The organism is Mangrovibacterium marinum, from assembly GCF_003046625.1.
GTDB lineage: Bacteria > Bacteroidota > Bacteroidia > Bacteroidales > Prolixibacteraceae > Mangrovibacterium > Mangrovibacterium marinum.
In genome coordinates this window covers 57,672-288,357 of the sequence record NZ_QAAD01000003.1, presented here as the reverse complement: position 1 = coordinate 288,357, position 230,686 = coordinate 57,672, and the positions used below count along the sequence as shown (strand labels likewise).

The window sequence follows — 230,686 nt, the reverse complement described above, 5'->3', positions numbered from 1 at the left end:
AGGCAAAAGTCAAAAGTTAAAAGTCAAAAGTGAGAAGTTAAAAGTCAAAAGTTAAAAGAATAGGGAAGGGGATCGGATTAGGCGTAGGCACGGTGCTTTAAACCTGGAACCTGAAACCTGGAACCTGAAACCTGGAACCTGAAACTTGGAACCTGGACCTTGGAACCTGGAACTCGACTAGGCTTGGCGTGCTGTGTTGCGGAAGTCGATGGGAGATGTGTTGGTGTAGCGTTTAAAGAAGCTGCTAAAGTGCGAGGGTTCCTCGAAGCCGAGTTGAAAAGCCAGCTCTTTGTTGGTGGTTTCGGTAAACAGAAGCACGCGTTTGGCTTCAACTAAAATACGATCGAGAATAAATTCCTTGGCCGATTTGCCGGTGAGGCTTTTCACCGATTTGTTGAGGTAGTCGGCCGTTACGGCCAGCATTTCGGCATAGTCGTTCACTTTGTGCAGTTGGTGGTAGTGTTGGTCAATCAAGTCTTTGAAGTGGCGTACCAGCTGGTTGCCGGCCTCAATGGTTTGCGGATTTTTTTCCTTGTGCAGCGAGCAATGGTTGTTGCTTTGCACCAGGATCAGCTTGAGCAAAGCCCCCAGCGCATCATCCTTCATGCTCGAATCCATCTGGCTGTATTGCTCAATCTGGCGGATGATGTCCTTATAATGCTGAAAGTTTTCTTCGCTAACCGGGAGCGGCGGTGTTTCGCCATGCTTGTTGAAAAGATACACATCGTTGATCATCCGGTCGGGGATGCCGGTTTTTACTAAAAACAGCTGCGTGAAGTTAATGACCCAACCTTCGGGGCGTTCACTGGCCATGAACTGATGTACCTGCCCCGGGTAAATAAAAAAGAGGCTGTGGTCGAACAGCTCGTACGATTTAAAGTCGACAATGTGCTGGCCTTTGGCTTTTTCAATTAAAAGAATGGTGAAGTAATCGTGCCGGTGTGGTTTGTCGGGTTGCCCGTCAAATTTGTCGTACAATGCTCCCATATCTTTTAAAATGAAATTGGTCTCAACACCCTGCTGATCCAATAAACCGTATGTTGTAATCTCGTTGTGCATCGTCTGCTAAAATAAGCAATCAGTCTGTTTATTCAACAAGAAAAACTTCTCGATTGTTGCCGTCGTCGCGAAGAATAGCACTCGTTAATTGTTAATGTTCATCAATAAAAACGGCCGGTCACCCGAGGGCAACCGACCATTTTCAATATTCGATTGAGAATTATTTACTTGATGTAGCTTTCCAGAATGTGCTGCTTCTTCAGTTCATCGATGACCATCTGAGCAATCTCGTGCGCTCCTTTATCATTCAGGTGCGTATCATCCTGAACACCTTGCGGATAATTTTCGTTTTCACCGGGCTCCAGCCAGTTGTACAGTTGTTTCGACTCATCCGGTCCCAATTCTGTAACACGAAATTCAGTGAGCCGCTGCAAGTCGATGAACGGAACATCCATCGCATCAGCAACCAGTCGAGTCACCAACGGATAGTCCGAGTGGGTGTCAATCAGGCAGCCATATTCGTTGAAGTTGCGGCGCACAATCGACGACAGCAAAATGGGAACAGCCCCTTTTTCGCGAGCTTCGCGAACATAGCGCTCCAAGTTGGCGCGGTAAGTTGTAAAGGGGTTGGTATAACGATCGGGGCTTTTAAACTTCTGGTCGTTGTGCCCAAACTGGATGAAGAGGTAGTCGCCCGGTTGCAATTGGTCGTAAACTTCCTTCCAGCGTCCTTCGCCGATAAAGCTTTTCGAGCTTCGGCCATTTACCGCATGGTTGTCAACCGTTACCTTAGCGTTGAAAAATTCGTTGAAAACCATTCCCCATCCGGTTTCGGGGCGGCGGTTAGCCTCTTTGTTGGCCATGGTTGAGTCGCCAATCATGTAAATTTTTACCTTCTTTTCTTCTTGTTGTTCGTTGCGTGGCTCACTGCTTTGGCATGCTCCGAGAAGCAGCGTAATTGCAGCAAGTAAAATCAGTTTTGTTTTCATTCTGGTTGATTTTTATTTTCTCTCAATATTGACGGTAAACGTTTAGAGTGAAAAGTGCAAAGTAAAAAGAAGATTGAATGTTGCCTGCGTTACTTCTCCCTTCTTTCTTTTGTCTTTTGCCTTCACCCTTTTGCCTTTTTACTTTACCCTTTTGCCTTTCGTCTTTATTCCACCCTGAACCAATCTACATCAGCATAGCCACAGTCGTTGGTCCGGATGGGGCTGCTTGCAAACAGGCCCATTTTAGCACCAATCCAGCGACCCGCACGAGGCTTGAACGCCGGCCCAAAATTGTTGAATCGTTTTCCGTTCAAACTATAGCTGAATTGCGCTGTCGCATCGTGCTCGGGCGAATCAGGAATGTGCTTAACCGTTACGCGGAAATAAATTTCCTGCTGGTCCATATCGATTGACTGATTCACAACTTCTTTTCCGCCTTTACGGGCATCGGTACAAGTGCTGTGGATCAGTTTCAGTTTGCCGTCAACTTGTTGCAGGCCGATGTAGGCATAATCTTCACCCATCAGTAACAATCCGGTGCGGTCGCCTTCTTCATGGTTTCGGAATGTCAACTTAGTTGTTGCCGTGAAGTCGGGAGCCGGGAACTTTTGTAAAAACAGGTTGGGCAGTTGCCACAAGCTTACATAGTCGTCGGGTTGCTGGATACAGTTCAGGCGCAAATACCCCAGGTTGGCCGACATGTAACCAAAATAGACGCTTGGGTTGGCATGCCATTGCCATTGCAGTCCCCACTCGTGGCTGTTGAACTCGTCGGTTGTTACCAGTGGAGTCGCCGGGTAGTTTTGGCCAACAGTGGGTTTGATCCATTCCGAGACAGGCTCACCAATACCATCTTTATTGCTGTCAACGCCCGGGATTGGCCATCCGTCGACCCAGGTTACCGGTTGCAGGTGTACAATACGGCCATACGCCCAGCGATCCTGGAAGTGGTAGAACCAGCTGTCGCCATTTTCCTGCACCACCAATGCTCCCTGGTGAGGACCATTAATATTGGTGTCGCCTTGATGGAGCACGACTTTCATTTCGTAAGGGCCCCAAATATTTTTTGAACGCAGGGCTAACTGCCATCCGGGTTTTACGCCGCCGGCAGGAGCCATGATGTAATAGTAATCGCCATGTTGATAGAACTTTGTGCCCTCGCATGTTGTGTGGCCGTTGTGACCATCGAACACCAAGACGCTGTTGCCGATTGTTTTTGTTCCGTTCGGAGTCATTTCTGTCATCAGGATCACGGTTTTGGCACCGGCGCGGCTTCCGGCAAAGGCATACGACAAGTAGGCTTTTCCGTCTTTGGTCCAGATTGGGCATGGGTCAATTAAACCTTTGCCTTCTTTCACCAATACCGGTTCGCTCCAGGGGCCTTGGGGGTTCTGGGTTTTAACCATGTAAATGCCGAAGTCGGGGTCTCCCCAATAGATATAAAGTTCGTTGTTGTGGTAACGAATCGACGGTGCCCAAACACCGTTGCCGTGTTGTGGGGTGCTAAAATGGTCGAGAGGATATACTTCCGGCAGGGCATAACCAATCAGTTTCCAGTTTACCAGGTCTTTCGAGTGCAAAACGGGCAAGCCCGGCGAGCAGTTAAAACTGGAGGCCGTCATATAGTAATCATCGCCGACGCGGCAAACGTCCGGATCGGAATAATCGGCGAACAGAATCGGATTTTTATATTTGCCGTTACCCAAATCAGCATTCCACGGCTGTGCATTCAGTTGAAGGGCAATAACCGTTAAGGTGAAAATTGATAGTAGCTTTTTGAAGTTCATTGTTTGTTGTTTTATTGAAAGATGTGATCTAAAAAGTTCAGAATATAGCTGTGCGTTTGGTCGAACCACGGGTGCAACAGCCAAAAAGCATGCGGTGTGTTTTCGAAGCCATGCTGCTCGTGGTAAATTCCGTATTGATCCATGAGCTTGAACAGTTCATCGCGTCCGGCGTGGAAACGCGGGTACGAGCTGTTGATGTAAAGGGTAGGAGGAACGTCTTTCCCGATGTACTGAATCGGCGAAGCTTCGATCCACTTATCCGGACATTCTTGATAAGTGCATCCAAAGAACATAGCTCCGGCCGATGGTTTATCGGGTTTGGTATCTTTGGCACTTTCATTCGGGTCGGTAAAATCGATCACGCCATCAATGTTGATCAATGCCTGCACCTTGGCCGAAATATTGGGATAAACCGTTTCCGGATCGTCGAATTTCGTGTTGTTGCCGGTGAAGGCCATCAGGCTGGCCATTGTTGCGCCCGATGAAGCTCCCAGTACGGCAATGCGGGTGGTGTCAATGCCATAAATGTCGGCATTGTGTTTCAGGAAGCGGATGGCTTCTTTTAAGTCGTGCGGCGCTGCCGGGTAAAGTGCTTCAATCGACAGGCGCTGCTCAACCGACGCGGTAACATAGCCATCGATAGCCAGCTGCTGCGCTAAAGGGACCAGGTGCGACTTATCTCCCGAACGCCACCCGCCACCGTGGATCATCATCACCAAAGGACGCTTTTCACCGGGAGTATGGTTGGGCAGGAAGATGTCCATGCGTAAAATTCGGTTGTCGCGAAGCCGGTACACCTGATCGCGCAAGCTCAAAAATTTGTTGCTCTTGATTTCCTGCACCGGAGTAACCTCGGGGTGGTGTTTCTTTATTTTTTGCCACGACGACCACACCGAATAAGACGTGTCGCGCGGAAATTCGTTCTGGCTTTTTACGCTTAGCGGAAGTAATATCGTCAGAAAAAACAGGATGCTTAGATATCTCATGTTCGTTTTTGTTCGGCATTAATAATCGTAATCGCTGCTGGCGTTTTCCTGCAAACTGGCCGGATTCCAGCTGATCTGCTCGCCATTTACCCAAACGTTATTCAGGGCAATATTTTCAGCATGATCGATGTGGACACCGCGTCCGGCACTATCAACTTTAAAGTCCGTGATCACAAAATCGTGTATGTTTTGCAGTTCGTGTCCCTTCATGTAGATCCCGTAGTTCGTTGCCTTTTTACAACTTACATTATTCAGGTAGATTGAATGAATATTGGTTGGGAACTCGCTGCCTTCGTTGTGGTAATTCGAGGTGACCATGAAACAATCCAGCACGTCCCCGAATTTGACATTATTCACATAAACGTTCGAGATTTCACCGCCGCGATCTGGATTCGACTTCAGGTAGATGCCTCGTTTCAGGTAGCCGGCGTAGTCGCAGTTTTCGACAAAAACATTGCGCACCCCCGACGACATCTCGCTTCCCATTACAACGGCGTGCAAGCCTTTGAAGTGACAGTTACGGATGATGATATTTTCACTGGGGCGATTCATTGCCCGACCCTCGTGATCGCGGCCCGCTTTCACCGCTACGTTATCGTCGTTATTGTTGAAGGTGATATCTTCAATCAGGATGTCGCGGGAATATTCGGGATCGATGCCGTCGTTGTTTTTATTTTGTGCATCGTAACGAAGGCCGCGCAGGGTGATGTTTTCCGACATCAGCAGGTGGATACACCAGAAGGGTGAGTCTTCAATTTTCACCCCTTCAACTAAAATATTTTTACAGTCGAAGAATTGAATCAGCTGAGGACGCAAATAATGTCCTTCACCAAAAAGGCGTTCTTCAACCGGTGTTCCGTTGTGGTTCATCTGGCGGCTGAGCTGTTGGTCGGGCTTTTGCCGGCCGTGCCAGGCTGCAAATGTTTTTGCACCTTCACCATCAATGGTTCCTTGTCCGGTGATGGCGATGTTTTCTTTTTCGCAGGCGTAAATGAGCGGGCTGTAGTTGTACAGCAGGGTGCCTTCCCAGCTGCTTCTTACAACCGGAAGATACGAGGCTGGTGTTGCGCTAAAGCGGATCGTTGCACCCTTTTCAAGATGCAGGTTCAGCTTACTTTCAAAATGAATGGGCCCGTCGACAAACCAAATTCCGGCCGGAACAAGAACAGTTCCGCCGCCGGCCTGCGCACAGCTTTCAATTGCTTTGTCGATCGCCGGTTTACAGTCGGTAACTGAATCGCCGACAGCACCAAAATCGGTGATCGTAAATGTGTCTTTTGGAAAATCAGGAGCTTCAATTCGTGCCAGGATGGCTTCTTTGCTGTCGAGTTGAGGTTGAGCTTGTTGCCGGCAGGCTGAAAATGCAACAACGAAGAGGAGGGCAATGGCGATAAGTTTGGTTTTCATTGGTCAACAGTCTTAAAAAGAAGTATTGGCACAGCTTCCTCCACAAATCTTTCCGCTGGTTGTGCCAATACGTTCTTGCATCTAAATTATTGAATCAGTCCGGCATTTAGCAAGGCTAATTGCTGGTCTAAGAGATTTTTCAATTTATCGATCGAATCCATTTTGGACGAATCCAATTCCCAGGCGCCACCGAAGTAGTACGTTAATTGGTTATTCTCCGGTTTCAGCACCACAACGTGGTTGAGCTTATCTTCGGTTAACAACTCCAGTTGACTTTTACGATAAAAAACGAACAAGCCCAGGTTATCTTTATTCAGCGATTGAACACCAAAGGTCGCGTAATACGCCCAGTCACCGGTTTCGTCTGCTGATTTCAATACTTCCGTGTCGGGCATCTTGATGATTCCTGTTGCCAGACTATCAACCGGCTTGCTGCTTGTCAGTTCACATTTGGTCAGGTAGCTTCCTGCGTTGATTGTCAGTTGCGAAGTCAGGTCGGTTTTACCTCCGTCAAACTGCCAGCCCATATAGCGGGTGGTAATTTTCGACTGCAGGCTGCCGTCCATGGTCACTTCCGAATACAAACTGTCGGTTAGGGCAACGCGGTTGGCCTGTGCGTTGGCCCAATGTGCGATTGTGCCGACACCAAGCGCTTTGCCTACTTTCATGATGTCGGCACCCCAGTCGCTCATTTCGTGGTACGAATCGAAGCCATCAAGGCCAACCTGCGGCAAAACCATCGAGTCCACTTTCTTGCCGAAGATATCGACCGCATTTCGCCAGTCCAGGTAAAAGCGGTAGCCAATTTTATCCGACTCCCAACCCGGTCCTTCATAACGAATGTCGAACGAGTGATCGGTATGTTTGGGATCGACCCAAAGTGACGCTATTTTTTTCCAGTCGCCACCTTCGTATTCATACTGCTCGTTGCCATTTCTTTTGGTTACCCATTTCCAGTCGCCACCTTCTTTGATCGAAATCTCGGCGTGTGTTTTCTTGGGGAACTCAGCAGGCTGGCCGGCAACGATGCTGATGAATTTAGCTTCGGCAGGCGTAAAACTGACCAAGGCCAGGATTGACTGAATTTGATTGCCTTCAGCGATGAGCTGGTAGGGCACTTCGGTTTCGCCGTCCATCAGTTTAAAACTTTCCATCGAGGCGGCTGCCTGTAAAATTTCGGGAGTCGTTATCTCAACCGTTAACTCGTTAACTTTTTGGTTAAGCGGGTTGGTGATGGTTGTGCCAACCGGTTTTGAGCAAGCTGTCCACAGGGCAGCCAGCATCAGTAGCATTGCAATGCGCGATTTCATGGGGAATTTATTTCTTTGTTGTTCAGACTTTATTCTGCTTTTATTTCTTCACCGTTGATAATAACATGCTCAAGGCGGAGGTTTTTAACGTTGCTGATTTGGGCAACTTTTTTCACGCCATTGAAGTTGCAGTCGCTGATGAAGATGTTCTCGATACTGTTTTCACCGTCGATTCCTTCGAGGCGCAAGCCAAATTTCGCGGGCGTTTTTCCGGTCATGTCAGCTTTGATTCCCGAGATGTACACGTTGCGCACCATCGGAATGTAATCGCCAATGCCTTCACTTTTGGTGTCGTACATACAGTTGATGCGGATTACAGCATCTTTAACCTGGCCAACCGCAATGTTGCGCACATAAATGCCATCGGTAACACCTCCGCGGTGTGCATTTGTCTTCAGCCGAATGGCTCGGTCCAGGTCGGGGCTGCTCATCTCGCAGTTTTCGGCAAAGATGTTGCGGGCACCGGCCGAAATTTCGGAACCGATAACCACACCGCCGTGCCCTTCCAGCATTTTGCAGTTGCGGATCAACATATTCTCGGTTGGGATGTTGGGTTTGCGTCCATCGGAGTTGCGCCCCGATTTAATGGCGATACAGTCGTCGCCGGTATCGAAAATACAGTCTTCAACAAGGACGTTTTTACATGATTCGGGGTCGAAACCATCGGAGTTTGGGCCAAGGCTCTCGATATGCACACCACGGAAGATGATATCTTTCGACAAGATGGGGTGTACTACCCAGAAGGGAGAGTTGGTAATTTTAATGCCTTCAATTTTTACGGAAGTGCAATAGATAAAGCTGATGAACTGCGGACGCAGGTAAAAACCATCGCCGGCCTGACGTTCGAACAAGGGGGCTTCTTCGCTTTCCCATTTGTCTAATGCCGGGCGGCCGCGGCCTTCGTCCAGCTGGCTGGGCATTCCTTCTTTCCATCCGTAGTGTGACGAGCCCTTCCAGGTCCACCAGTTATCACTTGCGCCTTGTCCGTCAACGGTTCCTTTGCCGGTAATGGCAATGTTGTTCTGGCCATTGGCATAAATCAGTGGCGAATAGTTGAAAACATCGTTTCCTTCCCAGCGGGTTTGCACTAACGGAAGGTAGTCCTTCGGGTTTGTTGAGAACTTTAAGGTTGCACCTTCGGATACATGCAGGTTTACATTGTTCTTCAGGTGAATTGCACCGGTCAGGAAAGTTCCTGCCGGAACAAGAACGGTACCTCCGCCGGCTTCGGTGCAGGCAACGATCGCCTGGTCAATTGCTTTGGTGTTCAGGGTGGTGCCGTCAGCTTTAGCACCAAAATCAACAATATTGAAGGTTTTATCCGGGAAAACGGGTTCCTGGATCTGATCGACTATTTGGTAGATCTCGGCCCACTTTTTTTCGTCTTGAATGGCCTTTGCCGACCAACTGAAGGTGGCGATTAATGCGAGTGCGATGATTAATTTGATCGATTTCATGTTTGAAAAATTTTTGGCGATAAATTCTAAACTTTATTTTCTTGCTTCAACCGATGGCAAACATAGTTGATTCGGAGCGTTTTTATTGGCGATAAATTGACCAATAAAGGGGGTGTAATTGTTTTTGAAGTTGTTGTAAGGCATTGTGCCAGCGGAATCCGGCTTTCGGTTTCCTACTGCTGATACTGCTATTTTAGCGCGTTAATTCTTTGCAGACGACCGGTTTTTTTTCAACTTTAGGATTTTTAAATTTAATGAATGTGACGCAATTTTTGAAGCTTTTCTTTGGGCTGCTGTTTATTGGCTTTCGCGGCGTGCTTTGGGCTGTTGAGGTGGAGCGTTTCGAGCTGTTGAATACGAACGATGGCCTTTCGCAGAACTCCGTTCAAAGTATTTTTTGCGACAGTCGCGGGTATATGTGGTTCGGCACGATGGACGGTCTGAATCGCTACGATGGCTACAATTTCAAGGTTTACAAAACACAATACAATAATCCGTATTCGTTAACTAACAATCGCATTGTTTCCATTTGGGAAGATCAGCATGGTTTCATCTGGCTGGCGTCGCATGACGGACATTACCATTATCTGGATTTACGAACCGAACGTTTTTATTCGTTTCCTCCAACAACGGAACCGGGAAATCCGCGCAATACCCAAGTGACCTCCTTTTTGGAATTGGATGACGAAATATGGCTGGGAACCAATAATGCCGGGATATACCGACTGAAATATACGGAGAATGGGGAGAGCCCCTATCGTCATGCTGAGATCGCTGTTAAACAGGAAATGCAACAGGCAAATCCGGCCATCAGTTTTATTATTGCCGATCGGGATTCAGCAGTTTGGGTAGGCACGACTTCCGGGATCAACTATTTTCAGCCTAAGTCAACAGCCGAAAATGAAGCGATTAAAGGAGAGCTGTTTTCGCCCCAATTCAATTTTACTTCGGGGGTAGCTGGCGGAGACTATTTGTACCTGGGCACGCGACGGAATGGTTTGGTTCGCTTGGATGTGAAGCATAACACACTTGAACGGCTATCGGTTGCTGGACTAAATGATGTTGTGAGTCTGGTTAAGTTTAACCGCGCCGGTAAATTGATTGTCGGAACGATGTCGAGTGGGCTGTTTATATGCGAAACGGACGGGACCTTGGTGAATCGCTTTATGGAGCAACAAGAGATTGTTGATGTATATGAAGACTCCGAAGATAACCTATGGGTGACAACCGACGACTTCGGAATAAGCCGCATTAAAAATGATTTGAGCAAGGCCGTTTTCTATCAACTGGTGCCGAAAGAAATTCAGTCGTTGGTTGACTTGCAACGCCAGTTTCTGTTTGAAGATCGGGATGGAAACCTTTGGGTGGCAACGCATGGCGGAGGACTTGGCTTGTTCGACGAAGACAAGGAGGAGTTTCGTTTTTTCCGCAACGATCCCAATGATCCCAATTCGTTGAGCTCCGATATTGCTTATTGTGTTGCCCAGGATAAATCGGGTTTGCTGTGGATCGGTACGGGCCAGTTCAATGGCGGCATTAATAAACTGGTGCCTGCCAACCCGATGTTTCGACAATTGAAGGTCGAAAAGAAAGTGGAGAGTTTGAGCGACAATGTTATCCGTGCAATAGCGCAGGATAACCGGGAGAACATTTGGTTGGCAACCAAGTCCGGGCGACTGTATGTCTATGATCCTCAGTTTAATTTACTGCATAAATACGATGGGATCCCTACCGCTCGCGGCCGCATGGGGCGCTTTAATGTCTACACCATTCTTCAGGATCAGCAGGGGTATATCTGGTTGGGGTCCAAGGGCGGAGGTTTGGCTCGCAGCAGCCGTCCGTTACAAGACTACCGAAACTATGCGGACCTGTCGTTTCAAATTTATCGGCATCAGGAAGGAAATCCGCAGTCCTTGTCCAACGATAACATTTACTGTATAACGGAAGATCAGCAGGGGCGAATCCTGGCCGCAACTTACGGATCGGGTATCGATGTGATTGACAATCCGGCTGCCGACCACCTGCGGTTTCGGAATATTTCAACAAGCAACAGTAAGCTGTCAAGCAACGAAGTGCGTTACCTGTTGGTTGACTTTGGAGGAACGCTCTGGGCGGCCACAACTTTTGGACTGAACGAATTAATCGGCGATATCAGCGACCCGATCCCGGCTTTCAAGTCCTATTTTTACGATGTAAACTACGATCGCAGCCTGAGCTATAACGACTTGCTTTATTTGTACGAGGACGGAACGCACCGGATGTGGTTGGGAACTTTTGGCGGAGGATTGAACCGGATTATGCAAAACTCGGATGACGAAGTGATCTTCAGCCATGTTAGCGAGCAGGAAGGCCTGATAAACGATGCGGTATTTGGGATACTGGAAGGCACAAGCGGTAATCTGTGGCTAAGTACCGAGAACGGAATTTCGCGCTATGATATTCAGACCAAGGATTTTGAAAACTACGACACCAACAATGGGTTAATGTGCAGTAATTTTTCCGAGGGAACCTGCTGTAAATTGAACGACGGAAGGCTATTGTTTGGCACCTTGGATGGCTTGTTGATTATTCGCGAAAGTGAAGTGAAAGTTCAGGCTTTCCAACCTCCGGTGGTCTTTACCTCCTTTTCATTGTTCAACGAGGAGGTGGATTATAACAGCGAGGATGCTCCCTTGAAGACTCATATCAATTTTGTGAAAGACCTGGTTTTAACAGATGATCAATCCAGTTTCAGCATCGAATATGCTGCTTTAAGCTTTTTCGATCCGGCGAAAAATCGCTATTCCTACACCTTGGAGGGATTTGATGAGCAGTGGTATAATGTGCGCAATGAGCGCAAAGCAAGCTATACCAACCTGGCGCCCGGCGAATACACCTTTAAAGTGAAAGCTGCCAACTGGGATGGTCCCTGGGGCGACAACCCGCGGGAGCTTCATATTACAATATTGCCACCGTGGTGGCGCACGAGCTGGGCTTATATGAGCTACATTTTATTGGCTTTGCTGATTGGTGAAACCTCCCGAAAGATTTTTGTGAAATATAACCGATTGAGCACCGACCTGAGAGTCGAACGCAAGGTGAACGAGATTAAACTGAAATTCTTCACTAACATCTCTCACGAAATACGAACGCCGTTAACCCTGGTGCTCGGGCCGATTGAGGATTTGAAACGAATGGCCGACCTGCCGCCTGCTGTTAAGGCGCCAATCGAGATGATGAGTAGTAATGGCAAGCGTATGCTGCGGTTAATTAATCAGCTGCTGGACTTCCGGAAGGTGCAGAACCAGAAAATGAAGCTGAAGATCGCTGAGCTTGAACTGGTGTCGTTTGTGCGGGATATTTGCCAAAATTTCGGGCAGATGGCGATGCAAAAGCAAATTGATTTTGTGTTGCCTGAAAATACCGACGAAATTAAGGTGTGGGTTGATGTCGAAAAAATGGATTCGGTGCTGTTTAATATCTTATCGAATGCCTTTAAATTTACACCGGCAGGCAAGCGCATTGCCGTACAAATTGTCGAAGACCGGAAAAAGAACCAGGTGCAACTTATCGTGGAAGACGAAGGCAAGGGAATTGCCAAAAATAAAATGCCAATGCTCTTTCAGCGGTTTACAACTTTGGCTGATGACAATCCGGAGCAAAGCGGAAGTGGCATTGGCCTGGCCTATTCCTACGAGTTGATGAAGCTGCACAAAGGCGATATTCAGGTTCAGAGTGAGGAAGGGCAGGGAAGTCGTTTTGTTGTTACCGTAAAATCGGGGCGAAAGCATTTTCGGGCCGACGAGCTTAGCGACCATCGTTCGGAACCGGTGCGCACCGGTTCGCATGTCGATGAGCTGGAATTGCGCCGGCAAACAGAGCCTATGCGTGGCGAGCCTGTTGTTGGGGGCGATAAAAAGCATACGATTTTACTGGTGGAGGATCAGTCGGAAATTCGGAACTATATCGCGTCGTTTCTGTCACCCGAGTTTGAAATACTACAGGCTGAAAACGGAGAACAAGGGTTACAGCTGGCCAAAGCAAAACATCCCGATTTAATTGTTACCGACCTGATGATGCCGGTCGTGGATGGCATGGAGATGACCAAAGAAATTAAAAAGGATTTCGACTTGAGCCATATTCCGGTAGTCATGTTGACGGCCCGGTCGGCTGTCGATTCGCAGATTGAAGGGATCGATTGCGGCGCAGAAGCTTATGTGATTAAACCCTTCAACTCGGAATATTTGTTGACCGTGGTGAATAACCTGGTCCGGCAGCGCGAGAATGTGTTGGCATATTTCAACAAAAAGAACCCGTTTCAGGGTGAACTGAAGATTACGAATAAGGATGAGGAATTTCTGAAAAAACTGGTCGACCTGATTGGGGAGAACTGCCAGGATTCGGATTTTAATGTGGATGCTCTTGTGAAGGCCACGGCTTTGGGACGAACTGTTTTTTACAATAAGGTGAAAAGTCTGACGGGCATGAGCCCGGTTGAATTTTTACGCAATACCAAATTGCAAATTGCCGCGCAGTACTTGCTTTCGGGAGGCTACAATGTGTCGGAAGCAGCTTATGCCAGTGGCTTTAACGATTTAAAATACTTCAGTAAAAAGTTTAAAGAACGCTACCATGTTCCGCCAAGCCAGTATGGCAAAACAACGGCTTAGCACCGCCGGTTAATGACTGTCGATTCCGTGAAGCATATATAAGGCATGTTCTATGGTCGGTAAAATTTCGTTGCAGTATTCCGTGACGGCTTTGACACTTCCGGGCATGGTGTAAATTAATGTTTGATCGATGACACCTGCGATTCCGCGGCTGAGTAAAGCAGCCGGTTTCTGCATGCCGTATTTCACGCGGATGAGCTCCATGATTCCCGGGATCTCCCGGTTCAGCATCGGTTGGACAGTGTCGGGAGTGATGTCGCGCGGACCAATGCCGGTACCGCCGGTGGTGAAAATCACATCGAATTTGTTGTTGACAGCAACTTCTATTTCTGCTTTTAATAAGTCTGCCTGATCAGGAATTAAGCTTTGGTCGAAAAGGAATTTTCGGTTGATGGATTCGAACTGCTTTTGGCTTAGGTTTCTGATCTGCGGGCCGCTTTTGTCGGGATATTCACCGCGGCTTGCGCGATCGCTAAGAGTGATGATTTTAACCCGGATGAATCGGGGCTGATACGTCAGTTGCTCACCGGCTTGTAGTTGACCGTGCCGTATAACCCGGGCAAAAATGCCTTCTTTGGGCATTACACAGTTGCCAACTTCGCGGAAAATAGAGCAGTTGTCGCCGTGGCATTTCTTGCCGATTTGGGTGACTTCCAACTCGATGTTTTCACCCACAAAACGATCCAGAGGTTTTGTCGTATGCAGCAACAGTCCCTCGGTGGTGATGTTCTCAGCAAATTCCCCGAAAGCAATCTGCCGGCCGGCTTCAGCAGCAAATTTATCGATGCTTTCCTTGGCTAGCAGACTGACCTGACGGTGCCAGTTCCCCGAATGTGCGTCCCCAACAACACCAATTCCGCTTAACTGAATTTGCGGAACGGGCTTTTTAATCGTGCCTTTTTTCTCGGATCGGTTGACAGAAAGAATCGTAATATTGGTCGTCATGATGGATTGAATTTAAAGGTCAGATTTTGTTTTCTCAGTTAACCGGACATTTGAGATGACCATCGATTTATCGACAGCTTTGCACATGTCGTAAATTGTTAAAAGGGCAACTTGTACGCCGGTAAGCGCTTCCATTTCCACGCCGGTTTGGCCAATGCAGTTTGCAGTGCATGTTGCTTTTACGCCCGATGCCGTTAACGCACAATTTACTTCTACTTTTGTAAGCAACAAATTATGGCAAAGCGGGATCAGCTCGCTGGTTCGTTTGGCTCCCTGGATGCCGGCAATTTCAGCTACGGTGAGCACATCACCTTTCTTCATCTGATTTTCTCCAACTAGTTTGACGGTTTCAGCATTCAAGCTAATGAAGCCTTCCGCGGTGGCCGAACGACTCTGTTGGCTTTTATGGCCAACATCTACCATGTTGGCTCTTCCGGTATCGTCGATATGTGTTAGTTTTTTCATAAAATTCCATATTTAAATTTAGTAGTCTTGAGTCTTGAGTCTTGAGATTGAAAAACAAAGCTACTTACTTTTCTTCCTATTACTCATTACTCACGACTCATTACTCACGACTCGTTACTCACGACTCACGACTCACAACTCATCCCCCGATATTATAAAATTCACCGGACTTATTGAATGTCCCCGAGCGCGGCTTGTTGCCAATGGCTAAATCCAAGGCTTGTTGGTGCCCCAATTGACCGATGTTGTACGCCAAATCGCTAAAAAGGCATGGTTTCACGTCGCCGTTAGCCAAAAGTCGTACCCGGTTGCATCGGCTGCAATTGCCGCCTTCACCACCTTCAACTTTCGAAAATTCGCCGTTCTGAAGATCCATCTGATGAATAAAGCGGAGTTGTAAATCATTATCCGAACAAAAATCTTTTAATCGCTTGACCTCATCATCCGGTTCGCCCAGGAGTACACAATTAATTTTTATGGGATCGAAACCGGCTTGTTGCGCTGCTTTTATACCGGCCAAAACAGCGTTTAGATCGCCGGTTCTGGTAATTTGGCGATAGCGGTCCGCATTAATGGTGTCGAGGCTGATGTTCACGCGTTGCAAGCCTGCATCTTTCAGCTCTGTAGCGAATTGGGGCAACAGAAGTCCGTTGGTTGTTAAAGCCAAATCCTCCAGGCCTTCAATGGCTGCCAAACGACGAACTAATTCACTGATGTTTTTGCGGATCAGTGGTTCTCCACCGGTTAATCGGATCTTTGTAATTCCTTTAGCGATGGCCAGGCGGGCGAATGCTTCAATTTCTTCGAAGGAGAGAATGTCCTCATGGCGCATCAACTGAATACCGTCCGCCGGCATGCAGTAGGTGCAGCGTAGATTACACCGGTCGGTAACCGATATGCGCAAATAGTTGATATGCCTGTTAAAGCGGTCTAACATGAACGGTCTCTCCTTTTGAAATTGTTGTTACTCCTGTTGGAATGGACATAAAACCAGTAGCTTGATGATATGCGTGAATATGCGCTGAACCATGATAGCTAATGGTTTCGACTTCATTTTTACGGTTTATTTTTACCGGCACATACTCCTCGCGATCCGCTTTCTTGCGATGAAAATCGTTGGCTAAGGGCAGCGGAAGAGCGATCATTGGAGCTGTATAATTCATCAATCGATACAAAAAAGGCTTGGCAAAAATTTCAAACTGTATAAATGATGAGACCGGGTTGCCGGGTAGTCCAATAATGTATTTGCCGTTGTTGATGGCAAAAGTGGTGTGTTTGCCCGGTTTTACAGCCATTTGGTTGAACAGGATTTGGAAGCCCAGTTGCTGTATAATTTGTGGCACAAAGTCGAAGTCACCAACCGACACGCCGCCGGAAAGTAGTGTTACATCATTCTCATTTACCGACGATGCAATTCGCTGCCGGGTTTGTTCGAGCTCATCGGCAACAATTCCGTAGTAGTTCACCTCGCAGGCACACTGCTCAGCCTGAATACGCATTTGGTGCCCGTTTGAGTTCCTGATTTGCGAAGCTTGGGGAGCTACAGTGGGCTCTACCAATTCCGAACCTGTTGAGATAATGCCTACTTTGGGCTTTTGGTAAACTTCGGGGCGGGTGCAGCCTGCTGCCGCTAAAATGGCGATGTGCTGTGCTTTGAGCATGGTGCCGGCTGTTAAAACCAGATCGCCCGTTTTCACATCTTCCCCCCGCAGGCAAATATTGCTGTTGGTTTTGCTGCCGGTAAAACGGATTTGTTGCTGATCATTGGCTTCACTTTGCTCTACCATAAAAACGGTATCGGCACCTGCGGGAACTTCGGCACCAGTCATTATTTTAGAGCAGGTTCCCGGTTCATTTTTAAATTGCGGCGATTTTCCCGCCGGGATCACCTCTCGTACATTCAACCATTGACCTAAATCTTCTTTTCGGCAAGCATAGCCGTCCATGGCTGATTTATTGAATGGTGGCATGTTCACATCTGCAAAAATATCGGTGGCCAGAATGCGGCCCGATGCTTTTAAAAAGCTGATCTTTTCGGTGGGTAAGCTTTTTGCCGCCTGAAAGGCCTGCGTCAAGGCATCGTTTAGCGTTATGCTTGTCTTTTTTTCCATGCTTTGTCGAATATGAGTTGATCCGGAGCTGGCGAAAACTGCTTTCCATCCGAAGTAATGATCAAATCTGCAATTTTGCGGTTAATCTCGGTTGCCGGTTTTGTCGCTATATTGTTGTTAATGACGAAGACAAACAGGCCTGCATCGATGACATGATGCAGGCCTGCTGATTCAATCAGGATTGGTTGGTCGGCCTCCAAATAGGGGAGTAGCGAAATAAAAGCCTGCTGCAAGTATTCGTCTTTGCATTGAATGTAAAATGATCGGTATGCGCCGTGTTGCAGGTACAATGAGCTGTCTTTATTGGTTGTTCTGTTCGTCTCCTCAAAAAGCTGTAAGCCTGGTTCTTCGGCTAATAATATTAGCCCCGGAGTTGGCTCATGGAAGTGATGTGACAGCTTAACAGCAATCGGCTGTTTTTCTTTATGTTGTTCGAGCAGTTGGCACAAAAAACTGGTTTTTCCGGCATTTTGGCCCGAGCCCGCAATTAATAGTATGTTTGCCCAATTGGGTTTCATGTTCTAACGGTTAAAATTCCTTTTTTTGTTTGGGTTGAAAAGGAATTTCAGGCAAATGATACCAGTTGGTTTCGAGCTACCGTTTTCTCCTTTCCAAAGTCATTCATCCTCTGACGAAATCGGGAGGCTAAACTGTTTCCGGTTTAACCCATCGGTTTAATTGGCCTATGCGACGCACTTAGCGAACTAAACTCGGAGTAATGTGAATCCAAATATACAAATATCTACATTCGTTTTGTTCGTGAATTGTAATTTGCATTGGATTCCGCAGCTGTTGTAAAACAAGCGATCAGGAACAGCAAGCCGGAACTGTTTTGGCGAAAGACGAAAGCTTGCTAAAAAGAGCCGGACGTTTGAGAACAATCCGCTTCGCTATGAGTTTATAAAAGGGAAAAACAAAATATGTACGATGATGAAAACCGGAAATTTTTTTAAATCAGCTTTATTGTTAGCGATTGTGGTATTTGTGGCTCAGGCTTGTAACTCGGGCGCAAAACCGGAGAAAGAGCATGATCATGTTATGGCGGCGCATGAAAACATACATGCCCAGATGGCCGATAATGGTGTGGAAAAGGCAATTTGCGTCCTTCAGCCTACCGAAGGGAACGCCGTGAGTGGTACAATCACCTTTATTCAGACCGATGCCGGAATGCTCGTTAAAGGCCAAGTGTCAGGCTTAACACCCGGTAAGCATGGATTTCATATTCATCAGTACGGAGATGTAACTGCTCCCGACGGAACCTCGGCCGGCGGGCACTTCAACCCAACCGGGCATGACCACGGGGCTCCGCATGGAGATGTTCGGCACGTTGGCGATTTGGGAAATTTGGAGGCCAATGAGCAAGGCGTGGCTGTTTACGAAATGACTTATCCGGAAATGACTTTTAATGGGGCTGAGTCTATTTTGGGACGGGGAATCATTGTTCATGCCGACGAGGATGATTTGGTGTCGCAACCAACCGGAGCAGCCGGCAAACGGGTAGCGATCGGAGTGATAGGTGTGGCTAAAAGCGAATAGCTTTAGCTGAAATTGGAGTTGGTACCTGCCCGGAATGTTATTTGTAAAAATTCATTTCGGTCAGGTATTTCCATGTTTTTTGCGGCACAAAATGTCGGATATCTCGGCCTTCTTTGATGGCTTTACGGATAAATGACGCCGAAATCTCCATCAGCGGAGCATCTACCAAATGTACATGAGGATGGTTTAGCCACTCGCTTCCCTGAAATCCGGGTCGCGGATACACCAAAATGTTGTAATTGGCCAATAGTTCTTCGTAGTTTTTCCACTTGTGGAAGGAGTCCAGATTGTCGGACCCGACAATTAACCAAAAGTCATGCTGCGGATATTTTTCGTGCATGTAGGTTAAGGTGTCGATGGTATACGAGGGTTTGGGCAGGTTGAACTCGATCGAGCTGGCTGCAAAACGAAAATCATCGTCAATGGCTTGGTTTACAAGCTGCAGGCGATGATAGTCTTGCAACAGGTGTTTTTTATTTTTAAACGGATTTTGGGGACTAACCACAAACCAGAGTTTGTCGATTCCGGCATATTCCAACATATAATTGGCAATGGCCAAATGGCCGATATGAATTGGATTGAATGTTCCGAAATACAGGCCTACCTTCATGCCACTTATTTTTCGTTGATAAAGTCGGTTACCAGTTTCTCGGCATTGGCAAGTGTTACCCGCAGTTCCTCGCTCACCAGAACAAGGTCGAATTTGGGGGCAAAGCTCAGTTCGTATTGGGCTTTTTCAACTCGTTTGTCGATGACTTCAGCCGAATCGGTTGAGCGGCCAACAAGCCGGTTGCGCAATTCTTCGATCGACGGAGGCTGTACAAAAACAGCCAAGGCTTCCTTGCCATAGTATTTTTTGATGTTTAGCCCGCCAACAACATCTACGTCGAAAATAACATGTTTTCCTTGCTCGCGGATGCGTTCAACTTCCGATTTTAAGGTGCCGTAACAGGTTCCTTTGTAAACTTCCTCCCATTCCAGAAATTCATCGGCTTTCACTTTTCGCTGAAACTCGTCGGGACTCAAAAAATAGTAGTCAACACCATTTGTTTCGGTATGCCTGGGAGCGCGACTGGTTGCCGAAATCGAAAATTCCAAACCAAAATCCTGCTTCAGCAGATGTTTTACAATTGTTGTTTTTCCGGCTCCCGACGGAGCTGAGAATATGATGAGTTTTCCTTTTTGCATAATTCGGAGTTACAAGTTAAAAGTCAAAAGTCAAAAGTCAAAGGTCAAAAATGAGAGGAGCTCATTGGTCCTTTGATTTCTTAATGATTGATGCCAATATCTTTTTTAATTCTTCAGATTCATTCACCAAAAAATCCAATTGATCCGACGGAACATCGTTGACCAAGTGAGTAGCTTTTATAATCCGCAGCCAATAGTTGCTTTCACGCATTTCCCGGAGACTGATCTCAACTTTAAAGATGAAATCAGCTTTAGAGCTACCAGCTTGCGATTCTTCGTAGTTGGCTCCTGATGAAGTAGCTGATCTCGTCAGTTGGTAGCGAATAACTCGATTTTCTTGAGTTGAAGGAATTTCGCGCAAAAATTTGATTACTTGTACTGCAAAATTGAAAAGCCTTTCCATCAAATCTCTTTCCATAAGTTGATCCTTGTTTTTTGCCTTTTTACTTTTGCCTTTCCACTTCTCTTAGAGCACGTTCAGCAGCTGCTCTTTAATTCGTTCCAGGGCATCTTTCATTTGAACCACCAGGCGTTGGATGTTGCTTTCGTTGGCTTTGCTGCCAATGGTGTTTATCTCGCGGCCGATTTCCTGAGCGATAAATCCGAGTTTTTTACCAACATCGCTGGTGTTGTCCAGCGTTTCCAGAAAATAGGAACAGTGGTTGGTCAGTCGCACCTTTTCTTCGTTGATGTCCAGCTTTTCGAGGTAATAGATCAGTTCCTGCTCAAAGCGGTTTTTATCCATATTGCCGTTCAGAGCAATTTCATTCAGATTATCCTGAATCCGTGTTTTTACATTCTCGATGCGTTGTTTCTCGAATGGCTCAATTTGGCTCAGCAGGCTTTGAATATCAGCGATGTTCGAGCGGATGTCTTGCTCCAAAGCATTGCCTTCCTGCACCCGGAAGCCGTCCAGCATTCCAATAACGGACTGAATTTTTTGCAGAATTGCCATCCATTCATTTTCGTCCAGCTCTTCGTAAACGGTTTTCACGGTGTCGGGCAAACGCATGATATTTTGCATGATTTGCTCGCTAACCGGTAAGCCCAGTTTTTGTTGCAGCTCACTCATCTGCTTAAAGTAGGCTGTGACAATCGATTCGTTGATGGCCGAGTTACTTTCTGTACCCAGATTCTCGATATATAACGAAAAGTCGATCTTCCCGCGGATTAATTTTTCTGAGATTGCTTTACGAATGACCAAATCTTTCTCCCGGTAAAGCATCGGAAGACGAGAGTTGATGTCCAGTTGTTTGCTGTTCAGTGATTTCAGTTCGATGGTAATCTTTTTGTTACCTGTTTCAAATTCGGCTTTTCCGTAGCCGGTCATCGATTTGATCATGTGCTTCTTTTTAGTTGCCGCCAAAGTTATAATTTTTCCGGGAAAGCTGGAGTTTGTGTGCCGGCGCATTGCTTGATAGAAAGCGAAAAACCAATTTTTCTTCTAAAAAGCTTATCAACCCGTGAATCACCAACAGGAAAGAAAGCCAATGATTTTCGGATATCCTGTTGTTGTGCTTGTCGTTCAAACTATTGTCGAACCCACTTGAAAATGAAAATTCGCCCGGCAGGTCAATGTTTTTTGATCAAACGTGGAAGCGAAAAAACAGGCTCTGAATCCCAGAAAAGGGGACATTCACCGAAAAAGCATCATAACTTCCCGCTTCGAAAAAAAGCGGTTCTTTGCCGTCGTTCAATTTAGGCAATCACTCCGGAGCCAATTAGCTCGTTGCCGTCGTACCAAGCTGCGAATTGGCCTGAAGTAATGCCGCGTTGTTCCTGTTCGAAAAGGATGTAAATACCTTCTTCTTTGCGGTACAAGGTGGCTTTTTCCAGCGGCTGGCGATAGCGAATACGGACCTGGTAATCGCGAACTTCGTCAAGCTCCATGGCCAGATCGGTTCTGATCCAGTGGATTTCTTCGTTGCCAATAAACAAGCCGGCGCGGTAAAGCCCCGGATGTTCGCTTCCTTCGCCTACATAAATGATGTTGCGTTTCACATCGGTTCCTAAAACAAAGAGCGGTTCTTCGTGTCCCCCAATGTTCAGTCCTTTGCGCTGTCCAACGGTGTAGTAATGTGCCCCGCGATGTTCGCCGATTATTTTGCCATTCCAGGGCTTGTAGGGATAGGCAAAGCATAGTTTCCGGAAATTGTCGGATGTTTTCTCAACTTGCTTTTTCTTGGCCATAAAGCTGGCCGGAATCTCAATGACGTTGCCGGTTTTGGGTTCCAGTTGTTGTTGCAGGAAGGTTGGTAAATCAACCTTGCCCACAAAGCAAATGCCCTGCGAGTCCTTGCGGGTTGCCGTAGGTAACTGTTGCTCGGCGGCAATTTTACGAACCTCGGGTTTATCCAGATGACCAATCGGGAAAAGAGCTTTGCTGAGTTGTTCCTGGTTCAGCTGGCACAGAAAATAGCTCTGATCTTTGTTGTTGTCGGCTCCGGCACGAAGCTGGTAGATCATCTGTCCGTCTTTTTCAAACTCGGTTTTTTGGCAGTAATGTCCCGTAGCAACATAGTCGGCTCCGTGTTTCAGACACTCGTCCATAAAAATGTCGAATTTGATTTCGCGGTTACATAAAACATCCGGGTTGGGCGTGCGGCCTTTGCTGTATTCATCGAACATATAGTCGACAACTCTTTTTTTGTAGTGCTCACTCAGATCCACAATATGGAAAGGCATATCCAGTTTCTTGGCTACCATTTCAGCGATCAAGGCATCGTCCTCCCAGGTACACTGGCCGGTTAACGTTCCGGTACGGTCGTGCCAGTTGATCATGAACAAGGCGATCACTTCATAACCCTGTTGTTTCAGTAAGTAAGCCGCAACACTCGAATCAACACCCCCCGATAAACCAATAACTACCCTTTTCATATTTTAAATTTTCAACTGTCTAAAAAACTGATGCTTTGCCCGAATTGATTACATTCTTGCTGTCAGCAAATTGAGCGCAAAATTAGGATGAAAATCGGAAATAGGCAATTCCTTCGGTAGGGTGATGCGACTTTATCGGGGAATATTGGAATAATCAGTGTGAGAATGCGCCCTTTGGATTCGTTAAAATTTAACCATCCGTCGGTGAAATCGACGAATCGATCGGTTTGGTTTGATCCTTTTTGCGTTCATGCTCACCTTTGATGCTACATCTATTTTGTGACAAATAACTATTTAAATCACCATGAAAAAGTATTTTGTTTTACTGGCTATTTCCGTTATTCCCGTTGTTGGCTTTTCGCAATCCCGTTTTTTTGTAAACCTGAATGCAGGCTGGGATCATACGACCGACAAATATTACAATTACAACAACTATGAGTTTTTCGACAATGACGGCAATGAGTACAGCTATGGCGCATCTGTCGGGATGAATTTTTCGGATGTTGTGCGTTTCCGCTTGGCTTCGGTATTAGGGCAGTACAGTTACGGACAGTACTACTCGGGTAGTAATTTGTTAAAAACAACCATGACACTGAAGTATTTCAGTATTAGTCCCTACTTTGATTTCAGAGTTTGGACGAAGAATAAGTTCGAGTTGTTTCTTTCACCAGGACTAAAGTTGGAATATATTTCCGATTCGGATCAGGAAACAGCGAAGACCGATGGCTCGGTGTCGGACGGCAATTATGTGTCGAACTCTTATGCCGATAAAATGGCCGGTTTTGCCGGCTCGGCTATCCTGAAATACAGTTTCAATAAGCATCTGGGAGTGACACTTACTCCGGAATACACGCTTTATTTCAAACAATTGTACGAACAGAACGACTCGAATATGAAGCGTTTTTCAACCCGCTTAGGTGTTGAATGGCATTTTTAGGCCGCTCGTGCTGCGGCAAGCAAATTGTGGCGCACCGTTGGCTTTAAGCTAAAAGAAAAGGTATCCTGAAGAGGGATACCTTTTCTTTTTTGCTTTTACAGCTTTGGTTATGCGGATGTAAATTAAGAGCTTGTCGTCTGCGGCAGCCTTTTAATAGCTTATTCCGGGAGCATCGTTAAGGTTCCCAAATCCTCCACCTGCCCAAGTCCCAAACTCACCTCAACCGAGTCCGGAGCATAGCCTGTCTTTGAAAATTTAATTATGTAGTCGCCGGGAGGAATACTGTTGATCTCAAACAAGCCTTCGCTGTCGGTTTGTGTTGACAGGGATTCATTTTTGACTTCAACAGTCACATCGGCTAAACTTGTTGTTGTTGTACCATCCGATGTTTCCACCTGTCCCATAACTGTTGCCAGTGTCTCGTTTAAGGTGATGTCGATGGTTGTTGTTTGCATCGGTTCAACCGTTGCCGGAAGCTGCACATCGTCGTAACCGTCGGCCGAAAGGGCAACGGTGTATTCACCTGCGAGCAATCCGATGACCGCGTAGTAGCCATCCATATCCGGCTGGGCCGAGGAAACCGTGTCTCCCGCGCTGTTGAGAATAGCCACGAGCAGGCTTTCCGGATTAACGCTGTTTTCATTATCAAAATCGTTGATGGAAACTGTTCCTTCAATCGATCCGCTCTGATCCTGCGCCGATGCCCGGATAACGGGTTTAAATTTAAAGCCTTTCAGCGGGGCTCCATCCTTGGGATTTCCCTGCACCAAAAACGAACGGCTGACATCAAAATCGAGATAAACAACAGCTTCCAGGTTGCCTTTTATTTCAACACCACCGTCTATTTTTATTTTCAAACCGCTGCTGGTGCCGCTTGGTATTTTCAGGTCGAAGGGTTGGTTGCTTTCATCAGCATACACGACCGCTTGGGCAATGTGTAAGCGAATTTCCCGGTAAGTTCCGACTTCGATCGCCGATGTGTCGGCAATATCGGCAAAAGTACCGTTCCGGAGCTTGAGCAGATCGAAGGCCTGCGACTCCGTAGACAGGACAACAAAGCCGGATTCGTCGGTTTCTTCGGTGGTCAGATCATCCATCTTTTTAATAACCACCTGATCGATGGTGATGATCACCGAGTCAACCCGTTCGCTGGGGAAGGGTGCATCAGTTAAGCGGATTTTCAGACTTCCGGTGGTTGCATGATCCGGATTTATTGCGTCATCGTTGTTTGAACACGATGATAAAAGGGTGATTGCTAATGCCGATAAAATAAACAGGGCTGTTCTCATCTTTCGTCTCATACTTCTCATTTTTCTGTTAAATAAATTACGTAGTCAGACCTGAAGGAGTAGTCAAGGTTCAAAGAGCGGCTGATGATTTTTAAGGCCGACTCCAAATTGGCTGTTTCCAGCTTGCCGCTAAATAAGTAGGTTTTGTTGGCCTCGAGCTGGATGCTAACCTGAAAAAAATCTTCCAATGCAGCCAGAACAGTTTCTATATTTTCTGCTGTAAACTGCTTCGAAAAGAAGGCTGATTCAGGATAGAGACTGGTAGTTTCTGTTCGGCTAACGAGCTTATTATCTTCGAAACGGGCACATGTGCCGGCCGCAATAAGCTGGTGAACCTGCTTGTTGTCGAACGAAACTTTGCCCTCGAAACAACTGACCGTTAGTTGGTGGATGTCTTCGGATATCCAAAAGCGTGTTCCCAAAACGCTGATACTTCCTTCATTTGTTTTTACAATAAACTTTTTCCCTTTGTTTACCTCGAAGTATGCTTCGCCTTCCAGCCGAATTTTACGATTCCAAAAATATCCGGAATAACGAACTGTGCTGTTGGAACTTAAGATTACCCGCGATTGGTCGGGTAAGCGAAATGTATTGGATTGATCGCCGGAATGAAAAGTGTGTTGTTGAAAAAGAAAAAGATGAAGAAGTAAAATCAGGATGAGAGAAGCAGCGGTTGAAATTGCGATTCGATAAACAGGACTTAGTAATAGAGCTTCGTGCCCAAACCGTCGTCTTTTGCCTTCTTCAATCTTTTTCAGAGTATCCTTGTATGCCGTATGTTTGTCCTTTGTTGCAGGAACGCGAAACGTTTTAACCATGATCTCTGTTCTGTTCTCCGGCTGTGGAGAAGCAGAGGAGGTAGAGAGTAGTATTATTTCGCACGCTTCAAACATCGTTCATTCCATTGTTCGAAACTAGTTATCCTTTCACCAGGAAAAACCCTACCGCAAAATTGAATTTTTTTTCAATTTTTTATTTTAAAAGAACATTGACAAAAAACACCGGGGTAAATTGAATGGCTGTAATGTCGGTACGAACCGCATAGCTTCCGGTGTTGTTTGAGATATTGAAATAATCAATTTCCAAAACGTTTTTCCGATCGAGAACATTCATGCAGGAAAAACCAAGATTAAAGGTACAAAATTTAAGCTGAAATCTGCGTTGCACGGCGAGGTCAATTTGCATGAAATGCGGGAGCCTTTCATACAGTTGATCTGCCGTTTGTTCATTATTAGTGAGATAGGGGCTCCCGCTGTGGAAGAATAAATTGGCCGAAAAGAGCCAATTGTTCATTTTGCAAAGCTCTGACCAACGTATTTTGAACCGCTGGTCGTAAAATGAGGGGTAGTATTGGCTATTGTAATATCCTTCAAATTGCTCGTTTGATTCGGATATCGTGCTGCCGATGATGTGCGTAAACTTACCGTGCCGGTACTGGATCATCAGATCGATTCCCCGATTGATTGAACGACCGCTTCGCAGGAAATAGTCAATTATTTTTTCTTTCCCCGAGCTTTGCTGTGCATACAAGTTGGCCCGGCCGGAGGTGTTTTTCCAATAGGCTTCGACATTCATGCTTAGGCCATTGTAATTATATTGGAAGCCGATCAGATTTTGCCAGGCCTTCAGGATTCCTTGTCCCTCTTCGGCCGGCAGGTACCAAACCAAATCGACGTTGTTGTCGATATCAATCTTGCGAATCCGGCTCAGAAATTGATAATAAAGACCACCGGCATATACGAGTTTCATTTTCTTGTTTAGCTCGTATGTTAGGCCTGCGCGAGGCTGCCAGTACAGCTGTTGGTTTTGTCCCAGGTAGTTTGCGCGCAGACCTATACGTGCTTGCAGTAGAGGTGTTAGGCGGAGCTTTTCCTGAAAATAAGCGTGAACAACGGCTGTTTGGTTGTCAAAAATAATGGAGTCCATCAGCTTGGTGCCCGTCGATTTATTGGTCAGATAGTCGTAGCTTACATCGTAGGTATTGACGCCAAATCCGGCTTGGTGAGTAAATCGCTGGCTGTGTAGCTCGCCACTCCACGAGGCCGAAAATTCCTTCAGAAAATTGTGGTCGGTGTCCAGTTCGTCTTTAGCTCCTTTTCCCTGGCTGTTTTCACTCATCCCGGCATTTTTGAAGGTGCTTCTTTGCAGTTCGTTGTAGCCGATAGTCAGTCGCTGCTGAAAGTCTTCGCCGGGCTGGAAAGCCCAATTGGCACTAAAGCCTTTGTTGTTGCTGTCGGCATGCTCGTAGCGGTACAAGCGCGACTGATCCTTGAATATGTAATCGCGCTCCTGAAAATCGGTGCTGTTGATGAAGTTGACCGAAATCTGGTGTTTGTCCGATGGTTTCAGCGCTATTTTCAGGTTGAGGTCGTCGAAACGGATAACCGGTGAAACGCTGGCCTCGTCGTTGGTACTTGCTTGATTTAGAATTGATCGGTACAGATAGTTTTCCCAGCGATCGATATATGAACGGCGGAATGCACCGGAAAACGAAAGTTTTTGGGTAACCGGAATGTTTGCCGTTGCGCTGACATTTAGGAGGTTGGCCGATAGCTCGAAGCTGGGTTTGTAGAAATTTGTTTGGCCGGTTAGTTCAACAATGCCCGAGATTTTTTCACCGTAAGTGGCATCAAAAGCACCGCGCGACACGAAGGCCTGCGAGACAAACTTTGAGTTTAACACGCTCAGGTTTCCAAAAAGGTGGCTGGTTTCCAGCAGAGGGATGCCGTCCAGGGCAATCAGGTTTTCCGAGGGATAACTACCGCGAATGGAAATGCCTGAGCTTTGCCCGCCGATGAAGTGAATGCCCGGGATTAGATGCAGGGAGCTGATCAAGTCGCTGTTGTCGACCTGTGGAAAGTTGGCCGACTGTTTGGGATTGAAGGCAATCCGCTCAGTTTGGTTGCCCATCTCAACAACATCTTTTTCCTGCTGAGTGACCTGAATGGTCGCCATTTGTACTGTAAACGGACGTAGACGGATGATGTGCCTGTCCTCCCGGCCGATGGTGATGATGGTATCCAGCCGCTGGTACCCCAGGTGGCTGATCGCGATTTGAATTTCGTTATTCCCGTTCGTTGTTGTGCTGAAAATGCCCAGTTCGTTGGTTGTCGTGCCGTAGTTATTTGTTCCCTGAAGGCCGATATTGCAGTACCGCAACGGTTCACCGCTTGTTTGGTCGATTACCACGGCCGAGAAGGTTCTTTTTTCGATTACCGGAGGTGGAAGCGGCTCCGGATTAGGGTACAATACAACTGTGCCGTCAATATCTTCTGCCTTCAGATGGTATTTTTTGCAGATGGTTTGTATAAATTCTGCCAGGTTTCGGGCTTCAATATCTTCCTGTACTTTTAGTGCCGAGAAATAGTTGGCATCGTAGGCAAAGTGAAGCTGATTTTTATGAGCAAGCTGTTCGAGTGTCTGCGAGAGAGATTGGCCATGTCCGTTTACCCGAATGTCGGTTTGCTGAGCGTAGCTCCCGGCGAAACAGGAAAGAAACAGCAAAAATAATATGGCTTTAGCGCAGCTTTTCACGGACGATTAGTTTCGTTTCGTTTATCTCGTAGTTGAAATTCATAGCCTTCGCCAGGATGCTTAAGGCCATTTTTTCGTTTGTGAGTTTCAGTGTGCCGGTAAATCTGCGCTCCAATATATGCTCGGGAGCGATGAGCTCGTAGCTCGTCCGGGCGCAAATCAGCGATAAGATCTCGGACAAAGGACGATTGACCCATTGGTAGCTGTCATCCGGTATTTTCAGGGCTTTTTGCATGTCGAACTCAAGGGGGCCTTCTACACCAGCCGGTGAGTAGCGGATCGTCTGCCCGGGATGCAAAAGCAGCTGTTTGCCGTCAATGTTGAGCTGAACGGCTCCCTCGTAGCAATCTACACGCCCGTAATCCGCTTGGTATGAGCGAATGTTGAATTGTGTGCCTAAAACTTTCAATTGTCCGCCCGGGAATTGGACTAAAAATGGCTTTCCCTTGCTGACATCAAAATAGGCCTCGCCTGTCATCTCAACTTTCCTGGTGCCATCAAGCAGGCTTTCGCGGTAGTTTATCGTTGTGTTGACTTTTAATTTTACCTGGCTGCTATCCGGAAGTTGAGCCAATTGCATTGTTTGCTCCTTGTTGGCAATCTCCAGTGTTGGCCGTAGCGTGTTTATCAGGCAGAAGATTAAAAGCAGAGCTGCGGCAACAGCAGTTCCAAGCCAATAGCTGGTTTTGGGCGCTGTTTTATCTTGATGCCTGTGCGTCGTTTTGTCGTCAATCCTGCGCGACAGCTGTTGGTAAATTTTGGCTTTATCCGTCGTTCCGGGAACCTTGTAGCCGGAAATCAGTTGATCGGTATCGATATTTGTTTGTTTCATGAGCTTACAGTTTTCGGTTCACTTTCTTCTTTAAAAGCTTTAAGGCTTTAGTGATGTGTTTTTCAACTGTCTTTTGGCTGATATTGAGGTCGTGAGCGATGTTGGCATAGCTCATCGAATCGATCCGGCTCATTAAAAATATTGCCCTGGTTTTGTCGGGTATTTTAGCAATTGCCCGCTGTAATAAATGGTCAAATTCCTTCAGTTCTAAGATAAATTCAGGCGATTCATTTTCTTCTTCCCTGATTTGAGCGTTTATAAAATTGATTTTGACAGCCTTTCGGCGGTAGTGTTTAAAATAATTATGGCGAACAATGGTAAACAGGTACGAACGGGCCGTTGCTCTGTTCAAGCTTTTTCGTTCTTCCCAAATCTGAAGAAAGGCATCCTGGCTCAAGTCTTCCGAAAGCGTGATGTCGCCAGACAGGTAGTACACGTAATTTCGAATGTGTTCGTAATGTTGATCAAAAATTGATGCGAACCACTGCTTGTCATCATTGTCCAGGTGCATTCTTCGGTTGTTGGGTTGTTTGTACTTGTACAAATATAGTAATTGTAAAACGTTTATTTTACAAAATGCCTGCCGATCGTCGATAAAAAAACTAAGGCAACAAAAAGTCGTCCTGCTAAATTGCAAGTGGATTAGTCTTCTGGAAAAGGGGACAACCGACTCCGAAATCATTTATTTGTTTGGGTTTTCAAAGAAAATAGGGGCACTTTTGCAGCATGATTAAGAAGTCTGTTTTTTCAAATACTGTTGTTCTGGCGGTAATAGCCTGTTTGCTATGGTCTTCGGCCTTCGTTGGCGTTAAAATCGGCCTGAAGTACCACACGCCTTTTCAGTTTGCCGGTGTTCGTTTTACGATCTCTGGCCTTTTAATTATGATGTATTTTAATAACCTGAAGTCATACTGGGGGCAGTTGAAAGGCGCCTGGCAATTCATTGCCAAGGTTGCATTGCTGCAAACGGTACTGATTTATATGCTCTTTTATTCGGGTATTAATTTGCTGCCGGCGTCGGCTTCAGCCATGATTATTGGTTCATCACCCTTGTTCATCTCGTTGGTGTCTCATTTCACGCTGCACAACGATAAAATGGACTGGTTGAAAAGTATCAGTATCATCTTTGGCGTTGTGGGCGTGGCGCTGATCACTTTTTCGCGCTCGAATTTGCCGGTGGGACAGCAGATTAGTTTGCTTGGGGTGGCGCTGTTGTTGTGCAATAACCTGGTTTCCGGTTTCGCGAATGTGTTGGTGACCAAGAAGCCGAAGCAGTTGTCGCCGGTGGTCCTGAGTTCAGCATCTTTATTTTTCGGAGGACTTGCCCTGGTCGTTATTTCAATTCCGATTGAAGGCTATGGGTTGAAAGGCGTTTCTGTCGAATATTTCGTGTCGCTGGGCTGGCTGAGTTTTCTCTCGGCAGCGGCTTTTGCCATCTGGTTTACGCTGCTTGGCCGGCCGGGTGTGAAGGTTTCGGAACTGAATACCTGGAAATTCCTGATCCCGGTTTCGGGAGCGATCCTCAGTTGGTTAATTATGCCCGATGAAAAACCGGAGCTTGTCTCCATCATCGGTATGCTGGTGATTGCTTCATCGCTATTGGTGATGAACTACTCGAACCGGAAAGCAAACCGGTTGGCAGCAAGGGCTGGAAAATGATCCTGCACTCGAAAATCAGGGGGTATTACGAGGGGGAATTACAATTTGACTGCCTCGGAAATGCTTTTCTCATCCAGGTCTGGTTACTGTTCTTGTTGGCTGATTTTCTTTTCCACGATGTTGAAAATAAAACAGGACCCTTTCCCTTTTTCGCTTTCAACACGGATGCTTCCGCCGTGCTTTTCGATAAACTCTTTACAAATTATCAAGCCTAACCCGGTTCCTTTTTCATTGGCGGTTCCGTAAGTCGAATAATTCGTTTCGGCTTTAAATAGTCTACCAGCAGCTTTAACGTCCATTCCGATGCCATTATCCTCAACCTGGAATTCGATTTCGTTTTCATTTCTCAATGCCGAAATTCGGATCCAGCCTCCCGGGTTTGTAAATTTTATGGCATTCGAAATCAGATTGCGAAGAATCGTTACAATCATGTTGTAATCGGCGTAAACTTCAAAATCAACATTGCCCACCGTTTCAATCTTGATTTCTTTCATGCGGGCCGAAAAGCTTAAATTGGTTGATACCCGATCAATAATCTCTTTTAAATGGACTCGTTTCGGTGAATACTGTAGTTTGCCGGTTTGTGTTTTAGCCCAATCTAGAAGCGTTTCCAGTAAATTTAAAGCCTCGCCGCTTTCTTTTTCGATTAAACTCAAAAGGATTTCGATGTTTTCAGAATCTTGCTCTTGAATTGATTCAATCATGATGCCGGACGCGGATAAAATATTTCCGATTGGATTACGCAAGTCGTGCCCGATAATGGAGAAAAGTTTATCCTTTGTGCCATTTAATTCGAGCAGTCGGGCATTGTTGGATTTTAGCTCTTCCTGCTGTTTGAAAAAGTTGAGAATAAGTTCTTTCAGCTTAACAAATTCCGGCGTTTTCGACCGAAGTCTATCCAGGAATCGTTGGTTGTTTGTTTCGAGTGTGCGGTTAATTATTGAGAATGGTTCAACTAAAATCCGGCGGAAATAAAGGATGAAGACAATAAGTGCCAATAACGCAATGAAGGAGATCAATAGGGTCAGGAGGAGAAAGTTATTTAGGTCCCGTTGAATGGGGCTCACCCGGCTGAAAACAACTTTGGCAACTGTTTTTCCATTAGCACCGTGGAGCTCCTTTATGATGCACTCGCGCTCTCGATCGAGTTCGATCGGTGAAGAGTCGGTTGTCGCAATGAGTTCTGTGTCAAATCCGGTCGATTCGTAAAGATTGTTCAGGTACGCCTCATCCCATTCTTCACCGACCAGCAGATAACCTTGTGGTTCGGTTTTTCGTTCGGTTGCATCAGCTGACGGGACAATCGTGGCTCCGTAAAACTCAATCAGTTGATTGCCTGAATATTGAAAGTAGTGGCAATAGGCCGATTGTGCAAATATGTTTTTTATCGCCGTCTTGTCTGGCTGATAATACGAACCAATGAGGCTCGAATCTGAAAACTGGTGAATAAGCTCGTCATCTTGGTTAAAAACCATAACGGTTGAGTGGTTGAAGACATTGACCATGAAATCGATGTTGTCAATCGCCCAAACGGAATCGGGCTTGTGCGTGTATTCGATCAACTCGTCCCAAGCTGAATTGTCGTCGACAATTTGCTTGAGGGAACCGAATTTAATCGCAATAACTTTGTCGATGATCTGAGCCTGGTTGCGTTCATTCTCCTTCATGAAAACATCTTGTACCGCACGGTTAACGTAGGTGATGGAGGTGAACGAAATGATTAGAACAGCAGCAAACGAAAGTAATAATAGCGAGATTTTTAGGTGAAGTTTCATTCCATGTGTACTTTAAGCGCGCTAAAAATAGAAATAGAGATGGAGTATTTGGTTCCCCTTTGCTGTATTTCTTGCGCTTTTTACTTTTAATTTCCTTTTTCAAGGTGAATGACGGCTTGATTGCCTTTCGAATTCATGCTTGTCGGGTACTTTAAATCGAAATTTAACCACCTGGTTAAATTTTTTGGTCAAAACTATTGACTTGTATTTCGAAATGTTTTAGGTTTGCAGCAGTTTTAACCAAGTAGTTAAACCAAATAGAAAAATGGAAGTTAAAAAAGACAATACGGAGGACAAGATTATTGATGCGGCTACGGACGTGTTTGTTCAGAAAGGGATGGATGGCGCCCGCATGCAGGAGATTGCAGACCGGGCAGGAATCAATAAAGCATTGCTTCACTATTATTTCAGAAGTAAGGAAAAGTTATTCGATGCCATTTTTACAAAGCTCATCGGCATTGCTTTTCCGCGGATTGGGCAAATCATATTTTCGGAACTGCCTTTTTCAGAAAAGCTGGAACAGGCCGTAGGCACTTATCTCGACTTGCTGATAAAATATCCGTTCTTGCCGGCGTTTATTGTTAAAGAAGTGAATCGTGATGCGACTCCCTTTTTTAGCTTCATCGAACGCTCCGGTTTTTCCGTCGATCCGATAAAGCGGATGTTGCAGGAAGCCATGGACCGGGGCGAAATCAGGCCCATGAAACCCGAGCATCTGATGGTGAATATTATTGCACTGTGTGTTTTTCCATTCGCTGTTCGTCCGATAATCAACCATGTTGCTTTTAAAGGTGACGATAAAGCTTTGAAACAGTTTCTGGCTGAGCGCAAAGATGAAGTCAAATCGTTTGTATTGAAAGCTATTCAACCCGAATAATCCGAATTTATGAAGACCAGAATTAGTTTAATCATGCTGTTGTTACTGCCTGCTCAGTTGCTTTTTGCGCAGCAGGAGGTAAGCCTGTCAGATTGCCAGGAGTGGGCGCGCGATGTGCATCCGTTGCTCAAACAAAAAGAACTGTACCAGAAGATGAGTTCCTTGAAATTGGACAACATTAAAACTGCGTGGTTGCCGCAGCTGGGGGTTAATGCACAGGCCAGTTATCAATCCGATGTCACACATATTGGAATTTCGTTGCCGGCTGTTGATATTCCGACGGTTTCAAAGGATCAATACAAAGCCTACCTGGATGTGAAGCAAAATATATGGGACGGCGGCATATCCAAAGCACGCGAAAATGTTGAGGAAGCACAAAATCTGGCCGACCAGCAGGGCGTTGAGGTCAGTTTGTACCAGGTGAGAAAGCAAGTGGATGATTTGTTTTTTTCTTGTTTCCTGATTCAGCAAAACCTCGATCTGCTGGGCAAAAAGCAGGAGACGCTTGAGGCCCGGAAACTGCAAATGGAAAGCGCTCTCGCTAATGGGGCAATCCTTCAATCTGATTTAGACCAGGTTTTGGCGGAGTTGATCAAGGTGGCTCAGCAACAGTTGGAGTTACAAACCAGCCGGGAAACAACATTGGCAGCACTGGCAATCCTCACGGGAAAAGAGCCCTCCGATTTGCAGAATCTCGAAATCGGAACTTCTGAAATTGGGACGGATACGGAAATCGTGCGTCCGGAAATGGATTTGTTTCGCCAACAGGCTGATTTATTGAGCGCGTCGGCCGACTTGACACAGAAAGCGCGTAACCCGAAGTTGTTTGGTTTCGGTCAGGCGGGCTACGGGCGACCTGCCTTAAATATGCTGAATGATAGTTTTGATACCTATTACCAGGTTGGCCTCGGCCTGAGCTGGACGCCTTTTGACTGGAAACAAACCAAGCGCAGCAAAGAGGTTATCCAACTGCAGCAGGAAATGGTGCAAACCGAGCAAGCGCAATTCGAACGCAATATTACAATTGCCTTGGACGGCCAAAGCCGGAAAATAGAGCAATTACAACAAATACTAAAAAGTGACCGGGAGCTGATCGGACTGCAGGAACGCATCGCGAAAAGTTCGGCCTCAAAGCTTGAAAACGGAACAATTACAACAGCAGATTATTTGCAGGACTTGAATGCAGAGCTGGCAGCCCGGATCACTTTTGAAACACACAAAGTGCAGCTGGAAGCAGCAAAAATTACTTATCAGAATTTACTCGGACAATAAAATACACACATAACTATGAATCGAATTTATCTTTTACTCTTGCTCGTTGTGCTGGCATCAGCCTGCAAAAATGGCGACGAAACATCTGATGCTTACGGAAACTTCGAGGCCGACGAGACCATTGTTTCTTCAGAAATTTCCGGAAAACTGGTGCGTTTTGAAGGAGAAGAAGGTCGCCAGGTGAAGCAGGGCGATGTGCTGGCCGTTATCGATAGCAGCACGGTAAAACTGCAGATTGAACAATTGCAGGCCCAGGTGGAAGCAGTGGCTGTTAAAAAAGTCAACCTTCGGGCTGAAATTGATGTGTTACAGCAGCAGTTGAAAAATGCAAAGATCAGCCAGAACCGGGTGCATAAATTGTTTGCCGATAAAGCGGCAACGCAACAGCAGGTCGACGATATCGACGGCCAGGTGCGGGTGCTCGGGCAGCAGGTTTTAAGTCAGCAAACCCAATTTGCTGCAATTAACAGCGAGCTCGCGGTACTGCAGGCACAGATCGCATCAGCCGAAAATCAGCTGGAAAAATCGGTGATTACAAGCCCGGTAACGGGAACCATTCTGGAGAAATATACCGAACTGGGCGAGTTGGCAGCTCCCTCGAAAGCCCTGGTAAAGCTGGCCGATCTTTCGGAGCTGGACCTTCGGGTGTATGTTAGCGGAGCGCAACTGCCGCATGTGAAATTGGGACAGCAGGTGCAGGTATTAATCGATGAAGACAAAAAAACGAATCAACACCTGACGGGAGTGGTGGACTGGATTTCCGCGGAGGCCGAGTTCACGCCCAAAATCATTCAAACCAAAGAAGAACGGGTGAAGATGGTTTATGCCGTCAAAGTAAAAGTGAAGAACGATGGCCGCCTGAAAATCGGCATGCCGGGAGAAGTGAATTTTGAGTGATCAGTGTTGTGTAATTTACAATTGAACGATTTACAATTTACCATTGAACGCTCACCGTGAAACTCTGTGATTTTCTCTGTGTCCTCTGTGGTTAAATAGTTAAACGATGATTAAAGTTGAAAACATATCGAAATCATACAACGACGTTCAGGCCCTGAAGGACATTTCTTTTTCGGTGGAAAAAGGCGAGTTGTTTGGCTTGATTGGTCCGGATGGCGCTGGCAAAACCAGCTTGATGCGCATTTTGATGACTTTGCTTTTGCCGGATGGCGGGCAAGCTTGGATGAGCGGCCTGGATGTGGTGAAAGATTACCGGAAGATTCGTCGGATTGTGGGTTATATGCCGGGACGTTTCTCGTTGTATCAGGACTTGACCGTAGAAGAAAACTTGTCGTTTTTCGCAACGGTCTTCGGAACGACGATTGAAGAAAACTACGAACTCATCCGCGATATTTATGTGCAAATCGAGCCTTTCAAAGATCGGTTAGCGGGAAGACTGTCCGGAGGGATGAAGCAAAAGCTAGCCCTGTCTTGCGCGTTGATTCACAAGCCCGGGATTTTGGTGCTCGACGAGCCAACAACCGGCGTGGATGCTGTTTCGCGGAAGGAATTCTGGGAGATGCTGAAAAAATTACAAGAGCAAGGAATTACCATTTTGGTCTCGACGCCTTATATGGACGAGGCTGGTTTGTGCGACCGTGTTGCCTTGATGCAAAAAGGGGATATTCTCAGCATTAATTCGCCGGAACAAATCGTCAACGACTACGATCGCCCGCTTTTGGCTGCCCGCTCCCACGAGATGCACCGGCTGATTCAGGATTTGCGCCAATGGGATCAAGTGGAAACAGCCTACGCCTTTGGTCAGTTTGTGCACATCACGCCGTCGAACAATCAGCTTCAACCGGACGAAGTAAAAGCACATCTCGAAAAACTCAATCATCAGCAGGTGCGATCTTCATTCATCAAAGCCGGAATCGAGGATGTGTTTATGGCACTGATGGGGGAGAGTGAAAGTGTACAGTCGCGGTCGCAGTCTCAGTCTCAGTCTCAGTCTCAGTCTCAGTCGCGGTCACAGTCTCAGTCACAGTCTCAGTCTCAGTCTCAGTCTCAGTCTCAGTCTCAGAGGGGACGCAGTAGAAACGGATAAAAAATAAATCGTTATGGATTTTAAAGAGTTATTGGCATATCAAAAAGCGTTCAGTTTATCGATGCAGATATTTCAACTTTCGAAACGATTCCCGAAAGAAGAAACCTATTCGCTAACTGACCAGGTTCGGAGATCGTCGCGGTCTGTTTGTGCCAACATTGCTGAAGCCTACAGGAAAAGAATATATGTGAGACACTTTATTAGCAAGTTGACGGATTCCGATGGAGAGAATAGTGAAACGGCTGTTTGGTTAGATTTCGCATTGGCATGCGACTATATTTCAGCTAAGCAGCACGAGGAAATGTTTGATGAAACCAAGGAAGTTGGCAGGCTAATCAATTACATGATTCAACACCCGGGCAAATTTGGTTGTAACGAAAAAGAATCATGAAAGAGGATAAAACTGATACGAGCGCACTGAACACCGCGACTGTGACTGAACACTTGCAAACTGTCATATCAGTCAAAAATCTCGTCAAGAAATTCGGGCACTTTGTTGCTAATGACCACCTGACTTTCGAGGTTTACAAAGGGGAGATTTTTGGTTTCCTTGGAGCGAATGGTGCCGGGAAAACCACCGCCATGCGGATACTTTGCGGTTTGAGCAGCCCAACCTCCGGTGAACTCACAGTCGGTGGTTACGACGTGTACAAACAGGCTGAATTGATCAAACGGAATATTGGTTACATGAGCCAGAAGTTTTCGTTGTACGAGGATCTGACGATTGCCGAGAATATTCGCTTTTACGCCGGTATTTACGGGTTGTCGCGTCAGCAGCGGAAGGAAAAGGAAGACCGGATGCTGAAGAAGCTTGGTCTGGAGCCCGAACGTGATAAGCTGATTGCATCGTTACCGTTGGGATGGAGGCAAAAACTTTCTTTCTTGATCGCATTGTTGCATGATCCGCAAATCGTATTTCTGGACGAGCCAACGGGCGGTGTTGACCCGATTACCCGCCGCCAGTTTTGGGATTTTATCTACGAAGCTGCTGCCGAGGGGAAGACCATCTTTGTGACCACACACTACATGGATGAGGCGGAATACTGTGACCGGGTTTCCATTATGGTGGATGGCCGCATCGCCGCCCTCGACACTCCCGATGTCCTGAAAAAGCAATTCAATTCGGAAGATATGAATGGGGTGTTTTTGCAGTTGGCACGCGGGGCAACACGGACCGACTGAGCCAATTTTAACCACAGAGGACACAGAGGAAAACACAGAGTTTCACAGATAATAAATTCGACAGATTATGGAAATTAATAAAATTACAGAACAAATTTTAAGGTGTGCTTACAACGTCCATTCTGCGCTTGGGCCTGGGTTGTTGGAAAGTGCCTACGAAGAATGTTTATTTTATGAATTGATCCAATCAGGATTTTTGGTTCAAAAGCAAAAAGCGTTGCCCCTGGTGTACAAAGACGTGAAATTAGATGCTGGGTACCGAATTGATTTGCTTGTTGAAAACAAAGTTGTTGTTGAAATCAAATCGGTTGAAGCATTGTCGGACGTTCATATTGCTCAGGTTTTGACTTATTTGAAACTGTCCGGATGCAAAATTGGCTTATTGCTGAATTTCAACGTAGCTTCATTAAAACACGGAATAAAAAGACTTGCTAATTAGCTGCTCTGTGATACTCTGTGAAAAACTCAGTGTAACTCTGTGGTTAGCAAAAATAAAATAGAATATGGATCGCTTTCTCGGTTTTGTCAAAAAAGAATTCTTTCACATTTTTCGCGACCGGCGGACAATGATCATCCTGTTTGGGATTCCGATCATTCAGCTTATGCTGTTTGGAACAGTGATTACCAACGAGATTAAAGATGCGCGCATTGCCATCTACGACCAGTCGAAAGATGAAGTAACGCAGGAGATCACGACCAAGCTGATGTCGTCCGGTTACTTTTTGCTCGACCAGAATCTGGAGAGCACGGCGGATATTGAAGCCATTTTTAAACAAGGCAAGGTAAAGGAAGTGCTGGTGTTCGGACGCGATTTTAGCCGGAAGCTGCAGCGCGAGGGAAAAGCCGATGTGCAGATCATTGCCGATGCCTCCGATCCGAACCTCGGAAAAATGTTGGCCACCTACACCACCGGAATCATCAACGATTATATTTTCAAACAAATGGGCAACCTGCACCTGCCGATGCAAATTGAGCCGGAAGTCCGCATGGTTTATAACGAAGGCCTGAAGTCGGTTTACATGTTTGTTCCAGGCATCATGGCGATGATTCTGATGTTGATCTCCGCCATGATGACTTCCATCTCCATCACCCGCGAAAAAGAACTCGGGACCATGGAGATTCTGCTGGTGTCGCCGCTTCGTCCGTCCCAGATCATTCTGGGAAAAGTGACACCCTATCTGGTCTTATCTTTTATCAATGCCCTCGTTATTTTGGGGATTGGACATTTCGTTTTTGGAGTGCCAATCAAGGGGAGTTGGGGGTTGTTGTTGGGCGAAAGCATACTTTTTATCCTCATGGCCCTTAGCTTGGGCATCATGATTTCGTCATTGGCTAAAACGCAGATGGTGGCCATGTTTATCTCTGTAATAGCGTTGATGTTGCCAACAATCTTGTTGTCGGGTTTCATTTTTTCCATCGAAAATATGCCACTGCCCTTACAAATTGTCTCCAATATTATGCCTCCCAAATGGTTTATCATTATCCTTCGGAACATCATGCTCAAAGGCGTTGGCATGGCCTACGTCTGGAAAGAAACGTTGGTGTTACTGGGCATGACTGCGTTTTTTGTGGTGGTTGCGGTGAAGAAGTTTAAGGTGAGGTTAGAGTGAAGCTGCAAGTAGATCGCTTCAAGCTTCAAGAAATTTGAAACCTAAATACTGAAATAATGAAAGATTTTAAAAAGCTAAAAGTTTGGCAACACGGAATCGATGTAGTTGTCGACGTTTATCATTCTTCTCAGGACTTTCCGAAGGAAGAAATCTATGGATTGACGAGCCAAATGAGACGAGCAGCGGTTTCGGTTCCATCAAATATTGCCGAAGGTTCGGGGCGGAATTCAGATAAGGACTTTGGTCGGTTTCTGGATATTTCGCTGGGTTCAGCCTTTGAGCTGGAAACACAACTCATTATTGCCAATAAATTGGAGTTTCTTTCGAATGATAAATTTGGTGAATTGGTCGATAAAGTTCAGGAAGAACAAAAAATGATTTCCGGTCTTTTACGAAGTTTGAAAACTAACGAATAAGTCTTTTCGACTTGAAGCTTGCAGCTAAAAACTTGTAGCTCTATATGAAAACGATCAAATACATATTACAAAAAGAATTTGCGCAAATCAGACGGAACAAAACCATGTTGCGAATGATTGTCATGTTGCCCCTGGTGCAGATGCTGGTGCTGGTATTTGCGGCCACCTACGACCTGAAGAATGTCGATATTTATGTGGTCGATCAGGATTTGTCGGATACCAGCCGCGGCTTGATTAATCATTTCGAGGCGTCGCCCTTTTTCAATATTCACGATGCTTCGTTCGATTTAGAGGACGGCATAAACCAACTGAAAAAGGAAGAGTCGGATTTTGTGTTGGTGATTCCGCCGGATTTCGAGCGCTCGCTGGTTCGGGAGGATGAAGCGGACGTGCAACTGCTGATCAACGCCATTGATGGCAACAAAGCTTCGCTGATTTACCAGTACACGAGCAATATCATTTCAGCTTACAACAAGCAAATCATCATGCGCTGGAAAGGCCTGCCCGACTTTAATCCGCCGATGCGGGTTGATGCGCGCGACAATTACTGGTTCAACCCCGAGTTGGATTACAAATGGTACATGGCGCCGGGAATTTTGTCGATCCTGGTGACGATTATTGGCATGTTCCTATCGGGAATGAACCTGGTGCGCGAAAAGGAAATGGGTACCATCGAGCAGCTGAATGTGACGCCAATTAAGAAATGGCAGTTCATTGTTGGCAAGTTGTTGCCTTTCCTGGTGATTGCCTTGCTCGACCTGGCTTTTGGCTTGCTGATTGCCCGCCTTGTTTTCAATCTGCCGGTTGAGGGAAGCCTGGTATTGCTGTTTGGCTTCGGCGCGCTCTACCTGGTCGGCGTACTTGGTCTTGGTTTGTTTATTTCCACCGTCACCGAAACGCAGCAGCAGGTCATGTTTGTCACCTTCTTTTTCATCATGGTCTTCGTACTGATGGGCGGAATTTTCACCCCGGTTGAAAGTATGCCGCATTGGGCGCAGCAGCTCGACCGGCTCAACCCGATCTATTATTTCATCCGCATCATGCGCATGGTGTGCCTGAAAGGCTCCGGTTTTAGCGACTTGCTGGAGGAGTTTGTTTCACTGACCATCATCGGGATTTCTTTTCTGTCGCTGGCCATCTGGCGCTATCGGAAGACAAGTTGACCAGTGGTTTTCCCAAACGCGCTAAAATGACGCATAACGAATGTCTGACCGTCTGAGATCTGAAAATCGAAAGATCTATTGATGAACAAAGGTTGAAGCTATTCTTTCAGTTCAATTTTTGGGAGTGCAATATCGAAGCGCACAGCAATAAGCCGGATCGTGATGATTGACCCTACCGTCGCGATTTCGCAGGCATGCTCATTCATGCCAAGAAAGTTTAACAGCAAATAGACGAGCGCTCCGGCAATACAGGCTGTTGCGTAAATTTCGCGGTGGAAGATCAGGGGCAGCTCGTTACAGAGCGTGTCGCGGATGACACCGCCCACCACAGCCGAGGCCAGTCCCATCATCACGGCCAGGGGAATGTTGATGCCCATCATCAAGGCTTTTTTCAGACCGATGATGGTGAACACGGCAATCCCGATGGTATCGAAAAGAAAGAGTGTTTTTTTCAGCGTCATCACCACCTTCCCAAAGGCGATGGTCACCAACACACCGGCAATAATCAGCCAAAAGTAGTTCAGGTCGCGCATCCAGGCAACCGGCGTGTCGCCCAGCATCATGTCGCGCAGCGAGCCGCCGCCCACCGCCGTGACAAAGCCAATCATGGTGGCCCCGAAAAAATCGAGCCGCTTGTTGGCAGCCGTCAACGTACCACTGATGGCAAATACAAAGGTTCCGATATAGTCGAAAAGCAGTAATAAATTCATGGCGCAAAGAAATAAAAAAGAAACGGATTCGAAGTGGCAAAAGCGACTGACCGGGTGACTTCAACCTCACCCGGTCAGTCCTTTAGTCGTCCTGAACTTGAGTCAGGCCGCTGTCTGTTCAAATTTGCGGCAAATGTAATCGAGTTTGTGACTTGTTGTTCTGTTTTTATCAGAATTGTGCGGAATTAAAATAGGTCTGTAGGTGTTGTTGAAAAGTGGCTTTGATGATGTTTTGAACGACAACCATGCCAACCGGATCTCCGAAAATCGCCGACTTCCGTTGCCGTTGGATATTTTCCGGAATCAGGAGGGGAGATTGTTTTTCTCGCAATGTCAAAGTTGACACGGCTCCACTTTTGGGTTTTTCTTGCTTTGTCAAACTTGACACGGCTCTACTTTTGGTTTTTTCAGCAATGGCTTTAGCCATTCAATTTGGGTAGCACAAACGATAACATGAAGATTGTCCCGTCCCGTACGGGACGGAATTTCCCCCTGTCGTCGTTAAGCTACCCCAATGGCATCCCTCCGGGATTGCTGGGAGCCTGTCACGCTAAATAAATAAAAGGCCGCTCGCTCGTTGGCGCTGTTTGGGACGACAACCCGACAACTTGTGACAACCATGACAACCGGATCATCGAAAATCACCGACTTCCCTTGCTGTTCGAGAGTTCCCCGGAATCAGGAGGGGGTTATTCGGAAGGGCATCGGTTGGGGGAAGCCGTGCGTTACAGAATAGCAAAAAGCTGCGAAAAGTCGCGGAAAAATAACTCGTTAATCGTTACTTTGCCTGCTTTATCAAAATTTACTTCTAAAAATACGGAATAATATTAGCATGACTAAAAGATCAAAATTCCCCAACGTGTTTTGGGTTGCCAACATCATTGAAGTTTTGGAACGCTTTGCCTATTATGGTATTTACCTCAGTTTCGGCATTTACCTGGGGGAGCTGGGCTTCTCGAAAGGCGATCTGGGGATCATTCAAAGTATTTTTCTGGCCTTGTCGTACCTGATGCCCCTGTTCTCCGGAACTTTTGCCGATCGGTACGGCTTCAAAAAATTGTTGCTGGTGTCGTACATGGCTTATTTGCCATCTATCCTGTTGCTTATTTTTACCAAGTCGTTCAATGGCATTGCCCTGACCATGTTGACGATTGGTTTTGCAGCCGGGATTTTTAAGCCGCTGGTTTCGTCAACAGTTCGGGCTACAACCGATTCAACCAACAAAACGCTGGGCTTCGGTATTTTCTACCAGATGGTCAATATTGGAGCGTCCTTCGGCCCAATTGTTATGGGAAAACTGCGCGGTTGGTCGTGGGATTATGTGTTTTACACCGCAGCAGCAACGATTAGTTTGATGTTTGTCATTACGCTTTTGTTTTACAAAGAGCCCAAGCGCGACCTGGAAGGTGTTACCCTGAAACAAAAATTCCGGGATATGGGAGAAGCCCTGTCCGACCTGAAATTTTTGAGCTTTCTGGTGCTGTTGGGGGGTTTCTTTTGGCTGCCTTTCTGGGCTTTTTTCAATACTCTGGCAGTTTATATCAACGACTTTATGGATACCAATGCCCTTTACGAGTCGGTAAAATCGGTGCTGGGTACATCCGTCACGCAATTCATCTCGACCAACGATCAGGGGGTGTGGAAAATTAATGCGGAAGCGATTTCGCAGACAGGCTATATTATCATCATTTTTCAGCTGGTTGTTTCAAGTTTATTTGAAAAACGCCCTGCCATACCATCATTTTTGTTTGGTTTATTTGTCGCCGCTATATCCTTTGTCGTGTTGGCCATGTCGGTAACCGTATCCAACAACTACGTATTTCTGGGGGTGTTTTTGTTTTCTGTGGGGGAAATGATATCTTCGCCGCGCATTCAGGAATACATCATGTGGATTGCCCCCAAAGAGAAAGCAGGACTTTATATGGGCACCAATTTTCTGGCAACTTTTATCGGAGCCACTTTAAGTGGTCTTTATACTGGTTTGATGGGCGTGTTTGAGACAGCCGGCAAGCCGGAATACATCATGTACACATTAGCGGTTCACGTGGTGCTGGGCATTGTGGCCATTTACATTTTTACCAAAACCCTGGGTGATTTTAAAGAACGAACGGAATAGCTCCGACGGGAGCACTTCATATAACCCGTTGTCCATAACAAAGAAAGCCTCAGCAGTTTGTTGAGGCTTTTATTTTAATCGTGCGTTTTGGTCATTTCAAACAGGTGTGTGGCCTGTTCGCCAAGGAAGCCGGAGAACAACACTTGCCGTCCGTCTTGCTCAATAAAGCCGCGCTCGGCCAGTTCGTAATAAGCATAGCTCCACGGAATTTTTCCCTGACTGCCGTCGGCTCTGATCACATCAACCAGTTCGGTGACGGCCTGGGTAGACGATTGCTGCAGTTTACTGCCTTTTTGTCCTTCAATACGATCCTTCATGGGGATGCCTGCCGCAGCTAAGGCCTCGCAGGTAGTTTGCAAGTCGGGCCATTCTTTTACATCCTGATAATTGATGAAGGCTGTAAAATGATTCACCGAGTTGCCGTGCAACAAGGTCCATGCGGCATACTGCGATACCTCGTTGAGCTTTTCAACGTTTTCCTGTTTGGGAATTCCCCAAGGTCTGGCAAAGTAGTGCGTCAGCTCGCGGGTGAGGTTTTTTACGGCCGACTCTTCCAGTTCTTCATTTTTGTGCAATTCGAGTAAATCCAGACAAGCAATTTCCGAAAGATGATAGTGCGTATCTTTTACATGCTCGTTAATCAGCTCTTGTGCCCAAGGCGGAAGTTCCCCGACTTCGAGCTGGCTGACAAAGATTTTAGGGAATTGTTTGTCGGGATGCTCAAAATGGATGGCACTCAGTTTTTTGTCGGTAAATTTATAGTTTGAAACAGGTTTGTATTGAAGGGCATCCAGGATATGCCAAATTGCTCCGATGCCATGAGGTTGTTTGCCGGTCACCGTATTTAAGGTTCGGAAAGCAATATGGTCGTTGACCACTTTCCCGCCTTTGGCAGTCACCAGATCGGCATAGGTTTTGGCGTATGATACGCGCTGAATGTATTGTTGCCAAAGGGCATCCAGCAGCTGGCTGAGGATTTGTTTGCTCGTGATTTTCATGTTTTCCTATTTTGGGAGTGAAGTTCGCGTTACACATAGCCATTTTACGTCGATCGGCTTTTGATAGTTATTGCTGCGGGGACCTGCTTGTTTGCGCTCGAAATCCGATGCCATATTGCTCCAGTTCTGCCAGTACGGGCAGATAAATTTGCGGGATGGTCGGGAGGAATAATCCGCTTTGCTTTAGCTTTCCGGTCAGGAGTAGTTTTGCAGCGATACCCAAAGGCAAGCCAACCGTTTTGGCCATCGCGGTGTTGACCGGATCATCGCCGATGACAACCAGCGAGAGGTGTTTCTCGATCACTCGTTTGGCCAGCTTGTCGCGATAGGTGAATTTATGCCACATCACAATCATATCTTTATCATCGGGCGATAATTTCCATTTGTCCTTCAGGATATGCTCCAGCACCTGGGCAGGGCTACCTTGATTGAGCCCGATGGGAACATGGTCGAAAATGCCCAGCCATTTCAGTTTGCCGATGATGTCGGAATCCTGCGGAATATTTTGATCGTGATACAGTTTGGTTTCCACCGAATCGCTTGGATGGTAGTACAGGAACGAGTTGGTAAAATCGCGGCGGGTCATGGTCGACAGGCCTTCCATCTGATAGCTATCGTCGGTCATGCCCAACTGCACAAATACGTTCCATGCGCGGCAAAAGCCTGGTCGGCGCAGGGTTCCGCGGTAGATTGTCGGAATTCCCTGCAAGTCGTACCGATCGATATATTGAAGTGAATCGCGGTTGGCATAACCTTCGAACGAACCGTATCCTTCAATTTCAATTAGCTCGGTACGGCGGAAAACCCGGTTGTAGGGAATGTATTTGTAGTTGCCTTCCTGGCGGAATTTGACCGTTCCTTCTTGCCCGGCGAGCACCACATTGCGCGGGTTCCAGGTCAGTTTATAATGCCAGGGATTGTCGTCCGACTCGGGAGCAACAAGCCCGCCGGTAAACGACTCGAAGCCCAACAGTTCCAGCCCGGCCGCTTTGATGGCATCAATTTCTTTCATGGCCGACATGTGGTCGATGCCGGGGTCTAGTCCCATTTCATTCAAAAAGAACAATCCTTGCCGCTTGATTTCGGGCTCCAGCACTTTCATCTCGTTTTTCACATAGGAAGGTGTTAGCAGGTTCTTGCCGTGTTTCAGGCAGAGTTTGGCCACTAAAATATGAAATTTAGCAGGCAGCATGGAAATCACCAGGTCGGCTTGCGCGATGGCCTGACTGCTTTCATCTTCCTGCAGGATATCGAACTGAATGAGTTTGGCAGCGTGGCCAATCCGTTGACTGGTAGTCTCCGGATCGAGGTCGCCAACAACAAGCTCCCAGCTATACTCTGCGGTATGCTGATGCAGGTATTTAATCAGGCTGGAGGAGGAGCGTCCGGCTCCGATGATGAGAATTCTTTTCATGCTGTCTTGTTGATTCAGGAATTAAACATTGAACTCGATTCCCTGCGCCAAGGGTAATTCGCGGCTGTAGTTGATGGTGTTGGTTTGCCGGCGCATGTAAGCTTTCCAGGCATCGGAGCCGGACTCGCGGCCGCCGCCGGTGTCTTTTTCGCCACCAAAGGCACCGCCAATCTCCGCGCCCGAAGTGCCAATGTTGATGTTGGCAATACCGCAGTCGGAGCCCTCACACGACAGGAATTTTTCGGTTTCCAGCAGGTTGGTGGAGAACAAGGCTGATGACAATCCCTGCGGAACATCGTTGTGGATCGCGATTGCTTCGTCGAGTTCTGTATATCTGATCAGGTACAGCAGCGGGGCGAAGGTTTCGTTCTGCACAATGCTGTAATGATTTTCAACTTCGGCAATGGCCGGAACAACATAGCAGCCCGATTGGTAGCCGTCGCCGTCGAGTACGGTTCCGCCGCAAAGAATCGTACCACCTTCGGCTTTTACTTTTTCGATAGCTGAAAGGTATGTTGCAACAGCACCTTTATCAATCAGCGGGCCCACCAAGGTTGTCGGATCGAGCGGGTTGCCGATCTTCACACTCTGGTACACCGAAACCAGTTTCTCTTTTAATGGTTGATAAACCGATTCGTGCACAATGATGCGGCGGGTTGAGGTGCAACGTTGTCCGCAGGTTCCCACAGCGCCAAACACAATGGCTCGCATGGCCATCTCCAAATCGGCGTTTGGGGTGACGATGATCGCATTGTTGCCACCCAGTTCCAGAATGGCTTTTCCGAGCCGGGCACCAATTAGTCCGCCGGCTTTTTTGCCCACTTTGGTTGAGCCGGTGAAGGAGACCAGCGGGATGTTGGTATCGCTGAACAGCTCGTCACCCAAATATTTTGAACTGGTTGCCACCAGGTTGACGACTCCTTCGGGAACCTTGTTTTCTTTCAGAACCCGGGCGATAATCCGGTGAACGGCAATGGCGCAAAGCAGCACTTTGGACGACGGTTTCCAGAGCACAACATCGCCACAAACCAGCGCCAGCATGGCGTTCCACGCCCAAACGGCTACCGGAAAGTTGAAGGCCGAAACCACCCCGACAATGCCCAGCGGATGATACTGGTCGTACATGCGGTGTGCCTTGCGCTCGCTGTGCATGGTGAAACCGTAGAGCTGGCGCGACTGGCCAACAGCGAAGTCGCAGATGTCGATCATTTCCTGCACTTCACCCAAACCTTCCTGGTAAATTTTCCCCATTTCGTACGAGACCAGCTTGCCCAGCGGCTCTTTGTATTTTCGCAGTTCCAGACCAATTTGGCGAACAATTTCGCCGCGTGCCGGAGCCGGCACTTTACGCCATTCTGGAAATGCTGATTTTGCCTTTTCAACAACTTGCCGGTAGTCATCGAGGCTGGCTTGTTTTACTTGAGCAACAAGTTGTCCGTCGGCCGGTGAGTAGGAACTGATCGGATCGCCTTGGCCGGTGAGCCATTGGGTGCCGGTGCATATTCCATTGTTCTCCGCTTGAATGTTGAGTTGCCTTAGGGCATCCTGAATGCCAAATTGATCGTGCGTTTTCATGAGTGCGTGCTTTTTGATTGTCGTTTTAGGGTTGATTTGGTAGATATCACCTTGAAGTTATGGCTTTTGTTGGGAATTGCAGCGGTTTTTAGCCGATTTTTTGGACTTGCGATATTCCTCCGGCAATCAACAAAACAACATGAACCTCCGTAACGGAGATCCATGTTGTTAACAAGCACGCGAACATTCAAATTTGAAGGATAAGGCTTACTTCTCGAATTCAGCAAGCAGTTCGGCATATCCTTCAAGATCATGGTAGTTTCCCGCTATTTCTTTTAAATTATCGATGTCGGTTTTCTCTTTCACAATTTCCCAGTCTTCAATTGCTCCGGCTAAATCGCCCAAAGCATAGCGGGCATAGCCACGCATAACCAATAAATTGGCATCGTAAGGCAAATAGCGGATTCCTTCGTCGAAATTACTCAGGGCTCGGCGTGGGTGGTTTTTAGTGTACAGCAGTTTGCTGCCTTTCTGGAAATATTTTGTTGCTACTTTTTGAAAGTCAGTTTGACGATCTGAACCCTCGTAAAGTCGGATTTTACAGGCAATGGCAAGTTCGCTGCGCATTTCGGTGTGGCCATCGTTGTTTGATCCCGGTCTCCACATTCCATTTGTTAACTGAAGTACGCGAATAAGCTCGGCATCCATATTGGGCGATACACTGTTGACAACCTCAAAGTCGCTTAATGTGCCGTTGGTGTTTACCGTAAACTGAATGACCTCTGTTCCTTCGCGGTGTAACTTCAGGTCTTGCTCGGGATAAATCATCCGTTGAGCGACAAAATCATCCAGGCTCGCTCCATTGTCGACCACACTAACCGCTGTTCCCATAAAGATCGGTGGTTTAACCTCAATTTCTTCTTTCAAAACGTGAAATTGAGCTGATGCTCCGAGCGAGAGCACCATCATCAGAATTAATAAAATACTTGTTTTCATGGCTTCGGGTTTTTAAGTTAATACTGGGGGCTCTTCGTATGCTTTGAACGTTCAGTACTGAATCCGATACAAAGTTAGCCCCGGTGAACGTCCAAAGCCTAGCAGCCATGTTTGGATGAACTTAAAATAGCGCCAACTGCGATCAATTATCGTCAGCGAACTTTCGATTATGTTGTTTCCGGCTATGGGGGATGTCTTTTTCACCGGAGTCATCAGCCCAATGGCAGGGAGCTTCACCTGATTCCCCCGGGTTCAGCTGGTGAATAAAGCTCGGTTGAGTTCGTCTTCGTGAGCAGGTGAACCGGAGTCAGCAGCTCAACAACAAAAAAATCCCCTCCGCATTTTGAAATTGCGGAGGGGCAAACTGTTGTGGATCCCGGAATTTGTTGGATTAAATCAAGTGAGTCAGATTCCTGGCAACAGTTATTTTACACGCTGAGTTTACTTTTTCCCTTTAACCAGTGTAATTTCACCGGTCTAATTGTGACCGGAATTTCCGGATCGGAAGATCTTATAATTCTTCTGTAATCTTTCCTTTAGAGTAGTAAATAGCACCACTTTCAGGAGTACCATCAAAGTCCATCGTATATTTCCATCGGGCAGTTAACCCAAGAACTTCTCCTTCCGTGCCTGTTCCAGTGCCGTGAGCCACGATTTTAAAAGTGACACTTCCCGGGTATGTATAGTTTTGATACCCCTTCCAGGTCATTTCCCATTTACCAACATATCTTCCATTAATAACATCATCTACTGTAACTGCACCAACAAATATTTCAGTCGCTCCTCTAAGTTCAATGGTGACTTCATCAATTGGTTCAATTCCGGTAAATACCCAATAAGAGACTCCGGTAACTCGTGGATCATCTGTGGCATCGTACCATGAAATGATGTCATAACCCATATTATCGATGGGTGTACATATACCCGAAAACTGTGTCGGTATTTTCTTCGATTTCAAAGTAATCTCATCATTCTGGGGCAAGTCCGAAACCAGTGAATCGTTTTCTGAGCAAGCCGAAAAGAGAGCAGCAACGCCTATGCAAAGGCAAACGAATAATAGAATTCTTGTTTTCATATCGGTAAGTTTTTAGGTTATATAATGCGGATTGAAATTGATTTAATCCGATATACAAGTTCCGAAGAAAGCCCGGGCAACACCTAGAAAGCATGTTGCCGCAGGTTTCAATTTTGAAGAAATGCTTTAAATTATGTCCAAAGTGCCGTTTGGGGTTGGGGGGCTGTTCGGTCTGGTGTTAATGCCGATAGATGATTGTTGTTCAGCGTTTCGCATAAGGAATACTCTGGAAAGGCAAATGGAATTATTGAATGATTCCCTTTTCGCGAAGCAGACTGCCGGCGCGCTGGTGTTCTTGTTTGTAACTGGCTTCCATGTCGGCCAGGATCTGATCAAATTCGGGCTGCTGGCGAACGTTGTCAAGCAGGGGCCAGTGTTTCATGCTGACCACAAACAAGCGCGAACAGGGTTTTTGATGGTCTCGGACCTGGCGTAAATATTCCAGCGATTTTTCGGTATCGCCCAAGGCTGAATAGACGCAGGCTAAAGCGGCGTGGGAGAAATAGATTTGTGCAAAAAAGTTGTTCAGCTTTATTTCATCGTTACAGATTTTTAAGGCTTTTTGATAGCCCTCGCGGGCTTCCTTTTGCAGTCCGTTTTTTTCGTAAACAAAGGGCAGAATCATGGCACTCTCGCTATTGATGTATTTCCCGCCGTATTTCAACAGATACTTGTAGGCCGCGGGATAGTCGCGAAGCCAAACCGAGTTGATCATCATATAATACAGGTTGTCGGTGCGGGTGGAATCTTTTTCATAGATGCGCTGGCAATAGTCCATGGCGGCTTCAAAATTGCCCGACATGGTTGCAATTTCGTTCATCGCTTTGAAGTATTTGATCGAGTCGTTATAAAGCTGAAGCATTTGGTGGGCATAGTTTCCGGCGACCTCGGGGTATCCCTCGTAGGTCAGGATCCAGCCTACCTGCACGAGTATTCCCGGGTGTATGGCCATTTTGTCGTGCATGACCTCGTTGTAAGCCAGAAAGCTTTTCAGGGCATTGTAGTTATCGCCGGTAGCCAGGAAATGCGAGAAGGCAAACTCGTAATATTCGCTCAGGTTTTTTTCGTTTACCGGTAATTCCTGGAATAAGGCGTTGGCTCTCTCGGGCATTCCCTTCAGCAGATAATAGCGACCTTCCAGAGCCAGGGCCTTCCAGTTTTGCCGATCGTATTTCAGGGCTGTGTTCAGCATCAACAGGCCCGAATCGAGGTATTGTTCCTTTAAATAGATATTGCCCCAATAGGCGATATTCCGGATATAAAAATCGCCTAGCTGGGCCCAGGCATCGGCAAAGGTTGAATCCAGCTGAACGGCTTGCTGAAACAATTGTTTGGCTTTGAGACGGTCCTGCCACGATTGTCGCAGGGGCTGCAACTCGTAAAGTCGTTTATAGTCCAGCCCCCGCAGGTATAAATTGTAGGCTGTGGGATTGACGGTTGGTATTCTCCGAATCCGGTTTTTCTCGTCGCGGGTTATCACGGCATCCAGCTCGTCGGCAATCAGCAAAGCCAGCTCACTCTGTAGCCTGAAGATATTATTCATGGTCACTTCCCGCTCAAAAGGCTTCGACCAAAGATGTTTGTTGGTGCTGGTCTCAATCAGCTGAAGACGGATGCGGATGGTATTGTTGATGGTTTGTGCACTTCCTTCGAGCAGGTAGTTGGCTTTGACTTCTTTGCCGATTTCGCGGCTGCTTTTGGTCGAATTGCGGTAGTGCTCGGCCGAGGTGCGCGAAACAACCCGCAAGTCGCTGATCAGACTTAGCTTGTTCAGTATTTCTTCCATTAAGCCGTCCACGATGTAGCTGTGCCCCGCCTCGGGACTGTCGTCGATAAAGGGCAGCACAACAATCGACTTCTCAATGGTTTGCTTTTGAACCAGCAGTGGTTTGAGTATCCAAATACCGGCAATGACCAGCAGGATGAAGCCGAGACCCGAAAATAAGCGCTTTCGGATGCGACGCACCGGAGCTGCGCAAGATCCTGTACCGAGTGTATTTTCGGGCGGGGCTGTTTGATCTTCTTTTTGCAAACCGACCTCGCCGGGAGGAAATCCAAAATAGTCGTGAAAGCATTTGCTGAAATAGGTGGGGCTGCCAAAGCCGACCTCGTAGGCTGTTTCCGAAACATTCAGTTCGCCTTCTTTTAAATATTGAAGTGCTTTGCGCAATCTCACTTCCCGGATAAAGCAGCTGACCGATTTGCCGGTGATAGCGTTAATTTTAAGGTAAAGGTTCGAGCGGCTCATGCCCATCTGTTTGGCAAGCTTTGATACACCAAAATGTTCGTCTTTCAGATTTTGCTCAATTGTTTCGGTTAAACGCTGCAAAAATACAAGGTCCGATGTATGTTTGTTGTTCATACTGGGCTTGGTTAAGTGGACTTTTGGGTGCCGGTGCGTAGCTGTTTACGTTTCCCGGCTCATGGAGGTTCATGCTGGCCGGTTCAATTCCCGTTGAGTTTACAGATCCTTCAGCCCCATCCGGTTAATTAGGGCAATAAAGCGGGGATCCGATTGCAGGGCTTTGAACTCGATGCCGTATTTGATCCAGGCGGGTTTGAAAAGTTCGGATTCGGCATGTCTTTCCAAATAATTAATGGCCTGCTCATTGTCGCCGATTATGGCATAAAGCTCGGCCATCAGCTTGTATTTGTAGTAGGGGCTAAAACGCATCATCTTGGGGTTGGTGTCGATCTGCTTAATGGTTCGGATGACAACAGCTTTCATCCCGCCCGCAGCATAGCTTTGGTCAATCTGCGGATTGAAATTCAGGCTCGGATCCGAAAGGTGAAAGATCACTTTCAGCGTCTTCAGCGCATTTTTATCATCGCCCAGATGGAGATAAGTGCGGAAGATCACCCAATAGGCACTTAAGTAATTGGGGGTAAATTCAATTACTTGTTGAGCATTGATTAAGGCCTGGTCGAAATCGGAGAGATGGTAATAACGGTTCGCCCGAAGCAGATACATGTTGGCAGAATTCGGATCCAGTTGGATGGCTATGTTAATCTGGACGAGTGCTTCTTTTAGTCTGCCTTGCAGAGCCAGAAGTTGTGAGTAATACTGATGCCCGACGGCATAGCTGGGGTTTAGCTCAATGGTTTTCAGCAGTTCTTTTTCGCCCCGTTTCCAGTCGCGCAGGTACCAGACTGCAATGCTCCCCAAAACGACATGAGCCTCGGCCAGGTCGGCATTGCCGGCGAGTGCTTTTTTGGCGTACAGTTCTCCCAGCTCAAATCCTTTTTCTTTCTCGTAGTAGCGACTGAAGGTGAGCGCGAGATACGAGTTGGCCAGCCCGGCGTAGGCCAGCGCATAATCGGGGTCGATGGCCAAGGCCTGGTTAAAATAATCGATACTGCGCACCAGGTCATTAACGGTTCTTTTTTTCCAAAAGAAAATGCCTTTCAGGTACAGGCTGTAAGCTTCGGTGTTGCTGGTGTATTGTTTTTGCATCTGTTCCTCCTCGCGGGGGCTGAGCAGCGCTTGCATCTCTTCGGCAATTTGTCGCGATACGTCGGTTACAAAATCAAAAATCCCGCTTAAGTCGCGGTCGTATCGGTCAACCCAGATTTGGCGGTCGTTTTTCGTGTCGATTAACTGCACATAGAGTCTGATCTTATCCTTTTCGTGCAGGATACTCCCTTCCAGAAGATAGGAGGCATTCAGCTCTTTGGCGATCCGGGGGATGGTGGTTTTGCTGTCCCGGTATTTTTCGGTTGAATTACTCGATTTAACCGTGAAATCCTGGATGTGGGACAGACGGGAGAGGATGTCTTCCATGATGCCGTCGGCAAGAATTTGCGTTTCCTGGTCGCGGTTCAGGTTTTTGAAGGGTAAAACAGCAATGGATTTTTCGACAGGTTGCTCCGACGATTTGGATGAATAGATAACCAGTCCGGCCAAAATAATCACGATGCCGACCAGTGCACCAATTAACTTTCGGTTTCGCCACCCCGAAGTTTGGGGACGCAAATCGGGACTATCCGACAGGCTTGCCGGCGTATTGACGTTGGTGGGGGTTTCGCCGGGCGGAAATCCGTAGTAATCGTGAAAACACTTGCTGAAATAAGCCGGGCTGCCAAAGCCAACCTCGTAGGCGGTTTGCGAAACATTCCGTTCTCCTTCTTTAAGATATTCCAGTGCTTTGCGCAGCCGCACCTCGCGGATAAAGCAGCTGACCGATTTTTGACTCGCCCGGTGTACTTTCAGGTAAAGGTTCGAGCGGCTCATGCCCATTTGTTTTGCCAACTCGGAAACACCAAAGTGCTCGTCTTTCAGATTCACCTCAATAAGTCGGGTTAAGCGTTGGGTGAAGGCTTCGTCCGATGTTGACTTTGATACCATGGTTTTTTCATAAGGGTTTTCCATTCACTTGGAATGATGCAGGCAGAGAGGCTCACTATAGAAGGGATACGAAAACAAGATCTCTTCTGTTCTTTTCTGATCCACGTTTTTGTTAAGCTATTCGCTAAAAAAAATAAAGCTGAAACGCCTGGCTGGCAGTCCCGGTAGTTGTCCAGCGGTTAAAATTAGGGTTGAGTTTTAACGAGAAAGCAGCCGATGTGATTCGGGCTACGAAAAACGCACGGCATAAATTATCCGATTAAACAGCAAAGCTGCTTTCTTTGTAGTAGACGAAATGAAACCAAACATGAAACGAATCAACCCAATCATCCATTTCTTTTTTCTGGCTATTCTCGCGGCTTGCTCGCATCAACCCGAAGCCCAAAAATACAGCTACATCGACCTGTCGAAATTTGAAGATGGCATTCACCACTGGAACCTGTACAGCCGCATTCGCAGTACCGACCGGTTGGATACGGCCGATATTATCGGTATTGCCGACAACTTGCTGGCTTACCAGAATGCCGATGGTGGCTGGCCGAAAAACATCGACTGGTTGGCGAAACTTGCCCCCGATTCAGTAATCAACGACCTGAGCGAGCGCTATCGCCAAAGCACTTACGACAACCGAAATATTTTTCCACAGATTGAATACCTGTCGGCGGTGTACGGACAATGCGGCGACGAGAAATACCGCGCGGCAGCCGAAAAAGGCTTTCAATATATTTTGAATACCGAATACCCGAAGGGAGGCTGGCGCGGTTGGGATGCCGATGTGATCACCTTCAACGACGATGTGATGACGGGCATTATGAACCTGCTGCTGGATGTGAAAACAAACGCCCCGAACTACAACTGGCTGCAGCCCGATCTGCGCACGAAACTATTGGCAGCTTACGAGCGCGGGCTGCAAGTCATCCTGAAATGCCAGGTGGAGATCAAGGGCGTGAAAACGGCCTGGTGCCAGCAGCACGATTTCGATACTTATGCGCCGGTGCAGGGACGGGCTTATGAGCATCCTTCAGTAACGGCGCGCGAGAGCTGCGACATCATCCTATTCCTGATGCGGATAGAGCAGCCTGATTCGGCCGTGGTGGCTGCCATCGAATCGAGTGTGGCCTGGCTCGAAGCGGCTAAAATTACCGGCTACCGTTACGGCAACTTCCCGATTGAGGAACGGCCCTACCACGAAACCACCATCGATTTCGATCGCGAGTTTGTACCCGACTCCACCGCACGACCAGTGTGGGCCCGTTACTACGAGCTCGAAAAAGGAGAGCCGTTCCTGTCGCTGGTTGATGGTACGATTGTGTACGACTTGAACGACATTTCCTTCGACCGCCGTGTGGGCTACGAGTGGTACGGTTTCTGGCCCGAAGCGGTGCTGAAAGTTTATCCGGACTGGAAGAAGAGATAGTGATCAGTGGTCAGTGAATAGTTTCGGTTTTTGCTGGAATGGCCGGCTGGCGTGTCCCCGAGGCTGGTGAGACCCTCCCCGCGGCAGTTTTTTTGATTCAATCGGCAAGGGAAAGCCGCCCATCGGCAAAATATTTGACTCAATAGGCTAGGGGAAGCCGCCCATTGGCAAGTTTTTTGATTCCATCGGCGACCGGAAGCTGCCCATCGGCCAGATTTCGGCTTCAACTGGCTTGGGGACCCCTCTCCGCGGCAAAATTACAGGAGAAATGGGGCCTGGGATTGCTTTCTACAGTTATTTCTCAGTTTCCCGGAGGCAGCATCGGTTGCTTTGCGCCGTTTGGGGCTGAACCCCTAAAAACGTGATACCCAACTGCCCGCATACCCATTTTCGACAAACTGCGTATACCCTAAGCGAAAAGAAGGAGGGGAAACGATGTTACCACAAATTAATAAAACTGGTTTTGGTGCCATTACAGTCGGCGGAAAACGCTACGAATACGACATCCTGATCCGCCTGGACGGGCATATTGAAAAACGGAAGAAAAAACTGTCGAAGGCCAAATATGGCACATCACACAAAATTTCGTTGGAAGAAGCCGTGCAAATTTATGAAGAAGGAGCACAGGAGCTCATCATTGGCACCGGGCAGATTGGCTACGTGGAGCTGTCGACCGAGGCCGATTTGTTTTTTCGGGAGAAGGAATGCCCGGTGAAACTGGTTGCTACCCCTACGGCCGCCAAAGTGTGGAATGTGTTGGAAGGCCGGGTTATCGCCCTGTTTCATGTGACCTGTTAGTATTGAGTATTGAGGGCTTCACTTTAAGTGAAGCCCTCAATAGTTAGTATCTAAGTGAAGCCCTCAATTGTAATAGCTTATTTTTTCTTCTCCAGCTCGTTGAGCTGTTCCATTTTCTTGCGGGCCAGGAACTCGGTCACACCTTCCAGGTGTTCTTTCACGCGCTTGTTGCCGAACTCGTACACCTTCGACACCATACCATCCAGGAAGTCACGGTCGTGCGACACGAGGATCAGTGTTCCGTCGAATTCCAGCAAGGCTTGTTTCAGAATGTCCTTGGTGCGGATATCGAGGTGGTTGGTGGGCTCATCGAGAATGAGCAGGTTCACCGGTTCCAGCAAGAGTTTGATCATCGCCAGGCGGGTACGCTCGCCACCCGAAAGTACGCCCACTTTCTTGTCCCAGTCCTCTCCGCCAAACATGAAAGCGCCGAGAATATCTTTAATCTTGGTGCGGATGTCGCCCACGGCCACATCGTCGATCGTTTGGAAAACGGTGCGTTGCTCGTCGAGCAGCGACGCTTCGTTTTGGGCAAAGTAGCCAATTTGCACATTGTGCCCCAGCTGAATGGCGCCTTCGTGCTCCAGTTCCTTCATAATGGCGCGGATCATGGTCGATTTTCCTTCGCCGTTTTTCCCCACAAAAGCTACTTTTTCGCCACGCTGGATGGTGAAGCTGGCATCGTTGAACACCAGATGATCATCGTAGCTCTTGGCAACCTGTTCGGCAATAACGGGGTAACTACCCGAGCGGGGCGATGGCGGAAAGCGCAGCTTCAGGTGCGAAGTATCCACTTCGTCCACTTCAACCAGCTCCAGCTTTTCGAGCATCTTCACGCGCGACTGCACTTGCAGTGTTTTCGAGTAGGTGCCTTTGAAGCGCTCGATGAAAGCCTGGTTTTCGGCAATCATTTTTTGCTGCTCGTCGTATTGTTTTTGCTGTTGCTCGCGGCGTTCTTTGCGCAACTCCAGGTAGCTGCTGTAGTTAACCTTGTAGTCGTAAATTCGCCCCATGGTCACCTCGATGGTTCGGGTGGTGATGTTGTCGATGAATTTCTTATCGTGCGAAATAACGATCACCGCTTTGGAGTTGCTGATCAGGAAGTCCTCCAGCCACTGCACCGACTCGATGTCGAGGTGGTTGGTGGGCTCATCCAGCAGGATCAGGTCCGGGTTTTTCAGCAGAATTTTGGCTAGCTCGATGCGCATCCGCCAGCCACCACTAAACTCGCTGCTGGGCTTATTGAAATCTTCGCGCAGAAAACCAAGACCCAGCAAAATCTTTTCAACTTCGGCATCGAAATTAATCTCGCCCTGGCTGTACAGTTTCTCGCTTAGTTCCGACACCTGCTCAATAATCTGGCTGTACTCGTCCGATTCGTAGTCGGTACGCACGGTCAGCTGGTGGTTCAGCTCGTCCAGTGTTTTTTGCATATCCAAGACTTCGGAAAAGGCCTGCGAAGCTTCCTCGAACAGGCTGCGGTTGCTGTCGTGCATCAGATGTTGAGGCAGGTAAGCAATCACGGCATCTTTGGGGGCGGACACTTTGCCGCGGGTTGGCTTTTGTACGCCGGCCATCAGTTTTAACAGGGTCGATTTACCGGCACCGTTTTTCCCCATCAGGGCAATGCGATCCTTGTCGTTTACCACAAAGGAAATATCCTTGAAAAGTGTTTGCCCGCCAAATTCGACGGTTAAGCCATCAGCTGAAATCATGCTCGAAATTTTAAAATCGCGGCAAAGATAATGAAATGGCCGACAGGGAAAAGGGCAAGCCTAACCGATGAAGAAGCTTTTCAAGCCCGATAAAATGCTTTGGGTGGCATAAGAGGCTAATATCAGGCCCATCACCTTACTAATGATGGTGATGCCCTGTTCGCCAATCCAGCTTTGAATGTAGCGGGCAACCAGCAATAAGCCGGCGGTAATGCCTATTACGAACAGCATGATGGCTGTTGTGATCACTTGCTGGCCAATGCCGTAAATATGGTTGTCGGTAAGCAGTACCACGGCCATAATCGCTCCCGGCGAGGCAATGGATGGCATGGCAATGGGGAAAACCGTGACGTGTTTGTAATCTTTAATCATCTGGATTTCGTTTTCGGGCTTTCCCTCTCCGAAAATCATGGTTAGGGCAAACAGAAACAGGATGATGCCGCCGGAAATTTGAAAGGCGTCGAGCGAAACATCCATTCCTTCAATGATTAGTTGGCCAACTACGATAAAAAAGATGAGAATGATAGCCGCGATGATTGATGAGCGCAGAGCAATGGCCCGTTTTTCGCCGGCATCGAAATTTCGCGTAGCCGACAAAAATACAGGAACGGTACCTAAAGGATCGATAACAGCAAACAGTAAAAAGAACGTATTGATAAATTCGAGCATATTCGTTGAGCAAAAAGAGTGAGTAACAAGATCGTCATGTTTTTTGATTCTTACTGTATCTTACAGCTTAATAAACAACGGATAAATGCCCGAAAAGTTTGCAGTCGTTTAGCGGCTAATTTCGTGCTGGCTTTTGCCCGTGTTAATAAAGTCAATTAAGCTGCCCACACCGCTTTCAACCATGGTTTCAACGGCCTCGTCGGTGTAAAAAGCAATATGCTGGGTCATAATCACATTCGGAAACTGCCGGATGTAGGCCATGTCGCGGTTACTGATAATGTCGGTTCGGCGATCCTGGTGGTAGATGCCGGTTTCATTTTCGAAAACATCCATGGCGAGTGCGCCGATTTTGTGTGATTCGATAGCGTCGATTACATCACTGATGTTCATTAGTTCGCCCCGCGAGCAGTTAATCAGGATGACCCCGTCTTTCATTTTTGCCAGGCTTTGTTTGTTCACCATCCGGGCGGTGCTTTCCAGCAGCGGCAGGTGGAAGCTAATAATATCAGCCTGGGCATACAGTTTGTCCAGGGGCATATATTCCACTTTGCTGGCCAGTGCGTGGTCAATGCTGCGGCTCGATGCGATCAGCCGGCAGCCAAAACCCATCAGGTTTTCAATTACCTGCTTGCCGATGTTGCCGGTGCCTACAATGCCAATGGTTAGCGTACGCATTTCGCGTCCTTTTAAACCGTGCAACGAGTAGTCGTTTACATTGGCACGCCACATGGCTTGTTTGTATTTGCGCAGGCACATCAGCATGAGCATCACCGTATAGTCGGCCACGCCATGCGGATCGTAATAGGCATGGCTGACACGGATGCCCAGTTCGTTGGCAGCATGCAGGTCGATGTGGTTATAACCCACCGTTCGGGTTGAAAGGTATTGCACGCCACGCCTTTTCAGCTCCAGCAACAGAGCTTTGTCGATGTGGCTATGGCCCAATACACTTACGGCCTTGGCTCCGGCCGTTAATTCGATGTTTGATAAGGAAAGCTCGCTGGTATAGCTGCTGATTTTCAGGCCATGGATTTTCTCCAGCTCTTTTATTGCCGACAATTCGTCGCTTCGGGTTTCGAATGTTACGATCATAGTTGATGTTTGCGCTAAAAGGGGGCAAAGATAGTTGTATCGCTTGGCCAAAAAATGATCTTTTTGGTTTTTTTTGAACAGCTTGGCTTTCCGTATTCATAATCAGACCATTTGTTTTGCAGGATGAGCCTTAAGCGACAGATTGAAATTACAAGGATCAATGCCGATAGACAATTGAAGTGGCTTAGCGTGTGACGAATTAAAGTTTCAATTCATTCGTTACACGGTGCAGCGCTACGCCGGGGAGCCTGTCAGCCCGCGATGCTAAACGATAAGTTAATTTAAAGTGGAATCTGTATGAATAAAGAAGGCTGAAGCAATAATCTGCTATCTTTGTGTGCGCGAACAAGCTTGACTATTGAATTATGAGTGATTTCAGAAACGTACGGATTAAAGATGTTGCTGAGTTAGCCGGAGTATCGGTTGCTACGGTAGACCGGGTTTTGCACAAAAGAGGTAAAATTTCGGAAAAAGCCTTGGCAAAGGTTATGGAAGCCCTGGAAAAAACAGGCTATAAACCCAACTTGATTGCGAGTACCTTAGGAGCGAATAAGGTGATCCGCATAGCCGCAATGATACCCGATCCGGCACTGGATGACTATTGGAACCAGTCGGGGTCCGGAATCCTGAAAGCAACCGAAGAATGGGCCCAGTACAATGTGCGTGTCGAAACCTTCTACTTCAATTTGTACGATAAGAAATCGTTTCAGCTTGTTGCTCAGAAAGTGTTGGATTACAAGCCCGACAGTGTGTTGCTGGCGCCGGTTCAATATCAGGAATCACTTGCATTCTTCGCACAGTTAAGCGAACGGAGTATCCCATACATCACTTTTAATACCAACATTACCGACGCTAAACCCTTGAGCTTTATCGGTCAGGATTTGTATCAAAGTGGCCGGGTTGGAGCCGAAATGTTAGCCAACAAACTTGGTCAATCCGGAAATATACTGGTGCTTCATGTCGTCGAAGAGAATCAAAATGCCCTGCACATTAAAGAAAAAGAACGGGGTTTCCGCGATTATTTTACCGACAACCACCTTTCTGGCTTTTCCATCAAGTCGGTGGAGTTTACCAACCTGAACGATGCCGGCTTTGTTCGCGAAGTTGAGGTACTGCTGACCAAAGAAAAGGTAGATGGTATTTTTGTTCCTACATCGCAGGGAACACATCTGACGGCTTCGGTGCTGGATAAAACCGGCCGAAAGTCCATCGGGTTGGTGGGCTACGACTTACTGAAAGACAACATCCACTATATGTATGAAGGGGTGATCAACTTCCTGATTCATCAAAATCCACGCAAACAGGCCTTCAAAGGCATCAGTTATCTGGCGAACTATTTGTTGTTTAAAAAGCAACCTCCGGTGAACGATCTGTTCCCGCTGGAAATTATCACCCGCGAAAATATTAAATCGTATTTAAGTTCCGACTTAAGCTAGCCGGGCGGATATTGCTGTCCGGAGTGATTGGTGGCCGGCTCCAACAGACTTGTCTTTTGCACGAAACATTCGGCATATTGCCGGTTAGCACATCTTTGGCCAATGGGGTTTTGCCGCTTGTTGCCGCTTGGTGGCCTATTGTTTCGTAGCCATGCTTAATCGTATTGTATGCGAGGGGAACAGAGGCTCGACATTGATCTGTTTTCAATAAAAACACAGATGATTCCCGGAAATAACCAACAGGAATGAAAGGTTCTGAAGACAGCAGAAGGCATTTAAGAGAACACGGAAGCTCGCTCGAGGCGGGACCGGCCTACTTTTTATCGATGGTGAGAGGCGAACCGGAACTTAGAGAATCCCGATGATATCGGGATGAACTTAGCTTTCGGGAGCTGACACCTGAAGATAAAAATAAGCCTTGAACTTTCTGTTTACTCTTTGCTTTAAGGCAAAGAGTAAAACCCGTCCGGTAGGACAAAAGATCCGCTTTTATACAAATTAGAATTGACGGAACACTTGTTTAAGCGTCGAAAAAGAGACTTTCAGAAAAAAACTACATGATTCCCGGGAATCACCAACAGGGATGAAAGTTTCGAATTCTTTCAACTATACTGTTTTCGTTGTTTTCACAAGTTGTCGGGTTGTCGTTCCACCTCTAGTCAAAACCAGTTATTGGCATTGCAACTTAGCGCCTCTGCGGAGTAAGACTTTCAAAAAAAAACCGGGGAGTACCCGGTTCTTGAATTTCTCTTAGCTTCTTATTTTGTGTCCTTTCAGGGCGTAATATAAAATATACAGGAAACAGGGAACACATACCCAGTAGGCTTGCTGAGCGCCAATGGCGTCTTTCACAAAGCCGTAGATCGTAGGAATAAGCGCACCACCCACAATGGCAATAACCATAAGTGATGAACCGGCTTTGGTGAATTTACCCAGATCCTGCATGGCCAGGGGCCACAGCGCCGGCCACATCAGCGAACAACCAACGGCCATAAAGGCAATAAACCAAATAGAGATATCTTCGGGGGTAAAGACAACCATCAATGAGCCGAAGATGGCCAGAATAGAGCAGATTAACAGAGCTGTTGCCTGCGAAATGTATTTCGGGATGAAAATAATACCGCACAGGTAACCAATAACCATTCCCACCGGGGCAATCCAGGCGTAAAGCTCGGCATTGGGCAGGTTGATGCTTTGCGCATAGTCAACCAGAGTGCTGAGCGAGATGGTTTCCACACCAACATATAAGAACAAGGCCAGTACCCCAAGCAACAAGTGAGGGAATTGCCAAACTGATGTCTTTTTAGCTGCATAGGCACACTCATCGGCACTGTCTTCATCTTCGCCGGCAGCCTTAACTTCGGGCAGGGGCGAGAAGTAAGCCAAAGCTCCCAGCAGCAAGAAGGTTGCAATAATAATGTAGAAGGGCAGGCTGATATCAGCCAGCTGCACGTTTTCGACACTTTTGCCAATCACCAACGATAAAAACAGCGGAGCTACAGGCCAGGCCAGTTTATTGGCAATCCCCATATAGCTCATGCGTTTGGCCGCACTCTCAATCGGACCAAGGATGGTAATGTAGGGATTAACCGAGGCTTGCAAAAAGGCATTCCCCATACCACTGACAAAAGAGGCGAGCAGGAACAGCGGTAAGCTTTCCATACTAGCCGAAGGCAGGTATAACAGAAAGCCTGCTGCAAACATTAAAAACGAAAGGGTCATCGTTTTTTTATAGCCGATTTTGGCAATCACCAACGAGGCCGGATAACCAAAAATAAGGAAGGCCGAGAAGGTTGCAGCCAGAATCAGATAGGATTCTCCGGACGAAACTTGAAGGGCATTTTTTAAAAGCGGAATCAAATAACTATTGATTCCCAGTGCAAAGCCAATGGCAAAGAACATCACGCCAACCACCAGTAGTGCAACTGCAATTTTGTTGTTTTTTTGTGTCATAGTTAATGTATGGATTGATCGATTTCTAAATAAATAGATTCCAGAAAAATTGATGATCGCAAGATAATTAAAAGATGTGTGTTCGTACACATGGAACTGTCGGATTCTGGTTTATTTTTTCATTTTCCGACTTTAAACATCCTCGGGGCTTTGGGGAATGTCGCTCAGCGAAGTTGGAATCAATTTCGGTTTTTACGGCGTTCTCCAGGCTTTTTTTTGAAAGTCCCTTTTTCCGGCGCTCTAGAGCCTATTCCTTCGCTTCAACTTCCGATCAATTCGGATCTTTTGTCCTACCGGACGGGTTTTCATTTTTGTAGTGACACAAAAACGAAACAAAAAAGTCATGGCTGATTTTTATCTGCAACCGTCATCTGCCGAAAAGCTAAGTTCAACCGGGTGATCTCCGTCTCACAACGGAGCTTCCCGGGTTCACTAAGCTTTTCGTTTGATTCCGGTCTGGATAAAAATAGGCCAACCGGTTCCCGACTTTTTGGCATTGATCGAACGTCATTCTTATACGCTGATGGTACTTTCTGTAATCTACCTGTAGCTTCTGGATTTCCCCGCTCTACTCGCAGAGAGGGGACAGAATTGAATCGATCCGCCAGGATTGGTTCATTTCAGGGGAGAGTTACAGCGGGCTACTGGTATGCACTTTGAAAGTTCCTTCCACGGCATTTCAGAACCTGCCCTTTTTCACTTCAACTTCTGATCAATTCGGATCTTTTGTCCTACCGGACGGGTTTTCATTTTTGCCATGACGCAAAAACGAAACAAAAAGGTCATGGCTGATTTTTATCTGCGACCGTCATCTGCCGAAAAGCTAAGTTCATCCCGATATCATCCGGGTTCTCTAAGCTTTTCGTTTGATTCCGGTCTGGATAAAACCAGGCCAACCGGTTCCCGACTTTTTGGCATTGATCAGAAGACCTTCTTGCTGGTTAATGCTTTGGGGAACGACAACCCGACAACTTTTGACAACGCGACAACAGTATCGTTGAAAGAATCCTAAACTTTTATTCCTGTTGGCGATTCCCGGGAATCATGAATGTTTTTTATATTTTTGATGCTTCCCAAAAAGCAAACAGCCATGAAATTCAGAATTCTTGCATTCCTTCTTGTTTATCTGTGTGTTAACCCGCTTAGGGCACAATCGCAGATGTCCCTTAAACCCAAGTTGGTGTTGGTGATTAATGTTGAGCAGATGCGTAATGACTACCTGGTGCGCTATGCTGATAAGTTTCAGAATAACGGGTTCTTACGACTGGTAAATCAGGGGGCTGTTTGTTCCAATGTCGGCCTGAATTTGCATATTCAGAAGTGCGTTACCGGCGTTCCTACCTTGTTTACAGGGGCTTATCCCGACCGCCACGGTATTATTAACGAGAGCTGGATGGATCGGCTGAAAGAAAAAGAGGTTGATGCCGTAGCTGATCCCAATTACATCACAGTGGGTAGCGACTCCGACGAAGGACAACGGTCTGCTCAGCAATTGTTAAGTCCTACCCTGGGCGATGGCTTAAAGCTGGTCACCAATGGTGCCTCAAAAGTGTTCTCGGTGGGCTTGAATGACTACAGCGCGGTCTTTTCGGCCGGACATGCTGCCGATGGTGCCTACTGGATGGACAATGAAACCGGCAACATGATCTCTAGTTCCTATTATGTGGATCAGTTTCCGGCCTGGGCTTTCAGTTTTAACGCCAAACAGATGATGGATTCCTACGCTACACGCGACTGGACGACCTTGTTGCCATCAAGCAGCTATGCCGCCAGCAGTGAGGACGACGATGTTTTTGAAACCGGTTATTTTGAAAAATGGCGCAGCTTCCCTTATAACCTGAAGAAGCTGATTTCGGAAACCGGCAGCTACCGGGTCATGAAAACAACTCCCTATGGTAACCGGTTGATCAAGGATTTTGCCGTCAACCTGATTGATCAGGAACGATTGGGACGCGATGAGGTGACTGATTTGCTTACCATCAATTTTTCGTCGATGGACTATGCCAACAGCCTGTTCGGACCATCCTCTGTTGAGATGGAAGATACCTACCTGCGCCTGGATCAGGATGTGGCCGACTTGTTAAACTATGTGGATAAGAATATTGGGCTGGCTAATACGCTGGTTGTGCTCACTTCGTCCTGTTCTTCGTCTTATTCGGTCGACTTTTTACAGCAGAAATACAAGATGCCTGCCGGTTATGTGTCGCCCGAGAGCATGGTGGCCTTGCTCAAATCGTATCTGAACATTACTTACGGACAAGGCAACTGGATTGACTTTGTGATGGACCAGCAGATTTATGTTGACCGTGACTTGATTGAAAAACAAAAGCTGGATTTGGCCGACTTTCTCAGTAAAGCTGCTTCGTTTATTAACCAGTTCGAAGGGGTGAAGATTGCCCTTCCGGCTACCGGCTTTGAGCAGGGCGATTATGCCACCAGCTTGCTGACAACCATCTCAAAATCGTATAACTTTAAGCGTTCGGGCGATATTTTATTTATGCTGGAGAACGGTTGGCAGCCGCAGTTTAAATTCCGCAAAGTGGTGTACACCGATAACTCGCGCATTCCGATGATCTTTTTCGGACAAGGCATCAAAAGCGGCCGATTCCGCAATTCGGTTGATGCCATTGATTTGGTGCCCACCATCTTCGATATCCTGGGCTACGACATTCCGCCACACTGCAAGGGACGAGTGATTAGCGAGATTATGCGCTAATTAATTTGGAATGAATTGACTGACTCTTGTGGATGCAGACTCAAATTCTTTCGAGCCAACAGCGAAAGAGGCAAGCTGATTGTCGTAAACAGGAAAGCCGGCAATCTCAACTGCAATGGAAATGTGGCGGTTTGCTCCCTGCAAGCTGTTTTCAATTTCGGACCAAGAGATCAGCTTGCCTTGTTTCATCGCAATAGTCATGAGCTCGACGCTTAGCCAGGCGCAACAAATTTTCGTGGTACAGCCGGTTTTGCTTGTCGTTGAGCATGGCATGGAACAGCTACCCTTCGCGATGCGGACTTTTCAGGTAATGAAACAGCATTTGGCCGGTATGGGGTGGGCATTGCCGCCGAAAAGAGGAAGTTCAGCTTTTTCAGGCCGTATCTCGCGTGAAAACACGGCTTCGGCAGGGCATTTCTCATCGGTATTGCGGCTTTGTTTCCCGCAAACAGGATTGTTTAAGCCTCAAGTTGGGCTGGTTAAGCCTCGATAATCGATGCAGTTTGGTGAATGGAATGGTGGATCAAGATGTTTGTTTACAGCGTCTTAATGTCGCCATTGGAGGTGGACTGGATTGAAGAAAGACTGGCTTCTTGTGGTGTATTTCACACTAAAAATCGTAGATTTCTCCTGAATAATTCTACCATTTTAATGAGAAATAGGGCGTTTTTCATGAAAATGATAAGATTATTGCTGAGAAATAGAAGAATGTTTTATCGAAATTGCTGGTTTTTAAAGAATAAGAGTCTGTTTTTTATTAAAAATGGTGTGATTTTCCTTAAAAATGGCTAATTTGTCATTCGAAACAGGTCGCTGGAAACCAATGATTTGGTGCTTCTGCCATCCGTCAGGAATAAAAAGGGGAGGACTAAAGCAGAACTGGTATCCGGAACCGCAATCCGAAGCAGCAGTTAGGCCCTGGTGCCGGACTTTGTAACGGAATAGCTCTTGAGCCTTCTTTTTTAATCTAAACATTGTGGTTTTTGGGCGAATAAGAAGGGATACCAGTGGTGCCCCGGCACCCGATTGATGTAAGCGAATCGTTAATTCATCCGTTGATGTTCAAGAACGAACTTTCCAGAAACTTTTCTCCGGCAAAATTTAAGCAAACTGAGTTAAACGTCTTCTGCAAATCCATCATTCAGGCCATGGATGGTAATGTGCATTTCCCCAATCCGGTACCATCGTTGGAGCAGTTGCAAAAACTTCAGCTCAATTATCAACAATCGCTGGTTGATACCATTGATGGTACCCGATTCGACACGGCCGTTAAACGCAATTGCCGCGAAAAGCTGGTTGATGGTTTACGGGCGCTCGCCAATTATGTAGAGGCCGAAAGTGACGGCAACCTGGAGGTACTGGCTAGTAGTGGTTTCAACTTAAAATATAAGCCCCGGCGCATTGGTGTACTTCCGGGAGCGAAAGGTTTCAATGTTCGGCCGGGTAGTAATCCGGGAGTGATTGAGCTATCGTGTCAGGTGGTTCCCAAAGCATCGTTTTATTTGTTTGCATACACCGAAAGTCCGGTTAGCGGGCAGAGTGTCTGGATAACGGTTACCTCGTCCAAACGAAAAGCCCGCATCGAAGGGCTGCAATCCGGAAAACGCTATGCTTTTCGTGTGGCGGCTTGCGGAACAAGGCCCGAACGGGTATGGAGTCCGAGCCTTGAAAGCTATGTGTTGTAATGGTGACTGCCTTAAAGCCAACCGTGGACAATAGCTTGCCACGGCGGCGGTCTGGCTTGCTGATTGGGCCTGTTTTAGTGCCGGTACAAATGGCAAGTTTGTATTGGTGCCGGCGGCAGGCAGCCAGTCGGGTTTAGTTTGCCTTTATAGCGCTGGCGGCTTCTTTGTCAAAATAGAAGGTCAACTGTCCCTGTACGGGTTGAATATAGCTGGAGGGCAGTTTGAGATAACCTTCGCGTTGATTGAAAATTTCATCGACGCGGGCTGTTTTCGATTTGCCGGTCACCAGAAAACAGACTTCTTTGGCATTGTTAATCACCTTTCCGGTCAGGCTTACGCGCTTTTGTCCCGATTCGGGGTGCGTGGCTACTGCACAAATTTCGGGGGCATTCAGCAGATGAATTTCATGCGGGAAGATTGAGGCGGTGTGCCCGTCATTACCCATTCCAAGAATGATCAGATCGAAGACTGGCCATCCGTTTGTTTTGGGAAGCCACTGGTTAATTTCGGCTATATATTCCTGGTTGGCCTGCCGGGGCTCCCATTCGCCTTTTACCCGGTGAATATTTTCAGCGGGCATCGTTATCCGGCTGAGCAAATGATCGCTGGTCATTTTGTAGTTGCTTTGTTCGTCGGTAGGGGCTACGCAACGTTCGTCGCCCCACCAAAAATGAATTTTATGCCAGGGCATTTTTGCTGCATATTGCTCCGCCAGCACATCAAACAGCAGGGCAGGAGTCGAACCGCCGGACAGGGCAATGTGTACGGGCTGGGCAGCTTTTGTAGCCAACAGGTAAAGATCGGTGGCAAAGGCCCGGGCAACGGCCAGGCTGTTGTCGTATATTTTAATTTTTTTTGTTTGCATGGGTTGTTGTTCCTGAAAGCCGATCAATTGATCGGCTTGTTTGTGTTAAAGTTCGCAGTAATTTCCGTCGTTCGATAGGTTTTTGCAGGGGTAACGCCAAGTGCCGTTCTCGATGAGCTGATCGGCCACATCGGGTCCCCATGTTCCGGCCGGATAGCCATAAACGGGGATTTCGGGGTTGTTAGCCCAAGCGTTCAGAATGGGTTGCACAAATTCCCAGGCTTTAACAACAGCGTCTCCACGTGAATAAAGCGTTGCGTCGCCCTGCATACAGTCCAGCAACAGGCGTTCGTAAGCTGCCGGAAGATGAACATTGCGCAATTCGTCGTAGTGGAAATCCATATTGACGGTTTGTACGTTAAAACCTGCCCCCGGAACTTTCATGCCAAACTTAAGCAGGATTCCTTCGTCGGGTTGTATGCGGATAACCAGTTGATTATGCGAATGCTGGTCGTCGGCAAGGTTGCCAAACAGGTGGTGCGGAGTCTTTTTAAAGTGAATGACCACTTCGGTTACCCGGGTGGGGAGCTTTTTCCCGGTACGGATGTAAAAGGGAACACCGCTCCAGCGCCAGTTGTCGATGAAAAATTTCATGGCAAAGAAGGTTTCCGTGCGGCTTTCGGGATTTACGCCCTTTTCATCGCGATATCCTTTTACGGCTTCACCCTTTATGTGCGATTCAATATACTGACCGCGAATTACGTTGTTAACAACGTCTTCTTCGCTGATGGGGCGCAAGGACTGGAATACTTTCAGCACCTCGTTCCGGATCGCATCGGCCTCAATCACCACGGGGGGCTCCATGGCAACCATTCCAACCATCTGCATCAGGTGGTTCTGAACCATGTCGCGCATAGCTCCCGAGTTGTCGTAATAACCACCGCGTTCCTCTACACCCAATGCTTCGGCCGAGGTAATTTCAACCCGTTCAATGAAATTATGATTCCAGATGGGTTCGAAAATGCCGTTGGCAAAACGGGTTACCAGCATATTCTGCACCGATTCTTTGCCCAGGTAGTGGTCGATGCGGTAAATTTGTTCTTCTTCGAAATAATCCAGTAATTTTTTATTCAGCCGTTTGGCCGACTCCAGGTCGGTGCCAAAGGGTTTTTCGATGATCAACCTTCGGAATCCATCGGCGGTTTGGTTTAAATCGACACTGGCCAGGTTGGCCGGAATGACATCGTATAACTTTGGGGGAGTGGACAGGTAAAAGATGAAATTCTCAGCAATTGTATTTTGCTTGGCCAGCGTGGTCAGGCGATCGCGCAGAATCGGGTAGTCGTAGGCATCGTCGGTGGCCAGCGGCTGGTAATACAGCTTATCCAAAAAGTCGTTCACCTGAGCTTTTTGTTCTTCAGCAGAAGGTAAAAACTCGGTCATTTTGTCCCGAAAGTCTTCATCCGACAGGTTGGTGCGGCTAACACCGAGCACGGCAAACTTTTGGGGTAAGAAATTGCGCAGATACAGCTCGTAGAGAGCAGGTATCAGTTTTCGTTTTGTAAGATCTCCGGAAGCTCCGAAGATGACTAATATTTGAGATTCTGTTTGACTCATGATTTTCAGTTTATCTGTTCTGTACGGTTTAACTTGCAGTAATCCGTTTGAGGCCATGCAGACCATGCCCAAAAATAGCAAATCAGTTTGTGACCTAAAACAGTTATTGGCGGGCAATGTTTGCCGGCCGGGCGATTATACCGGGCTTGCCGGACGAATGGTAAGGTAGACAATCAGTTGGTTGGCTCGTTTTTCCCGGTGTACATCGAAGTCCGGATGTGATCCAGCCTGTACTCGTACGCCGAGCTCGCCGCTTGCGTGGCGGTAAATGTGAATCTGGTCTCGAAAGCCAAGCCCGGGAATGCCGGCAGCTTTGTAGGCCGCCTCCTTAATGCACCAACACCATCCGTGCCCATTATCCATCGATTCGGCCAGGCAAAGTTCCTGCTCACTCAGGTATTTGCTCTGTACGCGCCGGAAGTTTCTGTTTTCCGATTCAATATCGAGTCCGGTCATGCTGTCGCGGTGTAAAAACAAACCGACTAAATTGGCCGAGTGGCTGATGGAAACCGAATGATAATGTGGATGATCGATGCAGGGTTGCCCATGATCGGTATAACGAAATTGCTGTTGGCCGCAATTAGCCGCTTGTTGAAGTAAGCGAACGGCCAGCCATTCCTTTTGGCGTTTGGGATGACGAATGAGCTGAAAGGCCGGGCTACTTAAAAAAGCCGAGGCCAACTGTTTCAGTTGCTCGAGGCTTTCGGTGATTTCCCAAAGCAGTAGAAGGCCATTCTGCGTTTCAGTATCTTGAATTAAAGGCATGGGACAACTGTTTTTTATGCGCCGGTTTGTATGGCACTGGTTAAGCTATTCTTTCCAGCGGAAAGTCTCAATCAGGTGGATCAGGTCGGGCTCCAGAAAATCAATAACAGGTTGAATGCTGTCGATATTCGGAATTTCACGAATGTAAAAAGCGCCCCGCAGAAAGTGTTGGGTGCTGTCGGTCAGGTAGAACTGAAGCGGAGAAGCCGCATTTCCTTCAATGTGATAAATGGTTCCGTAAACGTTGTTTGCCGGATCCAGGTAGAGTTGCTCGTTGATGGCGTCGGCTTTAATAGTGTGGTCGTAAGCCAGTTTGCGCGATTCCTCGATATGGGTGTTGAGATTGCCATTCAAGCGGACATAAGTGAGGTGAACATCAGCTTTGTTGGCGGGCGTTACCAGGTTAACCCACTCGTCGCCGGTTTTGCGGTCGTGGGTAAACTGTATTGTCGAGTAATCAGCCAGGTCAAACGAGTAGGGGAGTTTTGCGCTAAGCGGGTGATAGGATTTCTCGGGGAAGCTGATCCTGAAGTAGCCTCGTGGTTTGGGCATATAGCTCTCGCCGCAAGCATAACAGAGCAGCGCAATTGTCAGAAATAAAATCAGTTTTTTCATGCAGTTCGGGCTGTTGTTCACTTAATTTCCACCTTGATTTTTTTGATACGTCGGTTATCAACACTATCGATCGAAAAGATAAAATTCTCGCAGGTGATTTTTTCATTTAAGGCCGGAATTTCTCCTTTCAATTCAAGGATGAGTCCGGCCAGGGTATCAGCATCTCCTTTATGCGCATCGAAGGTATGCTCGTTGATGCCGGTGATCTTGTAAAAATCGTTCAGCAGTATTTTCCCGTCAAACAGGTAGGTGGTGTCGTTAATTTTGGTGAAGTACTTTTCTTCTTCATCAAATTCGTCGGCAATTTCACCAACAATTTCTTCCAGAATGTCTTCCAGTGTTACAATACCCGAACTACCGCCGTACTCGTCCACAACGATGGCCATGTGTACTTTGTTTTTCTGAAAATCTTCCAGCAAGTCGTCAATTTTCTTTGTTTCGGGCACATAAAAGGGAGGACGGATGATGGATTGCCAGCGAAAATTTTCGCCGCTATGAATGTAGGGCAGGATGTCCTTAATGTACAAAATGCCCCGGATGTTGTCGAAGGTTTCGGCAAAGACCGGGATGCGCGAATAACCCGACTCGTTGATCAGTTTGATGACATCCGAAAAGGATTCTTTCAACTCGATGGCATCCACATCAACCCGGGGGCGCATAATTTCGACCGCATTCTTGTGCCCAAATTTGACGATTCCCTCCAGGATGTCTTTGTCTTCCGAGATCTCGTGGTCGGCTGTAAGCTCGAGGGCTTGCGACAGCTCGTCAACCGATATGTTTTGCGAATGCTTCTGCATCCGTTTGTTGACAAACGAAGTCGAAAAAATCAGAATGGCATTGATAGGTCGGAAGATGCGCTCCAGAATGTAAAGCGGAATGGCCATCACCCGCGCAACACGTAACGAATAGCGTGTTGCATAAACCTTGGGGATGATTTCGCCAAACAGCAACAGGAAAAAGGTGATAACAATGATCTGGAAAATAAAACCGATGGTTTGGGCTTTCGAAAAATCGATCATCGCATCCGTTGCATAAGAGGAGAGGATGACGATGCCGACATTGATAAAATTGTTGGCTACTAAAATGGTTGCCAGCAGTTTTTCCGGATTTTCCAGATTGTGCAGAATGTAATGGCTCTTTCGTTCTTTATGACTGCTCAACTTCTGACGATCCTTGGGGCTTAGTGAAAAATAAGCCACTTCGGAGCCTGAAATTAAGGCCGACGAAATCAAGAGCAAAATAATAAACAGGAGGCTGATAACAGCAGATCCTGTCAAGGGGAGAAAATACACCTCCCCCGACAGAGATAGCAAATGAGGTAATGGGTCTGTTTCCAATTAGTTCAAATTTTTGTTACTAAAATGGCAAGTCATCTTCGTCTGACGAACTAAAATCGGGTTCGCTAACCGATGCTGCCTGTTGATTGCTTGGTGCTGAAGTTTGCTGTGCCCCGGTTGACTGTCCTTTGGGCGTTAACATTTCCATGTTGTCAACATTGATTTCAGTTGTATAGCGTTTGTTGCCATCCTTATCATCCCACGAACGGGTGCGGATGCGGCCCTCAAGATACAATTTATCTCCTTTATGAACGTATTGTTCGACTACTTTTGCCAATCCACGCCACACCACAATGTTGTGCCACTCGGTGGCCGTCACTTTTTCGCCGTTTTTGGCCGTGTAGCTTTCCGATGTTGCCAAAGGAAATCTGGCAACAGTAACGTCTTTGTCTAAATGTTTTACTTCAGGATCTTGTCCTACGTTTCCAATTAAAATAACTTTATTTACAGACATGCTTCATAATTTAAGTTAATAAGATCCAAGTTACGAAATTTCGTGATTATCTGATGAATACAGTAAGCACTATTTTACGAACGATATGGTTTTCGTGACGAAATGCAACTTTCACTATACGAACGAACTAAATCCATTCCAATTGAGCAAGCTTTTGCTCGATTGGTTTGGGAACAGCAAATTTAAAAATATCTTTTTGATCCACCCGTATTAAATTGCTTCGATCTGTTTTAGGGCTTGTTTGTTCAAGCTGTATAAAACGGTAGTGGATGTGTTGGTGGCTCAGAACCTGTTTTTGCCAGTTGCTTACCGAGAGAATTTGACTTTCAGTAGGTATTCCCAGTTGATCGAGCTGTTTTAAAACCTGGTCAATTTCGGTTTTCTCCCCGGCTTCAACCAAGGGAAATTCGAAGAGGTTTTTCCAGATGTCGTTCCCGGTTCGTTTTTGCAAGTAGCTGTGGCGATCGTCTGTAAGTACAATATAATTAAAATAGCGGTGTCGGATTTTAATTTTTCCCTGCTTTACGGGCAGTTTGTCGATCTTGCTTTCCTGTAGGGCGATGCAGCAATCGTTGAGGATGCAATTGGTGCAATTGGGGTTTTTAGGTGTGCATTGCAGGGCTCCAAACTCCATCATGGCCTGGTTGTGCAGTCCGGGATGGTGGTGATCCAGTAGCTCGGCGGCCAGTTCCCCGAAGAGCTTTTTGCCAGCAGTGCTGTCAATGGGTGTGTCGATACCAAAAAGACGTGCCAAAACGCGAAACACATTCCCGTCAACCACGGCGTGGGGTAAGTTAAAACTGATTGAAGCGATTGCTGCTGCCGTGTATTCGCCGACGCCTTTCAGCGCTATTATATTATTATAGGTGTCGGGAAAATTTCCGTTCATCTGCTGAGCTATGGTTTTTGCCGCCTGGTGCAGGTTGCGGGCACGCGAGTAGTAGCCCAGTCCTTGCCACAGTTTCAGAACTTCGTCTTCCGATGCGTTGGCTAAAAGTTTCACATTGGGATAATGCTCGGTAAATCGCCTGAAATAGGCAAGTCCCTGGTCGATTCGGGTCTGTTGCAGAATGACTTCCGACAGCCATATAAAGTATGGATCAGTTGTTTCCCGCCAGGGAAGTTGTCGTTTGTTCGCCTGGTACCAGTGGTGTAATCGCCCTTTAATCTGCTCAAAATCCGCCATAACTATTTAGAATCTACGTGAATTGCAAAAATAATTCAATTCTATTGTTTCTAGTTCTCAAATAATTTTTATTTTTGCAGACCATTTGACCCGATTTTATAATTTATTGAAAACTAAATAATTTTAGAGATGACTAAAGCAGATATTGTTAACGAAATTAGCAAGAATACTGGCATTGAAAAGGTAACAGTGCAGAAAGCAGTAGAAGCTTTCATGGAAACTGTAAAGGATTCTTTGACAGAAGGCAGAAACGTATATTTACGTGGTTTCGGAAGTTTCATCGTTAAGAAGAGAGCTGAAAAAACTGCACGCAATATATCGAAAAACACAACTATCATCATTCCGGAACATTTTATTCCAAGCTTCAAGCCTGCTAAAACGTTCGTATCTCAAGTTAAAGACCAAGTAAAATAATAAAGTTATGCCAAGCGGAAAAAAAAGAAAAAGACACAAGATGGCTACGCACAAGCGTAAGAAAAGACTACGTAAAAACAGACATAAGAAGAAGAAATAAGTTTTACTTTAGGTAAAACTGTGTTACTGTTTGGTTAAACCTAAAGTGCTTCGTGCTTTAGGTTTAATTAGTTTTACGAATTGCATTTTACGTGCGAGCGATCTTAAAAATTAAAAAAACGTTGTGAGTAGCGATCTAATTATTGATGTCACTCCCTCGGAAGTCGTTATAGCCTTATTAGAGAACAAACGCTTAGTTGAGCTAACAAGGGAAAAAAGCGGAGCAAAATTTGCCGTTGGCGATATCTATCTAGGTAAAGTCAAAAAAATTATGCCGAGCTTAAACGCTGCTTTCATCGACGTTGGTTATGAAAAAGATGCATTTTTGCATTATCTCGACATGGGCCCGCAATTTTCAACTTTAAACAAGTTTTTTAAAATTGCCAGTTCCAAGAAAAACCGTATTTCTTCGGTATCCAAAATTCACTCCGAGCCGGACATTAACAAGGAAGGCAAAATTACGGAGGTATTACAAACAGGCCAGAATATATTGGTTCAGATAGCTAAAGAACCCATATCAACCAAAGGCCCCCGTCTAACGTCAGAACTTTCGATAGCGGGACGAAATTTAGTGTTGATGCCGTTTAGCGAAAAAGTAAGTGTTTCGCAAAAAATTAGCTCAACCGAAGAAAAAAACAGGCTTAAAAAGCTGATTCAAAGCATTAGGCCGAAGAAATACGGCGTGATTGTCCGAACCGTTTCCGAAGGGAAGCGCGTTGCTGAGCTCGACCAGGAATTGAAAAAACTGGTTGCCAAGTTTGAAACCATGTTTCAAAAACTCAAAAAAGCATCAGCACCGTCTCTGGTTATTGGGGAAATCGATCGGACAACGGCTCTGCTCAGAGATATTTATAACCCGAACTTCAATAACATCATTGTCAATGATGCTGAAGTAGCCGATGATATTGCAGAATACCTGGGTACAATCGACCCGGAGAAGAAAAAAATTGTGAAGCACTACAAAGGTGGACAACCAATTTTTGATTACTTCGGAGTCGAAAAGCAAATTAAGTCGTCGTTCGGAAAGACAGTTTCGTTTAAACACGGGGCATACCTGATTATTGAACACACCGAGGCTTTTCACGTTATCGACGTGAACAGCGGAAACCGTTCCAAAGCCGGTGTCGATCAGGAAACCAATGCACTGGAAGTAAACTTAGCTGCTGCTGAAGAGATAGCACGACAAGTGAGGTTGAGAGACATGGGGGGAATTATCGTAATCGATTTTATCGATATGCATAATTCCGAGAACCGGCAAAAGGTTCATGAACGCATGAAAGAGGCGATGTCTGTTGATCGGACCAAGCACAATATCTTGCCATTGAGTAAGTTTTGCTTGATGCAGATCACCCGCCAGCGGGTACGGCCCGAAGAACATGTAGAAACCGCAGAAGTGTGTCCTACATGTAAAGGTACAGGCAAAGTAACGCCTACGATTCTCTTTACTGATGAACTGGACAACAAGGTCAATTATATCTTCAAAGATTTGAATAAGAAGAAGCTGACTTTGAAAGTTCATCCTTATGTAGCAGCCTATCTGACCAAAGGCTTTATGTCGCAGCGTCAGAAATGGGCTTTGAAATTTCTACGGAAAGTAACCGTTGAAGAAGTGAGTTCTCTGGCTTTTCTCGATTGTCAGTTTTTTGACGAGAACATGGAGGAAATAATACTTTAAATAAGTGTAAATCCCGGGCAGATTTGTTCGGGATTTACTATTTTTAGGGGGTCTAGAACTTGTTGTATGAAGTATAAAGCCCTGATATTCCTATTGCTGTTGTTTCCGGTGATCGGTTGTTATGCCTACCAGATTGAAGGTGTGGTGCGCATATCCGACCAATGGCAACCCAAAATTTACCTGGCCTCTATTCAGTCGCCCGAAAATTTGTTTGTAGCTTCTCCCGAGTTCATGATCAATGAGGCTACCATTTATCCCGATGGACATTTTGAGCTAAAAGGCAACGATCTGCCCGACGATCCGCGTTTTTATCGTTTGTATTTGGTGCGCAATAGTTTGTTCGCGCTCGAATTTTCGGCCGATTCAACGCGAAATTTCATGCATCTGCTGCTAACAAACTCCAGCGAGTTGAAGCTTAATGCCGGCGATCAGAAACTGTTGTTTGACGATGTTCGGGTGGAAGGATCACCCGAGAATGAAAGCCTGGTGGCCTTTGAAAAGGCTTATTTTCAGAAACGACATAGCTTAACACTGATCAATACGGTAGCGAAGCGCGATTTCCAGAGCCAAAGCATGAATCGCAGTATCCGCGAGTTTGTGACCAACAGCTCGGATGCGATAGTCGGACTGTTTGCGCTTTATCATATCGAGGATCGCGAAACCGACTTTCTGCGAAACGGGTCGTTCTACTTCGATTTTCAGGAACGCTTAAAAGCCCAATACCCGCAGGCCATGTATACCGCTGCCTACGACGACCTGTTGAACAACCTGGTTGGTTATCGCGACTTGGTGTGCGAGATACCCCGAATTACCAAGCCCTGGCGCAGCTGGATCATCGGAGCCGAGGCGCTTATTATTGTCCTGCTGGCGATCTGGGTATATCGGCTGAAAAGCCAGGGAAGCGGCAAAAACGAGGTCGATTATTTTGGTTTGCTAACCGAAAAGGAACGTACAATCTGGGAAGCCTTGGCTGCCGGGAAAACCAATAAAGAGATTGCCGCCGATCTTTTTATTGAATTAAGCACGGTAAAGACGCACATCAATAATTTGTACAAACGTCTGGGGGTTTCCAATCGGAAAGAAGCTATTGTATTGTACAATAGGCAAAAATGATTGTTTGTGCAGGGGGTCTAGTCCTTATTTCAACCTTTTGTCGGCCGTTTTTACACCGCTTTGTATAGTGATTTGCATCAGGGGAGCAGCTATTTTTGTTGACACTGTTTAGCAGCGAAACAATAATCAATTCACAATAAAATTTACTGCCAGGTATGAAGCGGATTTTAGTTATTCTAATCACACTTTTGACAACACTGGGCTCCAATGCTCAGATTATGGAGCCTGTAAAATGGTCGTTCTCGTCGAAGCAGGACGGCGATCAGGTGAAACTTATTTTCACAGCAACCATTGATGACGGTTGGCATTTGTACGACACAAAATTGCCCGACGGAGGACCCGTTCCCACATCATTTCATTTTAACGAGAATGCGAATGTTGAATTGGTGGGAGCAATGACCACCGATCCGCAGCCTACCGAAAAGTTCGACGAAACCTTTCAGATGGACCTTCGGTATTTTGCAAGCAAGGCGGTATTTACGCAGGTGGTGCAGGTGAAATCGGCCGACCCGGTGACCATTGATGGTTATCTGGAGTTTATGTGTTGTAACGACGAAACCTGCTTGCCGCCGACCGAGGTGGAATTCAGCTTCAAGGCAGATGGTGTTGGTACAGCGGCTGCCGTAACCGGCCCGACTGAAGCCAAAAAGGACGATGCTGAGTCGGTCGCTCAGGCTTCCGAAGCGGAGGCAACAGTGGCTGAGCAGGTAGCCGAGCCGGTTCAGGAGCCAGTTACTCCTGCCGAACAAGGACAGGTGATGACCGATAAAGGGAAAACAGGTACAACTGAAAATTTGTGGATGTTCCTGTTCTTCTCATTTTTGGCCGGTTTAGCTGCTATTTTAACACCTTGCGTGTTCCCGATGATCCCGATGACGGTTTCATTTTTTATGAAGAGTGGCGACACCAAAGCCAAGTCGCGGATGTATGCCTCCTTCTACGGGCTGTCGATCATCGCTATTTATACCATTGTTGGTACGGTTGTGGCACTCATTTTCGGCCCCGATATCGCCAACTTTCTGAGTACGCACTGGATTCCGAATATCATCTTTTTCGCCGTGTTCATGATCTTCGCATTCTCGTTCTTCGGGATGTTCGAGATTGTGTTGCCCAGCTGGTTGGTGAACAAATCGGACAGCCAGGTGGATAAAGGCGGCTTTATGGGCTCATTCTTTATGGCCTTAACATTGGTGTTGGTTTCCTTCTCGTGTACCGGGCCAATCGTGGGGGCTATTTTGGTCGAGTCGGCCGGTGGTGCCGTGCTCAAACCCATTGTCGGAATGTTCGGCTTCTCGCTGGCTTTTGCATTGCCCTTTACTTTATTTGCGCTGTTCCCGGGTTGGCTGAGCAATTTGCCCAAATCGGGCGGCTGGTTAAACTCGGTGAAAGTTGTGCTGGGCTTCCTCGAACTGGCGCTGGGGCTGAAGTTCCTGAGCGTAGCCGACCAAACGTACCACTGGGGGATTCTCGATCGGGAGGTGTATCTGGCCTTGTGGATCGTCATTTTCACCCTGTTGGGCTTCTACCTGTTGGGTAAATTGAAATTTTCGCACGACAGCGATGTGAAGCATGTTACCGTGCCCCGCCTGATGTTGTCTATTGCCACGTTTGCCTTTGTGGTGTACCTCATTCCGGGAATGTTTGGCGCCCCGCTGAAGGCCATTTCAGGCTATATGCCGCCCATGGAAACGCACGATTTTGATTTGCGTGGCATTGTGCGCGACGAAATTCAGCTCCGTGGCGGGCTTCAGGCGAACCAGACGGATGGTCAGGAAGTGAAGGCCAAGTACAGCGATTTTCTGCACTTGCCACATGGCCTGCAGGGTTTCTTTGATTACGAGGAAGGAATGGCTTATGCCAAGCAAGTGGGTAAACCGGTTTTTATCGACTTTACCGGACATGGTTGTGTGAATTGCCGCGAGATGGAGGCCAGCGTGTGGTCGGATCCGCGCGTGCTGAAACGCCTGATGAACGATTACGTGCTGATTGCGCTGTACGTCGACGACAAAAAGCAACTGCCCGAAGACGAGTGGGTGACCTCGAGCTACGACGGCCGCGTGAAGAAGACCATCGGGAAGAAAAATGCCGATTTTCAGATTAGCCGCTTTGGGGTGAATGCCCAACCTTATTATGTGTTGCTCGACCACCAGGGGAAAGAATTGACACAGCCCAAAGCTTACGATTTAGATGCCGATAATTTTGTGCAGTTTCTCGACGAAGGGCTTGCCCGTTTTAAGCAGCACTGATTTAGACCAATTGAAACATTTGTTTTTTTTTCACCATAGTTTAGTTTGGATTAGTATCTAATCCACGAGTCCCGGCCAGCGCCGGGACTTTTTTGTATGGCCACGGTGTGCGGAGGGTTAGTGGTGAGTAGTGAGTAGTGAGTAGTGAGTAGTGAGTAGTGAGTAGTGAGTAGTGAGTAGTGAGTAGTGAGTAGTGAGTAGTGAGTAGTGAGTAGTGAGTAGTGAGTAGTGAGTAGTGAGTAGTGAGTCCGGAGTCATTCTTTGCGTGCTTTGCGCCTTCTTTGCGGACTTTGCGGTTAAACGAATACGGAAACGCCAAAAAAGCGGAGAAGACGCAGAGAGAGGAGTCGGAGGTCCAGTGTTCAGTGATCAGTAGTGAGTCGTGAGACAGGAGTAGTGAGTCATCAATCCATCAATCCGGCTATCCCGCCATCTGCAACGGGCTTGCTACATGCAAAGGCCAAACTTTATCCTATTCTACTCCGGGCTTTCTACTAGCTTTCTATATCATCGGATACAGTAAGCATACAGAAAGCATACAGAAACCTTACAGAAACCCCTGCTTTGCTCCGACGAAATTCCGGTTTGTTTTTCGGTATAAAGATTCGAAAACAGGACGCTACAACCGGCTGGCATCGTCCAACTTTATTTTATCCATCATTTGTTTTTAAACAAAACAACAAATTAGCAATATTAATTATTATTGTTAATTTGATAGCATGCGATAACGATGGATAAAATACTAGAACGTTAGGCACAATATAAATTCGATAAACACTAAGATGGCAATAATTGATTTATTCTCTAAAAGACAAAAAAGACTTCGCGGTGATGTACCGGATGTCTATACCTATAATAATATTCCAAATGATTTGAGAGTGCGTATTGTGCATATAATTCGAGACGCAATTGGAGAAAACACATATGGGAATAACGAGACAATACTTGAATAATTCAATTCATCGATCCCCTTGAAGGTGTATATAGGAGAATCCACGTCGATCTCACTCTCAATTAGATTCACTTTTTTAAACAAAAATTGCAAATCAGTTGTGCCTCTTTGAAATTGAGTTGCTTCAAATCGGAATGTAAAAGAACATCAGTCCCAGCCCCAATTCCTAATATTATGGTTGGTTAAAACGACATGTAGCCTGAGGCGAAGTCCGATTTAACTAGAGCTCCTTTTCAGAGAAAGTAAAAAAGAGTAGGCTGTCATAGGAAATTTTTGTAGCCTTACCTGAAAATAGGACAGTTTAAAATTAGACAAATTAGTAATTATCGAATTGAAAGGATAGCAATCAAGTTGATCCTCCAATTTCTAAGGTTCCTTCCAAATAGACTGTTCTATAGGGTATCTTCTCCCTCGCGTTATTATTAATTCGTTCAAAAAGAAGCTCTGCTGATGCTTGCCCGATCTCGAAGCCCATGGGATGAATGACCGAAAGAGGCGGGTTATACATGGTTCGGAAGGTTTCCTCGCAGAAACCGATGACGGCGATTTGCTCGGGAACTTTTAAGCCTTTTCTGAAGATGGCTTTCATGACCCCGGACATTGTCAGGTCGCTGATTGCAAAAATGGCATCGGGAGGATTGGCCGTGTTCAGTAATTCCATGGTTCGTTTCTCTGCTTCGTCGGGCCATTCACACGATACGATATAATCGTCAGTAACCGGGTAATTTCGGTGTTGAAGCGCCATTTTATAGCCTTTGAGCCTGTTTTGGCTGATGAGCAGGTTGAGGTTCCCTGTACAGATTCCGATTTTCTTTCTGCCCCGGTCAATTAAGTGGTTGACCGCATTAAACGAAGCTGTAACATCGTCGACCAGGACACAGTCGGCTTCCAGGTCGGTCACGACCCTGTCGAAAAAGACAAGCGGATAGTCCCGGTCAATTAGATGCTTGAAGTGGGAGAAATCTTTGGTTTTTCGCGATACTGATACTAAAATCCCTTCCACATTGTTGGCCACAAGGATATTGAGGTTTTCTTTTTCCCGTTCAAACGATTCGTTGGACTGTAGAATAAGCAGATTATAACCATTCTTGTAGACAATCTCCTCGATTCCCCGGATTACCGAAGGGAAGAAGAAATAGGAAATCTGGGGGACAATTAGTCCAATTACTTTACTGCGTTTGTACCTGAAAGAGGCAGCGACAGCATTGGGCATGTAGCTAAGTTCCTCCGCCACTCTACGAACAGCCTCTTTGGTTGTTTGGCTGATATCCGGATGATCGCGTAAGGCTCTGCTAACAGTCGATTTAGACAGGTTCAAGCGTTTGGCAATATCGAGAATTGTAGCCGGGTTATTGGGCATAACTAGTCTTTTTGAATTCAATTTGAAATATACAATAAAATTTTCCGGACGGTTCATTAATTCGCTTCTTAATTGCGGGAACCGGTAAGCGGGGGCGTTTTACCGGAAAGGTTGCCGGGGAATATTGGGCAGAAGTTTAGTTTTCCCAGGGTAAAAATAAAAAATGTTAAAAAATGTTAAAATATTATCTTCGCAACCGGTTGTGCAACCGGTTGTGTTTGTAACTGGCAGTGTTTTAGGTTTTTGGTGTGTTTTTGGTATCGAAAAATGATTTAGTTTCGTATAGGAAATTATATCAAAAACCTAGGAGAATTTTAAAACTGTGTATTCAAACTTAAATTTAGAACTTATGAAAAAAGTCGTTGTCATTCTGATGATCCTGTTTCTGGGGTGTTTTGCAAGTATGGCTCAAAAGGGTACTTTGACCGGAACATTTACAGATAAAGCCAATGGCGATCCGCTTATTGGAGCTACGATTATGCTTAAGGGGCGTACAATCGGAACTATTACTGATTTTGACGGGAAATATACCTTGGATAAGTTGGATCCCGGAGTTTACGTTTTTCAAGCGTCTTTTATCGGGTATTCCGCCGTTGACAAAGAAATCGAAATTATTGCCGATCAGGTTGTAACATACGATGTTCAGCTTTCGCAGGACCTTATTGGTCTGGATGAAGTTGTTGTAACCGGTGTTGTTAACCCGAGATCGTTATTGGAGTCCAGTGTGGCAATTACAAGTATTAAGCCTAAGACTCTTGGTCAACTTGGAGCTGTTACTACCGCTGAGGTCTTTAAGTCGATTCCCGGGATTCACTCAGAGTCAACTGGTGGTGAGGGGAATGCCAATATCTCTGTAAGGGGTGTGCCAATTTCTACCGGAGGTTCTAAGTTTTTACAATTGCACGAGGATGGGCTTCCGGTGATGCAGTTTGGTGACATCATGTTTGGTAATGCAGACATCTTTCTTCGTTCAGACAAAACATTAGCTCGGGTTGAGGCTATTCGTGGTGGTTCGGCGTCTACTTTTGCCAGTAACTCGCCTGCCGGTATCATTAACTTTATTAGTAAAACAGGTGCTGTAAAAGAGGGGACTATTGGAACAACATTTGGTCTCGATTATCGTGATTTCAGAACTGATTTCAACTTCGGTGCTCCTATAGGGGATGGTTTGTCGTTTAATATTGGTGGTTTTTACCGCCAGGGAGTTGGCCCCAGAGATGCCGGATTTAACGGCAATATGGGTGGACAGATTAAAGCGAACCTGACTAAAGAATTTGAGAACGGTTATGTCCGGGTATATCTTAAATTTTTGAACGACCGTGCTATTTCGTATATGCCGATGCCAGTGGTTGCTACCGGTACTGCTTCAAATCCTAATTTCTCATCAATTCCTGGACTCGATTTAAAGCATGGTGCTTTGCAAAGTTCTGATTTCTTCAACATGACTAGTATTGATGCCAACGGAAACCCAAGGACAACCGATATTTCAGACGGGATGCATCCTGTATCAAAATCGATCGGTGCTGAGTTTTCATTTGATTTGGGCGAAGGATGGAAGTTGTCAGATAAAAGCCGTCTGTCGTTGACGAATGGTGCTTTCAGAACAATGTTCCCAATGGGGCTAATTGGAAGTGCTGACGATGTTGCTCAAGCTGTACTTGGTGACGCTTATGCTTCAGGTTACACCTTTAGCTATGCTAATGGTCCAAATGCCGGTGTTGCGCTATCCAATTCCGAGTTGTCCTCGCTGAATGGAAATGGTAAGTTGATGCAGTTGGCTTCTTTCGACGTTGATATTAATAGTCTTAATAATTTTACCAGCGATTTAAATCTTTCTAAACGGTTTGATAACGTGAACCTGACGCTGGGTTACTACAAAGCTTACCAGCAGATTGCGATGTATTGGGCGTGGCAAGGATATATTACCGATGTAACCAACCAGCCAAGATTGATGAATATTGTTAGTGCCGATGGTTCTTACTACACCGAAGGCGGCGTTACCAATTATGGTGTTTGGGGCTTAGGTCGTAAATATGATATGAAATACGATATCGATGCGCCTTATGCAAATGTGGAACTGGATGTAAATGACAATTTTAATATTGATGCGAGTGTTCGATATGATTTTGGAAATGTAGACGGATACTATTTGTCAGGCAAAACTGCGGCAATCGATGTAAACAGAGATGGTACTATTTCTCCTGTGGAAAGTAGTGCAACAATTGTAGACAATACAAATCCTCATTCGGTAAGCTACGATTACAGCTATTTCTCATTCTCTTTGGGTGCAAATTACAAGTTGGATGATGGAAAAGCAATTTACGCACGAGTTAGCCGGGGCGGACGCGCAAATGCCGACCGTTTACTATACTCGCAATTCATCGATGATGCAGGGAAAACCCTAGATGGTACTGATGCAGATATGATTACTCAGGTGGAGCTTGGGTTTAAATACAGATCGCCGAAATTTGGATTCATGTTAACTCCTTATTATACAAGTGTGAGTGAGCAGAATGCCGACCCTACAGAGCAGAAGATCTATCTGATCGATTTTAAATCGTATGGTGCAGAACTAGAGGCGACTGCTCAGTTAGGCGACTTGTCGATAAGCGCAGGAGGTATTTTTACGAAAGCAGAAATCAAGAGTAGCCTGGATCCAACGGATGTTGGCAATACACCGCGCCGCGTACCTGATTTAATGTATAACATCAATCCATCGTATAAGATGGGTAAAGCGGTTTTAGGATTAAACCTTATCGGTACGACTAAAGTGTTTCAGGGAAATAATAACACAATTGTTCTGCCTGGTTACGCTTATCTGAACGGATTTGCCAGCTACGATATCGCTAAAGGCTTGGTCTTAAGTGCCAGTGTTAATAACATCTTCGATACGTTAGGTTTTACAGAAGCTGAAGATTTCTCATTTGTCGATAATGCAACAAACTACATGCGTGCTCGTCCAATTACCGGAAGGTCTTCGACATTAACAATTACATATACCTTTTAAGTGAAAGGCTAAGGAGAAGAGCTGTTCTGTGCAATTCAGCCGGACGGCTCTCTCTTTGAGTTATTTGAAATCTATAGTATAAAACATTTAGATTAACCAGAATATGAGCATACAGGAAAAAGAAACTCAAAAGCAAGGCTTACAGGATAAAGGAAGTCTCGAGAATATATTAGAGACGATGAAGCAGAATTTATCTTGGGTTTCAGGCGAAATCAAAGATATCGAAAGTATTCCCACTGGAGACATGCCGGGAGATAAGGTTCAAATTGGCCCCGAGCATATTCGTAAATCCAGGATTATTCTTCCTCTTTTGGTGGAGCAGTTGATTCCTGTATTGGAAGAAAATCAGTATGGGAGAGCGGTCGTAGTTGTTTGTGGAGGATCTGGTGTCGGAAAGTCCGAGACTGCTTCGTTGCTTTCTTATTACCTGAATGAAATGGGGCTGGGGACTTATACTTTGTCGGGTGATAATTATCCGCACCGGCTTCCGAAATATAATGACGCAGAGCGATCTCGGATCTTCCGAAAAAGCGGGATTGAAGGAATGATTGCGAATGGACAGTATAATGAGAAAAGGAAAACAGTACTAAAAGAGTTGCAGGAAAGTGGTAATGATTCGAACGCTACATATGTGTCCAGCTATCCGTGGCTGGCTGTTTATCAGCAAGCGGGCCGCAACGGGCTTAAAAACTATTTGGGTACGAATAATGAAATTGATTTTAAAGAGCTGACAGGGATTATATCACAGTTCAAAAACGGAGTATCCGAAATATTTTTGAAACGAATGGGGAGGGAAGAAACCGAACTGTGGTATGATCCTGTCGATTTTAAAGAAAAGAATATTCTGGTTATTGAATGGACTCATGGTAACAACGATAATCTTCAGGGGGTAGACATTCCTATTTTGCTCAACAGTACCCCGCAAGAAACATTAGAGCACCGTAAAGCCCGTAATCGGGATGGTGGTACAGACAGCCCTTTTATTACAACCGTTTTGGAGTTGGAGCAGCAGCTGTTAGTAGCGCAGGCATCCAAAGCGAAACTAATATTGACAAAGGCAGGGGAACTCATTGACTACGACGAATTTTTGAAGCTGATGACAAAAGAGAACAAATAAATCGGAGAAGTTATGGCAGCACAACAAATAAGTACGAAGAAACTCGTTAAATCGGGTCCGATGCTGAATGCGTATCCTGATAGTATCGGTGGAACATTGGGGAACATTGTTGATTTCATGCAAAAATCGGAATTGGACGATGCGTTTCAGGCATTCTATATTTTGCCCAGTGTTTTCAATACCGATTTGGACAGGGGGTTTTCGGTGATTGATTACGAGTTGAATGAGCTTTATGCTTCTACTGATGATTTGGATGAACTGAAAAAAATGAATATTGCCCTCAAGTTTGATTTTGTGCTGAATCATGCATCAGTGCTTTCGGCTCAGTTTCAGGATATCTTGAAGAACGGAGAAAATTCAGCTTATAAAGACTTTTTCATTCAATGGAATAAGTTTTGGGATGGTTATGGGCAAATGACCGACGAGGGCTACATTCAACCGGATTCAGAATACATCAAAGACATGTTTTTCCGCAAACCGGGACTGCCGATTCTGATGGTTCGTATGCCCGACGGGAAAGAGGTTCCGTATTGGAATACCTTCTATCAGGAGATTAAATACGGTAAGATCGATGCGCAGGATCTCATGAGGGGGATGGATGTTCAATATAGTGTGGCTCAAAAACTGGCCGAAGTAGTCAATGCATCTTTGGATGAAGGAAAGGTGCCATCAAAGATTGATTTTGATAAGTTTACAACTTATAGCCAAGATGTGATAGCTCTGCTTGAATCCAGACGGAAATATCTGGGGCAAATGGATCTGAATATTAAGTCTCCATTGGTGTGGAAGTTTTATGAGGATACATTGAAGAAGCTTTCCGCTTATGGCGCAGAGATTATACGGCTTGATGCCTTTGCCTATGCGCCGAAAGAACCGGGATCGAAAAATTTCTTGAATGATCCAGGAACATGGGACTTTTTGGGGGAGATCAGAGAATTAGCCGATAAATATGATCTCACCCTTTTACCGGAGATTCATTCAAAATACGAAGAGAAGATACACGAAAAACTTGCGCAGAAAGGTTATCTGACCTATGATTTCTTTTTGCCTGGACTAATCATCGATGCTTTCGAACGAAATACCAATGAGGTGTTGATTAAGTGGATCAAGGATATGCAGGAAAAGGATATTCGGGTTGTAAATATGTTGGGATGCCACGACGGGATTCCTTTGCTAGACCTGAAAGGTTTATTGGCCGACGAGCAAATTCAAAACCTAATTGATACAGTTGTAAAACGTGGCGGGTATGTGAAGGATTTACATGGTCAGAAAAACATGTATTATCAGGTGAATGCGACCTATTATAGTGCATTGGGAGAAGACGAAGACAAGCTTCTTTTAGCTCGGGCAATACAATTATTTATGCCAGGTAAGCCTCAGGTTTGGTATCTCGATCTTCTGGCCGGAAAGAACGACTATGATGCCGTGGCAAAAGCCGGTCCCGGAGGGCACAAAGAAATTAACCGGACAAATCTTGAGCTTGATAAAGCTTTCCAGATTATTGGAGACGGTATTGTTCAGAAACAAATAGAAATATTGAAATTTCGGAATAGTTTCCCTGCATTTGGATTTGATGCGCACTTGCAAATTCATGACTCTACAGCAGAATTATTGAAGCTAGAATGGACGAATAATGGCTGTATTGCAACGCTAGAAGCGAACCTGTTAGACTTTTCATTTAAAATAACAGGGATGGATGAAGATGGGAATGATGTTGTTTACCGGCAAGGATAATAGAATTCAAAATCGTAATTTTCTTTCTTAACTTGGAAAGTTAATTGCAGCAAATAAGAAACGTTTAGACCAATACTTATGAATACAGGTTCACAAATAAAGGGCGAACAAAATTTAGCTGTCATCAAGTGGCTGACCTTTCTAATGTTTATGATGTTTGCGATGACTACCGATGCTGTTGGCGTTATCATACCGGAAGTGATGAAACAGTTTCAGGTAAGCATGACTGCAGCAGGTTTGATGCACTACACCCCGATGATTGCGATAGCGCTGGCTGGTGTTTTTCTTGGTTTTCTGGCTGATAAATTAGGTCGGAAAGTTACGGTAATACTAGGACTAGCAATTTTTGCAGTTAACTCCTATTTATATATCGCGGCGAACACTTTTGGCTTTATCCTCAGCCTTATGGCTATCGGTGGTTTGGCTATCGGAGTATTCAAAACCGGGGCATTGGCGTTAATCGGAGACATTAGTAAATCGACAAGGGACCATACATCAATGATGAACGCAGTTGAGGGATTTTTTGCAGTAGGCGCCATAATTGGTCCTTTCATTGTCACTAATTTTCTGAGCAAAGGTGTTGCCTGGCAGTTCCTGTATGTTGTGGCGGGAACGTTGTGTGTTATACTGATTATTCTAGCCTTGTTGGTGGAATACCCCAAAACGATTAAAACAACAGAAGAAGCTGTTAATCTAAAGGCGGCCTTGTCTATGTTGAAAGATCCGTATGCCTTAGGCTTTTCAATTGGAGCATTTTTGTATGTAGCAGTTGAATGCGCTGTTTATGTGTGGATGCCCACGCTGATTTCAAAATATGAGGGGAACCTGGTACTGATTGCGACCTATGCATTAACGATTTTCTTTGTACTCCGGGCTGGGGGGCGTTTCTTCGGTGCTTGGTTACTGGTGCATTTTAACTGGTCGGTGGTTCTGGTTATTTTTAGCTTTCTAATCCTCCTTTGTTTTCTTGGAAGCGTTATTGGTGGAATTGAAATGGCAGTAGTATTGCTTCCTTTGTCAGGACTGTTCATGTCGGTGATTTACCCTACAATCAACTCTAAAGGTATAAGTTGTTTTCCTAAAGCGCAACACGGGGCAATCGCTGGTGTCATTTTGTTTTTTACGGCTGCAGGAGCCGCATTAGGACCGTTGTCGATGGGAGCAGTGAGTGATGCTTGTGGACATGATGCGTACTATGGGTTTATTCTTGCAACAATCTTTGCTGGTTTGTTATTTGTTGGTTTAATACTTAATTTACTGTTGGATCCAACATATCAACGTTTGTCCGAATTAGAATTAACACAATATAGGGAAATTTAGATGTAATCCTAAAGGACTAGATGGCGCCTGGTGCTATTATCCGTGAGTTGTCGGCACGAAGAGGCTTACACCATTACTGGTAAGCTGAAGGGTGAAGTGGAAAATGCGAAAATTTATCTGCAAAAGCGTGATTTCGAATCGCAAAACATTGTGGATAGTACAGTGGTGCACGACGGCCGGTTTGTGTTGACCGGTAAAGTCGACTTTCCGGGCTTGTACACCATTATTATTGACCGCACGCCTGAAGGAATGGAATCTCAACCAAAGTATAAGAATGTGTCGAACTTCTACCTCGAAAATTCCAACATAAGCTTCGATGGCGATATCAATACCTTGCCCGGCTTTTATAATAATCCGAATCGAACGGTAGTGCCTGCAACCATTAGCGGTTCAAAGGCGCAACAACAAAAGGACGAGTACAGTGCGCTTGTTGCACCCTATAACGAACAGCTAAAGGCTCTTAATAAACGTTACATGGCCGAGTATTTAACCCCTTATTTTGAAGAGGGTACGGAAAATACAGCGGTTGGTATTGAAATAGCCAACAAAGAAAATGAAGTGAATAAACAGCTGCTCGACCTGCAAATCAAGTTCATTCAGGAGAACACAGCTTCCATTGTCGCTTTCGACTTTGTATCTTATTTCTTCACCGGGATGTATGTCGATTTTACAGTAGCGGAGATTGACGAAATGGTTGGCTGGCTGGCCAACGACTGGCAGGGAACTCCTGTTTTCGACCGGCTAAAAGAACAAGCCGAGGCGGCAAAGCGCGTCGCATTGGGCGAGCGATTCAAAGATATTGAACTTCTCACTCGTGACGGGGAACTTGTTCCGCTGTCGTCGTTAATTGAGCCCGGGAAATTCAATATGCTGGAGTTCTGGGCAAGCTGGTGTGGCCCCTGTCGCGGCGAAATCCCCCACTTAAAGCGGGTGCACGAGGAATACAAGGATAAGGGCTTTCATATCATTAGTATTTCGGTCGACAGCAACGATAAAGATTGGCAGAAAGCCATGGACGAAGAAGGCATGGTGTGGACTCAATTGCGCGACCCCAAAGGAATGAATGGTGATGTGGGAACCGTTTACAATGTGTTAGGCGTGCCCACCTGCATTGTCCTCGACAAGGACAATCGGATTTACAAAACCAATATGCGTGGCGCCTATCTGGATGCATTTTTAGCACACGAGGTTAATTGATCTAAGGCGTTTTGTCTTGTAAATAGCATATTTTAACGACAACAGAGGGATTCGGGTTTACTCGCTGAATCCCTTTGTTTTGTTTTTATACCGGCTTGCGTTAAAACGATCGTATTCAAATTGAAAAATAAACTGCGAACGCCTAACTCTTCGCCTCTAATCAAGCGTTGCTTGCATACGCTTGGCATTGGAGGCTTTGTTGAACTAAACACTGCGCCTGGCTTAACCGACTGTTAATAAACCACTTTCGGATAGTGTTTTCAATCGGTTTTTTGTTTCCTTTTCGGAAGGCGTTTGGGGTGGTATTGTTGGCCTTGCAAGTCCTGTTTTGGCTGCTCGGATTTGACTGTGGCATCAGTACGAGCTCGAAGAAGCGAATTGCCGATAAACTGGAAGAACTGAACATTGTTGGGCTAAGCCGCAAAAGCATTGTTGGGGTAGCCCAATTCCTGAACCCGTACATCCGCGGTTGGATCAACTAATACGGAAGGTTCCGAAAAGCGCGATGAACCCGATCTTTCATTTATTAAGCCGGCGCCTGATTTGCTGGGCACGCCGACGGTACAAAGGTTACAAAGCCAGTCGGCGCCGCGCATGGCAGTGGTATAACCGGGTTCGGGAACAATTTCCGGTCCTGTTCTATCCCTGGCAAGTAGGCCTAACTGGGTAAAACGTTTAGATTTGTATAACAAGAGCCGGATGACGGGAGACTGTCAAAGCTTGTCCCGATTAATCGGGATGCGGTTCTGTGAGAGGCTTAGGGTGAAACTCCCTTTGCCTACTTGACTACCAACCGTTAGCGCCAAGCAAAAAAAAAAAGAATGACATTGCGGGGATTAACAAGAATATTCTTGGCATATCTTGCGGAGAATATTCCATTTGCGGAGAATAAACACTATATTTGTCGCATATTTTGCGGAGAATGAAAACTTATATACACGAAAAAGAAGACTGGACTAACTTCACTTGGGACAATAAAAAAGTAATGATAAAACTCGGTGAAGCAAGAAATCAACAAGGTAGGCTTCTGGGTAAAATGGAAACTCTTGGCTTTGATTTACAAGATGAAGCAGTGTTAAATACTCTGACCTTAGATGTTATTAAATCATCCGAAATTGAAGGAGAGTTTTTAGAAGTTGAACAAGTACGTTCTTCAATTGCTCGAAGACTAGGAATTGATATTGCTGGAGCAGTAGAAGCAGAGCGACATGTTGAAGGAATCGTTGAAATGATGCTCGACGCTACACAACGATATGACTTACCTTTGACAAAAGACAGATTATTTGGTTGGCATGCTGCATTATTTCCAACTGGTTGGAGTAATCTATATAAAATTACAGTAGCAGACTGGAGAAAAGACACAACTGGACCTATGCAAGTTGTATCTGGGGCAATGGGAAAAGAAAAGGTTCACTATCAAGCACCAAGTTCAGACAGAATAGAACCTGAAATGAAAAGATTCTTAGACTGGTTTGAAAACGAGCATGAAATAGATTTGGTCCTAAAAGCCGTCATTGCTCATTTATGGTTTGTAACTATTCATCCATTCGAAGATGGAAACGGAAGAATAACTAGGGCAATTACAGATATGATGTTAGCTCGTTCTGACAAAAGTATTCGACGATTTTATAGTATGTCCGCTCAAATTAGAGTTGAAAGAAAACAGTACTATGAAAAACTCGAAAAAACTCAAAAAGGAAATTCAGATATTACTGAATGGATTCTTTGGTTTTTGCAATGCTTAATTAATGCAATAGATTCAACGGACGAAACTTTATCGAAAATACTTCATAAAGCAGAGTTTTGGAAATTGCATTCCAATACAATTCTCAACGACAGACAACAAAAGATAATAAATAAACTTCTTGATGGATTTGACGGAAAACTAACTACCTCAAAATGGGGAAAAATTAATAAATGCTCACAAGACACTGCTCTGCGTGACATTCAAGATTTGATAAAAAAAGATATTTTACAGAAAGAAGCAAGTGGTGGACGAAGTACAAATTATGAACTAAAGGAAATTGCCAGCAGGTAACTCTTCGCCTCTAATCAAGCGTTACTTGCATACGCTTGGTATTGGAGACTTTGTTGAACTAAACACTGCTACCGGATTAACCGACTGTTAATTAACTATTCTCGGATAGTGTTTTCAATCGGTTTTTTGTTTCCCTTTCGGAAGGCGTTTGGGGTGGTATTGTTGGACTTGCAAGTTCGGTTTTGGCTGCTCGGATTTGACTGTGGCATCAGTACGAGCTCGAAGAAGCGAATTGCCGATAAACTGGAAGAACTGAACAATTTCCGGGCCTGTTCTATCACTGGCAAGTAGGCATAACTGGTTAAAACGTTTAGATTTGTATAACAAGAGCCGGATGACGGGAGACTGTCAAAGCTTGTCCCGATTAATCGGGATGCGGTTCTGTGAGAGGCTTAGGGTGAAACTCCCTTTGTCTATTCGACCAAGTGACCGTTAGCTTTCATTGCCAGAATGATACTGCAAGTTGAAAAAATATCGAAACAAGAAGTGATTGTTTATCTTTGGAATTGAAAACGGAGAATATGACAAAGGAAACTGCAATAAAATTATTTCAAGACCAAAGAGTTCGAGTTGAATGGGATAGAGACCGAGAGAAATGGTATTTTTCGATTGTTGACGTGATTTCTGTTTTGACACAAAGTATTAATCCACAGGCGTATTGGAGAAAATTAAAAGAAAGGCTTAAAAAGGAAGGAAATGAAACCGTGACGAATTGTCACGGGTTGAAAATGAAAGCTGCAGACGGAAAAATGAGGATGACAGATGTAGCTGACACAGAGCAATTATTGCGACTAATTCAATCAATTCCATCCCCAAATGCAGAGCCGTTTAAAGTATGGTTGGCAAAAGTTGGTTATGAACGAATTGAAGAAACAGAAGACCCGGAAAAAGCTTTTGAACGAGCAATGGAAACATATTTAAAAAAAGGCTACTCTGCAAATTGGATTAATCAGAGGTTAAAAAGTATTGAGGTTCGTAAAGAATTGACAGACGAATGGGATGAAAGAGGTGTAAAAAAGGGACTGGAGTATGCAATATTAACAGATGAAATTACCAAAGCTTGGGCAGGACTAACAACAAGAGAATACAAAGACCTTAAGGATTTGAAAAAGGAAAGTTTAAGGGATAATATGACAAATCTTGAATTGGTTTTGAATATGTTGGCTGAAGCAACTACAACTGAAATATCAAAAGAAAAAAAGCCTAAAACGTTTTCAGCAAGCAAAAAAATAGCAAAACAAGGAGGAACAATTGCAGGAAACACGAGGAAAGAAATTGAAGAAAAGACAGGAAAAAGTGTGGTTTCTCCATTGAATGCGAAAGAGTTTGGTCAAAATAACGATAATAAAGAGATAGGAGAATAAACAAGGAAAAGCTATCACTACTCTTCGCCTCTAATCAAGCGTTGTATGCATGCGCTTGGTATTGGAGGCTTTGTTGAATTAAATACTGCTCCCGTTGGCGCACTTTTGTATAGCGTATCGCCTTCGGCAGTTTTGTATCGGGTGCCGCGTCTGCCTGGCGGCAAACAGGGATTTGGATCGGCTGATTTTCGCTCAGGTATAGAAAGCCGGGAGTCGGAGTTCCCGACACCCAAAGGCAAATAGGCTACAAATACCGCGCAACCCGGGCTTTGTAATTCAGGTAGACTTCCCCAAAGGCCGATTCCAGATAAGCTTCTTCCTTTTGAATAATGCGGTGGTGAAGGGCCAAAGTAAGCAACATCAGGACACCCGGTAATAGGGAAGGAACAAGCAGGAAGCAAGCCCCGAAGAAAAAGAAAAAGCTGGTGTACATGGGGTTTCGGCTGATGCGGTAAACGCCTTCGGTTTGCAGTACGTGTTCGCCTGTTGGCAGGCCTACCCGGGTGAAAATACTCATGGTGTAGTATGCGGGGAGGAGCAGCAGGTTGCCGGCCAACAGGAAAATCAGGCTCATGAGTTTTTGCACATCGGCAATGTCATTCTGGATTAAAAAGGGCAGCTTTAAGAAGAAGTCCGGCGAAAAGGAGGCGATGATGAGCAGGGCAAAAGCCAGGCTAACAATGGCCTTCGAAAACCAGAACAGCAGTTTGTTGATGGTGGCTCTGCCTTTGATTTTAAAGCCGGCACGCATGGTTTGATAAGCCAATAAGCCTGTTGCGATGGTGGGAACAAGGCTGAGAACCACCAGCCCAAACTGTAACAACTGCATTAAATTTCTCCTTTATAGTGATAGCCGATTTCTTCAACTACTTTCTCAATTGCTTTCAGGTCGATCTTTTGGCCCGACACTTTGACCTCGGAGCTGTTTTTGTCGGCAACAACTTCATCAATTCCGTCCAGCTTCATCAGGTTGCGGGTTATGCTGGCCTCGCAGTGCGAGCAGGTCATCCCTTCAACTTTTAATGTTTTTAATGCCATGGTGCTTGTTTTTTGTTTGTTCTTCTCGAATCGTTGGTAAAAGTAGCCAAGAATCAGCGAGCCGATTAAAACGACCGACGAACTGATTTGCAGCCATTGGGGAAGCATTTCGTGTTCGCCGCTGTGGATGTGCATCACCTGGTTTAGGATAAAATCGGCAGGGATCAGCCAGTTGATGAGCAGGCCAAAGAGTGTTGCTCCTCCGATAATTGTTCCTAAATAGACGAGCAAGGATTTGCGTCCCATGGTGTTGCCGATAACCGATATGGTAGCCATGTTGGTTGCCGGTCCGGCCATCAGGAACACCAGGGCAGCCCCGGGCGATACGCCTTTCAGCAATAATACGGCCGCAATGGGGATGGAGCCGGTAGCACAAATATAGATAGGAACTGACGCAGCCAGGATCACCAGAATCTCGAGAAATCCCAATCCCTGGAAACGGGTGAAAAAGTCGTTGGGGAGAATCACCGCGATTAATGCTGCAAGCAGAAAACCGATGATCAGCCACTTGGCTATATCCTGCAGTAATTCAATAAAGGCATAGTGTGTGGCCTGTACAAAGGCATTTCCTTTGGGCTTATCATCGTGACAACCACAGGATGCATCGTTGCAACTGGCACCGTTCGACGGTTTTGTTCGTGCCTGCGGTGCTGCGCTAAGTAAACTTCGAACTTCGGCCTGGGCACTTGGCCTTGCCATGGCAAAGCCTGTAAATGCCGGTTTGGACGCTACTTTGGGAGTCGGTTTTTCTTTCACCAGGATGTTGGTCAGGATTCCGCCGACAATACCGGTCAAAAAAGCAACAATGGGGCGCAAGATGGCAAATACCCATCCGAGCATGGAGTAGGTGGCAAATATGGAGTCGACGCCGGTTTGGGGGGTCGATATCAGAAATGAGTTGGTTGCGCCTTTGGATGCACCGTTGCGGAAAAAGGAAATCCCGGTAGGAATAACTCCGCAACTGCACAGCGGCATGGGGATTCCCAGAAGGGAGGCATTAACAGCCGATTTGGCATTGGGCTTGCCCATATATCGCTGCACTTTATCCTGGGGGAAAAATACTTTCAACAAGCCTGCAAAAATAAGCCCGAGTAAAAGCCAGGGGGCCATTTCGTTGAGCAGGTATACCAGTTCGTTCAAATATTCCAATACAAAATCTTTCATCACGCAATCTGTTTTCACCAATAAAGCAATTCAGCTTCCGATTTGTTCTTTAGCAGGCAAAGATATTTACTTTACCCCAAGTATGCAGTGTGATGTATACCTTAGGAGAAAGAATATTTAGGTCCATTTGCAGATGCACGGGCTAATTCAGCATCCCCCGGGAGGTTAAGCATGCATTTTTTCAACATACAACTGGGCTGCTTCGTCTTTGACAACAACAATTTCTTCGCCTTTGTCAATCATGCCCAGGTTTGAAACGGCATCGTAAATTTTTCCTTCAATTTGTACTTTGCCGGATGGACGCAGGACGGTGTACGCTACGCCGGATTTTCCTTGTAGGCTTTTAATTTGCGTGTCGACACCAACAAAGCCGCGTTCTTTTTCCTGCGTTTCGTGCAGCGAGAGATTGCGGAATACACCACTTTCGGCCGTGAATAGTTCCTTACTAAGGAATAGGCTGGCGAGAAAACCGGCAAATAAGGCGACAATAACGGTGGTCATCGCTGTGAGTATTTTATCCGGCTTAACGTTTTCGAAGTTAAACACCACGTTTTCGACCAAGCTTAGCACCAGACCGGTGAAGGTAAACAGAATTCCGAGCATACCGGCGATGCCAAAGCCCGGAAGAACAAAAATTTCGATGGCGATCAGGATCAGGCCGATGATGAAAAGCAGGATTTCCCAGTTGGCGGCCAGCCCTTCGAGGTAGAGCGGGGCAAAGTAGGCAACAGCGGCCACGATGGCCAGTCCCAGCGGAAAGCCAATGCCCGGGGTTTGAAGCTCGAAATAGATGCCTCCGATAATGGCCATAATCAGCAGGCCCGAGACAATCGGGTTGACCAGAAAACCAATAATCTTCTCGATGAAGGAAGGTTGGTATTCAACAATTTCGTATTCTTCGACTCCGATTTTTCGGAGCACTTCCGGTATGCTTTCGGCTGTGCCTTCGCAATAACCGTGTTTTATAGCTTCGGCAGGGGTGAAGGTCAGTACTTTGCCCGTGTCGGTAATTCCGGCGATGTAGACACGTTCGTCAACCATGGCTTCGGCAATCTTCGGGTCGCGAAACCAGCGAAAGGTGGTGTCTTGTCCCGAAATAATGGTGTCGCCGCCATGCGATTCGGCTGTAGCCCGCATGATGGAACGCATGTACGACTGGTATTTGTCGGGCATTTTTTCACCCGTCTGGTTCACCACGGTGGCGGCCCCAATACTGCCGCCTTTGCGCATATAGATGCTGTCGCAGGCAATGGAGATTAATGCTCCGGCACTGGCAGCGTTGTTGTCGATAAACACATACACCGGAATGGGGCTATTTAGTATTTTGGTGCGTATTGAGTCGGCATCGAGAACCGTTCCGCCGTAGGTGTTCATGTGTATCAGCAGCAGGTCGGCGTTCAGGCTGTCGGCTTCGGCAAAGGCGTGTTGGGTGTCACGCCAGGTTTTGGGCATAATGTTTTGCTTGATGTTAAGCTGGTAAACCAGTTTTTTTTTGTTGGTGGTTGGCTGAGCCCAAACCGACTGGCCCGCTATTGCGGCGCAAAGAACGAACAACATTAATACCTGTTTCATGGTTGGTTGGATTCTGATGTGTTATCCAAAGTTAATTTTTTTCTGAAAGCCGTAAAATGGGACGATGCAAAGAGTTGATAAATTTTAGTCGGGTTGCCTGGTGATTCTCAGAACTGCTTCCCGGGGCTTTGGAAGGGCCGCAGTCCGATTCGGCGAACCGCTCGTTGACCTTCCTTTTTGATTTGTTGACTGCCGGCCGGCTGATTTTCACAACCCGGGTTGCAGCACTTTCTCCAGTTTGTTGACATCGTATCCCCGCTTTCGGGCGCTATCAATCAGCATTTGGTAGCTTTGCGGATTCATTTGCGGGCTGCGGCTTAAAATCCACAGATAGTCGGGACTGGAACTGCCAATCAGGGCATAATTGTAATTCATCGTATCCAGTTCCAGAATGTAATAGTCGGCATAAAAAATCCAGAAGAAGGAGACCTTCAGTTTCCCGGTTTCTTGCGGGTTGGGGATTTTTGCCCGGCCGGTAGCCGTTTTATATTCGCCATTCAGACTACTTTTTCGTCCCGAATTCACAACTTGTATTTTCCCATCCTCTCGCAATTGATAGTTGGCCGTAACACCAACCAGGCCTTTTTCGAACGAGTTTGGATAGCGGGCAATTTCGTACCAGGTTCCCAGGTAGCGGTCGATATCAACGTTCTGTACCGTTCGGGTGTCGATGTTGCCTGTGCTCGAACAGGCGGACAGCAGAGCAAGCACAGCAGTAAACAGGAGGCAATTTTTCAGCATACTTCTTTTTTTCGAAATGAATATTATCGGACTAATATAGTATACAACGTTTCATGAAGTCGTTTTGTGCGGGTGAAAGTTTTTCTGCCCGAAAATTAAAGCAACGACCGCAGGCCGAACAAGCGGTGCACGGATTGAGATGCCGCCCAGGCCAAGTGAATACAGTGATGGCAAGACCGGTTGACGGCTGTTGTGGACTGCTCAGGTTAAACGCTAAAATTTACTAACTTTAGCGCCTCGAAAAATTAATATCATGGAATTGAATTTATTAACTGCAATTACCCCTATAGATGGCCGTTACCGGTCGAAAGTGAGCAATCTGGAAAACTATTTTTCAGAGTATGCCTTGATTAAATATCGTGTGTTTGTTGAAGTGGAATACTTCATCGCATTGTGCGAGTTGCCCTTGCCACAGTTGGCCGACTTCAACCACGACTTATTTGGCAAGCTGCGGCAGGTGGTCGCTGACTTTTCGGTTGAAGATGCTCAGCGTATTAAAGACATCGAAAAAGTGACGAACCACGATGTTAAGGCAGTTGAATATTTCCTGAAAGAAGAGTTTGATAAGTTGGATATCAAACAGTATAAAGAGTTCATCCATTTTGGATTAACCTCGCAGGATATTAATAATACCGCGGTGCCCAAGTCGATTCACGATGCCCTGGATGAAGAGTATTTCCCCGCCATTAACGATTTGGTGGATAAGTTGGATGAGCTTGCTGAGGAATGGAAAAATATCCCCATGTTGGCCAAAACTCACGGACAACCCGCGTCGCCAACAAACCTGGGAAAAGAAATTCGTGTTTTTGCGGAACGTTTGAAACGACAGTTGGAGCAGTTGCGCGCCATTAATTGCGATGCTAAATTTGGTGGAGCAACCGGTAACTTCAATGCTCATAACATTGCTTACCCCGAAATCAGCTGGAAAGCCTTCGGTAATCATTTCCTGAAAAATTACTTGGGCCTGGAGCGTGCGCAATATACCACGCAAATTGCCAACTACGATAACCACTCGGCTATTTTCGATGCCTTGAAGCGTATCAATACGATCATTCTGGATTTGGATCGCGATATGTGGACCTATATCTCGATGGAGTACTTCAAGCAAAAAATTAAGGCCGGTGAAGTAGGCTCGTCGGCGATGCCGCATAAAGTTAACCCGATTGACTTCGAAAATTCGGAAGGTAACCTGGGCATGGCCAATGCAATTTTCGAACACCTGTCGGCCAAATTGCCGGTATCGCGTTTGCAGCGCGACCTGACCGACTCTACCGTGTTGCGTACAATCGGAATGCCGATGGCTCACACCTTGATTGCCGTTAGCTCAACCATGAAAGGTTTGGACAAGCTGTTGCTGAATAAAGGTGCCATTGAGGCCGATTTGGAAAACAACTGGCCGGTTGTTGCCGAAGCCATTCAAACGATTTTGCGTCGCGAAGGCTATCCGAATCCTTACGAGGCACTGCGCGACCTGACCCGCGTTAACAAGAAAATCGATCAGCAGGTGGTTCACGAATTTATCGACACCTTAAAGGTAAGCGATGAGCTAAAAGCCGAGTTAAAGACGATTACACCTCAGAATTATACCGGTATTTTTTAATAACCGGTTCTGAATAGCAATAAATGAAGGATTTAATTCGATTATTTCGACGTTTTTTGCCGCCTTACAAGGGACGGGTTGTGCTCAATTTTGTGTTCAACTTGTTGGCGGCCGTCTTTACAGCATTCTCGTTCGGCTTGTTGTCTCCGATTTTAGGGATCTTATTTGGCACCGATCAGCCGGTTCGCCAATTGGTGCCCTGGGAGATGACCATTGATAGTTTGAAAAACAATGTGTCCTATTTCCTGACGTGGGTGATTGATACTTACGGACAGTCAACGGCATTGATTTATATTGGTTTGTTTCTCATTACGATGGTGATATTTAAGGTGCTTTTTATGTACCTGGCCAGCCTGATGATGATGGACATTCGCAACAGTGTTGTGCGCGATATCCGGATATTGATCTATGATAAGCTGATTGCTTTGCCGCTGGGCTTTTTTAGCGACGAGCGCAAAGGCGATATCATGGCACGGATGACTACCGATGTGCAGGAGATTGAAAACTCGGTGATGAACTCGCTGGATATGCTGTTCAAAAACCCGATACTGATCCTCACCTCGTTGGTTTATATGATCTATACCAGTTGGTCGTTAACCATCTTCGTGTTTATCATGCTGCCCTTTGCCGGCCTTTTAATTGGCCGCGTTGGGAAGAGCTTGAAAAAGCAATCCCGCAAAGGAACCAATAAACAGGGCGAGATTCTTTCAATTATCGAGGAAGATATGTCGGGCCTACGCGTAATTAAAGCCTTTACGGCCGAGAAGCAGGCGCGCGGACGATTTAGCCGGGAGAATGAAAATTACCGTCTGATCATGAATAAGCTGATGAGCCGTTATTATCTGGCTCATCCCATGAGCGAGTTTTTGGGCACCGCTGTCATCGTTATTGTGCTGTGGTATGGTGGTAATCTGATTATCTCGGAGGGAGCCAATGCGTTGTCGCCACAGCAGTTTATTGTATATCTGGTTTTCTTTTACAATATTATTAATCCCGCGAAAGCTTTTTCTACCGCCTTGTACAGCGTCGAAAAAGGATTGGCTTCGATGGAGCGTATTGACCGTATCCTGAGTGCGGAAAATAATATTGTTGATAAACCTTCGGCCGTGGCCAAAGCTTCGTTCAACAGCAGTATCGAATATCGGGATGTTAGTTTCCGCTATGTGAAAGATAAAGTGTTGGATCAGGTTCGTTTAACCATCGCAAAAGGGCAAACGGTGGCTTTTGTTGGTAAATCGGGCAGTGGTAAAACAACCTTGGTCGATTTGCTGCCTCGTTTCTGGGATGTTAGCGAAGGAGCGATCCTAATCGATGGCGTGGATATTCGCGATATGAAGTTGCACGACCTGCGCTGCCTGATGGGAAATGTGAATCAGGAACCGATCCTGTTTAACGACACCTTCTTTAATAACATCGCTTTTGGTGTTGACGGAGCAAGCGAGGAGGATGTTGTTAATGCCGCGAAGATTGCCAATGCACACGAGTTTATCGTAAGTGCGGAAAATGGTTATCAGACCAATATTGGTGACCGGGGCGATAAATTGTCCGGTGGACAAAAGCAGCGTATTTCCATTGCCCGAGCCATTTTGAAGAACCCACCGATTTTGATCCTCGATGAGGCCACTTCGGCGCTGGATACCGAATCGGAAAAATTAGTACAGCAAGCACTGGAGAATCTGATGAAAAACCGAACTTCGCTGGTTATTGCACACCGTTTGTCAACCATTAAAAATGCCGATTTGATTTGTGTGATGCATGAAGGCAAGATTGTTGAAATGGGACCCCACGATGAGCTTTTGGCCAAGAAAGGGCAGTATTACAGACTGCATCGGATGCAGAATTTCTAACAGTTGCTGAATATGCCCGATACGAGAAGGCATCCCCGGGATGTCGGTATCAGATACGAACAATACTGAAAAACAGAAGCCCCGCTCAATCGATAAGCGGGGCTTCTGCTTTTATAGTTGTTGAAACCAATTCACGATGACTTCGTTCTTCGGGTTTTCGGTTCGTTGTCGTTTACTTGCCAGTCAACGATGTAGTTAAACTTTTCTCCGGTGCAATGAATGCCATTTTTTTCAGGCAGCGGATGATGTGGTTCAGTGCCTTTAGATGTGAAATATCGAACATGATCTAAATGATCAAGCCAATTTCTTTTTTTTGTTTGTTGTAACTGATGCGTTTTCATGTTTCTTGCCGTTTAACTTTACAATGACGATAAATAGAATCTCCGCATGATATCGGATAAAAGAACAATTTACTCAAGCCAGAACAAGGTAAAATCGGGGCCGATCCTTTCAAAATAGAATTGAAAACCTTGCTAAATTACGAAATTGCAACTAAATTCTGTGTTCTTGATTCTAAATATGTTTAAACAGCAGGGGTGTTGTAGAGCATCATTACCAGCCGTTTGCAAGAATGTCGGCGATGTGGATCGGTTTAATGGGGAGCTTGTTTTTGAGAATGTAAGCTTCGATATTCATCAGGCACGACGACTCTGTGGAGATGATGTATTCGGCTCCGGTTGCCAGGGCTTTTTCAACTTTCTGTTCGGTCATTGCCGTCGAGATGGAATGGAACTTGGCCGAAAAGGTACCGCCAAAACCACAGCAGGTTTCCGTGTCCTCCATTTCCACGAGTTCCAGGCCTTCAACTTTCGAAAGAAGTAAACGCGGTTCTTTTTTTATGCCGTACTCGCGAAGAGCCGTGCAGGCATCGTGGTAGCATACTTTGTGTGGAAAACGTGCACCAAATTCGGTAAATTGTAAGTGATTCACCAAAAAGTCGGTTAGCTCAAACAGGCGCGCTTTTAACTGGTTTTGCGCTTCAAATTGTTGGTCGCCTTCTGGAAATAAATGCCCGTAGTAGTTTTTGATAAAACCGGTGCAGGACGCCGATGGGCTGACAATTGTTCTCTCGCCTTCGAAATCGCCGATGAATTTTTGTGCTAATGTTTTGGTTTCATCCCAGTATCCGCTGTTGTACGAAGGTTGCCCGCAGCACGTTTGTTCGGGGTTGTAAATGGCTTTTACTCCCGCTTTTTCTAAAACCTTAATGACATTGAAGGCTGTTTGCGGATAAAACTGATCAATGAAGCATGGGATGAATAAATCGACTGTCATGATTATTATTAAAAAGAGAATTTGCTGCAAAGATGGTTCAATTCGAGCCAAAAAAAAAGTGATCAGATGATCACTTTTCAATATTTGGAATCTTTTTCACTACTCTGCTGCTTGTACTCCTTCGCTGGTCATTACAATTCGCTTGATGGTGCCATCCGGATTGTAGAACAGCTCGTCGATGCATACAGAACGACGGAAGCTATGGCCGTGTGGCTGCATGCCGCCGTTGTGATAAATGAAATAGGTTTTGCCTTTGTAGTCGATAATGGCCTGGTGGTTGGTGTTGCAGTTGCCGGCCAGCTCATTCAGGATCCCTTTGTATTCCCAGGGACCTTCAATGCTTTTGCTCATGGCATAAGCTGTTTTTTCGGGGAACTGGTAGGCGTAGGACAGGTAGTAGTTGTCGCCGTGTTTGTGAATCCATGGTGCTTCGGTGTAGTGTGGTAAATCAACGGTATGGATAGGGCCATCCAGCTCAATCATGTTTTCTTTCAATTTGGCCCAGTAGCATTTGGTATTTCCCCAGTACAGGTAAGCCTGCCCGTTGTCGTCAATCCAAACTGTTGGGTCAATGTCGTCCCAGCTTATTGGGGTGTCGGTTGTCATGTCGTTGGTTATAAGTGCTTTGCCAAGCGCATCTTTAAAAGGCCCAACCGGGCTGTCCGAAACCGCAACGCCGATGGCTTTGCCGGGAATGGAGTTGTGAGTTGTGGTGATGTACCAGTAAAATTTGCCGTCTTTTTCAATTACCTGTGCTGCCCAGGCATCGTCTTTAGCCCAGCTAAAGTCGGTTACCTTTAAGGGAATGGGATGCTCTTGCCAGTTCACCATATCCGTAGAGGTGTAAACCAGCCACTCGTGCATTTCATAAAAGTTGCGTTCCGTGGGGCATTCATCATGACCGGCGTAAAGGTATACCGTGTCGTTGTAGACCAGCGCCGCAGGATCGGCAGTGTACTTGTTGGTGATAACCGGATTTTGAGCATTCGCCAGGTTGGTTAGTCCGCCGACCAGGATCAGGCCGCTCAAAAGCTTTTGTAAAAAGTTTCGTCTCATTGTTTTAATTGTCTTAATTGGTTATAAAAGTATATTGTACTTTTATGCAATGATAGCAAAATTATTTGGAATTTCAGCTTGCGATTTTGCAGAATTGCGGGGAGGCCGGGGCGGGAAGAAGCGAGGCCGATTGGTGAAAACAAAAAAAGCTGCCCTAATGGACAGCTTTGCACGGGAGGAGCGACTCGAACGCCCGACACCTGGTTTTGGAGACCAGTGCTCTACCAACTGAGCTACACCCGTTTCTCAATTGCGATTGCAAATATAGTAATAAGATCTAAACTGCCTAATTATATTTTGGGCTGAAGGCGACTTTTTTGACCTGCTTATTGGGTAAGTTCGTGACAGTCAGAAATAAGCTACATCTGATTTTTTTCGTTTTTTTTTACTCTTCGCTAAATATTCAATTGTCCCGTATGGCGGGCGATCGAACTTGTTTGCACAGGCGTGGCTGTGCCGTTATATTTGGGATTCCCTACAAATTTTTTTGAAGACCGATAAGTATTGCTATTTTTGTTTGCGTCGCCAGACAACTACTATTACTACTATTAATTACTATTACGAAGAAAGATGAAACGATTGACTCGATTGACTGTTAAATCAGTCGTTGGCTTGTTAGCTATTGCTTTGGTTGCTTTCAGCTCGTGCCAGGAGAAGAAAGCAACAAGTTCGAACACCTTCCCCGATGGAACACCTATTCCGGAGTGGTTTTCAGATACAACAAAAATAGATCCTTCTACCTTGGGCAAATGGTACTCCATTGCCGACTACGGAGCTGTTGCGGATGATTTAAGCTTGAATACGGAGGTCATTCAGCAATTAATCGATACGGTTTCTGCAACGGGAGGCGGAGTAATTGTCGTTCCGCAAGGTACATTTCGGAGCGGTGCCCTTTTCTTTAAGCCCGGAACGCATTTGCATATTCAAAAGGGCGGAATGTTGAAAGGATCGGATGATATCTCAAATTACCCGATTATGCCCTCACGCATGGAAGGACAGAACCTGGATTATTATCCGGCTTTGGTTAATGCTTACGATGTTGACGGATTTACCATTACCGGTGAAGGCACAATCGACGGGAATGGATTGAAGTACTGGGAAGCTTTTTGGCAACGCCGAAAGGAGAATCCGAAATGTACAAACCTGGAGGTTTCGCGTCCGCGACTGGTGTTTATCTGGGGTTGCGATAATGTACAGTTGCAGGATGTAAAACTCCATAACTCCGGCTTTTGGACTACGCATCTGTACCAGTGTAATTACGCCAAATTGTTGGATTTGCACATTTTTGCGCCGAAAGCACCGGTGCCTGCACCGAGTTCCGATGCCCTGGATTTAGATGTGTGTTCGAATGTGTTGGTGAGAGGTTGTTATATGTCGGTCAACGATGATGCAATAGCGATGAAGGGCGGGAAAGGCCCCTGGGCTGATGAAGATCCGAACAATGGCCCGAACGAGAATATCCTGATTGAAAACAATACTTATGGTTTTTGTCATTCAACTTTTACCTGCGGCAGCGAATCCGTTCATACTAAAAACGTGTTGGTTCGTAACTGTACGGTAAAGGATGTAAGTCGTGTTATTTTCTTGAAAATGCGTCCGGATACGCCCCAGAAATACGAATATATTACCTTGGAAGGCATTTCAGGGACCGCACGCACAGCAATTTATATCCGCCCCTGGCGTCAGTTTTTCGATTTGCAAGGCCGCGAAACACCGCCGGTATCATCCTCGGAGAATATCACCTTTCGCGATTTTAATTTGAAATGTGATAAATTCGCCGAAGTGGGAATTACGCAGTATGATCGCTTGTCGGATATTCGCTTCGAAGATATGACGATCGAGGCAGGCAGTGCTGACCTGGATACATCAATAATCAGTAATCTGGTTGTGAAAAATGTGACTGTTAACGGAGAACCGTTTTTACAATAGATCTACAACATAAAAAAACTACATGATTCCGGGGAATCACCAACAGGGATGAAAGTGTAGTCGTTTTCGACTATGCTGTTGTCGTTGTTTTCAGAAGTTGTTGGGTTGTCGTTCCACATTTAATCAAAACCAGTTATTGGCATTGCGCCCTAGCACCTTTGCGGAGTAAGACTTTCACAGAAAAAGCACAGCAGGCTGTTCCGGATCGGGCAGCCTGTTTTGGTGTGTAGGGGGTAGTTTGCGGTTAAGACTGAAAAGAAGCTTGTTGGTGCATGTTCTGTGGCTAAGGATCGACCTGGGCTGGCTTTCTTGTGGCTTGGCGTGTCTCTTAGCCGGCAGGCCAAGCCTGATTGTTGTTATGCCTCCGTAGTCAGGGGGTAAAAACAGCGACACGCTGGGCTCGGAACGAGCAAAATCCGGGGGCTGTAATCGGCCTTCTTTCTCTGGAGTGCGATTCGTAAGATACATTTGCTTAGCCCGGAAATAGGCAGAACCAGGCGGCGTTGCGGCCGTTTTGCGTTCTGCGCTTTTTAACAACAAAAAAGCCGAAACAAAACTGCTTCGGCTTTTGCGGAGAGAGAGGGATTCGAACCCCCGGATCCGTGAAGATCAACGGTTTTCAAGACCGCCGCATTCGACCACTCTGCCATCTCTCCGTGATTGTGGCCACAAAAGTATACGATTTTTTGAAAGTGCAAAAATATAAGTGCGAAAAAATCGAATATTTTTTGCCGTCGATGCAGCGGTGGCGATCGATAGAAATCAGAACGTGCTGAGCCTTCGATATATAACAAAATGTAGGGGTTTCATATCAATATTTTTCAAACGGGAGGGCGGCTGGCTTGAGGGTTTCACTTGAAGTGAAGCCCTCACTAAAAGTCGGTCATCGCCAATCATGCCTATTGGGATGCGACTTTTATTTGACGTGAAGCCCTCAGTAAGAGTTTCACATCAACATTCACCACTGGGAGGGCGGTCGGGCAATTTGTTTCGTTTGCGCGATGCTTTAATCTCCGATGAGGGACTCATGATTCCATTTTGCGAAACAACGAGCAGAAGTTTTTGGGTACTTGAAGATACAACTGGGTATTCAATTGTACCGGGGGCATCGTTGTTGTTTGGGCTTGATCAGCATTCGGAACGAAGCCTTGTGGAATCCGGTATTTTCGGGAGCTTCCAAAACGAAAAAAGCCGAAGCAATGTTGCTTCGGCTTTGCGGAGAGAGAGGGATTCGAACCCCCGGATCCGTGAAGATCAACGGTTTTCAAGACCGCCGCATTCGACCACTCTGCCATCTCTCCGTGATTGTGGCCACAAAAGTATACGATTTTTTCTAAGCACAAAAATATTCACAAAAAATATCACCAAATTATGAAAGAAAAAAAAGTACAATTGGTTTGCATATTTAAATGTTATTTTAGAATTTTATGAAACTCTAATGAGAACCAACTGCAAACCATTGATTTTATTGATGTTTTAGAAAAAGTAGTTGTAAGTCTCGCAGAATAATTGTAACTATGTCAATAAAGAAGTAGTATTAATCAGTTTATTTTTTTAACCCTAAACATGTTTTCCTATGAACAAAGCTCAATTAATTGACGCCATTTCTGAAAAGGCAGGTTTGACTAAGGCAGACTCTAAAAAAGCGCTTGACGCGTTTATCGCAGCAACAACAGATGCTTTAAAAGATGGCGATCGTGTTGCCTTAATTGGTTTCGGATCTTTCTCCGTTTCTACACGCAGTGCCCGTACCGGCCGAAATCCGCAATCTGGTGCACCGATTGAAATTCCTGAAAAGAAGGTTGTAAAATTCAAACCAGGTGCTGAATTGGAAGACGCAATCTAGATTTTAGATAGAAAGAGATTCGAAAGGGGGGCTTTTAGCGTCCCTTTTTTTATTTTTGTCCGCTCAACAAGCTTTTCTTCAAAATGGATTATCAATTGGTTAACTATCTCTCTGGTTTTATTACTTCTGAACGGAACGAATTATTTGACCGGATTTTGGATCAACGGACACGCTATCTCACCATTGTTCTGGAAAATATCTATCAACCACAAAATGCAAGTGCAGCCATGCGCTCGGTCGATTGCTTTGGTTTGCAGGATGCACACGTGATTGAGAATAGTAACGATTTTGAGGTCGATCGGGAAGTGGCGATGGGCGCTACCAAATGGTTAAACGTAAATCGGTACAATCAAAAAGCTGAGAATAGCCGCGATGCGATTGCGAACCTTCGGGCGCAAGGCTACCGAATTGTGGCTACTACCCCGCACGAGGGCGATACTAATCTGGAAGATTTCGATTTGAGAAAGGGGAAAACAGCCTTGTTTTTCGGTACCGAGCTAACCGGTATCTCCGATGTGGTGAAAGAGGAAGCGGATGAGTTTCTGAAAATCCCGATGCATGGTTTTACCGAAAGTTTCAACATTTCGGTGTCGGCAGCGGTTATTTTGCATCATCTGACCTGGAAATTGCGCAACGACTCCGCTATCGACTGGAAACTGACAGCTGAGGAACAGGCCGAAATCAAGCTAAACTGGCTTCGGCGGAGTATCAAATCATCCGATTTGATCGAGGAAGAGTACCGACGGAAGATCGCTCAGCGATAATGGCCAATCTCCGAATAAGAATCATAAAAGTCAAAACTCAAGGATATCGAAAATGAGTGTATTTGTTGAAAAATTTGCCGACATCAAAATATTGCGTTATCAGCTGCCGGGGTTCGAACAGCTGAGTCTGAAACAAAAGCAATACATCTATTATTTAAGCCAGGCGGCCCTGTGTGGTCGCGATATCTTGTTCGACCAAAACGGGCGCTGGAACCTCAAAATTCGTTCGCTGCTCGAAGCGATCTATCAAAGCTATCGGGGCGATCGCGATACGGCTACGTTTAAAGCCTTCCACCTGTATCTGAAGCGCGTGTGGTTTGGCAATGGCATTCACCACCATTATTCGACCGACAAGTTTAGTCCGGGGCTAAGTCGCGATGAATTTACCGCGCTGATGGAAGCTTCCGATTTGAGTTCCTTCCCATTTGTCGGCGAACTGGAGCAGTTGCTGGAGGTTATTTTTAATCCCGAAATCGCAGCCAAGCGGATCAGTCTGGATAGTAGCTGCGATTTGCTGAAAGCCTCGGCAATGAATTACTATCAGGGGGTTGATCAGCAAGAGGCCGAAGCGTTCTATGAGGCCAAGCGCAAAGCAGCCGGTAAACAGGCGCCTTCGTTTGGGCTGAACTCGACACTGATAAAAGAAAATGGCGAACTGAAAGAAGACGTCTGGTGTGTAACGGGCAAGTATGGTAAAGCGATTCAACAGATTGTTTTTTGGCTCGAAAAGGCGGTGGAATTTGCCGAGAATGAGCAGCAGAAACAGGTGATTGAAAAGCTTGTTGCCTATTATCGGGATGGCGATCTGACGTTGTTCGACGATTACAGCATCGCCTGGACCAACGAAAATGAAGGACTGGTAGATTTTGTCAATGGTTTTATCGAAATCTATGGCGATCCGCTGGGCATAAAAGCCAGCTGGGAGGCGATTGTGAACTACAAAGACGTGCAGGGAACCAAACGGGCGCTTGTTCTGTCGGAGAATGCCGGTTGGTTCGAAGCCAATTCGCCGGTTGATGCCCGCTATAAAAAGGAGAAAGTAAAAGGTGTTAGCGCCAAGGTTATTCATGTCGCCATGCTGGGGGGTGATTGTTATCCGGCTACGCCAATCGGGATTAACTTGCCAAACTCGGAGTGGATTCGCGAAGAATTTGGCTCCAAGTCGGTCACCATCGAAAATATTACGCAAGCTTACTTTCAGGATTCGCTGGGCAATGGAATGCTGGAAGAATTTGCCGCTACCGATGAGGAGATAAAACGTGCCCGTGCGTACGGACAGCTAGCCGGCAACTTGCATACCGATTTGCACGAATGCCTGGGCCATGGCTCCGGGCGCATGATGCCAGGGGTGAAGCCGGAAGATCTGAAGAATTACTATTCGACCATTGAAGAAACCCGGGCCGATTTGTTTGCCCTCTACTATATTGCCGATCCCAAATTGCAGAAGCTGGGCCTGGTGCCCTCGTCCGAAACCGGGAAAGCCGAATACGATGCTTATTTGCGCAATGGCTTAATTACCCAATTGACGCGAATTGAGCCGGGCAAAGACCTGGAAGAATCGCACATGCGTAACCGCCAGTTGATCGCAAAATGGGCCTACGAGCACGGAAAGGCTGATGGCGTGGTTGCTTTGGTTGAACGGGATGGGAAAACTTACGTCCAAATCAACGATTACGGCAAGCTTCGCGACCTGTTCGGAGAACTGCTGAACGAAGTCCAGCGCATAAAATCGGAAGGCGATTTTCAGGCCGCGAAAGCTTTAGTTGAAGAATACGGCGTGAAGATTGACCTGGAGTTGCACAAACAGGTGCTCAGCCGTTTCAAAAAACTGGATATTGCACCTTATGCTGGCTTTCTGAACCCCGAACTTCGGCTGGTGAAAAATGAAACCGGCGAAACGGTCGACGTCGAGGTTATTTATCAGTCGGACTACACCGCACAGATGCTGGCCTACAGCCAGAAGTACGGATTTCTGGCCAACAGCTAATTCATCTGGCATCGGAGCCGAACTCTTCATGCAGGGATTCGCGGATAACCACGCTGCGAACAAAAAATAACAAAGGGATGTACTTGCTTTTAATGCAGGTACATCCCTTTATTCGATCTGTTAAACCAAGGATTAGTCGGTATTGCCAAAGCGGTAAATCAGCGATAGTTGTTGCTGTTGATCCAGGGTGCTTCCGTCAACCAGATGAAACGAAAGGTTGAAGTTGCCCTGCAGTTGCTTATGTTGTAAGAATTTCCAGATCAGGTCGGTTCGCACATAACTGTCCTGCGCGTAGTAAGGGTCGCCGTTCATGAACTGGTGGCCCTTGCCAAAGCTGAATGTTGAACGCAGGGCCAGACGTTTTCCTTCACCATAAAGTTGGCCAGCCAGGCTGGTGCCGGTATTGTAGCCGTCGTCGACTCCGCGTTCGCGGATGGCCGATTCCATCACTCCAAGTTTCAGAAAGGCTTGTTGCAAACCAGTCATCTCCGTAAAATTGTAGCCCAGGTATAGAGTAGCTCCCATATTGTCGGTGATGTGTTCATCCGGATTCTCCGTGGCAGTTAAAGCATGGTGAAAGAGAATCAGGTAATTTTGGACGAAGAATTTTCCAAAGTTCATTTCACCTGAACTCCCCGCCATAAACGTTTCCCGGCGCGTGTCTGTTTGTCGTCCGGTCCAGTCGACAAAACCGGCCTGGTGTCCCCAGCTCCAGCTGTGCTTTCCGTACAGCCCTTCAATGTTTGGGCGGTAGTATTGAAAGGTGTCGGCGATCATTGCCAAGGGGAAATCAAGAAGCTCCAGGCGCGGAAATGCACCGAAGTAAAACTGATCTTTCCCGTCATCGTAGCTGTAGTAGGCAATCAGGTTTGGTTTTAGCTCGTCGGCCTCGGCGCCAAACTCAAAAAAATGGCTTATCCCGAAGCGAAAGCGGTGCAAACTGTCGATGGTGGTTCCCAGTTCAATCGATGTGCGCTCGCCCATGATGGTTTGCGGGTAACTGTACTCGGGCGAAAATTCGCGGTTGTCGCCAATGCCCTGAAAGTGCACGCTGTATTCCGGCTTTTGAGCCCGGGCTGCAAAAGCAATGACCAACAGGCAGGAAAGAATAAATAGCTGTTTCATTATTTCGTTGTTATTCGATGGGTTTTTCTCAGTTAATCGCAGAGGATGTACATGTCGCGTTTGGGGTTGATGCACATCACCTGAATGTTTTTCGCCTGACGGATAAGCTTGGTCTCGGGCAAGCCAACAAGCAGGTCAATCAGGTTAATATGTTGACTGGCTGGTATGATCATGAGTTTGTCGCCCCGGGTTTTAGACCGTTCCAATGCTTCGGTGGGTAGCCCAAAGCTTCCCTTTTGAGCTTGTTCAATATGGGCATTCACCTTAAACTTGCGAAGAAGCTGCTCGATAAACAGTCGATTCTTTTTTACCATTTTCTGGTTTTCTTTGGCATTCTCACGAGCACATAAAACGTTTATTGCCGACTGGTTGAAACGAGCAAAATACGATGCCCAAAGCGAGGTGTCTTTCATTACCTTGCGATAATCAACCGGTAGCATTACCTGGTCGTAGCCCAAACAGTGGCTTGTACTGCCGTTCACAAACAAAAAGGGAATTTGGCTTTGTTGCAGGGCTCTGATCTTGGGCTTTAGCTTGTCGGAACTTAGCACCAGCATAATTCCGTCGTATTCTTCGGCAATGCGCGTAATACCTTGTTCTAAGTTTCCTTTTAAGGTGAGGCTCGACATAGTTACGGTCGGAAAATCTTCCTTCAGCCGGCGAATAAGAAGCCCCAGTGTGCGCTGGGCATCAAGTTTACGTTCTTTATGGCCTTTGCCATAAGGATGAAAAAGGCAAAGTTCTTTCTGAAAAATCTGACTAACCCGCAGGCCGTGAGCGATGGCGTCGTTCATGGTTTCGGAGAAGTCGCAATAGACCATAATTCGTTGTTCTGATTTTCTACTCATGGTGCCTCAAAACTATTTATTTTTTTGCAGAAGGACTGAATTTCGCAAGAATATTGAATAGTATGCTCATTAACTGTTCGCTACGAGGTGTAAGCGTGATCAATGTCATCCGGTAAACCCGGCTTGTTTCGTATATTTGATAAAAACCAAGCGCACCATGTTTAATCAAGCCTTAATTCGTCCGCAGTCGATCGTCGTAGTCGGCGCGTCCAACAATCCGGCCAAGCCCGGAGGCCATCTGTTGCAAAATTTACTTCAATATTCATTTGGCGGAAAGCTGTATGTGGTTAATCCGAAAGAGGATTCTGTGCAAGGCGTTGCAGCCTGCCGGTCGGTGGCAGACTTGCCGTCGGTTGAACTGGCTATTCTGGCCATACCTGCCGCGGCTTGTGTTCAGGCTGTTCGGGTGCTGGCCGAGGAGAAAGGTACAAAAGCCTTTATTGTGGTGTCGGCCGGTTTCGCGGAAAGTGGCGATATGGGACAGCAGCTGGAGAACGAATTGCTCAAGCTGGTTGACCAACACCAGGGCTGTTTGATTGGCCCCAACTGTATTGGCGTAATTAGTCCGGCGTATGCCGGCGTGTTTACAAGCCCGGTGCCGGCGCTGGATCCCCGGGGAATCGATTTTGTGTCGGGCTCGGGAGCAACGGCCGTGTTTTGTCTGGAGGCAGGGATGAAAAAGGGCTTGCGCTTTGCCTCGGTATTTACGGTGGGTAACTCGGCGCAAATTGGTGTTGAAGAGGTGCTCCAACATTGGGATGAAAGCTTCACAGCCGAAAGTCCGAAGGTGAAGCTGCTGTACCTGGAAGGTATCCGCGATCCGCAGAAGCTGCTGAAGCATGCTCGCTCCTTGCGGTTGAAGGGCTGCCGCATAGCGGCCATTAAAGCGGGAACAGGCGAAAGCGGGAGCCGTGCAGCACTGTCGCATACCGGAGCCATGGCCTCGCCCGATGTGGCGGTTGACGCGTTGTTCCGCAAGGCCGGAATCATTCGCTGCTATGGACGCGACGAGTTGACAACGGTGGCCGGATTGCTGCTCTTGCCGGCCATGGCGGGCAACAAGTTGGCTGTAATCACGCATGCCGGGGGGCCGGCGGTAATGCTGACCGACTGCCTGGAAAAAGGAGGACTTCAGGTGCCCCGCTTCCCCGATTCGGCGCAGAAAGAAGGCTTGAAATCGCAGTTGTACCCCGGCTCGTCGGTTGAAAATCCGATCGATTTTCTGGCTACCGGAACAGCGCAGCAGCTGGGAACAATTATCGATTGTTGTGAGCATGATTTCCCGGAGGTGGATGCTATGGTGGTCATTTTTGGCAGCCCGGGTTTAGTGCCGGTTAGCGAGGTGTACCAATTGCTGAGCGTAAAGATGAAAAGCTGCCGGAAACCGATCTATCCGGTGTTGCCCTCCGTGGTGAATGCCAACGAGGCGATTCGGGAGTTCATGGATGCGGGCAATCTGGTGTTTACCGACGAGGTGGCGTTCGGACACGCTTTGCTGAAAGTAACCAACGCACCGCAACCGATGCCTGACGATCGGCAACCCTCGAAAAACGTGCAGCTTCAACAAATCATTGCCAGCTTGCCGGATGGTTTTCTGCCACCCCTGGAGGCCCAACGATTGCTGGAGGCTGCCGGCATCGCAACCCTTGGGCAGTTGCAGGCCGATGGCGAACAGCAGGCGCTGGATGCAGCCGCGCGAATTGGCTTTCCGCTGGCGATGAAGGTGGTCGGCCCCTTGCATAAATCCGATGTTGGCGGGGTGCTGCTCAACCTGCGGTCGGCAGAACAGGTGGCCGCCGGATTTCGACGCCTGATGGCCATCGCCGGTACATCGGCCGTGCTGCTCAGCCCCATGCTTAATGGGCTGGAGCTATACATCGGGGCGAAATACGAGAAAGGCTTCGGGCATCTCATCTTTGTGGGCCTGGGCGGCGTTTGGCTCGAGATTATGAAAGATGTTCAGGTGGCGCTGGCTCCGGTAAGCCGAACGGAAGCCTTGCAGCTGATTTCAAAGCTGAAAGCCTTGCCTTTATTGGAAGGTTATCGAGGTCAGAGTGGCGTGGATATCGGGCAGTTTGCCGATCTGCTTGTTCAGGTATCGCGCCTTGTTGAGGAGGCTCCCGGCATTTCGGAGCTGGATCTGAACCCGATAATCGCAGAAGGAAAGCGCTTTTCTCCGGTGGATATTCGTATTGCATTGAATCGAAAATAAAGCGATATGTTAACATTTGTCTGTTGTTGATTTTGCTTGTTGGAACTTCCGTTTTTTTTGTCGTAAATTGAAAGCAGAAACAATTTTTATGAAAACAATCAACCGCCTTTTCTCCATATTTCTGATTTTTCTTTTTCTCAGTAACGGTTTGCCGCTCAGGCTGAGTGCTCAGCCCGCTAGTCCGCACCATCGGCCGAAAGTAGGGCTGGTGCTTAGTGGTGGTGGCGCCAAGGGATTCATGCATATTGGCGTGCTGAAAGTGCTCGAACAAGAAGGTATCCCTGTCGATATTATCGTAGGTACAAGTATTGGGAGTCTCATCGGCGGAATCTACTCCATTGGCTACTCGGCCGATGAGTTGGAGCAAATCGTTCAACAGCAAAAGTGGGACGAGCTGCTTTCGAGCGATGTTTCCCGGTTGTATCTCTCGCCGCGCGACCAAGCGCTCAAACAGCGCTATTTGTTTTCCCTTCCTATTAATAAGGAAAAAAAGCTGAGCTTGCCCGCGGGAGTTATTCGCCCTCAAAATGTGTTAAATCTTTTTTGTGGCTTAACGGCTAATGTGCCTGTCGATGCCGATTTCTCCAACTTCCCGGTAAAGTTTGCCTGCATTGCTGCCAATATTGAAAATGGCAACGAGGAAGTGTTGGATCGTGGCTTTTTACCGACTGCGATGTACGCCAGCATGGCCATCCCCGGGGTTTTTATGCCCGGCGAGCGCGATGGCAAGCTGCTGGTTGACGGCGGGGTGGTGAACAATTTTCCGGTGGATGTCGCTAAAAAGATGGGCGCCGACATCATCATTGGTGTCGATATTCGGGACGACTACTACGAAAAGGCCGACATAAAATCGATGAGCGAGATTTTGCTGAACCTGATCAACTTTTACAGTAAGGCCAAGGATGAAAAAAACCGCGACCTTTGCGATATTGTCATCAAGCCGGATGGCACGGGCTACTCGGGAGCCAGTTTTTCGCGCTCGGCTGCCGATACGCTGATTCAGCGAGGCATTGATGCGGCGGATGCTTTTCGACCTGCATTGCGGGCGCTGAAAGAAAAATACCGGCTGGAACCCCGAACGCTATCGCGACAATATATTGAGCCGCAGGCCTGGCGAATTACCCAAATTGAGCTGGCGTGTAAGGATGAGCTGAACAAAGAGTTTTTGCTGAAAAACCTGAACCTGGAGACCGGCGAAACCTATAATTACGCCGATATTAAGGCCGGCATCGACCGCCTGTACGGAACCGGAGGTTTTCGGAATATCTATTTCGAGCTGGCCGACAATGAAAAGGGCAAAACCCTGCAGCTGCATTTGACCATGCAGGAGGAGCGCTCGCAGAATATTGGCTTTCGGGTGAATACCACCGAAGCGGCAGCCCTGCTGCTTAATGCCAGCTGGAAAAACTTTTCGCGCACCTTTAGCCTGGTGTCGGTGAGTACCGAGCTGTCGGCCAACCCCGGCTTAAACTTGCTGGCCGAAACCAACTGGCATCATTTCCCCGATCTGGGCTTCGAGGTGAATGCCAAATTTCAGAATTATAATATTTACGACGACGGCAAGAAGGCTTTCGATGCCGATTTGTTTTACACCTCGGGGAAAGTTTACCTGGAGCAGCGCTTTCGGAAATTCCGCACCGGTTTTTCGGCCCAGCAGGAGTATTTCGACGGGGATGTGTTTGCCCGCGACAACACGCAAACGCTTTCCGATGCGACCAGTTTTTTGCTGAGTGGCGCCTCTTTTTATGCCTCGTTCGACAATATGGATCACTATTATTTCCCGCGCAAAGGAACGCGTCTGTATGTTGAGGCAACTTATAACACCGATTTGAAGGCCGACGGGAAGAACTCGCCCTACCTGTTGTTTAAGATGGAAAATGTTGTTCCGATCAGTCGCAAGGTGGCTTTCCTGGCCAATGTTTACGGGCGCGGGGTGTTGAATAGTAACTACCCGGAAATTAAGTCGACGTTTATCGGTGGCGAGGCTTATTCGCGCTATTTCAACTACCATTTGCCTTTTACGGGCATCAATCCGGTGATGATTGGCGAGCGCTTTATCGGCATCGGCCTGGTGGGACTTCGCTTTCGCTTGTCGTCGTCGCAGTACCTGTCGGTGGTGTTCAACAGTTTGCAACAAGGGCGCGAATACGACGAGATTGTGCCCGAGCTGGCCATTTACGGCGGGGGAATCAAGTATAACCTGAAGACCTTTGCCGGCCCGCTGGATATCACCGTTGGATCGTCGGATTTTGCGAAAAAGCCAACCTTTGCGGCCAACCTGGGGCTGTGGTTTTAGCCCTTGGCGGCGCGTTTTCTCAAGGCTTCGCGATAGACCTCCAGCGCTCCCGGAAAGGGTTGCAGGGCCCGCTCGAAAATTCCCAGCGAATAGGCAATGGTCAGTCCGTAGTTGGTGATGGGGATGTTCAGTTGGCGGGCTTTCATGATGCGCGACAGCATCTCTCGGCGGTTCCACATGCAGGCGCCACAGTGAATAATCAGTTTGTAATCTGAAATATTATCCGGAAAATCGCGACCGCGGGCGCTGTCGATTTCCAGCTTGCCACCAACATATTGCGTTAGCCAGCGCGGGATTTTCACCGTACCAATATCTTCGCCAATGGGGTGGTGCGAGCAGGCTTCGGCAATCAGCACCTTGTCGCCCGCTTGCAGCTGGTCGATGGCCATGGCTCCGCGAACCATCTCGGCCAGGTCGCCCTGATGGCGGGCAAATAAAATAGAGAAGCTGGTCAGTGGTATTTCGGGCGGCGTGTCGGCAGCAACTTTCAGGAATGCCTGGCTATCGGTAACCACCAGCTTGGGCGGGGTGTTCAGCCGCCGCAGTCCCTCGCGCAGCTCGCGTTCTTTTACCACCATACAAAACGAATCGCCATCCAGCAGGTCGCGAATGCTTTGTACCTGTGGTAAAATCAGTCGTCCTTTGGGGGCTTCCTTGTCGATGGGAACCACCAGCATGGCCATCTCGCCGGGGCCCACCAAATCGTTCACAATGGCCGGGCGGTTGATGAAATCATCGGGGGCCGACTTTAGGATGGCTTCGCGCAGCGCGGCAATTCCGGCGCCGGTGGTGGCCGAGGTCTCGACTGTTTTCAGCTTTTCGCCAGCCAGGCTGTTTTGCATGCACGAGCGCATCGGGTAGAGGTCGGTTTTGTTGAAGACCACCAGCACGGGCACGTCGCGCTCGCGGAACTGTTCAACGAGCTTTTCCTCGAAAGGGCCCCACACTTCGGCATTCGATACCACAATGGCCAGGTCGGTGCGGTCGATCACGGCCCTGGTTTTGCGGATGCGTTGTTGGCCCAGCGCCCCTTCGTCGTCAACACCGGCCGTGTCGATAAATAACACCGGGCCCAGCGGCAAAAGCTCCATGGGCTTCTCAACCGGGTCGGTGGTGGTGCCGGCAATGTCGGAAACAATCGACACTTCCTGGCTGGTTAAGGCATTCAGCAAGGACGACTTGCCAACATTACGCTGACCAAACAGGCCAATGTGCAAACGAAACGATTTGGGTGACTTCATCTGAAATGATTTTGGGCGAAATTACAAAGCTTTTCGCTGCGGCGCAAGGCTGGATGCTATTCACCGGGTGACGGGAGGTCACCCGGTGAATAGGGAGGCTTATTCCCGAAAATCCAGCGGATTTTCATGTTTATAGCAAATGCTTGCTCGCAAAGATGCTTCGACTCCGGCCGGAGTCGGATTGGCTCGGTGACGGGACTGTTTCTATAAACATTCGATGCCGCTGGCATCGGGAAAGGGGGAATTGCAGAACCAAGCAGAAAAAAAGCAAGGGATGTCTAAAAAGTCTGAAGAGTTTTTCCTAAGCTATTAAATTGAAAGTCCCTTCAAGCTACTGACCCCTAAATCCCCTGAAGGGGACTTTAAGCCATCCGGCAGCTGCCGGAGAGGTTTGCCCGCCTGCCGGAGGGCAGGGAGGGGTAAATTCAGCAAGAGCTTTCAAGTTGTAAGTCTGAATTTCTCCTTGTCGTCTTTTTAGACAGCCTCCTCCTGGAAACTGAATAATAATTGGATATTAAAAATAAGGTAATAAGGTTGGGGGGGCCGTTGTTCGGGGCATTCTACTAAGGTTTTTGAACCTTGCGGAACCTTATCCGAGTAGATTAACCTTAGTAGAAAACCGAAGATATACTGAATCTGACTAACCTTATTTCTATTGTTTATTTGGAAAATCCGGCGGATTTTCATGTTTATAGCAAATGCTTGCTAGAAAAGATGCTTCGACTCTGGCCGGAGTCGAAATACATTCTCATTATGGGGGCGTATTTTTGCTGAAAAAATGGTATAATTGACTGAACGAAAATACATTTAATACAATTTTGGGAATAAGGATTGTAGAGTAAATTGCGGCGAATAAGATAATGAACGCAATAATTCTATTTATGCAGATGATTGATGTTTCTGAAAGGCTTAGAATATTTAGATCACCCCAGCTATAAATAAATATATCGATAATGAATGAAAGCATAAAAGTCGTGGCCTGAATTAAAACGCTGACGGCAAAAGTTCCTCCTATGGTTTGAAAGAGAGAATAACCATTTTCGCCATCAGCATTTCTAATTTTATCTAAGACTTCTTTATCTCCGAAGCCGATTACTAATGCATAGGCTCCGATATTAAAACCTAAAATACTAGGAAAAGTACTAAGGAGGAGATCCTTAATTTTTAAGATTAATAGATACTCATTGATGCCTTTAATCATCGAATTTAGAGCGATAAATAGCAAAGAACTACCGAATGCAATCCAAAAAAAGGGGCTATAGAGAAAACCTTTTGTCCCTCCATATATTTTTAGCAGTGTCGTGAAATGTACATCGTGTTTACTTAATTCTTGTTTCTCTTCTGGTGTTAATTCCCGCTCTGTCATATTAATTACTTTGTGGTCTGAAGAGGTCTATCATTTTGTTGAAAATATCAAACATCCATGTTTTGTCTGTAACTTTTATATCATAAACAGCTTGCACATCTTTAGTCGTAATAGTGGGCTGACTACTCGTGTTGTCTTGTGACCAAGCTGAAATTTCACCGTTGTCTATAGCTAGCCCAGCGAGAGGATTTAAAATTTCATTATTCATCAAATCGATATTTCCCTTTTTGTCGCTTACTCCTGTTAATGTGACTTCTCGAAGGTGAGTATTTTTGAAATTTTCCTCCATAGCTTTCATTGCAGGATTATTGAACGAATCGCTATTTGAGTAAGAAAGCTTTATTCGAATTTTTCGGATATCACCGGTTTTTAAATAGTCTTCTACAAATGTATCTGTAGTTTTAATTATCGCGTCGATTTTTTCATCTTCACCGATAACATTTTGAAAGCTTTTAACAATAAAGCTTTTGAACCAAGCTATTTTTATTTTTTCATTTTCAAGAAATGCAAATCTATGTGCCTGAGGAACGAAAATGAAATAGGCTTGCACCGGATTTGTGTAATATTGTCCTTCATGTTCCACGACTTCGAGTGTATTATCTTTTTTAAGTTCATAGTTGTCTCCTGCTATTTCCGCTTTTGTAACCCTTCCATAGAAATAATTACCTTCAGGTGAACTAACCGCTGTAAAATCGTTAATAAAACCAACATGCTTCTTGAAATTTATTTTAATGTCATTATCAAAGACTGACTGCATCAAGTCGTGATAAATATTACTAGAGGTTTCTTTTCTTGATACTAGCTTAACATTTAAAACTTTGAATTGGAAAATTTGAGTAGAGTTTTGGTTGTCCATAATTTGAGTTGTTTGTTGAGTATGTATTGTTAAAAGTAAATAAGTTTATAAATCGTTGATTGGTTATATGAAATTTTATGAACTCATGTAGTTAATCTTAATGTATAAGAGAAGTTATAGGCTCTAATTGGTTTGTTAGAGCCTATAGTTTTTATTCATTTACTCTCCCGCCTCCGCCTCTTCTTCCTCTTTCTTTTCGGGTTTGGGCAGGGCGGCGTATTTCTTCCGCAGGGCGTCCATCTTATTAAAAAGCTTGGTGAGCTCGGTGCTTGGCGTGTAGGTGGCTGCTTGCTCAATGGAAGTGCAGAATGCTTCGTAGGCGGCTACGGTGTCGGGCTTCAACTCCGATGCTGATGGGCCCGTTGAGGTCGCTTCGGCGCTGTTGCGCTGATTGTAGAGCGTCTCGAAGGTTGTATTCAGTCCGCGCAATTCGGTAAACAGCTCGGCAATGCCCAGGGTCGTTGCTGCGGCTTGCAGGTCGGCATCGGCTTCGTAATCGGTAAGCGTCTTATCCAGAATTTCGGTTTCGGTGTTCAGGGCTTGCTCTTCGAAATCCCAGATGGGCTCGAGGAATAACAGCAGCTTTTTGCCCGGCTCGCTTTTGGCGGCACTGCGCGATTCGCTGGCCGTGCGTATTTCGCGTTTCAGCTCGCGTCCGCAGGCATCACGGTCCTGGTCGGCCGCTGTAATTTGTGGGGTTAAACCTTCTTTTTGCGAACGGTTCATGCGCGCGCCCATCGCGGTGTTGGCTGTTTCCAACACACTGTAGGTTGCTTGCGGTATGCCGCCGATCTCTGTAATTGCAGAGGTGGCATAACTAAGCGTGGTTGCCGAAAGGGAAAACAGGTTGTTTAAACTGAGGTTTGTTACATGTAATGTGTTAAATTTAAAAGTTTCCATGACTTTAGTTTTTATTGTTTTAGATGTGGGTAAAACAGCTTTTGGCTGCTTCCACCCGATTAGTATTCCTTGTAAATAGCCTGCCCGGTTCATGTATCCGTGCGACGGTGATTTTTCTACCAATGGTAGAAATGCCAAACCAACTGTCGGGGCGTGTCTACCAACGGTAGAAGCTTCCCGGCACTTCCGGCGGTGATTCTACGAATGGTAGACGGTCAAAGCAGTCGCGGGGAAGGATCTACCAACGGTAGAAGCTTCTCCGCACTCGCTGCGATCATTCTACGAATGGTAGAATGTTCCCGGCACTTCCGGCGGTGATTCTACGAACGGTAGACGGTCAAAGCAGTCGCCGGGAAGGATCTACCAACGGTAGAAGCTTCTCCGCACTCGCTGCGATCATTCTACGAATGGTAGAATGTTCCCGGCACTTCCGGCGGACAAGCTCCCGATGGTCGGAAATTGCTGGTTTACCGGTTGGCCCCAAATTGAAAAGAACTTCAAGCTATTTGATATTATTCGTTGTTTTTTCAAATTGAAACGCCATCCCGGCAAAGTCATTCAAAAGGTGGGCAATCAGCGGCTAGGCGGCCTGCATCATCGTATCGGAACTCGAAATCGGATAGTCGGCTGAGATGTCCTGTTTGTTCTGTTTCAATTTGTTCCGACTAATTTATCAAAAATGAAAGACATGAACACCATAAATGTTAAACAATTTGATGAACGAATGCTTTGTCGTGACGAAAGTGCACTTTGGCTATACGAACGGCCTGGTGGTTGCTGCCAAATCAGAGGGGCGAATATCTTGTTGTCGTGCTTGTCGTGGGTTATCGTTGGTGCTACCCAAAGAGCCTACCAGCAGCCCTCTGTAACTCTCCCCTGAATTGAACCAATCCTGGCGGATCGATTCAAATCTGTCCCCTCTCTGCGGGCAGAGCGGGGGAATTCAGAAGCTACAAGTAGATTAAAAAAGACACCATCAACGCATAATAAAAATCAGCCATGACCTTTTTGTTTCGTTTTTGTGTCCCCGTCAGACCGGCCGGGCAGGACTACAAAAATGAAACCCCGTCCGGTAGGACAAGGTTCCTATTTGATCAAAAGTAGAAGTGGAGAGACGTACTCTGAAGGGGATTTTCCATAAAAATCCTTCATGATTCGGAGGGAATTACCAACAGGGATGAAAGTGGTGGAAGACAGCAGAAGGCATTTAAGAGAAGACGGAAGCTCGCTCGGAGCGGGACCGGCCTACTTTTTATCGATGGTGAGAGGCGAACCGGAAGCTTAGTGAAACCGGGAAGTTCCGACGCGAGGAGGAAATCACCCGGTTGAACTTAGCTTTTCGGGAGCTGACACCTGAAGATAAAAATAAGCCTTGAATTTTCTGTTTACTCTTTGCTTCAAGGCAAAGAGTAAAACCCGTCCGGTAGGACAAAAGATCCTTTGTTGCGCAAAAGTAGGCGTGAAAAACAGCCAGTTTTGGGGCAACTTTCATCAGCGCTGGTTTGCTACAAAAGAAGCCTGGCTAACGGTTGAAGCTGAACCCCTATTCAAAGCATCCCTGATGCGGTTTGGAAACCGCATCTCCCAAAAGAAGGCGAATCACCCGAAGGGGGCTTCCATAAAAAACCGACATGATCCCCGGGAATCACCAACAGGGATGAAAGTGGATTCAATTGAATTAGATTGACCCTCCCATTCCGACAAAGTCGGAATTTCCCTCCCTCGCGAGGGAGAGCCAGGGTGGGTACATTCGATCGAAGGTAAAGCCGAAGGGGCTTCCCATAAAAAAAGCCGGGGATACCGGCTCTTTATTTTGAAAAAGAAAAATGATTTTCCTATTCCGTTTTTTTGGACTTATCTGCTTTTTTGTCGCAGCAAGCTTTTTTGGCGGTGTCGTCGCATGCTTTTTTCTCCGCGCAGGCTTCTTTCTTTTCAGCGCAGCATTTTTTGTCTTTCTTGTCCTTGCAGGCTTGCTCGGTTTTGGGCTTTTCGTCCGGTGTGTTAACAGGGATTGCGAAGGTTACGCCACAAGCAAAAACAATCGCCATCATCAATACCAATTTTTTCATTTTATTCAATTTTAGGATTTATAACCGAGCCTAATTTATTGAGAATAATTCTAAATAAAAACGCTGTTAACAATTATTTTCAAAAATTGAGGGCGATTTTTTTCAAGCTAAAAGCCTAATTTATTGATCGCTTCGGGACTGATGAGTTGCTCGAAGGTGCCTTCATCGAGCATTTGTTCACCGACGACAATCTCGCGGATCGAAAGTCCTTTGTCGCGCGACTGCTGTAAAACCCGGCTGCATTTTTCGTAGCCCAGCCGGGGGATCAGTGCCGTAATGATGGCGGTGGAGTTGAGCAGGCGTTTGCGGCAGTTGTCGCGGTTGGCAGTGAGCCCCTCCACGCAATTTTTGCGCAGGCTGATGGCGGCATCGGTCAGCAATTGCAGGCTGCTGAGCAGGGCATCGGCAATGGCGGGCATAAAGGCGTTCAGCTCCAGGTTGCCGTTCATGCAGGCCTGGGTCAGCAGCTGGTCGTTGGCCACCACCGCCATGGCGGCCTGCACCACACTCTCGGGAATAACCGGGTTCACCTTGCCCGGCATGATCGACGAGCCGGCCTGTACAGCAGGGAGGCTGATCTCACCCAAGCCGCCATCGGGGCCGCTCGCGAGCAGACGCAAATCGTTCGACACCTTAAACAGGTTGGTGGCGCAGGCTTTCAATAGGCCCGACACTTCGACAAAAACATCGGTATTTTGGGTGCATTCCATCAGGTTTTCGGCGCGGGCCAGCGAGCTATTGGTGAGCTCGCGCAGGCGGTCGGTTGCCCGGAAGATGAACTGCCGCGGTGCACCCAGTCCGCTGCCAATGGCCGTGCCGCCGAGGTTCACCACGCGCAGCCGTTCCTCGCATTTGTAAATGCGCCAGCGGTCGCGGTTAAAGGCTTCGGCGTAGGCGGCCATCTCGCGTCCCAGGGTGGTGAGCACGGCATCCTGCAGTTGCGTGCGGCCAATCTTCACCACATCGGCCATTTCTTTTTCTTGATGCTGAAAGGCTTCTTGCAAGTCCAGCACCGCCCCCTCCAGCTGGCGAAGCTGCAAAATAGCCGCCAGTTTCAGCGCGGTGGGGTAAGTGTCGTTGGTTGATTGGTGCAGGTTGATGTCGTCCAGCGGCGAAATGATCGGGTAATCGCCCGGTGCCTTGCCGAGTAACTGCAGTGCGCGGTTGGCAATCACTTCATTGACGTTCATGTTGGTCGATGTTCCCGCACCACCTTGCAGGGCATCCACCCGGATCCAATCGGTGAGCATACCGTCGGCCAGTTCGCGGCAGGCCTGCTCAATGGCCCGGGCTTTCTCATCATCCTCAAAATAGCCCAGCTCCCTGTTAATCTGAAAACAAGCCAGCTTCACCCAGCCGTAGGCTTGCACCAGCGCGGGCTTCACCGGGCGGCGGGCCAGGCTGAAGTTCTGCATCGCTCGGGCTGTATGGATGCCGTATAGCGCATCGGCGGGAATTTGCAGTTCACCTAAAAAGTCGTGTTCCGTTCGGGTTGCTGAAGTTTTTGGTTCCATATTTTGAGTCTTGAGTTGCGAGTCTTGAGTCATGAGTCATGAGTCATGAGTTGCGCTACTCAAGACTCACTACTCACTACTCACTACTTCTTTCTAACAATATACATCCGATTCGCCGTTTTTCACGCGGCCAACCAGTTTTTCGGCCCGGCTTTTTGGCAGGCCTTCCATCTCGGCAATGGTTTTATCGATCAGCTCCAGACCAATTTTGCGGGTCTCGGGCGAGGCATAATTCTGAAGATATTCCATGAAGGTCGACAGGGCATTGGGGCCGCAATGGGCTTTAATGGCGCCGGGCTTAGCCAGATCCATAAAGTCCTGGCCGGTACGTCCCAGCCGGTAGCAGCCGGTACAGAACGATGGTACATAGCCCATCTGTGCCACATCGCGAATCACCTCGTCCATCGGCCGGTGATCGCCTAAGCTGAATTGGCCGGAGATGTCGTCTTCTTCTTCGTAGCCTCCCGGGTTGGTGCGGCTACCGGCCGAAATTTGCGAAACGCCCAGGGCGAAGGTGTCGCGGCGCATCTCGGCACTCTCGCGGGTCGACATGATGATGCCGGTGTAGGGAACAGCGCAACGAAGGATGGCAACGATGCGCCGGAAATCGTCGTCGGAAACCGGGTAGGGTGGTTGCATCGACATATCGGAGCCCGTAGCCGGTTCCATGCGCGGCACGCTGATGGTGTGGGGGCCAACGCCAAAAGCCCGTTCCAGTTCGCCAATGTGCTGCATCATGGCCAGCAGGTCGTAGCGGTAGTCGTACAGCCCGAAAAGCACACCGATACCCACATCGTCGATACCGGCTTCCATGGCGCGGTGCAGGGCACTGACGCGGAAATCGTAATCCATCTTTTTACCGCCGATATGTACTTTTTTGTACTGTCCGCGGTGGTAGGTTTCCTGAAAAATCTGGTAGGTGCCAATCTTTTCAGCCTTCAACAATTTAAACTCATCCACCGACAGCGGCGCAACATTCACATTCACCCGGCGGATGTCGGCGTCGTTGTAGCGTGCTTCGTACACCGACCGAACCGAGTCGAGCACATACTGAAAGCCTTGTTTGGGATAGCTTTCGCCGGCAACCAGCAGCACGCGCTTGTGTCCTTGCTTGATCAATGCCTGGGTTTCATGCTTAATTTCTTCCTGGTTCAACGCACGGCGCACAATGGCCGTGTTTTTAGCGCGGAAGGCGCAATAAGTACACTCGTTGGCGCAGAGGTTTGTAATGTACAAGGGGGCAAACATCACCAGACGCTTGCCGTAAATGGTGTCTTTAATGTGGTTGGCCGTGGCGAACAGTTCTTCCAGTTGCTGTTGGTCGTTAATGCCGTTCAGGATGGCTACATCATCGAGCGAAAGGCCCTTCATTTCGCGGGCTTTGGCCAGAACATCCCGCACTTGTGCCGGATCGGGTTTGGCGTATTTTTCGAGGATGGAGCAGATCTGTGTGTCGTTGATATAGCTGTTTTGTGCTGTTGTCATGATGGTTATTTTTTCGATAATGCTGATTTGACTTGAACGCCGGGGATGGATCCGAGGCGACCGGTGAGTTGGCCGAGTTCGTCGGTGGTACTGTCTACTACCAGGGTGATGACCGAATCGTCACCTTTGATGTGCGGAATACCCGTTCGGGCAAGAATGATAGCGCGATGTTTCGAGAGAAGCTCGTTGACCAGCGGTGCCGACTGCGTGCGATCTTCGAGGATAATTCCCACAAAGCCCAATCGTTTTTCTGTGTTCATGATTGTTGGTTTTTTGCGGGAAGCAGGAAAGTATGAACCCACCGATGAGGGCTCATTCATCAATAACAAGTCATCAATGGCTGTGCTTTCCCTTGAAGTCAGTCATCCGACCTTCCCGCAGGTTGCACCGCAAAAGTACAATTCTTTGCGCTGCCGTGCTTATTTTTGCCTGTAAATGTTAGGTGAGGGTTGAAAAATTAAACTTTGGAAATGAGACAGGTAGGTCTTTTATTGGGAGTGTTCGGCAAATCTCAAAATGATTATCTTCGCAGCGTGAAGAGTTTTGAAGAGATACTGAAGCAAGGCGAGTTTTCGCAGCCCGATTTGGTGCGGATGCTTAAGGCGGAAGGTGCCGACCGAACAGCCTTGTTCTCGGCAGCAGCAGCGCGCAAAGAAGCCGTGGTTGGGAAGAAGGTTTATTTCCGGGGCCTGGTTGAATTTTCGAACGTGTGTTCCAAGGATTGCCTGTACTGCGGTATCCGCCAAAGTAACAGCAAAGTTGTGCGCTACGAGGCTGCCGACGAGGATATCCTGGCGGCCTGTCGTTTTGCCTGGGAAAACCGGTTTGGCTCGGTGGTCCTGCAATCGGGCGAGCTGTCGTCTTCAACATTCATTAACCGGGTCGATCAGCTGCTGCGGCAAATTAAGGCCCTGTCGAAGGGGGAGCTGGGCATTACGCTTTCCTGCGGCGAGCAAAGTCGCGAAACCTATCAGCGTTGGTTCAACAGTGGTGCACACCGCTACCTGCTGCGCATCGAGAGCTCCAATCCGGAGCTGTACGGTAAAATTCACCCCAACAATGCGCATCATTCTTTTGAAAAGCGGCTCGAATGCCTGCAACTACTCAAGGAGTGCGGCTACCAGGTTGGCACCGGGGTGATGATTGGCTTGCCTTTTCAGACCATGGACGATTTGGCCAACGACCTGCTGTTTCTCAAGCAAATTGATATCGATATGGTGGGTATGGGGCCTTACATCGAGCATGAGGATACGCCGCTGTACGCGTATCGGCATTTGATAACCAGCAAGCAGGAGCGTTTTGATCTGGCTTTGCGCATGGTTGCCGCACTTCGCTTGTTGATGCCGGATATCAATATTGCCGCGGCAACAGCGCTACAGGCCATTGACCCGGCGGGCCGCGAAAAAGCCGTGAAAATTGGTGCCAATATTATTATGCCGAACCTGACGCCGAGTGCCTTTCGGAAAGATTATCAGCTGTACGAAGATAAACCCTGTTTGGATGAAGACGCCGATCAGTGTCGTAACTGCCTGGAAGCCCGTATCGAATTGGCGGGGAGTGAAATTGGCTATGGCGAATGGGGCGATTCCAATCATTTCAGCAGGCGGCAGCAGCGCTAAGGTCGTCGGCTACCAGATGGTTGACTTGTCGGGTTTATTACTCAGCTCGTGTTGCAGCAGCCATTTTTTTCGCCACAGCCCTCCGGCATAGCCCACCAACTGATTATTGGCGCCAACAACGCGGTGGCATGGTATGATGATGGCAATCGGGTTTTTAGCGTTTGCCCCGCCAACAGCACGAACCAGGTTTTTATCGCCTATTTTTTTGGCTATTTCGCTGTACGATCGCAGCTGGCCGTAGGGAATCCGGTTTAACTCGTTCCACACTTTTTGCTGAAATTCGGTGCCCGCCGGCTTTAAGGGTAGGTCGAAGTTGAAACGCGAACCGTTGAAATATTCATCGAGCTGATCGGTGATTTTTTGTTGAAGTTGCGGGTTGAAATGTTCCGAAACCAGCTCTTTCTCGCAAAAGTGCGCGGCAAAAATCGTGTCGCTTTCCGTTTCAATACATAGCGGACCGATGGGAGAATAGTATGTAAAGCGTTCTGTCACCTGTGTTTTGATTTTATTGATGCTAAGTTAACAGATAGGTAACATTCGAGGGCTGAAAAAAGATCAAAATTCGATTAATAAATTGCCGCTTTTGTGCGAATCGAATTTTGATCTTGTTGGTGCTTACCCTGCTAGTAACGATTGCGTTCGATATAGCTGGTGTGTAACAGATGATGCGATTTCTTGCCCAAAGGGTGCCCTAAAAAGTTTTTGTAGAGTAGCAGTACCTCCGGATTTTCGTGCGATTTGCGGAGGGGCATTTCTTCATCTTCTGCATAAATGGCTTCGGTTCTTTTAGCCCGAATTTCGGGGTTGGTCGGAATGGGCTGTCCGCCGCCTCCCAGACAACCGCCGGGGCAGGCCATAATCTCGATAAAATGATAAGGGCTGGTGCCAGCTTTAATTTGATCCATCAGCTGTTTGGCGTGAACCAGCCCGTGTGCCACGGCACAGCGTAACTCAACACCATCCAGGAACTCCCATCCTTCTTGCGGGTTTTCAATTTTGATGCAGGCTTCGCGGATGCCCTCGGAACCCCGCACCGGCGTAATATTGAGTTTTTCGAAGGGAACTTCGCGTCCTGTAACCAACTCGTAAACCGTGCGCAGAGCAGCCTCCATCACTCCGCCTGTGGCTCCGAAAATGACTCCTGCTCCGCTCGATTGGCCCATCAAACGATCGAAACTTGATTCCGGCAGCTTCGCAAAGTCGATCCCCGCTTGTTTAATCATGATGGCCAGTTCGCGGGTGGTGAGTACATAGTCCACATCGGTGTAGCCACTGGCGTGCATCTCGGGGCGCGCCGCTTCAAACTTTTTGGCCGTACACGGCATGATGGAGACCGAAACAATTTTTTCGGGCTTTAAACTTCGGCTTTCAGCATAGTAGGTTTTCACCAGAGCCCCAAACATCTGTTGGGGCGACTTGCAGGTGGAAAGATGCTCCAGGCAGTCGGAATACAGATGCTCAATGTATTTGATCCAGCCCGGGGAGCAGGAGGTGGCCATGGGCAATTTAACCGATGGATCCTTTTCCTTTAAAGTCTTCTTCAGACGTTCCAGCAGCTCGGTTCCTTCTTCAATAATGGTTAAGTCGGCGGTAAAATCGGTATCCAGTACCGAATTGAAGCCTAATCGTTTCAGAGCCTCTACCATGCGGCCGGTCACCCGCTCGCCGGGTGGAAAGCCCATTTCTTCGCCCAGCCCAACCCTGACGGCGGGCGCTGTTTGCACGACCACGTGCAGCTCCGGATCTGAAATGGCATCCCACACTTCTTCAATATAGTTGCGCTCCACTAAGGCCCCGGTTGGGCAGTGGTTGATGCACTGTCCGCAGTTGGTGCACACCACCTCGGTAATGGCTTTCTCGAAGAAGGTCGTAATCTTCATTCGGTCGCCTTTGTGAGCAACCGACAAGGCATTTACCCCTTGCAAACCAGCGCAGGTGCGCACGCAGCGCTGACAGCGGATGCATTTGCTGTCGTCTTTCAAAATAGATGGCGAAAACTGATCGATGGTGTACTTCTTTTGTTGGGCCAGGGGAATAAAATCCTGGGTGACGATTTTATAGTCGGAAGCCAGCTTTTGCAGTTCGCAGTTGCCGTTTTTGTAGCAGGAAGTGCACTCGGCGCGATGTTCCGATAAAAGCAGCTCGATGATATGTTTGCGCGAATTGCGAACGTGCAGGCTGTTGGTGCGGATCTCCATGCCTTCTTCACAGGGCGTTGCACAGGCCGCCGACAGCCTTTTTTGACCAATCAGTTCAACAACACATACGCGGCAATTACCGGCAATACACAGGTCTTTGTGATAGCAGAGTGTGGGGATGATGATGCCCGCCTGGTCGGCCGCTTCGAGGATGGTTTTGCCTTGGTCAACCTCGAGCGCTATTCCGTTGATATTGATGTTTATTTTTGTGCTCATAAGTGAAGGTTTAGTAAATCATTTCTTCTCTGAAATTCTCGACAATCGACGAGAATGAATTGGCCACCGATTGGCCCAGCCCACATTTGGCGGTCAGTTTCATGGTTTCGGTTAGTTTCAGCAATTTGTCGAGGTAGCCTGCCGGTTTTTCGCCGCGCTTAACGGCTTTAATACCCTGGTATAATTGCTGGCAGCCAACCCGGCAAGGGGTGCATTGTCCACAGCTTTCCTCCCTGAAAAACTCCAGGTAGTTGTCCAGCACATTGTACATCGACCGGGAGCTATTGAACAACATCATGGAGCCGCCGGTGGGAAGGGAAATGCCCGAGAGCTTGCCTTTGTAGCCGATGGCGGTAGCCTTAAATTTTTTGCGGGGAACCAAAAATCCGGAGGCTCCGCCAACTTGTACGGCTTTGGTGTCGCCATCCCCAAATTCATTGACAAAATCCTCCAGGCTCATGCCCAGTTCCAGTTCGTAGATTCCCGGTTTTGGGGTGTCGCCCGACACTGAAAATAGTTTTGATCCGCGCGAATATTGGACGCCCAGGTCGTAGAATTTTTTAGCGCCGTATTTAAAAATGGTGAAGGCGTGCGCCAGTGTTTCAACATTATTGATAACGGTTGGGCAATTTTTGTAGCCGACTTGGGTGGGGTAGGGCGGCTTGTTGCGGGGTTCTCCGCGTTTGCCTTCCATCGATTCGAAAAGGGCGGTTTCTTCGCCACAAATATAGGCTCCGCTGCCCAGAAAGATCCGGATGGTAAATTGACAACCGAGCGACTGGCAGATTGTATGAAATTCATCGATTGCCTGGTTGAGTTGTTCAACCAGGTATTTGTACTCGCCCCGGAGATAGATGTATCCTTGTTGGGCTCCGATGACATGAGCACAAACGGCCATTGCCGTTAACACTTTGTGGGGCACCAAGGTGAGGATCTCGCGGTCTTTAAAGGTGCCGGGCTCGCCTTCATCGGCGTTGCAGATGATGTATTTTTCGTTTCCCGGAGCTTCGGCCGTAAGTTTCCATTTCAGGCCAGTGGGAAAGCCGGCGCCACCCCGGCCCTTCAGTTCGGAGCTCATCAGCTCGTTGATGATTGCATTGGGCGGTAGTTTTAATGTGCGGGTTAGTATATTTTTCCAATCCTCTTCATCCTTGAAAATGAAATCGGCTCTTTTGAGTAAATAAGTGTCGAATGCCATGATTTTAGTTTTGAGTGGTTTGAAGGAATGTTTTCAGAATTTCCCGGACTTTCTCGGGCGTGAGATCGGTAAACACTTCGTCGTTGATTAACATAGCCGGAGCTTTGTGACACCATCCCAGACAGTTGGTCTGTAACAAGGAGAAACGCCCATCGGGAGTGGTTTCGCCCAAGCTGATTTTGAGCATATCCTCGATGGTTTGCAGAATTTGGTTTTTCCCTTTCATGGAGCAGGTGATTGTTTTGCACACCCGAATGATATAGGTTCCGGCTTTGCGATGCTCCATAAAAGAGTAGAATGTTGCCGTGCCGTATACTTCAGCTGTGGGTAGATCCATCGCCCGCGCAATTTCAATCATGGCGTACTCCGAGAGGTATTTTTCCTGTTCGATAACGCCCTGCAAAATCGGGAGCAGGCTTTCCCGTTTTCGCCCATGTTGTTCGGTTAATTGCTTAATCAGATCGTTTATCGGATTCATATTGTCGTTGATTTTGGATGAAAAAATTGCAGCTCGCTGAAAATTTGAGAAGAGCGTCGTCTTTTAAAAAGACCGGGGAAGCATTCGGAAAACTATCCTCAAGCAGGATGAGTATTTCGGTTTTCGTTAAAGATAAAGAACAATGGATTGTAAATGTATGACGATCTTCGTTCATTTTGCTGAAGAAAGCCTGTTTTGCAGCACCTTTGGTCGCCATGGAATGCTAAACGGATAAGTAAGTCCGGAAATTAAGGCTAGGTTTATTCTTTGCGATCAATCCGGCGAAATGGTTCAGACATTGGAGCAGCCTGTTATCTTTGCAGAATCAAAAAAAATGGAAGTGGAAAATGGCTGTTGAAATAGAACGGAAGTTTTTAGTTAAGGCAGATTTTGTACCCGATAGCGACTCGCAAATCGAAATCATTCAGGCCTACTTATGCGCTGATCCCGAGCGAACAGTACGTGTACGCATTGGTGGCGACAACGCATTTTTGACCATCAAAAGCAAACCCGAGGGTATTAGCCGGGCCGAATTTGAATATGAAATACCCGTTGAGGATGCCCGGCAGATGATCGGATTGGCGGTGTGGCCGGCCATTGAAAAGGTGCGACATCTGATCGATTTTGATGGCAAGAAATGGGAGGTGGATGTATTTTCCGGAGCCAATGCTGGCTTGATTATTGCTGAGATAGAACTTTCAAACGCTGACGAAGTAGTCCGGCTGCCCGATTGGGTGGCGGAGGAGGTGAGTGAAGATCGACGTTTTCACAATTCATGTCTGGCTCAGAACCCTTATTGTGAGTGGAAAAACGATCGTTAGTCCGTTAGCAATTCATGATCAAAAAGTAGCGTGCAAAATTGTTTTTAAGCCATATAAACGATTAAAATTATGAAGTTCAGATTTATTCTGTCAGGAATTCTCGTGTTTTCTTCTTTGCAAAATCTTCGGGCTACCGACCTGATTGGGCGACAAGCACAGCAGGATTCCGTTGAGGTCAGTATCAATTATTTAAATCATTTATTAAGCCGGCAGGGCAATTGGTATCCGCAGAGCTCCGGCTTGGAAACCCAAATCCGCGGATTAATTCAATACATTGAAAACGATCGTGTCGACTCGTTGGTGAAGCGGTTGGATGCTTACGATTTGTTGGGCGAACGGTATTTTTTCAGAACCACCGAAAATGTGGCCGACAGTTTGATGGTTCCCGGCTTTATGTCGCACGTGCAGCTACAGGAAGAGTTGGCCCGGATCGACCGTTCGGTGCGGGATAATATTCACAAAGATCAGATTGCCGTTCCGGAGCAGCTGCTGACTAATATCGAGGGGAAAGTGAAAACGTTGAAGGAGGACGAAAGTAATCAGCTTTTGGGGACCAGCTATGTGACCATGCCCGACAGTTTGAGTGCTTTTGGTGCGTTACCCGACTCCTTAATTACGAGTCCGGCGGATTTTAAGCGTTTGCAGAGTCTGGACAGCACCAAAAGAGCCATTTTGGAAGAGGCTCGTCAGAAGTATAACAATTTTGTGATCAAGCAATATGTCGATTCAGTAACCGAAGCTTATCGCGAGGAATACATTCGGCAATATTCGGCCCGCGAGCAAAAGTTGTTCTCCGACTCGGTGAAACAACGCAATATCGCTCTGTTGCGGGCATATAACGAACAAGTGATGATGGCCGTGAACGACTCGGTAGCCAGCAGTTTGCGCATTCTCCGGAATTTTGTCGATGCAGAACAGTTGCCGCTTTGGCTGCATAACTCGGCAAGCGACTCGGTTGAGGTATTTTTGAGCAATAGCTATCCTGGTCAGTCACGCTTGTTTATCAAAAACGAACAAGACGATTCGTTGGGCGTTCGTATTCAAGCCTTAAACCGCAATTCTCTTCGCTTTTTAATTGACGATGGGGTGACATTTACCCGCTTCTCGCAACGCCAGAAAAAGGACTTCGCCTTTAACAAGATTGAACTGCCCAAGGCACTTGACAAAGTTGATAAGCGCTTTAAAGTGATTACGCCCTGGACGCTGGGGGGGAATTTTAATACCGGACTAACCCAAACGTATTACAATAACTGGAAATCGGGCGGGACAAGCTCATTTGCCTTGTTGTTTGTAATGAAGGGCTTTGCAAATTATTCGTCGAATAAAACCAAGTGGGAGAACTCGCTCGAAATTCGAAATGGCTGGTTGAAACCATCGGATGATGGAGTTCAGAAAAATGATGATAAATTTGAAATAACCACCCGCTACGGTATTCAGGCCTACAAAAAGTGGTATTATTCAGCCGAGCTCGACTTTGAAACCCAGTTTTTCAATGGGTTCAAGTATCCCGATCGCGAGACTGTGATCTCCGGATTTTTGTCGCCCGCCAAAACATTGATTAAGCTGGGTCTCGATTATAAACCCAATAAAAATTTCTCCTTGTTTCTATCGCCCTTAACGTCCAAAACCGTATTTGTACGCGATACGGCGCGTATCGATCAAACAAATTTCGGGATCGATGAAGATAAGAGACGTTTGTGGGAAGGCGGTCTGAACGCCGATTTGAGCTTTAAAAAGGAGCTCACGCCGGATATTTCGTTGCAAACGAAGTACAAGATGTTCATCAACTACAATGCTCCCTTCTCGAAATTCGACGTAGACTGGGAAAATACCTTCACCTTTAAGTTGAGCACTTTTATTAATATGCAAGCCTTGTTTCACCTGGTTTACGACGACAATGTTACATTTGCCACCAATAAGGTTGATGCCGACGGGAATACAATTTATAAACCCAAATGGCAGTTGAAGGAGTTTGTAACCATTGGTTTTACCTATTCGTTGAACAAACCGGTTTATAAGCGGGAACGATTGAACTAGAGATCAAAAATATGAAAGAGTATAAAAAGTATTTTCAAATTACAGCAGCACCTGAAGATGTGTACAACGCGTTGACCAATCAGTTGATGATTGAAATATGGACCGGAGAGCCTGCACAAATGGAAACGGTTCCCGGAACCGAGTTTTCAATTTGGGATGGTGCAATCTGCGGTCGGAATATTGAGTTTGTTCCGAACCAAAAGATTGTTCAGGAGTGGTATTTTGGCGAAGAGGAAAACTCGCTGGTGACTATTAAGCTTCATCAGCATAAGGGGGGAACCAGCATGGAAGTTCGTCAGATTAATATTCCGGATGAGGCTTACCAAAATATTGCTGAAGGTTGGGAGGAAGATTATTTTGGTGCATTGAATCAGTTGTTTGAGGAATAACGAACACAACTTTAGCCCGGTAAATCGGCTCTGTTTGACTGAAATTGCCCGTGGATAATGGTCGGAAATAAGCAGATGTGCGGTAGGCTGATTCTGCTATTTTCGGTTGCTGAGCGAGGATAAAAATAGCGAAGCCGTCACTGATTGTAGTGACGGCTTCTTGCTTGTTAAACGCAATTATTCGAGGTAAGGGATCTTTTAAATATTTTTATCGAATTTCGTTTTCTATGGACAACGGGATGTTTATTTCACCTCGATGACTGCGTATTTTGAAATCTTCCAGAATTCGTCCGGATTGTCGATTTGCAGGTAGGCAATCTGGCCATCTTCTTCAACCAATGAGTACGACTCGGCCGGGTGTTCTGAAATCACCTGTGCTTTTTTCGAGTGCAGAGGAATGATTTTGGTGTCGCGGATATCGATGGTTGTGAAGTAGTCTTCGTCAAGCTGGTTGTTCACAACTTTGTTGGCCGCCAGACCTAAAATACCACCTTCTTTCACCAGCAGTCCTTTTTCTTTCAGCTCGGTATACGTTCCGTAGGCTACGTGTGCCGTGTTTAGCTCGTTGGTACGTTCTACCAAACGTTCCGATTCTTTAGTCAGGGAGTCGGTCTGACTGGCCAGGAAGTCGTTCTGTTCGGTGATTTTTGTTTCGAGTTCAGTAATCTGAAAGTCTTTTTGCTCCACCAGTTGCTTCAATTCGGCAATTTGTGTGTTTTGCGTGTTGATATCCTTGTTCAGGGCAGCAATGCGTTTTTCGAAAGCGCGCAGGTTAACGCCTGATTTTTTCAATTTCGCTTCCAGTTCTTCAATTTTTTTGCTGCTCTCATTCAACATGGTATTCATCAACGCGATATCAGCAATCAGCTCCTTTTTTTGATTCTGAACGCCTTCGCCTTCTTCAATTGACAGGTTGCTTCGTTTTTCTTTAATGAAGGTTAAGCTGTTTTCAATTTCCGTAAAGGTGCTTTCCAGATCGTTCATTAACGAATCTTTCGCTTGCATTTCTTCAATCAGTGCAGTCTTTTCCGAAGTTAAAGACTTTAGTTGTGCTTCTTTCTGCGTGTAAACGTATACTCCGCCCAAAATTGCAACTACCAATAGTGCAGCTGCAATTGCAATTGTTTTTACTTGTTTTTTATCCATGGTATAACTCTCCATTTTATTAGTTTGTAATTTTCAACTCGCTTCAAACGTGTTGTGCCACGATATAGCCAAAGGATATGCCAGATGAAATGCTTGTGGAGTAAAGTTCTGGTCGATAGTTATTTGTGATTCTGGGCGATTGCTCTTTCTTTTTCAATATGATACTGAGGAGCTTGTTTTTTTCAAAATGAAAACCAGTGGGATCTAAAAAAAGCGAACCGGTCGGTGACCCATTCGCTTTCAATTTTTTTGGGCGGAGCTGATCAGGAAGCTTTATCTTCTTTCAGCATCCGGTAGATGGTTGCAACGCCAATGTCCAGCTTTTCGGCCACCAGTTTGGTGTTGTTGTCGTATTTTTTCAGAAAAGTTTTTACAATCTGGATGTCGTATTCGCGCAGGGTCATTTCCCGGCTGGTGATATCGGCCATGGCATCGTGGCCACCTCCAAACAAAATATGATCGGTGCTTATCTCGTCCTGATCGCAGAGCGTAACGGCCAGCTCCATAATTGATTTCAGCTCGCGAATGTTTCCGGGAAATGCATAGCTCATAAGTTTTTTTGAGGCTTCGGCGCTGAGGCTTTTGTTGTTCATCTTGTTTTCGGCGCAAAACTGTTGTATAAAGTGTTTGGCCAACATGACGATGTCGTTTCCGCGGGCTCTCAGCGGCGGCAACTCAATGGGAAGGCCGTAAAGGCGGTAGTACAAATCCTGGCGGAAATTTCCGAGCTTCACTTCTTCCAGCAGGTTTCGGTTGGTGGCAATAATAATGCGGCAGTCAATCTTTACCGGCGCATTACTGCCAATGCGGATGATCTCCCGCTCTTGCAGGGCGCGGAGCAGTTTTGCCTGCAGGGAGATGTCCATTTCGGCCATTTCGTCTAAGAAAAGCGTTCCCCCGTCGGCTTCTTCAAATTTTCCAATCCGCCGGAAGTTGGCTCCGGTAAACGAACCTTTTTCGTGGCCAAACAGTTCGCTTTCAATCAGGTCTTTGGGGATAGCCGCCACATTAACTGCAACAAAGGGCATTTTAGCCCGGTTCGAATTATAGTGGATGGCTTTGGCAACCAGCTCCTTTCCGGTTCCGGTCTCGCCGGTAACTGTCACGGTGATGTTGGTGCGCGTAGCTTTGTCAATCAGTTCGAAAATATGTTGTGTCGCCTGACTGTTGCCAATGATGGTATTTTGATAGCTGTACTTCTTCTTAACCTCTTTGCGCAGGCTGCTGATCTCTTGCTTGAGGGCAGTTCGGGTGCGGATGTTGTGGACCGTATTCAACAGGCGCTCTTTAATATCGCGCGACTTGACAATGTAGTCGTAGGCACCTTCTTTCAGTAGTTCAACAACAACGGATATATCATCCTGTTCGGAAATCAGAATGACCTGGATATCTTCATTCATGGCTTTCACCTGCTTCAGGATATCCAAGCCCTTCATGTCGGGCAGTCGATAGTCGAGTGTAATCAGGTCGGGTTGCTCATCCAGGCGGGCCAGGCAGTCTTTGCCATTTTCGAAGGCCTGTATTTCGTAATCTGGGTTTAGCGATAGGTTGTGTATTAGTAATCTGCGGTACCATTCATCGTCTTCAACGACAAATATTTTAAAGGCTTTCTCTGACATACGCGGCGTTTAATTTGTTTTCCAGGGCGGCAAGTTAGTAATAAATAGATTGATTTTGATCGAAATTCTCATTTTGAGAATCCTTCGGGGGCTAACGGATCTCCCGGTTTAGCTGATCGATCAGCTGGTGGATTTGTCGTTTCGTTTGCTCAATTTGGGCTTTTAATTCGTTCCAATCGCCTGTTTCTCCTTCTTGTTCAAGCGATTTTAGTTGCTTGTAAAGCTCGGTGGCCATCAGATGTTTGGTAGGTGCGGCCAGTTTGTGGGCTGCTTCAGTCAGGCTGTTCCGGTCCTGATTGGCGAAGGCTGCATCCAGCGAAATCAAACATTTTTGGGCCGAACTGATAAAGAGTTCGATCATTTCCTGCATAAATTGCTCATCGCCACCGAAGGTTGATTTTAGATTCTCCAGGTCGAAATTATCCTCGGTTGCTTCCGTGTTACGCTGCCCGGTAGCGAGGAGTTGGTCCTTTAGCTGAATAATCAACTCGAATAGAACCCGCTGCGGAAAGGGTTTCCGGACCACCTGTTTGATCCCGATTTGTTGATATTCGGCTTCATCTTCTTGCTGGTTGGTTGCGGTTAAGAGCACGATATTGGCCGAATGGTCGGATTCGAGAATTTGTTTGCTGGCTTCCAGTCCGTCTATCTCCGGCATTCGCCGATCCATCAATACCAAATTGTACGATTGCTGTTGATAGTTGGCCAGGGCTTCCAGTCCGTTCTGTGCTTCGTCGAATTGGATTTGCCATTTCTTCAGGATATTTTTTAAAAGATGGCGGTTGAACTCTTCATCGTCAACCAGCAGGATGCGTAGCTGGCTGAACCAGTCGGGAATTTCGAAAGTCGCCGCAGAGGCTTGCTCCAGCTTTTGCGGATCACCTTCGGCATAGGGAATTTCAAAGGAAAAACGGGTGCCTTTACCAACCAGGCTTTTTACGGCAATTTGTCCGCCTTGCAGATCGACCAGTTTTTTCACGATCGCCAGCCCTAGCCCGGCACCGCGGTGTTTTTGTGCGTTTTTGCCATCCAGCTGAACGAAGGCCTCGAATATTTTGTCGAGCTGATCGCCGGGCATGCCAGCTCCCGAATCGACCACATCAACAACGAGCTTGAATTGTCCGTCGCTTAATTTTTCTTCGCATGCTTCCAGGCTTACGCCTCCGGTTTCGGTGAATTTGATGGCATTGGTAAACAGGTTGATCAGGATTTGCTTCAGGCGTATGGGGTCGCCCTTGTACACCCGTTTGGTGGGGAGCGAATCTTTCAATTCCAGTTGAAGGCCTTTTTCTTCTGCCGGACCTTGGTGCAGGCGAATGATCTCGCGAAGCAGTTCCGAGGGGGCAAAATCAAGCTCTTCGAAGGTCATCGTTTGCGATTCCGTTTTCGAGAAATCAAGCGTGTCGTTGACTAAGCGGATCAGGTGTTGGGCCGAGCTTTGCACAATGGTCAGGTCCTGCTTTAAATCGGCTGATGTCGGGCGTTGCAGCATTTGTTCGCTCAGTCCGAAGATGGCGTTCAGCGGTGTGCGCATCTCGTGGCTCACGGTGGCCACGAACCGTTCTTTGGCTTTGGCCAGGCTTTCGGCATCGCGGCGCGCCCGTTGCAGCATCGTCTGATAGGCTTTGGTGTACTTCAGGTTGCGGAAGAACAGGATCAGCACAATGGTGAGCAACAGTACCGAGGCCCCGGTGAAGAGGACGATGCGTCGATAAATTTGAGCGGCCATGAGGTCGGCCTCTTCGGTTTTGCTTTCCAGACGGCGCTGTTCTTTTTGTTCCAGCTGTGCAATCAGCCGGTTAATTTGGTTTGTTGCAAGAATGTTGTTTTCGAGCAACTTTTTTTCCTGTCGTTGCAGCTCGCGGTTGGACGAGCTCATTTGTTGTTCCACCTCGGCAATCTCTTGTTTGAGTTGTTCTTTTTCTTCCTGTTTATCAATGATGACAGGCGCCTGCGTGGCCGTATCCTGTTTGCTAAAGGCACGCCCCAGGCGTTTAAAAAAGCCGGCTTTTTGTGGTTTTTCAAATGTAATGGTATCGGGCTGAATGAAAACGGTATCAATTTTAGAGGATAGCTGGCTGAGCAAGCTGGTGGATGGTTCCTGAATCTTTTGTTTGTGCAGGTTCCGGATTTGCGTCCACAGTACCAGTTTGCGGTTCGAGAGCATCCGGATCGAATCAATCTGCTGCAGTTCGTTAGTCTCCGGAATAGCATAATCTTCCAGATCATTCAGCTTCACGTGCACCTGCTTGGTTAGTTGGTGGAAGTTGTAGATGAAATCTTCGTTGCCCGTTAAACTGTAGAGACGAACCGAGTTTTCAACTTCATTCAGGTCGAGTGCAATATCTTTTATCAGCAGGAGTTTGTAGTCGGGCCGTGCTTCTTTGTGTATTGAATCGATAATTTGCGATAGGCTGGAGTAGACCAGGTAGCCCGAGCCCACAACAGCGGCTGCTATCACCAGCGTTAACAAGGTAATCTGAATTTCTATTTTAAAGAATTTCATAACAGGTGCGTATTCTGTTTTCTTGTGTTCAGCGTTTTTGTGTCGCATCAACTGTTTCTGTTGAAACAGCCTGATTAGGCCTCATGTTTAAGCAAGTCCTGGTAAATGGTCCTGTTTTCATCGTCATACACACAGAAGGTCACGGTTTCGGGCAGGGCATTGTTGCTCAAAAATTCGCGAACAGTCCGGATCGCTATTTGGGCGGCTTTGTCTTTCGGGAAATGGTAAACTCCGGTGCTGATATTGGGGAACGCAATGGTTTTTAGCTGATGGTCCCTGGCCAGTTTCAGGCTGTTGCGGTAAGCGTTGGCCAACAGCTCTGCTTCGCCAATTTCGCCGCCATACCAAACCGGTCCAACCGTGTGAATCACAAAGCGACAGGGGAGTTTGTAAGCTCCTGTTATTTTTGCTTCGCCGGTTTCGCAGCCTTTCAGCTTCCGACATTCTTCGAGTAGCCGTGGTCCTGCCGTACGGTGGATTGCTCCGTCGACACCGCCGCCGCCCAAAAGGCTTTTGTTGGCTGCATTTACAATGGCATCGACATGCATTTGGGTGATGTCTCCCTGAAAAAGTTGTATGCGTTCCATTTTTTCCTTTAAAATTAACAGGAAATGTTACCGAATCAACGGGAGAAGTTCATTTTTCGGTTTTATTCCAAAAGAATGAGTGCTTCCCGGTGTGGATTGTCAGTGTGTGCCAAAGCTGATAATCAAAATACCCAGTAAAATTCCCAGCAGGTAGAGACCCTTCTTTTTAATATTTCGTTCGCGAAACAGGATGGCTCCGGTTACAAAAGCAACCAGTACGCCGCCACGGCGTAAAGCTGACACGATGGAGATCATCGAATCGGGAATGCTTAAGGAGTAGAAATAGGCGTAATCGGCGAAGAGCAGAAAAATGGCAATCAGCGGGATGCTCCAGCGCCACTCAAAAGCGGGGCGTTTTTCGCGCGGTAGCCGCCAGCGGAACAGGGCTATGGCGGGTAGCATCACCACAACCTGGTAAAACGAAAACCAGGCTTGCACGGCAATCCGGTCAATTTGGCGCAGCAGGTACTTGTCGAACAGGCCGCTGGCAGCTCCCAGCAGGGTGGCGGCAATGATGCAGAAAATCCAGATGTTGCGGCGGAAGCTGATGCCTTCGAGCTTGCCGGCTGTTGACAGCAGGTAGAAGAAGAACAGGGTGATGGCCACACCCACCCATTGCATGGCGTTCAGGCGTTCCTGAAAAATCAGGATCGCTCCAATCAGGGTCCAGATGGGGCCGGTAGCACGGATGGGCGAGATCAGGGTGATGGGCAGGTGTTTCATGGCGTGAAAAGCAAAAATCCAGCTGCCGACCACGATAACCGATTTGATAAAGATCAGCAGATGTTCGCGGCCCGTGATGGGGGGCACATACAGATGAATTTGCTGAAAGGCTTGCGGAAACCAGGCCGATCCGAGTACAACAGGGGTGACAACGACTGCCGCCGTGACGGTTGATAAAAACAGAACTGGCAATACGCCATTGTCGTTCAACGAAAGTTTTTTGAAAACATCATACAAACCCAATAAAACCGCTGAAATCAGCGCCAGAATTACCCACATACTTTCTTAAATTTTGCGCAAAGCTATATGCTTTCGTGCCATTACTCCGGTGCCGGGATGAAATGTGCCGGAAGATTAATCATTCCTTAATTCATGAAGGATATGCTCGTGGCCGATGTGTCCCGAATTGTTGCCGGCGATTTTTTGGGAGTTGCGATGATGTTTTTGCTTTTGTTCCTGCTATTTTGAAGCGTATGGATAATATCGGACGCGTAGGGGTGGGATGATGATGTCGTATTGCTTTTTTGCTCGAATTGAATGCTTGAGTTGATCGTGAAACGACTAACATTTACTAGTGGGACTGGTATTTTTGCCAGTCTGACTGGTTATTCGGCAGTGAAACTGGTTTTATTGCCAGTATAGCTGGTTATTTGCCAGTCCAACTAGTTTTTCGACAGTCCGACTGGTTATTCGCCAGTAAGACTGGTTTAATTCGCATTTAGAGACGTTATTTAATCGTTCTACTGCTTATTTGAGAGTAGTCGTGGTTTGTTTGATCGTGATACTGTGTTTTTCGTCGTGTTACTGCTTTATTTAGTAGTCCGGGTGTTTTTTTTGAACGTAAGACTCCATTTCTTCGCTGATCCTGTTGCTATCTGTCGACCTGTTGAAGCCTTGCGGCAGTCGGATAAAAAACCTACATGATTCTGGGGAATCACCAACAGGAATGAGAGTTTACTATTTTTCGACGATGCTGTTGTCGTTGTTTTCAAAAGTTGTCGGGTTGTCGCTCTAAAACACCATCAACAAGAAAGAAGGCGTTTTGATCAATGAGAAAAAGTTGGGAACCGGTTGGCCTATTTTTATCGAGTGTTCACATTCGAAAATGCTATAAAGAAAAGAAACAGAGTGATGTTTCTTAAGAGACCGAAATCAAACGAAAAGCTTCCTGCAATCCCGGAGGGATGCAATTTGGGTAGCTGTGGCATTTCCGTGGGGGAAATTCCGTCCCGTACGGGACGGGAGAATCTTCGTATTGCCTTTGGTGCTACCCAAATTGAATGGCTAAAGCCATTGCAGAAAGATGAAAACCCGTCCGGTAGGACAAAAGATCCGCGTTGAGAAAAGGTAGGAGAGAAAAAAGCAGGCTCTGAAACGCCATGGAAGGAACTTTCAAAGCGCATACCAGCAGCTCTCCGTAACTCTCCCCTGAAATGAACCAATCCAGTCGAATTGATTCAATTCTGTCCCCTCTCTGCAAGCAGAGCGGGGGCGATGGGAGCCATCCCAAAGGCATCCCCGATGCGGTTGGAAAACCAGCCTACCGCAGGCGGGCGCATCACCCGAAGAAGACTTTCAGAAAAAAGCCGCCGCGTGAAGGGCAGCTTTCTGTCAGGCGTTTGCCAAAGCTTCGTCAACTACGCCGAGTTGAACGCCTTTGATATTATCGTCGAATGCCGAAAGGGCTGCTTTGGAGCCTTCGCCCATGGCAATTACAATTTGTTTGTAGGGAACCTGCGATACGTCGCCGGCCGCATAAATCCCCGGCTGGCTGGTGCGGCAATTGGCGTCGATCAGGATTTCGCCCATGCGGTTGGTTTCAACCAGATCGGCAAAAACGCCGCTGTTGGCCGTTAAGCCAATCTGCACGAAAACGCCATCGAGCTCCAGTTTTTCAATCCGCTCGTCGTTGCGGTGTTTGAAATTCATGCCAATTACTTTGTTGCCGTCGCCTAATACTTCTAGCGTTTGAGCCGAGGTAATCACCTTCACATTCGGAAGTCCTTCAATTTTTTTCTGCAGTACTTGGTCGCCTTTCAGCGTATCCATAAATTCCAGAACGGTAACTTCCGAAGCAATCGACGAAAGGTCGATGGCAGCCTCCAGCCCGGAGTTGCCACCTCCGACTACAGCCACGCGTTTGCCCTTGTAAAAGGGGCCGTCGCAGTGAGTACAAAAGGCCACGCCGGAGCCAATGTACTGGCTTTCGCCGGGCACATTCAGTTTTCGCCAGCTAGCACCGGTGGCAATAATCAGCGCCGGGGCTGCGAGCTTTTCACCCAGTGATGTTTCAATATTCTTGACGCCGTCAACCAGCTCGATGTCGATAACGCGGCGGTTTTCCAAAACATCGATTTTATAATCGTCGAGGTGAAGTTTAAGGTTGGCACTCAACTGCGAACCGGTTGTTTTGGGCACCGAGATCATGTTTTCAATATCAACGGTTTCGGTTACCTGGCCGCCCACTTTCTCGGCTACCAGAGCAACTGAAAAACCTTTGCGTGCCGAGTATATGGCCGCTGATACGCCGGCAGGGCCACCACCGGCAACAATTACATCGTAGTTTTTGGCCGGAGCTGCGGCAGTATTAAACTCGGTTCCGCTCAGTGCTTCAATTTTGCCCAGCAGTTCGCCCAGCGACGAGCGGCCAACGTGCAGTTGTTCGCCATTGGCATAAACGGTTGGCACGGCCTGGATATTCAGTTGCTCGGCTTCGGCTTTGTTGATGCCACCGTCAATAATTTCGTGCTGAATATTGGGGTTCAGAATCGACAGGATATTCAGAGCCTGAACCACGTCGGGGCAGTTGGTGCAGCTCAGCGAGATGTAACTTTTGAGATGTATCGGCTTGTGAATTCCCTTGATTCGATCAGCCATCAGCGCATCGGGCAGGTTTTTGCCAATACCATCCTGGTTCAGAATGGCCAGCAAGAGGGTGGTAAATTCGTGCCCTGTGGGTACGGCGCGGAACACGAAGCGACTGGCTTCCCCGTTTTTCAGAATCGAAAACGACAGCGCGTCTCCTTCGGTTTCCTGAACATCCAGCTTTTCCGAACAGGATGCCACATCGTCCAGCAGGCTTCTTATTTCAGCCTTGGAAGGGTGGTTCGGGACAACCGAAATCAGGAAGGTATACTTGTTTTGCAGACCGGCAAAAATCCCTTTTACCTGGTCTTTTAATGCTTGATCTAACATGGTTTTAAGGATAAAAAAGGGAGAATTAATTGACTTAATTCTCCCCGAATGTTGTTATGACTTTGACGTATCAATTAGATTTTTCCAACCAAATCGATGCTTGGTTTCAGGGTTTCAGCGCCTTCTTTCCATTTTGCAGGGCAAACTTCACCGTCGTGGCTTGCTACAAATTGAAGGGCTTTCAGTCGGCGAAGCAATTCTTCGGCGTTACGACCTACATTGCCGGCAACAACTTCGTAAGCTACAATTTCGCCTTCGGGATTGACGATGAACGTTCCGCGTTCGGCCAAACCGGCTTCTTCAATCATTACATCGAAACCTCGTGATAAAACACCTGTTGGGTCGCCCAGCATCGGATATTGAATTTTTTTGATGGTTTCGGAAGCATCTTGCCATGCTTTGTGCACGAAATGCGTGTCGGTTGAAACCGAGTAAATTTCAGCGCCGGTTACTTTAAACTGATCGTATAGGTCGGCTAAATCTTCCAACTCAGTAGGACATACAAAAGTGAAGTCGGCAGGGTAGAAGAAGAAGACAGACCATTTGCCTAAAACATCTTGTTTGGATACTTCCTGGAAGCCGTTGTTTACGTAAGCTTGTACTTTGAAATCGACGATTTGTTTACCAATCTGTGACATATTCTTTAAATTTTAAATGTTTGTTTTTCAATTTGTCTGCTGCAAACATACGGACGAAATCAATGCTCGTCAAACTGATTTATTCTATGACTAATAGATGAAATTTATGAGTTCAGTAAATCAAATCGATATCCTTAATAAGATGATTTTGTCTCTTTTTTCGCAGCACGAATGGTGTCACTTTTTCTGAAATCTGACCGGGCAGAAAGTGGCTGTGGCGACGTTTTTTTTACAGGAGGTGACAATTCGTCACATTTGCAGCTTGGCACAGGCTTTGAAAAAGAGCAGGGGTAAAATCAAAAATTCGAAGTTTAAAATTTAAAAATATGACGACGATGCAAAAAGGTAAAATTGGCGTATCAAGCGACAACTTATTCCCGATTATTAAAAAATTCCTGTATTCTGATCATGATATTTTCCTGCGCGAGATTGTTTCGAACGCGGTGGATGCTACGCAGAAGCTGAAGACTTTGGCTGCGCGCGGCGAAACAGCAGTTTCGGTTGAAAATGCGAAAGTGCGTGTTGCATTCGATGCGGACAAGAAAACCATCACTGTTTCGGATAACGGTATCGGGATGACTGCCGAAGAGGTTGAAAAGTACATCAACCAGATTGCTTTCTCCGGAGCAAACGAATTCCTTGAAAAATATAAGAACGATGCCAATGCCATCATTGGTCACTTCGGTTTGGGTTTCTATTCGTCCTTTATGGTTTCGCACAAGGTTGAAGTGGTGACGAAATCGTACAAAGAAGGTGCACAAGCCGTACGTTGGGAATGCGACGGAAGTCCGGAGTATATCCTGGAAGAAGCAGAACGCGCCGAGGTGGGAACCGACATTATCATGTATGTGAATGAAGAGTCGGAAGAGTTCCTGAACAAAGCCCGCCTGGACGAAATCCTGAATAAATACTGTAAGTTTTTACCAATTCCGGTTGTTTTCGGCAAGAAAACGGATTGGAAAGACGGAAAAGAAGTGGAAACCGACGAGGACAATCAAATTAACGATCCGAGCCCGGCCTGGACGAAAAAGCCGGTGGATTTGAAAGAGGAGGATTATGCGTCTTTCTATCGGCAGTTGTATCCTTTTGGTGAAGAACCGTTGTTCAACATTCACCTGAATGTGGACTATCCCTTCAACCTGACTGGTATTTTGTATTTCCCCAAACTGAAAAATACCATCGAGGTTCAGAAGAACAAGATTCAGCTTTACTGTAACCAGGTATTTGTTACCGACTCGGTTGAAGGCATTGTGCCCGACTTCCTGACCCTGTTGCACGGGGTGATCGACTCGCCGGATATTCCGTTGAACGTGTCGCGTTCGTACCTGCAAAGCGACTCGAATGTGAAGAAGATCAGCAGCCACGTTACCAAAAAGGTGGCCGATCGTTTGCAACAACTTTTCAAAGACAGCCGCGAAGATTTCGAGAAGAAATGGGACGACCTGAAGATCTTCATTGAATACGGAATGCTTACCGAAGAGAAGTTCGAAGATAAAGCAAAGGATTTCTTCTTGTTTAAAAATACCGAAGGTAAATATTTCACCAGTAGCGAGTATGAGACCTTGATTAAGGACAGCCAAACCGATAAGGATGGAAATCTGATTTATCTGTATGCCAGCAACGAAGAAGAGCAATATACATTTATTCAGGAAGCGAAAAATAAAGGTTACGATGTCATCGTGATGGATGATGTATTGTCGACTCACCTGATTAATAAGTTCGAGCAAAACGATCAGAAGAAACGATTTGTGCGCATCGACTCGGACGTGGTTGATAACTTAATTGCCAAAGAAGATCAAAGCGAAAAGCTGAGCATGGAAGAACGCGAAGAGCTGAGCCCCGTGTTTCAGGCGGTTTGCCCGGCCAACAACGGCGTTAATTACATGATCGACTTTAAAGCGATGGGCGAGAGCGGTCAGCCTATGGTGATCACCCGCAACGAATTTATGCGTCGCATGAAAGATATGAGCAAACTGCAAGGTGGCGGTGGCATGAATTTTTACGGCGATATGCCCGAAAGCCTGAATCTGGTGGTGAATACCGATCATCCGCTGGTGAAAAAGGTGTTGGCCGAAAAAGATGCAGCCTTGAGCGCCGAGCTTGAAACAACGAATGCAGCGCTTGCGACCTTGAAAGCAGAACAGGAAAGCCTGGAGAAAGCGAAAGAAGGCAAGAAGGATGAAGAAATTCCTGCCGCTGACAAAGAAAAGCTGGATGATGTGAGCAAGAAAATCACCGAGCTGGAAGCCGATAAGCGCAGCAAACTGGACGCTTTTGGTAAAGACAGCAAGCTTGCAAAACAACTGGTTGACTTGGCACTGTTGGCCAATGGCCTGCTTAAAGGCGCCGATCTGGATAAGTTTGTGCGTCGCAGCGTCGAGCTGATTAACTAAGCAGATATGTGATAAGCAATATTTGATGAAGCCATCGGTTGTTCGCACCGGTGGCTTTTTGGGTTTGTCGGAGCTGGTTGATTCGCTTTTTTATCTCCGCCGGAAGCGTTGTTTTGTAGTGCCGGTGGTTTCAAAATGGGGCGGTGGATTATCAATCTGATAATGGCTCGTTTTACGGCTTAGCCATCAGTGTCGGCTTTTTGTTGTTGCTTGTGTGTGTTTTCCAGTTGTTTATGTCGATCCGATGATCGCCGTGGCCTTTCGTTTTGGCATGGAATGTCATTTGTAATATTTTTGTGTCATTCGATTAACGCAATTTCGATTTAGTTTCCTTTTACATAGTAGTGGATCATTTTCAAAACAGAAATTGAATCAGCGAACCTGGCGGAAGACTGATGTCGGGGAGAAGACGTATTGAAAAATAAACAGAAAAAATATGAGTAGAATTAGACAAAGTATTGGATTGATGGCTATGGCACTGACCGTGTTTTCGGCCTCGTGTAGCACGGGAAAAGTGATGGTGATGCATCAGGATGTAGCCCGGCAGATGGAGACCGAAGGAAATTACCTTGCAGCGGCTGAGTCGTGGAACGCTTATTTTGATGAGCAAACGGCAAAAGGAAACGAAGTTGCTGCGGAGAATTACGCACAGGCCGCCAATGTGGCGTTGGAAGCTGACCGGAAGGATTTGGCTGAAAGCTGGATTGGGCTGGCTGCTGCCGGCGGCTATTCAGCTCCGGAATTGCAGCTGGAGCTGGCCAAAATATACCGCGGCCAAAATGAAATTCCGAACGAGCTGACTGCCCTCGAAACCTTCAAGGAAAAATATGCGGCGGCCCCGGAGATCAGCCAGGTGAATGGTCGCTTGTTCGAGCTTTACGCGATGATGAAAAACGATGAACAGGCAAAAGCGATCTGGCCGGACTTGAGCGACGAGCAACGGCACGAAAAAGAATACCTGGTGGAGTATTTCAAAATGGTGTCGAAAGGCGATGATGCCGCCCTGACTGAGGCTATTGCCCAAGACCTGGTAAAAGCTGACCCGGAAAATGTGAAGGCTTTGGAATGGCTGGGCGAGACGCTGTATCGCAGGGCCGAAGACAGTTACCAGGCCGAGATGAAGGCCTACCAGAAAAAACATACGCATTTGCAATACCTGCATTTAACGCAGGAGCTGAAAGTGATTAACGGAAACTTTCAGAAGTCGCTCGATTGCTTCACCAAACTGTGGGAAATGGAACAGAAAGCCAGCTACGCCACTTATCTGACGAATATTTACACACGTTTCGATAATAAGGAAAAGGCGAATTATTACCGGCAGTTTATACCGTAATCGATTGCAAAAGATAATATTTGAGGCTGTTCCGTTCGGGGCGGCCTCTGTTTTTTTGCGGTCGTCGGGGCTGAGCGTCATTCATCTTCAGCTTTCACATTTTTTGTTTGTACTTTCGTGGAAAATAAATCGGTATGGACGGACGAAAAAGATCGAATGTGAAAATTGAGAGCCATGTAATGATCGTTGAAAAGCATAATCAGCGCAGTGGCGAATTGACAGAAGGATATGTAGAACGGATTTTGACCAACTCGTCAAGCCATCCGCACGGTATAAAAGTGCGTTTGGAAACCGGCGAAGTGGGACGGGTACAACAAATTTTAGAAGACGATTAAACGGACGCTTATGAAAGTTGTTTCAACTAATATTGGGCAGGCTGTCGAGATTGTATGGCGCGGCAAAAAAGAGTTGACCGGAATGTATAAATATCCGGTTGATGAACCAATCTTGCTGGGAAAGGAAGATGTCGCGAAGGATGATGTGATGGATCGGAAATATCACGGAGGTTTGGACAAAGCCTGCTATCTGTATTCGCACGATCATTACAAGTGGTGGAAGGCCCGCTATCCGGAAGCGGATTGGGACTTGGGTTTCTTCGGTGAAAACCTGACCGTTGAGGGAATTGATGAATCGCAAATTCGAATTGGTGCTGTTTATCGTTTGGGCGACGCCATCGTTCAGGTCACCCAGCCTCGTCAGCCCTGCTACAAGCTGGGTATTCGTGCCGGCAATCCCCAAATTGTTGCCGATTTCTGGAACGCACCCTATCCCGGGGTTTATGTGCGTGTATTACAGGAAGGGGCAGTGAAAACCGGCGATACGATGCAATTGCTGGAACCAGCAACTGCAAATATGACTCTGACCGAAGTGTTTTCGCTTTTTACGCATGAGCGTCGCAACATCGAAAAATTGCAAAGAGCAGTTGCCATTCCCGAAATGGCCGCATCCTGCCGGAAAGATCTGACCAAGCGTTTGCGGCAAGCCGGCGACCCACTTTAAGGTTCAATTAGCTTTAGGGCCTCCGAAACTGTGCTAACCGGCAACCGGCAGGCTTGATTGTGGCATACATATATTTGGTTCACCCCGGGTTTAACACGATTATAAAGCAGCGGAAGCTGTTCGGTATTGCCCGGGCAAAAAATGCAATTGGGCAAGTAGTGTTGTTGTATCTCTCGAGAGATGGCAATTGCTTTTTCGCCCGAAATGGCAACCTCAAAAAGCTCCTTGGCAAAGCTCAGTGCCAGGCTCATCCAGTTGGCATGCCCGGCGGGATATTTCAAAACGCTGTCGGAAACAACCAGCAGCATGGCACGGGCAGTAATCGGGTAGCGATGGTTGTCTGTTAAATGGCCCAGACGCACCAGGTTGTGCGCCATTATGGAATTGGAGGCGGGAATAACATTGTCCTGCACCTCAATGCTACGGCTAATCAGGTCTGTTTGTCCCTCTCGACTAAAGTAGAAGATGGTGCGTTCGGCATCGTAAAAATCGCGGAAGCAAGTTTCGCAAAAGCGATCGGCCTGTGTCAGGTAGTCGGTTTTCCCGGTTACTTCAAATAAATCGATCAAGGCCTGAATCATCGAGGCATAGTCCTCAAGGAAAGCTTCAATTTTGGCTTGTCCGTTTTTATAGGAATGCAACAAAATACCCGGTTTTGTTTGAAGCTTGTTGAGCAGGAAATCCATGTTTTTTTCAGCCAGCTCTAGATACTCGTGCTCACCGAAGGCTTTGAAGCTTTCAGCCAGTCCGCTTACAACCAAAGCATTCCACGAAGTCAGAATTTTGTCATCCAGCCCCGGGCGTACCCGTTTGTTGCGTGCTTGCCGAAGCAGGCTTTTCCATCGGGCAACTTTTAATTGCAGTTGCTCAAGCTCAAGTGAGTGGATTTTTGCGAAGGTAGAATCACTTTGCCGGCGAAGCAGAATGTAATTGCCGTCCTCCCAATAACCGTTATCATTTACATTGAAATAATTTGCAAACAGTCCGTATTCTTCTTTGATCAGATCCTGTAGCTCGGTTTGTTGCCAGACATAGTATTTGCCTTCAATGCCGTCGCTGTCAGCATCCAGCGAACAGTAGAAGCCGTTTTCTGGTGAAAGCATGTCCGCTTTTAACCAGTCAACCGTTTCGCGCACAACTTGCCGGTACATTTCGTTCCCGAATTTTCGGTAAGCCTGGGCGTATAAACTCAGGAGTTGTCCGTTGTCGTACAGCATTTTTTCGAAGTGTGGTACCTTCCAAAACGAGTCGGTGGAATAGCGGGCAAAGCCGCCGCCAACCTGATCGTAAATGCCGCCAAAGGCCATCTTCTCCAAGCTGTTTAGCAGATGCGTTTCAACAGCCGCGTTGGGCTCCTGGTGCGCCCATCGGAGCAAAAACTGTAAGTTAACGGGCAGCATAAATTTCGGAGCACCTTTGCTGCCACCATCCTCCAGGTCGAAATGATGTTGCCAGTTATCAACCGCTTTCCTCATTGCTGGCAGGTCAATCTGTTGAACTTCCGCAGTCACCGGAATCAGTGCGCTTTGTGTGATGCCTTCGGTTAGTTTATCCGCATATTCACTTGTCTTTTCGGGGTATTTGCTGTGATAGTCTGCAATTTGTTGCAAGCTATTCATCCAAACATTTTTGGGGAAATAAGTGCCGCCCCAGATTGGCCGGCCATCGGGCAGGGCCACCGCATTTAGCGGCCAGCCGCCCCGTTGTGTCATTAGTTGCACGGCAGTCATGTATAGCTGATCCACATCGGGGCGCTCCTCCCGGTCAATCTTGATACACACAAAATGCTGATTCATCACCTTGGCGACTTGCTCATCTTCAAACGACTCCTGTTCCATGACATGACACCAATGGCAGGCCGCATAGCCGATGCTGATCAGCAATAACTTATTTTCGGCTTTCGCCTTTTGGAAGGCGGCGTCACCCCAAGGCATCCAGTTTACCGGATTGTGGGCATGCTGCAACAGATAAGCTGATGTTTCATGAATCAGATCGTTGGTGTATTGGTGTGTCGACATGATGAGCTGTTCTTTATTTTTAGCTTATTAGAACAGATGTTGTGTGCAAAAGTTTTCAGACGAAGGACTGTTGGGCGTTGCCCGGCGATAGACGCTGTTGGCGAGAAAGAGCTTTTTCAACCCAAGTATTAATCAGAAAAGAGACGGACGTTTTATGCTGTTTTCTTTTTGATGTAGGCTTATATCATTCGCTAAAACTTAAGAGACAATCGTAAGTTTAGTTTTCGTTCGGTGAGGTAGTTGGGCACACCATACATATCGCCGTAATGACTGCTTACCCAGAAATACGAAACTGTATTTTTAATGCCCAGTAGATTGAGGACTTCCAGACTCAGCGACAGCTCTTTGATTTTTTTTAGCAAAGCACTTTTCGGTTCAGTTGAAACCGCATTGATGATACTTTTTGAAATGCCCAGGTCTATTCGCCGGTAAGGCGGCATCCGAAAGTTATCCATATAGCGTTCGCCGTTTGGAGGGCCCGATGGCAGGCGCGATCCGTAAAAGGCCGCTAAGTGAAGTTTGTAGCTTGGATCGCCGGGAAAATAATCCTGAAAAAACAGACTGAAAGTTAGAAGCTGGTCGGTTGGCCGGGGAATCCAGCCATGACCGTCGCCCTTGACATTTTCTTCGGTTTGCAACAGCGAGATACTGGCCCACGATTGCACGCCGCTGACAAATTCGCCATGAATGCTCAGATCCAGGCCTGCTGCATAGCCTGTGGCTTGCTGATCGGCCAAGTATTGGATTTGCACATTGTTGACCTGATAAGGAGTGAGGTTCGAAAAATACTTGTAGTATAGTTCCGACTTAAACCGAAAAGGGCGATCCCAGGCCTGAAAAAGGTATTCGCTTCCTGCGACCAGTTGCCACGATTTTTGAGCTTTGGTATCCGGATAAACATTTCCGGTACGGTCTTTCAGCTCCTTGATAAAGGCAGGTTGTACGTAACGCCCGCCCGAAAGATGGAAAATGAATTGCCTTTCCCAATCGGGGACGTAGCTAGCCGACACGCGCGGGCTGAGCAAAAATTCGCCCGAACACTCGCGGTAGTTGGCCCGCAAGCCAGAGGTGAGAAAAAGCTTGCCTGATTCCATTGGGATGGCCCAGGTATCCTGAAGGTGTGCCGACGCTTGCCAGCTCGAAAATTGATTGTCGGTATTGGAGCTGCTGTACAGAAGAACTTCGGTTGGCGAGTAGGGCAGTGAGTAACCTGTTGAGTCGCGCATCACCCATTCGTTTACCCGGTCGTCAACATCTTCGAACTGAAATTTAATCCCCCAGTTCAGCAGGTGCTCTTCCGAGTTGTAGGCTCCTTTGTTGGTGATACTGAAAACGGTCGCATCCAGTTTGTTGCGGGCATGGTTCAGAAAACTGCCAACGCCCAGGTTCAGAATGCTGTCGCCGGTTCCGGAGGTTGACCAATCGCGCTCCAGTTCATTCAGGTAGTATTGTCCTTCAATATCGTAACTGACTTCTTCGTTTGTATTAAATGCGGAAAAAATGAACTTTAAATTGAGCTGATTGTCGGGATGAAAGTTGAAGGCCAGTGCTCCCAGCTTGGTGTTGAAATGATCTTTCTCCTGCCCGTTGAAGTAGACTTTGGCTTGCAAAGGCTGGGTCCAGGTGCCAAAGCTTGTTGTGCGGGTTTGCGGAATGAAAAGGTAGTCGTTGCTCGCCATATTACCCAGGAACGAAATATCGAAGGCATCCGAAAAACGATAGGTAACGTAGGCTTGCAGATCCGTGTAATCCGGGTTGTAGTCGCCCTCTTCATCCAGGCTGTTCAGCAAGTACCGGTTGGTTTTGTAGCGGGCGCCGCCAATAAAACTTAGTTTCTTGTTTTTGCTGGCATCTTCAACATGAAGCGCACCGCCCAACAAGCTGGCCGAGGCCGATGCTGCGAACGATTTGGGTTGTCGGTAGCGAATGTCGAGCACCGAGGCCATTTTGTCGCCGTATTTGGCATCGAAACCACCGCTGGAAAATTCGATGGACGAAACCAGATCGGCATTGATGAAGCTTAATCCTTCCTGTTGACCCGACTGAAGCAGGAACGGCCGGTAAACTTCAATGTCGTTCACATACACCAGGTTTTCGTCGTAATTGCCGCCGCGAACCGAGTATTGTGAGCTTAGCTCGTTGTTGGTTGATACCCCCGGCAGCGTTTTGATCAGGGCCTCGACGGCTCCCGACGAGGCATCAGGAATCACGGCACCAAACTGCGGATCAATGCGCGACATGTTCTGCTGTGCTCGTTGCTGCCGGACCGTCACTTCTGCAATGTTTTCGTTGCTTTCAGCCAGTTGAATGTCGAGCTTTATTTGGTCGCTGGCTTTGACTTGCAGTGTTTGCTCTTGTGTTTGGCAACCAATCATCGAAAAGACGATGGTCAACTGGCGGTTGACCGGAATTTGCAGCGTGTAGTGCCCGTTTTTGTCCGTTGTGGTGCCAATGGGGTAGCCCTTCAAACTAATATTGACCTCGGCCAGCGCTTCACCTTTGTCGGAAGAAACCGTTCCGGACAGCAGCGCATTCAGCATTTGCGCATGAAGACTGTTGGTGAAAAGCAGGCCGAGCAGGATGGTTAGGAGTGCAACTGGTTTCATTTAGCTAAAATAGGTTTTTCTATTAAACACTGTTTCATGAACAACATAAGAACGATACAAATTCTTATTATTGTTCTTTATTTATGTGGATTATTGAGACTTTATGTGGCCGTGAAAGGAAAGAACTGTACTTTTAAAGAAGCAAATTCAACACTATGGAAAGACGGGATTATTTAATGGATCAGATCAATGAGCTGGGCCTTTTTATCGCCAAGCTCATGGGGCGCCTTTCAAAGATGGCACAGGACAATCAGCATGATTTGTTGCAGGGCGAAGCAAAAGATGCCTTAACAGTTCAGTTTGGCTGGGAGTTGGACGATCTTTTGTTTCTCGAAAAATCGGCCTTCATTAGTTTGATGGAAGAAAACCTTTTAGCTGATGAACATTACGAGAAGCTAGCTGAAATTTTTAGCTTGTTGGGTGACCATGCCCTGGAACATGAAACTTTATTGCGTAAAGAGCTTTACTATCAAAAAGCCTTGTGGCTGCTAAGATATGTCGATCATCACAGCTCCAACTATTCCATGGAACGTCAACGTAAAATCGTCGATTTGGAAGTACGGTTAAATGGCTAGCGATTAGCGCCGTATTTGAGCATTGTTGCCAGGCCGTCTTCCATCCGAAATTCTGCAATTTCGATTTCTTTTTCACGTAGGGCGGCGGTAAAGCCTTCGTTCATCATCCGGCCGGCCATCAGCGGAAATTCAAGCAGCTGAGGAAAGCTGTTGGGATTATCCGGATTTTTGAAAAATTCAACACAACTTGCCAGTTTCATCGATAGATAAATGCGGCAGGCCATTGGGCGGGCTTCATAAGCCGAGCACGAACCTTCCTTTAAAAGCGGACAGGGACTTTTGTAACTTAAAACTTCTTGTTCGCTCAGCTTTTTAGTGTGCTTATTCTTTTCAATCGCTCTTTTTATTACGGCATCTTTATCGGGAGTGTAAAATTTGTTGTTGATGAAGTTGCCCAGGTAGTGCAGCTCGTAGGAGTTGGCAAACACAGCCTGGTGGCAACAGTATTCACAGCCTTTATGGCAATCGACCGGGATGTTTTGGCGCCGGGCCATGCCCAGTATCGAATCGATGAGCTGATCGATAGCGGAGTACATCTGGCCGATGAAACTAAGGAAGACTTTTTCTTCGGCTGCATGCTTAGCTGCTTCTTGTCCCAAGCGGAAACCATCGTCGTAAAAGGCTTTTTCGTGTTCTGTTAAATTATCCAGGCTCATTGTTTTTTTGTGTGCTATAATAAATTGCAAGTATACGATATTTTATTTGCATGTTTTGTTTTTTAGCGGATTGCCTGGGGACAATGGTTTAATGGACCGAAAGATGTGTTGAGAAAAGATGCGTTTGTAAATAATTGTAAATAACCATGGTAGGAGCTTTAGTGGGGGGCGGTCCGTTTTTCTTCGATTTTCGGTAAGAATTAAATTTGTTTTTGTGATTTTGATTGCTGATATTCGCAGGTACCTAAACTATACTTGGTTGAGGCGGGTAACCGTTAAAATTGAGAACACAATGATCATCAGTTCTGTTTTGTATAAAAAAGCAGTTTTTTGGTCTATTTTATTTATAACTACTACACTACTACTATGAATGAATTAAAATCGAACTTAATTCCTGTGTGCAGGAACGTTCAATCGACAGCTTGTTTTGTCGAAAAACTATTCGAAAGGGAGTTTTCTTCTTCCTTGTCAATGCGGGGCTCCGCAAAATTGCAAATTACAAAATCAAAATTTCAGGTTTAACCAAAGTCTTAAATGGGTATTGGCAGATAGCTGTACGGAATTTGTGATTCATTTATTTAAAGACATACGTTGATCTGAATTTCATCGGAGGTTTTTGAAGTGTACCTGAGCCAGGGCTTGGTGTATATCTTTATTGCTTTTGTGGTTTTCTGTACTCTTCCTGCTGCTTTTTAGCATACCCGTTGCAGATGACAGTTGGCTTGATCTTTTGGGAGTTATTATGTAAATCCCAAATCTGTTTATAGCTATGCTGATCTAACTACTATGCTTATGAAAAGAACAAGAAGTTTGACAAGAATTATGAGCGTTTTAATGCTTGTGCTTGTTTTGTTTTCGTGTGAAAATGAAATGGATAAGTATTATCAGGCCCCGGACTGGTTGAAAGGAAGTGCCTGGGATGTACTGGAGAAAAGAGGAGACTTTTCAGTTTTTCTTGAAGGTGCAAGCCGGAGTGGCTTTGAGTCTTTACTAAAAGGGAAAGGGCTTGTTACTGTGATGGCTCCAACAGACAGCGCTTTCGCGCAGTACTTAACGAAACACGGGAAAGCGAACATTGCTGACTTTAGTGTTGAAGAGCTTCAGAAACTAATTGGTTTCCATATCATCTACTTTTCCTACAGTAAGGAAATGTTAGAAAATTTCAGACCTTACGAGGGGGATGCAGCTACAGATACTGAGTTGAAACAAATGGCCGGTATGTATTATAAGCATCGGACCCGAAGTACCGATCCGATTTCACTTTTTACTGACGAAGATCCGGAGAACCCCGAAGGAGAGAAGGAATTTAGTGTGTGGCATAACGACAGAATGCTACCGGTATTTTCCCATAATATTTTCAAAACAAAAGGAAATATCGATGCTGCGTATAATTACGAGTATTTCTATCCCGATTCGAAGTGGGCCGGAGATGATGGCTTTAATGTCTCCAATGCAAGTGTTACCGAATATGAAATACCCGGCGATAATGGCTATATCTACGTGGTGAATGACGTATTGGAGCCTCTGGAAACCATTTATACAGAGATTGCTAAGCGGGAAAATTTTTCGACCTATCTGGAGTTGTATGATCGCTTTGCGACGCTTTCTTTTGATGAGGACTTGACCATTGAATTTGGTGGAGGAACTGATTTGTATCAGTTGAATCATAGTTATTTGGCCAATATTGCCAACGAATGGCCGGTAAGTGATTTCCGCAATAATGCTGTATTGTCCTATGCGGCCTATGGCATCTGTGCTCCGGCAAACGATATTCTTGATGATTTCTTTCAGTCTTATTGGGCGCAGGGAGGATACGAATCGATTGATTCAGTTCGGGATGACGCTATCCTGCAAATGTTGAAAAGTAGTATTTACGCTTCCTCGGTCTTATTTCCCGAGGAGATTAGCTCGGGAGAGCTCGTTAGTACGGCCAATACGCCCGTCGATTTTGCGGTCGATAATGTACTTCAGGAAAATCGGAAAATGTGTTTGAATGGTACATTCTACGGGATAACTGCCGACTGGGAGATTCCATCGGCATTTACTTCTGTTGCCGGGCCAGCTCTTCAATACAAAAGCAACAGCTACTATCTGAACATGCTGACCAATACAAGTAAGATAATGCCACTTTCGAGTAACAGAGTGCCGTTTACTCTGTTGATTCCCGACGATGCACAACTGGAGAACAGTGGGGTGACCATGGATGAAGAGGATAACCTGATGAGTACTTGGTCGGGAGAACTGGAGTCGGTGAGTATTGGAGAGATGACTGAACTGATAAATTTACACACCGTTACCGGAGGAAGCGGCATTACCGGTTCGAATGACAGTTATGTTTTGAAAACCGATATTCCGTATGTGTATTGGTACATTAAAAATAACCAGCTTACGACAAGTATCTCACAATCTGTCGAAATTAATGCAACGCAAGAAACAGCAGCTTATGCTGATATCACCGAGATTAAGTACAATGGAGGCGAATGGAGTAATGGGCAGGCCTTTGCCTATGCGATTCCTTCGGGGGGAATATTCCGTTCATGGACAGATGAAAATTCATCGTCAGTGCAACGGCTGATTGCTATTAGCAATGAACCCTCTCGCCCGTATTACATGTTCTCGCAGCTACTTCGCGATGCCGGATTAATTGATAACGAGCTTGTAACCATTCCATTTCTGAAAGAAAGCAGAACACTGATTTTCATTCCTACCAATGAGGTTGTTGAAACCGCTATTAGCAACGGTTTAATTCCGGGTTTGAGTACTGACGGGACTGTGGAAGACCAAAGTTTGCTGGCAATTTATATGAAGCAATATTTTGTGCCGACAGGAAGCAACGGGATTGCTGATTATCCATATATCGGTTCCGGAGTGACGGGACAATATTCGACCGCTGCGGGAAACAGAATTGGAATTGTTGATGACGGCGCTTCTCTTAGTCTGGATCTGGGCTACAAGATTGTAAATATCGATGGAAGCCACGATTATTTCCCGTTTGCTTTCAATGACGGTGGGGTGCACTTCATCACGGATGTATTTTAATAAAAGACTTAATTATGAATAGAATAAAAATAATTATTCCCTTTGTAATATTATTCCTTATTTCTGTAAAGCATATTTATGCGCAGACAGCAATAATAACAGGGATAGTATACGAGCTTGTAGATGGCGAAAAAGTACCCGTAACGGGTGCCAATGTGGTCTTTGCTAACAGTCAAAACCGCTTCATCACAGGGGTGATAACAGGAGTTGACGGGCGTTATGTTCTAAGGATACCGCAAGGCGAAAAAGGTTCAAGTGTTATTTTCTCATTTATCGGATTTGTATCGCAGAAGATTCCGTACGAGAATCAGAAGACCATTGATGTTGTGATGAAAGAAGACCGGAAGCAGATTTCGGATGTTGTTGTATCGGCTTCTTATACCGATCGGGTGACCGGGATTAGTGAAAAACAACAAACGGCGGCAACACAGCGTATTAATATGGACGAAATTATGTCTGTTTCTCCGGTTACAACAGTTGGCGAAGCATTGCAGGGGCAACTGGGAGGGATTGACTTAGTAATGGGGGGAGATCCCGGATCTAAAAGTTCCATAAATATTCGCGGAATAAGTACGCTCAATGCCAATTCGGAACCCCTGATTGTTATTGATGGAATTCCTTACAGCACCTCAATAGGGGATGATTTCAATTTCTCAACTGCAACAGACGAAGACTTTGGTACTTTGCTGAACATTGCTCCTACTGACATCGAATCGATCGAAGTTCTTAAAGATGCTGCTGCTACGGCAATTTGGGGAACCAAAGGTGGCAATGGTGTTCTTGTTATTACAACCAAAAGAGGAAGCACCGGTAAAACAAGAGTCAATGTGTCGTCCAAACTGTCAACCCGATTCGAACCTTCACCAATACCCTTGTTGGATGGTAATGAATATGTTGCTTTTATGCAGGATGCAATCTGGAATACAGCCAACGCAACTGGTGTTCAGAGTTCGGCGAACTTACTGGAGCTTCTTTACAATACTCCGGAAATCAACTATGTGCCTGATTGGCGTTATTTTGATGAATATAATGTAGAAACAGACTGGCTTTCGGAAATTCGACGACCGACCTTGACTGTTGAGAACAACATTGCGATGACCGGTGGTGGTGATAAGGCCACTTATCGCTTCTCTGCGGGATATTCCACCGAGGAGGGAACGACCGTTGGAACTGGCTTCGACCGTTTTACTTCGACCTTGAAAGTTACTTATCGCTTTACCGATCGATTAAGAGTAGGGGCTAATTTCACCTATACACAATCCGAGGTTAAAGGAAACCGGGCCAATGTAAGGAGCGAGGCGATGAGAAAGATGCCCAATAAAAGTCCTTATTGGATTGATGAAGATGGAAATGCAACCGATATTTATTTCTCGCGTCAATCGGCAAACGAGTTCCAGGGCGCTTTTAATTGGAATGATAAAGATGATCGGATAACAAATTTCAACCCTGTTGCTATGGCCAACGAAGGATATAGCAATACCTTACAAAATGAATCGCGAATTTCTTTTGATTGGAACTACAATTTCTTTGGCACCGATTTGTTAACCTATTCCGGTTGGGCAGCTATGCAACTGAAAACGGTCAGAGGAAACAAATATTTACCTCAGGTAGCAACAGGCGTAACCGGGGTTAGTCCGTATTCTAACCGGAGCGATGAAAACGTGTCGGATAATGTGACCTTGCAGATCGAAAATAAACTGATGCTTCGTAAGAACTGGGATAACCGGCACAACCTGATTGCTGTTGCCATCCTCCGGACTAATCAAAGTCAAAATTCGAGTTATCACAGTGCCATTTCAGGCGTAGCTTCATCAAGTTTGGTCGATCCGATTAACGAAGGAACTGTTCAGGGGATGGGATCCGGTGACTCGGAGGGCAGAACAGTGTCGGCTGTAGGTAATGTGCACTATACATTCAAGGACAGATATATGGTAACGGGAACCTTAAACGTTGAAGGAAATTCAAGTCTTGGACGATCAGAACGTTTTGGTGCATTCCCCGCTCTGGGCTTCGCCTGGCATGCCCAGGAAGAACCGTTTCTGGCAGACTTAAGCTGGTTGAATCAGGCCAAAATCAGATTTAGCTACGGGGAGAGTGGAAATTCGCCCAGTGGTTCTTACCCATACATTGGTTCATTCGAAGCGCTTGATCAAAGCTATGTTACCTCTTCGGCCATTGCTCCCAAAAGAATGCAGTTGGATAATCTGAAGTGGGAAACCTCCAGAGAGTATAACCTGGGAGCTGATTTACACTTTTTGGATACCCGACTGAAGGTTACGTTCGATTGGTATAATAAAACCACAAGCGATCTTTTACAGAAAAATGTAAGCGTTCCGGCCTCTACCGGCTATGGAACAATCAGTTTCTTTAACTCGGGAAAGATGAAAAACTCCGGAGTTGAGTTTCGTTTTGATTACGACTTGTACAAAAAGAACGGTTGGGTAATCTCGGTGAATGCGAATGTCAGCAGAAACATTAATAAAATACTCGAGCTGCCCTTAAATTTAAATCAGGAGAACTACTCTTTTGGTAACGGAAATTACGCTGTCCGATTGCAGGAAGGTGTGGCAATCGGCTCATTCTTCGGATACCGGTCAAAGGGTGTATATGGCAATCTCGAAGATACTTACGCCCTGGATGCCGACGGAAATGTCATGCGCGGTGTAGACGGTGATCCGGTCATCATGCAGAATGGTAATATTCGCGTATTCCCGGGCGATGCGAAGTATGAAGATATTAATAATGATGGGGTGATTAATCAGTACGATATTGTATATATTGGTAATTCAATGCCTTCGTTAACAGGTGGTGGCGGTATTAATATCCGTTACAAAGCTTGGGGATTAACGGCACTGTTTCATGGTAGAGCCGGGCAAAAAGTTGTAAACCGGGCGAAAATGAACAGCGAGTCGATGTATGGACGCGACAACCAGAGCACGGCAGTCTTGAACCGTTGGCGTAACGAAGGAGATCAAACAGATATCCCCCGCGCTTTATATAAATACGGATACAACTACCTCGGTTCTGACCGCTTTGTCGAAGATGCCAGTTATCTGCGACTAAAAACACTGACGCTTAGCTATCGATTACCCAAAGAGTTAACAAGCCGTTTGGGAATCAACAGTGGAAATGTATTCATCTCGGGATACGACTTGTATACATGGACTAAATATACCGGGCAAGATCCCGAGGTGCGGATGCCCAGCAAGGTTACAGATCTGGCCGAAGATAATTCCAGCACACCGATTTCAAGAAGATTTGCTTGTGGTGTAAACATAAACTTTTAACGAGGAGGAAACGACATGTCAAAAAATAGTATTATAGTGTTATTGTCCTGCCTGTTTGCTTTTACTTCATGTAATAATTGGCTGGATGTAGTTCCGGAGAACGAGCAGGTAAGCGGTAGTTACTGGCAGTCGAAGGAAGAAGCCGAGGCTGTTTTAACATCGGGATACATTTACCTGAGAGATATGCATGTATCTCTTCTGGAGTGGGGCGAACTCCGCGGAAGCAGCATTTATAAAACGATCGGTTACTCTCCATTGCAGAGCTTCAATTTAAATGCCGACAACAAGAGTGTATGCAACTGGGGACCTTTTTATAAGGTGATAAGTATGGCCAACTCGGTGTTGGCGAATGTTGAATATGTACAACAAATTGATGACACCTTCAACGAGGCGCAGATGAACTCGTTTAAAGCAGAAGCTTACTTTCTACGTGCTTTGTCGTACTTCTATATTGTACGAAACTGGAGAGATGCTCCGCTTATTCTTTCTCCTTACGAAGACGATAGCCAGGAAAAAGAGGTGGCTAAATCAACGGAGGCTGAGATTATTGCGCAGATAAAAGAAGACTTGACCACCGCCATCAAGTCCGAGGCTGCCAAAGCATTTTTTGAGGAGGACTGGCAGACCAAAGGACGCGCAACAAAATGGGCCATCTATGCTTTAATGGCCGATGTTTGCCTGTGGAACGGCGATTATAGCGAGGCCATTGTTTATTGTAACAATATTCTGGAAGCTTCAGAAAGCCGACGTCCTGCATTTGTCGAAGATTCTGAACAGTGGTTCGAGATGTTTTACCCGGGAAACAGTAATGAGTCGATATTCGAGATTCAGTTTTACGGAAGTAGTCAGACAAACCAACTGGCGTCGTTGTTTGGCAATAGTATTCCTACCTATCAGTATACCGACGAAATGTTAGTGGACTTTGTTACCGAAGCCATGTCAATCGACGGTTATCCGGATCTTGAGAATCAAGTCAGAACTATTAATGCCGGCATTGTAACCGACAATGCTGATTTGGAAATCGCCAAAGAAGGCTATGTCTGGAAATATACCGGTACCGGAACCAACGACAATGTCAGACCCAGTTCGGAGCAAAATGCACACCTGATCCTTTATCGGGTTGCCGATGTAATGCTGATGAAAGCGGAAGCCATGGTGCTTAACGATAATTCTGCGGCTTCCTGGAACGAGGCGTTGAATATCGTCAACCGGATACGCGCACGGGCACATGCCCCGCAACACGAGATTGAGGTGTCGGGAATGACGGAACTGGATATGTTGAAGCTAATCCTGAGTGAACGAAATATTGAGCTTGCCGCTGAAGGTAAAAGATGGTACGACCTGCTTCGTCTGGGACGAATGATGGACGGCCAATATCGAGATGCCTTTATAGATCTTGTTGTCAAATACAATAACTCAGCACGGGCCGAATGGATTCGCTCGGTTCTGAGAAATGATGATGCCTTGTTTTTGCCGATATGGAGCAGTGAGTTGATAAACAATCCGAAGTTGGTGCAAAATCCATATTACGATATCGTGCAATAAATAAGCTGTCTAATTTTAAAATTAAGAATATGTATATAAAAAAATATCTTATAGCCATCATATCTCTTTTTGCTTTGTGCCAATGTAACGATCCATACGAAGATCAGACCTACCTGGCCTACGAGAACTACCCGATATCGATTTATTTAGAGACACGTTCCGATGAGTTTTCGATGTGGTTGGAGGTTCTGGAAAAAGCAGATATGAAGAATGCAGTCAACCAGGCGCGAATGAATTTTACGATGTTTGTGCCTACCAATGCGGCGATGTCTGCTTATTATACCCAGAAGAGCATGTCGGGGGTGACCGATCTAAGTGAAGAAGATGCTCGTGATTTGGTTGAATTTCACACGTCTGAATACCTGATTACCCAGAGTGATATGTTGTCTGGTGGCCGGTTAAGCCGACCGATGCTCTCTTCAGACTATCTTACAATTTCCTATGGCGAAGAGGGTAGCAGCCAAGGGGGAATCACTTCCATGACTGTAAATGATGAAGCGAACATTATTGAATTGGATAATGTGGCGACAAACGGATATGTACACGTAATTGATGCTGTTTTGACGCCAATTTCGGCGACTCTTTACGATAAACTTGCGGAAAATCAGGATTACTCCATATTCCGGGAGCTCGTTGAAATGTCCGGATGGCAGGATCGGTTGGAAGCGACCTACGATACGGTGGTTGGCGATTTAGGCACCGAAGTCCTGGTAAAGCGAAATTTTACCATGTTGGTGGTCAACAATACCGTATACAACGAACAGGGGATCTACTCTGTTGCAGATCTGGCAAATTTATTGGAACCAGAGAGTTCGCTGTCCGATAACGAAAAATTGGAAAGATATGTTGGCTATCACCTGATTGAAGGAAGAGTTTTAAAGGAATCGCTTTTTGCATTCGATACAGATAGTGTAATCATCTGGAATACGATGGCTGAAAATGAGCTTTTCTCCACAAACCAGATCAACGGCGCTTCAGACTACATTAACTACGATTTTACAAACAAGGAAGGAATCGGGCTCATTGAAGGGCGTGAGAATATTGCAGCACGAAATGGTTTTATTCATGAAATCGACGCTGTCATGCCTGTCTTCTCACCCGAACCGGCTACTGTTATCTGGGATCTGACAAACTATAGCGACATTGCTTCTAGTATTAACGATTTTGGAGCTGTGCGCGGGTTGGGCGAATGTTATCAGCAAGCGCAAGAGGGAAATTCGTACAAAATCACTTTGTGGAATGACGAAATTCAGAGTTACAACTGGAATGTAATCGGTTCCAAGCGATCCAGCTGGCCAACGGTTGGGTATTTCCTGGCACAGGAAAGTGAAGATGACGAAGACGATCTGGAGAATGTTTACGGAGCCAATCTGAATGATTTTCTGATTTTAAGTCTGGGGCATTTTGGAACAGTTGAGATGAAAACCCCTGTTTTAGCCAAGGGCCGTTACCGGGTAGAGCTGTATTACGGCTATGATGCCAGCCTGGCCGATTTCATCGAAGGCGGTAGCCAGTGTCAGTTCGTTGTCGACGATGATATCAGCTACAAATATCTGTATAGTGGTATTGATAATACGATCGGAACTTATTCGATTGCGTTATTCGATAATATTGAGTTCGCGACAACTCAACAACATAATCTCGAAATTACGCTTCTCGATTCAAGGGCACAGTCGCACAATGCGTACCGGCTGATGCTTGATTATGTGAAGTTTATACCGATCATTGAAGAAAACTAAAAAGAAAATGATGAAAAAAATTAATTCATATATAACGGCTTCTCTTTTAGCGATTTTTTCCCTGTTGGTCCTGATCCCCGCCTGTAAAGACGATGACGAATTGGATAATGGCGGTGATAATGGCGGCAATGGCGGTAATGTCGAAATTAAAGAAAGCATAACGGAGTACCTGCAAGAAAACTACGCAACGATGTATACCCTGTTTTCGGAAAACGGGGTAATTGACAGTATCGAAAGTTATCCTTACGATGTGACGGTATTTGTTTATCCCGACAGCGAAGTGGTCGTTGACGAAATACCGGATGTAGAGGCGTTTGTACTAGGGTGTGTCAGTGATTTGGCCATTGGATTCCCGGCCGTGAGCGACAAGCTGGAATTTCCGTTATGGAGCCAGGGAACATCGGTTGCCAGCGTTGTAGCCTCGGATAATAAATCCGTTGATAACATCAAGATATCGAAGTATATCGAAGCATCGAACGGACACATTTATGAATTGGAGAAGCCTTTCCACAAAAGACCGCTTTATGATTATTTAAAAGGTCTGGGCGAGGAGTATTCACTATTTAAAGAACTCGTATTTCGAGATGAGAAGGAAGTCGACGGTAAGATCGTCCATAGCTTGATGGACCGCTACAATACCACCGAGCTTGCCGAAGATGACTATCGCTGGAATATGAGAGACCTGAGTTTTACATCAACCTTGTTACTCCCGTCAAACGAATTGATTGAGAACGCAGTGGCTGATGCTTATTCCAAAATTGAGGCGGCTTTTGGCACCGTAAGCCAAATGGATTCCATGCGCGTTTATCGGTGGATCGTTGAGTCTAGCTTTTATGATCGGGAGTTGACCTTGAATGATTTGTTGGGTTATGACGATGTGTTATCCATAGCCGGATATCGGGCCCGGAACCATGGAGCGGTAGAGCGGACCCGTTGGAGACCTTCTGTTCAGCAAGTCGATGTGGATAATCCCATTCCGTTGGTGAACGGTACCTGTTACCGGGTAACGGAGTTGAAAGTACCCAATTATATTGCCATCTGGAGGGTGAAGGAGTATATGGTTCCGGCATGGAATGCCGTAGGAGGTGCAAGTTCAGCCTATTTTAATACCGATATGAATATCGGCCCCAGAGGCTACACCGGACATGGAGGCTACACTGCCGATCCGGAAGAGACCGAGTTCTACAGCTTTCCGGCGATAAGCTACGATCTGATGCAAGGTTTATATTGCGACGTCGATCAATATTTCGAATTCAAACTGATTAATCTTGATGGTGAAGGAACGCCCTATGCTGCGGTTCTTCCAGCCGGAGAATATTATTTGGGTTTTGGCGGGAAGAACGACAATGAAGCGGCTTGGTACGCTGAGGTTAGTATAAATGGAGAGGTCGTTACCGATGAAGGAGGATTCTGGTGGAAAAACCTGCCTACTTTCGATCGTAACGGTGGCAATAACGGATATGACGGAACAGGTGGTTATCCCTGGGGATTTGATGCCGATTTCTGGGCTACTAAAGATGGTAGCGCCGCCCAATACGATACCGATGGAAAATTTGTGTCGCTGATAACACTTGACGAACCGAGTGAGGTTACTGTAAAAATAGTTCGGCTGACCAACACTGCCGGTGGAGGCAGTATTTGGGACCGGGTATACCTTCACAGTTGTGTATTACGACCTACCCGGGATAATTATTAGAAGTCAAAATAGTAATATATATATCAGATGAAAATAACAAGATTAATTTTCGCATTGCTTCTCTTTGCTACGGCATGTACCGACGAGAAGTGGGACGACCACTATCAGAAGAATGAGATAGTCGTTGATAATCTGAATGTCGAAATCGTTGACCAGACCATCGAAGAATACATTTCATCACAAGATGATTACTCAATCATTTCTCAACTCTTTGACGAAACAGAGGTTTATAGTTCAATTGAGAGCAGGAATCAGTCGTTAACCGTTTTTGTTTATAAAAATGCAACGATAAATGAAAATGAAATTATCGACAGGGATTTCTTTGCCAAAACCTGTGTGTGTGATTTAGGATTAACGCCCACCAAGATCAGTGATGGTTTTTCGCTGTTGTTGTGGACCAATAAGTTTACCAGGATAAGGGTTGACGAATTGGGCGATGTTTTCATCGGCGATGTAAAACTGGAGCGCGTGGTCCAAACCAAGGATGGTTTTGTCTATGAGATGGCTTCGCCAATGGTTGCGCCACCTTCGCTTTACGAAGTGTTAAACTCCCTGGGCGACGATTATTCTGTTTTCAGATCGCTTATAGCCGAATACGAAGAGAAGGTGTTCGACAGAGAAAACAGCACGCCAATCGGCGTTGACAATACCGGGAATACGGTTTACGATTCAACCTTTGTTGTGACAAACAGCCTGATGGACCGATATAGCGACTATAACGCGACAAATATGTACTGGAACATGCGCGAGGAACAGTATACCTCTACCATGATGATAATTAATAATGATCTTGTCGAGAATGCTTTGGATCAGGCTTATGCTTTTTATGAAGAGGCATTCGGTACTATCCCCTCGTCGGAAGACACAACACGTTTCAAGGAATGGATTATACGAAGTGCATTTTTCGACTATGAGCTGTCGCGCGAAGAAGTAACCGGCGATGTCGATCTTTGGTCGGTTCGCGGAAAAGTTGAAGGGATTTACGACAATTACTATACGGCACAGTGGAGACCATCTGTGCAGCTGGTTGATGCTGCTAACCCGGTGAAATTCAGCAATGGTGTTGGCTATTATGTAACCGATTATAAAATTCCCAACAACTTTGTCATCTGGCGATACAAGGAATTTTTGGCCGGCTTGTGGGAGCGTTGTTCCGATGAAGAAAAGGATATGTATTTCAAGAATAATTCAGCCGCACAATCAATTAGGTCGCAAGGAGGTTTTGGCCCCTTCGGAGAATTCCCTCTGGTTAAGTATGATATTCTGCGAATGGATCCGATCTCTAATGGGGAGCACGTTGCCGAAGATGGCGATCCAGCCTATGTGGAGCTGACCGGAGTAACTTACGATGCGGTAACAAACACGATAAAGGAACTCAATGTGCCACCGGGTGAATACTACCTGCGTTGGGGGGCGTGGTCTGCTAATGCTGCATACACCGCAGATTTCTATTTTAACGGGGAGCTTGTTCGCGAAAATCAAGGCTTTCAGGGATGGTGCAACTTTGATCGCTACGGAGCGGCGGAATTTCCTTACGGTTTTTTTGACAGACACTGGCGCGTTGTTCAGGATGGTAAAGCAGCCTACTACAATAGAGATGGACAAAATGTTGCTACTGTTATTGTGAAAGAGTCTGACAATCCACGGGTTAAGATCAGACTTGAAAGTACCGATATCTTTAAGAACTCTGATGGAAGCTATAAAGATGCTTCTCAAGCTTGGGGACTATTTCACTGGTGTCTGAGACCAACAGAGAATAATTATTAATTATTAATGTACTGAATATGGAAATTGTTAAAACAATCTTATCAGCTATATTTTTGTTTATCGTTTGTGAGATCTCAGCACAAAGCACCGTTGTAAAGGGACGCGTTTTAGACGCTGACCAACATCCCGTGGAAAATGCGATTATTGGGGTAACAGGCGAGAAGACCTATACAAACGAGTCCGGTGAATTTGAGCTAACGGTGGCAAATACCGACGAGAATATAAGCGTTTCCGCAGCCGGATTTTATAATCAGGTTCAACCCTTAAAGGGAAGAACAGAATTGGAATTGACCTTGATTTCGAAGGACAAAATAGAATACACCGAGTCGGTATTGAATCCTCATCCCTACTTTCGCGACGAGCTGTATGTTCGGCCTTCTTTCTCCGTGAATAAGGAAAATAAGGACTTTGGTAAAAGCAGCTATGTGGACAATAATCTGCAGGGCGAGTTCGCAGGACTTCGCGTCGTGCGGAAGAGTGGAATGCCGGGCGAAGGAGCTTATTTGAACTTGCGAGGCGTGCGGTCGTTCGTGGGTAAGAATATGCCTTTGATCGTATTAAACGGGGTTCCCTATATGCCCGACAGCGAAGATTCTCCCATAATCGGCGGTTATTCGGCCGGACTTTTAAATTCCATCGATGCCAGTAGTATCCGGAATATTACGGTACTCAAAGGTGGAGAAGCAGCGCTGTACGGATCGCTGGGATCCAATGGTGTTATCCTGATTGAAACCACGGGATCAGATAGTGAGAACATGGATACCAAGATCACCTTTTCAGGTCAGTACGGGGTGAATTGGAACAGTAAACGGATTCCGATGATGGGGGTTGACGATTATAAAGGCTATATCTCAGACCTGGGCATGGATCGTTACGATAATATGAACTCCATCCTTTCCAATTACCCTTTCCTTCGCGACGATCCGGACTATTATTACAACTATCTGTATAATAATAATACCGATTGGCAGGACTTGATCTACTCACCCTCTTTTGTAACCGATAATGTTATCCGGGTAAACGGTGGCGATGCAGTTGCTAAATACGACTTGTCACTTGGCTACATGGGGGATGGCGGAGTTATGGACAATACAAACATCAACCGGTATCACACCCAGATTGGGGCTAAAATGATGATTACCCGTAAGCTGGAAATGGACGGTATTGTGCGCCTGGCCTATTTGACAGGAGATATGCAGGAGCAAGGTATGCTTTATGCCACCAACCCGGCACTTGCTGCTTACCGACAGTCTCCGGTATTGAGCCCGTATAAGAAAATGGCCGACAACAGCCTGCTGAACGATTACGCCGAGCAACATTACGGGGTGAGTAATCCCCTGGCTTTGGTGAATACGCTTTCGGCATCCAATCGGTCTTACGACGTTAATTTGAAGGTGAAACTGAACTATGCTTTGACCAAAAATCTGGATTTGTCAGGGATCATCGGTTTAATGTACAACTATAAGCAGGAGAGTATCTTCGTCCCCGGGCGTACTTCAAATACTGTAGTCGAATCGGACTATGGCCGGGCCCGAAACATTGTGCGTTCGGCAGTTGGCGATACAAAAAATATGTACTACAACCTAAACGCCAATTACCGGCCGGTATTAGGCGATAAGCATTCGTTAAATGTTTACGGCGGGGTGAAAATCTATACCCTGGATGTTGAGTATGATGCCGGACAGGGCTACAACACGGCTTCCGATTTTTATAAAACACTCGACTATGTAACCAGCGATTACACCCGGATATTTATGGGTTATATCGATGAGTGGCGGTGGATGAACTGCTATGCACACGCCGATTACGTGTGGAATGATTTGCTCAAAGGCTCGGTAAACCTGGCTGTCGACAGAGCTTCATCCGCAGGAACCGACGCCTCCAAAATCGAATTGTATCCATCGGTAGGCCTTACATTCATGCCTAAGAATTTCAAATCGCTTCTGAACTCATCATTTTTAAATCGCATGAATCTGGGTGTTGAATATAGCGTGACCGGAAATAGCATGTTTTCATCCAACTATGGTAAAAATTATTACAGCAGTGTTCAGGTTATGCAAATGTCGGGGCTGGTTCGTTCCGGTATTCCCAATACCAAATTGGGTTATGAGCAAACTGAACAGTTTAATGTTGAATTGGACCTGGCCCTTCTGCGAAACCGATTCGATTTGATGGTGAACTATTACGATGCCAAAACATCCGATGTCATTATTGCTCAGCCTACATCAGCGGTTTATGGAACCGACAGTTTCCTGGATAATACGGCTGTTATCAGTAACCGGGGAGTCGAACTTTCCTTTAATGCTTCACTGATCCGGGCGAATAACTTTGAGTGGAGTGTTGGTGGTAATATCGCCAAGAATATGGCTAAGGTTAAATCGCTGGGGGATGCCGAAAGTATGATCACAACCCTGGACGACGGAGCGCAAATCATTACCAAGGTTGGCGAAAACCCATACAGTTTCTACGGGTACAAACAGAAGGGAATATTTAGCACGTCGGAAGCAGCTACCGAAGCCAATTTAAGTAACAGAAAGGGCGATTATTTTGGTGCCGGTGATGTGCATTTTGAAGATGTTGATGGCGACCATGTTATTGACAATAATGACAAGCAGATCATTGGTTCCGCGGCACCTGATTACTTCGGCGGATTCTACTCGACTGTGAAATACAAAAACTTCTCGTTATCGGTGGACTTTGTATACTCCGTGGGGAACGATGCTTACAATGCAGTACGACGCTCAAACGAGTCAATGAGTAATTTCTATAACGGCTCGGTGGCTGTTGCCAACAGATGGCGCTATGAAGGACAAGTAACCGATATGCCTCGTGCCAGTTACGGAGATCCCCTCGGAAACACAAATTTCTCTTCACGATGGGTTGAACAAGCTTCCTATCTGAAGTTGAAGAATGTTACCTTAAACTACGACTTTGATCAATCGATACTCGGTTTCTTCCAAGCCGGACAAATTTATGTGACGGCAGAGAACCTGTTTACATGGACCAAATATCTTGGTTTAGATCCTGAATTTTCCTACTCCCACAGCGAGATGCTGCAGGGCGTGGATTATGCCAAGGTGGTACTTCCGAGAACAGCGAAAATAGGTGTTAACTTGAAATTCTAAGAAAATGATAAAAGCGAATATAAAATCAGGTTTTTTGTGTACTGTATCGGTTTTGTTAGCTCTGTATATGTCAATGGTATCCTGTAGTGATTTCTTCGACACCGATCCGGACACTATTTTAAAAGACGAAGACTACATTAAGACCCAAAATGAGATGTATTACGGGTATTTGGGAATCATATCGGCCTTGCAGAATGTTGCCGATCAAGCCATATACCTTACCGATACGAGAGCCGATCTACTGGAACCAACCGTAAATGCTTCGACTGAATTATGGGATGTATATAACTACGAGGATTTAAGTAATAATCCCTATGCTGATCCAACCAAATATTATACGCTTATTATTGCTTGTAATGATTTTATTTACAAGATGAAAGAGTATAAAGAAAGAGTTCAGGATTCAATGGACGAGCAGGGCGAAGTCGATTTTGAGGCCTTGATGGCAGGAGCGATCAGAGTAAAAGCATGGACTTATTTTGCGCTGGCCCGGATTTATGGTGAAGCCTACTATTTCGACGATCCACTGACCAAAATCATAGACTTGCAGGATGGATCGACATTCGTTTATCTGACGACTTACAAGGATATTGTCAATAAATGTATCGAAATATTGGACAGTGTTGACCATCTTGACATTGATTGGGGAGCCTGGTTAGACCCCGAAGACCCAACCAATTCGGAATATGCGCTGTGGCAGTTTATAACGCCCGATTACAAATGTCTTCGCTCGGAACTTTGTCTGGCCAGAGGCGCTGATGGCGATTACGAGTGGGTGAAAGAGGCCATGTTGTCGATGTTATACGCCGAGTTCAATACCAGCAACCGTCGTTGGCGGATGGGAAATATGACGAGCAATACCTATCCCCGGTTTTTTTCGCGCAATAGTTTTACCGAATACATGCCGGTCAGTACGGTTTTTTACGATTATGAAAAAAATCAGACCAATGGTTTAATTAACTGCTTCTCCGAAGGCGGGGGTGCCGAATATTTGTTAAAACCATCCGTGTACGGGCGCGAAAAATTTAATGAGAGTGGTTCCGGAAGTTTAAGGACGACAACGTTCTTTAGAAATGATGACGATCACTTCTCGAAGTTTACCGGCGACCGGGGAGGCAGAACATCCGTATATCAAAGCGACCCCCCAATTCAATTGTACAGCTCTTTTGACCTTCATTATATGTTGGCCGAAGCGCTTAACCATTTGGGAAATTGGAGGGAATGTGAGACGATTCTGAATAATGGATTGTCAAATCTTTTCCCCTCAAATACGATTGACAGAACATTGGGCTGGGACGATATGAGATGGGATATCTGGATTGGCCGTAACGTTACGCCTGACACCGGAATACGAGGTTGTTTGGGCGTGGATGCCGTTGAGTTACCCATGCCTACCGATCCTGTTTACCGAATTACCGAGGAAGAAAGACAAAAAATTTATGACCTCGCCTTACTGGATGATATGCTCATGGAGTTTGCCGGAGAAGGAAGGGCTTATGGTATGATGGTAAGAATGGCCGAACGCTATAACGACCCGGCAATTATCGGAGATCGTGTAGCTCCTAAATACCCGATATACGAACAGGGAGATATCCGAACAAAAATAATGAATGGTGACTATTATGTGAAGTATGATCTGGCTAATATGTCCGGAGAAGAGGATAGCCAGGAATAGCCGATAAGCCTTCTGTTTTTTCAATCCCGTATTGTGTGTGGAATCGCTCATCGCAGATTTCTATCGCATAATACGGGATTGCTTTTCGGTATTAACAGGATCAGCGCCCGGTTTTAAATGCAAAACAGCAAATCGGAAGATTAAGCTTTAGCTTATGCGATTTTATTCCAATTCTTTTTCAGCCTGAGCATAAAGCGAGAGATTGAAATTAGAACCATTAATGCCGATAGCCAAAAGTGGCGGATTGAAGCCTGTAACGAAATTGACGCTCAGTTCAATTGCGAATCGGTATGATAACAATTCATCCGCAGCTCAAATTCCCTTACACCCTCTTTTTGTCATTTTATCACCCTTGATGCAGCAAAATGACGCCCCCGATTCAATGATGGTGATGATACCTTTACGGTCAACTAACAAACCAAAAAAATGAATCGACTACATACACGTTTTTGCGGGATCCTGTTGACGCTCTTGTTCGGCCTTGCCGGGCAGGCATCCGGGCAGACAGGCGATCAGCCAACCGATAGACAAATTGCTTTTCCCGGCGCCGAAGGTTATGGAAAATATACGACCGGAGGACGGGGAGGGCGTGTGATTGCAGTGACCAACCTGAACGATTCGGGCGATGGCAGTTTGCGGGCAGCGGTCGAAAGCGAAGAGCAGCGAACCATTGTGTTTCGCGTTTCGGGAACAATCATGCTCAATTCGGAATTGCGGGTTCACCATGGCAATTGTACGCTGGCCGGGCAAACGGCTCCGGGCGATGGAATATGCGTGGGCGGTTATCCGGTGGTCATTGAGGCCGACAATGTGATTATTCGCTATATGCGTTTTCGTTTGGGCGATCAAAACAAAGTGGAGGGAGACGCCATGACCATACGCGGACCAAAGAATATTATGGTTGACCATTGCAGCTTCAGCTGGGCAACCGACGAGTGCGCCTCACTCTACGAAATGCACCAGGCAACCGTACAATGGTGCATCATTTCCGAAGCGCTGAACAATTCGGTACACCACAAAGGGGCTCATGGCTATGGCGGTATATGGGGTGGCGAGCAGGCTTCATTTCATCACAACCTGTTTGCCCATAACTCGAGCCGCAACCCACGTTTCAATGGATCGCGTTATGATGTGCCCTGGACCGATTTGGTCGATTTCCGCAATAATGTCATCTACAACTGGAAAGTAAATAGCAGCTATGCCGGCGAAAAGGCCCGTCAGAACATTGTTGCCAACTATTACAAGCCCGGGCCGGCAACGCCCGAAAAGGTGTCGCATCGTATTTTTAATGTTTTTCGGGCGCACGACGATTTGCCTTTCGGGGAGTTTTACATTGCCGGTAATGTCATGTTTGGCGACGAGCAGGTAACCAACGATAACTGGAATGGCGGCGTCGATCTGAATAAAGGTGCCGTGGTGCAGAACGTGAAATCAGACAAGCCATTTCCGTTTAGCCCCATTGAACACGAAACTGCCGTGCAAGCTTATCAATCGGTACTGCGGGGCAGCGGTGCCAGCCTGGTGCGCGATGCTGTTGATCGGCGCATTGTAAAAGAAGTTGAAACCGGAACGGCAACCTACCGGGGCTCACGGGCTAATCTGCCCGGCATCATCGATTCGCAGAACGATGTGGGGGGCTATCCCGCCTTAAGGTCGACACCGGCGCCTAAAGATACCGATGGTGATGGCATGCCGGATGCCTGGGAAAGAAAAAAAGGTTTAAATTTCGACGATGCGGCCGATGGTTCGGCTTACCAGTTGTCGGCCACTTTTACAAACCTGGAGGTTTATTTAAACGAATTAGTTGAAAAGAAATAACTTGAGTTGAAAACAGGCGAATATTATCCCCCCAAATGAAAAGATTACAAACATTATTTTTCGCAGTAATGGCTTGCCTGCTGGTTGAGGCTAAGCCGGTCAATGCCGATTTTATCGTAGACCAATCCGGTGAGGGCGACTTCGCAACCATTCAGGAAGCCATTAACGCCGTACCTGATTTCCGGAAAAATGAAACGGTCATTTTGATCAAAAACGGAACTTACAAAGAGAAACTGGTTCTGCCAACCAGCAAACGCATGGTTCGCTTCGTTGGCGAGGACATGCTGAAAACCATCATCACCTACGACGACTATGCCCAAAAGAAAAATAGCTTCGGCGAGGAAAAAGGAACAACCGGTTCGTCGGGCTTCTACATCTTCGGCGACGACTTTAAAGCCGAGAATATCACCTTCGAAAACTCAGCCGGCCCGGTAGGTCAGGCGGTTGCTGTGCGCGTAACGGGCGATAGAATCATTTTCAACAACTGCCGTTTTCTGGGCAATCAGGATACCCTTTACCCGCAGGGCGACCGAAGCCGGCAGTACTATAAAAATTGTTACATCGAGGGAACTGTCGACTTTATTTTTGGCTGGTCGATTGCTGTGTTCGATCATTGCGAGATCTTCTGCAAGACCTCGGGCTATGTAACGGCGGCTTCGACCCTGGAAACCAATAAATATGGCTTTGTATTTCTGAATTGCGCCATCACCGGCAATGCCGATGAAAATACCTTTTACCTGGGCCGTCCATGGCGCCCATATTCCAATGTAGTGTACCTGAACTGTTATCTGGACAAACAAATTAAGCCGGAAGGCTGGAATAACTGGGGCAAGGAGAGCAACGAACAAACAGCTTTCTATGCCGAATATAAAAGTACAGGACCGGGAGCTAATGCCGATGCCCGTGCTGCCTGGTCGCATCAGTTAACCGACGAGCAAGCGAAACAGTACAACTTAAAAAATATCTTTGGAGCACAGTCGGTATCGCCGGCTTTCGACAGCGACTGGATTCCTGAATTATAGAAAAAGCGCAAGGATGATGAATCGAAAATTACTGGCTGTTGTTTTGGTGTTGCTGGCTGTAGCCTGTCAACCCCAAACTCAGGACGAAGATAAGCGCCCCGCAAAGGTTTATCTGATTGGCGACTCAACCGTGGCTGATTATACGCAGGACGATGATTACCAAAGCAAACGCTATCCGATTACCGGATGGGGACAAGTGTTTCAACCGTTGATGACCAAAGATAGTTTAGCGAAAGTGGCCATCATTTCGGCCGACTCGGTGCTGGTTGACGACCGCGCCAAGGGAGGACGCAGTACCCGCACATTCTTCCAGGAAGGGCGTTGGCGGGCTGTTTACGATGAAATGCAGCCAGGCGATTTTGTGCTGATGCAGTTTGGCCATAACGATGCCGCCGAAAGCAAGCCTGAGCGCTATGTCAACATTGAAGGCTATAAAGAGTTTTTACGCCTTTTTATTGCGCAGACCCGCGAAAAGGGAGGAACCCCCGTGCTGATTACGCCGGTATCGCGCAACTATCCGTGGAGCGACGAAGGTGTTTTGCAGCCAACAATTCACGGCGAGTATCCGGGAGCCATGAAAGAAGTGGCCGAAGAGCTGAATGTTTATCTGATCGACTTGACGACAACTTCGGCCGAATTGTTCTCGCAGGTTGGCCGCCAGAAGGTTGCGGAAAAGTATTTCATGAACCTGCCGGCCGGGTTGTACGAAGCCTATCCCGACGGGCAGCACGACAATACGCACTTTCAGCCCGAAGGAGCCAGAGCAGTTGCTGCCCTGGTGTTTAAAGGATTAACGGAATTAACTTTGAAAAAATAGATTATGGTATTTGTTAAGAAAATCATGCTGCTGTGCGTAGCCGTTTGCGGGCTGTGGGCAAGCAGCAATGCCGATGTAAAATATGAAATGACCGTTGCGAAAGATGGCAGTGGCGACTATACAACCATCCAGGAAGCCATTAATGCCACTAAGGCTTTCCCCGACAAGCCAATTCTTATTCACATTAAGAAAGGCGTGTACAAAGAGAAAGTACGCGTGTACTCCTGGAACAACAAGCTGACGTTGAAAGGTGAGGGGGCAAAGGAAACCATCATTACTTACGACGATTATTTTGATAAAATAGGCCTTGGCCGAAACAGCACCTTTCATACCTATACCTTGAAGGTGGAGGGGAACGATTTTACCGCCGAAGATTTAACCATTGCCAATACGGCCGGTCCCGTTGGGCAAGCGGTGGCCCTGCACGTTGAAGGCGACCGGTGCCAGTTCCGCAATTGCCGCATTTTGGGTCATCAGGATACGCTTTATGCAGCAGGCGAGGGAAGCCGTCAGTATTACAAAAACTGTTTTGTGGAAGGAACTACCGATTTTATTTTCGGTGAGGCAATTGCCATTTTCGACGGATGTACCATCAACAGCAAGAGTGATTCGTATGTTACGGCGGCCAGCACAGCCGAGATTCAGCCTTTTGGTTATGTGTTTCTGAATTGTACGCTGACCGCTGACGAGGGAGTATCGAAATGTTTCCTGGGCCGTCCGTGGCGCGATTATGCCAAGGTGGTTTACCTTAACTGTCATTTGGGCGATCACATTTTGCCCCAGGGCTGGTCGAACTGGTCGAAAACAAAGCGTGATCAAACAGCTTACTATGCCGAGTACCAAAGCGAAGGGCCGGGAGCACGGGTTTCGTCACGGGTTGGCTGGTCGCACCAGCTAAGCAAGAAGCAGGCAAAAGCGTATACCATAGCCCATATTTTCAACACCTCAAGCCGCAGCAATAGCGGAGCCGACAACTGGAATCCGGGGGAGTAGTCGTTCAGTTGTCAGTCCGCGCTGAGCGAGTAAAGCTGCTTAGCCTGAAAATGACCATTAAATGACGAACACAGCGAACTAATTGACAGGCACGGAATGACGAGTAAAAGTCAATGACGATATAAAAATGCAATACACGATTCTTATGAAAAAACAATTTTGTTCTATAACGATGAGCCTGCTGTTGACGGCTTTGGTAGCCTGCCAGCCCAAAGCGCCGGTTCAGCCCGAAGTTTCGGCGACGGCTGGGTTGAACCTGCCGTTTGAGATGCCGGAGATTCAGCAGCCCACTTTCAAGGCCGACACCTTCAATATTCTGGATTTTGGTGCTGTTGCCAACGATCACAGCCTGGCAACGGAGGCCATCAATACGGCTATCACAAAATGCTCGCAAGCCGGTGGTGGTGTGGTGCTCATTCCGGCCGGATTGTGGACTACCGGACCAATTTATATGCAGAGCAATGTGAACCTGCATACGGCCAACGGGGCTTACATTCAGTTTACAGCCGACCTGAGCCAGTATAAACTGATTGATTCTTACTTCGAAGGCTTAAGCGAAATTCGTTGCGAATCGCCCATTATGGGGCGCGACTTGGAAAACATAGCCATTACCGGACAGGGAATCTTCGATGGCGATGGCAGTAAATGGCGCCAGGTGAAGATAGAAAAACTGACTGCTAACCAATGGAAGGGCTTTGTGAACTCCGGAGGTGTTGTGGTGGATGGCCGCAAATGGTATCCCTCGGAAGCATCGATGATTGGTAACGAGCAGAAGGACAAACTACCCAAGAAGTGGACCATCGAAAATATGGAGCCTTTCAAACGCTACCTGCGCCCGGTGATGGTGAGCCTGGTTAGCTGCCGAAAGGTATTGCTGGAAGGAGTGACTTTCCAAAACTCGCCGGCCTGGAACGTAAACCCGCTGATGTGCGAGCACCTGACACTTCGGAACCTGAACATCCGTAATCCCTGGTTTTCGCAAAACGGCGACGGGCTCGATCTGGAATCCTGCCGCATTGGTCTAGTCGAAAATTGCAGCTTCGACGTGGGCGACGATGCCATCTGTATAAAATCCGGAAAAGATGAACAAGGCCGTCAGCGCGCTAAGCCAACCGAGTTGTTTGTGATTAAAGACTGTGTGGTTTATCACGGACATGGTGGTTTTGTGCTGGGCAGCGAAATGTCGGGCGGCGTGCGAAACCTGTACGCGAAGAACCTCACGTTCATTGGTACCGACTGTGGCTTGCGCTTTAAAAGCACCCGTGGCCGCGGTGGGGTCGTGGAGAATATCTGGATGGAAGATATCCGCATGAGTAACATCCCAACCGAAGCCATTCGTTTCAACCTGTTTTATGCGGGCAAATCACCATCGGAAGATCCGATCACCGGCGACCTGATCATCAAATCGGCTCCTGTGTCGGATGAGACCCCTGCTTTCCGCAATATGTATTTCAAAAACATTTATTGCGACGGTGCCAACCAAGCGGTGAAAATTGTTGGTATTCCCGAAATGCCGGTCGAGAATATTCAGTTCCGGGATATGTTGATTAAAGCCAATCAGGGAATTGCCATTAACTATGCCTCGAAAATTGACTTTACCAATGTGGCGCTTCAGCTGGAGGAAAACGGTGTGGCTGCGGTCCTTTCCAATAGCCAGGATATGACTTTCGATGCATTCAAAACAACCGGAGCCGACAAGCTTTTTAAAATTGGTGGTACAACAACCAAAAATGTTCAACTAAATATGGCCGGGTATACCTTAACCGATAAGGATGTTGACGTTCTACCCGATATTAAAGATGAAATTCACTTGTTGAATTAGCATAGATTTATAATTTTTTTTAAATGGTTTTGTAAAAGGTGTTGTCCGTCATGGAGAGCACCTTTTGTTTTTTTGTCGGCAGATCGTTCATCGCTTTGGCATAAGCCCAAAAACAAAACCAGATTGCAATTTTCCCGGTTTATTTTTCCCGGGAAAAGCTTGGGCGGCTCTCAAAACATTTACCTTTGCACAAGCAACAAACTAACGTACGATCCGGTAGGCGTTTTGTGCGGAAAGTTGGACCGTTTTGCTGCCTGATTTACATCCTGAAATAGGACAGCGGTGTTGTGTCAGGTGTTTGATTACCAATAAGTGTAGGATTGCTTTATTGGGGCAAGTTAAAATGCAAATCGGTATTGCTGGGTCTGGTTCTATGGTGCCTGATTGGCACAATAGCCAACAACCATGGCTCCCGTTTTTAGAAGTCAACAAAAAAAATACACCCAAAATTAATTAACAAATGTCGGATTATAAAGAAATGTGGACGAGCTTGGGGCTCGATCAGCAAACCCACGATGCTGTATTGGATTTGGTGGGTAAAACTTACCAGGAAATGTTTTTATCGCAAAAAAATCGTCCGAAGGGAATGGAGTATTTCGATTTTGTGGTAAGCGAAATTCATGGCTTGCGCATTCGCGAATTGCTTGATGCCAAAGCCGAAGGCCGAAAGGTAATCGGTACTTTTTGCGTTTTTGTACCCGAAGAGATCGTGCTGGCTTTAAACGCCGTTTGTGTTGGCCTGTGCGCCGGAGCAGAACTTGGGTTTGAAGCCGCCGAAGAATACATTCCACGAAATACCTGCTCATTAATCAAGTCGGCTTTTGGATTTAAACTGGCTAAAGTTTGTCCGTATATTGAAGCAACCGATTTAATTGTTGGCGAAAACACCTGCGACGGTAAGAAAAAGGCCTTCGAGTCCTATGGCGACCTGGTCGGTAACTTATATGTAATGGATCTTCCGCAAACCAAGTCGGAAGCCGGCAAAGCTTTGCTGAAAGCAGAATACCTGAAATTTGCTGCAAAGCTGGAAGAGCTGACAGGCGTTGAGTTGACTGTTGAAAACCTGAAGAAAGGAATTGAAACGGTTAACAACAAGCGCAAGGCTATGCACCGTCTGGCCGAACTGCGTGCTGCCAACCCGGTGCCTATTTCAGGGCTCGATGTATTGCTGGCTAACCAGGTTTATTTCTACGACAATCCCGAGCGTTTTACAGCATCGATCAATGCCATTTGCGATGAGCTGGAACAACGAATTGCAAACGGCGAGGGCGTATTCCCGAAAGATGCACCGCGTATTTTACTTAGCGGATGCCCCATGGCTGTTCCCAACTGGAAGGTGCCCGGCGTTATTGAAAACTCGGGAGCCATTATGGTAGGCGAGGAAATGTGTACCGGCGAACGAGGGTTCCGGAATTTGACAGATGATGGCGCAAATACGGTTGATGAATTGCTCGATAAAATTGTTGATCGCTATTTCGAGATCGACTGTGCTGTTTTTACGCCCAATAAAAAGCGATACGACCACATTAAGGAGATGGTTAAAAAATATAAGGCCGATGGTGTTTTGCACTACAGCATCCAGTTCTGTCAGCCTTACCAGATCGAGGCCATGTCAGTTGAAAAGAACCTCGAAAAAGAGGGCATTCCCGTGTTGTCGGTCGATACCGACTACAGCCAGGAGGATATGGGACAATTAAAAACACGGGTTGAAGCCTTCATTGAACGCATCAAGTCGTAATCGACACAAGTTGCCGTGCAATTTGGCGAGAACAAACCATAAAACAGATAATGATGCCGGCTTGCGGGCCGGCATCATCTTTTAGCTAAAAATAAATTCATGATTTCTGCAGGTATCGATATTGGTTCAAGAACCATTAAAGTGGTTTTGCTGGAGAACCGGGAAATGATTTTCTCCAAAGTTGTCGACAATACCTTTAACCCGATGGAAACTTGCCATGCGTTATTGGAAGGACTTAGCTACGACAACATCACAGCTACCGGTTACGGGCGGCATCTGTTTGCCGATCACTACCGGTCGGAAGTAATTAGCGAGATTAAAGCCTTTTCGCTGGGCATTAACCAGGCGCTGCCCACTGCCCGCACCATCCTGGATATTGGCGGACAGGATACCAAGGCCATTTCAATTGACGAAAAGGGGCGGGTGCGTAAGTTCGAGATGAATGACAAATGTGCTGCCGGCACGGGGCGTTTTCTGGAGATCATGGCCATGGCATTGCGCTATAACCTGGACGAGTTTGGCACCGAGGCCTTGCAAGCGGCCGATTCGGCATCCATCAACAGTATGTGTGCCGTGTTTGCCGAATCCGAGATCGTATCCATGCTGGCCAAAGGAGAAGATCGGGCACGGGTGGCCCGGGGAATCTACCATTCGGTGATTAAAAAGTCAATGGCCATCATGAAGCGTGTGGGCTTGCAGGGCGATATTGCCTTTGCCGGAGGTGCTGCTAAAAGTACAGCCTTAAAAATATTGATGGAAGAAGTATTGAAGCAACCGGTTTTAGTGCCCGAACAACCCCAGATTATGGGAGCCTTGGGATGTGCTATTTATAGCGATGCCTTGGTGCTGGATGAATAGTGAGCCTAAGGCTCACTGATTTGTGCTATAAGATAAGCACACTATGCAAGCTGCTCCACGGACCAGCCAGGTTCGGATATTTGGTATTGTACCAGCGAAAATAGAGATAGGCATATTTCGCACTGTTTTCAGCACCCAACGAAAGCGTAAAACTGGCTTTGGTCGAGATTCCGGTGTTTAGTCCTTCGTTGTTCACCGATGTGGGTGCTTGTTCGTCAACCCGATAGCGGTATTCTACGCAGTTGGCTTCTTTCAGTATCGCTGCACGTCCTCCCTCCGAGTTCCGGCATTTAATGGCCAGTTCACCACCTCCCCGCTGGCTAATATCCGGCAATACCAGCTCTGTAATGGCTTTGCTTGGTTTGGTACGTTTGGTTTTTGCCAGCAGGCTGCCTTTAATATTAAAGGTATCCAGGTCGGTTACGGTAACATTGGGCGACGAGGCAATGCGATCGAGCAAATGTTGCTGATGGTCGTAGTCGACTGTCTTTTCAATAATCAGATGCAACTGTTCTGTTACAGCTGTTGTGCGGCTGTTCTTTTTATCGCTGTATAATAGATACAGGGGCGACCACTCGGCGTAATAGCCATTTAGCGTTGTTACCTCTTCTTCCTGTATCGACAAGCGGCTGGCATTGGTTTCCGGACTGCCTGCTTGCAGGTAGCGTGTTGCATTCTCCAAATAAGTGTCAAACCGACTGATTGCTCTTGGTATTCGTGTTGTGTTTCCCATTTTGTTAAGTTTTGTTGTTCGTGAATTGTTTTTCTGTTTATTTAAGCTTAACTTGATTGAATAAAATTAGAGGTTTTATTAATTGCGTGAAATAGTTAAAAATAACTAGTGATCGGTAAATGAGCTATTTGTATATTTGTTGAGGAATGCAGGATTTAGTTTCCGTACGTAAAGTGTGCTAAGAAGAAAATGCTGGTGTAGTTGATTATTGCCAGCGATTGAATGGAGTTTGTATGTTAAGTATGGCGTGAAAGGGAAAATGAAAGAATAAAGCTTTGTCTGTTTAACAGGCGAAGACTGTTGTTTCCGAATCGGATAAAAACGCTATAAAAATGTATAAAAATCAGAACAAATTGGAGTTTATTTACACCAGTGCCGACAATAGCCGAACGTCCTGTTTCCGGTCCTCAATTGCAGATCTCGTAAAACGGAATGTCGATGGCGAAATTGGTCTTGTTGACCGCGCGAGTCAGCGTTTTTTGACTTATCGTTCCAGATTAGCCCAACCTTTTGCCGGATTTTTAGGGCCCGATTTTCATCAGCAGCCAGCCTCTTCCTTTTTCTATGATCAGCTAAATGGAAACGATCGCCGTTTTGTAAAAGATAGCATCGATCAGGTGTCGCAGTTCTTGGAGAAGTTACCCGATAACCACTATTCAAAATATCAGTTAACAGTTGATGCTTGTTTGAAAAATACCGATAACGAATATCTTCGGTTAATGTGTCATCTGGTATTTTTGCCATCGGTAAAGGGATGGCCCGAAGGGGGATGTTTGGTGCTTTTCCATCGTATCAGCACCAATTGCAGCTACAGTCCTCCGCTGCGTTGTTTTTACGAAACCGACAGCCGGCAACGTGTTTTGTTTAAGGATGGCGAAGGAAGTATGCCGGAGTTTTCGGACTGCCGTTGTGCTATCTTGGAGCTCCTGATGATGGGAAAAGTCAGTAAGGAGGCCGCCGAAATTCGTCATTGTTCTAAAAGTACCATTGATAATACCATCAATGGCTTACTCCGTTGTCTGCATCTGACCAACAGACTTCATCTGGTTCATTATTTAAAATGCTTTGGTCGCTTGAATGACTAAAATGCGTGCTTGCCGCTCGTGCTTAAGTTGTTTAGTAGATAATAGCATTATTAGCCTTTGCCTGAGGCTATAAAGCAGCCCAACTCAATTCTGCATAAGTCCAACGATCTCTCCGACCAGGACGATACTCGCAAGCCAATTGCGGTTTATTGCAAGAATCAGCTCAATTCATGATCCGATAAGTTACATCCACCCCAATTCAGGCTGGCCTCCGGCTTGTTCAGGTCTGCTTCGGACTATTTCGGCTTCGTTCCGCGCTATTGGGCTTTAACCCCCAACCATTTCAGGCCAGCCTTTAAAACCTTCGATGTTTATTTAGTCAATCCGGTTATCATCCAAAACCGACCTAAAGCCACACGATTAGGTGTCTCAAGTTGTCGTGGTAGTCTTTGTTGTTATAGTTATCGTAGTTGTCTCAAGTTGTCGTGTTTTCCTGTTGTCGTAGTTGTCACAGGTTGTCGGGTTGTCACGGTTGTCGTGGTTGTCGTGGTTGTCTTAGTTGTTATAGTTATCGTAGTTGTCATCCCAAACACCATCAACGCATAACAATGAGGTTCGATCAATGCCAAAAAGTCGGGAGTTAGTTGGCCTGGTTTTATCTAGGCCGAAATCGAAGGAAAAGCTTCCTGCAATCCCGGAGGGATGCTATTTGGGTAGCTTAACGACAACAGGGGCGAAATTCCGTCCCGTACGGGACGGGAGAATCTTCGTATTGTCTTTGGTGCTACCCCAATTATACCGTTTTGAAGGCTAATTTATGCGCTGAAATAGGACCGTATAATGCCGATAGACTGAAAAAGGAGCATTGGAACGAAGTGATAGGATGTGACACTTTTGAAGCTAATCGGTATTGCATGGCTAAAGCCATTGCTGAAAAATGAAAACCCGTCCGGTAGGACAAAGTTGCTCATTGAGCAAGAGTAGGAGAGAAAAAAGCAGGCACTGAAACGCCGTGGAAGGAACTTTCAAAGTACATACCAGCAGCCCTCTGTAACGCTCCCCTGAATTGAACCAATCCTGGCGGATTAATTTAATTCTGTCCCCTCTCTGCGGGCAGAGTGGGGGAATCCAGAAGCAGCTGGTAGATTGCGAAAAGGCCATCACCGAGCAAGAATAGGTTCGATCAATGCCAAAAAGTCGGAACCCGGTTGGCCTGGTTTTATCTAGGCCGAAATCAAACGAAAAGCTTCCTGCAATCCCGGAGGGATGCTATTTGGGTAGCTTAACGACAACAGGGGCGAAATTCCGTCCCGTACGGGACGGGAGAATCTTCGTATTGTCTTTGGTGCTACCCCAATTATACCGTTTTGAAGGCTAATTTATGCGCTGAAATAGGACCGTATAATGCCGATAGACTGAAAAAGGAGCATTGGAACGAAGTGATAGGATGTGACACTTTTGAAGCTAATCGGTATTGCATGGCTAAAGCCATTGCTGAAAAATGAAAACCCGTCCGGTAGGACAAAGTTGCTCATTGAGCAAGAGTAGGAGAGAAAAAAACAGGCACTGAAACGCCGTGGAAGGAACTTTCAACGTGCATACCAGCAGCCCTTTGTAACTCTCTCCTGAATTGAACCAATCCTGGCGGATTGATTTAATTCTGTCCCCGCTCTGCGGGCAGAGCGGGGCGACGGGAGCCGTCCCTAAAGCACTCCAGATGCGGTTGGAAACCCTGCCTACCGCAGGCAGGTACATCACCCGAAACGATGTTTACAGAAAAAAATAAACACATTTATACCTTTTGTATATAACCAGATAGACAATCGTATGTGCTGGTTTTGTCGTTTTATTAATCTGTTTCGTCGATGAAACCTGGCTGTACATAGCATTTCTTGCAATACATTTTCTATTTTTGGAGCACTAGTAATAATGGTTGATCTATGTTAAGGTTTTTTAATTCTAAAATTCGAAATAAACTTCGTCTTTTAAGTCTTCTGGCGTTTTTTAGCTTGCTTATACTCGGATATGTGTCAAACTACTTCTACAATACCGGTAAGGCGTTAAGCTTAATTATTAACACAGAACGGGTACATAATAATATTTTCCATGAAGGTGTAGAAGATTTTTTTAGTTATCAGCTTAGCGGAGACGAACAATGGCTCCACAAAGCGATCACTCAGATGGAACTTGCCAACCAGATGGCATATAGTTTCGGGACTATTGATCAATTTGCCAATCTATCCGATTCCGAATTTGAGGATAAGCTGTTAGATGTTTTCCAACCAGCTCTTAATGGCGATCGTGCCGATGCTGCCTTAATGGGCAGCCGGTTAAAACTGCTTATGTGGCTAAAGCCGGCACGACTGGCCGAGGCACAGCAGTATGCCTTGCAGGTTAGCGAGCTGGGGCAGTCGATCCTGGAAAAGGTTTTAGCGTATAAAAACGATACCAACGGCGTCATTATTCAAAACATAAATGCCGATTTGGCTCAAATGCGGGGTTTATATGGTGAGTTTGCTCAGGCCATTGAAGATCTCAATACCTTGATTAACCGGTTTCTGTTTGGTGGTATATTGCTGGTGGTATTTTTATTGGTGCTAACCAACGGTTCCATCTCTATTCGCATTTCCCGGTCCATTTCGGAGCCTATTCGAGATATGGTTGAGCAGTTTGGTTTGATTGCCAAAGGCGACCTAACCGGTAAGCTTTCTATTCAGGCAGATAATGAAATTGGCGAGCTGGCAAATTCTTTCCGGCAGATTCAGGAGGGCTTTCGGCAGGTAATTGCCTATACCCAAAAGGTTGCCGATGGCGACTACAGCAGCCAAATTGTTCCCAAGTCCCCCAAGGACGAGATGAGCATTTCACTCAATAAAATGGTTGCAACATTGCAAGCAACATCGGAGCGAAATGAGCAGGAAGACTGGTTAAAATCCGGTATCAATAGCTTAAATGAAAAATTAAGCAATCATCAAACTTACGAGGAGATTGGTCAGTTCGCAATTTCTTTTTTGATGGAACGTTTGCATGCCCAGTTGGGCAGTGTGCATTTGTACGAGCCCGATCGGAAATGTTTGCGTTTACTGAGCTCGTCCGGTTTCGATCCTAAAAAGTTGAATAAGAGCATTCGCCTGAACGAAGGCATTATCGGGCAGGTGGCCCACTCGCGCGAAATGGTCGTGTTGCACGATCTTCCCGACGAGAGCTATCAGACGTTTTCGTCGTCGGGCGAATACAAGCCTCGCCAGATCGTTATCGTTCCCTTGATTTACAATCAAACACTGATTGGTGTTGTCGAGCTGGCTTCGCTGAGCCGATTCTCCGAAATTGAAATGCAGTTTTTCAGATATGCAACTGAAATTATTGGCATTAAACTGAACTCAGTCAGCAGTTTGATGAAAACGCAGGAACTGCTTGAGAAAACACAACAGCAGGCCAGCGAGTTGCAAGTGCAGCAGGAAGAACTGCGGGTGGCCAACGAAGAGTTGGTTGAGCACACCAAAGTACTCACCGAGAACGAGAAAAAGTTACAGGTACAGCAGGAAGAACTGCGGGTAACCAATGAAGAGCTGGAAGAACGAAGCCGCCAGCTTGAAATTCAAAAAGAAGATATCAGTACAAAGAATACCGAGCTGACCGAGGCTCACCAGGCACTCGAAATTAAAGCGAAGGAATTGCATCTGGCCAGTCAGTACAAGTCGGAGTTTCTGGCTAATATGTCGCACGAACTGCGCACTCCGTTGAATAGTTTGTTGATTCTCTCGAACATGCTGGCAACCAATAAAAAGGGGAACCTGACAGGCGACCAGGTGCAGTCGGCAAAAATTATTCACAAAAGCGGAACTGATCTGTTACAACTGATCAACGAAGTGCTGGATCTTTCCAAGATTGAAGCCGGAAAGATGACTGTTGTGTTTGCCCCTGTTTCGGCAACAGACCTGAAGGACGAGATCTTGATGAGCTTCAATGCTATGGCCGCCGAAAAGCAACTGGCCTTTGAGGTACAGGTCGATCCGTCATTCCCCGCCAGGCTCAAGACCGACCGCTATCGGCTGATGCAGATTGTGAAAAATTTACTGTCCAATGCCTTCAAGTTTACCAGCAGCGGAAAAATTACCGTCGACATGTTGCCAACAGCAAGCGGGACGATTTTTAACAACAGTGATTTCAACAGCGCGAATAGCTGTTGTATCAGGATTGCCGATACCGGTATTGGTATTCCGGCAGAAAAGCTGGAAGCGATCTTCGAGGCCTTTCAGCAAGCCGATGGCAGTATTTCCCGAAAATTTGGCGGTACCGGACTGGGCTTATCGATCTCGCGCGAGTTGATCCGCTTGTTGGGTGGCGAAATACAACTCGAAAGTCAAGTGAACAAGGGGTCAACCTTCTATGTGTATCTGCCAGTCGACAAAGCGCTTACCGATGAGCAGCCGCTGGCCAGCAGCATCAGTACGGCGGACGATTCAACAGCGCCAAACGACCATCATGAACCAGCGCAGCAACAGCCCGAACCGGTGTTGGTTCCCTTTATTGAAGATGACCGCGATAAACAACCCGATGGTAAAACGATCCTGGTTATTCACCCTTCGAAACAACAAGCCCGCAAATTTATGCAGCAGGCCCGGGCCAAAGCCTACAGTGCCATTGTCGCGGGCAATATTGACGATGGTATTTTGCTGGCGGAAAAATATCAGCCTAAAGCCATTTTGCTGGCGGTAGAATATGCCCGAGCCGAATCGCCCGGCTACCAGAAGTTGAAACAACATCGACTCACAAGTAAGCTGCCGGTGCATTTGATCACACCAATCGACTACAGCGAGACCGACAACTATTCGGAGCTTCCTACCGTTGAGACCATCAGTGTTTCGGATGCTCTAAGCGCAATGGAGAATCCTTTCCCGACCACCATGAAAAAGATGCTGCTTGTTGAAGACAACTCACTGACCAGGACGGTGATAAAAACGATGCTTAATGAGCTGCAGCTGGAAATTGCGGAAGTACAGATGGCCCAGGAAGCCTATCAGTTGTTATGTCGGGAAAAATTCGACTGTATTGTGCTCGATTTAGGCCTTCCGGATTATTCAGGAAAGGAATTGTTGCAGAAATTAAGAGCTAACGGGATTCCGATTCCCAAGGTATTTATTTATACCGGGAAGGACATCAGCTCCGAGGAAATTAAAGAATTGACCGGCTTTACGGATACGATTATTTTGAAAGGAATGAAGTCGGATGAGCGCTTGATGGACGAGCTAACCTTGTTTCTGCATCAACTGTCGAAAACAATACCCGCTTCGATAAACAAAACCGCGATTGCCTCTGACGAATCGTTGTTTAAAGGCAAGAAGATTCTGATTGTCGATGATGATATCCGAAATGTATTTGCCTTGGGACAGATGCTGGAAGAACGCGACATGGAAGTGTACGAGGCCGAAAACGGACAGGTAGCTGTCGATTTACTTCAAAGTAAGCCGGATATCGATCTGGTGCTGATGGATGTAATGATGCCCGTTATGGATGGTTACGAAGCCATGCGTATTATTCGCCATACCCCCGGCATTCAGCAAATTCCGGTTATTTGTCTGACGGCAAAAGCGATGAAAGAAGACAAGGAGAATGCCTTGAAAAACGGCGCAAACGACTATTTGTCGAAACCCTTGAATGAAGAAAAACTGTTCTCCATGCTCAAAATCTGGCTGTATCGTAACTAGGCAATTTCCTTTTTTTGAGCAAGAATGACTATGCTGTTGAACCAATTCGATCGATTCGAAAAAGAGAGATATTTCATGAGACCCAAAATACTGATTGTTGACGACCTGATTGAAAACCTGATTAGCCTGGAAGCTGTTCTGGACGACTTCGATATTGATATTGTGCGGGCTACCTCGGGCGAGGAAGCCTTAAAGCGAAGCCTGAAGGACGAGTTTGCCCTGGTGATTCTCGATGTACAGATGCCCGGAATGAACGGTTACGAAACGCTTGAAATGATGCGTCAGCGTAAAAAGACGCGTTATTTGCCGGTTGTCTTTGTTTCGGCTATTCATCAAAGCGATCTGCATATCATTAAAGGAATTGAAACCGGCGCTGTTGACTTCATCCCCAAGCCAATTATCCCGAATATTTTGAGAGGAAAGGTCCGGGTGTTTCTCGATCTGTACATGCAGCGGGTACAGCTTAACCAGTTGCTGACCGAGATGGAACAGGTGAATGTAAATCTGAAAATAGCGAAGGAAAAGGCGGAGGAGGCCACCCGAACCAAGGCCATGTTTTTAGCCAATATGTCGCACGAAATACGCACCCCGCTCAATGGAGTGATCGGGCTGACGAAGCTGCTGCAAAAATCGCCTTTGAACGATGAGCAACAGGAAATGCTCAACATCATCTGTAACTCGGGCGATAATTTGATGAACATCATTAACGACATTCTCGACTTCTCGAAAATTGAATCCGGCCAGATTCAGCTGGAGACCATCAGTTTCGATTTAAAAGAGATGATTGATAATGTGTTTCAGCTGATGAAGTTTAAAGCCGATGAACAGGGGATTAATTTTCAGTATGTCATTGAGCCCGATGTGCCGGCTGTATTATGTGGCGATCCCCTGCGGATTAATCAAATACTGTTGAACCTGGTTAATAATGCCATTAAGTTTACGCCACAGGGGAAAGTGCGGATCATGGTTCGTTTGCTTGATACTTACGAAGATATGGTACGCCTGCTTTTCCGCGTTGTCGACACGGGAATCGGAATATCCGACGAAGGTAAGGCGATGTTGTTTAAAGAATTTTCGCAGTCCGAGGCGTCCATTTCGCGCGAATACGGCGGAACCGGATTGGGCTTGGCCATCTCGCAAAACCTGGTGAGCCTGATGAATGGTGAAATAGGTGTTAACAGCCAACTGGGGCAGGGGGCGGAGTTTTGGTTTCGTATTCCCCTCAAACTCGCAAGCCAGCAGGAAGCGCGGCCAACAGATACCTGCAGTGTGCCGGCAGAGCTTCGCATATTGCTGGCTGAGGACAATAAAATAAATCAGAAGGTATCTGTACTTCAACTAAAACAACTGGGATATAGTTGCGATATTGCCGGCAATGGTCGTCAGGCTGTTGAGATGTGCCGGCAGAATGGCTACGATGTCGTGTTGATGGATATGCAAATGCCGGAGCTCGACGGCTTGGAGGCATGCCGGCTAATTCGGCGACACGAGAAGGAAAACCGGGAAAGTACACCGGTTTATATTGCCGCCGTTACTGCCAGTTCGCAGCCCGAAGATCGCAGAGCTTGTATGGAGGCGGGAATGAATAACTTTATGAGCAAACCATTTCCTGAAAATGAACTGATTGCCATTTTGCAGGAAGCTGCCAATGGCTTGACTGAACCAAATCCGGTTACCGATGAACAGCTACTATGACGATCAGAACAGCCGTTTGCTCGATATCGAGATCGGCTTGTTGCTGGAAGGCGTCTATCAGAAATATGGCTACGACTTCAGGGAGTACAGTAAGGCTCATGTTCGCCGGCGCGTGTTAAGCCGATTAAAGATCAGCGGCATCGAAACTGTTATCGGACTATTGGACCGACTGTTGCGCGATGCTGATTTTTTTCGCGGCTTTCTGAACGATCTTTCAATTAATGTGACCGAGATGTTTCGCGATCCGGAGTTTTACCGTTCTTTTCGCGAAAATGTTATTCCTAAACTGCGAACCTACACCTTCATCAAAATCTGGCATGCCGGCTGTTCAACCGGCGAAGAAGTGTATTCGCTCGCTATTTTGTTGCAGGAAGAGGGCTTGTTGGATCGTTGCCAGGTGTATGCAACCGACTTTAATGGCAAGGTGCTGGATATTGCCAGAGAGGCTGTGTACCAAAAATCGGAAATTGAGCAGTACGAACAAAATTACCGGCAAGCCGGGGGAACCCGCAAACTATCGGATTACTATCAGTCGCTGTATGGTTCGGTGATGTTTAAGAAAGAGCTTTCCGCCAGGATCGTTTTTGCTGATCACAACCTGGTTACCGACAGCGTTTTTGCCGAGGTAAACCTGATTTTGTGCCGCAACGTGCTGATCTATTTCGAAAAAGACCTTCAGAATAAGGTCTTGGGCTTGTTTCACGAGAGCCTGACACCTGCCGGCGTGTTATGCCTGGGCAGCAAAGAGAGTATTCGTTTTTCAAAGTACGAAGATCGCTTTACTGCAATTGATGAAAAGCAGCGAATATTTAAAAAGAGACTGATTTGAACTATCAGGCCGTTGTTATCGGAACTTCTTTTGGCGGTCTGGATGCCCTGCGTACAATCCTGCCACAGCTCGGCGAGAGCTTCCCGGTGCCGGTTATTGTTGTGTTGCATATTGGCGATCGCAACATCGATTCGTTTATCAGCCATCTCAACGGGAGCTGTTCCTTAACGGTGAAGGAAGCTGAAATGAATGAACCGGCGCGTCCGGGCTTTGTTTATTTTGCACCACCCAATTACCATTTATTGATCGAGAACAACTTTTGCTTCTCGTTATCTGCCGACGAAAAGCTTAACTTTTCGCGACCGTCCATCGATGTTTTGTTCGAGTCGGCAGCCTGGGTGTATAAACAAGCCTTAATTGGTGTGATCCTTACGGGGGCTAATTCTGATGGCGCCGATGGCTTGAAGGTGGTTAAACAGCTCGGAGGAACAACCTTGGTTCAGAATCCCTGTACGGCGCTTGCTCCTGTTATGCCGCGCTTTGCGCTGACGCTTGCCAGGCCCGATTTCCGGATCAACCTGGAGCGGGTAGCCCCCAAGCTGATTGAGCTAACCAGCCAATAGCGCCTGTATTAGGACGGTAGCTCCGGCGAACTACGAGGCTGTCGTTTCTTCCATAAACCGTTTAAAAGAATCCAATATCGCCTGCCAACCTTGTTGCTGCACCTCCGGGGGATTCAGCGAATCGGTTTCGAAGCTTTCAACCACGGTGGTGTGCTTATTGGTCTCCTGAAAATAGACCGACACTTTTCGTCCGTCGGTTGTTTCGTATTTTAACCGTTTTCGGGGCGTTACTTCGGTAAACAGGCCTTCGTGGTAAAACTGCATGCTCCCGTCTTTAGCAGCCATTGTATAGCAGAAATGTCCGCCATCGGCTAATTCTATTTTCGCTGCGGGGCAATGCCAGTTGTCCGACGCGTGGTTCCATTGTTGAATGGATTCGGGATGGGTGAAATGATGCCACACCTCGTTTAGATGCCGCTTGATTGTTGTGCTGATCGTTATTTTTGTTTTTGGTTGGGCTGTTTCCATGGTTTGGGCTTTAGCAGTGACAATTAATCATCCAGTGTATTCCGTATTTGTCGGTCAGGCTGCCATAGTAGGCACCCCAAAACATATCGGCCTGCGGCATGGTTATGGTTCCTCCCTCGGCCAGCGCATTAAACAGGCGGTCGGCTTCGTCGCGGCTGTCGGGTTGCAGGTTCAGGTGAATATTGTTGCCAACAGCAGCCTGCATCCCCATGGAGGCAGGAGCATCGCACCCCATCAGCACAAATCCCCCGGTGATTGGTAGCGATACGTGCATGACTAAATTTTTGTCATCCTCCGATAGCTCGGGCAGATGCTCTTCCTCGGGAACATCCGCAAAACGGGCAATCGGATCGAGATATTCGGTCTGAAATACCTCTTTGTAAAACTCAAATGCTTCTTCAGCCTGACCGTTAAAGTTTAGATAAACACTCACTTTTGCCATGATCTTTCCATTTAGTCGTTCAACATTGAATTTGTTTTCGTCGGTATTAATAACGTACGAAGCGAAACAAAAAAAAGATGCTAATCATGTAGGGAGGGATGCAAGTTGTCGGGGTGTTGTGTTTTCCCGTTGTCGTGGTTGTCATCCAACAGATAGCATCAGAGGCTCTTGAACAACCGGCAGCGTGGAGTACTGGCAATCATCGGATTTCACTAAATAGCCCCGTATTTCGCAGTAACTCTCCCCTGAATTGAATCAATCCTGGCGGATTGATTCGATTCTGTCCCCTCTCTGCGGGCAGAGCGGGGGAATCCAGAAGCAGCTGGTAAATTGCAAAGAACGCATCACTGAATAAGAATGCCATTTGATCAATGCCAAAAAGTCGGGAGGCGGTTGACCAGGTTTTATCAAGCATCACAACCGCTCCATAAGCTTCCTGCAATCCCGGAGGGATGCAATTTGGGTAGCTTAACGACAACTGGGGCGAAATTCCGTCCCGTACGGGACGGGAGAATCTTCGTGTTGCCTTTGATGCTACCCTAATTATACCGTTTTGAAGGCTAGTTTATGCGCTGAAATAGGACCGTATAATGCCGATAGACTGAAAAAGGAGCATCGGAACGAAGTGATCGGATGCGACACTTTTGAAGCTAATCGGTATAAGCCATTGCTGAAAGATGAAAACCCGTCCGGTAGGACAAAGTTGCTCTTTAATCAAGAGTAAAATAGAAAAGGCAGTCGGGATCGGATCAACGCTCATCAATATCAGTTTTCTATGAAATGAGTTCTGGCTTCTGATTAAAGCTGAATCTCCATTCAACGCATCGCCGATGCGGTTGAAAACCCGGCCTACCGCAGGCAGGCGCATCACCCGAACGATGGTTATACACAACCTTCATGATTCGGAGGGAATCACCAACAGGAATGAAAGTGGTGGAAGACAGCAGAAGGCATTTAAGAGAAGACGGAAGCTCGCTCGGAGCGGGACCGGCCTACTTTTTATCGATGGTGAGAGGCGAACCGGAAGCTTAGTGAAACCGGGAAGTTCCGATCCGGCAGCTGCCGGAAAGGAAATCACCCGGTTGAACTTAGCTTTCGGGAGCTGACACCTGAAGATAAAAATAAGCCTTGCGTTTTCTGTTTCGTCTTTGGGGCAAGCCAAAGATGAAAACCCGTCCGGTAGGACAAAAGATCCGAATTGCGCAAAAGTAGGAGTGAAAAACAGCCAGTTTTGGGGCAACTCTCATCAGCGCTGGTTTGCTACAAAAGAAGCCTGGCTACCGGTTGAAGCTGAATCGCCATTCAAATCATCTTCGATGCGCATTGGAAACCTGGCCTGCCGCAGGCAGGCGCATCACCCGAATCGAAGGTTATAAAAAATGCCCGCTCCGGCTGCGAAGGCCTGAACGGGCATTTTCATGAAAGCGCTGATGTTGCGTATTACAGTCGCTTGATTACTGAGGTTAGTTAACTTCAATGGTTGTCTTCAGCTGATTGTCGGCCGACGAGCTGTTAATTTGCAGGATGAATTTCCCGGGCTCCACAACCCAGCCTTTTGTTTCTTCCGAATAATAGGCAAAGCTACTTGCCGGAACCGATAAGGATACTTCTTTTTCCTCGCCCGGTTGCAGGAATACTTTTTTGAACGCCTTCAGTTCTTTTGCCGGACGCATTACTGAGCATTTTGGATCGGAAACATACAATTGAGCAACTTCGGCTCCGGCAACGTCACCGGTGTTCTTCAGGGTAAAGCTTACTTCTACCGAATCGTTGGTTGTATAGGCTTTTTTGTCGGTTTTCAGATCGTTGTATGCAAAGCTGGTGTAGGATAGGCCATAGCCAAACGGAAATTGCGGTTTTATTTGTTTGGTGTCGAACCAACGATAGCCGACCAGGATTCCTTCTTTATAATATTGCTTGATGCTGTCGCCTGGGTACGACAGTTTGCCAAATGAATGCGCTGCATTATCTTCCAGTTTAACCGGGAAACTGAAGGGTAACTTACCGGATGGGTTCACCTCGCCACTCAGCAGGTCGGCAATTGCATTGCCGGTTTCGCTTCCCAGATACCAGGCCTGAAGTAAGGCTTTAACGTCGTTCAGCCAGGGTACGGCTACGGCATTTCCGCTCACCAGGATCACGGCAGTGTTGGGGTTGATCTTCACGATATCTTGCAACAGCGCATCCTGATTGAAAGGCAGGTTGTACGACAGGCGGTCGCCAGCTTCACAATCCTGATGATGATTCTTATTCAGGCCGCCAACAAACAATACAAGGTCGGCCTGGCGCGCGGTTTCGAGTGCTGCCTGGTACAGACTGTCCTGGTTTTCTTTTGGTTCAATAACACGACCATACCACGAAGGGCCGGAGGAATAACCCAGGGTGTGCAGGATCTTTGCGTTGGAAAAGCGCTTCTGAATTCCTTCGAGCGGTGAAATCTCGTATTGAGCCTTCAACTCGGATGATCCGCCACCCAAGGTCATCATCTTGGTGGCATTTTCGCCAATTACCGCAATTGTTTTGGTAGTTGCCGGATCGATAGGGAAAAAGTGGTCTTCATTTTTCAGCAATACCATTCCTTCAGTTGCCACCTTGCGGGCAACTTGCTGGTGTTGTTCGCTGTTTTGGCTGCCGAAACCGCGGGCGGTGTTCATGCTGGTGCGAAACATCAGGCGCAGGATGCGGCGTACTTTATCGTCAACAACCGATTCCGGAATTTCGCCGCTTTTTAGTTTGGCATAGAAGGCGTCAGCCAGGTAGTACTCGTTGTAGGCAAAATCGCGCGAGGCCGTCAAGCCGTTTGTCCAGCTGCCCATCTCCAGATCCAGTCCGTTTAGGGCTGCTTCGTCGGTATCGTGCGCGCTGCCCCAGTCGCTGACAACCACCCCGTCGAAGCCCCATTCGCCTTTCAGAATATCGTTTATCAGCACCTTGTTGGTGGTGGTATATTGCCCCTTGTATTTATTGTATGCTCCCATTAGGGTCCACACGCCTGCTTCGGTTACCGCTGCTTTGAAAGCCGGGAGGTAGATTTCGCGCAGAGCCCGGTCGTCGACTTGTACATCGATATGGCCGCGCCATTCTTCCTGATTGTTCAGCGCAAAGTGTTTTACACAGGCCGAAACGCCGTTCGACTGGATCCCTTTAATGTAGGGAACCACCATGGTGGAGACCAGATAAGGATCTTCACCCAGATATTCGAAGTTGCGGCCATTGAGGGGGGTACGATATATATTGACACCGGGAGCCAGCATGATGTCCTTTCTGCGGAAGCGGGCTTCTTCGCCCAAAGCATTCCCATATTGCATCGCTACTTCGGGGTTGAAGGAGGCTGCCAGGCAGGTTAGTGCCGGAAAAGCCGTGACCGAGTCGTTGGTCCAGCCGGCATGCCCCCAGTCGTCCCAGTTTATTTCGGCACGTACACCGTGAGGACCATCGGCCATCCAGATCTCGGGAATGCCCAGCCGGGGAACACCCGGAGAACTAAACTTAGATTGTGCGTGGCACATAGCCACCTTTTCTTTTAAGCTTAGTTGAGGTATAATTTCGTCGATTTTCTGTTCAATTTCGTCCTCGCTCAGTTGAACTTGAGCAAAGCCAATTTGACTGAATACTGCCAGTGCGAGAATGAGTAAGCTTTTTTTCATGCCTTTTCGTTGTTTTGATTAATTTATTTTGATTGGTCGTCGGTATGCCGAATCCGATTGTGCACCGGATGGCATGAAGATCACCATTGGGAAGGCCATCCGTACAAATCGCCTGCTAAAATTAGGAAAGTCTTCAATGGCGGCAAGTTCAACGGGTTTTAAAGCAGTGCACTTTTACAAAAGTAACCCCAAAACGAAACATTTTACACATCTTATACCTTTTCTCAGGCTAATTTACTCACTGAAATACGCCGGTATAATTTCGGATAAAACAAGGGCGACAGGAGGGACGTCATTCCTTCAAGCTGAAAAAAAAGTGATTTCCGCTGTAATGAACCGCACTTGTTGTTTACTGATGCTGCATGTTAATGCGCACAGGATTGGAATAAAGTGAATGGAATAGTGGCAACAGTTCTGCTTGGCTCGTCCGGCATTCATTCAATATTGCTATCTTGTGCGGTGAAGGAATTTCTAATCAAAGAAAAGTATGAAGGATATGAAAAAGCTGGCCTTAGTGCTGGTTATTGCGTTGTTCGCGGCAACAGCCCGCGGACAGGAAGACACGACGAAAACAGAAAAAGGTTATCATTTTACAAGCATTAAGGAGTTGGCCTACACCCCGGTGAAAAATCAAAATCGCTCGGGTACTTGCTGGTCGTTTTCAACCATTGGCTTTTTGGAGTCGGAAATGTTGCGTGCCGGTAAGCCGGAAACCAACTTGTCGGAAATGTATATTGTTTGGCATACTTACCTGCAAAAAGCGTTGAAGTACGTGCGGCTGCACGGTAATATTAACTTCTCGGCAGGTGGTGCTTTTCACGATGTGACCAACATGATTCAACAGTACGGTATTGTTCCAGAGGACGCGTACCAAGGGCTGAACTATGGCGAGAAGCAACATGTGCATGCCGAGTTGGATAAAATGTTGACGGAACAGGTGAAGGCAGTTGTTGAAAATGGCAATAAAAAGCTGAGCCCGGCTTGGATTGAAAGCGTTAAGGGAACCCTGAATGCTTACCTGGGCGAACTGCCCGAAAGCTTTAAATACGATGGGAAAACTTATACTCCCCAGACTTTTGCCACAAAATATGTAGGCTTAAATATGGACGATTATGTAGAGCTGACTTCTTTCACGCACCATCCGTTTTACAGCAAATTTGTGATTGAAATTCCCGATAACTGGATGTGGGGCGAAGTTTACAACCTGCCTCTGGATGAGTTTATGCAGGTGATTGACGGCTCGATTGAAGCAGGCTATACGGTTGCCTGGGGCGCCGATGTGAGCGAACGGGGATTCAGCACATCGCGCCAGGGAATTGCCGTGGTGCCGGCTGTCGATAAAACTGAAATGTCGGATGCCGAGATTTCGAAGTGGGAAGAACTGTCGGAAAAGGAACAAGATGCACAACTGTATAAACTGGACAAACCAGGCAAGGAAAAGGAAATTACCCAGGTGATGCGCCAGGTTAGTTTCGATAACTACGAAACCACCGACGACCACGGTATGCTCATTGTTGGCACAGCCAAGGACCAGGATGGAAACCTGTACTACAAAGTGAAGAACTCGTGGGGCGACTATAACAAATACGATGGCTTATTTTATGCCTCGAAACCTTATGTGGAGTACAAAACCATGAGTATCATGGTGAATAAGAACGCGATCCCTAAAAATATACGGGAGAAGTTGGGCTTATAACCGATACCCCAAACAAATCAACCAAGAGAGATGCCTGATGCGGGCATCTCTTTTGGTTTAACGGAAGTGGTGATCCGCTTTGCAGCATTTAACAGGCTTGGCCGGGGAGCAGCGATGTTTATGTTGCAGATCGGGCTGCTACAGAATTAATCCTGTGGTGTTCTTGGGCCGAAAAAGGTAGATCGTGACGCATTTTTTATAAATTCGTACCGCATTTTGCAAAAAAGCAATTAACGTTAAGAATAGGAATGAAAGAATTAAGCCTGGTTGTTTGCGTTTACAACGAAGAGCAGAATATTAAGCCGCTAAGCGACCAAATTAAAGCAGCCCTGAAAGATTTTGATTATGAAGTGTTGTTTGTTGATGATGGATCGACCGATACCACCCGCGATGAGATTCGGGCAATCAAAGATGAACATTTTGTATTAGTTGAGTTGAAACGGAACTACGGGCAAAGCTCGGCGCTTCAGGCTGGTATCGATCAGGCACAAGGCGAATATGTTGCGCTGATTGACGGTGATCTGCAGAACGACCCTGCCGACATCCCTATGATGATGGACTTGTTGAAAAAAGGCGACTGGGATATGGTGGCCGGTGTACGTGCCAACCGGAAGGATGGTGCTTTCTTGCGCAAAATTCCCAGTAAAATTGCCAACTACATCATCCGCGAATCAACCGGCACGCAAATGCGCGACCTGGGCTGTACCTTGAAGTTATTCACCAACGAAGCCATCAAAAGCATTCATATTTACGGCGAGTTACACCGCTTTATTCCGGTGTTGCTGGCTCTTGAAGGTTCAACGCGCATGACGCAGGTCGATGTAAACCACCGGGCCCGCGAGTTCGGCCGTTCAAAATACAACCTGAGCCGCACAACCCGCGTATTTAGCGACTTGGTGCTGATGCTGTTCTTGCGCAAATACCTGCAACGCCCCATCCACTTTTTCGGAAAAATGGGAATCCTCACTTTCGGTATTGGCGTGTTGATCAATGTGTATCTGCTGATTTTAAAAGTTCTGGGGCAGGACATCTGGGGTAAACCACTGCTGGTGTTAGGCTTGATTTTACTGGTCGCGGGCATTCAGTTTATCACGACCGGTATTATTGCCGAAATGTTGATGCGTACGTATTTCGAATCGCAAAACAAAAAGCCGTACCGGGTACGCAAAGTGACCATTGTTGAATAAGCTTTCTTTTTGAAAAAAATACAACCAAAAGCCTGCATTGAACGTGCAGGCTTTTTTGTGCGGTCAACAAACGACCGGGAAGTCAACAATACCGGTTTGTTACCGACAATAGATCGTTAGATTTTAGACTATCAGATCTTTGTGATGCCTTAATTTGTGGTATTTTGCTAAATCTCCCGATAGGCTCACAAGGCTTTAAAAACCATCTGTGTTTAAAAATTTAACGAACTATTCTACTGAAGCTCCCCCATAAATTCGTTTGCTTTTTATTGTTTTTGATATTCTGCTTGTTGGTGTTGTGTTCTTGTAGTTTAGGAGATTGTTGTAGGATTTACTCTGAAGGAAATGGTACTATTCGTCTTTCACACCAAAGGTGTTTTTGGCTCCACTGAATACCGATTTCCACCAGTAGTTAAGCGTTGATTTGTGCGGATCGCGGTAGAAGTGAATATCGTCGGGCAGCAGGATTTTTGTGCGTGGACTTTTCGATTTTAGCAACAGGCTATTGGCCAAAAAACTCAGGAACTTGGCTTCTTTGGTGTTTCCTTTTTTGTGCGAGAGGATGGAGATTTTTAAATCTTCGTAGGCAAAGCGTAATTTGCCGTTCGCCACCAGCGAGTCGCCTGCGAACTCAAAATCGAATCGGTTTAGCTGTCCTGAACGCACCGAGATGGAGGCTCCGTTTTCGGTAATCGGGTTGAGGGTTGTGAGGTCGAACGGACTGAGCGATCCTTTGGCCTCGAAGCGATTGTCAGCTGCGGTCATATCGAATTTGAACGAAGCCTTTAGCTGGCTTTCACCCATCAGCCGGGCTTGTGCTTTCAGATACATTTTGGGGGTTGTGAATTGCAGGTATTTCAGGTTGGTGAAAGGATAGAGTTGCGCACTGATGTCTTCGAAGCTTACGCGGCCGGGTTCCGGTATGTTTTCCAACTGTTCGTTATAAATGAAGTTCGAGTGGCTTAAGCGAACCGTGTCGAAATAAAAGGGCAATTCAATGCTGCGCAGCAGTTCCTGAGGCAATGGCGGCTTGTTGTGTTCATCAAAGGGCTTCCGTTTGTCGCGGTAAATCACCATGTTCATTCGGTCGATGGCAATGGTTTTGCCGGTTAGTTCTTTGCGTTCAAACCAACGGTTGAGGTCCAAATTCCGAAGTTTCACCTGGTTAATGTCGCCCGAGTAATAGTCTTGTTGATGTTGAATCTGATTCTGAAACTCATCGGGGCCGTAACGCGGGATAATGTGAATGCCATTCAGGTAGAGATCGTTTTCCTTGGTCGAATAAGCAAACCGATCGATCAGCAGATCGTAAAGTCCGGCTTTGTCGGTGTATTGCATGTTTTTCCGAACGATCGTCAGGTCTTGCGCTCCCAATGGTTTTTCCGACGGCATGCTGTCGAGCTTTACCCGGTCCATGTCAATATCCACCTGGTTGAAGGTCACGGATTTGTTCTTTCCGTAAATGTTGAAGGTCGCGTTTTTTAGTTCCACTTTCTCCGATGAGAGCTCATCCATCAACACGCTCAAATCTTTCGGCAGTTTAATGTAAAGCGGATTTTGTTTTTGTTCCTGTTCGGTTGGGTGAAGGTTGAAAACCGGTTTTTGGACGGTAATTCGCGAGGCGTGGAAACGGTTGTTGTCGAATGCATCGCTCGGATCCAGCTGTTCGAAACGCAGCTCGGGCAAGGAGATCGACTCAAGCGACTTGGTTTCTTTCGACGTGTTTTTGATTTGCAGGTTGGTGAAAAACAGTGCTTTCTGTCGGGATGAAAAACGAATATTGTCCGACGAAATGGAATAAGGTTGTTTCTCGGGCGTTAGTGATAGTTTATCCAGTTGTGTTTGGATGGCGGAGGCTGAAAAACGCGCTGTTCGGTTGTCCTCGGTACGTTTCAGTTGTGCATTTTCGATATTGAAGGAGAGCTTTGCACTAGCCAGCCGTTGCTTATTATCGCCGCTGCCCCGGAAAATCAACAGCTGTCCTTCCTGTAAACTAACTTCGTTTAATGTGAGTTCTTTCAGCTCTTCGGGAAGCGGAATACTCAGATCCTTAAAGTTGAATTTGCCGTTTCCCGGATGATTCTTGTAGAGTTGAATGTTTGGGGATTGAACAGTAAAAGAGCCAACATCAAGGATTTCGTCGAAAATCGCTTTCTCGAGATTGACTTGATTTAATTTTATGCTTGGAATGCTGATTTGGAAATGCCAGGGCAGCTTGTTGTAGTCCGGGCTGCTTAGTTCGGGGTAAAGCAGTGCATGCTTTATCTCGCCGCTCGATGTGGCTGATGAAAAATTGATTTCACGGGCTTTCAGGTAGTGGACATTGTCGGATAGTCGGAACAGATGGTCTTTGATTTTCAGGTTAAATGAATCGGAAAATAACATACGTTTGCTGCTTAGTTCTTCTTTGTTCAGCCTGAAGTTGAAAAGCTTCAGGCTAAATTGATTCCGGAAGTCGGTTGTTTTGCCCTTGCGGCTGTGGTTGGTTAAATGTAAGTTGCCCTGGTTAATGGCAATCTCGCGAATGTTGATGTCACGGATATAATTTTCGAGCAGCAGGTAAAACTCCCGGGCATTTAGTTCTCCCGGGTCTTGTCGGTAACCGGCAAACACATCGAGCGAGATGTCGGGACAGGAGATGATAAACTCGTTGATGTTTAGTTTTTTGCGGAAAAAGGCATGGTGGATATCTGTGTTTTGCAATAACAGCTCGGGAATGTACAGCTCGTATAATTCGGAGCGGTTAAGGCGTTTTAACTGCTTTTGCGGATCTTTTTTATTGTTCGGGTAAAGGCGGAGATTTTTCAGGCGCGCCATTTTGCGCAGGCTCGACACACTGATCTGATCAACCTTTAAAATGTGCAGTTGGTCGGCCAGCTTCATGGTGTACTTGTTGCAATTGAGTTCCAGGTTGGTGGCAAAAAACAGTTTGTCGGTTCGCCGCGCACTCACCGAGTCGAGCGAAAAGTCGGTCAGCCGAAGGTTGAAATCGGTGGTGATGTGCCCCTCGTCGGTATCGGAACTTAAATCGTTAAACTGAATTTGCCCGTTGTTGATGGCAATCAGGTTCGCATAAACGCCCTTGATGTAGTCGCGAATAAAATGGTAAAGCAGGCTTTCGCGGCTGGCCTCGCCAGCGGTGTGTTCCGCCAGCTGGTTAATCTGAACCGTGGGGTGGTAAAGGTTTAGCTCGGCCAGTGGTATTTGGCGACGATGAAACAGCGCTGCCAGGTCGAGCTGCTGCATGGTCAGGCTGTCGCAAAGCATTTTAACCTTAACCGGGGCTGTTGCTGTGGTGTTGTTGTTCGGTGTGAGCTTAAGCTCGCGGGCCTTCATGAAACGATCGGCTGAGGACAGGTGTATGTCGCGGGCTTCAAACTGGTGGACCTGGTCGTTCAGCATCAGCCGGTATGAGCCGATTTGCAGCTCAATCAGGTCGGAGTACAAAATCTTATTTGCCGCTGTTCGGCTGTTCGGCGCAAGCTCAAACTGATCGGCTTTAATTTCAACATTCCTGAAAATCTGTGAATTGTTAAGGCTGTCGGTTTTGGGTAAAAAGCAAAGCGTATCAGCGCTCATGCGCAGGTGGTTCACGGCCGCATAGCGAAAGTCGTTTTTTACCAGCTGGTACAAATCGTACTTTTTCAACTCTCTGAAGTTGATGCTTTGGCTGTTGATCCCGGGCTTCAGGCGTATGTTGCTGTGAAGAATTTCCAGAGAGTCAATCCGTACGGAGTCGTTGCTGAGCATATCTCGCAGATTCTCCGATTTAATTTTGATCTCGGGAATCTCGATCCAGTAGCGTGTTCCGGCCTGTTGAGCCGTGTCGAGCGGGTAAAGCCTCAGGTTATGCCCGCGAATGTTGCGGTGTTCAATGGAGTAGCTGAGGGTTTCTACTTGCAGGCGGTGAATTTTGTCGCCCAGGGCATGGCTGAAGTTTTTGATCTGCACATCAATGTCGTCGGCCTGAAAAAACTGCTTTTCTGCATTCAGGATCTGTGCATTCATCCTGAAATTGCGAATGGCAATATTTAAATTCGGGATCGAATTTAGGGGCGATGTATCGCCTTGTAGTGTGTACTGAGCCATATTGGCCTGCTCCAGTAGTATTTCGTCGACGGTAATTTCGTTCAGGCTTTCATTAAAAAATGGCTTCAGTTTCCGGAAAAGATCCGCTTTGTTGGTGGTGGCTGCCTGTTCTACTTTTTGTCCGTAAATTTCGAATTGTGGTTCCTTAATCAGCAAGCCATTCAGGCTTAGTTTTCGGTGAAACAGGAAGTCGGAGATGGAAATACCGGTTGCCCGAAGCTCTGATGCAGCTACTGCATAGTGGCTTTTGCCGGCCTGAAGCGGAATTAGCCGGATAGAATCGATCCGGACGGTTTGGGTGTAGAAGTTCGCTTTTATGTCGTAAAACGACAGGCTGTATTCGCCCTTGCTCGATTCGCGGATATAAGCGCTGATATGCATTTTCACATAGCCGGGTGCAGCCAGTGCCAGCCAGATCGACACAAGGGCTAACAATAGCAGAATAGCTGCTGCCAATCTGCGGATCGTTTTCTTTTTTATACGCTTCTTTTGATTTCCCATTCCGAAAACAGCCTAAGCAAAGAGTTACTAAAAATAGATTTTATATTCGATAAAGTGACGATGAATTTAAAAATTATCACAACTTTAAAAGTTGTTTGTCTTGTTCGTTGAAAGGAGAGCAGCCGCCGATTATAGCTCAATTTACCGTTGGTGGGGAGCCTGGCTGTTGAACCACCAAGGGTGTTTTTTGTTACTTTACAAGCTTTGTTGTTTTGAAAAATTAATGATTGATAACCATGAAATATATTGCCTCAATCTTGCTTGTCGTTAGCTTGTTGTCCTGCCGGCAAAAGCCGGCCCAAAAGCTTGCTGACGAAAGTGCGCCGGCTGCTACCGTCAAGATGGAAAAATTGCATCCTGCAACAACTGTGCACCCCGGGAAAAAGGTCTACGACCAGTATTGTAAAGTTTGTCACCAGCAGGAAGGGCAGGGGATTTCGGGTGTTTTTCCACCCTTAACACCCAACCGCTTTGTGCGCGATAAAGCCCAGTTTATCGATCTAGTGCTCAACGGCATGAAGGGCGAAATTGAGCTTGATGGCGAAAGCTACAATGGTGTGATGCTTCCGCATAAGCAGCTCAGCGATCAGCAAATTGCCGATGTGATTTCCTATGTGCGCTCGAGCTTTGGGAATGAGTTGGAGGGGGTGACAAAGGACGAAGTTGAGGCTGCTCGCCAGAACTAAATATAAAATTCCCGGAGATAGCAGATGCCTTGGTTTGCTGCTTATCTCCGGGGATTTATGTGCATTCGCTTACTCGGCAATGGCAAAGCGGGCAAAAACTTTGTAATTCAGCTTTATTTTTCTGAAGCTGATTTCGGGTTCCGACGCGCTTTCTGCTTGCATATCGGCAACCATACCTAAGGCCGCTGCTTTTCGAACGTAAGGCTGTAAATAGCTTTCGCGCTCCTGAATGAACAGGATGTTGCCGGCTTTTTGGCCTAAAGCACCCAGTAGATATTGAGCTTTGTCGTGCGCATTTTTTGCAGCCTTTATTTTAACGTCTTTTTTAAACTGCTCCATCTGGCTGTGATCCAGGCGGCTGATGTAGGCATTCTCTGCTTTAACTTCATCAAGCACATCCAGCAGTGTGGCAATCTGCCCGGTTTGGCTCAGCTTCATCTGGTAATCTTTCGAGGCCAGTACGTCTTTCTTTTTGCGTTTTATGGTCACAAAATCAGCATTGGCATCGGCCAGTGTTAAGTCGGTCAGGTTAAAGCCAGCCGATGAAAGCTTCTTTTTCAGCTCTTTTTCAATTTGGTCGAGCTCGGTTTTGCTGCGTCCGTCCATGCGTTCTTTTAAAGTAAACTGAAGGTAGATTTCGTCGGGGACGATTTCCAGTTCTCCCTCTCCGGTAACTTCAATGTAGGGAGTCGATTCAAGCGGGTTAATGGCGGTTTGTGCCCGGGCAACAGTTGCTGCTACCATCAGGACGAGAAATAGATGAAATGTTTTCATGGAATAAAATTTAGTTCTTAATTTGTTTTAAACGAGTGGTTTACTTTTGTTGTTGAAAAAGCGTTTTATCCGGACTTCATTTAAATTGTATCTTTATCAAAAAAGAAATTTCATGGAGCCCTTTCTGAAACAAGTTGCCCGATTCTTATATGAAACTCACGGCGAGCAGATTAATCGTATTTCGGTAGTTTTCCCCAGTCGCCGTTCGTCTGTTTTCTTCAATGCTTATTTGAACGAATTGGTTCGAAAAACGGTGTTAGGCCCCGAGGTGATCACCATTAACGATCTGGTGTCTAAATTCTCGGGGTTGCAAATATCAGACCATATTAGTCAGATTTTGTTACTTCATCAAATTTATAAACAAGAAACCGGCCACGAGGAGGAGTTGGATGATTTCTTTTTTTGGGGCGAAATTTTGCTGAATGACTTCAACGATATTGATAAATATTTGTTGAATCCGGACGACTTGTTTCAGAATATCTCCGATTTGAAGGAGATTGAAAGCCGCTTTGAGTACATGACTGCCGAGCAGCGGAAAATTATTGAGCAGTTTTGGGGAACGCTCGGGAAGGGCGGTGGATCGGCTAATCGCACCAAGTTTATGCAGATCTGGAATAAGCTGGCGGCGGTGTATCATCGCTTCAAGGAGGCTTTAACCAAAGATGATCGGGCCTTCACCGGCATGCTTTACCGGGATTTAATTGAGCAATGGACGGCCAAAAATGCTGAGGCGTTGAAGTCGGAGCGCTATTGCTTTGTTGGGTTTAATGCCTTGAATGCTGCCGAGGAAAAATTATTCCGTAAGTTTAAAGAGCTGGAAATCGGCGACTTCTTCTGGGATTACGATCCTGTTTTTGTTCGCGATGTGCAGCACGAAGCCGGCCTTTTTATCCGGCGCAACCTGCTTGTTTTTCCACCGCCCGAAGGTTTCCATCTGGATGCGGGTGAGCTTAGCCAACCGAAAATAACGATTGTGTCGGTTCCTGGTCAGGTGGCCCAAACACAGGTGTTGAATCATCCTGAATTTGCCGGCAGCCTGATGAAAGATCCGCGCTTTGACGATACCGCTTTGGTACTTTCCGACGAGGGCTTGTTGGTACCCATGGTCTCTTCGGCCGGGGCGCAGTACCATAAAATCAATATAACGATGGGCTATCCCATTCAAAATACACCGGTTTTTAGCTTCATTAACCAGCTGATTGATTTGCAAAAAAACTATCGATTGTATGATGGGGCCGATGCTTTTTACTATAAACCGGTTATTGCCTTGCTAAGCCATCAGCTACTGGCCGATGCGACAACCAAGGAAATTGTCCGGGCTATTCATGCGGAAAATAAGGTTTATGTGCGCACCAGCGATTTGGCCGAGAATGATTTGCTGAAGCTGATTTTTACGAGACTGACGCGATGGCAAGACTGCGCTGCCTATTTGCTGAATGTTGTAAAAATGCAGGCCGTGCGTTTGGGGAGCTCGCGGGAAGATGAGGCTGAGCCGGCTCTGGAAAACGAATATTTATATCAGGCTTATCTGGCTATTCAGCGGTTGACCGAAACCCTGGAGCAATTTCATCCGGCAAAGATTTCGATGTCGCTATTTTACCGCATTTTGCAGCAATACTTGCAGCGAATCAGCATTCCCTTTGAGGGGGAGCCGCTTTCGGGCTTGCAGGTGATGGGGGTACTGGAAACCCGGAATCTGGATTTTAAACGCTTGTTTATGTTTTCGGTGAACGAAGGGCGCCTGCCCAACACCTCGACGACGCACTCGTTTATTCCGTATAATCTGCGTAAGGCCTTTGGTCTGCCGGCTTATGAAGAGCAAGATGCCATGTATGCCTACTATTTTTATCGGCTGGCGCACCGTGCTGAGGAGCTGGTGTTGGTTTACGATACTTCGGGCGATGGAATGGGCTCGGGTGAGATGAGTCGGTATTTGTTTCAGTTGTTGTACGACTCGGCTCTGGAACCCCGGTTAACACAGCTGAACTTCGATTTTAAGTCGACCGAGTCGGCACCCATCAGTATTCCATCGACGGCAAAACATCGCGAGTTGCTGTTGTCGCGTTATGCCGATCGGCGGTTGAGCCCGAGCGCGTTGAATGTATTTCTGGATTGCCGGCTGAAGTTTTACTTTAAATATATTGCCGGTATTCACGAAAGCGATGAGCTGCTGGAAGATGTTGACCCGCGCCTGTTTGGAAACTTATTTCACTATGCCTCCGAGATGCTGTACAAGCCTTTTGCGGGTCGGGAAATGACCAATGAGCATATTGTTGCGCTGTTGAAGAATGATGCCGTGATTCGCAAGGCGATTTACGATGCTTTTAAGCGCGAGTATTACAAGGACAGCTCACTGAAGGATGTGAAAATTACCGGGAAAAATATCCTGATTGCGGAAAACCTGAAGACTTACCTTACCCGCATGCTCGAGAATGATCAGGCTTTTGCGCCTTTTCAGGTAGTTGCCCTGGAGGGAAATTGTGAAGCTGATTTTGAGCTGGAGGTCGAAGGGCAGAAGCGAACGATTAAGCTTGGTGGTATTGTCGACCGGATTGACCGCACCAAAGAGGGATTGCGCATTATCGACTACAAAACCGGACGCAGTTTAGTGCTGAAGTTTAATCAATTTGATGACCTTTACAAGCGCGAGGCCGATAACCGGCCCAAGGAAATTCTGCAAACGCTCGTGTATTCTGAGATTTATCGGCGCATGCACGGTGTCGCCGATATTCTGCCGTCGATCTATAAAATAGACAGCTTTTTCGGCGATGAATTTGATCCGGCGATAAAAATGCAGGGACAGACGGTGAACTACAGCTCGATTGCAGCGCCTTTTGCTGAAAGTTTGAATGAGCTGTTAAGCGAGATCTTTAGCCCGGAAACCAGTTTCGATCAGACCAGCAAAAAGCGGAAATGCGAAAACTGTCCGTACAATACAATATGTCGGCGGGGGTAGTGGGCGTAAGCTTTATTCGTGCCCTTCCAGTAGGTCGGGACGCAGGCGTTTGGTGCGTTCCCAAGCCTGTTTCTCTTTCCACTCGTTTACTTGTTTGTCGTTCCCGCTGAGCAGGATGTCGGGTACTTTCCAGCCATTGTAGTCGGCCGGACGGGTATATACCGGCGGGCTCAGCAGGTTGTCCTGAAACGAATCCGTTAGTGCGGATGTTTCGTCCGACATGGCGCCCGGAATCAGACGTACAATGGCATCAACCATGATGGCGGCAGCCAGTTCGCCTCCGGTGAGCACAAAATCGCCAACCGATATTTCGCGGGTAATCAGGTGGTCGCGAACCCGTTGATCCACTCCTTTGTAGTGTCCGCACAAAATAATGATGTTCTTATAGAGCGAGCAATGGTTGGCTATTCGTTGGTTGAATTGCTCGCCATCGGGGCTGGTGTAGATTACTTCGTCGTATTCGCGTTGTGCTTTCAGGTGCTTAATCGCGGCCTCGATGGGTTGTATGGTCATGACCATTCCTGCACCGCCGCTAAAAGCATAGTCGTCAACCTTCCGGTGTTTGTCGGTTGAAAAATCCCGGATGTTGTGTACGTGAATTTCAACAACACCTGCATCCTGTGCTCTTTTCAGGATGGAGTGATTAAAAGGGCTTTCCAATAATTCCGGTACAACGGTCAGTATGTCGATTCGCATGCTCAAAAAATTTTCTGCAAAAGTAAAAAGAATCGCGAATGTGCGAAGAGAATTCTGTGGATTTAGATATCGATAAATCTACATAGGATGACATGATGGCTTGGTGCTTTGTTTGATTTCGGAAATAATGGCAGTGTTGTTGCCTGTTTATCTGGAATAAATGACTGCAACAGGGAAATGGAATGCCTGTTGCAAAGAAGTCCTTCAGAAAACAATAATTGAAAATTAAACTTATTTTGGAGGACATAACCATGAAATTAGTAACTGCAAACCCTGTTTCCGGATTTTATGCAATCGATCGTCTGTTGAATGATCTTTTTGCCGATAGTACGCATCAGGATCGTATCGCCAAAAACGAAATTCGTTTTCAGCCGCCGGTCAATGTTTACGAATACGAGGATTTCATAAAAGCAGAAATGCAAATCGCCGGATTCCGTAAAGAACAGGTTCAGATAGTACTCGATAAAAATGAGCTCGTCGTGAGAGCTGAGGCGGCTAATGAGTCGGATGCGGATGTTAAATCGTCACGTATTCAGTTCAGAAACAGAGATTTTGAAAAACGCTTTAAGCTGAGCGATGAGATTGATCAGGAGGCGATTCAGGCAGCATTCGAAAACGGGATCCTGACACTGACACTTCCGAAGAGGCAAGAGCAAAAGCCAATTGTTCGAAATATTGAAATTGCATAATCTTTAATCGATTATTAAAAGAGTTGGCCGTATCCTTAGTGGGTGCGGCTTTTTTTGTATCTTAAGCTCGGGTTTTGTTTCGGATAAGTGGCCTGTTGTGTTGAGAAATCCTTCTGAAAATTATACTTTCGTAGGACTTAAGAACCCTGTGAAACCGAACAATTACCCGGTAATTCTAATATAGTATCGTATGGAGCCTAAAGATCTGAACAACTCAAATGAAGAGTTTAAAGCAACACCGGAACAAACCGATGATGCTGCTACGTCAACACCCAGTACACAACCCCTGAGCGAAGAGTCCTCTGTTGAGCCGGTTGCTGAGTCTTATCAGGACGAAGCTGCACCGGAAGCCGACAAAAACACCGAAGCCGATGCGGGTGAGCCGACCCCTTCGTCGCAGGACGAACAGGATACGGAAATTGAAGATGAAACGACCGATGATTCTTCGGATGAAGAGGAGGATGAGGAAGAAATGGATGAGGATACGGCCAATGAGGTTATTGCCAGAGGGAAAATTGATTATTCGACCTTTACCGAGGTTGAGCTGATCAATGCTTTGCGCGACCTGTTGGCTTCGAAGCCCGATGACGATATCAAAGATGAGGTTGATCGTATTAAGATTAATTTCTACAAAAAGCACAAAGCCAATATTGAAAAGGAAAAGGCAGCCTTTTTGGAAGATGGAGGCGCTGAAGAGGAGTATGAACCCGGAAATGCTCCCTATGAAGATGACTTAAGAAACCTGCTTCGCGAATACCGCCGTTTGCGTAATGGCAGAGCAAAGGAGCTGGAGGAAGAAAAGGAAAGAAACCTGGAGCTTAAATATCAAATTATCGAAGACATCAAATCGTTGGTGAACCGTAAAGAGTCGATCAATAAGACTTTTCAGGAGTTTCGCGATTTGCAGCAGCAGTGGCGCGATGTTGGCTTGGTGCCACAGGCAAAACTCAAAGACCTTTGGGAAACCTATCATCATCATGTTGAGAATTTTTATGATTATATCAAGATAAATAAGGAATTGAGGGATTTGGACCTGAAGAAAAATATGGAAATTAAGATCGGTCTTTGTGAAAAAGCTGAAGAGCTTTTGATCGAGCCTTCCGTGACCAGAGCTTTTAATATTCTTCAGAAGTATCACGAACAATGGCGTGAGGTAGGACCGGTTCCACGCGATAAAAAGGATGAATTGTGGGATCGTTTTAAGTTGGCGACTTCTAAAATTAACCGTAAACATCAGGAATTCTTTGAAGGCCGTAAGGAAGAACAAAAGAAAAATCTGGATGCTAAAGTTGCACTCTGCGAAAAAGCAGAAGAAATAGCATCCACGGAAATCGAAAGTCACAAAGCGTGGGATCATAAATCGAAAGAATTGATTCAGCTTCAGAAGGTTTGGCGCACAATTGGTTACGCTCCTAAAAAAGACAATAATAAAATTTATGAGCGATTCCGAAGCGCTTGCGATCAGTTTTTCGATGCCAAACGCGAGTTTTATGCCCATAATAAGGAACTTCAGCAGAATAACCTTCAGCTGAAGTTGGATTTGTGTGTACAGGCAGAAGCATTGAAGGACAGTACTGACTGGAAGAAGACCACCGACGAGTTTATCAGCATTCAGAAAAAGTGGAAAGAAATAGGTCCGGTGCCACGTAAGCAGTCCGATGCTGTTTGGAAGCGATTCCGTGCCGCCTGTGATTATTTCTTCGATCAAAAGTCGGAGCATTATTCAACGGTTGATCATGAACAGCTTGAAAACCTGGAGGCTAAAAAGGCATTGGTCGACGAGGTTAAAGCCTATCAGCTGAGTGGTGATGAGGATGCTGACCTGGAAAAAATAAAGGACTTTCAGCGACAGTGGTCCGAAATCGGTCATGTGCCCTTTAAAGAGAAAGACAAAATTCAGAACGAATTTCGGAATGCGATTAATGTGCATTTTGATCATCTTCGAATTGACGAGCATAAACGCGATTTGCTGCGATTTAAAACCAAGGTCTCGAACTTTACAGAGAGCCCGCGCGGACAAAATAAAATGCGGCACGAGCGCGATAAGTACATCACCCGGATGAAACAATTGGAGAATGACCTGACCTTATTGAATAATAATGTCGGCTTTTTTGCCAACACCAAGAACGCCGAATCGTTGATTGAAGATGTCAATAAGAAAATTCAGGCAACAATCGAAAAAATTGAAATGCTGAAAGAAAAGATCCGGATAATTGACCAGGCCGACGAAGAAGAATAAACCTTAAATACTTAACCCGCTTAGCAAAGCGGGTTTTTTAATGCTACATTCATACGATAAGATGCATATTTTTTAGCGCAATAAGTTTTATTGCTTAAATTTGTGCGCTTTTAGGAACACTTAAAATTTACGATTTTGTCAGCAACGAAGTACATATTTGTTACAGGTGGGGTAACTTCCTCATTGGGAAAAGGAATCTTGGCAGCATCATTGTCTAAATTATTGCAAGCCAGAGGTTATTCTGTGACTATTCAAAAGTTTGACCCCTATATTAACGTGGATCCGGGGACTCTGAACCCCTATGAGCACGGAGAGTGTTATGTGACAGAAGACGGCGCTGAAACAGATTTGGACCTGGGACACTACGAACGTTTTCTGAATGTTCCCACCTCGCAGGCCAATAATGTTACCACCGGTCGAATCTACCAGTCGGTTATTAATAAAGAGCGTCGTGGCGACTATCTGGGCAAAACCGTTCAGATTATTCCTCACATCACTGACGAAATCAAACGTAAAATAAAATTTCTGGGTACCAAACGGAACTACGATATCGTAGTGACCGAGATTGGCGGTACCGTAGGCGATATGGAATCTTTGCCATACATCGAAGCGGTTCGTCAGTTAAAGTGGGAGCTGGGTTCCAGCGCACTGGTTATTCACCTGACCCTGGTGCCTTTCCTGGCCGCTTCGGGCGAGCTGAAAACAAAACCGACCCAACACTCGGTGAAAATGTTGTTGGAAAATGGTGTGCAGCCCGATGTATTGGTGTTGAGAACCGAACACGACTTAAACACAAGCATCCGCAAGAAGGTGGCACTGTTTTGTAATGTAGATGCCGATTCTGTGGTGCAGTCGATCGATGTGGATACCATTTACGATGTGCCCAACAAAATGCTGGAAGAAAAGCTGGACTTAACCGTGTTGCGCAAGCTGCAACTGGAGGCTAAAAACGAACCGAAGCTGGAGGCCTGGAACGAATTCTTATTCAAACTGAAAAATCCGGAAAAGGAAATTAATATTGGTTTGGTTGGTAAGTATGTCGAGTTGGCTGATGCCTATAAGTCGATTGCTGAAGCTTTGATTCATGCCGGAGCCGTTAACCGCGTTAAGGTGAATCTCAACTGGATTCACTCGGAAGATATCAACAAGAAGAATGTCGTTGAAACTTTGTCCGGCCTCGATGGGGTGATCATTGCTCCCGGATTTGGACATCGCGGAATTGAAGGTAAAATTTTAGCAACCAAATATATTCGGGAGAATAATATTCCGTTCCTTGGAATTTGCCTGGGAATGCAAATTGCGGTGATCGAATATGCCCGCAATGTGCTTAAGCTGGAAGGTGCCGATTCAACCGAGATGAACGAAAAAACCAATTATCCGGTAATTGGCCTGATGGAAGAGCAGAAAGGAATCACCGAAAAAGGTGGAACAATGCGTTTGGGAGCTTATAAATGCGAGATCGCCGATAAAAAATCGAACTTATTTAAAGCTTACGGAAAATCGGAAATCTATGAACGCCATCGTCACCGTTACGAGTTTAACAATGATTATCTCGAAGCCTTTAAAAATGGCGGCATGAGCCCCGTTGGTATCAATCCGGATACAAACCTGGTGGAAGTTGTTGAAATTCCCGGACACAAGTGGTTTGTTGGTGTTCAATACCATCCTGAATATAGTAGTACCGTATTAAATCCACACCCTCTGTTTGTGGCTTTTGTTAATGCTGCTAAAAACTAACTATTTGAAAATTAACGAGCATTATGGATAAGAACACGATTGCAGGGATAGTTTTAATTCTAGCTATCCTGATCGGATTTAGTTACCTGAGCAAGCCGTCGCAGGAGGAGATTGAAGCGGCTAAACAGCGCCAGGATTCAATTGCACAGGTTGAAGCACAACGCCAGCAGGAAGCTCAAATCCGAGCCAAGGAGCTGGCCGAGAAGCAACAGGCTGAGTTTGCTGCCGACACGGCCTTGGCTGAAGCTGCCGCTACGGATAAATACGGAGCTTTCGCAGCAGGAGCAACCGGCCAGGAACAGTTTGTTTGCCTGGAAAACAACCTGATGAAAGTGACCCTTTCAACCAAAGGGGGTAAAATTTATTCAGTAGAGCTGAAAAATTATAAAACTTACCAAGGCGAGCCGTTGGTGCTGTTTAACGGCCCCGATAATCAGTTTGGCTTAAGTTTCTTCTCGCAAAACCGGAGTATTGTTACCGATAACCTCTATTTTACACCTTCAACTTCGGCAACTGATGTTGTAGCCGGCGGACCGGAAGTGAAAAAGGGAAAAGAAGGTGACCTGGAGTACAATGAAGAATTTCCGGGCGAAGCCAAATCGGTCAGCATGATGTTGGATGCCGGAAACGGCCGTTCGTTGCAGTATGTTTATACGTTGGCTCATAACTCGTTCATGCTTGATTTCGATATCAAGACGGATGGTTTATCAGATGTTATTGCACAAAATGTGAACTTCCTGAACTTTAGCTGGGCCTACGCCGGACCGCGTCTGGAACGTAAGTCGAAAATGGGTGAAGATCGGTATACCTCGGTAAATTACCGCTACTTCGAGGACGAAGTTGATAAGCTTTCTCCCGCCAAAACCAGCGAAGAGTCGCTAAAAACAAAGGTGAAGTGGATTAGCTTCAAGCAGTTGTTCTTCAACTCAACCATTATTGCCGATGAGGCATTCCCCACCGCAGAGGTTAAATATACCTACGACGAAAACAGCTTGGATAAAGTTGGCGATTTTGCTGCCGACATTGCAATTCCTTACGATCCGTACAAAGATCAGAACTTTGGGATGCAGTTTTATTTTGGGCCCAACCACTATACCACGCTCAAGCAATACGACATTGAACTGGACCGACTGGTAAACCTGGGTTACTCAATTTTGCGCTGGGTGAACCGTTATCTGGTGATTCCGGTGTTTAATCTGTTGCGCAACTCTATTGGTAATTTTGGTGTTATCATTCTGTTGCTGACCGTGTTCATCAAAATGATTTTGTTCCCGTTCACCTATAAGTCGTATATCTCGCAAGCTAAAATGCGTGCCTTGAAGCCGGAAGTTGACGAGATTAACGAGAAGTTCGGGAAGGATAAACCCATGGAGAAACAACAGGCAACAATGGCTTTGTATAAAAAGGCCGGCGTGAACCCAATGGGGGGCTGTTTACCCATGTTGTTGCAAATGCCGATCCTGTTCGCCATGTTCTTTTTCTTCCCAACGTCAATCGAATTGCGTCAGGAGAGCTTCTTGTGGGCGACCGATTTATCGTCGTACGACTCGATTATGAACTTGCCTTTCAGCATCCCGATTTATGGCGATCACGTCAGCCTGTTCTGTTTGTTGATGACCATTACGACAATCATCTCAACAAAACTGAACTCGCAATCGAGTGCGAATAATGCCATGCCGGGTATGCAAACCATGATGTATATTATGCCACTCATGTTCTTGTTTATCCTGAATAGTTATCCGGCAGGTTTGAGTTATTACTACTTTTTGGCCAACCTGATCACCATTGGTCAGATGTTCTTATTCCGGGTGTTGATTGACGACGAAAAAATTCGCGCTCAGCTGCACGCCAATAAGAAGAAGCCTGTGAAAAAGTCGAAATTCCAACAACGAATTGAGCAGATGGCAAAAGAACGCGGTGTTCAGATGCCTAAGAAATAAGCGTTGTTTATACGATATGATTACGAAGAGCTGCCATTTCTGGTGGCTCTTCGTTTTTATGGTCGTTTTGTAAACGATTTAGGGCCTGCTTTTTTCGCGTCGACTTGCGATAAAAAGACAAACTTGTCCTACCGAACGGGTTTTCATTTTTTAGCAATGGCTTTAGCCATTATATACCGATTAGCTTCAAAAGTGTCGCATCCTATCACTTCGTTCCAATGCTCCTTTTTCAGTCTATCGGCATTATACGGTCCTATTTCAGCGCATAAATTAGCCTTCAAAACGGTATAATTTGGGTAGTATAAAAGATGACAGGAAGATTCTCCCGTCCCGTACGGGACGGAATTTTGCGCACTCATAGCAGCAATCTACCCAAATAGCATCCCTCCGGGATTGCAGGAAGCTTTTCGTTCGACTCCGGTCTCGATAAAACCAGGCCAACCGGGTTCCAACTTTTTGGCATTGATCGAACCTATTCTTGCTCGGTGATGGCCTTTTTGCAATCTACCAGCTGCTTAGGGGCGCCCCGCTCTGTGCGCAGAGAGGGGCCAGAATTAAATTAATCTGCCAGGATTGGTTCAATTAAGGGGAGAGTTACTGCGAAATACGGGTCTATTAAGTGAAATCCGATGAATGCCAGGACTTCACACTGCTGTTTGTTCAAGAGCCTCTGATGCTATCTGTTGGATGACGACCCGACAACCTGTGACAACGACGACAACGGGAAAACCCGACAACCTGAGACAACTACGATACCGGGAACCCATGACAACTGGATTTTTCCCACTGTCGTCGTTAATCTACCCCAAATAGCATACCTCCGGAATTGCACGAAGCTTTCCGTTTGACTCAGGTCTTGAAAACACGCTTTTGTATCACTATATTAGACCTTCTTAAGCTGTGTGTTGAATAGGGTGTGATTTGCCGGATTTCGCGAACGGTGTGTTTTGCTTTTCGCGATGCCTTGTGGATGATTTGGTGGTTGTGGCGTTCAATGACCTAATATTGTAGTTCGAAATTGAATAACGAATTGACAGATGTTGAAAATGAAAAAAATAGATTTTGTAGTATTGGGGCTGGCTGTTCTGCTAACTGGCGCATGTCGTCCGTCGGCCCCTAAAGAAACGCATCAGGAGATGACGATCGAACAAAAAGCGGCGTCCTATGCACCGTTTAAGTTGACCACCGACACCTCGGTGTTGAGTGAAAGCGAGCAGAAAATGTTACCATTGCTGTTTCAGGCAGCCCAAATTATGGACAACCTGTTTTGGAAAGAAGCCTATGGCGATCAAAAGGAACTGTTAGCCCGCTCTACCAGCGATGCTATGACTCGGGTTCTTGAAATCAATTATGGCCCATGGGAGCGGCTGAACGGAAATCAGGCTTTTATGGACAGCGTTGGGCCCAAACCTCCGGGCGCTCAGTTTTATCCGGCCGACATGACCAAGGCCGAATTTGAGGCCTGGGACGAACCCGCCAAAACCAACCCCTATACCTTGATTGTTCGCGATTCGTTAGGACAACTCCAGGCTGTTCCCTATCATATTGCCTTTCAGGCAGAGGTTGCTCAGGCAGCGGAGCTGATCCGCCAGGCGGCAGGCTTTGCCGACGATCCTGGCTTGAGGAAATACCTCGAACTACGAGCGCAGGCGCTTCTAACCGACGACTATTATGCCAGCGATATGGCCTGGATGGACATGAAGAATAATGTTATCGACTTTGTAGTTGGGCCGATTGAAAATTATGAGGATCAGTTGTATGGCTACAAGGCCGCACACGAAGCGTATTTGCTGGTAAAAGATAAAGCCTGGAGTGCACGTTTGGATAAGTTTGCCGATCTGCTGCCCGAATTGCAGCGGGCTTTGCCATGCGATGCACCCTATAAGAGTGAAATGCCCGGGAGTGATTCGGACTTAAATGCTTATGATGTGATTTACTATGCCGGAGATTGCAATGCCGGAAGTAAGACCATTGCCATCAATCTTCCCAACGACGAACGGGTGAGGGCTGAAAAAGGAAGCCGCAAGTTGCAGCTTAAAAATGCGATGCAGGCGAAGTTCGATTGCATCCTGCTTCCAATTGCGAAGCTGATGATGGCCGAGGATCAGCGTAAGTACGTGAAATTTGATGCTTTTTTCGAAAATACGATGTTTCACGAGGTAGCTCATGGCTTGGGAATGGGCAATACCATCGACGGGACAAAAACCGTCCGGCAGGCCTTGCGCGATACGTACACCACCATTGAAGAAGGGAAGGCCGATATCCTGGGCTTGTGGGCGGTCTGTAAACTAAATGAGATGGGTGAACTGGGCGACAAAGATCTGATGGACAACTTTGTCACGTTCATGGCCGGCATCTTCCGTTCGGTTCGTTTTGGTGCAGCCAGTGCACACGGCAAAGCCAATATGATTCGGTTTTATTACTTTCAGAACCAAGGGGCTTTCGAGCGCGATGCCTTGACCGGCACCTATCGGGTGGATTTTGAAAAAATGAAGCAGGCCATGATGAAGCTTGCCGATCAGTTGCTGACCATGCAGGGAAACGGCGATTATGAGCAGGCTGCCAGCTTGATCGAGCAGATGGGCACTGTGCGCGACGAACTGCAAAACGACCTGGATCGGATAAACGACGCAGGTATTCCGATCGATATTTTCTTTCAGCAAGGACCGGAGTTCCTGGCAGAAAACTAGTCCGTGCTATTCATCTATATATAGCGAAAGGGGAAGTGTCCTTCCCCTCTCTGGCTTTTGATTCATTGCAGCAGACAAAAATCCGGCTCAATTATTTGTCGTGCACTTTTTTGAACCACATCCGATTCCCAACATTGTAATACTCATTCTCTAAACTCGGATCGTTTGCAAGTTCTTCTTCCCGGTAGGGCAGGTATGGAACCATCACGTCGTCGCCGGTGTTCCAGTTTGCCGGTGTTAAAACCATTTCCTCGTCGGTAGTCTGCAGTGCAGATACAATACGTTCAATTTCAACTAAATTACGACCTATTTCAATGGGGTAAAAATTCACTGAACGGACCACATTGTTCGGGTCAATAATATAAACTCCGCGAATGTCGCGGCTGGTGCTGGTTGGAGCATGCAGCATGCCGTAAGTTTTCGACACCAGCATCTTGCTGTCGTCAATCAGCGGGAAATTAATCTTCTGAGGGCCATAGCTCTTGTAATCGAGCTCTTCAAGTTGGGCAACCCACATGCGATGCTGCGAAAGGTTGTCGGTTGAAATAACGGCGACTTTCACATTCATTGCTTCCAATTCTTTTTGCATAAAAGCCAGTTCGAGCAATTCGGTAGAACATACGGGGGTAAAGTCCTTGGGATGACTGAACAGAATTTTCCAGTGGGAGCCAAAATCTGCAGGGAAGTTAAGTTGCCCCTGTGTTGTTTCGGCCGTAAACGAAGGAGCTGTTGAGCCAATGAGCGGAATCTGATTTTTTTGAGCCAATGCTACGGTAAAACCAAGTAGCAGCATGAGAAGGGAAACAGATAATTTTTTCATGACAATTACTTTTTAAGTTAGAATTGTGAAAAGGGGGATACACTCCTTGCTTACGTTGGCTAATTTGATAAGTTCGGAGAAAAGGATGGTAAACTCTGTTAATTGAACCGACCTGGTTCTATGAAAGCGTCATAAGATCAAAACAGATTGGTTTATGGTGGACTAATTTATAATATGTGTCGACCATTTATGGCCGTAGTCAATCTGTTTTGATCCGAAATCAAAGGCTGATTTCAATTGTAAATGTTTATTGTAAAAGAACATTGTTGCTGTGGTCGAAAAAAATCACGATAGGAGCATTTTAAACCACATATCGGTTTGCATAAGCTGGTTAGCCTGCTCTTCGAACTGGCATTTGACATGCATCATGTTGATTGATTCCTCAAATTCACTTTGGTCGAACTCGTAGCCCAGCGCTTTGAGCTTTTCAAATAAGTCGTCCGGGGTACATTGGTTTACTTGTTTGCGTAGTTCGTAGTCTTTCTGAGATTCGCGAATAAACTTCATTGCATCATTAATTGCCATAATCAGTTGTTTTTGAGTTTTTGAATAAAGCTTAAAATCCTACATTCTTGTCGGATAAACCGGCCGTTTTCTACCTATTGGTAGGATGCACCCGGTATTTTGTTGTTGGAATAAGAATGGGCAAATGCTGTTCCGCAATTACAAACGAAAAACCGAAGAGGCCTTATGCCGGTTTGGATCTGGAATTTCGTATAGAAGAGGAGTCGTGAGTATTGAGTATTGAGTATTGAGTATTGAGTAGTGAGTCGTGAGTATTGAGTCGTCATTTGTTGTCATTGGTTGCCAGTCCAGCTGTCCGGAAGTCCGAGCATCCGGCAGTCTAAACATCCAGTAATCAGTCTTGAGTGGTCATTGGTTGTCATTGGTTGCCATTTGTTCTTGATCTAGCTGTCCAGAAGTCCGAGCATCCGGCAGTCCGAGCATCCGGCAGTCCGAGCATCCGGCAGTCTGAACATCCAGTAATCAGTATTGAGTGGTCATTTGTTGTCATTGGTTGTCATTTGTTGCTAGTCCAGCTGTCCGGAAGTCCGAGCATCCGGCAGTCTGAACATCCAGTAATCAGTATTGAGTGGTCATTGATTGTCATTTGTTGTCATTGGTTGCCAGTTCAGCTGTCCGGAAGTCCGAGCATCCGGCAGTCTGAACATCCGACAATCCGATAATCTTGCTTTTTTTACCACAGAACGTGTCCCGCACTAGCTTCGGGAGTTTACGGAGGATACCACAGAGTTTCACGGAGTGCTCAGTTGTGAAAGGGGAGTCATTCTTTGCGTGCTTGGCGGTTAAACCAATACGGAAACGCCGAGGGCGCGGAGAAGACGCAGAGAGAGGAATCGTGAGTCATTTGTTGTCAATCTGGCTTGGGCATTAAGTTAAAAGAGTAAAAAGAATAAGAGCTGAATCGCGAACAAAGAGTAGAGCCCACCTGCTCCTCGTTTTAGCTTTAGTGGTGACGAGGTACAGGTGGGTATTGCTTCGGATTTTGTAAGTCATTTTTCAGGCCTGTTTACAAGACAAATCCAATTCCAAACGAGATTAGGTGGGCTTTAAAGCCGCTGTTTCGTTCGTAGTAGTGGTACTTCAAATCCAGACTTTTCATTTTCAGTTTCCAGATGTGTTTTTCGGTAAACAGGTCGGTGTACCGGATGCCAAATCCGTATTGGTTGGCCTGGAATTTCGACAGGTCGTAGTCAGAACTGTAATATTGCTCGGTTGAAAGATGCTGATTGTATCCGGCAAAATAGTCGGCAGCCGTTTGGGTATAATACCGGTACGAGGGGTAGAGGGTGAATTTGTCATTCAGCTTAAAGGGGATTTCCAGGCTTGCGGTGTGTGCGTTTATGCCCCAGTCGTCGGTATAATAGCGATAGTAGCCACGCAGGGTAAAATGCTCATTCAGGTAGTAATTTAAGCGTGTTCCCAGGGCTATTTTTTGCCGGCTGTCGGGAAGTCGTTCAACATCGTCGGCCAGGTGAAATTCTTCGATAAACGAGTCGGCATAATCCGAAAAGTACACGCGCTGAAAGGGGGTGGAAAGCAAGCCTTTTTGCAGAACCCAGTCGGCCAGAAAGGCTGCTTGCATCCTTTTCGACAGGATTTGGGTGAATACAATTCCGGCCGAATAGGAGTTTCTGTTTTTTCCGTCCAGACCATCGAATTTCGGATTGTAGTTTGAATTGCCCGTAATGGTGTAGTGTTCAAAAAAGGAGGCATTTATGCCATCGCCACCGGCCACGAATGGTCTTAGTTCGTAGGGATATAGTTTGGTCCACTGGTCCCGAAAGACGTTTGCCGACAGGCTCAACTCGGTATTTTTTTGGTTGAACAGGCGGGTGTAGCTTCCGCCAAATCCCAACGAAAAGTAATCGAACTCGGACGACAGGCTTAGTTTACCGGTCCAGGTCTGGTTGCGATCATCGGAGCTGTGGCTGTATGTTCCGGCAGCGTGTGCCCATACATCGCTCGAGGAAGCCCCGGAGGATGCCTGAAACGGATTGGCCGGCTTACTGCCATCGAAAGGGTTGATGTTGCTCGACGATGCAGAGGTGTAAGCCGAAATGCCGGCTTCAACAGTTAACACATCATCGTCGTTTAGCGGAACCGACACGATAAAGGTGGGGGCGATATCCTGAAGATCTTCGGTTCCTTTGCCGCCGGTAACAGCAGCGTTGTCGCCATCCTGGGAGTAATAACTCATCAGAAAATCGACTTCGCTGGTTTCCAGAACCCGTTTTTTGTAATTGCCGGTCGTAGCGGTTGTTTCCTGTGCGTGCAGCGATCCGGCTGCAAGCACCACGATTAGTATGCTGAATAGTTTTTCTTTCATAATCTCTTAATTACATCCACATCCACCACCTGTTTTTCCTCCGTTGGCACCCGAAGCAGCTTCGCGGTAGGCTTGAAAGTTGTTCTCGAACAGGTCTATTTTTTTTGCTCCCAGCTCCATGTCCGGATCATTCAGGTTGATTTTTTCATACTCTTTAACCACGGTGCACGAGCCCAGCGCGAGGGCTGCAAGTGCCAGTAACAGAATTTTTCTTTTCATTCTTTTTCAATTTTTAGATGATCAGAGCTGTAAATTTTCCCCGTTTCGTCAATCAGGATGCATTCGACCTGAGGGAGTTGGTTAATGCGGTTCAGGCCAACATCAATGCCCATTACAAAAATGGAAGTGGCCAGCGCATCGGCCAGTTCGGCTTTGGGCGCAAATACGGTGGCACTGATAATGCCTGTGGCGGGATATCCTGTTTGGGGGTTTATAATATGTGTATAGCGCACGCCGTTGAAGCGCACATATTTTTCGTAATCGCCCGACGTTACAACAGCCCCACGTTGCAGGGGAAGTACGGCAAACACCTTGGTCTTGTTGAAGGGGTTGACAATGCCAACTTTCCACTCTTCGCCCGATGGCTGCACTCCCCAGGTGTTCATGTCGCCCGAGGCGTTGATGATGCCAGCCGGCACTCCCTGGCCCATCAGCAATGTTTTTGCGCGGTCGGCAGCATAACCTTTGCCAATGGCGCCAAAGCCGATTTTCATGCCGCGTCGGTCAAGATAGATGCTGTGACTTTCCGGGTTTAAAATGATATGCTCAAATCCAACTTTGGCCACCGAGGCTTCAATGGCTTCGGGCGAAGGCATTTCCGTCATTGTCCCGTCGAACTTCCAGATTTTATCCATCGAGGCATAGCTAATGTCGAAGGCGCCGTCGGTAAGTCGGGAGATGGCCATGGCGCGCTCAATCAGCTGAAACAGCTCCGGCGCAACCACCACGGGCTGTATGCCGGCCTTGCGGTTGATTTCGGCTGTTTGAGAATGCTCATCCCAGGAGGAAATCAACTTTTCGATACGCCTGATTTCAGCCACGGCCAGATCGATAAATTTGTTGCCTTCAGGCTCATTTTCGGCAACGACGGTAATGTCGAAACGACTTCCCATCAGTTTTAAGCTGCGGGTGTACGTTTCAGCCGAAAAAGCGTGAAGGCTTCCGGTCATGACAAGCAATAGTAGGGTTAGTAGCCGCATAATTAATGGACTATAAGCTGTTTATAATTTCGATGTATTCATCCGGACTGACCTGTTTATAGCCTGTTTCTCCAAGTAATTGGCCTTCGGAGTCAAGCACGACCACCAGCGGGAAAAAGCCGTGTTTGTTATATTCTTCGGCCAGTTGTTCGTTCTGTTGTTGTTGTGCTTCGGGCAAGGCGTTGGCTTTTTTTCGGGGAAAATCAAGCTTGAGCATCACAAAGTGCTGTTTGGCATAGGCTTTAAAACGGTCCGAATTCCAGATTTTACGTTCCAGTTTCATGCACGGAGCACACCAGTCGGACCCTTGAAAGACCATGATTAGCTTTTTGTTCTCTTGTCGGGCCGTGGCTTTGGCTTCGTCGAAACTGGTCAGCCAGTTTTGAGCTGAAAGGCTTGATGCTACCGCCAACAGAAGTAGCATTGAAGAAAATAGTTTTTTCATACATTCATTTTTATGGAATCATTCAACAAGACAACGGAAAGATAGTTTAGAATAATATTTAAAGATCTTGATGTTTAAATATTTTTAACAGCACTACACGATACATTTTCAGACGTGGTGGCAGTTCTGTATAGTGGTTTGTTTGATTGTAACGACAAGACTAACAGTATATTATAAAATCTTTCATTTTGACGGTAGGGGCACTGCTAATAGGGAAATAGGCCGTTGCCGGTTGCCACAAGCCGCCGATGGGCTTTTATTTTATGCAAATTGAATAGGTGCCCGCGAGCTAACCCGGAGAACGAGCTGCATGGATCCGTCGCCGGCTTTTACAGCGAGTTGCGTTTAATAAATTCGAAGGGGCTTTTGATCTGCCTGAAATTGCGGGATAAAATCATTTCGGCCGCTTGTTTTCCAATTTCATCATGGTTTGTGGAGATGGTGGAAATGCCATCGCACAGAAGCTCCTTGAACGGGTTTTCGTTATACGAGATGAGTCCGATTTCGCGGCCTGCCTTCCAGCCACGGCCTTTCATAAACTTGATAAACATGTAAAGGTCGTTGTCGGAGATCAGGATGTAAACCTGGTCTTCCCGGATGTTCTCCTTCGTCAGCTTGTCGATAATTGCATAGTCGAACCGGTGATGTTGGCAAAAGGCGGTGAATCCCTTTTTTATATTGGTGGAATAGTATTCGTTTTGCGGAAAAACCAGATTTAGTTTTTGGTATTTTCGCAGCAGTTCAATGGCTTCGCCCAGTGCCGTTTGGATATCTTTATCGTATTCCTGATAGACCACCGGGTAGTCGTGCAGTTCGTGCCAATACCGGTCAACGATTAATACTTTCTCCTTGGGTATTTTCCGGATGACAGGCACTACAGCCGCCGAGTCGTTGCGGAAGTGGGGCAGGATGACAAAGTAGTCGTAATGTTTCTGATTTTCGTTGATGATGGTTTCAAATTCATCGATGTCGTAATGGTATATAAATACGTCGACGCTGGCTTTGTTGCCCGTAGTTTGTACAAACGAGTTGTAAAGGCTTCGTTTATAGTTGCTTAGTTTGTTGATGATTAGTGCTATTTTCAGCCGTTTGCTGTGCGTTATCTGATTGACGTAGTAGCCTTTGCCTTTTACCGAAACCAACACCCCTTTTTTGCGGAGGTTCGCATAGGCCTTCTCAACCGTGTCGCGCGAGAGCAGAAGATCTTCGCTGGTTTCATTAATCGAAGGGATTCGCTGCCCTTGTTTGAAAATGCCTGATTCAATGTCGGTGACGATCATTTCTTCGACCTGTAAATATTTGGGCACTTCAGATTCGCTGTCTATCCGGTTAAAATCGCTCATTGGTCAGATTATTTTAGATGGCCTCAATCATGGTTTTTATTTGGTGGTCGGAATTTATAAAAAATGAATCATTCGGAACGAATCAGGATTAAAAAACAACGAGTCAGGTGATTAGTTTCGGCTGGCCCGCGCTCGGTTTGTTAACGAGGCTAAACGGGTGATTTTATCGTGATGTGTTGTGCAACATTTTTTGAGGACAGTTGTTTCACAAAGAAAAAAATTTTAATGGCAGTAAATATTCCGGAAACCGGCAAGAAGCGAATTGTGATAGTAGGAGCTGGTTTTGCAGGCTTAAAGCTTGCACGAAAGTTGAAAAATAAAGATTATCAGATTGTTCTGATCGATCGAAATAATTACCATCAATTTCAACCCTTATTTTATCAGGTGGCAACTTCGGGACTAGAGCCCAGTGCCATTTCGTTTCCTTTGCGGAAGGTCTTCCAAAAGGAGAAGAATGTGTCGATTCGGATTACCCAGGTAACCGGAATTAATCCGGCAAAAAAGCAGATTGAAACCCCTATGGGGGAAGTTTGGTACGACTATTTGGTGATTGCCACTGGTGCAACAACCAACTACTTCGGTATGGAAGGGGTAACCAAGTACGGTATTCCGATGAAATCGGTTTCCGAGGCGGTATACTTGCGCAATAGCTTGTTGCTGAACTTTGAAAAGGCTGTAACCCAGAGTGATCCGAAGGAGCTGGAACGTTTGCTGAACGTGGTTGTGGTTGGAGGAGGCCCCACGGGGGTGGAAGTGTGTGGTGCTTTGGCCGAGATGAAGCGCTTTATACTCCCGAAGGACTATCCCGACATTAACTTCGATTTAATGCAGATTACCCTGATTGAAGCCAATCCGCATTTGCTGCATGGCATGAGCGGGGGCGCTGCGCAAAAGTCGTTGGATTACCTCAAACAAATGGGCGTAAATGTGCTACTCGATAAGCGCGTGACAGCCTACGATGGCAAAACAATCAACCTGGCCTCAGGTGAAGAATTGCAGTCCGAAACATTGGTGTGGGCAGCAGGTGTTCGCGGCCAGATCCCCGAGGGGGTCGATCCGAAATTTATGGCGCGCGGAAACCGGGTGAAGGTGAACTGCTACAACGAAGTAGAAGGTATGGACGGTGTTTTTGCAATTGGCGATATTGCTTATATGGAAACGCCAAGGTATGCCTCCGGCCATCCGCAGGTTGCGCAGGTTGCCTTGCAGCAGGCTGATAATTTGGCCAATAACTTTATTCGTGTGGCCCAAGGGAAAAACCGGACAGAATTTGAATACAAAAATAAAGGATCCATGGCGACCGTGGGGCGCAACAGGGCTGTTGTGGATTTGCCCTTCTGGAAGTTCTCCGGTCCGTTCGCCTGGCTGGTTTGGATGTTTATCCACCTGATGTCGATTGTTGGCGTGAAAAACCGACTGTTGATTTTCATCAACTGGTTGTGGAAATACTTCACCTTCGACCAGTCGTTGCGCTTGATATTACGCCCCTCGCGCAAAGCGCAGGAACGCCCCTTGTAAGAAGATGAAAGACAAAAAACGTACATGATTCAGGGCAATCACCAACAGGGATGAAAGTTTAGGGATTTTTGGTTGTCGGGCTGTCATCGGGTCACGTTGTCGTGGTTGTCACAAGTTGTCGGGGTGTCATGGGGTCCCGTTCTCTTTGTTGTCTCAAGTTGTCGGGTTGTCGTGGTTGTCGTGGTTGTCATCCAATACAGCATCAACGAGCAAGAGGGTCTTCTGATCAATGCCAAAAAGTTGGGAGGCGGTTGACCTATTTCTCAAGCGTGACAGGCGATCCAAAGGTTCAGCGCAATCCCGGAGGGATGCAATTTGGGTAGCATAACGACGACAAGGGAGAAATTCCGTCCCGTACGGGACGGGAGAATTTGCTGTGTGGACATACGTGTTATTGATATCCTGTTGTCTTTGTTGTCAGAAGTTGTTGGGTTATCATCCAATACAGCATCAACGAGCAAAAATAGGTTCGATCAATGCCAAAAAGTCGGGAGTTAGTTGGCCTATTTTTATCTAGGCCGAAATCAAACGAAAAGCATAGTGAACCCGGGAAGCTCCGCTCCGGCAGCTGCCGGACTGGAGATCACCCGATAGGACTATTATAAAAAAGACGGCAAGTGCCGTCTTTTTTGTTGCTTATTTTTTATTAACCGAGGTGTCAATTTCCTCTGGTGTGATGGGGATGCGTTCGCCCAGCAGCTCGCAGCCGCTTTCGGTCACCAGCAAGTCGTCTTCAAGCCGGATGCCCCCGAAGTTGCGGTAGGCCTCTAGTTTCCCGAAGTCGATAAAATCGGTATTGATCTTTTCGGCTTTCCATTTGTCGATCAAGGCCGGGATGAAGTAGATTCCCGGTTCGTTGGTGATCACAAAGCCCGGTTTCAGTCGTTTTCCTAAACGCAGATAGGCCGTTCCAAATTGGTCGATCGGACGAATTTCTTCGTCGTAACCAACGTGAATTTGCCCCAGGTCTTCCATATCGTGTACATCCAGCCCCATCATGTGTCCCAGTCCATGGGGGAAAAACAGCGCATGGGCTCCGGCTTTCACAGCCTCCTGAACGTCGCCTTTCATCAGACCCAGTTGTTTCAACCCGCCGGCGATCACTTCGGCAGCTTTCAGGTGTGCCGATTGGTAGGTGATTCCGGCTTTCACGTGAGCTGTAGTGTAATTATTGGCGGCCAACACGATTTCATAAATCTCGCGTTGTTGTTGGGTAAACTTTCCGCCAACAGGTGTGGTGCGGGTGAAGTCGGAAGCATAGTGCGACAGGCTTTCCGCTCCGGCGTCAACAAGCATTAAGCGGCCTTCTTCCAAATAGCCGCTATGGCTGTGGTTGTGCAATGTTTCGCCGTGTTGGCTGAGGATAATGGGGAAGGATGCCGATGCCCCCTGCGCTTTGGCTATTCCTTCCATGGTTCCGGCAATGGTTTGTTCCCAGCAGCCGGGATGTGCCATTTTCATGGCTGCAAGGTGCATATTGTAGCCGGTAGCACAGGCTTTTTTTATTTCTTCAATTTCGCCGGCTTCTTTTACTTCG

176 protein-coding genes, 3 tRNA genes and 1 riboswitch (1 of these 180 running past the window's edge) are annotated in these 230,686 nt (G+C 46.6%); of the genes, 85 read left to right on the top strand and 94 right to left on the bottom strand.

The genetic code is table 11. The annotated features are described in order from the left end of the window. Window positions 1-177: 177 nt before the first annotated feature. From C8N47_RS04500 to C8N47_RS04470, 7 genes are all read right to left on the bottom strand, one after another. Window positions 178-1,059, bottom strand: coding sequence for a helix-turn-helix domain-containing protein (locus tag C8N47_RS04500; protein ID WP_107821322.1), 882 nt, complete (start codon window positions 1,057-1,059; stop codon window positions 178-180). A 164-nt stretch (window positions 1,060-1,223) separates the two neighbouring features. Continuing rightward, window positions 1,224-1,988, bottom strand: a complete 765-nt coding sequence (locus C8N47_RS04495; RefSeq protein WP_107821321.1) for a rhamnogalacturonan acetylesterase — start codon at window positions 1,986-1,988, stop codon at window positions 1,224-1,226. A 164-nt stretch (window positions 1,989-2,152) separates the two neighbouring features. Further along, entirely contained in the window at window positions 2,153-3,775 is a 1,623-nt protein-coding gene (locus C8N47_RS04490; protein ID WP_107821320.1) for a glycoside hydrolase family 43 protein, read from the bottom strand. A gap of 11 nt (window positions 3,776-3,786) precedes the next feature. Continuing rightward, entirely contained in the window at window positions 3,787-4,761 is a 975-nt protein-coding gene (locus tag C8N47_RS04485; RefSeq protein ID WP_107821319.1) for an alpha/beta hydrolase, read from the bottom strand. 18 nt (window positions 4,762-4,779) lie between these two features. After that, the gene (locus C8N47_RS04480; protein WP_107821318.1) at window positions 4,780-6,168 is read right to left on the bottom strand and encodes a glycoside hydrolase family 28 protein; all 1,389 of its coding nucleotides are present in this window, start codon (window positions 6,166-6,168) and stop codon (window positions 4,780-4,782) included. A gap of 86 nt (window positions 6,169-6,254) precedes the next feature. After that, the gene (locus C8N47_RS04475; protein ID WP_107821317.1) at window positions 6,255-7,478 is read right to left on the bottom strand and encodes a DUF4861 family protein; all 1,224 of its coding nucleotides are present in this window, start codon (window positions 7,476-7,478) and stop codon (window positions 6,255-6,257) included. A 29-nt stretch (window positions 7,479-7,507) separates the two neighbouring features. Beyond that, a complete protein-coding gene (locus tag C8N47_RS04470) occupies window positions 7,508-8,935 on the bottom strand; it encodes a glycoside hydrolase family 28 protein (protein WP_107821316.1) in 1,428 nt (475 codons plus the stop codon). A 260-nt stretch (window positions 8,936-9,195) separates the two neighbouring features. Here C8N47_RS04470 and C8N47_RS04465 point away from each other — a divergent pair, with 260 nt between their 5' ends. After that, window positions 9,196-13,584, top strand: coding sequence for a hybrid sensor histidine kinase/response regulator transcription factor (locus tag C8N47_RS04465; protein WP_170111287.1), 4,389 nt, complete (start codon window positions 9,196-9,198; stop codon window positions 13,582-13,584). Window positions 13,585-13,593: 9 nt separating this feature from the next. Here C8N47_RS04465 and C8N47_RS04460 read toward each other — a convergent pair whose 3' ends face one another. From C8N47_RS04460 to C8N47_RS04440, 5 genes are all read right to left on the bottom strand, one after another. Continuing rightward, a complete protein-coding gene (locus C8N47_RS04460; protein WP_107821314.1) occupies window positions 13,594-14,529 on the bottom strand; it encodes an MOSC domain-containing protein in 936 nt (311 codons plus the stop codon). Window positions 14,530-14,541: 12 nt separating this feature from the next. Further along, the gene (gene moaC, locus C8N47_RS04455; RefSeq protein ID WP_107821313.1) at window positions 14,542-14,994 is read right to left on the bottom strand and encodes a cyclic pyranopterin monophosphate synthase MoaC; all 453 of its coding nucleotides are present in this window, start codon (window positions 14,992-14,994) and stop codon (window positions 14,542-14,544) included. A 139-nt stretch (window positions 14,995-15,133) separates the two neighbouring features. Next, window positions 15,134-15,931, bottom strand: a complete 798-nt coding sequence (locus C8N47_RS04450) for a GTP 3',8-cyclase MoaA (protein ID WP_107821312.1) — start codon at window positions 15,929-15,931, stop codon at window positions 15,134-15,136. Next, entirely contained in the window at window positions 15,915-17,105 is a 1,191-nt protein-coding gene (locus C8N47_RS04445) for a molybdopterin molybdotransferase MoeA (protein WP_107821311.1), read from the bottom strand. The genes C8N47_RS04450 and C8N47_RS04445 overlap by 17 nt, the downstream gene beginning before the upstream one ends. After that, window positions 17,084-17,623: a hypothetical protein gene (locus C8N47_RS04440; protein WP_107821310.1), complete on the bottom strand. Its 540-nt coding sequence runs from the start codon at window positions 17,621-17,623 to the stop codon at window positions 17,084-17,086. Before C8N47_RS04440 ends, C8N47_RS04445 begins: the two co-directional genes overlap by 22 nt. A 70-nt stretch (window positions 17,624-17,693) precedes the next feature. After that, a riboswitch (molybdenum cofactor riboswitch) is annotated at window positions 17,694-17,833 on the bottom strand. Window positions 17,834-18,032: 199 nt separating this feature from the next. On the opposite strand from C8N47_RS04440, the gene C8N47_RS04435 reads away from it, so the two are divergent. After that, complete coding sequence (locus tag C8N47_RS04435) at window positions 18,033-18,641, top strand: superoxide dismutase family protein (RefSeq protein ID WP_211316032.1); 609 nt, start codon at window positions 18,033-18,035, stop codon at window positions 18,639-18,641. Between the two features lie 37 nt (window positions 18,642-18,678). On the opposite strand, the gene nadD is transcribed toward C8N47_RS04435, so the two are convergent. From nadD to mnmA, 5 genes are all read right to left on the bottom strand, one after another. After that, a complete protein-coding gene (gene nadD / locus C8N47_RS04430) occupies window positions 18,679-19,251 on the bottom strand; it encodes a nicotinate (nicotinamide) nucleotide adenylyltransferase (protein ID WP_107821309.1) in 573 nt (190 codons plus the stop codon). A gap of 5 nt (window positions 19,252-19,256) precedes the next feature. Beyond that, window positions 19,257-19,829 carry a guanylate kinase gene (gene gmk / locus C8N47_RS04425; protein WP_107821308.1) on the bottom strand — a complete coding sequence of 191 codons (573 nt, stop codon included), beginning with the start codon at window positions 19,827-19,829 and terminating at the stop codon, window positions 19,257-19,259. 61 nt (window positions 19,830-19,890) lie between these two features. Continuing rightward, window positions 19,891-20,247, bottom strand: coding sequence for a four helix bundle protein (locus tag C8N47_RS04420; protein ID WP_107821307.1), 357 nt, complete (start codon window positions 20,245-20,247; stop codon window positions 19,891-19,893). Window positions 20,248-20,295: 48 nt separating this feature from the next. Continuing rightward, window positions 20,296-21,171, bottom strand: coding sequence for a YicC/YloC family endoribonuclease (locus tag C8N47_RS04415; RefSeq protein ID WP_107821368.1), 876 nt, complete (start codon window positions 21,169-21,171; stop codon window positions 20,296-20,298). A 356-nt stretch (window positions 21,172-21,527) separates the two neighbouring features. Then, entirely contained in the window at window positions 21,528-22,706 is a 1,179-nt protein-coding gene (gene mnmA / locus C8N47_RS04410; protein ID WP_107821306.1) for a tRNA 2-thiouridine(34) synthase MnmA, read from the bottom strand. A gap of 304 nt (window positions 22,707-23,010) precedes the next feature. Between mnmA and C8N47_RS04405 the strand changes: the two genes are divergently transcribed. Then, the gene (locus tag C8N47_RS04405) at window positions 23,011-23,643 is read left to right on the top strand and encodes an outer membrane beta-barrel protein (protein ID WP_107821305.1); all 633 of its coding nucleotides are present in this window, start codon (window positions 23,011-23,013) and stop codon (window positions 23,641-23,643) included. 158 nt (window positions 23,644-23,801) lie between these two features. On the opposite strand, the gene C8N47_RS04400 is transcribed toward C8N47_RS04405, so the two are convergent. The 5 genes from C8N47_RS04400 to C8N47_RS04380 all read right to left on the bottom strand — a co-directional run bounded on the left by C8N47_RS04400 (window position 23,802) and on the right by C8N47_RS04380 (window position 29,809). Beyond that, window positions 23,802-24,944 (bottom strand): DUF4382 domain-containing protein, encoded by a 1,143-nt coding sequence (locus tag C8N47_RS04400; RefSeq protein ID WP_170111286.1) that lies wholly within the window; start codon window positions 24,942-24,944, stop codon window positions 23,802-23,804. A 5-nt stretch (window positions 24,945-24,949) separates the two neighbouring features. Further along, window positions 24,950-25,750: a FecR family protein gene (locus C8N47_RS04395; protein ID WP_170111285.1), complete on the bottom strand. Its 801-nt coding sequence runs from the start codon at window positions 25,748-25,750 to the stop codon at window positions 24,950-24,952. 154 nt (window positions 25,751-25,904) lie between these two features. Further along, entirely contained in the window at window positions 25,905-28,466 is a 2,562-nt protein-coding gene (locus C8N47_RS04390) for a carboxypeptidase-like regulatory domain-containing protein (protein ID WP_107821302.1), read from the bottom strand. After that, window positions 28,450-29,298: a FecR family protein gene (locus tag C8N47_RS04385; RefSeq protein WP_107821301.1), complete on the bottom strand. Its 849-nt coding sequence runs from the start codon at window positions 29,296-29,298 to the stop codon at window positions 28,450-28,452. Before C8N47_RS04385 ends, C8N47_RS04390 begins: the two co-directional genes overlap by 17 nt. A 4-nt stretch (window positions 29,299-29,302) precedes the next feature. Continuing rightward, window positions 29,303-29,809, bottom strand: coding sequence for an RNA polymerase sigma factor (locus C8N47_RS04380; RefSeq protein WP_170111284.1), 507 nt, complete (start codon window positions 29,807-29,809; stop codon window positions 29,303-29,305). A 215-nt stretch (window positions 29,810-30,024) separates the two neighbouring features. On the opposite strand from C8N47_RS04380, the gene C8N47_RS04375 reads away from it, so the two are divergent. Beyond that, complete coding sequence (locus tag C8N47_RS04375; protein WP_107821299.1) at window positions 30,025-30,957, top strand: DMT family transporter; 933 nt, start codon at window positions 30,025-30,027, stop codon at window positions 30,955-30,957. Window positions 30,958-31,040: 83 nt separating this feature from the next. Here the strand turns inward: C8N47_RS04375 and C8N47_RS04370 are convergent, their stop codons facing one another. Further along, the gene (locus tag C8N47_RS04370) at window positions 31,041-32,732 is read right to left on the bottom strand and encodes an ATP-binding protein (RefSeq protein WP_107821298.1); all 1,692 of its coding nucleotides are present in this window, start codon (window positions 32,730-32,732) and stop codon (window positions 31,041-31,043) included. Window positions 32,733-32,997: 265 nt separating this feature from the next. On the opposite strand from C8N47_RS04370, the gene C8N47_RS04365 reads away from it, so the two are divergent. The 10 genes from C8N47_RS04365 to C8N47_RS04320 all read left to right on the top strand — a co-directional run bounded on the left by C8N47_RS04365 (window position 32,998) and on the right by C8N47_RS04320 (window position 41,296). Beyond that, entirely contained in the window at window positions 32,998-33,609 is a 612-nt protein-coding gene (locus C8N47_RS04365) for a TetR/AcrR family transcriptional regulator (protein WP_107821297.1), read from the top strand. 9 nt (window positions 33,610-33,618) lie between these two features. Beyond that, window positions 33,619-34,881, top strand: coding sequence for a TolC family protein (locus C8N47_RS04360; protein WP_107821296.1), 1,263 nt, complete (start codon window positions 33,619-33,621; stop codon window positions 34,879-34,881). 15 nt (window positions 34,882-34,896) lie between these two features. Beyond that, entirely contained in the window at window positions 34,897-35,778 is an 882-nt protein-coding gene (locus tag C8N47_RS04355; protein ID WP_107821295.1) for an HlyD family secretion protein, read from the top strand. Window positions 35,779-35,884: 106 nt separating this feature from the next. Continuing rightward, window positions 35,885-36,925, top strand: coding sequence for an ABC transporter ATP-binding protein (locus C8N47_RS04350; protein ID WP_107821294.1), 1,041 nt, complete (start codon window positions 35,885-35,887; stop codon window positions 36,923-36,925). A 13-nt stretch (window positions 36,926-36,938) separates the two neighbouring features. After that, a complete protein-coding gene (locus C8N47_RS04345; RefSeq protein WP_107821293.1) occupies window positions 36,939-37,316 on the top strand; it encodes a four helix bundle protein in 378 nt (125 codons plus the stop codon). Beyond that, a complete protein-coding gene (locus C8N47_RS04340; protein ID WP_107821292.1) occupies window positions 37,313-38,107 on the top strand; it encodes an ABC transporter ATP-binding protein in 795 nt (264 codons plus the stop codon). Before C8N47_RS04345 ends, C8N47_RS04340 begins: the two co-directional genes overlap by 4 nt. Window positions 38,108-38,174: 67 nt before the next feature. Further along, window positions 38,175-38,546 (top strand): GxxExxY protein, encoded by a 372-nt coding sequence (locus C8N47_RS04335; protein ID WP_107821291.1) that lies wholly within the window; start codon window positions 38,175-38,177, stop codon window positions 38,544-38,546. A 64-nt stretch (window positions 38,547-38,610) separates the two neighbouring features. Beyond that, window positions 38,611-39,717 carry an ABC transporter permease gene (locus C8N47_RS04330; protein WP_107821290.1) on the top strand — a complete coding sequence of 369 codons (1,107 nt, stop codon included), beginning with the start codon at window positions 38,611-38,613 and terminating at the stop codon, window positions 39,715-39,717. A gap of 56 nt (window positions 39,718-39,773) precedes the next feature. Then, window positions 39,774-40,133, top strand: a complete 360-nt coding sequence (locus C8N47_RS04325) for a four helix bundle protein (RefSeq protein ID WP_107821289.1) — start codon at window positions 39,774-39,776, stop codon at window positions 40,131-40,133. A gap of 44 nt (window positions 40,134-40,177) precedes the next feature. Further along, window positions 40,178-41,296, top strand: a complete 1,119-nt coding sequence (locus tag C8N47_RS04320) for an ABC transporter permease (protein WP_107821288.1) — start codon at window positions 40,178-40,180, stop codon at window positions 41,294-41,296. 98 nt (window positions 41,297-41,394) lie between these two features. Here C8N47_RS04320 and C8N47_RS04315 read toward each other — a convergent pair whose 3' ends face one another. Beyond that, window positions 41,395-42,006, bottom strand: a complete 612-nt coding sequence (locus C8N47_RS04315; RefSeq protein WP_107821287.1) for a trimeric intracellular cation channel family protein — start codon at window positions 42,004-42,006, stop codon at window positions 41,395-41,397. A 169-nt stretch (window positions 42,007-42,175) separates the two neighbouring features. Next, the gene (locus tag C8N47_RS04310) at window positions 42,176-42,433 is read right to left on the bottom strand and encodes a hypothetical protein (RefSeq protein ID WP_107821286.1); all 258 of its coding nucleotides are present in this window, start codon (window positions 42,431-42,433) and stop codon (window positions 42,176-42,178) included. 405 nt (window positions 42,434-42,838) lie between these two features. Here C8N47_RS04310 and C8N47_RS04305 point away from each other — a divergent pair, with 405 nt between their 5' ends. Continuing rightward, window positions 42,839-44,122 (top strand): MFS transporter, encoded by a 1,284-nt coding sequence (locus tag C8N47_RS04305; protein WP_107821285.1) that lies wholly within the window; start codon window positions 42,839-42,841, stop codon window positions 44,120-44,122. A gap of 74 nt (window positions 44,123-44,196) precedes the next feature. Here the strand turns inward: C8N47_RS04305 and C8N47_RS04300 are convergent, their stop codons facing one another. The 7 genes from C8N47_RS04300 to C8N47_RS04270 all read right to left on the bottom strand — a co-directional run bounded on the left by C8N47_RS04300 (window position 44,197) and on the right by C8N47_RS04270 (window position 54,465). After that, on the bottom strand, window positions 44,197-45,120 hold the full coding sequence (locus C8N47_RS04300) for a DUF1338 domain-containing protein (RefSeq protein ID WP_107821284.1): 924 nt from the start codon (window positions 45,118-45,120) through the stop codon (window positions 44,197-44,199). Window positions 45,121-45,187: 67 nt separating this feature from the next. Beyond that, window positions 45,188-46,534 (bottom strand): saccharopine dehydrogenase family protein, encoded by a 1,347-nt coding sequence (locus tag C8N47_RS04295; protein ID WP_107821283.1) that lies wholly within the window; start codon window positions 46,532-46,534, stop codon window positions 45,188-45,190. Window positions 46,535-46,555: 21 nt separating this feature from the next. Then, window positions 46,556-48,109: an L-piperidine-6-carboxylate dehydrogenase gene (gene amaB / locus C8N47_RS04290; protein ID WP_107821282.1), complete on the bottom strand. Its 1,554-nt coding sequence runs from the start codon at window positions 48,107-48,109 to the stop codon at window positions 46,556-46,558. A 207-nt stretch (window positions 48,110-48,316) separates the two neighbouring features. Next, on the bottom strand, window positions 48,317-49,045 hold the full coding sequence (locus tag C8N47_RS04285; protein ID WP_107821281.1) for an energy transducer TonB: 729 nt from the start codon (window positions 49,043-49,045) through the stop codon (window positions 48,317-48,319). Between the two features lie 511 nt (window positions 49,046-49,556). Beyond that, complete coding sequence (locus C8N47_RS04280) at window positions 49,557-50,120, bottom strand: hypothetical protein (protein WP_107821280.1); 564 nt, start codon at window positions 50,118-50,120, stop codon at window positions 49,557-49,559. A gap of 244 nt (window positions 50,121-50,364) precedes the next feature. Continuing rightward, complete coding sequence (locus tag C8N47_RS04275) at window positions 50,365-52,482, bottom strand: helix-turn-helix domain-containing protein (protein WP_107821279.1); 2,118 nt, start codon at window positions 52,480-52,482, stop codon at window positions 50,365-50,367. Between the two features lie 99 nt (window positions 52,483-52,581). Continuing rightward, window positions 52,582-54,465, bottom strand: coding sequence for a helix-turn-helix domain-containing protein (locus C8N47_RS04270; RefSeq protein ID WP_170111283.1), 1,884 nt, complete (start codon window positions 54,463-54,465; stop codon window positions 52,582-52,584). A gap of 307 nt (window positions 54,466-54,772) precedes the next feature. Here C8N47_RS04270 and pelA point away from each other — a divergent pair, with 307 nt between their 5' ends. Then, window positions 54,773-55,882 (top strand): pectate lyase, encoded by a 1,110-nt coding sequence (gene pelA, locus C8N47_RS04265; protein WP_170111282.1) that lies wholly within the window; start codon window positions 54,773-54,775, stop codon window positions 55,880-55,882. Between the two features lie 435 nt (window positions 55,883-56,317). Further along, entirely contained in the window at window positions 56,318-56,680 is a 363-nt protein-coding gene (locus tag C8N47_RS04260) for an MTH938/NDUFAF3 family protein (protein ID WP_107821276.1), read from the top strand. A gap of 77 nt (window positions 56,681-56,757) precedes the next feature. On the opposite strand, the gene C8N47_RS04255 is transcribed toward C8N47_RS04260, so the two are convergent. The 3 genes from C8N47_RS04255 to C8N47_RS04245 all read right to left on the bottom strand — a co-directional run bounded on the left by C8N47_RS04255 (window position 56,758) and on the right by C8N47_RS04245 (window position 60,156). Next, window positions 56,758-58,395: an ABC-F family ATP-binding cassette domain-containing protein gene (locus C8N47_RS04255; RefSeq protein WP_107821275.1), complete on the bottom strand. Its 1,638-nt coding sequence runs from the start codon at window positions 58,393-58,395 to the stop codon at window positions 56,758-56,760. A 60-nt stretch (window positions 58,396-58,455) separates the two neighbouring features. Beyond that, window positions 58,456-59,064: a MarC family protein gene (locus tag C8N47_RS04250; protein ID WP_107821274.1), complete on the bottom strand. Its 609-nt coding sequence runs from the start codon at window positions 59,062-59,064 to the stop codon at window positions 58,456-58,458. Window positions 59,065-59,172: 108 nt separating this feature from the next. Next, entirely contained in the window at window positions 59,173-60,156 is a 984-nt protein-coding gene (locus C8N47_RS04245) for a D-isomer specific 2-hydroxyacid dehydrogenase family protein (RefSeq protein WP_107821273.1), read from the bottom strand. Window positions 60,157-60,521: 365 nt separating this feature from the next. Between C8N47_RS04245 and C8N47_RS04240 the strand changes: the two genes are divergently transcribed. After that, on the top strand, window positions 60,522-61,592 hold the full coding sequence (locus tag C8N47_RS04240) for a substrate-binding domain-containing protein (protein ID WP_107821272.1): 1,071 nt from the start codon (window positions 60,522-60,524) through the stop codon (window positions 61,590-61,592). A 750-nt stretch (window positions 61,593-62,342) separates the two neighbouring features. On the opposite strand, the gene gluP is transcribed toward C8N47_RS04240, so the two are convergent. Continuing rightward, window positions 62,343-63,545: a glucose/galactose MFS transporter gene (gluP, locus tag C8N47_RS04235; protein ID WP_211316031.1), complete on the bottom strand. Its 1,203-nt coding sequence runs from the start codon at window positions 63,543-63,545 to the stop codon at window positions 62,343-62,345. A 784-nt stretch (window positions 63,546-64,329) separates the two neighbouring features. Between gluP and C8N47_RS04230 the strand changes: the two genes are divergently transcribed. Beyond that, complete coding sequence (locus C8N47_RS04230) at window positions 64,330-64,557, top strand: hypothetical protein (RefSeq protein ID WP_146161430.1); 228 nt, start codon at window positions 64,330-64,332, stop codon at window positions 64,555-64,557. A gap of 78 nt (window positions 64,558-64,635) precedes the next feature. Next, the gene (locus C8N47_RS04225; RefSeq protein ID WP_170111281.1) at window positions 64,636-66,261 is read left to right on the top strand and encodes an alkaline phosphatase family protein; all 1,626 of its coding nucleotides are present in this window, start codon (window positions 64,636-64,638) and stop codon (window positions 66,259-66,261) included. On the opposite strand, the gene C8N47_RS04220 is transcribed toward C8N47_RS04225, so the two are convergent. Further along, complete coding sequence (locus tag C8N47_RS04220; protein WP_107821269.1) at window positions 66,262-66,462, bottom strand: hypothetical protein; 201 nt, start codon at window positions 66,460-66,462, stop codon at window positions 66,262-66,264. Here C8N47_RS04220 and C8N47_RS04215 point away from each other — a divergent pair. Further along, window positions 66,461-66,754: a hypothetical protein gene (locus tag C8N47_RS04215; protein ID WP_107821268.1), complete on the top strand. Its 294-nt coding sequence runs from the start codon at window positions 66,461-66,463 to the stop codon at window positions 66,752-66,754. The two genes, C8N47_RS04220 and C8N47_RS04215, sit on opposite strands and share 2 nt — an antisense overlap. Window positions 66,755-67,319: 565 nt before the next feature. After that, the gene (locus C8N47_RS04205) at window positions 67,320-67,946 is read left to right on the top strand and encodes a fibronectin type III domain-containing protein (RefSeq protein WP_146161429.1); all 627 of its coding nucleotides are present in this window, start codon (window positions 67,320-67,322) and stop codon (window positions 67,944-67,946) included. A 133-nt stretch (window positions 67,947-68,079) separates the two neighbouring features. On the opposite strand, the gene pgl is transcribed toward C8N47_RS04205, so the two are convergent. The 7 genes from pgl to mutY all read right to left on the bottom strand — a co-directional run bounded on the left by pgl (window position 68,080) and on the right by mutY (window position 74,725). Then, window positions 68,080-68,811 carry a 6-phosphogluconolactonase gene (pgl, locus tag C8N47_RS04200; RefSeq protein WP_107821366.1) on the bottom strand — a complete coding sequence of 244 codons (732 nt, stop codon included), beginning with the start codon at window positions 68,809-68,811 and terminating at the stop codon, window positions 68,080-68,082. Between the two features lie 45 nt (window positions 68,812-68,856). Next, window positions 68,857-70,368, bottom strand: a complete 1,512-nt coding sequence (gene zwf / locus C8N47_RS04195; protein ID WP_107821365.1) for a glucose-6-phosphate dehydrogenase — start codon at window positions 70,366-70,368, stop codon at window positions 68,857-68,859. Window positions 70,369-70,503: 135 nt separating this feature from the next. Next, window positions 70,504-71,133: a 4'-phosphopantetheinyl transferase family protein gene (locus tag C8N47_RS04190; RefSeq protein WP_107821265.1), complete on the bottom strand. Its 630-nt coding sequence runs from the start codon at window positions 71,131-71,133 to the stop codon at window positions 70,504-70,506. Between the two features lie 45 nt (window positions 71,134-71,178). Beyond that, window positions 71,179-71,748 carry a gliding motility lipoprotein GldD gene (gldD, locus tag C8N47_RS04185; protein WP_107821264.1) on the bottom strand — a complete coding sequence of 190 codons (570 nt, stop codon included), beginning with the start codon at window positions 71,746-71,748 and terminating at the stop codon, window positions 71,179-71,181. 17 nt (window positions 71,749-71,765) lie between these two features. Further along, a complete protein-coding gene (gene gldE / locus C8N47_RS04180; protein ID WP_107821263.1) occupies window positions 71,766-73,085 on the bottom strand; it encodes a gliding motility-associated protein GldE in 1,320 nt (439 codons plus the stop codon). 19 nt (window positions 73,086-73,104) lie between these two features. Further along, window positions 73,105-73,539, bottom strand: coding sequence for a single-stranded DNA-binding protein (locus C8N47_RS04175; RefSeq protein WP_107821262.1), 435 nt, complete (start codon window positions 73,537-73,539; stop codon window positions 73,105-73,107). A 127-nt stretch (window positions 73,540-73,666) separates the two neighbouring features. Beyond that, window positions 73,667-74,725, bottom strand: coding sequence for an A/G-specific adenine glycosylase (mutY, locus tag C8N47_RS04170; RefSeq protein ID WP_107821261.1), 1,059 nt, complete (start codon window positions 74,723-74,725; stop codon window positions 73,667-73,669). Window positions 74,726-74,854: 129 nt separating this feature from the next. Here mutY and C8N47_RS04165 point away from each other — a divergent pair, with 129 nt between their 5' ends. The 5 genes from C8N47_RS04165 (at window position 74,855) to C8N47_RS18745 (ending at window position 81,225) form a co-directional block, all read left to right on the top strand. Next, window positions 74,855-75,139: an HU family DNA-binding protein gene (locus C8N47_RS04165; protein ID WP_107821260.1), complete on the top strand. Its 285-nt coding sequence runs from the start codon at window positions 74,855-74,857 to the stop codon at window positions 75,137-75,139. 223 nt (window positions 75,140-75,362) lie between these two features. Beyond that, complete coding sequence (locus C8N47_RS04160; protein ID WP_107821259.1) at window positions 75,363-76,913, top strand: Rne/Rng family ribonuclease; 1,551 nt, start codon at window positions 75,363-75,365, stop codon at window positions 76,911-76,913. A gap of 66 nt (window positions 76,914-76,979) precedes the next feature. Continuing rightward, complete coding sequence (locus C8N47_RS04155) at window positions 76,980-78,026, top strand: helix-turn-helix transcriptional regulator (protein ID WP_107821258.1); 1,047 nt, start codon at window positions 76,980-76,982, stop codon at window positions 78,024-78,026. Between the two features lie 155 nt (window positions 78,027-78,181). Continuing rightward, a complete protein-coding gene (locus C8N47_RS04150; protein WP_107821257.1) occupies window positions 78,182-80,272 on the top strand; it encodes a protein-disulfide reductase DsbD family protein in 2,091 nt (696 codons plus the stop codon). A 782-nt stretch (window positions 80,273-81,054) separates the two neighbouring features. Next, entirely contained in the window at window positions 81,055-81,225 is a 171-nt protein-coding gene (locus tag C8N47_RS18745; protein ID WP_170111270.1) for a hypothetical protein, read from the top strand. Between the two features lie 345 nt (window positions 81,226-81,570). Here the strand turns inward: C8N47_RS18745 and C8N47_RS04140 are convergent, their stop codons facing one another. Beyond that, window positions 81,571-82,584, bottom strand: coding sequence for a LacI family DNA-binding transcriptional regulator (locus tag C8N47_RS04140; RefSeq protein ID WP_170111280.1), 1,014 nt, complete (start codon window positions 82,582-82,584; stop codon window positions 81,571-81,573). A 349-nt stretch (window positions 82,585-82,933) separates the two neighbouring features. Between C8N47_RS04140 and C8N47_RS04135 the strand changes: the two genes are divergently transcribed. The 8 genes from C8N47_RS04135 to C8N47_RS04095 all read left to right on the top strand — a co-directional run bounded on the left by C8N47_RS04135 (window position 82,934) and on the right by C8N47_RS04095 (window position 94,361). Next, entirely contained in the window at window positions 82,934-85,591 is a 2,658-nt protein-coding gene (locus tag C8N47_RS04135; RefSeq protein ID WP_107821254.1) for a TonB-dependent receptor domain-containing protein, read from the top strand. Window positions 85,592-85,694: 103 nt separating this feature from the next. Continuing rightward, the gene (locus tag C8N47_RS04130; RefSeq protein WP_211316030.1) at window positions 85,695-86,708 is read left to right on the top strand and encodes an adenylyl-sulfate kinase; all 1,014 of its coding nucleotides are present in this window, start codon (window positions 85,695-85,697) and stop codon (window positions 86,706-86,708) included. A 219-nt stretch (window positions 86,709-86,927) separates the two neighbouring features. After that, window positions 86,928-88,442 (top strand): alpha-amylase family protein, encoded by a 1,515-nt coding sequence (locus C8N47_RS04125; RefSeq protein ID WP_483869232.1) that lies wholly within the window; start codon window positions 86,928-86,930, stop codon window positions 88,440-88,442. Window positions 88,443-88,520: 78 nt separating this feature from the next. Next, a complete protein-coding gene (locus C8N47_RS04120; RefSeq protein WP_107821252.1) occupies window positions 88,521-89,762 on the top strand; it encodes an MFS transporter in 1,242 nt (413 codons plus the stop codon). Window positions 89,763-89,804: 42 nt separating this feature from the next. Continuing rightward, window positions 89,805-90,959, top strand: coding sequence for a TlpA disulfide reductase family protein (locus C8N47_RS04115; RefSeq protein ID WP_170111279.1), 1,155 nt, complete (start codon window positions 89,805-89,807; stop codon window positions 90,957-90,959). Between the two features lie 254 nt (window positions 90,960-91,213). Then, window positions 91,214-91,441, top strand: coding sequence for a hypothetical protein (locus tag C8N47_RS04110; RefSeq protein WP_107821250.1), 228 nt, complete (start codon window positions 91,214-91,216; stop codon window positions 91,439-91,441). 440 nt (window positions 91,442-91,881) lie between these two features. Then, window positions 91,882-92,997 carry a Fic family protein gene (locus tag C8N47_RS04105; RefSeq protein ID WP_107821249.1) on the top strand — a complete coding sequence of 372 codons (1,116 nt, stop codon included), beginning with the start codon at window positions 91,882-91,884 and terminating at the stop codon, window positions 92,995-92,997. Between the two features lie 521 nt (window positions 92,998-93,518). Continuing rightward, entirely contained in the window at window positions 93,519-94,361 is an 843-nt protein-coding gene (locus tag C8N47_RS04095; protein ID WP_107821247.1) for a BRO-N domain-containing protein, read from the top strand. A 244-nt stretch (window positions 94,362-94,605) separates the two neighbouring features. On the opposite strand, the gene C8N47_RS04085 is transcribed toward C8N47_RS04095, so the two are convergent. From C8N47_RS04085 to C8N47_RS04070, 4 genes are all read right to left on the bottom strand, one after another. Beyond that, window positions 94,606-95,190 carry a methyltransferase family protein gene (locus tag C8N47_RS04085; protein ID WP_107821245.1) on the bottom strand — a complete coding sequence of 195 codons (585 nt, stop codon included), beginning with the start codon at window positions 95,188-95,190 and terminating at the stop codon, window positions 94,606-94,608. Further along, window positions 95,190-96,563, bottom strand: coding sequence for an SO_0444 family Cu/Zn efflux transporter (locus tag C8N47_RS04080; RefSeq protein ID WP_107821244.1), 1,374 nt, complete (start codon window positions 96,561-96,563; stop codon window positions 95,190-95,192). The genes C8N47_RS04085 and C8N47_RS04080 overlap by 1 nt, the downstream gene beginning before the upstream one ends. Before the next feature lie 165 nt (window positions 96,564-96,728). After that, complete coding sequence (locus C8N47_RS04075) at window positions 96,729-98,135, bottom strand: NfeD family protein (protein ID WP_107821243.1); 1,407 nt, start codon at window positions 98,133-98,135, stop codon at window positions 96,729-96,731. Window positions 98,136-98,342: 207 nt separating this feature from the next. After that, on the bottom strand, window positions 98,343-98,876 hold the full coding sequence (locus tag C8N47_RS04070) for a lipocalin family protein (RefSeq protein WP_107821242.1): 534 nt from the start codon (window positions 98,874-98,876) through the stop codon (window positions 98,343-98,345). A gap of 253 nt (window positions 98,877-99,129) precedes the next feature. On the opposite strand from C8N47_RS04070, the gene purB reads away from it, so the two are divergent. Further along, window positions 99,130-100,476: an adenylosuccinate lyase gene (purB, locus tag C8N47_RS04065; protein WP_107821241.1), complete on the top strand. Its 1,347-nt coding sequence runs from the start codon at window positions 99,130-99,132 to the stop codon at window positions 100,474-100,476. Between the two features lie 23 nt (window positions 100,477-100,499). Beyond that, on the top strand, window positions 100,500-102,323 hold the full coding sequence (locus C8N47_RS04060; protein ID WP_107821240.1) for an ABC transporter ATP-binding protein: 1,824 nt from the start codon (window positions 100,500-100,502) through the stop codon (window positions 102,321-102,323). A 131-nt stretch (window positions 102,324-102,454) separates the two neighbouring features. Here the strand turns inward: C8N47_RS04060 and C8N47_RS04055 are convergent, their stop codons facing one another. From C8N47_RS04055 to C8N47_RS04040, 4 genes are all read right to left on the bottom strand, one after another. Beyond that, window positions 102,455-102,664, bottom strand: a complete 210-nt coding sequence (locus tag C8N47_RS04055) for a hypothetical protein (protein ID WP_107821239.1) — start codon at window positions 102,662-102,664, stop codon at window positions 102,455-102,457. Window positions 102,665-102,875: 211 nt separating this feature from the next. Then, the gene (locus C8N47_RS04050; protein ID WP_107821238.1) at window positions 102,876-103,598 is read right to left on the bottom strand and encodes a (Fe-S)-binding protein; all 723 of its coding nucleotides are present in this window, start codon (window positions 103,596-103,598) and stop codon (window positions 102,876-102,878) included. A gap of 99 nt (window positions 103,599-103,697) precedes the next feature. After that, entirely contained in the window at window positions 103,698-104,654 is a 957-nt protein-coding gene (locus C8N47_RS04045) for a glycoside hydrolase family 43 protein (protein WP_107821237.1), read from the bottom strand. Between the two features lie 170 nt (window positions 104,655-104,824). After that, a tRNA-Trp gene (locus C8N47_RS04040) sits at window positions 104,825-104,897 on the bottom strand. Window positions 104,898-105,224: 327 nt separating this feature from the next. Here C8N47_RS04040 and C8N47_RS04035 point away from each other — a divergent pair. Then, window positions 105,225-106,583, top strand: a complete 1,359-nt coding sequence (locus C8N47_RS04035; protein WP_107821236.1) for a rhamnogalacturonidase — start codon at window positions 105,225-105,227, stop codon at window positions 106,581-106,583. A gap of 571 nt (window positions 106,584-107,154) precedes the next feature. Here the strand turns inward: C8N47_RS04035 and C8N47_RS04025 are convergent. Both C8N47_RS04025 and C8N47_RS04020 read right to left on the bottom strand, forming a co-directional pair. Beyond that, window positions 107,155-107,239, bottom strand: a tRNA-Ser gene (locus tag C8N47_RS04025). A gap of 560 nt (window positions 107,240-107,799) precedes the next feature. Further along, window positions 107,800-107,884: transfer RNA gene (locus C8N47_RS04020), tRNA-Ser, on the bottom strand. 275 nt (window positions 107,885-108,159) lie between these two features. Between C8N47_RS04020 and C8N47_RS04015 the strand changes: the two genes are divergently transcribed. From C8N47_RS04015 to C8N47_RS04005, 3 genes are all read left to right on the top strand, one after another. Further along, window positions 108,160-108,429 carry an HU family DNA-binding protein gene (locus tag C8N47_RS04015; protein WP_107821234.1) on the top strand — a complete coding sequence of 90 codons (270 nt, stop codon included), beginning with the start codon at window positions 108,160-108,162 and terminating at the stop codon, window positions 108,427-108,429. A gap of 83 nt (window positions 108,430-108,512) precedes the next feature. Next, window positions 108,513-109,193 (top strand): TrmH family RNA methyltransferase, encoded by a 681-nt coding sequence (locus tag C8N47_RS04010; RefSeq protein WP_107821233.1) that lies wholly within the window; start codon window positions 108,513-108,515, stop codon window positions 109,191-109,193. Window positions 109,194-109,245: 52 nt separating this feature from the next. Then, entirely contained in the window at window positions 109,246-111,180 is a 1,935-nt protein-coding gene (locus tag C8N47_RS04005) for a dipeptidyl-peptidase 3 family protein (protein ID WP_107821232.1), read from the top strand. A 132-nt stretch (window positions 111,181-111,312) separates the two neighbouring features. Here the strand turns inward: C8N47_RS04005 and C8N47_RS04000 are convergent, their stop codons facing one another. After that, window positions 111,313-112,305, bottom strand: a complete 993-nt coding sequence (locus tag C8N47_RS04000) for a hypothetical protein (protein WP_107821231.1) — start codon at window positions 112,303-112,305, stop codon at window positions 111,313-111,315. Between the two features lie 32 nt (window positions 112,306-112,337). Further along, window positions 112,338-113,153 (bottom strand): universal stress protein, encoded by an 816-nt coding sequence (locus C8N47_RS03995; protein WP_146161428.1) that lies wholly within the window; start codon window positions 113,151-113,153, stop codon window positions 112,338-112,340. 157 nt (window positions 113,154-113,310) lie between these two features. Between C8N47_RS03995 and C8N47_RS03990 the strand changes: the two genes are divergently transcribed. Both C8N47_RS03990 and C8N47_RS03985 read left to right on the top strand, forming a co-directional pair. Continuing rightward, window positions 113,311-115,365, top strand: a complete 2,055-nt coding sequence (locus tag C8N47_RS03990) for an acetate--CoA ligase family protein (protein WP_107821229.1) — start codon at window positions 113,311-113,313, stop codon at window positions 115,363-115,365. An 88-nt stretch (window positions 115,366-115,453) separates the two neighbouring features. Continuing rightward, window positions 115,454-117,661 carry a patatin-like phospholipase family protein gene (locus C8N47_RS03985; protein WP_146161427.1) on the top strand — a complete coding sequence of 736 codons (2,208 nt, stop codon included), beginning with the start codon at window positions 115,454-115,456 and terminating at the stop codon, window positions 117,659-117,661. On the opposite strand, the gene hydF is transcribed toward C8N47_RS03985, so the two are convergent. From hydF to C8N47_RS03960, 4 genes are all read right to left on the bottom strand, one after another. Beyond that, entirely contained in the window at window positions 117,658-118,902 is a 1,245-nt protein-coding gene (gene hydF, locus C8N47_RS03980) for a [FeFe] hydrogenase H-cluster maturation GTPase HydF (protein ID WP_107821227.1), read from the bottom strand. The genes C8N47_RS03985 and hydF overlap by 4 nt on opposite strands. 751 nt (window positions 118,903-119,653) lie before the next feature. Beyond that, a complete protein-coding gene (locus C8N47_RS03970) occupies window positions 119,654-120,268 on the bottom strand; it encodes a hypothetical protein (RefSeq protein WP_107821225.1) in 615 nt (204 codons plus the stop codon). A 1-nt stretch (window position 120,269) separates the two neighbouring features. Next, window positions 120,270-121,124 carry a DUF4747 family protein gene (locus C8N47_RS03965; protein WP_107821224.1) on the bottom strand — a complete coding sequence of 285 codons (855 nt, stop codon included), beginning with the start codon at window positions 121,122-121,124 and terminating at the stop codon, window positions 120,270-120,272. Between the two features lie 159 nt (window positions 121,125-121,283). Further along, entirely contained in the window at window positions 121,284-122,024 is a 741-nt protein-coding gene (locus C8N47_RS03960) for a DUF6261 family protein (protein WP_107821223.1), read from the bottom strand. A 1,150-nt stretch (window positions 122,025-123,174) separates the two neighbouring features. Here C8N47_RS03960 and C8N47_RS18975 point away from each other — a divergent pair. Continuing rightward, window positions 123,175-123,309: a hypothetical protein gene (locus C8N47_RS18975; RefSeq protein WP_281257090.1), complete on the top strand. Its 135-nt coding sequence runs from the start codon at window positions 123,175-123,177 to the stop codon at window positions 123,307-123,309. Between the two features lie 550 nt (window positions 123,310-123,859). Here C8N47_RS18975 and C8N47_RS03945 read toward each other — a convergent pair. The 4 genes from C8N47_RS03945 to C8N47_RS03930 form a co-directional block, all read right to left on the bottom strand. Beyond that, the gene (locus tag C8N47_RS03945; RefSeq protein WP_107821220.1) at window positions 123,860-124,093 is read right to left on the bottom strand and encodes a hypothetical protein; all 234 of its coding nucleotides are present in this window, start codon (window positions 124,091-124,093) and stop codon (window positions 123,860-123,862) included. Between the two features lie 107 nt (window positions 124,094-124,200). Beyond that, window positions 124,201-125,607, bottom strand: a complete 1,407-nt coding sequence (locus C8N47_RS03940) for an aspartate ammonia-lyase (RefSeq protein WP_107821363.1) — start codon at window positions 125,605-125,607, stop codon at window positions 124,201-124,203. A gap of 93 nt (window positions 125,608-125,700) precedes the next feature. Further along, complete coding sequence (gene hydG / locus C8N47_RS03935; RefSeq protein ID WP_107821219.1) at window positions 125,701-127,092, bottom strand: [FeFe] hydrogenase H-cluster radical SAM maturase HydG; 1,392 nt, start codon at window positions 127,090-127,092, stop codon at window positions 125,701-125,703. Window positions 127,093-127,097: 5 nt separating this feature from the next. Continuing rightward, complete coding sequence (locus tag C8N47_RS03930; RefSeq protein WP_107821218.1) at window positions 127,098-127,352, bottom strand: TM1266 family iron-only hydrogenase system putative regulator; 255 nt, start codon at window positions 127,350-127,352, stop codon at window positions 127,098-127,100. Here C8N47_RS03930 and C8N47_RS18740 point away from each other — a divergent pair. Both C8N47_RS18740 and hydE read left to right on the top strand, forming a co-directional pair. Next, window positions 127,351-127,527: a hypothetical protein gene (locus C8N47_RS18740; protein WP_170111278.1), complete on the top strand. Its 177-nt coding sequence runs from the start codon at window positions 127,351-127,353 to the stop codon at window positions 127,525-127,527. The genes C8N47_RS03930 and C8N47_RS18740 overlap by 2 nt on opposite strands. A gap of 35 nt (window positions 127,528-127,562) precedes the next feature. Continuing rightward, entirely contained in the window at window positions 127,563-128,711 is a 1,149-nt protein-coding gene (gene hydE, locus C8N47_RS03925) for a [FeFe] hydrogenase H-cluster radical SAM maturase HydE (RefSeq protein WP_107821217.1), read from the top strand. Window positions 128,712-128,720: 9 nt separating this feature from the next. Here the strand turns inward: hydE and C8N47_RS03920 are convergent, their stop codons facing one another. The 4 genes from C8N47_RS03920 to C8N47_RS03905 form a co-directional block, all read right to left on the bottom strand. Continuing rightward, window positions 128,721-129,203, bottom strand: a complete 483-nt coding sequence (locus tag C8N47_RS03920) for a methylated-DNA--[protein]-cysteine S-methyltransferase (protein ID WP_170111277.1) — start codon at window positions 129,201-129,203, stop codon at window positions 128,721-128,723. Window positions 129,204-129,334: 131 nt separating this feature from the next. After that, the gene (locus C8N47_RS03915) at window positions 129,335-131,125 is read right to left on the bottom strand and encodes an NADH-dependent [FeFe] hydrogenase, group A6 (RefSeq protein ID WP_107821216.1); all 1,791 of its coding nucleotides are present in this window, start codon (window positions 131,123-131,125) and stop codon (window positions 129,335-129,337) included. 10 nt (window positions 131,126-131,135) lie between these two features. Then, entirely contained in the window at window positions 131,136-132,323 is a 1,188-nt protein-coding gene (locus C8N47_RS03910) for a complex I 51 kDa subunit family protein (RefSeq protein ID WP_107821215.1), read from the bottom strand. A 4-nt stretch (window positions 132,324-132,327) separates the two neighbouring features. Then, window positions 132,328-132,801 (bottom strand): NADH-quinone oxidoreductase subunit NuoE family protein, encoded by a 474-nt coding sequence (locus C8N47_RS03905; protein WP_107821214.1) that lies wholly within the window; start codon window positions 132,799-132,801, stop codon window positions 132,328-132,330. Window positions 132,802-133,148: 347 nt separating this feature from the next. Here C8N47_RS03905 and C8N47_RS03900 point away from each other — a divergent pair, with 347 nt between their 5' ends. The 3 genes from C8N47_RS03900 to C8N47_RS03890 all read left to right on the top strand — a co-directional run bounded on the left by C8N47_RS03900 (window position 133,149) and on the right by C8N47_RS03890 (window position 136,048). After that, entirely contained in the window at window positions 133,149-133,622 is a 474-nt protein-coding gene (locus C8N47_RS03900; protein ID WP_107821213.1) for a CYTH domain-containing protein, read from the top strand. 69 nt (window positions 133,623-133,691) lie between these two features. Further along, complete coding sequence (locus C8N47_RS03895) at window positions 133,692-135,659, top strand: DUF3078 domain-containing protein (protein ID WP_107821212.1); 1,968 nt, start codon at window positions 133,692-133,694, stop codon at window positions 135,657-135,659. Between the two features lie 11 nt (window positions 135,660-135,670). Beyond that, window positions 135,671-136,048, top strand: coding sequence for an SRPBCC domain-containing protein (locus tag C8N47_RS03890; RefSeq protein ID WP_107821211.1), 378 nt, complete (start codon window positions 135,671-135,673; stop codon window positions 136,046-136,048). A gap of 243 nt (window positions 136,049-136,291) precedes the next feature. Here C8N47_RS03890 and C8N47_RS03885 read toward each other — a convergent pair whose 3' ends face one another. From C8N47_RS03885 to ahpC, 7 genes are all read right to left on the bottom strand, one after another. Continuing rightward, window positions 136,292-137,194 (bottom strand): Cbp1 family collagen-binding glycoprotein adhesin, encoded by a 903-nt coding sequence (locus C8N47_RS03885; RefSeq protein ID WP_146161426.1) that lies wholly within the window; start codon window positions 137,192-137,194, stop codon window positions 136,292-136,294. A 263-nt stretch (window positions 137,195-137,457) separates the two neighbouring features. Then, window positions 137,458-138,813 (bottom strand): sigma-54-dependent transcriptional regulator, encoded by a 1,356-nt coding sequence (locus tag C8N47_RS03880; protein ID WP_107821209.1) that lies wholly within the window; start codon window positions 138,811-138,813, stop codon window positions 137,458-137,460. Between the two features lie 91 nt (window positions 138,814-138,904). Further along, complete coding sequence (locus C8N47_RS03875) at window positions 138,905-141,319, bottom strand: response regulator (RefSeq protein ID WP_170111276.1); 2,415 nt, start codon at window positions 141,317-141,319, stop codon at window positions 138,905-138,907. A gap of 74 nt (window positions 141,320-141,393) precedes the next feature. Beyond that, on the bottom strand, window positions 141,394-141,906 hold the full coding sequence (locus C8N47_RS03870) for an O-acetyl-ADP-ribose deacetylase (protein WP_107821207.1): 513 nt from the start codon (window positions 141,904-141,906) through the stop codon (window positions 141,394-141,396). 99 nt (window positions 141,907-142,005) lie between these two features. After that, the gene (locus C8N47_RS03865) at window positions 142,006-142,908 is read right to left on the bottom strand and encodes an EamA family transporter (protein ID WP_107821206.1); all 903 of its coding nucleotides are present in this window, start codon (window positions 142,906-142,908) and stop codon (window positions 142,006-142,008) included. A 1,332-nt stretch (window positions 142,909-144,240) separates the two neighbouring features. Then, a complete protein-coding gene (gene ahpF, locus C8N47_RS03855) occupies window positions 144,241-145,824 on the bottom strand; it encodes an alkyl hydroperoxide reductase subunit F (protein ID WP_107821204.1) in 1,584 nt (527 codons plus the stop codon). 74 nt (window positions 145,825-145,898) lie between these two features. After that, window positions 145,899-146,462 carry an alkyl hydroperoxide reductase subunit C gene (gene ahpC, locus C8N47_RS03850; protein ID WP_107821203.1) on the bottom strand — a complete coding sequence of 188 codons (564 nt, stop codon included), beginning with the start codon at window positions 146,460-146,462 and terminating at the stop codon, window positions 145,899-145,901. 335 nt (window positions 146,463-146,797) lie between these two features. Here ahpC and htpG point away from each other — a divergent pair, with 335 nt between their 5' ends. The 4 genes from htpG to C8N47_RS03830 all read left to right on the top strand — a co-directional run bounded on the left by htpG (window position 146,798) and on the right by C8N47_RS03830 (window position 151,187). Continuing rightward, window positions 146,798-148,855 (top strand): molecular chaperone HtpG, encoded by a 2,058-nt coding sequence (gene htpG, locus C8N47_RS03845; RefSeq protein ID WP_107821202.1) that lies wholly within the window; start codon window positions 146,798-146,800, stop codon window positions 148,853-148,855. Between the two features lie 436 nt (window positions 148,856-149,291). Next, window positions 149,292-150,188, top strand: a complete 897-nt coding sequence (locus tag C8N47_RS03840; RefSeq protein ID WP_146161425.1) for a tetratricopeptide repeat protein — start codon at window positions 149,292-149,294, stop codon at window positions 150,186-150,188. Between the two features lie 134 nt (window positions 150,189-150,322). Continuing rightward, on the top strand, window positions 150,323-150,523 hold the full coding sequence (locus C8N47_RS03835) for a YwbE family protein (protein ID WP_107821200.1): 201 nt from the start codon (window positions 150,323-150,325) through the stop codon (window positions 150,521-150,523). 10 nt (window positions 150,524-150,533) lie between these two features. Beyond that, window positions 150,534-151,187 (top strand): MOSC domain-containing protein, encoded by a 654-nt coding sequence (locus tag C8N47_RS03830; RefSeq protein WP_107821199.1) that lies wholly within the window; start codon window positions 150,534-150,536, stop codon window positions 151,185-151,187. Here C8N47_RS03830 and C8N47_RS03825 read toward each other — a convergent pair. Both C8N47_RS03825 and C8N47_RS03820 read right to left on the bottom strand, forming a co-directional pair. Continuing rightward, complete coding sequence (locus C8N47_RS03825) at window positions 151,184-153,205, bottom strand: thioredoxin domain-containing protein (protein WP_107821198.1); 2,022 nt, start codon at window positions 153,203-153,205, stop codon at window positions 151,184-151,186. The genes C8N47_RS03830 and C8N47_RS03825 overlap by 4 nt on opposite strands. Before the next feature lie 191 nt (window positions 153,206-153,396). Further along, window positions 153,397-155,811 carry a TonB-dependent receptor gene (locus C8N47_RS03820; protein WP_107821197.1) on the bottom strand — a complete coding sequence of 805 codons (2,415 nt, stop codon included), beginning with the start codon at window positions 155,809-155,811 and terminating at the stop codon, window positions 153,397-153,399. 155 nt (window positions 155,812-155,966) lie between these two features. Here C8N47_RS03820 and C8N47_RS03815 point away from each other — a divergent pair, with 155 nt between their 5' ends. Then, the gene (locus tag C8N47_RS03815; protein ID WP_107821196.1) at window positions 155,967-156,386 is read left to right on the top strand and encodes a hypothetical protein; all 420 of its coding nucleotides are present in this window, start codon (window positions 155,967-155,969) and stop codon (window positions 156,384-156,386) included. On the opposite strand, the gene C8N47_RS03810 is transcribed toward C8N47_RS03815, so the two are convergent. Beyond that, window positions 156,383-157,042, bottom strand: coding sequence for a YkgJ family cysteine cluster protein (locus tag C8N47_RS03810; RefSeq protein ID WP_107821195.1), 660 nt, complete (start codon window positions 157,040-157,042; stop codon window positions 156,383-156,385). The two genes, C8N47_RS03815 and C8N47_RS03810, sit on opposite strands and share 4 nt — an antisense overlap. 792 nt (window positions 157,043-157,834) lie before the next feature. Between C8N47_RS03810 and C8N47_RS03805 the strand changes: the two genes are divergently transcribed. From C8N47_RS03805 to C8N47_RS03730, 15 genes are all read left to right on the top strand, one after another. Continuing rightward, window positions 157,835-160,081 carry a fasciclin domain-containing protein gene (locus tag C8N47_RS03805; RefSeq protein ID WP_170111275.1) on the top strand — a complete coding sequence of 749 codons (2,247 nt, stop codon included), beginning with the start codon at window positions 157,835-157,837 and terminating at the stop codon, window positions 160,079-160,081. Between the two features lie 14 nt (window positions 160,082-160,095). Further along, window positions 160,096-163,368: a SusC/RagA family TonB-linked outer membrane protein gene (locus tag C8N47_RS03800; protein ID WP_107821193.1), complete on the top strand. Its 3,273-nt coding sequence runs from the start codon at window positions 160,096-160,098 to the stop codon at window positions 163,366-163,368. A 36-nt stretch (window positions 163,369-163,404) separates the two neighbouring features. Next, window positions 163,405-164,913: a RagB/SusD family nutrient uptake outer membrane protein gene (locus C8N47_RS03795; protein ID WP_170111274.1), complete on the top strand. Its 1,509-nt coding sequence runs from the start codon at window positions 163,405-163,407 to the stop codon at window positions 164,911-164,913. Between the two features lie 29 nt (window positions 164,914-164,942). Beyond that, window positions 164,943-166,652 carry a fasciclin domain-containing protein gene (locus tag C8N47_RS03790; RefSeq protein ID WP_107821191.1) on the top strand — a complete coding sequence of 570 codons (1,710 nt, stop codon included), beginning with the start codon at window positions 164,943-164,945 and terminating at the stop codon, window positions 166,650-166,652. A 10-nt stretch (window positions 166,653-166,662) separates the two neighbouring features. Continuing rightward, the gene (locus tag C8N47_RS03785) at window positions 166,663-168,348 is read left to right on the top strand and encodes a hypothetical protein (RefSeq protein WP_170111273.1); all 1,686 of its coding nucleotides are present in this window, start codon (window positions 166,663-166,665) and stop codon (window positions 168,346-168,348) included. A gap of 27 nt (window positions 168,349-168,375) precedes the next feature. Further along, on the top strand, window positions 168,376-170,115 hold the full coding sequence (locus C8N47_RS03780) for a hypothetical protein (protein WP_146161423.1): 1,740 nt from the start codon (window positions 168,376-168,378) through the stop codon (window positions 170,113-170,115). A 17-nt stretch (window positions 170,116-170,132) separates the two neighbouring features. Continuing rightward, window positions 170,133-173,240: a SusC/RagA family TonB-linked outer membrane protein gene (locus tag C8N47_RS03775; protein ID WP_107821188.1), complete on the top strand. Its 3,108-nt coding sequence runs from the start codon at window positions 170,133-170,135 to the stop codon at window positions 173,238-173,240. A 4-nt stretch (window positions 173,241-173,244) separates the two neighbouring features. Continuing rightward, window positions 173,245-174,915: a RagB/SusD family nutrient uptake outer membrane protein gene (locus C8N47_RS03770; RefSeq protein WP_107821187.1), complete on the top strand. Its 1,671-nt coding sequence runs from the start codon at window positions 173,245-173,247 to the stop codon at window positions 174,913-174,915. 426 nt (window positions 174,916-175,341) lie between these two features. Next, window positions 175,342-176,733, top strand: coding sequence for a pectate lyase family protein (locus C8N47_RS03765; protein WP_107821186.1), 1,392 nt, complete (start codon window positions 175,342-175,344; stop codon window positions 176,731-176,733). 35 nt (window positions 176,734-176,768) lie between these two features. Then, window positions 176,769-177,755 carry a pectinesterase family protein gene (locus C8N47_RS03760; RefSeq protein WP_107821185.1) on the top strand — a complete coding sequence of 329 codons (987 nt, stop codon included), beginning with the start codon at window positions 176,769-176,771 and terminating at the stop codon, window positions 177,753-177,755. A 13-nt stretch (window positions 177,756-177,768) separates the two neighbouring features. Further along, window positions 177,769-178,572, top strand: coding sequence for a rhamnogalacturonan acetylesterase (locus C8N47_RS03755; protein WP_211316029.1), 804 nt, complete (start codon window positions 177,769-177,771; stop codon window positions 178,570-178,572). A 3-nt stretch (window positions 178,573-178,575) separates the two neighbouring features. Then, a complete protein-coding gene (locus C8N47_RS03750) occupies window positions 178,576-179,565 on the top strand; it encodes a pectinesterase family protein (protein ID WP_107821184.1) in 990 nt (329 codons plus the stop codon). 145 nt (window positions 179,566-179,710) lie between these two features. After that, window positions 179,711-181,387 carry a glycoside hydrolase family 28 protein gene (locus C8N47_RS03745; RefSeq protein WP_107821183.1) on the top strand — a complete coding sequence of 559 codons (1,677 nt, stop codon included), beginning with the start codon at window positions 179,711-179,713 and terminating at the stop codon, window positions 181,385-181,387. Window positions 181,388-181,847: 460 nt separating this feature from the next. Further along, on the top strand, window positions 181,848-183,125 hold the full coding sequence (locus tag C8N47_RS03735) for a double-cubane-cluster-containing anaerobic reductase (protein WP_107821181.1): 1,278 nt from the start codon (window positions 181,848-181,850) through the stop codon (window positions 183,123-183,125). 99 nt (window positions 183,126-183,224) lie between these two features. After that, window positions 183,225-183,983: an acyl-CoA dehydratase activase gene (locus C8N47_RS03730; protein WP_107821180.1), complete on the top strand. Its 759-nt coding sequence runs from the start codon at window positions 183,225-183,227 to the stop codon at window positions 183,981-183,983. Between the two features lie 25 nt (window positions 183,984-184,008). On the opposite strand, the gene C8N47_RS03725 is transcribed toward C8N47_RS03730, so the two are convergent. Next, the gene (locus C8N47_RS03725; protein WP_146161422.1) at window positions 184,009-184,716 is read right to left on the bottom strand and encodes a hypothetical protein; all 708 of its coding nucleotides are present in this window, start codon (window positions 184,714-184,716) and stop codon (window positions 184,009-184,011) included. Window positions 184,717-185,048: 332 nt separating this feature from the next. Between C8N47_RS03725 and C8N47_RS03720 the strand changes: the two genes are divergently transcribed. The 5 genes from C8N47_RS03720 to C8N47_RS03695 all read left to right on the top strand — a co-directional run bounded on the left by C8N47_RS03720 (window position 185,049) and on the right by C8N47_RS03695 (window position 194,536). Further along, complete coding sequence (locus C8N47_RS03720) at window positions 185,049-185,801, top strand: helix-turn-helix transcriptional regulator (RefSeq protein WP_107821178.1); 753 nt, start codon at window positions 185,049-185,051, stop codon at window positions 185,799-185,801. A gap of 1,967 nt (window positions 185,802-187,768) precedes the next feature. Next, window positions 187,769-191,449: a response regulator gene (locus C8N47_RS03710; protein ID WP_170111272.1), complete on the top strand. Its 3,681-nt coding sequence runs from the start codon at window positions 187,769-187,771 to the stop codon at window positions 191,447-191,449. Window positions 191,450-191,524: 75 nt separating this feature from the next. Then, window positions 191,525-193,144 carry a response regulator gene (locus C8N47_RS03705; protein WP_170111271.1) on the top strand — a complete coding sequence of 540 codons (1,620 nt, stop codon included), beginning with the start codon at window positions 191,525-191,527 and terminating at the stop codon, window positions 193,142-193,144. After that, on the top strand, window positions 193,128-193,973 hold the full coding sequence (locus tag C8N47_RS03700) for a CheR family methyltransferase (RefSeq protein ID WP_107821174.1): 846 nt from the start codon (window positions 193,128-193,130) through the stop codon (window positions 193,971-193,973). Before C8N47_RS03705 ends, C8N47_RS03700 begins: the two co-directional genes overlap by 17 nt. Further along, the gene (locus C8N47_RS03695) at window positions 193,970-194,536 is read left to right on the top strand and encodes a chemotaxis protein CheB (protein ID WP_107821173.1); all 567 of its coding nucleotides are present in this window, start codon (window positions 193,970-193,972) and stop codon (window positions 194,534-194,536) included. Before C8N47_RS03700 ends, C8N47_RS03695 begins: the two co-directional genes overlap by 4 nt. A gap of 30 nt (window positions 194,537-194,566) precedes the next feature. Here the strand turns inward: C8N47_RS03695 and C8N47_RS03690 are convergent, their stop codons facing one another. Beyond that, entirely contained in the window at window positions 194,567-195,004 is a 438-nt protein-coding gene (locus C8N47_RS03690; RefSeq protein ID WP_107821172.1) for an SRPBCC domain-containing protein, read from the bottom strand. A 10-nt stretch (window positions 195,005-195,014) separates the two neighbouring features. Beyond that, window positions 195,015-195,446 carry a VOC family protein gene (locus tag C8N47_RS03685; RefSeq protein WP_107821171.1) on the bottom strand — a complete coding sequence of 144 codons (432 nt, stop codon included), beginning with the start codon at window positions 195,444-195,446 and terminating at the stop codon, window positions 195,015-195,017. A gap of 897 nt (window positions 195,447-196,343) precedes the next feature. Between C8N47_RS03685 and C8N47_RS18970 the strand changes: the two genes are divergently transcribed. Further along, window positions 196,344-196,478: a hypothetical protein gene (locus C8N47_RS18970; protein ID WP_281257088.1), complete on the top strand. Its 135-nt coding sequence runs from the start codon at window positions 196,344-196,346 to the stop codon at window positions 196,476-196,478. A 431-nt stretch (window positions 196,479-196,909) separates the two neighbouring features. On the opposite strand, the gene C8N47_RS03670 is transcribed toward C8N47_RS18970, so the two are convergent. Continuing rightward, window positions 196,910-199,093 carry a glycoside hydrolase family 3 C-terminal domain-containing protein gene (locus tag C8N47_RS03670; RefSeq protein WP_107821168.1) on the bottom strand — a complete coding sequence of 728 codons (2,184 nt, stop codon included), beginning with the start codon at window positions 199,091-199,093 and terminating at the stop codon, window positions 196,910-196,912. A gap of 487 nt (window positions 199,094-199,580) precedes the next feature. Here C8N47_RS03670 and C8N47_RS03660 point away from each other — a divergent pair, with 487 nt between their 5' ends. Both C8N47_RS03660 and C8N47_RS03655 read left to right on the top strand, forming a co-directional pair. Beyond that, window positions 199,581-200,789 carry a C1 family peptidase gene (locus C8N47_RS03660; RefSeq protein WP_245915662.1) on the top strand — a complete coding sequence of 403 codons (1,209 nt, stop codon included), beginning with the start codon at window positions 199,581-199,583 and terminating at the stop codon, window positions 200,787-200,789. A gap of 248 nt (window positions 200,790-201,037) precedes the next feature. Then, entirely contained in the window at window positions 201,038-201,976 is a 939-nt protein-coding gene (locus C8N47_RS03655) for a glycosyltransferase family 2 protein (protein WP_107821166.1), read from the top strand. Window positions 201,977-202,327: 351 nt separating this feature from the next. Here C8N47_RS03655 and C8N47_RS03650 read toward each other — a convergent pair whose 3' ends face one another. Then, complete coding sequence (locus tag C8N47_RS03650) at window positions 202,328-206,521, bottom strand: hypothetical protein (RefSeq protein WP_146161421.1); 4,194 nt, start codon at window positions 206,519-206,521, stop codon at window positions 202,328-202,330. A gap of 281 nt (window positions 206,522-206,802) precedes the next feature. On the opposite strand from C8N47_RS03650, the gene C8N47_RS03645 reads away from it, so the two are divergent. Then, window positions 206,803-207,252 (top strand): c-type cytochrome, encoded by a 450-nt coding sequence (locus tag C8N47_RS03645; protein WP_107821164.1) that lies wholly within the window; start codon window positions 206,803-206,805, stop codon window positions 207,250-207,252. 69 nt (window positions 207,253-207,321) lie between these two features. On the opposite strand, the gene C8N47_RS03640 is transcribed toward C8N47_RS03645, so the two are convergent. Continuing rightward, complete coding sequence (locus tag C8N47_RS03640) at window positions 207,322-208,026, bottom strand: SIMPL domain-containing protein (protein ID WP_107821163.1); 705 nt, start codon at window positions 208,024-208,026, stop codon at window positions 207,322-207,324. Window positions 208,027-208,138: 112 nt separating this feature from the next. On the opposite strand from C8N47_RS03640, the gene C8N47_RS03635 reads away from it, so the two are divergent. Continuing rightward, the gene (locus tag C8N47_RS03635; protein ID WP_107821162.1) at window positions 208,139-210,982 is read left to right on the top strand and encodes a PD-(D/E)XK nuclease family protein; all 2,844 of its coding nucleotides are present in this window, start codon (window positions 208,139-208,141) and stop codon (window positions 210,980-210,982) included. A gap of 12 nt (window positions 210,983-210,994) precedes the next feature. Here C8N47_RS03635 and trmD read toward each other — a convergent pair whose 3' ends face one another. Then, entirely contained in the window at window positions 210,995-211,678 is a 684-nt protein-coding gene (gene trmD, locus C8N47_RS03630; RefSeq protein ID WP_107821161.1) for a tRNA (guanosine(37)-N1)-methyltransferase TrmD, read from the bottom strand. Between the two features lie 251 nt (window positions 211,679-211,929). Between trmD and C8N47_RS03625 the strand changes: the two genes are divergently transcribed. The 5 genes from C8N47_RS03625 (at window position 211,930) to C8N47_RS03600 (ending at window position 220,973) form a co-directional block, all read left to right on the top strand. Further along, on the top strand, window positions 211,930-212,367 hold the full coding sequence (locus C8N47_RS03625; RefSeq protein WP_107821160.1) for an Hsp20/alpha crystallin family protein: 438 nt from the start codon (window positions 211,930-211,932) through the stop codon (window positions 212,365-212,367). Between the two features lie 190 nt (window positions 212,368-212,557). Then, window positions 212,558-214,606 carry a DUF349 domain-containing protein gene (locus tag C8N47_RS03620; RefSeq protein WP_107821159.1) on the top strand — a complete coding sequence of 683 codons (2,049 nt, stop codon included), beginning with the start codon at window positions 212,558-212,560 and terminating at the stop codon, window positions 214,604-214,606. Between the two features lie 135 nt (window positions 214,607-214,741). Next, complete coding sequence (locus C8N47_RS03615; protein WP_107821158.1) at window positions 214,742-216,343, top strand: CTP synthase; 1,602 nt, start codon at window positions 214,742-214,744, stop codon at window positions 216,341-216,343. 23 nt (window positions 216,344-216,366) lie between these two features. Then, on the top strand, window positions 216,367-218,283 hold the full coding sequence (yidC, locus tag C8N47_RS03610) for a membrane protein insertase YidC (protein WP_107821157.1): 1,917 nt from the start codon (window positions 216,367-216,369) through the stop codon (window positions 218,281-218,283). A 1,046-nt stretch (window positions 218,284-219,329) separates the two neighbouring features. Beyond that, a complete protein-coding gene (locus tag C8N47_RS03600) occupies window positions 219,330-220,973 on the top strand; it encodes a dipeptidyl-peptidase 3 family protein (RefSeq protein WP_107821359.1) in 1,644 nt (547 codons plus the stop codon). A gap of 91 nt (window positions 220,974-221,064) precedes the next feature. Here the strand turns inward: C8N47_RS03600 and C8N47_RS03595 are convergent, their stop codons facing one another. The 7 genes from C8N47_RS03595 to C8N47_RS03565 form a co-directional block, all read right to left on the bottom strand. Then, a complete protein-coding gene (locus C8N47_RS03595; protein WP_107821155.1) occupies window positions 221,065-221,793 on the bottom strand; it encodes a redoxin domain-containing protein in 729 nt (242 codons plus the stop codon). Window positions 221,794-222,078: 285 nt separating this feature from the next. Further along, window positions 222,079-222,318, bottom strand: a complete 240-nt coding sequence (locus tag C8N47_RS03590) for a Nif11-like leader peptide family natural product precursor (protein WP_107821154.1) — start codon at window positions 222,316-222,318, stop codon at window positions 222,079-222,081. A gap of 1,006 nt (window positions 222,319-223,324) precedes the next feature. Next, complete coding sequence (locus C8N47_RS03585; RefSeq protein WP_107821153.1) at window positions 223,325-224,644, bottom strand: DUF3570 domain-containing protein; 1,320 nt, start codon at window positions 224,642-224,644, stop codon at window positions 223,325-223,327. A gap of 6 nt (window positions 224,645-224,650) precedes the next feature. Further along, a complete protein-coding gene (locus C8N47_RS03580; protein WP_107821152.1) occupies window positions 224,651-224,863 on the bottom strand; it encodes a DUF4266 domain-containing protein in 213 nt (70 codons plus the stop codon). After that, complete coding sequence (locus C8N47_RS03575) at window positions 224,860-225,843, bottom strand: FAD:protein FMN transferase (protein ID WP_107821151.1); 984 nt, start codon at window positions 225,841-225,843, stop codon at window positions 224,860-224,862. Before C8N47_RS03575 ends, C8N47_RS03580 begins: the two co-directional genes overlap by 4 nt. Before the next feature lie 10 nt (window positions 225,844-225,853). Next, a complete protein-coding gene (locus C8N47_RS03570) occupies window positions 225,854-226,288 on the bottom strand; it encodes a thioredoxin family protein (protein WP_107821150.1) in 435 nt (144 codons plus the stop codon). 329 nt (window positions 226,289-226,617) lie between these two features. Continuing rightward, window positions 226,618-227,631 (bottom strand): GntR family transcriptional regulator, encoded by a 1,014-nt coding sequence (locus C8N47_RS03565; protein ID WP_107821149.1) that lies wholly within the window; start codon window positions 227,629-227,631, stop codon window positions 226,618-226,620. Between the two features lie 225 nt (window positions 227,632-227,856). Between C8N47_RS03565 and C8N47_RS03560 the strand changes: the two genes are divergently transcribed. After that, window positions 227,857-229,149 carry an NAD(P)/FAD-dependent oxidoreductase gene (locus C8N47_RS03560; protein WP_107821358.1) on the top strand — a complete coding sequence of 431 codons (1,293 nt, stop codon included), beginning with the start codon at window positions 227,857-227,859 and terminating at the stop codon, window positions 229,147-229,149. 636 nt (window positions 229,150-229,785) lie between these two features. Here the strand turns inward: C8N47_RS03560 and C8N47_RS03555 are convergent. Further along, a protein-coding gene (locus C8N47_RS03555; RefSeq protein WP_107821357.1) for an aminopeptidase P family protein crosses the window boundary here: on the bottom strand, window positions 229,786-230,686 show its 3' portion. It continues 491 nt past the right edge of the window; only the last 901 of its 1,392 coding nucleotides appear in the window; its start codon lies off the right edge, out of view; it ends in the stop codon at window positions 229,786-229,788.

Coding starts and splice junctions, on each gene's coding strand:
- C8N47_RS04280 (WP_107821280.1), bottom strand. CDS start 50,120: ATGAAAACAAGAATTCTATTATTCGTTTGCCTTTGCATAGGCGTTGCT.
- C8N47_RS03970 (WP_107821225.1), bottom strand. CDS start 120,268: ATGACAGAGCGGGAATTAACACCAGAAGAGAAACAAGAATTAAGTAAA.
- C8N47_RS03895 (WP_107821212.1), top strand. CDS start 133,692: ATGAAGTTCAGATTTATTCTGTCAGGAATTCTCGTGTTTTCTTCTTTG.
- C8N47_RS03730 (WP_107821180.1), top strand. CDS start 183,225: ATGATTTCTGCAGGTATCGATATTGGTTCAAGAACCATTAAAGTGGTT.
- C8N47_RS04080 (WP_107821244.1), bottom strand. CDS start 96,563: ATGAAAGATTTTGTATTGGAATATTTGAACGAACTGGTATACCTGCTC.
- C8N47_RS04340 (WP_107821292.1), top strand. CDS start 37,313: ATGAAAGAGGATAAAACTGATACGAGCGCACTGAACACCGCGACTGTG.
- C8N47_RS04395 (WP_170111285.1), bottom strand. CDS start 25,750: ATGGTTAAAACGTTTCGCGTTCCTGCAACAAAGGACAAACATACGGCA.
- C8N47_RS03790 (WP_107821191.1), top strand. CDS start 164,943: ATGTATATAAAAAAATATCTTATAGCCATCATATCTCTTTTTGCTTTG.
- C8N47_RS03755 (WP_211316029.1), top strand. CDS start 177,769: ATGATGAATCGAAAATTACTGGCTGTTGTTTTGGTGTTGCTGGCTGTA.
- C8N47_RS03885 (WP_146161426.1), bottom strand. CDS start 137,194: ATGGATAAAAAACAAGTAAAAACAATTGCAATTGCAGCTGCACTATTG.
- C8N47_RS03590 (WP_107821154.1), bottom strand. CDS start 222,318: ATGGCAATTAATGATGCAATGAAGTTTATTCGCGAATCTCAGAAAGAC.
- C8N47_RS03965 (WP_107821224.1), bottom strand. CDS start 121,124: ATGGACAACCAAAACTCTACTCAAATTTTCCAATTCAAAGTTTTAAAT.
- C8N47_RS04015 (WP_107821234.1), top strand. CDS start 108,160: ATGAACAAAGCTCAATTAATTGACGCCATTTCTGAAAAGGCAGGTTTG.
- C8N47_RS04070 (WP_107821242.1), bottom strand. CDS start 98,876: ATGCTGAAAAATTGCCTCCTGTTTACTGCTGTGCTTGCTCTGCTGTCC.
- C8N47_RS04150 (WP_107821257.1), top strand. CDS start 78,182: ATGAAGCGGATTTTAGTTATTCTAATCACACTTTTGACAACACTGGGC.
- C8N47_RS04260 (WP_107821276.1), top strand. CDS start 56,318: ATGTTACCACAAATTAATAAAACTGGTTTTGGTGCCATTACAGTCGGC.
- C8N47_RS04095 (WP_107821247.1), top strand. CDS start 93,519: ATGACAAAGGAAACTGCAATAAAATTATTTCAAGACCAAAGAGTTCGA.
- zwf (WP_107821365.1), bottom strand. CDS start 70,368: ATGAGTCAAACAGAATCTCAAATATTAGTCATCTTCGGAGCTTCCGGA.
- C8N47_RS04475 (WP_107821317.1), bottom strand. CDS start 7,478: ATGAAATCGCGCATTGCAATGCTACTGATGCTGGCTGCCCTGTGGACA.
- C8N47_RS04320 (WP_107821288.1), top strand. CDS start 40,178: ATGAAAACGATCAAATACATATTACAAAAAGAATTTGCGCAAATCAGA.
- ahpC (WP_107821203.1), bottom strand. CDS start 146,462: ATGTCACAGATTGGTAAACAAATCGTCGATTTCAAAGTACAAGCTTAC.
- C8N47_RS03690 (WP_107821172.1), bottom strand. CDS start 195,004: ATGGAAACAGCCCAACCAAAAACAAAAATAACGATCAGCACAACAATC.
- C8N47_RS03655 (WP_107821166.1), top strand. CDS start 201,038: ATGAAAGAATTAAGCCTGGTTGTTTGCGTTTACAACGAAGAGCAGAAT.
- C8N47_RS03800 (WP_107821193.1), top strand. CDS start 160,096: ATGAATAGAATAAAAATAATTATTCCCTTTGTAATATTATTCCTTATT.
- C8N47_RS04120 (WP_107821252.1), top strand. CDS start 88,521: ATGAATACAGGTTCACAAATAAAGGGCGAACAAAATTTAGCTGTCATC.
- C8N47_RS03725 (WP_146161422.1), bottom strand. CDS start 184,716: ATGGGAAACACAACACGAATACCAAGAGCAATCAGTCGGTTTGACACT.
- C8N47_RS04420 (WP_107821307.1), bottom strand. CDS start 20,247: ATGGAAAGAGATTTGATGGAAAGGCTTTTCAATTTTGCAGTACAAGTA.
- C8N47_RS04275 (WP_107821279.1), bottom strand. CDS start 52,482: ATGAACAACAAACATACATCGGACCTTGTATTTTTGCAGCGTTTAACC.
- hydG (WP_107821219.1), bottom strand. CDS start 127,092: ATGACAACAGCACAAAACAGCTATATCAACGACACACAGATCTGCTCC.
- C8N47_RS03865 (WP_107821206.1), bottom strand. CDS start 142,908: ATGTGGGTAATTCTGGCGCTGATTTCAGCGGTTTTATTGGGTTTGTAT.
- C8N47_RS04500 (WP_107821322.1), bottom strand. CDS start 1,059: ATGCACAACGAGATTACAACATACGGTTTATTGGATCAGCAGGGTGTT.
- yidC (WP_107821157.1), top strand. CDS start 216,367: ATGGATAAGAACACGATTGCAGGGATAGTTTTAATTCTAGCTATCCTG.
- C8N47_RS04365 (WP_107821297.1), top strand. CDS start 32,998: ATGGAAGTTAAAAAAGACAATACGGAGGACAAGATTATTGATGCGGCT.
- C8N47_RS03825 (WP_107821198.1), bottom strand. CDS start 153,205: ATGTCGACACACCAATACACCAACGATCTGATTCATGAAACATCAGCT.
- C8N47_RS03960 (WP_107821223.1), bottom strand. CDS start 122,024: ATGGAAACTTTTAAATTTAACACATTACATGTAACAAACCTCAGTTTA.
- hydF (WP_107821227.1), bottom strand. CDS start 118,902: ATGAAGTCACCCAAATCGTTTCGTTTGCACATTGGCCTGTTTGGTCAG.
- C8N47_RS04165 (WP_107821260.1), top strand. CDS start 74,855: ATGACTAAAGCAGATATTGTTAACGAAATTAGCAAGAATACTGGCATT.
- C8N47_RS03635 (WP_107821162.1), top strand. CDS start 208,139: ATGGAGCCCTTTCTGAAACAAGTTGCCCGATTCTTATATGAAACTCAC.
- C8N47_RS04270 (WP_170111283.1), bottom strand. CDS start 54,465: ATGGTATCAAAGTCAACATCGGACGAAGCCTTCACCCAACGCTTAACC.
- htpG (WP_107821202.1), top strand. CDS start 146,798: ATGCAAAAAGGTAAAATTGGCGTATCAAGCGACAACTTATTCCCGATT.
- C8N47_RS04245 (WP_107821273.1), bottom strand. CDS start 60,156: ATGATCGTAACATTCGAAACCCGAAGCGACGAATTGTCGGCAATAAAA.
- C8N47_RS03620 (WP_107821159.1), top strand. CDS start 212,558: ATGGAGCCTAAAGATCTGAACAACTCAAATGAAGAGTTTAAAGCAACA.
- C8N47_RS03805 (WP_170111275.1), top strand. CDS start 157,835: ATGAAAAGAACAAGAAGTTTGACAAGAATTATGAGCGTTTTAATGCTT.
- C8N47_RS03770 (WP_107821187.1), top strand. CDS start 173,245: ATGATAAAAGCGAATATAAAATCAGGTTTTTTGTGTACTGTATCGGTT.
- C8N47_RS04445 (WP_107821311.1), bottom strand. CDS start 17,105: ATGGAAAAAAAGACAAGCATAACGCTAAACGATGCCTTGACGCAGGCC.
- C8N47_RS04220 (WP_107821269.1), bottom strand. CDS start 66,462: ATGACTATTGCGATGAAACAAGGCAAGCTGATCTCTTGGTCCGAAATT.
- C8N47_RS04190 (WP_107821265.1), bottom strand. CDS start 71,133: ATGCCTTTAATTCAAGATACTGAAACGCAGAATGGCCTTCTACTGCTT.
- C8N47_RS03705 (WP_170111271.1), top strand. CDS start 191,525: ATGAGACCCAAAATACTGATTGTTGACGACCTGATTGAAAACCTGATT.
- C8N47_RS03780 (WP_146161423.1), top strand. CDS start 168,376: ATGAAAATAACAAGATTAATTTTCGCATTGCTTCTCTTTGCTACGGCA.
- C8N47_RS04305 (WP_107821285.1), top strand. CDS start 42,839: ATGACTAAAAGATCAAAATTCCCCAACGTGTTTTGGGTTGCCAACATC.
- gluP (WP_211316031.1), bottom strand. CDS start 63,545: ATGACACAAAAAAACAACAAAATTGCAGTTGCACTACTGGTGGTTGGC.
- C8N47_RS03815 (WP_107821196.1), top strand. CDS start 155,967: ATGGAAAGACGGGATTATTTAATGGATCAGATCAATGAGCTGGGCCTT.
- C8N47_RS03670 (WP_107821168.1), bottom strand. CDS start 199,093: ATGAAAAAAAGCTTACTCATTCTCGCACTGGCAGTATTCAGTCAAATT.
- pelA (WP_170111282.1), top strand. CDS start 54,773: ATGAAACGAATCAACCCAATCATCCATTTCTTTTTTCTGGCTATTCTC.
- C8N47_RS18975 (WP_281257090.1), top strand. CDS start 123,175: ATGATTCGGAGGGAATTACCAACAGGGATGAAAGTGGTGGAAGACAGC.
- trmD (WP_107821161.1), bottom strand. CDS start 211,678: ATGCGAATCGACATACTGACCGTTGTACCGGAATTATTGGAAAGCCCT.
- C8N47_RS04140 (WP_170111280.1), bottom strand. CDS start 82,584: ATGCCCAATAACCCGGCTACAATTCTCGATATTGCCAAACGCTTGAAC.
- C8N47_RS04155 (WP_107821258.1), top strand. CDS start 76,980: ATGAAGTATAAAGCCCTGATATTCCTATTGCTGTTGTTTCCGGTGATC.
- C8N47_RS03595 (WP_107821155.1), bottom strand. CDS start 221,793: ATGAAAAAATTATCTGTTTCCCTTCTCATGCTGCTACTTGGTTTTACC.
- C8N47_RS03575 (WP_107821151.1), bottom strand. CDS start 225,843: ATGCGGCTACTAACCCTACTATTGCTTGTCATGACCGGAAGCCTTCAC.
- C8N47_RS04285 (WP_107821281.1), bottom strand. CDS start 49,045: ATGAAAACAAGTATTTTATTAATTCTGATGATGGTGCTCTCGCTCGGA.
- C8N47_RS03915 (WP_107821216.1), bottom strand. CDS start 131,125: ATGAGCACAAAAATAAACATCAATATCAACGGAATAGCGCTCGAGGTT.
- C8N47_RS03570 (WP_107821150.1), bottom strand. CDS start 226,288: ATGAAAAAACTATTTTCTTCAATGCTACTTCTGTTGGCGGTAGCATCA.
- C8N47_RS03565 (WP_107821149.1), bottom strand. CDS start 227,631: ATGAGCGATTTTAACCGGATAGACAGCGAATCTGAAGTGCCCAAATAT.
- C8N47_RS03560 (WP_107821358.1), top strand. CDS start 227,857: ATGGCAGTAAATATTCCGGAAACCGGCAAGAAGCGAATTGTGATAGTA.
- C8N47_RS03940 (WP_107821363.1), bottom strand. CDS start 125,607: ATGGAACCAAAAACTTCAGCAACCCGAACGGAACACGACTTTTTAGGT.
- C8N47_RS03835 (WP_107821200.1), top strand. CDS start 150,323: ATGGACGGACGAAAAAGATCGAATGTGAAAATTGAGAGCCATGTAATG.
- C8N47_RS04315 (WP_107821287.1), bottom strand. CDS start 42,006: ATGAATTTATTACTGCTTTTCGACTATATCGGAACCTTTGTATTTGCC.
- C8N47_RS04105 (WP_107821249.1), top strand. CDS start 91,882: ATGAAAACTTATATACACGAAAAAGAAGACTGGACTAACTTCACTTGG.
- C8N47_RS03640 (WP_107821163.1), bottom strand. CDS start 208,026: ATGAAAACATTTCATCTATTTCTCGTCCTGATGGTAGCAGCAACTGTT.
- C8N47_RS03880 (WP_107821209.1), bottom strand. CDS start 138,813: ATGTCAGAGAAAGCCTTTAAAATATTTGTCGTTGAAGACGATGAATGG.
- C8N47_RS03930 (WP_107821218.1), bottom strand. CDS start 127,352: ATGAACACAGAAAAACGATTGGGCTTTGTGGGAATTATCCTCGAAGAT.
- C8N47_RS04225 (WP_170111281.1), top strand. CDS start 64,636: ATGAAATTCAGAATTCTTGCATTCCTTCTTGTTTATCTGTGTGTTAAC.
- C8N47_RS03645 (WP_107821164.1), top strand. CDS start 206,803: ATGAAATATATTGCCTCAATCTTGCTTGTCGTTAGCTTGTTGTCCTGC.
- C8N47_RS03685 (WP_107821171.1), bottom strand. CDS start 195,446: ATGGCAAAAGTGAGTGTTTATCTAAACTTTAACGGTCAGGCTGAAGAA.
- C8N47_RS03785 (WP_170111273.1), top strand. CDS start 166,663: ATGAAAAAAATTAATTCATATATAACGGCTTCTCTTTTAGCGATTTTT.
- C8N47_RS04370 (WP_107821298.1), bottom strand. CDS start 32,732: ATGAAACTTCACCTAAAAATCTCGCTATTATTACTTTCGTTTGCTGCT.
- C8N47_RS03830 (WP_107821199.1), top strand. CDS start 150,534: ATGAAAGTTGTTTCAACTAATATTGGGCAGGCTGTCGAGATTGTATGG.
- C8N47_RS04495 (WP_107821321.1), bottom strand. CDS start 1,988: ATGAAAACAAAACTGATTTTACTTGCTGCAATTACGCTGCTTCTCGGA.
- C8N47_RS03760 (WP_107821185.1), top strand. CDS start 176,769: ATGAAAAGATTACAAACATTATTTTTCGCAGTAATGGCTTGCCTGCTG.
- C8N47_RS04360 (WP_107821296.1), top strand. CDS start 33,619: ATGAAGACCAGAATTAGTTTAATCATGCTGTTGTTACTGCCTGCTCAG.
- C8N47_RS03995 (WP_146161428.1), bottom strand. CDS start 113,153: ATGAGTAGAAAATCAGAACAACGAATTATGGTCTATTGCGACTTCTCC.
- C8N47_RS03765 (WP_107821186.1), top strand. CDS start 175,342: ATGAATCGACTACATACACGTTTTTGCGGGATCCTGTTGACGCTCTTG.
- C8N47_RS04325 (WP_107821289.1), top strand. CDS start 39,774: ATGAAAGATTTTAAAAAGCTAAAAGTTTGGCAACACGGAATCGATGTA.
- C8N47_RS04460 (WP_107821314.1), bottom strand. CDS start 14,529: ATGACGACCAATATTACGATTCTTTCTGTCAACCGATCCGAGAAAAAA.
- C8N47_RS03875 (WP_170111276.1), bottom strand. CDS start 141,319: ATGAAATTCTTTAAAATAGAAATTCAGATTACCTTGTTAACGCTGGTG.
- C8N47_RS03775 (WP_107821188.1), top strand. CDS start 170,133: ATGGAAATTGTTAAAACAATCTTATCAGCTATATTTTTGTTTATCGTT.
- C8N47_RS04380 (WP_170111284.1), bottom strand. CDS start 29,809: ATGCACCTGGACAATGATGACAAGCAGTGGTTCGCATCAATTTTTGAT.
- C8N47_RS03820 (WP_107821197.1), bottom strand. CDS start 155,811: ATGAAACCAGTTGCACTCCTAACCATCCTGCTCGGCCTGCTTTTCACC.
- C8N47_RS03990 (WP_107821229.1), top strand. CDS start 113,311: ATGTTTAATCAAGCCTTAATTCGTCCGCAGTCGATCGTCGTAGTCGGC.
- C8N47_RS04440 (WP_107821310.1), bottom strand. CDS start 17,623: ATGAAACCCAATTGGGCAAACATACTATTAATTGCGGGCTCGGGCCAA.
- C8N47_RS04400 (WP_170111286.1), bottom strand. CDS start 24,944: ATGAGACGAAAGATGAGAACAGCCCTGTTTATTTTATCGGCATTAGCA.
- C8N47_RS04375 (WP_107821299.1), top strand. CDS start 30,025: ATGATTAAGAAGTCTGTTTTTTCAAATACTGTTGTTCTGGCGGTAATA.
- C8N47_RS04230 (WP_146161430.1), top strand. CDS start 64,330: ATGGCTGATTTTTATCTGCGACCGTCATCTGCCGAAAAGCTAAGTTCA.
- C8N47_RS03700 (WP_107821174.1), top strand. CDS start 193,128: ATGAACAGCTACTATGACGATCAGAACAGCCGTTTGCTCGATATCGAG.
- C8N47_RS03735 (WP_107821181.1), top strand. CDS start 181,848: ATGTCGGATTATAAAGAAATGTGGACGAGCTTGGGGCTCGATCAGCAA.
- C8N47_RS04240 (WP_107821272.1), top strand. CDS start 60,522: ATGAGTGATTTCAGAAACGTACGGATTAAAGATGTTGCTGAGTTAGCC.
- ahpF (WP_107821204.1), bottom strand. CDS start 145,824: ATGTTAGATCAAGCATTAAAAGACCAGGTAAAAGGGATTTTTGCCGGT.
- C8N47_RS04300 (WP_107821284.1), bottom strand. CDS start 45,120: ATGAAAATCACGAGCAAACAAATCCTCAGCCAGCTGCTGGATGCCCTT.
- C8N47_RS04405 (WP_107821305.1), top strand. CDS start 23,011: ATGAAAAAGTATTTTGTTTTACTGGCTATTTCCGTTATTCCCGTTGTT.
- C8N47_RS03720 (WP_107821178.1), top strand. CDS start 185,049: ATGTATAAAAATCAGAACAAATTGGAGTTTATTTACACCAGTGCCGAC.
- amaB (WP_107821282.1), bottom strand. CDS start 48,109: ATGAAAACGCACGATCAATTTGGCATTCAGGATGCCCTAAGGCAACTC.
- pgl (WP_107821366.1), bottom strand. CDS start 68,811: ATGCAAACAAAAAAAATTAAAATATACGACAACAGCCTGGCCGTTGCC.
- C8N47_RS18970 (WP_281257088.1), top strand. CDS start 196,344: ATGATTCGGAGGGAATCACCAACAGGAATGAAAGTGGTGGAAGACAGC.
- C8N47_RS04060 (WP_107821240.1), top strand. CDS start 100,500: ATGAAGGATTTAATTCGATTATTTCGACGTTTTTTGCCGCCTTACAAG.
- C8N47_RS04075 (WP_107821243.1), bottom strand. CDS start 98,135: ATGAAACAGGTATTAATGTTGTTCGTTCTTTGCGCCGCAATAGCGGGC.
- C8N47_RS03750 (WP_107821184.1), top strand. CDS start 178,576: ATGGTATTTGTTAAGAAAATCATGCTGCTGTGCGTAGCCGTTTGCGGG.
- C8N47_RS04330 (WP_107821290.1), top strand. CDS start 38,611: ATGGATCGCTTTCTCGGTTTTGTCAAAAAAGAATTCTTTCACATTTTT.
- C8N47_RS03745 (WP_107821183.1), top strand. CDS start 179,711: ATGAAAAAACAATTTTGTTCTATAACGATGAGCCTGCTGTTGACGGCT.
- C8N47_RS04385 (WP_107821301.1), bottom strand. CDS start 29,298: ATGAAACAAACAAATATCGATACCGATCAACTGATTTCCGGCTACAAG.
- C8N47_RS03910 (WP_107821215.1), bottom strand. CDS start 132,323: ATGGCATTCGACACTTATTTACTCAAAAGAGCCGATTTCATTTTCAAG.
- C8N47_RS18740 (WP_170111278.1), top strand. CDS start 127,351: ATGATTGTTGGTTTTTTGCGGGAAGCAGGAAAGTATGAACCCACCGAT.
- C8N47_RS03945 (WP_107821220.1), bottom strand. CDS start 124,093: ATGAAAAAATTGGTATTGATGATGGCGATTGTTTTTGCTTGTGGCGTA.
- hydE (WP_107821217.1), top strand. CDS start 127,563: ATGAGACAGGTAGGTCTTTTATTGGGAGTGTTCGGCAAATCTCAAAAT.
- C8N47_RS04355 (WP_107821295.1), top strand. CDS start 34,897: ATGAATCGAATTTATCTTTTACTCTTGCTCGTTGTGCTGGCATCAGCC.
- C8N47_RS04295 (WP_107821283.1), bottom strand. CDS start 46,534: ATGAAAAGAATTCTCATCATCGGAGCCGGACGCTCCTCCTCCAGCCTG.
- C8N47_RS04175 (WP_107821262.1), bottom strand. CDS start 73,539: ATGTCTGTAAATAAAGTTATTTTAATTGGAAACGTAGGACAAGATCCT.
- C8N47_RS03900 (WP_107821213.1), top strand. CDS start 133,149: ATGGCTGTTGAAATAGAACGGAAGTTTTTAGTTAAGGCAGATTTTGTA.
- C8N47_RS04480 (WP_107821318.1), bottom strand. CDS start 6,168: ATGAAAACCAAACTTATCGCCATTGCCCTCCTCTTCGTTGTTGCATTT.
- C8N47_RS04035 (WP_107821236.1), top strand. CDS start 105,225: ATGAAACGATTGACTCGATTGACTGTTAAATCAGTCGTTGGCTTGTTA.
- mutY (WP_107821261.1), bottom strand. CDS start 74,725: ATGGCGGATTTTGAGCAGATTAAAGGGCGATTACACCACTGGTACCAG.
- C8N47_RS03905 (WP_107821214.1), bottom strand. CDS start 132,801: ATGAATCCGATAAACGATCTGATTAAGCAATTAACCGAACAACATGGG.
- C8N47_RS03625 (WP_107821160.1), top strand. CDS start 211,930: ATGAAATTAGTAACTGCAAACCCTGTTTCCGGATTTTATGCAATCGAT.
- C8N47_RS04045 (WP_107821237.1), bottom strand. CDS start 104,654: ATGAGACGAAACTTTTTACAAAAGCTTTTGAGCGGCCTGATCCTGGTC.
- C8N47_RS04450 (WP_107821312.1), bottom strand. CDS start 15,931: ATGTTAGACCGCTTTAACAGGCATATCAACTATTTGCGCATATCGGTT.
- C8N47_RS03985 (WP_146161427.1), top strand. CDS start 115,454: ATGAAAACAATCAACCGCCTTTTCTCCATATTTCTGATTTTTCTTTTT.
- C8N47_RS04005 (WP_107821232.1), top strand. CDS start 109,246: ATGAGTGTATTTGTTGAAAAATTTGCCGACATCAAAATATTGCGTTAT.
- C8N47_RS04485 (WP_107821319.1), bottom strand. CDS start 4,761: ATGAGATATCTAAGCATCCTGTTTTTTCTGACGATATTACTTCCGCTA.
- C8N47_RS04415 (WP_107821368.1), bottom strand. CDS start 21,171: ATGATCAAATCGATGACCGGCTACGGAAAAGCCGAATTTGAAACAGGT.
- C8N47_RS04470 (WP_107821316.1), bottom strand. CDS start 8,935: ATGAAATCGATCAAATTAATCATCGCACTCGCATTAATCGCCACCTTC.
- C8N47_RS03840 (WP_146161425.1), top strand. CDS start 149,292: ATGAGTAGAATTAGACAAAGTATTGGATTGATGGCTATGGCACTGACC.
- purB (WP_107821241.1), top strand. CDS start 99,130: ATGGAATTGAATTTATTAACTGCAATTACCCCTATAGATGGCCGTTAC.
- gmk (WP_107821308.1), bottom strand. CDS start 19,829: ATGCAAAAAGGAAAACTCATCATATTCTCAGCTCCGTCGGGAGCCGGA.
- C8N47_RS03600 (WP_107821359.1), top strand. CDS start 219,330: ATGAAAAAAATAGATTTTGTAGTATTGGGGCTGGCTGTTCTGCTAACT.
- C8N47_RS04085 (WP_107821245.1), bottom strand. CDS start 95,190: ATGCAGTTGTTACAGTTTGGGCTGGTGGTTCTCAGCCTTGTTCCCACC.
- mnmA (WP_107821306.1), bottom strand. CDS start 22,706: ATGAAAAGGGTAGTTATTGGTTTATCGGGGGGTGTTGATTCGAGTGTT.
- C8N47_RS04130 (WP_211316030.1), top strand. CDS start 85,695: ATGAGCATACAGGAAAAAGAAACTCAAAAGCAAGGCTTACAGGATAAA.
- C8N47_RS03585 (WP_107821153.1), bottom strand. CDS start 224,644: ATGAAAGAAAAACTATTCAGCATACTAATCGTGGTGCTTGCAGCCGGA.
- C8N47_RS03580 (WP_107821152.1), bottom strand. CDS start 224,863: ATGAAAAGAAAAATTCTGTTACTGGCACTTGCAGCCCTCGCGCTGGGC.
- C8N47_RS04350 (WP_107821294.1), top strand. CDS start 35,885: ATGATTAAAGTTGAAAACATATCGAAATCATACAACGACGTTCAGGCC.
- C8N47_RS03660 (WP_245915662.1), top strand. CDS start 199,581: ATGAAGGATATGAAAAAGCTGGCCTTAGTGCTGGTTATTGCGTTGTTC.
- moaC (WP_107821313.1), bottom strand. CDS start 14,994: ATGAAAAAACTAACACATATCGACGATACCGGAAGAGCCAACATGGTA.
- C8N47_RS03890 (WP_107821211.1), top strand. CDS start 135,671: ATGAAAGAGTATAAAAAGTATTTTCAAATTACAGCAGCACCTGAAGAT.
- C8N47_RS18745 (WP_170111270.1), top strand. CDS start 81,055: ATGGCAATAATTGATTTATTCTCTAAAAGACAAAAAAGACTTCGCGGT.
- C8N47_RS04335 (WP_107821291.1), top strand. CDS start 38,175: ATGGAAATTAATAAAATTACAGAACAAATTTTAAGGTGTGCTTACAAC.
- C8N47_RS04310 (WP_107821286.1), bottom strand. CDS start 42,433: ATGGCTAAAGCCATTGCTGAAAAAACCAAAAGTAGAGCCGTGTCAAGT.
- C8N47_RS04215 (WP_107821268.1), top strand. CDS start 66,461: ATGAGCTCGACGCTTAGCCAGGCGCAACAAATTTTCGTGGTACAGCCG.
- C8N47_RS04490 (WP_107821320.1), bottom strand. CDS start 3,775: ATGAACTTCAAAAAGCTACTATCAATTTTCACCTTAACGGTTATTGCC.
- C8N47_RS04205 (WP_146161429.1), top strand. CDS start 67,320: ATGTTCAAGAACGAACTTTCCAGAAACTTTTCTCCGGCAAAATTTAAG.
- C8N47_RS04000 (WP_107821231.1), bottom strand. CDS start 112,305: ATGAAACAGCTATTTATTCTTTCCTGCCTGTTGGTCATTGCTTTTGCA.
- C8N47_RS04435 (WP_211316032.1), top strand. CDS start 18,033: ATGATGAAAACCGGAAATTTTTTTAAATCAGCTTTATTGTTAGCGATT.
- C8N47_RS04345 (WP_107821293.1), top strand. CDS start 36,939: ATGGATTTTAAAGAGTTATTGGCATATCAAAAAGCGTTCAGTTTATCG.
- C8N47_RS03870 (WP_107821207.1), bottom strand. CDS start 141,906: ATGGAACGCATACAACTTTTTCAGGGAGACATCACCCAAATGCATGTC.
- C8N47_RS04050 (WP_107821238.1), bottom strand. CDS start 103,598: ATGACAGTCGATTTATTCATCCCATGCTTCATTGATCAGTTTTATCCG.
- gldD (WP_107821264.1), bottom strand. CDS start 71,748: ATGAAAAAACTGATTTTATTTCTGACAATTGCGCTGCTCTGTTATGCT.
- C8N47_RS04250 (WP_107821274.1), bottom strand. CDS start 59,064: ATGCTCGAATTTATCAATACGTTCTTTTTACTGTTTGCTGTTATCGAT.
- C8N47_RS04255 (WP_107821275.1), bottom strand. CDS start 58,395: ATGATTTCAGCTGATGGCTTAACCGTCGAATTTGGCGGGCAAACACTT.
- C8N47_RS04135 (WP_107821254.1), top strand. CDS start 82,934: ATGAAAAAAGTCGTTGTCATTCTGATGATCCTGTTTCTGGGGTGTTTT.
- C8N47_RS04055 (WP_107821239.1), bottom strand. CDS start 102,664: ATGAAAACGCATCAGTTACAACAAACAAAAAAAAGAAATTGGCTTGAT.
- C8N47_RS04010 (WP_107821233.1), top strand. CDS start 108,513: ATGGATTATCAATTGGTTAACTATCTCTCTGGTTTTATTACTTCTGAA.
- C8N47_RS03810 (WP_107821195.1), bottom strand. CDS start 157,042: ATGAGCCTGGATAATTTAACAGAACACGAAAAAGCCTTTTACGACGAT.
- nadD (WP_107821309.1), bottom strand. CDS start 19,251: ATGAAGGTAGGCCTGTATTTCGGAACATTCAATCCAATTCATATCGGC.